Below are 209,202 nucleotides of genomic sequence, written 5' to 3'. Positions count from 1 at the left end.
TTAACACACGAAAAAAAGTAGTTTTTTAGGTGCTCACTTTGCACCGAAATTAGATGGTCACTTTAAACCGAAACGAAGTGGTCACTTTAAATTGGAAAACAGTGGTCAATATCACTGAGTTTTACAGCATGAAGACGAAAAGTTTACAGAAATTGAATTTTTAGGCCACGTCTTTGGTTTTCCAATTGGGCAATTTACAAATGAGGAATTTGAGCTATATCTGAAAACGAGTATGGATAAGAAAAAAGATTTTTTTTTAAATGCAGTTTTATTGGATAAATTACTGGATATCGATTTCACGCTGAAAGTTCTGGATAAATAACCTTACAGTCTGGTCAATTCTCGCATTGAGAAAGTTTAATGACTTTCTCGTTTTTAATTGTATTTTCGTTTAGCTGAAGATATTTGTTTTTTATATTTCTTACACTTTTTCAGGAAAGAGGATTTTAAACAGCAGGCATATGACTTTCGATAAGTATTAAAAATAAAAAATATGATTTCATTAAAAGAACTTTATAAGATTGCAAAAGATGAGTTATCGGATGTTCTGCCAGAGGATAATTGCGATTTTAGATTAGAACAGGCAGAATACAATTCTAGTGACAAATTTTGGGAGATAGTCGTTTCCTTTCTGACTGAAAACATTAATAAAAGTACTTCTGGATTCGCACAATTGGGACAGAATCTTCCCTATGAACGGGTTTACAAGAAATTGAAAATTAGTGATGAAAAGAAGGTTTTAGGCTTTTACATTTATAAACCGCAATCATGATTCTGATTGATACAAATTCATTGGTTGTTCTAATAATTGGGCTGATCGATGAAGATTTAATAGAAACGCATAAGCGGACTTCGATTTATACAAAAAAGGATTTTCAAGATTTACTTTTGGTAATTGAAAACTTTGAGAACCTGATCGTTTTACCAAATATTTGGACCGAAGTTGATAATCTTCTAAATAGTTTTTCAGGAAATTACAAATGGCAGTATTTACTAAAAATAAAAGAACTTATAGCTCTAAGTTCTGAAAAGTATTTTTCTACGAGTCTCGCAGTTTCGAGTGATTATTTTATCAGTGTGGGCATTACTGATTCATTGGTACTGAAGTTAGCTAAAGAATGTAAGTTTATTATCACATCAGATTCTCAGTTGTCAGACATCGCAACGGCAGAAGGAATAAAAGTTTATGATATGATCCGTAAGAGAAATGAAGAATTTCAATAAATAGTGTGATGGTGCGTGATAAATAAATAGCTTATGGAATGTAAAACAAGAGGATTTAAGAGTAAATCATATTACTACATACGCCAGCATGGAAAACAATAGAAAGATTAAACAAATGACCAGTCTTATTAAAATAATTCTTGAAGATAATTCTTAAATTCAAATGAGCAAACCAATACTGATTTTACGATTACAGGAGCAGTTACAGATCGAAATAAATTTGTCGGCTGTTAATGATTTCTTTGATGCAAAAAATAAAAACACCTATAAGATTGATGATAAAGGGGAAATTATATCGCTTAATTTATTTGAAAATAAAATCACTAATATCGAATTCATAAGGGATTTTAAAAATCTGAAGGAGCTGGATTTGCGTAACAATCCTATCAGAGATTTTAGGCCTCTTGAAGATTTGAAATATATTATTCTTCTAGGCTATAGTAATCACAAAATAAACAGTGAGTCTTTTATAGCGAATTTTTTGCAAAATGACATATTTGATATGGCCAGACATACTTCTAAAATTGCGGCAGTTTATATTCAAGGTCATGAATATTTATTTGAAAAACCGCAGATAATTAATTTCGGAGGCAGAAATATTTATAAAATAAAAGATTATAGTGAAAAGTCGGTAGAATTAGAGTGTGTCTCGAATCCATCTTATATCGAAAATTTTTTTGGAGAAGATATTTCCTTGGTGACTGCTGTGGTTGGAGAAAACGGAACGGGTAAAACAAGCTTAATAACTAAACTCTTCAATCAATTAATACCTGTTCAGATTGGTAATGAAAAAACTGTATTTTTCATTATCGAACAAGCAGATAAAATCAAATATTACTCCTTTTTTGATTTAGAAGAGTTTATAATTAAATCTAATTTTGAAAGTGAAATAGAAAGATCTCCCTTTTATGGATTTCCAATATATTATTCGAATTATTTAAGTGATAGCAGACTTGAAAAAGACAGAACGAAATCATTAAACCTATCTTTAATGAATCAGATATTAAATGATATTAGCTCTGAAGAGGTTAATATTACTAATTCTAAATTTTCATTTGCCTTATATAAAAATACCCAGTTAAAAAGATGGATGAAAATGCTTTCAGATAAGCTGGTCAGTGATGTATTAGAAGAATTTTCTTTGCCAGTTTTTAAAAACATTAATATCGAATTTAATCGAAACAGATCAGTAAATAGTAATTCCATAAGAAATTTTCATTTTGATATTGCGTCTATCAATTATAAAGAAAAGTTAAGAATCGAAACAGAAAATGCTTTATCGGTTATTAAAAAGATCAATGATTTTTTAAGTTCAAAAACATCTTTGTTCTCAAACAGCCAGCCCGATTACATTCAGATAATCGATTTTTTGGTTCTTAGATTAATGGAGTATGCGAGTGATCTAATTTACAGTCCAAAAAAACAGAATCTTTTTCCTAAAATAGAAAACGCAGAGAGTTTCAGTAATTTAGAAAGCCTGAAAAGCAGTACTGAAATATTTGAACTTCTTCAAAAAAACTTTTCATTCCTGGATATTAATTTCAAAAAAATAGATAAAGCATTTCCTTTTGATCTCTTTTTTGATTTTTCTAAAAATATTGAAATGATAATTTCAAATCAGGAGCAGGTAGTATTGGATGGCAGATATAAAATTATTGTAGATTTTACTTCTGCCAGAAGTATCTTAGATTATTATGAACGTCTTTACTTTAAACTTGAAGAAGTATTTAAATCAGAGAACCGCCATTTTATAACTTTTAGCCCCAATATAATTTTGAGTTCAGGCGAGGAAATGGTTCTAAATCTTGTTTCCCTGCTTTATGATAATAAAGAGATAGATACAAATGTTAATTTACCCAAAATTTTATTTTTGGATGAGGCTGATTTAGGTCTTCATCCGAAGTGGAAAAAGATGTTTATCAATACCCTGACAAAGATTTTACCTAAAATTTTTATTGGAATGAGATTGCAGGTTATTTTTACGACGCACGATCCTTTAACACTATCAGATGTACCAAATAATAATATTGTTTATTTAAAAAAACTTAATGGTAAAACAATTGTCCTTGATGATCAAATTAAGCCGAAAAAATCATTTGGAGCCAATATAACAGATTTATTGGGAGATTCTTTTTTCATTGATAATGGATTAATAGGAGATTTTGCCAAAGATAAAATTACGAGTGTTATAAACTGGCTGAATGACGATACTAGAAATTCAGAGGAAGCGCAGTATTGGAAACAAGTTATAGAAATTATAGATGAGCCTTTGATACAATATAAGCTCAAGGAGATGTATTATGAAAAGTTTCCTGAAGATTTTGATAAAGAAAAAGAGATCGAGAAAATAAGTTTAATAGCTGATAAATTAGGTTATAAAATTCAAAAGAAATAATATGCTTGCATTAAACGTTAACAGCACAGCATTAGCAGTTCATCATAAATTGATAAAATGCTGGCTTTCAAAAAAGATAAAAGGAAATAAAAGCCGCAAGAATAGATTGGGGTATAAATGTGAAGATGATGAGTGCGAAATTTGTAAAATCGATATGCATAAAGCAGCTTTACCTCAGGTTTTAGTTGATTTTTTTACTTCTGAAAAAATTGATGCATTAGTATTGGGTAAACCGAAAAACTTAATTGAACTTAATGAGGATTATTTAAATTTAGGTGTTGATAATGATATCACAGTAAAGCTATTTGTGAAATCGGGTTATGAAAATTGGTTTCAGCCAAATTTTGGAAATAAGCTGTTAAACAATATAGATCAGGATACTTGTACATATTGCAATCGAAACTACACCTTACAGACAGTTCCTAACAGATCCAGAGCACAATTGGATCACTGGTTCAGTAAAGAAACTTATCCCTTGCTGGCCCTGTCTTTTTATAACCTGATTCCCAGCTGTTCTTCATGTAATCATTTAAAGTTAGATGCCGTTATCAATAATGATTTTGCTCATCCCTATACTTGTAACGAAGAAAACCAAAAATTTACTTTTAGTTTTAATTTTGTGGATCTTAATAAGTATTATGATATAAAGTGCAAAGTTGAAGCAAACTCAAAAATGGATAATACTTTAAAAGGTTTTAAAATAAAAGAGATTTATAATGCTCATATAAACAAGGAACTTAAAGATTTATTAGAACTGAGATACAAATATTCAGATAATTATATTGACCTTTTGATTAATAAAACTTTTCAAGGATTAATGTCAAAAGAAGAGATATACAGGATGATTTTTGGAATTGAAATTAAAGAGGAAGAGTATCATAAAAGACCATTCAGCAAGTTTAAGCACGATATAATAAAAGAATTGTTAGAAATTTAATTTTTAGCTGTTAAGCGGTGTAGAAAAGTAAATATAATATTAGAGTTTTAAATAATAAAATAATTTTCAAATAGACTTTTGCTGTACTGCATCCATTTCTAAATTTGCCCACCAGACAGTTAATGGACATATCGTTCCTAAAGCTGTTGTTTTTTCATTTTGTTCAATGATATGATCGGGATATAGCAACCCTGTATAAATACCAATTAATTGAAGATTATCATTTCTCTCCACAAAAACAGGTCCGCCCGACATCCCTGGCGATGCAGGACCATCTATTAACATTTCCCTATGCCTGTCTTTAATCTGGTAGGATGCAATAAAACGGGTTACTACTATAGGGATTGGCTGTTCAAGCCCCAGAGCACTGTAGCCATAGGGATAGCCTACAATATGGATTTTTTCTCCTAAAAAAGGATCTTTCTTTGCTGTGTAATCTTTAGTAATAACCTGCCACTGGGAAAGCTGCATGTTCTTTGGCAGTAATAATTTAATAACATCGTGCAGGAAAGGTACTTTTATACCGATACAGTTTAAGCTGTAGTTTGCTGAGTCTTGTTTTTCCTGAATCCAAAGAGGAGTATTATGCTTATCATAAAGAGGGATTACTGAATTTTGGTTTCCCGAAACAAGTTCAACACCTTTATTTGGATTTTCCTTATTCTGAAGGTTGATTTCTAAAAATTTTCTATTTGGGAGTTGTCTTCCGACTTCAATATTGTGCATGTTATAGCTTGTAACAACATGCCAGCACGTATATAAAAATAAGTCCTCTCCTTCCTGGACTATAAAACCACTTGCAACAACATTTTTTAGTGGGTTTTTATTTTCATCTAAACATTGTATATGAACGGCTTTCATCATTAAAAAATGTCTTTGTGCCTCTAAAGATGTTTTGTTCATAATCTCTTTTTAAATTTTCTTTTTCAAAATATGCAGTAACAGCCTTAATCCTCTCCTCTAATAAGGTGATAAATTTATTTCCGTCAAAATAATAAAAAATCACATTCCTTCTCTTTAAATCCTGCAAATTATTTTTCATCGGTACAGTAGACTTTTAAAATGACTGTAAAGTGATAACTGCATTTCTATCTTTTTTGATGCCTTTTAACCTGCTGCATAACAGTTTGATTACATCTAAAATCAATAAGTTTTGGTAGGCTGTTTTCATTCGAAACGGATAAAAAGGCAGCCAAGATAGTGTGCGCCGGATCCTGCAGGCGCATAACGGCCCTGCCGCCCTTCGGGACTTATAGCCCTCCGCATCCTTGACCGCCCACTTTATTCCTGCTTTCTTTTTTTCCGTTTTTTCTTTTGAAAACAATTTTGCGGGATAGGCGGGAAGAAGCAGTAATAATCTAAAACTTATAAATCATGGAAATCACAGGACGCTTAACCAGAGATGCTGTTGTTGCCAAAACAGCAAAAGACAGACAGGTCGTTAACTTCTCCATTGCAGTTAATGACACTTACAAAGCCAAAGGAAACACCGAAGCAGTAAAAATGGTCACCTATATCGACTGTTCGTACTGGCTCAGTGCAGGTGTTGCCCAATGGCTCAAAAAAGGCACACTCGTGGAACTTTTCGGTAGGATAGGAGTGAATGCCTACCTCAATGCGGAGGGGAAAGCCGTTGGAAGCCTCACTTTTCATACAAGTAATATCAAAATACTGCTTTTCGCATCCAATGCTCAGCCTGTTCAGTCGGGAGATTTTTCTGCCAAGAAAAGTAAAAAAGAAGAACCTGACGACCTGCCTTTTTAATGATCGGATGATAAATGTATAAGCCTAAAGAAATGAGTTATGAAAGCCTTGGAAAAATCAATATATGCCCAGTATGACGTTCACGATGCATTCAAAAAGATAATCCTCTTAGAAATGCAGTCTTATGACGGAACAAAAAAACAGCAGCTTAAAGCATTCCTTGAAGACATGCAGAAAGGAGGATGCATCAGCGGTATGATTTCACAGTTTATTTATCATGCCGACTGCAAAAAGTTCTATATCCAGCATCTTGATGAGTTGGAGGAAATCAGAAAAGAAATGGAAGATTCCCTTGGGGAAGCTGTAAAAGACCGATACGGTCTGCCTCATTACACCTTTATGTGCTGGCTCTGTTTTGAAGAGTACTGTTACGACATCTACAGAACCTCTTTTGAATAAGACTATTTGAACAATCTTAAATCTTCCCTTATGAAAGCTTCAGAAAACTTTAAGACCGCTATAGAAAATTACCTCAATCAGAATGCCCTTGGCGATGCTGTCTTTGCACAGCATTTCGCCAAGCAGTCCAAAAACATGGAAAGCTGTTGCAATTACATTTTTGGCGAGGTAAAAAAAACAGGACTGTGTGCCTTTGACAATCAGGAAATCTTTGACATGGCAGTCAAGTATTATACTGATGACAGCATTGGACAGCCTCAGCCCGTAAACTGCAGGGTTGTGGCAAGTGAGCCTGAAAAGGCTGATTTGTTTACTGCTGTACCCGAAGTTCCGCAGAATACCGCCATTGTTAAAACGGCGGTCACTGCTCCCAAACCCGAATCGAAAACCCTGACACTCTTTGACCTATGATACCCAAAACCATCATCGAAAAACAGATTGTCTCGCTGAGCGTGACCCTTTCCCCTGTATCGCAGAAGATGCAGATTTGGGCAGAGAAGAATATTTTCATCAAATGGGGCGTCCTGTCAAGGGGGAAATTCCACTGCCTTGACTGCGCCCATTCCTGGAAGCCTGATGCGCAGAAAGCATCCTGCCAAAAGTATATCACCTGCACCGCATGCAGGGGAAAACTTAAAATGCATCAGTACAATCAGGTGCATTTCAAGGAAATAGAGTATTGGGCTGTTTTGGACGTATGCGGGGGATTTCAGGTCGTGCGCATCATCTGTTCGCACAAAGACATGAAAAAGAACTTCCTTCCTACTTATTTCCATAAGGAAGTCATGCAGCATTGGATTAATGGGAAAGGGGAGGTGCGGACACTTTCGCTTGGCACCAACGTTTTTTCAAATGCCTATGATGCATGGAAATATTATTCCCCTCTTGAAATACGCCCGAAAAGTTTTGAAAGCTCTCCCAAATACCGCATCAGTCCCTATAAGGTGTATTCAGTGGCAAAAACCATTGCAGTGCTGAAAAGGAACGGCTTCAAAGGCAGTTTTTACGGCATTGCACCGCAGATTCTTTTTACGGCTCTCTTGAAGGATCCCCATGCCGAAACGCTTCTCAAGACAGCACAGACCGATTTTTTGAAGCATTATCTGCTTTCCCATTCACAGCACATCAGGGAGAATTGGCAGGCAGTGAAAACCTGCATTAAAAATAATTATAAGATAAAAGATTTCAGCCTTTGGGAAGATTACATCTCCCTGCTCAGATGGTTTAAAAAGGATTTGAATAATGCCGATATGGTATGCCCTGAGAATTTGGAAGAGATGCATGACAGGCTTGTGGACAAAAAACGCAGAATCCAGAGACGTGAGCATATAAAAGAACTTCGCCAAGAAATACAGAATGCGCAGCTCAGCTATGAACAGCAGAAAAAGCAATTTTTCGGGCTTGAGTTCGCCAAAGAGAATCTCAGCATCAGCGTGATGGAAAGCGTGCAGGATTTTCTCGAACAGGGAGACATACTGCGCCACTGCGTATTTACCAATGAATACTATAAAAAGAGAAACTCCCTTATACTGTCGGCTAAATTCCAAAACAAGCCCGTGGAGACCATTGAGGTGGCGCTTCCCTCGCTTGAAATCGTGCAGTGCAGGGGAACCAAAAACAAAGTTTCCCCGCATCACGCCCAGATTCTAAAGCTGTTGGGCAGGAACCTCTATCAGATTAAAGAGCGCATAAAGAACAAAAAAGCAGACCGAGCCGAAAATTAATTTTCGGCTTTTTTTTAACATAATGTTAAATTTTCGCGCCCAGATACTGCAAGGCGGGATTAGGGTATGAGGGGTTCAGGCTTAATTCCAAAACAAAGTTCGGGAACAAGAGGCGGTTCGTCCAAAAAAATTCCCCCATAAATGCAGGGCACAACCCCTGCTTTATTGCGTTGCTTTTTTGGCTCGCTTTCTCATTCCCGGCTCAGGTTCCATAATTAATCTTAAAACTTAGAAATCATGGAAACGATCAAAACACTTCAGAACTGGAATCAGGTGGCAGAAATCCAATTGGTTTACAAAACAAAAGTAAAAGCATCGGAGAGACCCTATATCAGCTCTTCCAGATCCGTTTATCAGCTGGCACTGCAGTGCTGGAATCCCGGTACCATCGAATTTTTCGAGCAGTTTAAAGTCCTGCTTCTCAACCAGTCCAACAAGGTTCTCGGCCTTTACGAGGTTTCCTCAGGAGGCATAGCCGGAACTGTTGTAGACCTGAGGCTGATTTTTGCCGCAGCCCTCAAAGCCAATGCCGTATCGCTCATTATGATCCACAATCATCCTTCAGGACAGACCAGACCTTCCGAGGCCGACATACAGATAACCAGAAAAGTGAAAGAAGCTGGGAAGATTCTCGATGTCACGCTGCTGGATCACCTGATCATCACGCCCGAAACCTATTACTCCTTTGCAGATGAAGGCGCCCTGTAGCGCCTTTATCTTTTTTTTAGCACTTTTCTGGATTGAAAAATGAAATTTTCGAGCAGACACTGCGATGTTTTAAACAGGATTTAAAGGGGCAGGAAAATCAGGCAGGCTTCAGTATTTCAAAAAACGGTGCCCTGATTTTAAAGAGTCCGCAAAAGTGTAATTAAAGGTCGCAAAAGTATAATTGAAACCATATGCTCACAGCGTAGCTTTGCGGAAATGGTACATAAGCTTGTTTCTATATTGCTGCTTCTTGCGTTGATGGGTTCAAACTTTTCACGTTATTTCGTGCTTGCCGGTTTTCAGGCAAACAGCCGCTACATTGCCGATACTCTTTGCGAAAACAGGACGCGCCCGCAATTGCACTGCAACGGGAAGTGTTATCTGGCAAAAAAGCTCAGACAGGCCGATGAAAGCGAAAAAAAGCAGGCTGAAAAAAATGAAATCAGCAATAGTGAAATCGGCTTATTACAGCGGGCTCTCCATGTTTCGTTTGCTGTTTCCGCGGTGGATGCCGAACCATTAAAAACATCCCTGCGGCGCAGTTTTAGATATGCCGGCCATTACACCGGCAGTATTTTTCGCCCGCCCCGCACAGCAGCATCATGATATCCGATTATCGGATACCGGGCAGTTCCTTTTGGCATCACAGCTCCTCTTTCCGGATTGTGCCAAAGTGATTCAAATCCTCCCAGAGAGGAAGTAAGGCACCGCCATATATTTCAATAACCCAATTTTTAGAAAAATGAAAAATCAAATAACAATAATGTTCTGTTTGTTTGCTTTGCTCACCTGCTGTTCTGCATCCTATGCGCAGAACAGCAGTGCCGCTTTGGCTGAGCTGGCATTGGAATTTAATAATGTAGTAGGGGATAAACCCTTAAAACTTCAGGATGGATCCTACAGCAATGAAGCCGGGGAAAAGTTCAGTGTTACCACTTTTAATTATTTTGTCAGTAATATAAAACTGCATCAAAAGGAAGGGAAAGAATATGTAATTCCCCAGGACAGCAGTTATTTTCTGATAAAAGAAAATGATCCTGCCAGCAGGAAAATCAATTTGAAGGTTCCCGAAGGACAATACACCGCAGTGACATTTACCATTGGGGTGGACAGCCTGAGAAGCACCATGGACATCAGCCGCCGTACAGGCGCACTTGATATTGCCGGAGGGATGCTCGATGGAATGTACTGGACATGGAACAGCGGCTATCTCTTTATGAAATTTGAAGGGGATTCCCCGCAGGCGGAACTCGACCGCACCGGACAGAGAAAGTTCCGTTATCATATCGGGGGATTTGGCGGCTACAACAAGCCTTCTGTCAATAATATCCGGACCGTTACCATAGACCTTTCCAAAAAAGGAGCAGTCAAAGCAAAAAAGAATGCCATAAGCAGGGTGGTGCTGCAGACCGATGCCTCGAGGGTGTTTAACGGAAAAACGAAAGTCAGCATAGCTGCGAATTCAACGGTAATGTTCGGGGATTTCAGCAGGCTCATTTCAGAAAATTATACCCAGATGTTTAGTCATATTTCAACTAAAAATTGACCGTATGCCCAGGAAATGTTATCTAATAATAATTCTGTTTTTATTTGTGCTTTTTCAGTCATTCAAACAATCAATATTCGAGGGTTTCGTAAAACCCGAAAACTTCCCCGAGCCTGTATATGATGTTGCTCAAAATCCCGTGACAAAGGAAAGCTTTGAGCTTGGCCGGAAGCTGTTTTATGAAACTGCTCTCTCGCGGGACAATTCCATTTCATGCGGTTCCTGCCATGTGCAGTCCTCTGCTTTTACCCAGCATGGACACGATGTGAGCCACGGTATTGAAGACCGTCTGGGAAGCCGGAATTCCCCCCCGATAATGAATCTCGCCTGGAACAGATCGTTTTTCTGGGACGGCGGGGTATTCCATCTGGATCTGTTTTCAGTCTCGCCCATTACAAACCCTGTGGAAATGGATGAGAAAATGGAGAATGTTTTAGAAAAACTGCGCTCAAAAATGGAGTATCGCGAAAAGTTTAAAACAGTGTATGGATCAGATGACATTACAGGAAATCAGGTTTTTAAAGCCCTTTCCAGTTTTATGATCATGTGTATCAGCAGCAATTCCAAATACGACAGCGTGATGCGGAAAACCGGAGCCCGTTTTACCGAGGCTGAAAGCAGGGGATATGATATATTCTCCAACAATTGCAGCAGCTGCCATAAAGAGCCCCTTTTTACTGATGGATCATTTAGGAATAACGGGCTCGATAACCAATTCAATCCTGATACCGGCAGGCAGGCCATTACCCTGGATCCGGAAGACAGATTCAAATTTAAAGTCCCCTCACTGCGGAACCTCACCTATACCGTGCCCTACATGCATGACGGGAGATTTACAAAAATAGATCAGGTACTGGATCATTATGCCCGGGGCGTGCAGGACAGCCATACGCTTGATCCGGTGCTGAAAAAAAAGGGGCAGCCCGGTATTGCGCTTACCGCCGGTGAGAAGACGGATCTGAAAGCTTTCCTGAAAACCCTGGATGACAAATATTTTATAACACGCAGAGATTTATCTGAACAATAACAAGATTATGAAAAAAACAAAAACAATATTAGCATCCTTTTTGGTGCTGCTGGCCGTGGCATCCTGTGCAAAAAAAGAGAATAAAGCCGAGGACAGCTCCTCAGGACATCATCACCAGAGCGCTGATGTCAATGGAGAGCAGTATGCCATGAAAGTAAACAACGGAACAATAAAAAAAGATACCCTTAAAGGCAGCCCCGAGCGTACTGCTATGGGATTTGTTGACGGCTCCCACATTCATATTGAATACAGCTCTCCCGGAACAAGGGGAAGGGTAATCTGGGGCGGACTGGTGCCTCTGGATCATTTGTGGGTAACAGGTGCCCACAGCGCCACAAGGATCAGTTTCAGTAAAGACGTGAACATCAACTCCAAAAGGATAAAGGCAGGGGAGTACGCATTTTTTACCATCCCGGGAAAAGAAAGCTGGACACTGATCTTCAATACAAAAGCCAGGCAGCATCTCACCGATGATTATGACCAGAAAGATGATGCGCTTCGCCTTGAGGTAACCCCTGAAAAGCTGGCCCAGCCGGTTCAAAGGCTGACCTACAGGGTGAAAGAACTATCGCAGCGTGAGGGGACAGTAAGCATGGAATGGGAGTACCTGAAAATATCTTTCTCGATCACTGCAGTTGATGCTAAATAAGGAAGACATGATTTTAGATATTCATACCGGCAGACAGCGTAAAATGAAAAACAAGATGCCGGCAATAAGATATGCATTTATAATACTCTTATCCCTGATAAGCCGAAACGCCGCAGGACAGGAAAAAACACCAGTTCAGGCAGTGAGTTCTCCCATAAACACAGAAGTTTTAGGGAGTAACCGCGGTCTGGCTTTTCAGATGATTATTGATAAAAAAATAAGCAGCATCCCAAGGCTCGGTTTTTTTAGCGTAACCTCCCTTGTAGGGGAATGGGGCGAGGATCAGATCGGCGATTATATGACGCAGGCCAGTCTGACCTATGAGCTGGTCAAAGGGCTGAAATTTGCCGGCGGTTTTCACGTTACCCCTGTCAAAGGGATGAGGCCCATTGCCGGATTGATTTATACAAAAGCCAGCCCCGTCTGGTTATTTGTGGCTAATTCCAGAATAGATTATTCTAAGGATACCAATGTGGAAGGAATGTTTTTAGTGGAATACAAGCCGGAAATCAATGATAACTGGCGCTTTTATTCGCGGCTTCAGGCCTTGTACGAGTACAGCACGGTAATCGATATGCAGACCAGAAGCTACTTAATGGCCCGTGCCGGTCTAAGTTATAAAGAAATAACTTTTGGTGCAGGCACCAATATTGATTTTTACGGCCCGGAAAAGCACAATGAAAACAGCTTTGGCGGTTTTGTAAGCTTTCTGCTTTTCTAAATAAGGGGAGTGCTCTTCAGGTGATGTATCCAGAGCCTGTTATGAGTAAATTTCAAAACAGCTAAACACAATAGATATAATAAAGCCTGCAAACAGCATTTTGCAGGCTTCATGGTTTTAGTAATCAGCTTAGTATGCTGATGCTGTTTCTGCCGTAGACTTCACAGCAGTAAGTCCAGATTCTATTATTTGATTTTATCAAAGGCCTGCTGCAGATCTGCTTTGATATCATCAATATGCTCAATGCCGACAGATAAACGCAGCAGCCCCGCAAATACACCTGCAGCCTTTTGCGCCTCTGCGCTTAATTGCTGATGTGTGGTGGCTGCAGGATGGATAATCAGTGATTTCGTATCCCCTACATTGGCCAGATGACTGATTAATTCCAGACTGTCGATAAAATCATTAGCTTTGGTCAGATCACCTTTTATCTGGAAGGAAAGAACAGCGCCGTACCCGTTTTTAAAATATTTTTGGGCGTTGGCATGACTCGGCGAACTTTCAAGTCCAGGATAGTTGACCTTCTCGACCTGCGGATGTCCCTCCAGCCATTTGGCAATTTCAAGGGTATTGTCTACATGGCGCTGAACGCGGAGCGATAAGGTTTCCAAACCCTGTATGAGCTGGAAGGAGTTGAACGGGGAGATTGCCGGACCAAAATCACGAAGCCCTTCAACACGGGCGCGGATAGCAAACTGTATATTACCAAAGGGGCTGTTCACGCCAAAGGCATCAGCGAAAACCAGTCCATGATAGCCTTCCGAAGGCTCGGAAAACTGTTTGAATTTTCCATTTCCCCAGTTGTAGGTGCCTCCGTCAACAATAACACCCCCTATGCTTGTGCCATGGCCGCCTATCCATTTTGTGGCAGATTCAACCACCACTGCAGCACCGTGCTCCAAAGGCCTGAATAAATAGCCGCCTGCTCCAAAGGTATTGTCGACAATTAGCGGCAGATCGTGTTTTTTGGCAACAGCTGCAATTTTATCAAAGTCCGGAACATCATAACTTGGATTGCCAATGGTCTCCAGATATAAGGCTTTGGTATTTTCATTGATCAGTGATTCAAACCCTTCGGCTGTTGTCTCTGCTGTAAACTGAACCGTAACCCCGATTCTTTTGAAGGCTACCTTGAATTGATTGTAAGTGCCCCCGTAAATATTGCTGCTCGATACAAAGTTGTCCCCGGCTTCCAGAATATTGTTAAGGGCAATAAATTGTGCCGCCTGGCCCGAAGCAGTCGCCAGTGCCGCAACCCCTCCCTCCAAGGCTGCAACACGTTTTTCAAAAACATCGGTAGTTGGATTTTGAAGACGGGTATAGATATTGCCAAATTGTTTTAAGGCAAACAGGTTGGCGCCATGCTCGGCATTTTCAAATACATACGAGCTTGTCTGGTATATAGGAACTGCCCTTGAACCTGTGGTTGGATCGGCGGTCTGTCCTGCATGAACCTGCAGTGTTTCAAATTTTAATTTTTTGGTTGTTGACATTTTTTATAATTATATAGTTAGAAAATCTGCATTGAAAAACAGCCTGACGGCAATAAACATAAACGATTTCGGCAGCAGCGGCTTTGAATTGGATCATGGCGTTTGTTATTGAAGTAAACGTAACTGCGTTTTTGTTCTACGGTGATGTAATGATCATCTCTTGCTGCTTCTTTATGAATCAAAACCCCGCAGGTGCTGACTGGATTGGATTTCATACGATCTGTTTTGTAAATATATACCTAGAAATTAATAATCCAAAATATTTTAAATTGTTTATTGGAAACAGGAGTAAAAAACGATACTTCTTTCCTCTTTGCGGTGATTATATGTTTCCCCGCATACACTTTATAGGCTCTGCGCCAGTTAATGGGACTGCGTATTTTATGCTCAGGTACGTTGCAGCATTCGGCTGGTGGAGGATTTGTTTTCGATGCCTTCAGCGGGGGTGTAAAAAAAGCAACGGGAAGATAAAATCATGCGCATGGGTGCACTTTAAAAAAAAGCGGGAAATTGACCAATTTTGGCACAAAACCGCCCTTTTGCGATACATGGCTTTAAAATATATTTGTTCCCATCAGCATATATTCCCTTAAGCCATCCGGGCGCAGTTAACAATAGTGCGAAGCAGCAAATAATGGATTGCCACCTCCGGCCGTGTTAAACTGCCCTGAAAACAATAAGGCATCCCCATTAAGTGAACCTGAAGATGGAATGGTGCAGCGAAAAAAAGCCGGTGCTTTTATGGATCAAAAGTGCCTTTGGAAAATTGTAATCAAAGCCAAAAAGTCAAATTAGTAATTTCAGAATATTTTTAAATTTTATACCACATATCCATGCCGCCATCCACATCAATTATTGCTGCAGTAAATTTCACTCCCGCAGCATCAAATGCCGTAACCTATGCGGCAGCATTAGCAAAAGCTAAAGGGTCAAGACTTATTCTTTTCAATTCATTTACCCTGTCAATCCATAGTTCAAATTCAAGAATTTCAGGAGATAATGCACAATTGGAACTCGATAAGGCAACAGAAAGGCTCATGCATCTTGCTGATGATATTGCCCTGTTATACAAAATTGAGACGCAGAGTTTCTGCCTTTATTCTTCTCTGGAGGACGCACTTCCATCACTGATTGAAAAAAATCAGGCGGAACTTGTGGTCATGGGAATGGCAGACCGCTCAGCCGGTCAAGACCTGTTAGGGAATTCAACAACCTCGGTTATCAAAAACATCAATATACCGGTGCTGGCCGTACCCCGTAATGCCCGTTTTATAAACGCAAAAAAAATTCTCTTTGCCTTTGAGAACCGCAGCTTGTCATCAATTCAGAAATTAGGCTGGTTCGGTCAGACCGCTGCTGCCTTAAAAGCTGAAGTGGAGTTCTTCAGTGTTGACCAGAGAGTGGAGCAGATGATGGAGCAGCGCGATGAATCTGCTCCTGAAAACCAGCAGGCGGCACATCTGGCACGATACAGCTACAAAACAATCCGCTCAAATGCTGTTGTAAGTGAAATTAAAAAAGAGATTGAAAATTATAATGCGGATATTCTAGTCATGGTGCCGCAAAAATATGGCTTCTGGGACTCCCTTGTGCATATAAGCAAAACAAGGATTATGGCATCCGGGCTCAGTATACCGCTGCTCTCCCTTCCTAACTTTTAATAGTCTCTGCCGGGCAGTACATACCGGAAAAATTGAAAACCCGCACAATGAGCCCGAGGGGAAAGAAAAACAGCCCTGCCTCAATTCTGAAAAGTAATAATAAGGAAAGCCGCAAGCGGCTCTGTATTTTGCATTGGTTAATTATTGTTGATGGAAAAGCCTTCGAAACATTGTTGAGAGGGCTTTCTTCATTTACAGAACTCCGGACTGCAGAATCCTGCTGATGCATGGACTTATAATTTTAATAACGCAGCAGGATAAAAAAAAGTTGGTTTTTGACCAATACCGGCATGAAACAGACCTTTTGCGGATTAAACATTCTATAGAGATTTGCACCTGTCAGCTCTAAGGGCTGCGAATAATTAATGATAAATTAAAACGAGAATTATATGGTAATGTTAAACAGGAATATTTTTTTTATTCTGAGTATTACGCTGCTGGCCTCCGGCTGCGGTAAAAAGGAAACAGATCAGGACCAGGCAGTACAGTCGGTGAAAATCAGCATGCAGGAAGTAACGGTTTCGCAGCAGGCTCAGTCTTTAGAGTATAGCGGCACCATTGAGGCAGATAACACCGTATCTATCGGATTCAGCGTACCGGGAAGAGTAGATGCCGTAATGGTGCAGGAAGGGCAGCATGTTGTAAAAGGACAGCTCCTGGCCGCAATTGAGCAGAACACCTACAAAAACAATCTCACTGTCGCAGGTGCCGGTCTTGAACAGGCAAAGGATAACTTCAGCCGTCTGGATCAGCTTTATAAAAAAGGAAGTCTTCCCGAGCGTGACTACATTGCAGCAAAAACAGCATTGGCACAGGCACAGGCCAATAAGGAAACTGCATTAAAAAATCTGAATGATACCAGATTATATGCTTCCTTCTCGGGGATTATTACCCGAAAATTAACTGAAGCGGGGGCAACGGCGGCACCGGGAATCCCTGCCTTTACCATTGTGAAAACAGACAAGGTATATGCCGTTGCCTCTATTAATGAAAACGAGATCAGTGCACTGAGAATTGGAGCGCAGGCAAAAATCACAATTCCTTCGCTGAATAAAAACATTGATGCAAGGGTGGCTATAATCAACCCTCAGGCAGATGATTTCTCCAAAACCTACAATGTAAAGATACGTCTGGATAATCCCGGGGGAATACTGCTGCCGGGAATGATTGCCGATATCAGCATCAATTCAGGAAAAAGCCAGAATGCCGTAATTATACCTGCACAGGCAGTGGTTCGGGATCATGACAATATTAACTATGTATTTACTGCAAAAGCAGACAATACGGCTTTCAAAAAAAGGGTAATTATATCCAAAATGACAGGATCCAATGAAGTTGTTGTCACAGAGGGCCTGCAGGCAGGCGAGAAGCTTATCGTAAAGGGACAGACCAACTTACAAGACGGGACACCTGTCAAATTTTAATCTAATAATATTTAAAAGATGACAAAGCGTAACATACACTTTTTGGAAGCGGCAATGAAACATAAACAGGTGGTCATTGTACTTGTTGTGCTGCTGATGATTATGGGGGTTAATTCCTTGCTGAACATGCCCCGAAGTGAAAATCCCAGAATAGACATGCCCACTGCTTTGGTATATGCAGTTTATCCGGGTGCAGATGAACATCAGGTAGAAGAAGAGGTCGCCAAAAAAATAGAACAGTACTTGTTTTCATTTGAGGAAATCAAGAAGAAAAAAGTGAAGTCCGAGGTTCGTGAAGGGCAGGTTTTTATAACAACTGAAATTTATACTACAGTGCAGGACCGCAAAAAGTTCTGGCATACCCTGCAGCTTGATATGGATGCCAATCTTCGCTCCAAACTTCCACAGGGTGTAATAGGCCCGTTTATCAACAGCAATTTTGCAGATGTAACAGCCATGATTATTTCAGTATCATCAAAGGAGCGTTCTTATGCCGAGATTGAAAAATATCTGGACAAACTTGAAGACGGGCTCAAAGTGATTCCTATGGTCTCTAAAATCAATCGTTCAGGAGGCCAGCGCCAGCAGATTTATGTTAAGATAGATGACAGAAGACTCCAGCAGTATGGTTTAGATGCAGGCGCACTGATGGCAGTCCTGCAGCGCCAGAATATCACCGGATATACAGGGGAGGTTTCTATGGGATCAAATAATATTGTGCCTGTTTACACCAACAGCCGCTACAAGGATGAGAATGATATAGCCTCCCAGATCGTGTACACCACCCCTTCAGGAACCGTAGTTCGCTTGAAAGATGTCGCCCGGATTGAAAGACGTTTTGAAGAAAAGTCATCATTTGTGCGGATCGGCGAAGAAAAAGCAATGGTATTGTCGGTAGATATGCTGCCGGGAAACAATATTGTGGCATTTGGCCAGGAAGTGGAAGCAAAAATCAGTGCCATACAAAAAACATTCCCGCCCGACATTAAGATGAAAACCATTGTCAACCAGCCCAAGGATGTGGAGCACAGCATCAATCATTTCATGAAGGAATTTGGTCTGGCTATTGCCTCAGTGCTTTTGGTGGTCATGCTGCTGCTGCCATTCCGCATCGCGGTGGTCGCATCGGCAGCGGCTCCGATTTCAATGCTCATAACATTTGCTTTTATGAATATGATGGGGGTGGAACTGCATCAGGTGACACTCGCCGCGCTTATTATCGTCCTGGGAATGGTCGTGGATAATGCAATAGTGGTGGTGGATAATTATATTGAAAAACTAGATGAAGGCGTGCAGCCCTGGACCGGCGCCTGGCAGGCAGCCAAGCAGTTGATGGTTCCTATTTTTACCGCAACACTGGCCATCATATTTGCATTCCTGCCCCTGGCCATTTTCATGGATGGCATTGCCAAAGATTTTATGTTCTATCTGCCTGTTACAGTTGCCATTGCTCTGATCGTGTCAATGCTTGTTGCCCTGCTCTTTACCCCGTACACCTGTTACGTGTTTATTAAAAAAGGACTAAAGCACAAAGTAAGCGACAGGCCCCTGAAGAAAAATCTGCTCGATCATCTGCAGTCTGTTTTTGATAAAGGGGTCGAAGCGGCGTTTCGAAACCCAAAAACAACCATTGGTCTTGGAGTGCTCTCCGTGGCGGCCGCGCTTTTCATAGCCACCAAAGTGGATTCAGAGTTTTTTCCTTTAAGCGAGCGAAACCAGTTTAATATGGAAATCTGGATGCCCAACGGCACCTCATTGGAAAAAACCGAAGAAAAAGTAAAGGATCTTGAAAAAATATTAAAGCAGGATAAACGTGTTGTGGATGTCACGAGTTTTATCGGGATGAGTTCCCCCCGTTTCCATACCTCATACGCTCCTGAAACTCCAAGAAAACATTTTGCGCAGGTCTTTATCACTACAAAAGATAGTGATGCCACCAACGAAATGGCAGCAGAGTATCTAAAGAAACTAAAAGGATTCATGCAGGACGGCGCTGTGAAAATCAAACAGCTGAGCTTTCAGGAAGGTGCTCCGATTGATATCAGGGTGATCAGTGAGAATGAAACCGACCAGAAGCGGACAGCCCTGCAGATTAAGGATATTTTAGAAAAGACTCAGGGAGTCAATTATGTCCGTTTAAGCAGTGAATACGACTACATGGGGGTGAAACTCAACGTAGACCATCCCAAAGCCAATCGCCTGGGGATAAGTACTCAGGCAATCACCCAGACTTTAGGGGCAGGTTTAAAAGGGTATTCCATTTCTACATTATGGGAAGGGGATAAGACAGTGGATATATTTCTTCGTTTTGATGAGAAGAGCAGAAAAGACCTTTCTGCATTGGAAAACCTGCATGTCACCAGCCATTATGGGACAAAAGTGCCCCTTAAGGCGGTGGCGGCACTCGAGCCGCAATGGCATACCGGAATGCTGCTCAGAAGAAACGGACTGAAAATGCTCAGTGTGTATTCCGAGGCACAGTTAGGCAGAAAGCCGTCCCGGATTCTTCAGGAAATCCAGCCCGAAATAGAGGCCCTTAAGCTTCCGCCGGGAACCACCATACAATACGGGGGGGATGCAGAGTCAAGCGGTGAAAATGCACCGCGTATGGGAGTATCTCTCGGAGTAAGCCTTATTCTGATTTTTCTGACACTGCTCTTTCAGTTTAAGAGTCTTGGAAAATCGCTCATTGTGCTCTGCACATTCCTGCTGAGCCTCTTCGGGGCCTTTTTAGGGCTTCTTGTAACAGGAAATCCGCTGGGAATGACCGGATTTATGGGGATCATAAGCCTGATCGGAATTGTGGTGCGCAACGGGATTATACTGGTCGATTATGCCGATGAGCTGATCAGGGATCATGGCTACAAACATAAAGCAGCGGCAATAGCGGCGGCAAAAAGAAGAATGAGGCCTATTTTTCTTACTTCAGCAGCAGCAGCAGTGGGGGTAGTGCCGATGATTGCCGGAAAGTCGCCTATGTGGGCACCGCTGGGAAGCGTGCTGGCTTTTGGACTGATCTTCTCAATGATACTCACCCTGTTTGTAGTTCCGGTGATGTATTACAAATTTTTGAATAATCCCATAATTCCCGATGAAGCGCCTGAGCAGCAGCCTGACGGTGAAGATGAGGTAATGTATAAGCCGGCGCACTGATAAATATAAAAGTTGAGCTTCCTGCTGGATCGGAACTGAGAATCAGCATACAGCAGGAAAGCATTAAAAAGCAATAGAGATGAAAAGAAAACAAAAAAAAATATTTGTATTAGTCTTACTGATCTTAGCATCAGGATATATTCACGCCCAGCAGCAGCTTTCACTGCAGGAAGTAAAAAGCAGGGCTTTGGAGAACAATAAGAGGCTCAAAAAAGCCCAAAGCGATATCAATGCCTCAAAAGCAGCCAATGCATCGGCAAAAGCGGCCTCAAAACCGACAGTTGATGCCAGCGTTTTTGGTCTTTATCTTTCGGATCCTTTTAAAACACTGCTTCCCGAATACAGTGCAAACGGATCTTTGGCATTGACGCAGGTTATTTACGCAGGGAACAAAATTCAGACCGCAAAAAAAATGACAGGTTCTGCAGTTGATCTGCAGACCTCCCAGAAAGAGCTCACTGAAGATGAGGTGATGCTGAGTGCTGAAACGGCTTTTTGGCAGGTGGTCAGTTTAAAAGAAAAAACGGCTCTGGCGCAGCAATACCTGAAACTTTTAAATGCGCTGAAAAAAGATCTTCAGAATTCTTTTGATGCAGGGCTTATTTACAAAAATGACCTTCTCAAGGTGGAGGTGCAGCAGAACCAGGCGATACTGGATTTGACAAAGGCAAATGACGGACTGGCGATGGCCAAATTGAATCTGACACAGATTACAGGGCTGTATGATACGAATTTTGATATTAAAGGGGATTTGGGCGATGAGGCGGCGCTGGTAAGACAGTCAGATATCAAAACAGCAGTGGAAAGGCGCCCGGAAATCGGCATGCTCAATAAGGCAGTTGAAATCCAGCAGTATAAAGGGGAATTGCTTCAAGGTGACCAAAAACCAACATTGGCAGTAAGTGCAAACGGTCTGGCTTCTTATGGAAAAAAAATCAATTTTTCTGATGGGAGTGATGATATGACTGCTTTTGTCGGTCTGGTCACACTCTCAGTTCCAATACTTGACTGGGGAGCAAGAAAGCAGAAAGTCAAGGAACAGGGATTTCAGACTGAAGCAAGAAAAATTGAATTGGAGCAGACAAAGGAATTGCTGGCTATCGAGATCCAGAATGCCTGGCTGATGCTCAACCAGTCTGTCGTACAAATCGAACTGAGTAATAAATCACTGCAGCAGTCCCAGGAGAATCTGCGGTTAAATCAGGACCGTTTTAATGCGGGAACAGTATTGGGGGAAGATGTTTTAGAAGCACAGGTGCTCTGGCAGAAGGCATATTCGGATCTTATTGATTCAAAGACGGGATGCAGAATTGCAGAAGCTGCCTACAAAAAAGCAATCGGGGAATATTAATGATGTTTAAAAAACAAAATAATGATCTGCCTGCTCAGGAGCAGTGCTTTTCCCTGGCAATTAATCTGGTCTGGAGATGAGACAAAAATGTTTTTTTCTGCTGTTAATTTTATGCGCAAGCGCTCATGCACAAATTCCAATGGACAAGGATTCTATCGAGAAAATAATTACCGGACTCCCTGCATTTTCCATATATAAAGACAATTATTTTGTAACAGGGGTTCATCTTGGAGAAACACCGTCCAGAAACACCATGGATGCAAAATTCCAGTTCAGTTTTAAACAGCGCTTATCCAATAGGCCTTCCGGCGGTTTTTATCCGTACCTGACTTATACCCAGAAATCATTCTGGAAGGTATACAAGGCATCAAGCCCGTTTGAAGAAAGCAATTATAATCCTGGTCTGATGATGCTCAAACCGGTATTTAAGGATAAACGTTTTTTTGGAGTGCTGATACTGGGCCTTGAGCATGAATCCAATGGGAGGGACAGTATTTATTCCCGAAGCCTTAATACGGTCTCTTTGGGCTTTACAAGGATATTTTCACCCAGGCTGATTCTCAGCCTTAAGGCATGGATGCCTTTTCTGATTGACAACAATCCCTCTCTGCCCAGATATATCGGCTATGGAGAAGGACACCTCCAATGGGTGCTGGGGAAAGACAGGCTGTTTTTTGACCTGACCCTGAGAAAGGGGGCCGACTGGGATTTTAAAGGAAGCGTAAATACCGGTGTCAGCTACCGTATTTCCAGAAAAGCCAATCAGCTGATAACCCTGCAGTGGTGGCAGGGGTACAGCGAGAGCCTTATTGATTTTAAGTCAGAAAGGGGCATGCTCAGGGTAGGCTTCATTATCAAGCCAACATTTTATCGCTTCTACTGATCCTGCATTGTTCTTAATAAGTAACATATAATTTTTAAAATATCATGATAAAATTTCAAGTATTCAAACATCATTTTCATTGGATCTGCATGCTTGCTCTTTTGATTTTAATAACCGGCTGCGATAATGTAAAGCAGAAAAAAACTTTTTACACGGCGGTAAGAGGAAGGGACACTGCATTTCTGCAGATTACAGTTTATGAGAAGAGATTTTACGGCAGCTATGAAGTTTATTACGGCAGCAGGTCCATGAAAGATTCTGGAGCTGTGGAAGGACAGATATCTGGGGACACCCTCAGGGGAAAATTTCGGTACATCAGCTATGGCGGAAGCAAGGCCATAAGCCCGGTCATTTTCCTGCAGAGAAACGGTAAATTGATACAGGGTGAGGGGGTTGTGGCAAGTTACATGGGAATTTCATACTTTATGCCTGAAATCCCCATAGAATTTAATGCTGATGGATTTGTTTTTGAAAGTGTGGATCAGCATGGGAACAATAATAAAGATGGGCAGTAAAGCATATGTGGATTGCTGTGCCTCTTTTCTTGGATAGACTTTCGGGCACGAGGAAAACCGGTTGTGCAGTAGTGTCATTTTTAAAGGCGGTACCCAGTAAAAACATTTTATGTTTTTCTCCTGTATTCTGAAGGAGATAAATGGATATGCTTTTTGAAAAACTTGCCAAAGAAAGACTGGTCGCTGAAATTCAGTTCGTCCGATATTTGGGAAATGCTTAATGCCGGATTGGCCAGCAGAATGCAGGCTTCGGTTATAATGGCTGCATCTATGAGTTCCCCAGTTGTCCTCCCTGATACCTCCTTGAGCACCTTGGAGAGGTTTCCTGCAGTCATGTTCAGGTTTTCGGAATAGAACTGCACCTTTCTTTCCTTTTTAAAATTTTCCTCCAGCAGTTTTATAAATTTGGAAGTGAGTTCTTCCTTACGAGTCATTTTAGTGATGATCTCATCATACCTTTCCCTGTATATGGCGGCAACCTGGTACATTAACAAATTGAAACTGTGCATTAAAAGTTCCTTGCCATAAAATGCACTTACAGCTGTATTCTTTTCATGCAGCAGATGGGTTAGTTTGACAAGACCGTCTATTTCCTCTTTTTTCAATTTTAGGTTCAGGGCATTTTTTGAAGCAAAAAACTCAAAAGCATTTACATCATTGCGGTTAAGGCTATGGCTTAATGCAAAATTCAGCGTGAAAGTAATTCCAATAAGGGACATGCTGCTTTCGATTTCAATGATATGGGTTACCGTATGGGGTGAAATAAGCACAATATCATTGGGCTGGAGATTGTACTGCATTAAATTGAACTGGATTTTGGCACTCCCTGACAATATGAACATAATGGTGTAGCTGTCCGAGCGGAAAGGATAGGGAAAAGGGTTTTCGTGGATATTTTCCTTACTGATGTAGATATAGAGCTCGTCCCCCTGAGGCGTGTCGCCTAATGCTTCAAGGATATCGTTAATGGAGTTTTTCTTAATGTTTTCTTTCAATGCTTTTTTGTAAAGATAAAATTTAATTTGAATCGTTTATCTGACCGCTGCAAAAAACAGTCTTGTGTTATGCAGTTTAAAACTAAAACCTCTAACGGCCTTGTAATTTTGCTTTTCGTTTAATCGATGCAGCAGGGCCCGGAGTGTTTTTTGTTTAATAAAACAAGAAGTTTCTTCAGAATAAAAACAAAATTAGTGTATTTTTGCATTTCTAAGCAAACAAACATTTTTGAAAAAATATATTATCATATTGCTGTGTGGTCTTATTTTTCTTCCCTCCATGGGAAGCATGTTTGTTTATCTTTCTTTTAAAATAAACCAGCAGGAAATTGCCAGAACCATCTGCGTACAGCGCAAGCAGATTTTTAATTCCTGTAACGGCCGTTGTGAACTCCAGAAAAGCCTTAAAAAATATTCCGATAACGAAAAGCAGATGCAGGACAGCCTGAAGGAAAAATTAGAGCTTGTCTATATCTGTATTTTCTCTGAAGTAAACTTTGCTTTCATTCCTGTCAACGATAAGCCCCAAAAGGCCTTTGCTTTTGTAGGCAGCACCCCTGTAGGGGTTTCCTCCCTTACTTTCCGCCCGCCCGCCGGTATTTTATAAATTTAAAATCTTTTCCCAATTTATTATTGGGACGATTCTCATTGCGCTTTGCGCAGTGATTGGAGCATTCCTGCTCTGAACTAATTTAACTTTTATAAAATACCAATGAAAAAGATACTATACAAAGCGGTAATAGTAGCCTTATGCGCTTTTATTACCTCATGTTCAAGTGATCAGGACCAGACCGATACAACAGGCGAAACGGGAAAAATAGGACTCAAGTTTGATAATTCCTTTAACGGTAATGACCTTATTCTGGACACACAGACCAATACGACGGCACATAATGAAAAACTCAAGGTAAATGTGGTGCGCTACATCGTAAGCAATATTGTACTGACCAAATCCGACGGGACTGTTTTTACCTATCCAAAGATGAAAAGCTATTTTATAGCCGATGAAGATGATCCTGCGTCTGGCTATCAGTTTGACCTTACTGATGTTCCGGCCGGCGATTATACCAAAGTAAAATTTGGAATTGGAGTCGATAAGGAACAGTGGCAGTTAGGCGCTGCCGGCCAGGGTGATTTTCTTGCCAGGGCTCAGGCCAAAGATTTACTCTGGAGCTGGTCGGCGGGTTATAAATATCTCGCTTTCGAAGGCACTTTTACTTCCCCGACAGTGGACTCTCCCTCTTCCTTTATGATTCATACCGGACAAATCGGAGGCGCGTATAATTATACCGAAGTAACGCTGGACCTGCCTGTAAAAGCGCTCGTAAGAAGCAATATTACGCCCGCTGTGCATATCGTTGCCGACCTGTATAAAATCCTTGACGGGGAGAATACCATAAAGCTGTCAGACTACAATGAAGTGGGAATGGGTGCTATGATCATGGGCGGGGAAGCTTTGCCCAAAATCACGACTAACATTTCAAAAATGTTCAGGATAGACCACGTGCACAACGACTAAATACTTAACAGTAACCAGGAATTAATTCACCATTTTTTCGCGGAAAACCTCCTCTGGCTGCATTTATGCCGACCAGGGAGTTCCCGCTGTTTTGATGTACGCTGAATTGATACCTGCTTTTAAACTTAAAGATATGTTGAAATTAAGATATTTTCTTTGTTTAGTGGTTCCCCTTTTGATTAGCTGTTCTGATAGTGAAGAAAAACAGTATGTCAATGTTCCGCTGGATTTTACGATACCCTCTAACTTTCCTTCTGCTGCCTATAACATCGAAGGAAACAAACCCACTGAAAAAGGTTTTGAATTAGGAAAAAAACTTTTCTACGATGGAAGACTGGCTTCAGATGGATTGGTATCGTGCGGTTTCTGCCACCTGCAGGCCAATGCCTTTACCCATCACGGGCATACGGTAAGCCACGGCGTGGATAACGCAACAGGCACGCGTAATGCGCCGCCGATTCAAAATATGGCATTTCAGCCCATTTTCATGTATGACGGGACAGCTGATAATCTGGATCTGCAGCCCATTATTCCCCTGACCAGTATAATTGAAATGAATGGGGACCTTAATGCAATCCTGGCCATGATGAAAGGCGATAAGGAATACCAGAAACTTTTCTCGCAGGCTTTTGAAGATAAAGCCATTACTACTGAGAACATGCTCAAGGCACTCTCGCAGTTCATGGTCATGATGGTATCCTCCAATTCAAAATTCGATAAGTTCAGGCGAAGTGAAGCCGGGGGCATCCTGACCGCTGATGAATCCTCAGGATACGAGCTTTTCAAGACCAACTGCGCTTCCTGCCATGCAACGGATTTAATGACCGACAACTCCTTTCGCAATAACGGGCTGGCAGTCAACCCAAAAGTGAATGACGTTGGACGTTATAAAGTAACTGAAAAAGCCTCTGACTATTACAAGTTCAAGGTACAGAGCCTTCGCAATGTCGAGGTTACCGCACCCTATATGCATGACGGGCGTTTTGGCACCCTTGAAGCTGTCCTGAATCATTATGAATCGGGGATTGTGGATTCCCGGACATTGGATCCTCTTTTGAAAAAGGACGGAAAACTGGGCATAGCACTGTCCCAAAGCGAAAAAAAGCAGATTATTGCCTTTTTGAAAACCCTCACCGATACACAATATTTAACCGATAAACGATTTTCGGAATTTTAAAAATTTAATTGATTATAAAAAATGAAAAACTTTAAAAATTTTACACTGGCCCTTACTGCCCTGATTTTCCTTAATTCATGTTCAAGCGATGAAGCTCCCTCGGCAGCTGCTGAAGGGACTACACAGATCAATTTTGATTCAAAAGTAGGGACGGCAGATTTTGCCTTAAATACTCCTTTTCCCATTTCAGGGCAGTCCTATCAATTCGACCATCTGCGCTACTGGGTCAGCGATGTTAGACTGGTTAGTGATAAAAATGAAACCTATGCGCTTTCAAATTCTTTTTTCCTGATCGAGGAAACTACGGAAATTAAAGTTCAGGAGGGCAAGTATACCTATCCTGCTCAAAAAAGGGAAGCTGTTGAGTTAAAAGACGTGCCTTCAGGATCCTATACAAAACTTATTTTCTCGGTTGGGGTTGATGCGCTTCATAATGATAATATGAGCATTCAGGATGGTGAACTCTCACAGCTTAACGGCATGACCAATATCTCCTGGATGTGGCATACGAGTTATATTTTCTCGAGTTTGACAGGAAAAAATATGACGCCGCAGACTCCCGTCGCCATCGCTGTGGAAACAGGTTTGAATACCAATTACAGGACAGTGGAAATTACACTGCCGACGGCTTTGGTGGTAAGCGCCGGCAGATCTTCAAAAATAAATCTTAATGTAGATGTTGAAAAAATTGTAAAAGATATTGATCTGGTTGCAAGTCCGAAAGTATCGGCTAAAACACCTGAACTGATGGCTAAAGTAGCAGACAATTACAAAAATACTGTCTTTACGGTTAAAAGTGTAGAATAGGTAATGCTGTACAGGAAAATAAAAATAGGGAGTATTGTAACAGCGGCTTTGTTTGCCTTTTCCTGCAGTGACACCAATGACTCCTATCAGGAACCATTGCCTCTGGCAGGGGTTCCTGATAATTTTCCGCATTTTGTGGATTCTAAAACAAATCCTTTGTCGGCAGATGGGATTGCCCTTGGCAGAAAACTGTTCTTTGACAAAAGGCTCTCGGGTAATAATCAGGTGGCATGTGCGACCTGCCATCAGCAGAGTCTGGCTTTCTCGGACGGGTTTGCTCTTACAAGGAAAGGGATTTCAGGAAATGCTCTGGAGCGAAATTCTCCCGCGCTGATCAATCTGGCCTGGGCAGATAATGGCCTGTTTTGGGATGGCGGTTCTAATAATTTGGAATCACAGGCATTTGCTCCGCTGGCACACGCTGATGAAATGCACCAGAATCTGGAAGAATTGCTTGAGGAGCTCAATGCAGATGCGTCTTATCCCAAGATGTTTGAAAAGGCATTTGGGAAAGCCATTAATCAGGCTGATATCGTAAAAGCGATTGCACAGTTCGAGCGAACACTGATCTCCGGAAATTCCAGATATGACAAGTATGTTCGTGGAGAATCAGGAGGCAGCTTAGATCAAAACGAACTCAAAGGACTGCAGCTGGCAGAGCAATTTTGTTTTTCCTGCCACGCAGGACCTTTAATGACCGATAATCTATACCATAACAACGGAATCGATGATGATTTTGATGATGATACCGAGCTGATGCTCAAAAGAGGAAGAGCGAGGATTACCGGCAGTTCAGGGGATTTAGGGAAGTTTAGGACACCAACGCTGCGTAATGTGGAAAAAACAGGCCCTTACATGCACGACGGGCGGTTTACAACACTGCAGCAGGTAATGGAGCATTACAACAGCGGTATTTTGGATTCCCCTACGCTGGATCCTCTTTTGAAAAAAAATGGAAAATTGGGAATTGCACTTTCCGAGGAGGAAAAAACACAATTGATTTCTTTTTTGAAGACACTCACCGATTATGAATTCCTGAGCAGCAGCCGGTTTTCAGAATTATAAAATGGTAAATAAATGATAAAAATAATAATTAAAATAGTAGTACTGGCCACCATGTTCCTTTCATCGAAGATGTTCGGTCTGCCTCCAAAAGACAGCATCTCGTCTTTTACTTTTCAGCGCCTGGCGGCAATGGAAGATTTTGATTGTGATGCCTGCGGTTGTTCGGCCAGCGGAGGCAGTATGGGTTTTAGTTCTATGCTTAATAACAATTTTGCGGGTGTGCGGTATTTCAGGCAGAGCTACACAAGCCGCGACGGAATCTTTGCCAATTCACCTTGGATAGATGAAAATTTCAATACGGTTCAGGCATGGGCAAGAATTCCGCTGACCGGTAAAATCCAGATTTCGGCACTGGTGCCCTATCACTTTCACCAGAGGGAATTAACAACAGGGACAGAGCGTATTTCGGGTTTGGGAGATATTACCCTGATGGGACTCTATAGTGTTTTCGAAACAAAAAAAGACAGTGCGGTTTTCACCCATAAGGTAAATGTCGGGGCAGGTGTAAAGATTCCAACGGGTCAGTTTGCCCAGGCCAATAATCTGGGAAGCATAAATCAGAGTTTTCAGCTCGGAACCGGAAGCTGGGACTATTCAGTGGTTTCCGAATATGTCATCAGCAGAAAAGATTTAGGTATGAATACGACATTGAATTACGTCTTCAAAACAGAGAATAAAAAAGAATATCAGTACGGTGACCAGTTCAATTATGCCGCTACACTGTTTTATCTCTTCGATTTCAATGCGGTGCAGATAGTGCCTCAGGCAGGTCTGGCCGGCGAGGTTTACCAAACCAACAAACAGTACGGACTTGATCTGCCCAATACGGCCGGAGATATCCTCTTTGGCAAATTCGGTTTGGAAGCAGGAAAGGATAAGTTTTCCATCGGTCTGAATGCCATGCTTCCAATCAATCAAAATTTATCATCGGGTAAAATGGAAGCTAATTACAGATGGAGTGTCAATCTGAATTATACATTATAAAAAAAATAACCGATAGGTTTATCAAATGATCTATCCGCAGTAAACACAAAAACAAAAAAAATGAAAAAAATAGTTTTGATAATGATACACTGTCTTTTAGTGATATCATGCGAGAAAGCACAGGAGAAACTTCCAATATTGGGAAATCCCGTAATGAGAGGAAATCATATGGAATACCCGCGTATAAAAGATTTTTCCTTTACCAATCAGGACAGCCTGAAAATCAGCAACAATACTTTTGACGGCAAGATTTACATAGCGGATTTTATTTTCCTTTCATGCCCGTCGATCTGTCCGAAAATGAATGTGCAGCTCAAAAAAGTTTATGATGCATACAAAATCAATGATGAGGTATTGTTTCTCTCCCATACCATAGATCCTGAGAATGATACCATACCGCGTCTTAAGGCCTATACGGTTGAGCACGATATAAAAAAGAACTGGCATTTTGTGACCGGAAACAGGGACAGCATTTATAAAATTGCAACAGAGAGCTATTTTGCAACGGCATATCCAGATGAAAATGAGCCGGGAGGTTTCGTCCATAGCGGCGGATTTCTGCTTGTTGATAAAAACAGGCACGTACGCGGGGTTTATGACGGGACAAATCCAAAGGAAACCCAAAGACTGATTGCCGATGTAAAAGTCCTTTTAGAAGAAAGTTCAAACCAATAATAGTCCACTGATGAAAAAATGTGTCACTTTATTTATTCTCATGCTGCTGGCGTTTCAAAATGCCGGGAGTATCTGGATTATTGGTGATTTTTACATCAATCAGGATTATATTGCTAAAAACATCTGCATCAACAGGTTTGACGCCATTCCGATTTGTAACGGAAAATGCTATCTGGAGGAAAAACTAAAAGCACAGGAGGACAAGCAGCAGCAGAAATTCCCAACGGTAACATATAAGGAAGTGCAGCTGTTTTTACAGCATCCCGACCAGTTTGTATTCAAGGCGGTATGCTTTTTATTTAAAAAAAAGCATCCGGTGCTGCAGGCCGGCCCTCAGAAGCCCAGTTGTGTTTTTTCGATTTACCATCCTCCCAGATGGGATTAATACTCTCGTTTTAGTATTAATCATATCATATAATTAAAAAAATGCAAATATCAGAAATACCAGACCACAGCCTGCGTTTGTTCACAGGGGATGAAAGTCATTTCTGGATGGACGACACCGCTAACCTGCTGCAGCGGTTTCCCTTACTGGAATACCCTCACAGGCAGGATTTCTTCATGCTTCTCTTTATCGATGATGCAGAAGGGGAAATTAGTATTGACAGTCAGAAAATCCGTCTCGATAGTGCCAAGGTCATCTTTATAAAGCCACGCTTTATAAGCAGTATAAATATTAACAGGAAAGCGGTAGGAAAAATTATCTGTTTCACGGAAGATTTTTTCTCCCTACGCTATAACAATAATATTTTAGACCAATTTTCATTTCTTCACGATACCTCAAAATTATTTGTAAGGCTGAGTGAAGAGGAAAAAAACAAGTGGGTGTACCTGCTTGAAATATTTTACAGTGAGTTCAGTCTCTACAGCAGCGGATCGGTAAAAGTGCTTCGATCCTATCTCAATATCCTGCTCTTTGACCTGCAGCGGCTTTATGACCCCGTGGGGCTTGTTGTAAACAACACGCCTAAACAGCAGAAGATAAAAGAATTTGAGAAGCTCATTGACAAAGATTTTAGATTGAAAAAAATGCCGGCCGCTTATGCGGACCTGCTCAACGTAACGCCAAATTACCTGAACAAGATATGCAAGGAGGTTACCAATTATACAGCAGGAGACCTGATACGGAAACGTATCGTGATAGAGGCACAGCGGCTGATCCATTTCACCAATTATTCTATAAATGAAATTGCCGATCAGCTTGGCTTTGAAAACGCATCCTACTTTATTACTTTTTTTAAAAGACAGACCAATAAGACACCCGAGCAGTTCCGAAGATTATCAAATCAATAAAAAAATAGAAAACATGTTAAAAAATAAGATTTTATCAGTAATAATGCTGATGCTGTACTTTTCAGCATCAGCCCAGTTTACACAAAAGCCATTGCCTTATTCGTATGATGCACTGCAGCCTTATATTGATGCGCAGACCATGGAAATCCATTACAGCAGGCACCATGCAGGGTATGTAAAGAATTTAAATGATGCCCTGAAGGGAACAGCAGAGGAAAAAAAGACGCTCCCTGAATTGTTCTCCAGGGTATCAGCATTGCCTGCCGCAGTCAGAAACAATGCTGGAGGACACTACAATCATGAGATGTTCTGGTCGGTATTGACACCAGCGAAAAACACAAAGCCTTCTGCAGCACTTCTAAGTGCAGTAACTGAAAAATTTGGAAGCATGGAGAATTTAAAACAGAAATTAAACCAGGCCGCACTCTCGCGCTTTGGCTCGGGCTGGGTATGGCTATGCGTATCAGCAGAAAATAAACTTGAGATAAGTTCTACTGCCAATCAGGACAATCCCCTGATGGATGATGCACAAAATAAAGGGGTGCCCATATTGTGCATCGATGTTTGGGAGCACGCCTATTATTTGAAATATCAGAACAAACGAGCCGATTACCTCTCGGCAGTATGGAATATAATCAACTGGAATGAGGTGAGTGCCCGCTACAATTCCGCTCTTGTAAAACCATAAAATTCAATTGTATGAAAAAAATTCTTGTAGTTTTTAGCCTTGCAGCCCTATTGAGTTGCAATAAGGAAGAAAAAAAAAGACACCCGCATGATCATCCGCATTCCATGGAATCCGAAAACATGTATAAAGATCCTAATAACCCGCTCAACAAATTAACCTATGCCAGTAAACTGGACTTTACCTGCAATATGGATGTCAGCAAATACGGTGTCAGTGATACGGTAACCTACAAAGGAAAATTATATGGTTTCTGCTCGACAGTCTGCAAAGACGGCTTTATGAAAAAACCCGATGAATACCTTGCAAAAAACCAGCAGTAGATAAAAGGCGAAACAGGATATCAGGGAGCTGGAAAGTTCAGCTTTTCAGCTTCTTTTATTTTGGGATTACAAGTTCTTGCAATTCAAATAAGTAATAATCCATACAGAAAATCAACGGTAAAAATGACAAAAATAATTGATCTTAATGATGAATGCTGTCCGGTAAAAAAGGCATTGGCACTGCTGGGGGGGAAATGGACACTGCTGATACTTTTTCAAATCAATCACAGCAAAATCCGTTACGGAGAGCTTAGAAGGGCAATTCCGGGTATCAGTGAAAAAATGCTCCTGCAGGAGTTGAATTTTCTGGTATCCAATAATCTGGTCAGTAAAAAATCATATCCTGAAAAACCGCCCAGAGTAGAATACACCCTGACGCCCCTTGGACTCAAAGTACTGCCAATCATTGAAATAATTGATTTGTTTGGAAGGGAGAATTTAAAGAGCCATAATAATTTTCTCATAAAGTCAGCAGAAGAATAGCAGGCTGTCCTTATAAGGAGCTGCCGTACATCTTTGCTCCATGTAGGTGTTTTGCCCTGTCCGTAACTGCTGTAGTCAGCGGTTTAAGAATAAAAAAAATAAATTTAAACAGCTGATATGAAGTAAATAGCAGAATTTGCAAATAGGAGAGGTAGTGGCTGTAAAAGCAATATTTTGTATTTAAGTAATTGATTTTTAGTCGTTTGTATTTAAAATAAGACGCTTTAATATAAGGTATGATCCTTTAATACAGAAATATGGTCTAACTGAAAAAAATAATGAATTGAAAAGCTGTATTTGGAGGGATAAAATGCAATACAAAAAGCAGTTTTATCGAATGTTTCAGGAACGTTTTTTTAAACTTCCCGCTTTTTTGTTTTTAGCACATTTTGGATTACTGTGCGAAATTTGCACAATAAAAACAGAAAATAATTTATGGACTTTCCAATTTTTCATTTAGACTGGCTCAACAATAGGATGCTTATCGCCATTATTGCCATTATTCACGTGATGATTAATCACGGTTTAGCTGTAGGGTTTATGCCTCTTATAACATGGCTGGAGCAGAAAGGTGTAAAAAACAGCGGCAGGGAGCAGATTACAGATTTAGACTGGGACAACAGAATCTATAATATGATGAAAGTTGCTTTTATCATCACCACAACATTGGGCGCTATGACCGGAGTTGGTATCTGGTTCTCCGTTGCCCTTGTCAGTCCCACATCGATTGGGAGTCTGATACGTGTTTTTTACTGGGCATGGTTTATAGAGTGGCTCGTATTTGTTACCGAGGTGATTTTGATTATGATTTATTTCCTGACCTGGAAGAGCAGCAACCACTCTCTGAGGGCTAAATTACTGCATATCCGTTTTGGATGGTTTCTGAGTTTGTTCTCCTGGATTACTATGGCAATCATCGTTTCTATTTTGGGATTTATGATGGATCCCGGCAACTGGAATACCCATAAAAGCCTGTTTAATGGGTTCACCAATCCAATTTACCTGCCGCAGTTATTGTTCAGGACTCCCACAGCAATGCTGGTGGCGGGCAGTTTTGGAATGCTGCTGGTAACGCTTTTCTTTAAAAAAGGAACCCAATTAAGGCTGAAGGCCGTGAAATATGTTTCAAAATGGATCATTCTCTGGGCTCCGATTTCGCTTTTGGGAGCGGTAATTTACTATCGTGCGATCCCCGAGGCCATGACCGCCAATATGAGTACGGCTGTAGGGACCATGGATTTCAATAAGTACTATGATTTAATGAAATACTTTATACTATTTGGAATTGCATCTTCGGTAATAATGGCGGTACTGGGCTTGTACAAAGCCAAATGGCTTAAGGGCTATGTCGTCCTGTTCCCTGTTGTGATGGCCTTCGCATACCTTGGCTTTTTTGAAAGGGTACGTGAATTTGTCCGAAAGCCTTATGTAATAGGAGGTTATATGTATTCAAACCTACTGCTGGAGGAAGATTACCCCGTTTACCAGCAGTACGGTCTTCTCAAAAATGCAACCTATACCACCGTGACCGAGATTACACCGGAGAATAAAGTGGAAGCCGGCAGAAATGTTTTTGCTATTGCCTGCAGCCGCTGCCATACCACTCAGGGAGTCAATAGTGTTGTGGATGTTTTTGAGCGAATGTATGGAGTTGGAAAGCCTCTGGATATTAACTCCATGGCATCCTACATCCCCAATATGCATAATGGACGAACCTATATGCCTCCTTTTCCGGGCACCCAGCAGGAAAGTGAAGCCCTGGCTGCCTACATCCGCAGTATTCAGGATACAGGCGATGTTCTGGAAGGGGCACAGGCTGAAGGGGTAGAGGTGAGCGGACTGCAGGATACAGAGGCACTTTTAGCAAATAAAAAATAACAAAAGTTTTAAAATGATAAATTTATATATTGCGTTGCAGCACAACGTACCGGTTCCGAAAGATATTCCACTGCCCCTGCCAATGCCTGAATGGTTTTTTGTAGTTGTTTTGGTATTGTCATTTCTCCTGCACATACTTTTTGTCAACCTGATGCTGGGAGGATCAATCCTGGCTTTGATTGCCCAGATCAAAGGGCTGAAGAATAAGGAATACGATATACTGGCACATGAAATAGCCAAAACCATTACAGTAAACAAAAGTATAGCCGTTGTTCTGGGTATTGCGCCGCTTTTGAGCATCAATGTATTGTATACCATTTATTTTTATTCGGCAAATGCGCTTACCGGTTTGATGTGGATTGCGGTAATACCGCTCGTTACAGTGGCGTTTCTGCTCACTTACTTGCATAAATATACATGGGAAAGCTTGGAGAATCACAAGGCGGTTCATATTTCGATTCTGGCCCTGGCAACTGTTATCTTTCTGTTTATTCCATTTATCTTTCTAACTAATATCAATCTAATGCTTTTCCCTGAAAAATGGGCTTTAGTAAAAGGCTTTGTAGACGCATTGTTTCTACCGAATGTTTTTCCAAGATATCTCCACTTTATCTTGTCTTCACTGGCTGTGACGGGATTGTTTATATTTTGGTACAACAGCCGTAAAAACTATCACTTTGAAGAGATTTATCAAAAGTTCACCCGATATGATATTCAGAAAAAAGGGTATTCACTGGCCCTGACGGCTTCCATATGCCAGTTCATGATTGGTCCTCTGGTACTGCTGACCCTGCCTTCTAAAGGGATGGGCTGGAATCTGATTTTAGTGATTTTCTCAGGGGTGGCTTTTGCCGTTCCCGCCATGTGGCTGATATGGAAGAGGCTGACTGGTGAAAAGGAAAACATCGAAAAGGACTTTTATAAAATAGCAATGCTTCTTGGAATTACGGTGCTCTGCATGGGATCAGGCAGGCAGATATACAGGGCTAACTCGCTGGAAAAACACAGGGAACTGGTGAGAATTAAGACTGACGAATTTCAAGTGCTCAAAAAGCAGGCTCTGGCTAAAGTAAAAGAAGCGGAGGCTGGCGCAGCGTCGGCAGATATGTCAGAGGCAGAGAAAGGACAAAAGGTATTCGGCCAGTATTGCGCATCCTGCCATAAAATAGATGAAAAATTAGTAGGCCCGCCGGTTTTGGAAATGGCAAAGATCTATAAAGGCAACGCAGCCGATTTGCAGAAATGGATAAAAAATCCGGGTAAGAAACGTCCCGATTACCCGCAGATGCCCGGTTTTGAATCGCAGCTGGACCAGCAGAAACTCGATCAGCTGGCGCAATATATTTTGAACATAAAATAAAATAAAAAACAATTCTCTATGATTCGTTTCTGTTATCTGGTTCCAATAATTGTCTTTATCACTTTTACAGGTATTTTGTACAGGGAAAATAAGACTGAGAAAATAGTTAAAACAATTCCAAAGGGCAGAACTGGAACGGTGCGCATTGGATCTGTACGGACGGAGAATAGCAATAGAAAATATACTGCCGCAGAACCGGCAGCCTTAATCGAAATTTTAACTTAAAAATAAAATAGTATGATACAAGTTTTTTCCATCATGATTTTAATTTTTGTACTTCTTGCGATTGTTTTTCTGATAAGAATAAAATCCATTACACTGCAGCTTGCAAAGTCAAAAGAAGTGAATAACAAAGAAAACCCCCTAGAAAAGGATTATCAATTTATAAAGGGACTGTATTAGTTAAAAAGTGTTCCACAAAAGAAGTTTCTTTTTTAAATTTTGATAGTTCGGAGCCCTGTTGCTGCTGACACACACAGGGCTTCTTTTTTTTAAAAGTAATAATTATAATAATTATGATTCAATAATGGCGCTTCACGAAGAGTTGGAAAAACAGGGAGCCAACCTGAGCAGTTCAGCTAAGGGGCTTCCCTTATTTGTATTGATTTTAGGGTATATTTTATTTTTGGCATCATCATCATATCCGGAAAATTATTTTTTTCAGAATTCCGCTTATGAAGTATTGTATGAAGTGACTTGTCTGGCCCTGAGCATGGTTGGTTTTACTGTTATAATTTATACCAATGGCTATAACGCAAATCCGACACCGCTGAATCGCAGCGGCGAGGCAGAGGCAGATTTTGATAAGACGGGCGCCTATTCTGTAGTGAGGCATCCGCTTTGCAGCGGCCTGCTGATTATGTGGCTGGGACCGGCCATGGCAACGGGAAATCTTTTTTTTATTGTTTCTTTTATTCTTTTCTGCTGTGTGTTTTTTGAAAGGATTATGATTGCCGAAGAAGGCCATTTCAAGCGGAAGTTCGGATTCAAGTATTCGGCATGGGCAGAACAGGTGCCGGCTTTGATTCCAAATCTGGCTAAATTCAGAAAGCCGGATAAAAAGTTTAACCTTGTCAGGGCTTTTAAAAATAGTGCTGGACAATTAAGCATAGTGCTGCTAACCTTTCTTATACTTGATGGACTAAAACAGATCCTGGCAGTAAAGCCCGATTATAATGACCTTTACATTTTTCTGCTGCTAATCTCACTGCTCATCACGGCTGCAGGCGAATTCGATGATAGCTTGAAAAGGAAGAGGTCATAAGGCATGATAAAAATTAGTTTATTGCATTTACTCAAAATTAAGATAGTCTTCTTATCAAAATGGCATGTATTGTTCGTGTTTTGGTATCCCGTATTGATGGTCTTAGTTTTAATTTTGACTAATAGAAATTAAAAAATACATGAAAATGAATAAAGCTCTGATATTAATCGATATACAGGAAGAATATTTTGAAAAAGGGGCACTCGAACTTGTAAATCCAATTCCTGCAAGTAAAAATGCAAAAAAAATACTGGAACATTTCAGAAAAGAAAATGGCACAATTGTCCATGTACAGCACATATCCGGGGAAGGAGTTCCCTTTTTTGTTCCCGGTACACAAGGAGTGGAAATCCACGAAAATGTAAAACCGCTGGCAGGAGAGAAAGTGATAACCAAACAATATCCTAACAGTTTCAGGGATACCGATCTGCTGGAATATCTGCAGTCAAAGGAAATAACACATCTGGTAATTGCAGGGATGATGACCCATATGTGCATAGACGCAGGGACAAGGGCTGCTTTCGATTTTGGATTTCAATGCACTGTAATTGGGGATGCCTGCGCTACAATGGACCTGCATATTAACGGGCAGGACATTAAGGCTGCCGATGTACACAATGCATTTTTAGCGGCATTGGAATTCTTTTACGCCAAAATCCAGACAACAGATCAATATCTGCTATCCTAAATAAAAAGAAGTTTAGGATTTAATTTTATAAAAATGGGCTGTAATTTATTACGGCTCATTTTTGTGGTTGGAACTCATTTGTAAATGAAGTTGTAAATTTACGCAAGGCAGGTTATAAATTTTTATGAATAAGATATTTTACAATAAAAGCATCATTGGTTTCGGCATCATTATCGTAATGATAGCAGCCTCTGTAATTTTTGACAGCAGGGAAATAATACTTCCCGAAATGGCTGCGCTCGCTGTAGGCTGCCTGATGTATCAAAACCCAATATGGCTTTCAAAGCCTCTACATATATTTTTACTGCCTTCCATCACCGCCGTATTGGGCTTTTTAGTCAACATGCTTGATCTTGAATTGGCTCAAAAGCTGATTTTGATATTAATTCTTATGCTGCTGGTTTTGAAACTTTTTAAAAGTTTTCTTGCCCCTGCACTAGCTACAGGTCTGCTTCCTGTGATAACCAATGCTGAATCTTACTCCTTTATCATCTCGATTCTGCTTTTAACTTCGGCCTTATCATTGTACTTGATTTTAGTGGGAAGTAAGCAAAAAGTGGATTGCAGCATCAAACAGCATAGTTCCAGGGAAGGTTTGATTTATATGCTCTTTGTTGCAGTATGGATCTTGATTTGTAATCAGGAAAAATGGATGTTCATGGCGGCTATTCCTCCTGTAATTGTAACGGGTTATGAAGCGGTCCACAAAGAGGCGTATGAAGTTGATACCTTCAGAAAACAGGTTATCTGTATGTTCCTGGCCTCCTTTGCAGGTATACAATCTATACATTTTCTGGATAATCTTATCCTGGCTGTTTTGTTAGATATTGCCGCAGTATACTTAATTTTAAGTATCTTTAAATGCAGGCTTCCACCGGCATATGCTATGGCGATCCTGCCAATGGTATTGAATGCCTCTTACGCCTATTTTTATTTTCAGGTTCTGCTGATGTCGATAATAATTTTGGGGACTGTATTCCTTTACAAGAATGCGGTGTTACGAAAGAGTTTTGGAATTTTTCGCCCTGATAAGAATTTATAGGATCATGTGTTATGATATTGAACGCATTTTATTTAAAAGAAATTAAGCAAACCATTTCAAACAGCAAATACCAGTCAAACAAATGAAAACCGTAAAATTTCATAAATCCGAATGCGGCGTTGAGGTACTTCTCAATGTGCTGCATGGAGACGCACTGAGTGAAAGATATCTGGAGCGTGATACTTATAACACCGATTTTTTTGAAATTTTACTTTTTAAGACAGCTAAGGGGACTTTGATTCTAAACCAGCAGAAAATCAATATTACCGACAACACAGCTGTTTTTATTTCGCCTTTTCAAAAAAGAAAATGGGTCTTGGAGAAAGAGGGGCTTGATTTTACTGTTTTGGTATTCCAGGAAAACTTTCTTAACGATTTTTTCTCAGACAAATTCTTCACCTACCGGCTGCTGTACTTTTATCAGTTGAATTATCCTTTAAGTATTTCTATTGAAAAAAAAGGATTGCAAAAAGCGCTAGATCTGCTTATCGAAATAAAATCAGAACTGGCAGACAGCAGGAAAGACAGCATTCATATCATAAGATCTCTTACCTACTACCTGCTTTTGAAATTCAACAGGGTGTATGCCGAAAAAAACAATCTCTCAATTGAAAGGGCTGAGAATAATTATGCTTACCAGTTCAAACAGTTATTGGAAAAGCATATCAGGGAAAAGCAGAGAATTGACTATTATTCGGAGTTATTGAATGTGAGCAGAATTTCGATTAATACTTGTGTAAAAAAACAATTTAATGTTACCGCTACAGAACTCTTAAAGCAGAGACTGCTTTTCGAAATTAAAAATGACTTGATACATTCCGGGAAAACTGTGGCTGAGATAGCCTATGACCTTCATTTTTCCGAACCCGGACATATGATGCGATTTTTTAAGAGCCAGACGGGAATTACCAGCACCCAGTTCCTTTCAGATTACAAAAACGGTATATTCTCATGAGCCTTAACAAATAGTAAATTATAAAAAAGATGCAAAAAGCGACATGGTGTAAGTGAAATCTACTCCTTGGTATTTTTGATTTTAATCTGCCTTACGCAGTCTCACCGTTTAATATGTTTAAAAAATACAAACCCAATAAATTATACTATCAAAGCACAATAGTATTGGCAGGACCTGTTGTAATTTCACAACTGGGTCATACCTTGGTGCAGACTTTTGATACTATTATTATAGGTCATTATTCAGGTACTATATCCCTTGCAGCTGTCTCGCTGGTTCATTCTGTTTTTATGGTAGTATTAGTTATTGGATTGGGAATAGCCTATGGGTTAACACCACTAATTGCACAGGAAAATGGAAAGTCAAACTATACGGAGTGTGCCCGGCTTGTTTCTAATAGTTTATGGCTCAATATAGTATCTGGAGTGTTTCTTTTTTTAGTGGTATATTTCGGATCTATGTTTGCAATGCAGCATGCCGATCAAGACCCAAAGGTTGTGGAAACCGCAAAACCTTACCTGTTGATTTTAAGTTTATCGATTCTGCCTCTGATGATCTTCCAAACATTCAAGCAGTTTGCAGAAGGGCTTGGTTTTACAAGACAGGCCATGAATATAACGATTTGGGGAAATGTGCTTAACGTTATTATTGCTGTGATTTTGGTAAAAGGACTCTTTGGCATTGAACCCATGGGAGTTAAAGGAGTAGGAATCGCAACGTTGATAGATAGAATCTTAATGATGATGGTAATGGTTTGGTATGTACTTCGATCAGATCATTTTAAACTTTATTTGCACCATTTCTCAATAAAATTTATCGATTTTTCGAAAATTCTAAAAGTGGTAAAAATAGGATTACCTGTCGCCATGCAATATGTATTTGAAATTGGAGCTTTTGCCGTTGCGGCTTTAATGGCTGGCCATATTGGAGCAACAGAACAGGCTGCACATCAGACCGCCATTACTCTTGTTGCCATGACTTATATGATGGCGGGAGGACTTGCATCGGCTGCCACCATTAAAATTGGAAATAGTTTTGGAAAAAAGAACTATGCAAGACTTCAGAAGTTTGCTAAGGTTTCCTATCATCTGGTTATTGCTTTTATGCTTTTCTTTGCTATTGTTTTTACACTTTTTAATCAATACCTGCCTTACCTGATAACAAGTGATGCTGATGTTATAGCAGTGGCGGCACAATTATTAATTATTGCAGGGATATTCCAGCTCTTTGACGGTACGCAGGTGGTGGGATTAGGAGCCCTTAGAGGAATGGGAGATGTCAATATTCCAACTTTTATAACCTTTGTAGCTTATTGGATAATCGGTCTGCCGTCTTGCTACATCATGGGTATTCATTTCAATGTAGGGATTGCGGGAATTTGGTACGGTTTAACTCTTGGTTTGTTAACATCGTCTGTTCTGCTTTATTTCAGGTTCAGATATGTAATAAATAGAGGACTTAAGAATTTGATGTAAAAAAATATAAAATCATAGTAAGAAGCGGAAGAATTTTTTGAATCAAAATGTATTAACTCAGTGTTAATAAATAGTACTGAAATGCATCATTAATATAACTTTTTCAATTTGTAATTTCCTATTTTTATATTTTGAGAAAAGCATCGGTATTTAAAAGAGGAGAAAATGGAAAAGGCTGTAAAACTGCAGGTACGTAAAGATTTGAATAATCACCAGCAGCAGAATATAATTAAATTAAAAGGGAGTTTAATTTCCCGTGGCTATACCCAGATCATTCACATTGCCGATCAGGATGAAGAATTTCATATCAACTTTTTTGAAACCTCTAAGGATTTTAAAAATGAAGTCCAGGAATTTATAAATGCCTTTATAACAAAAGAAGATCTGGAAGATACTATAAAGTTTCTTAAGTAGAGCCCATAATTTATTAGAAAAGACCCTGTAAGATATTACAGGGTCTTTTGTATTAAGTATATTATTTTTGCTCACTATTTCTTTTTAGATAAAGTGCTGCCGATTCGCTCATCGTTATCAATGATCCACCCAAAATAACAATGTCCTTAAGAACTAATCTGCCTCTTCCTGAGAGATATGGGAAACCATATTGATGATCGGTCAGATGAGGAACCCAGCTCTCCGGCGTTGTAACTAAAAAGGAAAGTGTTCCAATGGTGAGTATAAAGACAAGCAGGCTGCCAATCATGCTTGCCATCGGCGCCCAATAATGAATGGCTACTAAAAAGGCAATACCGATCAATAGAATCCCAAGCCCATTTGCAAAAGCGTAGGTGTTATTATCAGTATGCCATTGGTGATTTTTCTGTATTAATTCTCCTTCTTTGTTTGTATAATTTTTATATTCTGATGGAGTTTTGTAGAAAAATGACATAAGAGGACTGTTTGCTACAAAGGGAACAATGCCGTCAGCTTCGTAAGTAAAGAATTTAAGTCCTCCTATCCATAGAAAAACAATTACAATGCCGGCTCGCATTAATTTTTTGCCTAAAGAATCCAGATTTGCCACAGTGTTTAAAATAATACTTTTCATTGTTATTTTTTTTTAGAATTACAATGCAAAGCTAACTGAGCAGGCTAAGGGAGAAAATGGACAAAAAATGTTATTCCCTAGACAAATCTGCTACGATGGATATCCCCGTGGTTTTTCTAAAAGTCTGGGGAGAGATTTTAGTCATTTTCTTAAATACACGGCTGAAATAATATTCGTCCTGAAATTTTAAGGCAAATGCAATTTCCTTAATACTCAGCCTTGTCAAGTGAAGGTGTTTTTTTGCTTCCAGAATTAAACGTTCCTGGATCATTTGTGTAGGAGTTTTATTGAAGCGGTTATTGCATTGCTTTGTTAAATTGTTAGGAGTAATGGCCAATAGTGATGCGTAATCACTGGGTTTGTGAAGTGTCAGGAAATTGTCTTCCAGAAGGGTTTTAAACTGATCCATTTTTTCATCTTTCTTCAGTTCGAGCCGCTCAGTGCTGTTCATTTTGATACTGCTGGATTTAGCCAGGAAAAGCTGTAAGAATGCCCTGAGTACAATTTCGGATGGTTCTTCCTGCTGGAGTTCATCAGCAAGATTCTTCACTATCTGCTTGTACAATAAATGCTGCTCTTCTGTTAGGTTAACGGAGGGCTCAAGATAAATATTATTGAATAGCAAACCATTACAGGCGACTTCATTTCTATGAAATTCAATGCAGTAAAAATCACCATGAAATTGCAGTGCTGTAGAAATTAATTTTTTAGTTTCTCTTATGTAAATGGACTGCTGGGGCGTAGAGAAAAGTACCACGGGAGCCTTGAATGGAAAAGAGGCAAAGTCGGCATAATAGGTTCCTTCCCCTTCACTTATAATCAAGACAGTATATTCACTGAATTGTACAGGATTATCCGAGAGGATATTCTCGGATTGCAGTCCAAGTAATAATGTTCCATTCTCTGAATAAATCCTATTCATAATTTTAAATTTAGATAGAATGACAAATATAATTATATAATCATTAAACTAAATCCTATGTGTAAATTAGGGAAGGTTTTCCTTTAAATAAAAGCAAGAATATCGTACTTTTGGGCTCGCAAACAACAAACCAATTTTGAGAAAATATCTAGTTATATTACTTTCTTTTTTAATCTTATTTCCTTCTTGTGGAAGTATGTTTGTATATTTTTCATTTAAAATAAATCAGGATAAAATCGCCAGAACAATCTGCGTACAGCGAAAATTGGTTTTTAACAGCTGTAATGGTCGATGTGAACTTCAAAAAAGCATAAAAAAATATGCTGATAATGAAAAAGAAATGCAGGATACTCTTAAGGAAAAGAGTGAACTGGTTTACATAGATAACGGCCCTACGGCTGAGCTGCTTTTGATTTCCTTTACCGAGCCAAAGAACGCTGCGTTCACGGAACTGAAAGAAAAACCGGTGTCAGTTTGCTCGGCAACATTCCGTCCTCCTTCCTGTTTTATTTAATTTTATTTCCATTCGTACTGGTATTTTATTCATTGCAGCACAGCAAGTGAAAGCTATAACTATGGCCAATTATTAAAATTTATAATGTCTTCTTATAAATAAGGCTCTAGTAATTAATTGATGTTATCGCAGTTTTTTGCACAGTACTTAAAGATTTGGAGTCACTATCGCAGCCATATTGCTGCAGCAATCTTTTTTTTGGATGATATGTAAAAGAGTTCAGCAGCCGCTAAGATGGCAATGCTGTTATCTTTTATGTGTAATAACTCCAAGATCAATCAATAATTTAAATTAAAATGTATAGATCTTATTTCAATAGAAAAAGTATTTTATTTCATAAATACTTTTTTCGATTCCTTTTTCTGATTTTTCTTTTTTCAGCATTACCTTCTCTGGCACAAAACGGCCTGAAACTTCATGGCATGGTAACAGATCCTGATGGCATAGGACTAGCCGGTGTCAGGGTAACAGAAAAAGGTACTTCCAATAGTTCCCAAACCGATAATCACGGCCATTTTATCATAGAAAGCAGCAGACGTGAAGTTAGTCTGCAATTCTCCTATATGGGTTTTGATCAAAAGGAAGAAAAATACACCCAAAATGATGCAGTTTCGGTGATAGTAGTGTCACTCTCTCCAGCTGTCTCATTGTTGAAAGAAGTACTGGTGACAGGTTATCAGACCTTTGCCCGAAGCACATCCACTGCTGCCATTGCCAAAGTAGATGAAAAAACCTTAAATGAAAATATTAATGCAAATCTGGCGACTGCGCTGGAAGGGCGTGTGGCAGGTCTGATGTTTCAAAAAAATCCTGCCGGAATGGGGGCAGACAAGCCTATTTTAAGAGGTATAGGCACTTTTTCATCACTGCAGGTCGGATACAGTCCGCTGCTGGTAATTGATGGACTGCCAACAGAATTGACCCTCGAAGACATCAACCCTTATGATATTGAAAGCGTTAACGTGCTTAAAGATGCAGCAGCAGCCTCCATTTATGGTTCAAGGGCTGCAAACGGCATTATTGTTTTGACTACAAAAAAAGGAAGTGGCAGTTTAAAAGTAACCATCAATTCAGATTTATTTATTGCTTCAAAACCCAATCTGAGGGATATGAATTACGCCACTACAAGTGATGTAATGGATTTAGAGCAGGCTGTGTACAACAGGGAGCGGGCAAGATTTGCCAATACTGCTACAATGTTCAGCAGTTATGGAGACATCGGCGGCAGCAGTATGAAATATTACAGCCCTCTTTACCAGCTCAACAGAGATCTGGAAGAAGGAAAAATCAGTAATGCAGATTACAATAGCACCATTGCGAGGTGGAGAAAGAACGACTACATGAAAGATTATCGTGATAATGTATGGCAGAATGAGCTGAGGCAGCGTTACAATATTGCATTTTCAGGCAGTAACAGCAAGCAGAACACCTACGTGTCCTTTAATTATGACCAGGCAGCAGGGCGTATTATAAACAACGAGAGACGGTCGTTTAACCTTTATGCAAAAAGCAGTTTTCAGCTAAATAAATGGTTAGATGCAACAATTGGATTAAATGGTACTTTAAGTAATGAAGATGTTACGGATTCCAGTTTTGGAAATTACGATATTCAAAAAAGATACGAGCGTATTGTTGATGATAATGGAAATTTGGTAATATCGCCATTTGTGGGTATTACCGATGGATTTACGTCTGGGGGTGTTATTAATCCTGCAGCAGCTGCACGAATAAATAGCCTTAGTGGTTTTAAACCTGTTACTTTTAATGTTTTAGAGGAGCTTCAGCAAGGTATTGCTCATCAAAACTCACTCAGTGTAAGAGCATTTGCAAATCTGCAGGCCAGGCTGTGGAAAGGGTTGAGTTTTAATACGCGGTTTCAATATGAAACAAGAAAAAATGATAACGAGCAGTTCAATGATATTACCTCTTATAAAATGCGTTATGCAATTAATGCTTTAACAGGTTATAATCCCGCAACCAATGCCTACACTTACGTTGACGGTTTCTCTGCAGGAGGCCGATACAAGCAGCTAAGCAGCCGGGCCAATAACTACTCTTTCAGGAACCAATTGGATTACAGTCAGGATTTTGGCGGTGGCAGACATGCCGTTAACGCCCTGGTGGGTACCGAAATGCGCGAAACTTTTGTACCCAGAACCGTTGAGCAATTAAGATATGGATATGACCCTGTTACACTCAGCTCTTCAGTTATCAACAGCCTGGCGCTTAGCCAGACAGGGGTAGCGAGTTATATCTATGGAAACAATCGGACTCTGGCAGCAGGATCAAGAACACAGCAGGAAATCCTGCATCGTTATTTTTCGGTTTTTAGCAGCGTTGGTTATACCTTTTTCTCCAAGTACAACATAACGGGAAGCTACAGGGTAGACAGGGCAGATTTATTTGGAGTAGATCCAAAATATAAAAACCGCCCTTTATGGTCAGCCGGTTTAGGATGGAATGTCAGCAATGAAGGGTTTATGAAAGAGATACAATGGGTCAGTGCGCTGAAACTTAGGGCAACTTATGGTATTAACGGAAATGTGGATCAAAGCACAACCCCATACGTAACGGCTACAAGAAGAAATGATAACTTGTACCAATCGCTACAATATATCAATATCACAGGACAGCCAAATCCAATGCTGAGATGGGAAAAAACAGAAACGGCAAATCTAGGCCTGGATTACAGTTTTTTTAAAAATAAGTTAAGGGGAAGCATTGATTTGTACCGCAAATACAGCACCGATTTATTGGCTACAACAGATTTAGATCCAACGGTTGGGGCGCTTACCAGAAGAATTAATGCAGGTGCTTTACTAAATAAAGGAGCTGAATTTAGTATAGGCTCTGACTGGTATAATAATGGTAATTTCCGCATAAGTTCCAATTTTGTAATTGGTTTTAACCAAACTACCGTTAAGAAAATTACAAGGGCGCAATCCAATGCCTCGGTATACATAAGTTCACCATCCGATTACTTTTTAGAAAATGAAACTTACAATAGTTTATATGCCTACAAATATGGAGGAACAGTAAACGGATATCCTTATGTTCTGGATGAAAATGGAAATCCATCTATCACCTTTGATGCAGATGGAAATCCGGTATCAACCAGCATAAAAACAGTTACAAAAACGGAGGCTTTAGTAAATATGGGAACCTTAATACCCACTTACACCGGTTCGCTCTCACAGCGATTTTCTTATGGACAATTTGATTTAAACCTGTTGTTTGTTTTTTCAGGCGGCAATGTAATGCGTAAGGATGTTCTTGATATGAGCTCTGATGCAGTAAACAATGCCGGTATTGCTGATCGTTATACCGATTCGAACCCAAATGGTAATACCCGATTATATGTTGATTTTGATGAAAGTGTTCGAAACTACGCCGGAACGATAAGCAGCCAATGGCGAAATTCAGATGTAAATGTCATCGATGGAGATTACATCAAACTTAGAAATATTTCCCTAGGCTACAGCCTGCCAAAATCTTTTACATCTAAAAGCAGAGTGGCCTCGGCTAAATTTACTTTTCAGGTGAACAATCTTTGGTATTGGAGTGCTGCCGGGAATCATATTGATCCTGAAGTGTACTCGGCTAATTCCGGCACACGTAATCTGCCATTGCCTCAAACGTTCTTATTTGGTTTTAATCTTACAATCTAAAAAAATGAAACATTTATTTATTATTATACTCCCATTCCTGCTTTTAATGGCAACGTCATGTGAAGATTACACTGATGTGACGCCTAAAGGGTCTTTAGTTATTGAAACAGCTGATCAGTTTCTTGAAACAGTATCGCTGCCCAATAGAGGCTATCCCATCAATAACTTTCAATATTTGTCAGACGATCAGTGGATGAGAGAAGCCAATGTGATAGGAAAAACTCCCAACATCGATATTATCAATTTTACTTTTGATGAAAGCACAGATAGAGTCGCTATAATGGCAGGTTCCAGTTTTTACAATCAGGCCTACACCTATATTAACCGCTGGAATACTATTATTTCATTGGTTGATGACAGTAAAGGAGAGTCGAGCGTAAAACAATTAGCAAAAGCCGAAGCTAAAATTTACAGAGCATACGATCACTTTTTACTTATAAACACCTATGCAAAAGCATATGATCCGGGGACTGCAGCTACTGATGGTGGCATTTGCATCATGGATAAATTTGATCTGGAAGCCCAGCCTGCAAAATCTACCGTCGCGCAGGTTTATGAATTTATCCAGAAAGATATAGAAGAGGCACTGCCATTTATTCAGGAAAAACCAATGGATGTTTACCATCCTTCACTAGCATTTGCATACGCTTTTAAAGCTAAAGTCCATTTGTTTAAGCGTGAAATTGCCAAGGCAAAAGAAGCTGCCGAAAAGTCGTTAAGTTATAACAATCAGATTTTTGACATGAAAGCATACAGCGCGCAAGGCGGACCAGCTGCAGTGGCTGTACCGGCAGTAAATAATGTAGAAGTATTGAGCTATATGTACATGACAGGGTATAACGAGATGAACTTTGCACAAAGCTATATAATCAGCCCGGAGCTGAGAACTTTATTTGGTACCAATGATGCACGTTTTAACTTGTTTTTCAATTCTACCAGCACCACCAATCTGGATCAGGGATCAAATACTGCCTATTGGGCAACGCAATACACAAGATTTTTTTATCCTACAGTTGGTATGAAAACGCCTGAGGTTTACCTGATGCTGGCTGAATGTTATGCCAGAGAAGATAATTTGAGCCAGGCTGTTGGTGTTTTAAATGCCTTAAGAGCAAAACGTATTTTATCCGGAACTGTTAATCTGGCGGTTCCAGCAACTAGAAAAGAAACGATGGAATTGGTTATAAACGAACGCAGGAAAGAATTGCTTTTAGGCTTTCATCGCTTTTTTGACCTTAAACGATTCAACAATGAAACCGAATATGCAAAAACGATTACAAGAGTATTTCCAATTGTAAACAAAACAGTTCCTCAAAAAACATATACGTTGCAGCCTAATTCCAGATTATACATCGTTCCGTTTCCTTTGTCTGCTCTGACAAAAAATCCAAAGCTTACTTTAAACACAGACGAAAAAGTCCCATTTTAATTCTAATGAAGAAATTATTTATAGTATTAGCTATCCTGATTGCAGGACACCAGCATACTTTTGCCCAAACCCCGACAGAAAAAAAATCCGATAGTACCAGTACCCAGCCAAAAGGGCTGCAGCCTTATAATAAAATCATTAGAGACAGTACTAAAAACAAATCAGGTCTTTTTATGGTTAGTCACGTAGATACTAAGTTTTATTTTCAAATTCCGGACAGTTTGTTTAATCGGTATATGCTGGTGGTAACCCGATATCTTTCTACTCCTGAAGGTTTTGGACGTTTTGGAGGAGAGAAAACCAACGAGCAGACCATTTACTTTGAAAAAGGATCGAACAACACTGTTTATTTAAGATCATTGCAGTACAAACAAGATGTTCGCAACGCCGAATCGATGCTCGCAAAAGCATTAGCCGGGAGTAACGAAAATCCGATTGTCAGCGCTTTTTCCATAAAAACAATCAATCCTGATACAGGAAATGTAGTGATTGATGTAACGGATGCTTTCAAAAAAGATAATGCGATGTTTTCTTTGGAAAGCAAAGAGAAAACAGATAGAAAACTTACCTCTCTTGCTGATGATAAATCCTTTATCGAGAATATAGATGTCTATCCTATAAACATTGAAATAAAAACCACAAAAACATACACACAGGCTGCAGCAAGCAGCGGAAGTGTAACCCTGAGATTAAATACCTCAATTGTACTGCTTCCTAAAACACCTATGCGAAAACGTTTTGCTGACGAAAGGGTGGGTTATTTTGCTAATAAATATGTTTTGTTTGATGATGAGCAGCAGCGTGCCGAGACAAAATTCATTATTCAGCGTTATCGCCTGGAACCGAAAGAAAAAGACATCAAGAAATATCTAAATGGCGAATTGGTCGAACCCAAAAAGCAGATTGTCTATTATATTGATCCGGCAACGCCAAAAAAATGGAGACCTTATCTGATTGCGGGAATCAACGATTGGCAGAAAGCTTTTGAAGCAGCCGGTTTTAAAAATGCAATTGTGGGCAAAGAATGGCCGGAGGGCGATAAAACCATGAGTCTGGAAGATGCCAGATATTCTGTAGTGAGATATTACGCCTCAGAAACACCTAATGCTTACGGACCAAGAGTGAGTGACCCAAGAAGCGGAGAAATTATCGAAAGTCATGTGGGCTGGTATCATAATGTAATGAAATTAGTGCAGAGATGGTACATGATTCAGGCAGGACCATTAGATCCAAGAGCCAGAAAAATGCATTTAGACGATGAATTAATGGGGCAGTTGATTCGCTTTGTATCTTCTCATGAAATTGGGCATACCATCGGTTTAAGACATAATATGGGCGCCAGCAGTGCTACTCCGGTGGAAAAACTACGAGATAAAAAATGGGTCGAAGCAAACGGACATACCGTTTCTATTATGGATTATGCACGTTTTAACTATGTCGCCCAGCCGCAGGACAATATTAGTCCAAAAGGAATTTACCCCCGTATAGGTATGTATGACAAATGGGCAATTAAATGGGGATACAGCTATTATGCTAAAGCTAAAGATGAGTATGAAGAAGAGAAAATTTTAGCCAAGATAACCACTGATAGTTTAACGGCTAATCCTAAATTATGGTTTGGAGGAGAGGGAAAGGACGAAGATCCCCGCAGCCAGACCGAAGATCTTGGTGATGACGCCGTGCTTGCAAGCGATTACGGAATCAAAAATTTAAAGCGTGTAGTGCCTAATCTTATTGCCTGGACGTATCAGCCTAATGATGCCTATGATAATTTATCAGATATGCATAAGGCGATGGTAAAACAATATAGTTTGTACTTGTATCATGTCCTGAAATATTTTGGCAGTAATTACATAACAAAAAGAACTGTCGATGAAAAAGGTGTGGTATATCAGCCTGTTGCTAAGGCAAAAGTAAAGTCGGTAATCGATTACATAGGAAGACAGGTTTTTGTGGCCCCACTTTGGATGTATCCGCAGGAAATAGATCAGCTAATTGCTTTAAAAACAGCAGAGGAAATTTCAGATCAGCAGGATCAGGTATTGAATATGCTGCTCAGTTCAGGGATGCTTTACAATATCAGCCTCAAATCGATGCAATTTGAAGGAGCATATACGGTGCCGGAATTTTTAAACGATTTGCAGCAAACCGTATGGATAAACTTTAGCGGTGACATAAAACAGGATTTTTACAGACGTGCTTTGCAGCGCAGCTATATCGAGAAATTAAGCAGGCTTCTTTTGCCTAAAGATTTGGATGCCGGTAAAGCTTTAAATAATGCACAGCGAAGTGACGTAAGGTTATACGCAAAACAGCATCTTGTCAAACTAAGAGATGATATTGAAAGCTTAATGAAGACTGCAACCGGATTAAACAAAGATCATTTTGAAAATGTTCTTGCTGAGTTGGAACAAATAATGTATAAGCTCAATAAAAATAATTTTAAAGGGGAATAGTTTTTACACATTCAAGCGTATAATAATATTTGCTTATAGATGAAAATAGAAAACTATGATATTGGTTTACAGTAATTTGAATGTGCAATAGAAAAAAAGCAACAAAAACATTTCGATATTCTTGTTGCTTTTTCAAAAAAAAAATTAGCCAATAAAAAGTTCCTTATGTAATTTAACCCAGTCTTCCATTGGGGTCATTTTTACCGGCAGTTTTTCCAGGACCTCTTTCATATTAGGATTGAACTTGGAAGGATAAACAGTTGAGCTGGCAAGCATTTCGTAATAGGACTGCACTCCTCTGGCAGCATTTTCTTCCATAAAATTACTCAGTATATCTCCAAATTCTTTTGGAGGCATGGCATAGAATGTCGTTTTCTCACCCAATCCAATTGAGAATTTTTCAGCAAGATCATTTCCTTTAAGATTATCCAGACCGCTGATCATAAATGACTGGCCTGAAAGCTCTGGTTTATATAAAGCTTCAACCACAAATGCACTTACATCCCTTGATGCAATCCAGCCGATAGGCATATCTTCTGGAGTAGGATAAGCCACTTTTCTTTCTTTTTTAACATAATCCGTTGTGTAGGGTGCCAGTAAGTTTTCGGCATAAAATGGAGGTTCAATAATTACATACGGCACACCGCTGTGCTCGAAGTATAATTTTACATCTACTTTTGCATCTTCCATAGGTATTCCAATTTTTTGTGGCGCAAGATAACCGCTCGTATTCCAGACTACCATTTTTACGCCATTTTTCTTGGCTGCATCTATGACATTTTTAGCAAAATTAAATCCGTCGGCAGGATTCTGAAGGGATGCAGGTATTAATAAAGCAATCGAATCTATTCCTTTAGTGATTTCTTTCATTTTTTCTGCATCAGACATGTCTCCCAATATAGGAATTGCACCTGCGGCCGCTAATTTTGCAAAACTTTTTTCTGAGCTGGTTGCAGCGTAAACTTCTGCTCCCTTATTTTTTGCTTCTTCAATTACATGAAACTGCTGTGAACCTGTGGCTCCAAATACTAGTACTTTCATTTTATTTTTTATTTAATTGTTTTTATTTTTTGGTAAAACTAATTAATAACTTACTTTTGCACAAGTACTTACGTTTTAGTTGGGTACTTACTTAATGGTTAGAAATATTGAAAATCAATGGAAAAAAAAATAAAAATAATTAATGCCTGCGATACAAACTGTCCTGTAAAAAAATCGTTGAACATTTTGAGCGGTAAATGGACCATGATGATTTTGTATCAGATTAATACCCGAACCATAAGATACGGAGAACTTAAAAGGGCAGTAGTGGGTATTAGTGAAAAAATGCTCATTCAGGAATTGAATTCTTTAGTTGAGCATAATTTGGTCAGCAAAAAAGCATATCCGGAAATTCCGCCAAGAGTCGAATATAAATTGACAGAACTAGGTTTGAAAACCTTACCAATTATAGATCAGATAGCAGCTTTTGGACTGGAAAATTTGGTTTAGTTTTTACCGATTTTTTTAGTCAGGTCAGTTTTTATTGTTCTATAATTTAGGATATAAGTTTAAAGCTTTTGTTAATCCAATAAATTCTTTAAGTCTGTTTTTTGATAATCATAAATTCCTTCTTTTAGCTGATTAATGCCGCCAACAAGTATCTTGAAATCATTAATCCCAAATTCATTTAAATGCTTTGCAAACTCATATACATCTTCTTTCATCATCATATCGTAAATGACAATTTTTTTGCCGTTGTAGGCAGCCATTTTTTCTTTACTAAGTATCTGTAATGGTATGCTGACAGCATTTTTTAACTTTCCAACATTTTTCCACCCTTCTTTAGAAGTGCTGTTATATTCAGCTTGTGTTCTAACATCTATTATGATGGTATTTTTCTTTTTGGAAAGATTTATTAATTCTTCAGGCAGAATCATCTGATACTTTGTTTTCAAAAAAGGCCGATCGTTGGTTGGAATAGTTCGGATTAAATTATCAATCCCAAAAAGCAGCACACTCGTTTTATATCCTTTTTCAATGAGATAGTTACCGGCAATAGGACTTAACGTACATTCATTATCCAATAGTAGAATAGTTTTGTTTTTGTCCAGCAGCTTTAGATTATCTTTTATTTTGTTATAAGGTATATGAAGGGCAGATCTGATATTTCCAAATGAATTTGCTTTTTCAATATTCGCCTTTCCATAATACAAACTATCGGGTCTTACATCCACGATCTGGCAGTTTTTATCTTTTAGAGCTTTCGTAAAATCAGACGGGGATGCTAATTTGTATTTTAGGCTGTTGGTATAATACTTATTTTTATAAGGCATTTCTCTTTCAGAAAGGGTATTGAAGTATGATAATCCGCCGTTGATATTTACTACATGTAAAAAGGAACTATCACGGAGTTGTTTGGCTAAATACCTTGATCTTTTGCTGTGACTGCAATAAAGGTAAATCGTGTCATTTTTATGCTTTAAATATTCAGGGTAGTATTTTGCAAAATCAGCAAAATCAGTTTCTATTGCTCCTTTTATTTTTCCTTGATTGTAGGGAGCAGCTTTAATACTGTCGTTTCTTTCGGCTTCAGAGCGTATGTCGTAATAAAAAAGTTTAGGGTTGTGATCCAGCTTTTTAAAGAAGTCATTCCATGAAATAGTCTGATAACGTACATTGTCCGACTTGAAATCCTGGGAATAAAAACAAAAACTTAAAAGAGACAAAATAGTTGTAAGCAGGTATTTATTCATTTTTATTATTTAAATGAGATTATGTTCTGATGTTAAATTGAGACAGGGATCTTTTTATTAAAAAGCAGAAGCTAAAAGTCCTTAATTAATGAAAACAAAGTTGATGGAATTACAGCGAATGGCCAAAAAAGAAAGAAGCAGAAAATATAGAGAAACATTCCAGTTAACTTTGATAAAGGAGCTTTTTGTATAGGTATTTACACTAATTGTTTTGTGCTCTAATGTTTGGCTTTAGTTTTTTAGTACAAGCAATACGCTGCCTTTACATAGCATGTTTTTGAAGTCCATTCTATGCAATTTTCGGTGCAGCATCAAAGTACAATTAAAGATGCCAAAAGTGTAATTTTTAAAGACAGAGCCGTACATACTTTTGCAGCGGCGCACAAATAGCTTAGCCGGCATAAGATATTGCGCCTACAATGAATTATTATATAAATTTAAAATTTCACATGAAAATAATGCAAACTGCGCTGGCAGCCCTTTCACTTTTCTTTTGTACACTAAATAGCAATGCACAAAATGGTAATTTCAAAATTCCAAATGATCGTAAGATTAATATAGGAGTTTTAGTGTATGATGGAGTAGAGATAGTAGATACGGGAGGTCCAATAGATGTTTTTGTAAAGGCCAATAATATGACTGGGAAATACAAAATATACACTGTATCAGCTACAGAAAAAAAGAAAATAATTATGGATGGCGGAACAGTAAACCTGGTATCTCAATTTACGATTTATGATGCTCCTCAATCAGATATCCTTATCATTCCCGGTACATCTCCGGAGATTGTCAGAACTATATCCAAAGACAAAAATATGATGGACTGGATTGTAAAGCAAAATGAAAAGACCCAAATTACAATGTCAGTTTGTACCGGAGGTCTTATACTAGCCAATACGGGTCTGCTGGATGGACGTGCGGCAACTACGCACCATTGGTCCTTAGATGAGCTGAGATCACATCCAAAAATAAAAGTAAAGCAAGAGGCAAGATTTGTAGCAGATGGTAAGTTTTTGACAGGGGCAGGAGTTACTTCTGGAATAGATACGGCACTTGAGGCTGTAGAATTGATACACGGTAAAGATTTTGCAGATGAAATTGCTCAAGGTATGGTATACGACCGCTACAATGATATGGACTTTTTATTAAAAAAATAAAACTCAATTAACTACTGATGAATTCAATTTGTCAGTAGTTATTCTATTTTATCATCAGAATGTTTTCTATGAAACTCCTTTGGAGTTTTACCGGTATGTTTCTTGAAAAACCGGTTGAAATAACTGTCAGTCTCAAATCCCAGCTGCCAAGAAATTTCCTTGACTGAGGCCTCAGACCAGTATAGAAGTCTTTTTGCTTCCAGTAACAAATGGTCATCTATAAGCTGTTTGGGAGTTTTAAAAGTTGAGGATTTAACTAATCTTGTCAATACACGTGTACTTACATTGAGTGTATCGGCATAGAATTTTACCTGATGCTGTTTCATGAAATTTTCTTTTAAAAGCAATTTAAAAATGTCATAACATCCATTTTTATTCTGCTCAAAAACGGGATATGTTTCTGAAAGATTATTGCATTGGACTATAATCACATACAATAAGGATTTAATTAATTCATAATCCTTGTTTACCCTTGAACATTCTCTTGACATAATCATGATGATTTCATCGAGTTGATTAAGTTCATCGGAAGAAATATTGATAAAGGGCCTTGAAAATATTTTACTTACTTTTTGTAAAAAATTAGGCTGTTGATCTGAAATGAAATTTGTAGAGAATGCTATCGAAACTATTTTGCAGCCACTCATGTCCGGATGCGTGTGAACCTGGTCTATGTCCAGCATTAAAATTGCTGGAGATGAAACTAGTTCATGCTTGAAATCAGAAAGATGGGCAACCTTGCCCTCGTATAAAAAACTCAGGATATAATAGTTGTGGCTGTGCGCATTTAGATCAAAATGCATAAATTGATGCAGATCCTCTTTTTCAAGGAATACAAAATCATTTTTTAAGTTGATGTTATATCTAGGTAAGATATTATCCATTATTTTAAGTTTTCAATTCAGCTACTAAGAATTTGCTATTTTCTGCATAAAAATTCATTTGTAGATACACAATTTTTTTCTTACTGCATTTTTTTTTCATGAAATTGATAGTTTGCCGATTTTCAAATTTAGCATTTCTTCGCCAATTTCACAAAATCACTTTTATAATCGATATTCTGTAGAATATTTTTTTAATTCTCTATCTGATTACCTGTTAAATAATTTGAACTAGAGTCAATAATACAAGCTGAAAACTTAAAATTTTAATATAAGCGGTTTGTTTTGGTTAAAGCATGCCTAATTCATTCAGGTAGATTTTTTATTTTCTACAATTTAGTTTTCTTTAAGATGGAAGCAAAAACACTCTGCACCTTCGGTCGGAAACTTTGTACAGAAAGCAAGTAAGCAGACAGAATCCTCTAGGATCAATAGTAGAAGAAGGAAAATATAAAATTTCGCAAACTGTTAGTTGATTCTACGAAACCCACAGTTAGAATGGAAAGCCTTTAAAATATAGAATTATGCACGAAGTTTAATACCAATTTCCAAAAGACAGACGAAATGACTATTTTGGATTTAGAATTGCTAAAAAAATAAAAAGAAAAGCAGTTCATTGAAAGTTATAATAGAAAGCTGTGCTAATATTTCCTGACTTACCACTCACAATCTAAACTTAATTATCATAGAATAATAATAAAAAAAAAGCTTCAGATTTCTCTGAAACTTTACTTATAACGGCAAGCATTCAAATATCTAACTACTTTATTAAAGATTTTTATATGATTACTATATTAGCATGTTGATCTTTACTGATGTGAAAAGCTAAGTAAAACTAAAAAATTAACAGAGAGCGGATATGCTACAGAATGAATTGCAGAATTTCTACCTCTTGCAGAAAGAGGGCATAAATAAAATTATAAATGACTAACTTTACATTTTAGAATTATTATTTAGCAATGGAAAAAAATAGCTGTAATTCGAGGACTTGGAACGCTTTCTGGAGGAGATTTGTTTTTTAAACTTCTTAAAAATAAAGAAGTTCTCAGAAATCAGTTAGATTACTTTTTATATTTGAACAGCAGCCTTACAATCAAATTAATATGCCGCTGAATGACGAGGCAGATATCAAATCTAGAAAATATTATACTTATAATGTCTGTAAAAATTTTGAAAAAACAGATGTTACAAAAATTCTTCTTCCATGTTTTGCAAGTCATTCTTTCATTGAAGAATTACAAAAAGAAATTGAAATTCCAATTGTCAATATTTTTAATGCTTTAGAGAATCATATTACGACAAAATTATAAAAAGATACAAAAATTGGGGTACTTACTTCTAATTTTGTAAAAAATCTTCCTATAGATAAAAAATATTTATCTGGATTTCATTTGGTCTTTCCAGATAAACAAGATTTAATAATGGAAGCGATTTATGGAGAAATAGGTATTAAAAATGGATATTTAGATGGTGTTTCGCTTGAGCAGATTACTACCGTCTGTTTGAATCTTTTAGATCAAGGATGTGAAGTTATTCTTCGGATGATTACTGAAATTTCACTTGTTTCAGAATAACTTTGGAAAAGAGGAATACCTGTTATTGATGTAAATCAAATTTATGCAGATTATGCTCTTGGAACTACAAAAAGAAATCTTAAAAAGATTTTTAAATTAGGAATTATGGGAGGTGTAGGACCTGCTGCAACTGTTGATTTCATGAATAAGATCATTGAAAGTACTCCAGCAGAAAAAGATCAGGATCACATAAAAAATGATTGTGGAGCAAAATCCGCAGATTCCAGACCGTACTGCAAATTTGGTTCGTAAAGAGACTGATCCAACCATTGCAATGTATTCAATATGTAAAAGACTAGAAGCTGAGGGAGCAGATGCTATTGCAATTCCTTGCAATACAGCGCATGCATTTGTTGAAAGTATTCAAGAACATTTAAAGATTCCAATTATAAATATGCTCAAAATAACTGCTGAGTTTATTTTAGACAAATTTGGTAGTAAAGCAAAAGTCGGTCTGCTGGCAACATCTGGAACAATTCAAAGCCATGTTTATCATGAAATATTTAAAGAGTTTAATTTCAAAGTAGTTGTACCAGATGAAATGCATCAACAATTTGTAATGGAAAGTATTTATGGAGATCATGGAGTAAAAGCAGGCTTCCAAAAAGGGGTTTGTAAAGATAATATAATGAAAGCGGCTGATTATCTTATTGATAATAATGTAGATATTGTAATTCTGGGGTGTACCGAACTCCCCTTGATGTTCAAAAATGAAACAGAAATAATTAGAGGCAACAAGCGTATTCCATTGGTAGATCCGACATTAATATTGGCAAAAAAAATCGTCAACATTGCATTTTAATCTTGGATTTCCAAAAAAGCCTGTTAATAAAGATCAACAAAAATACCTTAGAGCACGATAGGAAATTAGTGGACAATAGTATATTAAACTGATCGATGTCCATAATATTTTTAATGATCTGTTTAAAGATCGGATAGAAAAAACGCATAAAGGCGTTTCAGATCCTGAGGCTGAAAAAGAGTATCCTGATTCTGAAAAAAAAGTATTGGATCATTATGTTTTTCTCTCAAAAATGATCTTTTACGCAATCCGTACTTCAAATTAAAAAGCAGTGAAGGAATAATTTTGAATGTATCTACAACGTATAAAGAATAGCAAAAAATAAATTCGAAGTCTGAAAATTTTGATAGCTACGAAGAGCATATTTTTACTGATTTTTACGTCATTAAAAAGTCAGATGGATTTTTTGATGAACCTATTTTTTTTATGGATAAATAAATTCTGCAAAAAAGATTTTAGGGGAGTCTAACTGGAAAATATAACTGTTTAAATGATTTTCCAAAGGCTTCCATTACTAATAAAAATTATGGAAGCTGTTTAAATTATTTTACTACTGAGTATTATGATATTTATAATTCAAAAAATAATTTTCAATTTCTGTGACCTATTTAAAGGTAATAATCACCTCAGAATAAGACAATTTTACTGTGATTGAAAAATATTTATGATTTTTTTTTACTGATATTTAATATTTCTAACCATTTGGTAAGTACCTAACTAAAAGGTGTGTATAGGTATGGTTGACGTTTTTTTCAATAACTTCGTGCAAATAATATTTAAAAATAAAAGAACATGTCACAAGAAGAAAAAAACAAACAGATTGCTATTACAGCTTATCAAAAAATTTTCGGTGATTTAGATACTACTGGAGTAGATGAATATGTGAGTAAGAATTTCGTGCAGCACAATCCGACTATATCTGATGGCCAAGAAGGAGTTAAAAGTCTTGTTGAGATGCTTATATCTCAAGGAGTGCCAAAACAAAAAATAGATTTCAAACACATTGTTGTAGATGACGATATTGTAATTCTTCATTCTCGCTATGAGATGTCTGGAAAAGAATGGAGATTTATAGATATCTATCGTATTGAAAATGGAAAATTAGCGGAACATTGGGATGCTATGATGCAGATGCCCGATAATCGCGCTAATAGTAATCCACTGTTTTAAATAAAAATAGGTTATAGATTACATAATTAGATTTTAAAAAAAATACTAGTTTTATTTCGTGCTCTTTCAAAATAATGCTTTCTAAGAGCATTATGAATTATTAGAAGAAATATAGAATTTAATTAATGGTTAATCAGGGTATTTGCTTTGGGGATAGCTTTTTAATGGGTAATACTACTATTACTCCAATTTATTATTTAATTGTAATAATATACAGTGCTCTTTTTGGAAAAATTATATATTCAGTTTACTTAAAAAAAGATTCTTTACGGCGATCATTTTGTTGATTTTTTGAGGTGGAAAAGATATAGGGGACACATTTTATACTTATTTCTGGATTAGCTTGAATCTGCTCTCGCAATTTAAATCCATTTTTTGAGAGTAAAGATAATTCAGTATTTCACAGCAGAAAGAGTAAAAAGTATTTTAAAAGAAGAGTTTGGATTAACTGAGATCCCTGATGATTTTGAGAATTTAAAAAAGTATGTCCAGCAATCCATATTATTTTGCAATCAAAATCAGAGTGAATTTATAAATAAATATTTTAACTCCAAATCAAGAAAATTTATAAAATCAAACTAAACCTAAAAAAAAAAGTAGAAAAAAGTAAATCGGAACAAAAGTAATTCTGTTCCGATTGAACTAATTTTATATTACTAATCAGGTCAATCTTTTTCAGGACAAATCAGTTCGAAAAATATGTGCCGTTTTTCTATAGCATGTTTCATCTATTAATTTTACAGTTATTTTTAATTCGAATAGCTTAAGAAAAAAAAGTTTACGATGAACAGATGTAGTTTTTAAAAAAAATTAAATTTTTATTTTAATCCCGGCATTTACAACAAATCCATCCAGCGGCGCATAAATATCTTTAAAAACTGGATTTGAAATAGTTCCTGTGTATACGCTTACAAATTTGGTTTGTCTGGTATCCGTAAAATTCTCAAAGTTGGCGTAGACTGAAAAATTATCCCAAAGTTTTTCCACCATGAAACCAAAAATCCAGTAATCTCTTCCAGTTGTACCATCGCTTAATTTTTGTGGGCTGTAATAATATGCTTCTAATCCAGCTTTCCATTTTTCTTCAACTTCATACATCAAAACATTGTTTAATCTGTGTTTAGCTGTTAAAGGATTTTGAGATTTTATTCCGTTAGTATCTATGGAAGCATCTGTATAGGTATAACCTAGAAATAACTTAAAGTCTTTATAGCCTAATTTTAAATTTGTTTCAGTTCCTTTTGTGTCCAGATAACCATTGACATTTACAAATTGGTAAACCTTATCAGGAAGTGAATTTAACCATACGGTAAAAATTAAAGATCTAAAATAATGGGGACTGAGTTAAATTAAAATTGGTAAACTTCAGATTGCTGAAATCTGGCTCCGTTCATGAGATTCGGTGGTGATTATTATGTTTTAAATTTCAGTCCGGCATAGAATATCTGCCTATTTAGGGCGGATAACGCTATTCCAAATATTTATATTCCCTTATTCCCCTTTTGCAATTAAGTAACGGCAATAAGAAAAGTATCGTCCTAATAGTCACAAATAATTTTCTAAGTATAATGATGCTGATCATATCTAACTTCTTATTTTAGGGTTGCTATATATTGATTGAGTAACTTCAGGCCTTCTTTATCAACTACCGTGGTACCTAATTTTGGCATATCATGAATTTTCATTCTATGCTCTATGTTCCATTTGTTTAAATAAATTCCACTTTCTTCAAATTCAGTTTCATATCGGAGATTAAGACTGTAGGCTCTGGCAAAACCCGATGGATTATGGCAATGGGCACAATTCATTTCAAAATAGGCCCTGGCTCGTTTTTCTAAAGGCTGATTAGAATCTTTATAGGATGGAAGTACACTTATGGATGCATGTTCTTTTATTTCGAGTAATCCCTTGTCTTTCAGATGTTGTAATTGCGAAATCTTATTTCCGTTAACCATAATATTAATATTAAGGTTCCTTAATTTTGGGCCTATAGGGGTCAGCTCCTTAAAATTACCGTGGCAGTCAACACACTCTTTGCCGGTGGGTACCTTATAATTTATTTGTCTTTCCTGGCCTTGTGGATCCACAATATCTACAGCTACTGATGCACCTTCAAATGAGAGTAAGGCGTCGGTCTGCTGCTCATTCCAGATATAGGTAGCGACATTCCATTTATTTTCATTTTTTATTAAAACGCGGGTTTCAATAATCTTTTTTTTGCCACCTGTCTGGGCAGCAGTGTAATAAAAAGTTTTGGCCAGTATGGTCTTTTCAGGAAACTCAGGCAGGTTGTCGTTTTTAGCTTTCATTTTTGTGCCGTCAGGTAGTTTTACCAGCCTCTGTTTTTCGCTATAGTCGGTAAATAGAGTAGAGGAGAGTTCAAGCACCTGAACGTTATCTGCAGGGGTTAAGTCTGCTATAAAACCCTTAAATAATTTGAGTTCATTCAGGGATTTAGGGAAATCCATATTGTTCTGGGGTAAATTTACCGTTGTTGCGTTAGAACACGAGAACAATAATACAGTTAACCCTACTAATTGAAAGAAGCATAGAGCTTTAACGAAATAAAATTTACTTCTGCCATGGAAATTAATACTTGGATAATTCATATTTTTCAGTAAAGGACATAGTGTTGTTTTAACTATGAATTTTGAATTGGTGAGAGGATCAAACATGCTTTAATGTTTCAAAGTGGAATGCTTTTTATTTATACAGCACTGCGTAACGCATGGTGATGGTTTAAACTATAAGGAATTAATTTACGGTGTGGGTACTACTCTCAAATATTTGCAATAAATGAAAATGAAAAAATCATCTTAGCTTTAGTATTGTAACTATTTTATATTTGAACATTCAAGATCGATAATGTTCGAAAGGCAGGGCGCAATGTCTTATCCTTCGAGTATTTCACAACCAAAACCAAGATCAGTTAACTTGTTTTTAATGGCGTCAATTTGATAGGATTCTACGGGTTCGGCCCTGAGTATCTTATCGCAGTCCTCCAGATCAAAAATAAATGAGGTCTCTGGAAACGTCCTTTGCAATAAAGTCACTAGTTTGGTTGATTGTTCCCGGGAGTGTACCGTTGTTTTAAATACTTCAATCATTACCCGCAGTGTTAGTAGTTAAATATTGCTCTAAATCGGATAAGGCCCCGCCGTTGTAAGAGTGCTTAAATCCCTTTTCCCTGAGAATTGTAACAGCTTTAACGCTTCGTAATCCATGGGAGCAGCACGTTATTATTTTGCTGTTTTTTTCAAATGGGAGACTGTCACTTCGCAGTTGGCTCAGTGGAATATTTACAGAATTTTTTATATGTCCCATTTTGTATTCTGCGGCTGTTCTGACATCCAGAATTACTGCGCCATTTTTTACCATCGTATCAAGACCTTGGTCAATATTTAAAATTCGATACGTGCGAAATGTGATGTAGACTAGAATGAACAATCCCGCAATTAGAAGTAAGGCTTTTAATTTCATGGGTAAAGGATTAAATTTTACTTAAAATTTTGCTGTCCACATAAAAAGTTCCAAAAGGAATTATGCAGGCCAGTAAAACTTTCCATGTCGTATTCTTGAAACTCCACCTTTGTTCAACACCTACGCTGAGGGCATTGAAGATGAACAGTAGGAATAAAGCACCATGGATCGGCCCCATTATTTTGGTGCCTGCAGGCTGCGCAAGAATGTATTTAAGCGGTACCGCTATGAAAACCAGTATTAGAAGTGAAATTCCCTCAAGAAATCCCAAAATTCTTAAACGTCCAATGTTCGTTTTGATTAAATGTGTCATAATATAATAGAATTGAATTATCGAAAAAATGGTCTGTGAGCAAGGGGGGAGAATGGCCACGGAATAGCAATTATAATAATCAGAAGAGCTGCGGAAAAGTACAACAGCATGGTTTTAAACTTTTGGTGGTCCTCGGTTCTGCGCTTGGCAACTGCTGAGCCGATGGTCAGAACAATTATTGCCGTAAGCATTAAAGCGATATGGATAAGGCCAAAAAATAAAAATTCAAGGTCATTAAAAGTCTCGCCTGTATTTTTCCAGAAATATTTAACTAGTGGACTCTGGGTATAAAGAATGATGCCCAGCATAAGCTGAAGGTGGGCAATTGTAGCTGTCCAGTGCCTTATCAAATTATCTGTTCGGGTGAACGATGCTTTATTAAAGTAGCCCCTGTAAGCCGTAAAAATAGAATACAGCAGTGATAGTAGGACAAACCAGCGTATAGTGGAATGTAGGAATGTGAGTGTTTGATACATTATTAAAAATTTAATAATGCAAAAGTATACAAAAACATACTAACTGGTATGTTTTTATTGATTATTTTTTCAGTAAACTTTCCAGATAGAATTTAAGTCCCTGTAAATAAGCTTTATAGGATTTGTCGTCATTTGCGATTTTACCGAAAATCCTTATGCCCCAATAGCCTGATAAAACAAAAACTGCAATATCTTCACTGTGAATATCATCTTTAACTATACCATTTCTTTGCCCCCTTTCAATAGCAATTTTCATGGCGTCTTTAAATTCTTGGGAAAGTTTTGAAAGAGCCTGTTTGAAGTCATCACTCAAAGGCGACATTTCCTGGGTCAGATTTCCGGCAGGGCAGCCGTCCTTCATTGTCAGGAAGGGATTTTCCAGAAGCAGGTAACGGATCATATTGTATATGTCATCCACCGGATCTGTAGAGTCCAGAAGAGGCTTTACAAGATCATTATGCATCAGTGGATACATGATTTCATTGATAACTGCAAGGCCCATCTCATCTTTATTTTTGAAATGATAAAAAAAGGCACCTTTTGTAACGTTGGTCATTGCTATAATCGTATCAATACTGGTTGCCTGATAACCATGGGTATATATAAGTTCGAAGGATTTCTGAAGAATGGACAGACGCGTGGTCAATGATTTTTTCATAAAGATACTAATTAGTATTTTTCTGCAAAGTAAAAGATAATCTTACTAATTTGCAAATCTAAATAATTGGATACTGAAACAGATGGATTGTTTTAAGGTTGTGAACTTCAAAATAGTATTGCATTGAATAAACTTGAGTAATATAAAAGGCAGGGAATTAAAATGATTAATATGTCCTATAACAACCAATAAAAATCCTAACTCGGAATATAATCCTGGTCTTAATTTTGGCAAAAAAAATATGGAAACTCACATTGTCCCTGAAGTTGGAATGCCGCAGGTAATCGGCGCAGTTATTATTGCCTTTACATACATAGGAATATTTTCATTGGTCAAAAAGGAGAATCGGACGCGTATGGGCGCTATCATAGTGGCAGGTGGGGGCGCTGCATATCTAAGCAGTGGATTAGGAGAATGGGAATTTGCATTTTGCACACTGGTCTCTGTTGTGGCCTATAAGGGGCTGACCAGAAACTATATGATAGGAATTGAAGAACCTGCCCGCAATCGATCAACTATTGGAATATGAATTAAGTCTCAATTTGCTCATTCTAAAACATTCTTGTTCTATGATCTGTATGTATGATATTAATAGTTTTAGCCATAGTACAATTACAGAAATATCACTTACACATCCTTACATGATCAAGGATGGAACGATCGTCAAAAATCCTCGGAGCAGGGGCGAATGGAATTTTAATTTACTTACAAAATGAAGGTAATTCTAATGCAGCTATTAGTTTAAACTCTTGGGAAACATCCATGTTTAAAGGTTTAGAAAATGATGATTGGTTTTGCAACATAGGATTCCGACAGATTGGATGATTTATTTTATTGCTATCATTAAATATTAGGTTATAGTTATTTTACTGCCTTTTCTATTCAAAACATTCCGCCAAAATCTTCAAATCTTCAAGTAAAAGGTTCATATTCGCTCCTTCTGGGATCACTAGGATTGATTTTTTAAATTGGTCTAAACGTTGAAAACCCGCATCATTACTACGATGCGGTTTTTTTTATTCCCTTTCATGTTTTCAAAAATGCTCAAAAATTGGGATCAATGCAAAAACCTGTGGATTGATAAAATTTAGGCATAAATAATTTTGTAATTATTTAATTCAAAAATTGTTCTCGATATTCCGTTGGAGTCATTCCCACTTCTTTTTTGAATAATCTTGAAAAATAGGGCGGATTCTCGAAGCCTAATTGATAAGCTGTTTCAGCTACTGTAAGATCATTGCCAGCCAATAGATTTTTAGCCTCTGTAACCAAAGAAATATGAATGTGTTCTAAAGCTGTTTTGCCTGTTTCCTGTTTGAGTAAATCACTGAGGTATCTTGCAGACAACGATAATTTTGATGCCATATGTTTTACGGTTGGCAGTCCTTCTTTTTGAATTTTCCCGCTTTCGAAATATAATTGCAAAGCCTCAGTAAATTTTGTGATTACTGTTCCTGATAAAGAAGTTCGATTTAAAAACTGTCTTTTATAATACCGCTGTGAATATTTTAAAATAGAATCAATATGAGTCAGTATAATATCTTTACTGAAGTCATCCTGATTGTTGTAATATTCGCTTTTTATCTTATGGAATAAGTCCCAGATGGTTTCTTCCTCTTTTGGAGATAGATGTAAAGCTTCATTTACCTCATAATCAAAAAAGCCGTATTTTTTTATTTCCGAATAAAGATTGGTATTCATTAAAAAATCCTCATCGATATAAATCATAAATCCTTTTTCGGTTAGTTCAATATCGCTCATTGTAATTTTCTGGCCGGGCTTTACAAAAGCCATCGAGCCATTGTCGTGATCGTACTTTGTCTTTCCGTATAAAATGGTGCCAGATTTTACTTTTTTTAAAGCTATTTTATAAAAATCCATCGTGAATTCAGTTTCTTCAAATTTGCATCCTTTCAGATCTTCAAAAGTTACCAGACCAAGCAGGGGATTTTCCGGAGGCGGAAACCCGTTTGAGGTGTAAAGCTCGCTTATCGTTTTATAATTTTTCATATTAAACAGTTTTATACCTTATAAAATTACATTTAAAAAGTTCATGACGAGCAACGCTTTAAATTTCTTCAAGATAAGTTACTTCGGGCACGGCAGCTAGTTTATCACTTAAAAAAGCAAAAAAAGTTTTCACATAATCCTGTTCGAGATGCCAGTCATACGTTTCTTTTGAGGTGTAAACAGCAAAAATCACGATGGTACTGGGTTCTTCCTTTTTTCGCATGAGTACAAAATTCTCACATCCTTCCTCCAATAGAATATGGTTTCTGGTTTGAATCGCAAGCGGAAGCACTTCATTAATAAAGTCCGGATTAATTTGAAGAGCAGCGTTGGTTATAATTTTATTTTTCATGTGTTTTATTTTAATGTAAATTGGAATGCTGTTAAAAATCTAAAAACATTCCAATCTAAAGCTTAATTAACTCGAGTTGCTACTAATCTCCCGTAGTTTTTTGTGGAAAATTGAAGGAAACTCCAAATACAATGCGCCACGATTCTGCTACAAAACTTAGAATGGTCAAATATCTTTAAAAACCGCCTTAACGTTTTATGGAAAAATTGAAGGCAGCTCCAGAATGATGCAAAACTTGAAATTACCATATTCAATTGTAAAAAATTATCTTTACAACTTCTAATACATAATCAGTGGCTAAATCTTCGCGAGTTCAAAATTATAGTTTATGGGACATCCTTCACATTCTTGGTGAAGAAATCTCAACGGGAGCAGAATTCCATATACATTTCAATAAAGAACCGATAGTAGAGAGTCCATTCCCATATCCATTTCAGAGTACAAATACTGGAATATTGCTGATGATTTCCGGAAAGATGAAAGTGCAGGTTAATTTCGAAACTTTTATTGTATCCCCTAATGATATTTTGATCATCTCACCGCATTCTATAATTAATTTTTTAGAGGTTATTGAACCTGTGCAGAATATTGGTATTGTGTTCACTGAAGAGTTTGCATTGCGTAATATACTCAATTATCAGGATGTAAGGTTGCTTCGTTTTATAGAATTGCAAGATACACCTGTGCTATCCCTTTCAGAATCAAATTTTTTAATTGTTTTTGATTTGCTAAAAAAGATGCACAAATTCAATGTCGGTGAAGATGGGTTTACTTATTACAAAGACGAAAAGATATTTCATTATTTCAACTTAGTAGCACTAGAAATTATGGATATATACAGAGACCAAGTCAATAAAGTAGATTTGAGGACCAATCGAAAAAAAGAGATAATTAAGGATTTTCTTTCTTTGTTATCCATTCATGTCAGAGATAAAAGAAATGTCCAGTTTTATGCTGATAAACTTTTTATTACGCCAGGACATCTTTCAAAATTGCTCAAAGAAGTTTCAGGCAATACCTCAAGAGAGGTTATTGAGGAAGCAGTAGTTATGGAAGCACGAAATATGCTGGTAGACAGTTCGCTTTCACTTGCAGAAATTGCAGAAAAATTAAACTTCAGCGACCCATCTTTTTTTGGTAAATTTTTCAAAAAGAAGATGAAAATAACTCCAAAAGCATTTCGTGATAAGTATAAATAATAACCGTTAATCGGCACCATTCGTCTACTTTGCACATTTGAAACCACAAAATATATTTTTTAAAAATAACTGTTTTAGACCAAAATTGGCTGAAAACAGACCTTTTGTGCATTAAACATTATATAGAGATTTGTACCCATCAGTTGTACGGGCTGAATTGGGATTTTTAATTAAAATTTAAAAAGCAAATTATATGGTAATGTCAAAGAAGAATATCCTTTTTATTCTGAGTGTTATGTTATTGGTTGTGAGCTGTGGTAAAAAGCAAACAGATCAAAACGATACGGCCGAATCTGTTCCGGTTAAAATAAAAGAAATATCGTTTTCATCTCAGCCTGAGGTGTTACAATACAGCGGTACTATTGAGGCAGATAATACAGTATCAATCGGATTTAGCGTCTCTGGCAGAGTAACTGCTGTAATGGTGCAGGAAGGGGAGCACGTTGTTAAAGGGCAGCTTTTAGCGTCAATCGAGCAGAACTCCTATCAAAATAACCTTATCGTGGCAAATGCCGCTCTGGAACAAGCACAGGACAATTTTAGTCGCTTAGACCAGCTCTACAAAAAAGCAAGTCTTCCTGAACGTGACTACATTGCAGCAAAAACAGGTTTAGCACAAGCAAAAGCCAGTAAAGAAACTGCATCTAAAAATGTACGTGATACTAAATTGTATGCATCTTTTTCGGGTATAATTACCCATAAATTAACTGAAGCAGGTGCAACGGCTGCACCTGGAATTCCTGCTTTTACAATTGTTAAGACGGATAAAGTATATGCAGTGGCGGCAATTAATGAAAATGAGATAAGTGCATTAAAAATAGGTGCCGATGCAAAAATTACGATTGCGTCATTAAACAAAGAAATTAACGGCAAGGTTGCCATAATCAATCCGCAGGCAGATGATTTCTCAAAAACATATATCGTAAAAATACGTCTGGACAATCCAAAAGGACAGCTGCTTCCAGGAATGATCTCAGATATCAGTATCACCTCCGGGAGAATTCAAAATGCTGTAATTATACCAGCAAGTTCAGTGGTTCGTGATCCTGACAATATAAATTATGTATTTATTGCCAAAGCAAATAACACTGCTTTTAAAAAGAGGGTCAATATCTCTAAAATGACAGCTGCAAATGATGTTGTTGTAAAAGAGGGGCTGCAGGAAGGAGATAAACTTATCGTAAACGGGCAGACCAATTTAAAAGACGGGACACCTGTCAAATTTTAATCTCCTAAAATTAATTTAAAACATGACAAAGCGTAACATACACTTTCTGGAAGCCGCAATGAAACACAAACAGGTTGTCATTGTGCTGGTTGTCCTTCTGATGATTATGGGGATTAATTCTTTAGTGAATATGCCCCGCAGCGAAAATCCCCGAATAGACATGCCTACGGCTTTGGTTTATGCCATCTATCCAGGAGCAGATGAACATCAGGTAGAAGAGGAAGTAGCAAAAAAAATAGAACAGTACTTATTTTCATTTGAAGAAATCAAGAAGAAAAAAGTAAAGTCGGAAGTTCGTGAAGGGCAAGTTTTTATAACAACTGAAATTTATACCACAGTACAGGATCGTAAAAAGTTTTGGCATACCCTGCAGCTTGATATGGATGCCAATTTGCGTTCCAAACTTCCTCAGGGAGTTATCGGTCCATTTATCAACAGTAATTTTGCAGATGTAACCGCGATGATTATTTCGGTATCATCAAAAGAACGTTCTTATGCCGAGATAGAAAAATACCTGGATAAACTCGAAGATGGGCTCAAAGTGATTCCCATGGTCTCTAAAATAAACCGTTCGGGAGGACAGCGTCAGCAGATTTATATTAAGATAGACGACAATAAACTGCAGCAGTATGGTTTAGATGCCGGGACATTAATGGGAATCCTGCAGCAGCAGAACGTTACTGGCTACACGGGTGAGGTTTCGATGGGTTCCAATAATATTATCCCGGTGTACACCAACAGCCGCTATAAGGATGAAAATGATATCGCGGGGCAGATTGTTTACACAACGCCTTCAGGAACAATTGTACGCTTGAAAGACGTGGCTGAGATTGAACGTCGTTTTGAAGAAAAATCTTCATTTGTGCGAATAGGTGAAGACAATGCCATGGTCTTGTCTGTTGATATGCTTCCTGGGAATAATATTGTAGCTTTTGGAGAAGAAGTAGAGGCAAAAATCAAAGCCATACAAAAGACATTTCCGCCTGATATCAAAATGAAGACCATTGTAAACCAGCCTAAAGATGTGGAGCATAGTATCAGCCATTTTATGAAGGAATTTGGTCTGGCTATTGCCTCGGTGCTTTTAGTTGTTATGTTACTGCTTCCTTTTCGAATTGCCGCAGTGGCATCTGCTGCAGCTCCAATTTCTATGCTTATTACATTTGCTGTTATGAGCATGCTGGGGGTTGAATTGCATCAGGTAACACTTGCCGCGCTGATCATAGTGCTTGGAATGGTGGTTGATAATGCTATTGTGGTGGTTGATAACTATATCGAAAAACTCGATGAAGGGATTGATCCCTGGACAAGTGCCTGGCAAGCTGCTAAGCAATTGATGATCCCTATCTTTACAGCAACTCTGGCTATCATATTTGCTTTTCTGCCACTGGCTATCTTCATGGATGGTGTTGCTAAAGATTTTATGTTTTATCTCCCTGTAGCAGTTGCAATTGCATTAATTGTTTCAATGCTGGTTGCTCTTCTGTTTACTCCGTACACCTGTTACATTTTTATTAAGAAAGGTTTAAAACACAAAATAAGCGACAGACCAATAAAGAAAAATTTACTGGATCATCTGCAGTCTACTTTTGATAAGGGAATAGAAGCGGCATTTAGAAATCCAAAAATCACTATTGCTTTGGGAGTATTGTCTGTAGTGGCTGCCATTTTTATTGCTACTAAAGTAGATTCGGAATTTTTTCCTTTAAGCGAGCGCAATCAGTTTAATATGGAAGTGTGGATGCCAAACGGAACCTCATTGGAAAAAACAGAAGAAAAAGTAAAGGAATTAGAGAAAATCTTAAAAGACGATAAACGTGTTGTAGATGTAACCAGTTTTATAGGTATGAGCTCTCCTCGTTTTCATACCTCATACGCTCCTGAAACTCCAAGAAAACATTTTGCACAGGTCTTTATCACTACTACCGATAGTGATGCTTCCAATGAGATGGCAAATGAATATTTGGATAAGCTAAAAGGATTTATGCAGGATGGCGCGGTAAAAATAAAACAGTTGAGCTTTCAGGAAGGGGCGCCCATTGATATACGTGTAATAAGTGAAAATGAAGCAGACCAGAAGCGCACAGCATCAAAAATAAAGGATATTTTAGAAAAAACCGAAGGGGCAAATTATGTTCGATTAAGTAATGAATATGATTATATGGGCGTGAAACTTAATATAGATAATGCAAAGGCTAATCGTTTGGGTATAAGTAATCAGGCAATTACGCAGACTTTAGGCGCAGGTTTAAAAGGATATTCTATTTCAACTTTATGGGAAGGAGATAAAACGGTAGACATCTTTCTTCGTTTTGATGAAAAGAGCCGAAAAGATCTTACCGCACTGGAAAACCTGCATATTTCAACTGTATACGGAAAAAAAGTACCGCTTAAAGCTGTAGCGACACTTGATCCGGAATGGCATACAGGAATGCTGCTCAGAAGAAACGGACTCAAAATGTTGAGTGTGTACTCTGAAGCGCAGCTAGGGAAAAAACCGTCCCGTATACTTAAGGAAATCCAGCCCGAAATAGATGCTCTTAAACTCCCAAGTGGTACCACTATTCAATACGGTGGTGATGAAGAGTCTAATGCAGAAAACGCACCCCGTATGGTAGTATGCCTTGGAGTAAGTCTTGTTCTTATTTTCTTAACACTGCTGTTTCAATTTAAAAGTCTTGGAAAATCACTAATTGTGCTTTGTACATTTTTGTTGAGTCTGTTTGGAGCATTTTTAGGACTTTTTGTTACGGGAAATCCACTTGGAATGACTGGCTTTATGGGAATAATAAGTTTAATAGGTATTGTAGTGCGAAATGGTATCATACTGGTAGATTATGCAGATGAGCTAATACGGGATCACGGCTATAAACATAAAGCAGCTGCTATTGCAGCCGCAAAAAGAAGAATGAGACCCATATTTTTAACTTCTGCTGCAGCTGCAGTTGGGGTTCTGCCTATGATTGCTGGCAAGTCTCCTATGTGGGCGCCTCTGGGAAGCGTGCTTGCTTTTGGATTGATCTTCTCCATGATACTTACCCTTTTTGTTGTTCCCGTGATGTATTATAAATTTTTAAAAAATCCTATAATCCACGATGAAGCGCCTGATAATCAGCCTGACGGTCAGGAGGATGTAATGTATAAGCCAACGCATTGATTAATATAGAAATTTAAACTTCCTGTTGAATCCGAACTATGATAAAGATTTGACAGGAAAGTTTTAAAAAATGAATAGACATGAAAAGAAATCACAATAAAATATTTTTACTGGTCTTCCTGATGTTCTTGTCAGGATTTGTTCAGGCCCAACAGCAATTATCATTACAGGAGGTAAAAAGCAAGGCCTTAGAAAACAATAAAAAACTGAAGAAGGCACAAAGTATAATTAATGCTTCAATAGCGGCTAATGCTGCGGCAAAAGCTGCGGCAAAACCAACAGTAGACGCAAGCGTTTTCGGACTTTATCTTTCGGACCCTTTTAAAGCCCTGCTTCCCGAATATAGTGCCAATGGATCTGTAGCAGTAACGCAGGTTTTGTATGCAGGAAATAAAATTCAAACAGCAAAGAAAATGACAAGCTCAGCTGTCGATTTGCAGACGGCTCAGAAAGATTTAACAGAAGATGAAGTATTGCTGAGCGCAGAGACAGCCTACTGGCAGATTGTTAACCTAAAGGGAAAAATCGCTTTGGCTGAGCAATATTTAAAACTTTTAAGCACATTAAAAAAAGATCTTCAGAATTCTTTTGATGCAGGGCTGATTTACAAAAATGATCTTCTAAAAGTTGAAGTTCAGGAAAATGAAGCAATACTTAATCTAACAAAAGCCAATGATGGTCTTGCTATTGCTAAACTGAACCTTAAACAAATAATAGGCTTATATGATGTTGAATTTGATATCAAAGAAGATTCATCTGCAGAGGTTCAGCTTATTGCCCAGACTGATATTAATTCTGCCATAAATAGCCGTTCTGAAATTGGAATACTTAATAAAGCCATAGAAATCAATGAGTATAAGGGTAAATTGTTAAAAGGTAACCAGATGCCTACTCTGGCAGTGAGCGCAAACGGGCTGGCATCATACGGGAAAAATATCAATTTTTCTAATGGGAGTGATGATATGCAGGCTTTTGTCGGATTGGTGACCCTCTCCGTGCCGATACTGGATTGGGGAGGGCGAAAGCAAAAAGTAAAGGAGCAGAATTTTGAAACTGAAGCCAGAAAGTATGAATTGGAAGAAACCAAGGAATTATTGAGTATCGAGATTCAAAATTCCCGACTGATGCTAAACCAGTCGTTAACACAAATTGAACTCAGCAGGAAATCATTGGGCCAGGCGGAAGAGAATCTTCGTTTAAACCAAGATCGTTTTAATGCGGGAACAATTCTGGGGGAAGATGTATTAGAGGCACAGGTACTCTGGCAGAAAGCATACTCTGATGTTATAGATGCTAAAGCAGCATATAAAATTATGGAAGCTAAGTACAGAAAAGCAATAGGTGAATATTAGGCTCCTTTTTTTGAAAAGTAAACTTGAATTTCTCCGATTTTATAACTATAAAAGTTTAAAAGATGATTTCACAATTGACCATTATTGCTGCCACGAACTATTCTGAGACAGCGGCAAACGCTGTTAACTATGCAGCAGAAATTGCAAAAGCAGTAGGCGCAAAACTAGTATTGTTTAATTCTTTTTCGTTATCTGTACACAGCGCAAATTCACTAATCAGTGCCAGCGAAATGCAAAAACAGCTAGATAAAGCAGTTTCAAGACTTGATGTCTTAGGCAGGGCAACAGCAGCACTGTTTCATATTGAAGTAAGCACTTTCTGCAGCTATTCTTTTTTAGAAGATGAACTGATATCTATAATTGATACTACCGGTGCCGATCTTATTGTCATGGGAATGGCTGAAAGATCTTTTGCACAGGAATTATTAGGAAACTCCACAACATCGGTAATTAAAAACATAAATTTTCCGGTCTTGGCAGTGCCTAAAAATGCACATTTTCATAAGTTAAAAAAAATTCTTTATGCATCGGATTCTGTAGGCTGGTCATCGATTAAAAAATTCAGCTGGATTAGAAATATAGCTGAACCCCTTGGCACTGAAATTGAAATTTTTAACGTTAATAACAGCATAAAGGAACTTAAAGAAGAGCACTCAATAAGGTTAACCGGAGAAGAGGAGCTTGAGGATGTTAAATACATTTATAAAAGCGTGAGGTCCAACGCTGTCATTGAAGAGATAAAAAAAGAAATCAAAAAGTATAACGCCGATATTTTAGTAATGATGCCTAGAAAATATGGCTTTTGGGACTCGCTGGTTCATATAAGCAAAACCAGAATAATGGCTGCAGGTATGGAGATACCATTGCTGTCAATCCCGAATTATTAAAATCGGGAATTGCTGGTTAAAGTTAAGAGGTCGCACAGTAGTTGTGTTTGGTAAGCTTTTTTGATTTGTTCAAAGCTGAATCTTCATACTTACTGGACGCGGCCCTTGTTGTTGTAATTTTAAGTGTAAATGTATCGATTTGCAGAATGAAAAATTAATTGATCTTTTTTTAGCGCCTTTTAAATTTTCTATTCGTGCACTACTTCTCAATCAAATGTAAATTATAAAAAAATATTAAACAATGAATGCAGTAATAACAGCTGTAGGAGGATATGTTCCAGCTGCAATTTTAGATAATAAAACAATCTGCGAAAAAGTTGAAACATCAGAGTTGTGGATTGAAAAAAGAACAGGTATAAAAGAGAGAAGGATAGCTGATGAAAATACCGCAACATCTGATTTAGCTTCTGCAGCTATCGAAAATCTCCTTGAACAGTATGATGTAGATCGTAATGAAATAGAAGCTTTGATAATAGCTACCGCAACTCCGGATTATATTCTGGCACCAACGGCCAGTAAAGTATGCGAAAAAAACGGTCTTAAAAATGCTTTTGGATTAGATATCAACGCTGCTTGCAGCGGTTTTTTGTATGCTTTAGAATTAGCTTCTAGTATGATTCAGAGTGGTCGTTATGAAAAAATAATTGTAGCAGGAGCAGATAAAATGAGTTCTATTGTTGATTATGAAAACCGTGATACCTGCATTCTATTTGGAGATGGCGCCGGAGCAGTTTTGCTGGAAAAAACGCAGTCAGATTATGGTATGATGAAAAGTATTCTACGAACAGACGGTGGGGGTACATCGTCATTATTTGTACCTGCAGGGGGATCTAAAATGCCTGCCTCTATGCAGAGTATTATTCATCGCAGCCATTTTATCAAACAAGAAGGCCTACATGTATTTAAGAAAGCGGTTTCCTTAATGAGCAAGGTCTCAAAGGAAGTATTGATTAAAAATGAATTAGAAATAGAGGATATCGACTGGGTTATACCGCATCAGGCTAATTTGAGAATTATAAAAACAGTCAGCGAAAATTTGAACATAGATATAAATAAAGTTAAGGTAAATATTGAGCGTTACGGCAATACTACATCAGCAACCATTCCTTTGTGTTTATGGGACTTCAAAGATGATTTCAAAAAAGGGCAATATTTACTCATTACAACATTCGGGGCTGGTTTTTCTTGGGGAGCATTATGCCTGAAGTGGGGTACTATGCGAAAAAGAAGGCATCAAAGCGAAGTGCGCCAAAGCAAAAAGTTACTATATGGTGCTGTCTTGGAGCAGATCTAAAACCTGAAGCGATAAGCTGATTTACAAAAGGTAGTTTCTGACTCTCTACCATTCATTAACTCTTTACAGTGAAGAAGAATAAATTTATACTGAGATGAAATTACATGGTTTTTTGGTTTTATTTTTTTTATGCACCTGCTGTTATTCGCAGATTCCGATGGATAAAGATTCCATTCAGAAAATAATTACAAGTCTGCCGGCTTTTTCGATTTATAAAGACAATTATTTTGTAACAGGTGTTCGTCTTGGAGAAACACCTTCCAGAAATAATATGGATGCAAAGTTTCAGTTTAGCTTTAAACAGCGTTTATCCAATAAACCTGAAATACTGGGAGCGTATCCTTATCTTACTTATACGCAGAAATCTTTCTGGAAGATTTATAAAGCCTCCAGTCCATTTGAAGAAAGTAACTATAATCCTGGGCTGATGCTGTTAAAACCAATATTTAAAAATAACAGTTTTCATGGTGTTTTGTCCTATGGGATTGAGCATGAATCCAATGGCCGGGATAGTATTTATTCACGCAGCTTTAATGCAGTTTCAATAGGATTTACAAGAATTTATTCGCAAAAATTGTTTATCACAATTAAGGCGTGGATTCCTTTTTTGATAGATAATAATCCATCTCTTCCCAGATATATAGGCTACGCTGAAGGTCAGCTGCAATGGATTTCTTTGAGAGACAGACTTTTTTTTGATGTCACGATTAGAAAGGGAGCAGACTGGGATTTTAAAGGCAGTTTTAATGCAGCAATTAGTTACAAATTAACAAAAAAAGCCAATCAGCTTATAACGCTCCAATGGTGGCAGGGATATAGTGAAAGTCTAATAGATTTTAAATCAGAACAAGGAATGCTAAGGATAGGATTTATTATTAAACCAACTTTTTACCGATTTTATTGAGCTCGATTCTCAGTGCATTTAGAATTTCCGACTACACAAATCATGAATTTTTTAAGCGCCAGCTGCATTTTAAAATTATTTTAAAAGCTCGATGTGATTGCGGTTTAGTTTAACTAATCCTCGTTGCTCCATTTTTTTTAGTAATCGGGATACAACTTCTCTGGAGGTGTTTAATTCAGTTGCAATTTCCTGATGAGATAGTTTAACTTCAGTGCAGCCGCATGCTTTTGAATGTCTTTTTAGATAAAATTCCAATCGCTCGTCTGTCGAACGAAATGCTATATTGTCAACAACTTCTAAAATTTCTTCAAACCGGTTCCGGTAGGTTTCAATTACAAATTCGTACCAGGAACGGTGTTCCATCATCCATTTTTCCATCAGCGGAAGAGGAATCATCATCACTGAAACATCTTCGACGACTTTTGCCATGATCTGGCTTTTTTCACTTCTGGCTGTACAGATCATTGAAATGGCACAAGCCTGTCCAGGATGCAGGTAATACATTAAAAACTCGCCACCATCTTCTCCTTCACGATAGATTTTTATTTTTCCTTCTAAAATTAAAACGGTATTTTTGATGTATTGTCCTGTACGCATCAGAATAGTGCCGGCTTCAAAATTTTGTTCGCTTGCATTTTCTTCAATCGCCGACAATAGTTCGTTGGAAAAATTTGGAAAAATTTGTTTTAAGGTGTTTTGCATTTGTGTAATTATAGGAATTAATATCTCTCAGATACCTTTTACTGAAATATGCTTTTTTCTATCATGCAGCAAGTTAAAGTGCTGCACGGGATGAATACGTTTATATAGTTTCTAAAAAATTTCAGTTAGAATCTTCTCTAATAATTTGGGTTCTAAAATGTGCAGCCTGTAGTGAAGGACTGCACATCAGATATCCATTGACCTTCTCCAGTAAATTGTACAACATGATTTTTTCCGACATCGCTGAGGTAAAAAGCGACAACCAATCCTTGGTGATTAAAAAAATCATTTGTGGATGATTTACCATGTGTTTCCCCTGAACTGAGAAAAATAGTGCTATAATTCAATAGCTGGTGTATTATCTGCAATAGTTTTCATTGCTGTCTTTTTTTTAAACTATTATTTTTAAAGTTTTTGATTCCGCTTTGCAGCCAATTGTAATATTCTTCTATATCAGGATTATAAGCTGAAGTTTCTGTCAAAGATGCACTATTGTGATCTACAATTACATAGAACGGCTGTGCATTTGCCTTATAGGTTTTAATTTGAAGGTCGCTCCATTTATTTCCGATCGTCTTAATTTTCTTTCCCGTGGTTTCAGAAACATACTGTTCTGTTTGAGGAAGTTCTTTTTTATCATCAACATATAAAGAAATCAGAACCAGGTCTTTATTTAAAACTCCTAAAACTTTCGGGTTCGACCACACCAGCTCTTCCATTTTTCTGCAGTTTACACAAGCATATCCGGTAAAATCCAGCAATACTGGCTTCCCTATTTTTTTAGCGTATTGCATTCCTTTTTCATAATCATGAAAGGTTATGATGTGCTGCGGACCATATTCTGCTCCTTCCGGAAGCGAATTATTAGAAGTCTCGGTATGAACTTTAGAACCTCCAACTCCGTCCGGAGATTCACTGTAATGCATTGGAGGAGGAAAACCACTGATTATTTTAAGTGGAGCGCCCCAAAGCCCGGGAATCAAATAAATTGTAAAAGCCAGAACAATCAGCCCAAAACTTAATCTTCCGACAGAAATATGATTTAAAGGAGAATCGTGCGGCAGCTTAATTTTTCCGAATAAATAAAAAGCCAAAACTCCAAAAACAGCAATCCAAATGGCAAGGAAAACTTCTCTTTCCAGCCAGTGCAGCTGCAGAACCAAGTCAGCATTGGATAAAAATTTGAAAGCTAAAGCCAGTTCTAAAAAGCCTAATACCACTTTTACCGTATTCAGCCAGCCGCCTGATTTCGGCAGTGCATTGAGCCAGCCCGGAAACGCAGCAAACAAAGAAAAAGGCAATGCAATAGCCGTTGAGAATCCTAACATTCCTATAATCGGCGCTATACCGCCTTTTGAGGCTGCTTCAACCAATAACGTTCCTACAATGGGACCGGTACATGAAAAGGATACAATGGCCAAGGCCAAGGCCATAAAGAAAATACCAATTAGGCCTCCCTTGTCTGCCTGAGAATCGACTTTGTTTGCTAATGAATTTGGCAGCATAATTTCGAAAGCGCCCAAAAAAGAACAGGCAAAAACAACCAATAAGATAAAGAAAATGATATTGAACCAAACATTCGTTGAAAGGGCATTCAAAGAATCTGCTCCAAAAAAAGCCGTTACAATTGAACCTAGCAAGACATAAATAATGATTATAGAAAGTCCGTAAATCAATGCATTGCGAATTCCGGCAGCCTTAGTTTTGCTCTGCTTGGTAAAAAAACTTACCGTCATTGGAATCATTGGAAAAACACATGGAGTCAGCAAGGCTGCAAAACCTGATAAAAAAGCAATTATAAAAATACTAACAAGACCTCTTGAATCTTTTTTGGGTTTTTCTGGTGCGTCTTTGGCAACCGGAGTTTCAGCAAGTGGAGTCTTTTTTGCATTGGGCAATTTAAATACTAACTCTTCCGAGGCAGGTGGCAGACAATTTTTGTCATCACAAACCATGAATTCAACTTCTGCAGTAATATCGAAAACATCATTAGAATTAAATTTTACTTTTTGGGAAAAAAGTGCTTTATCTTCAAAATATTTTATTTTCATATTGAAGATCTTATCCATTACTTCATGCCCTTTTTCCTCAGTAGTTTTATCAATAAGTTCAAATGGCTTTTTTGAATTGTCAAACGTAAAAAGGGTAGGTGAGGGTCCTCCTTCTTCGATATACTGTCCGTATAAATGCCATCCTGATTGTATTGTGGCTTCTGCTTTTAAAATAAATTCCGTTTCTGAGATTTTCTCTACAGAGGTACTCCACTTTACAGGGTTATACATTTGCCCAAACACGCAGCTGCTGAACAAAATCATAAAAGCAATAATTGTATTTTTCATTTTTTTCATTTTTTAAAGAAAGAGCTGTAAAAAACAGCTCTTTCATGCCTCCGTGAAATAATAACTAATTCATAATTTTATAATAATTTGGGAAGGCAGCTTATATTTTATTGAATCGGATTGCCATCTTTATCCAATGAACCTGATTTAATAATTATCATTTTATCAAGCTGGACATATTTAGTTATGGCATCATTAACTTCTTTCAAAGTAACTTTTTGAATATCTTTTGGATACTGCTCGATGTAGCTTGGTTCCAAACCTCTTTCAATGAAACTCAAAATAGTACCTGCAACCCCATTTGTAGTGGAAAGTCCTACTTTAAAACTTCCGATTAAATTAGTTTTCTTATTCTCTAATTCTTCAGCTGTTATTCCTTCTTTCACCCATTTATTTAACTGAACCATCGTGGCATCCAGTCCTTTTTGAAATAACGACGGATTGAATGAAGCATTTATCATCCAGTAGCCTCCAGTCATGATATTTCCGCCCATTGAAGAAGAAATACTATAGGTTAAGCCATCGGTATCACGAACAGTCTGCATTAAGCGGCCGGCAAAACCTGCACCTAATGTATAATTGGCGATGTAAAACGGAATATAATCTGCATCTGCTCTTTTTAAACCTGTATATTGTCCAATGTATAATTCTGCACTGGGTTTTTCAGCGATGGTAATAACTTCTGTTTTGGAAGGCACTTTTGCAGTTTCTTCAAATTTTAAAGTTTCTGAAACGCCGCCATTCCAATTTTTAAATGATTTTTTTAAAGAATTGTTTAGGTTTGCTCCTTCAGTATCGCCTACAATCACTAAATGCATCGAAGCCGGTCCAAAATATTTTTTATGGAATGCTTTTACTTCATCCAATGTGGCATTTTTAATATTGGTCAGATCTTCTTCTACACTTAAATTGTAATTTGGATTTGCTTTTGGATAAATTGCCTGCGTTAAAGCAATACTTCCCCTTTGGCCTGGATCGTTTAAACCTTGCTGAATATTTCCAGTATACTGCTGTTTTAGGTTTTCGAATTCCTTCTGGTCAAATAATGGATTTCGGATCTCTTCTGCCAACAAAGCAATCACCTGATCTAAGTCCTTTTTAAGGCATTTAAAATCGATATATATATTTGTTGTATTTGCATTAACATTTAAATACACTCCTAATTTTTCTAGTTTTTCAGAGAATTTAAATTTATCATTCAGTGTAGTTCCTTTTGACAGCATAGAAGCTGTTAAAGAAGGAATCATAGGATTTTTAGTTTCATTGACAAAATTTCCCAACGAAATGCTTGCAGCAACAGTTACGAAATCCTTAGCCGAAGTTTTTACAGAAACCACATCAATACCCACTACTTTTTCTCTTTTGTAAGCCGAAGCACTTTTTTCGATTGCTATTTCATTAACAGCAGTATCTGCCATAGTGTTTTTTTGCAGCAATGACGCTCCTGATGAAGTTTCTTCGTGAGCATGTCTGCCTTCCGGGTGTCTATAATAAAAAGGACCAGTAGAAGGAATGAAATTATTTGCCTGCGGCTCACCCTGACTTTGGGTTCCGCTTTGTTTTGGAATAAAATAACCTGTTGTGCTTTGGTCTTCTATCAGGTATTTTTGCGCTACACGAAGAACATCTGCAGGTGTTACTTTTTTAAGTTTGTCTACTCCTGTGATATAAATGGTCCAGTCGCCAGCGGCAATGGCTTCGTTTAGCTCAGAGGAAATAACTCCTGAACCGTCTCGGGCTAAAAGGGTCTCTGCACTTATTTTCGCTGTTACGCGATTTATCTCATCGGCTGTTACGCCGTCTTTTTTTATTTTGGCAACCACTTCAGCTATTTTAGAGTCGATATCTTCATGATTTGAAGTGGTTGGAAAACCTACACCAATCATAAAAAGGCCTACCTCTTTAAACTGGGATACATTTGCATAGGTATAAATTCCCAATCCGCTGTCTACGAAAGTTGTATTTAAAATTGCCGAAGGTCCTGATCCAATAATTTCTCCTAAAATTTTCAAGGCAGGAAGATCTTCATTTAAAGCACCCGGAATTTTATATGCTTTGTTCACAACGCCTAATTCTCCTGTTTTTTTTATAATAATTTTGCGGGGACCGTATTGTATCGGTTCTTCAGTGTAGGGCTGAGGCATTGCATTTGGGGCTTTTGTAATGCCGCCAAAATACTTATCCACTAAATTAAAAACATTCTCTTTTTTAAAATCGCCAATAATGGTCAGCGTTGCATTATCCGGCCAGTAGTAGGTATTGTAAAAATTACGCAAAACTTCAATCGGCGCTTTTTCAATATCCGATTTCCAGCCTATTGTAGCATGATGGTAGGGATGCGCAATATAAGCCGATGACCAGATTTCCTGATTCAGTAAACTGTTTGGGTCGTTTTCGCCGCGTTCAAATTCATTGCGCACAACCGTCATTTCAGCTTCTTTATCTTCTTTTGTCAATAAAGAATTGCGCATTCTGTCCGCTTCAATCTGCAGCGCTAATTCAATTTTATCGCTGGGCAGCGTTTCGAAATAATTGGTGCGGTCATACCAGGTTGTCGCGTTTAGCTGTGCACCGGTATTTTGAAGGACATCTGTAATTGTATTTCCGTTATTTTTATTGAAGGTCGGTGTCCCCTTGAACATTAAATGCTCTAAAAGGTGTGTTGAGCCCGTGTTTCCCAAAACTTCATTTTTGGATCCTACGCGATACACAATTTGTACAGTTGCAACCGGTGAAGCATTGTCCTGAAGAAGCAGAATATTCATTCCGTTTGGCAGGTACAAATATTCTTCTATTCCGCCTAATTCTTTGATTTTTTTGAATTTATCTGCTTTACTCTGTGCTGAAATAAGGGTGCAGAAAGCCAGTGAGCAGAAGCCCAGAAAGATGTTTTTTTTCATTTTTTTGATTGTGAAGTTTGTTGTTATTTTTATGAAACGATTATTACTGCAACAATCGTTTCATATTTTACAGAAGAATTAATTACGATTTATTAAAAATTTCTTTCAGTTTAGACTGCAATTCTGATTTTCGAAGATTTTTAGCAACTATTTTTCCATCAGGTCCGATTAAATAATTTGTTGGAACTGCGTTTACACCGTATAAACCAGCCACTTGGTTCTCCCAGCCTTTTAAGTCAGAAACATGAGTCCATGTGAGACCATCTTTTTCAATAGCTTTTTCCCAATCTTTCTTTCTATCATCCAGTGATATACCCAAAACTTCAAACCCTTTATCATGATAGGTATTGTAAGCCAAAACGACATTAGGATTTTCTTCGCGGCAGGGACCGCACCAAGAGGCCCAAAAATCTACTAAGACATATTTTCCTTTATAATCAGATAATTTTACTATTTTCCCACTTACGTCAGTTTGAGAAAACAGGGGAGCCATTACTCCAACTGCCGTTTTTTCATTAATTTCAATGGTATTTTTTATTTTTTTACCATAAAACGATTTTTGAATTTCAGGAGTCAGAATATCATAATATTCTTTTACTTTCTCTGGTGTCCCAGAACTAGCCACTCTTTCATTAATAATCAAGGCTCCAGCTAGTTTGTCTTTGTGCGAGACAATAAATTTTCCTGTTACATCGTCGACAAACTTTCGGATATTTTCCCAGCGTTTGTTCAACATAATTTCTTGAGAGGGAGTCAATTTTACTTTTCCGCTCTGGGTCAAAGAGTCATCTGTTTTGTAATAAGGCTCCATTAATGCGGCGATCTTTTTATATTCATTTTCATAAAAAGATTTATAAATAGAATCCTGGGCAGCACCCGACACTTTTGCAAAAAACAGGGAATCTTTTTTGGCTTCGAAAGTTATATCTTCATTGTCTAATAAAAATTGAGCTCCATTTTGTGCTTTGTTTAATTTTATAGAATAAAGCAGAGGCTCCTCTAATTTTCCCTTGAATGTAAAGCTTCCGTCTTTAATTTGAGTAGAATCTGTAATTGTCTTATCTCCATCGGTAAATTCTAAATAAACGGTGCCTTCCTTTACATCGGCAAATTTTCCGTTTATAGTATAACCTTCTTCTTTATTTGAGCACGAAACTATTGTTGCGGCTACTGCAAGACCTGACAAAATTATTTTTTTCATTTTTTGTTTGATTTTTGAAACTTCCCTATCGAAAACCGAATCGGGAAGTTTTATTTTTAATTCTATTTAAGTATTGTGGTTAAATAAATCCTATTCTATCATCTTATTTAACAACATTGAAAGAAAAAATCCTATTACAAGCTTGCCAGATTTAATTTATCAAAAAATGCTTTTAAGTTTACCTCGTCTGAAGGTCTTATTGCATTTGCATCTATAATATTTCCTTTAGGATCTAAAATTATAAATCTGGGAATTCCCGTAATTTGATAGCCTTTGATAAATTCGGTATTGAATTCATTATCAGTTATCAATTGAATGCCTTTGAGTGCATTCTTTTTCACCATTTCTTTCCACTTCTGCTTATCCTTTTGAGCATCTACGGAAATACTGACAAATACAATGTTTTTACCTTCATATTGTTTTTCAAATTTCTTCAAATATGGTATTTCTCGTTTGCATGGTCCGCACCAGGTTGCCCACACATCAATATAGACATATCTTCCTCTTAAATCATTTAGGGATGTAGTGCTGCCGTCAAAGTTTTCGTAGTTTTTGAACAGAGGTGATGGCTTTCCTTTATCTAATTTAGCAACCTTGTTGTAGAGTTCTTTTACTTCTTGATTGTACTTTTTATTAGTAGACATACTTAAAAAAATATTTAAATCAAATTTTTTAGTAGTACTGGTAGGAAGACTAGATAAGATGTTTGAGTATAGTAGTTCATTTTTTATTTCCTCATTGTTAATCTCTCTACTTACTTTTACAAATGCCTCAAAATAGGATATTGCATCTTTTGTACTAATTTCTTGGGCTTTCTCATAAACAATCTGATTTACAATACCTCTATAATCCGAAGAGTAAAAATAATCATCACCATTATTAAGGTTAATATCAATTATTTCTTTGTTAAAGTCTTTAGAAGTTTGAGTTACAACATTGTTATTAGTGTTTGTATTTTTGTAAATTATTTTTTTGAGTAATCTGCTGTAATTCAACGAACGCAGCTCACTTTTTTTTATTTCCTCTGGAATATTTTTATAATTATCCAAATTTTTCTCTAATTCTTTCTGATGACTGTTTATTTGATCTGCAAAAGCAGCTTCCGGCAGAGCAAAAAGTTTATTGTCGTTTGCAGAGAAAGAAGTTTCTTTTTTTGTCTTACTGGCATAGTAATTATTCAAATCGGCTTCGTCTCCTGAAAAAACAAAAGGAGAATCCGCATTTTTTTCATCAATTACAAGACCCACATTTGCTCCTTTTTTAAAATAGATGGGAGTGAAATTTTGATCGGTATATAGATTATAAACTCCCGTATCAATATCAAGAGTATCTGCAAAACTGCCATTATTGTTTATTTTAATTTTTTTAGAAAAACCACCGCTGGACATTACAGAAAAATCTTTTGCCGTACTGTTTTTTATTTTTCCAGACAGAATGGTGTACACTTTCGTATCAGTCTCATTTTTACAGGACCAAAATAAAGTTAACATTACAACTACTATATATTTTTTCATTCTTATTTATATGAAATTTTTACTGCGAAACGATATAAACTAAAATTCGTATCCGGGATTTTGAGTAAGATTCGTGTTGAGCCTTCTTTCCTCGGCTGGAATTGGATAGAGTACAGATGTAGATTTCCATGTGTCTTTGATAACAGAAATTACATCATCTGCTCTTGTTAAGGCAGAATTGTTTAAACTTGGTGTACGTTTCAAGTCAAACCAGCGATGTCCCCACTCGCCAAATAATTCAAACTTTCGCTCATTTTCAACAGCAAGTAAAGTTTGAGCTTGGTTTAATCCAGACAAACCATCTAAACCGGCTTTCTCCCTAATAACATTTAAGTCGGCTAGGGCACCGCTGGCACCATCAATATTATTAAGATGTGCGCGAGCTTCAGCTCTTATCAAATATTGTTCTGCTAAACGCAGTACAACATCGTACTCATCACCATTATTCTCTATATCCTGATATTTATAAATGGTGCTGTATGACATAGAACCTATAGTGATTTCTTTTGTCCAGACACTTTTTCTCAAATCATTGTCTTCAAAAGAATCAGCCATCGTATTGGCTAAATAAAAATCAGGAATATATCCCGGTTTTTTTTGATAAATAAAACCCAGATTTGAAATACCTCTTACATTGTGAAACTGCAATATGGTTTCATTGCTGCTATTTAAAAATTTGTTATTTAAGTCAACTAATTCATAATTTGCGTTAGTGATCAGTTTCGTGGCTTCTATCTCAGCATTTAGCCAATCTTTTTGATATAAATATACTCTGGCAAGAAAGGCATTCGCAACCGATTTATTGATTCGTGTTCTAAAAGATGTTGACGGGTAGTTTTCTCCCAACAACTCTTGAGCTTCGATAAGATCTTTCGTAATTTGTATCCAAACTTCAGCAGAGGATGCTCGGGGAAGTTCGGCATTTTCAATTACATTAGAACCTAGCGGAAGGGGAATGTCTCCAAAGGTGTTTACCAGATAAAAGTTAACAAATGCACGCATAAATTTAGCTTCACCTAAAAGCTGATTTTTAACGGAAGGAGTTAAAGTAGTGGATTCTGTCAAACTTTTAATGGCTAAATTGCTTTGCATTATAACAGCGTACGAAGGCATCCATATATTGTACCTCAATGTATAACTGTTTACAGAAATTTCGTTAGAAGCAAACTCTCCATAAGAAAAAGGAAAAGAGGTTTCCAGCTCATCTGAACTTGTACCCAAAACACCGCTGTACATTGGTGTTAAATTATTTTTAACAGCGTCATAGAGTCCCAAAATAGAACCGGTAGCCGTTGCATCGTTTGAAAATACGAAGTCCATACCAACTTGTGTTTCTGGTGCTCCAACATCTACAAAGTCATCACAAGAAGTAAAAACCAAGAAGAAAGTTACCAGGGAAAAAGTGCAAAAAACAGACTTGAATGCTATATTTTTTAAATAATTTTTCATAATAATAAATATTTTTTTTGATTATAATGAACAGTTAATACCGAAAACAATAGTTCGTAAGGGAGGCATAGTACCTGCAAATCTGTATTTTGATTTCTCTAAGCTAAACAAGTTTTGTCCCTGCATGTAAATAGAAAAAGAGTTCATTTTTATCTTATCTACAACAGCTTTAGGAAGGCTATAAGATAAATTTGCTGACTGCAGCTGAATGTAAGAGATGTCTCCATAGTTAGCCGAAGAATAAGAGTAGTAGTCATAACCATTATAGATGTCTGTACCATATGTTGTTGTAGCTCCGGGGAAACGTGTATTTTGGTCACCGGGCTGTCTCCATCTGTCTAAAACAGAAGTTGGCTCATTGATCATATTTCCTAATGCTGAATCACCTTTATACTGACTCAACTTAGTTGTAGCTCCTCGTGAATGTGAAAACCTGAATAGAAAATCCATTGACCAATTTTTGTAAGTGAAGGAATTACTAATACCTCCATAAAAAGGAGTTCCAATATTTACTTCTTTAAAATTAGGAGAATACGGATCATCACCATTATAAATTGCTGCGCCAGTTTCCGGATCAATACCTGCATAGTCATACAGCACTATATAAGGTACTGGTCTGCCAATTTTGTATTGTGTGCTGTTTTCAGGTAATCCCGGATAGGATATAAGCTTACTTTTAGGAAGGGTAATATTGAAATTACTAGTCCAGCTAAAATTATCCGTAGTAATGTTTTTTGATGATAGTTCACACTCAAAACCTGTATTTTCGATTAAGGCATCTATATTATTCTGGTACCTCATAAATCCAGATTGTGTAGGTAACTGAGTGTATACAATTTGATTATCAGACCTGTTATTATAATAATTAAAAGTAGCATTTAACTTATCCTTAAAAAAACCGAAATCTAATCCAAGTTCGAATTTTCTGGTTGTCTCCCATTGTATATTTGGGTTTTCAAAATTTGTCACAGTCAAAGAAGCACTGCCATCGTAATTGTTTCCCGGTTTGTAAAGCGGCAAATAAAGATAATTTTGTATTTGGTCATTTCCTGTTACCCCGTAGCTAATTCTTAATTTTCCAAAACTTAAGAAAGAAGCGTTGTCTGCTAAAAATGATTCTTGACTAAAAACCCAGGCTCCTCCTATAGAACCGAAGTTTCCGAAGCGATTATTTGCACCAAACTTAGACGAACCATCCCTGCGATAATTTAGGTTAAGAAAATATTTTTGACCATAATCATAGGTTAGTCTTCCAAACAAAGACGTAAAATTATAACTTGAAACATCTTCATATATTGGTGTAAGTAATCCTGCTGCCATCATAGAAAACAGTAATGCATCACTGCTATAATTATCTGCTTGTATAAAATGTCCATTTGAATCATTTGTCTGCCATGAAGCACCTGCTAGTGCTTTTAAAGACCAGTCATTTTTATTAAATGAATAGTCGATAGTTGGCTCTAACACATAATTAGTAGTTTTACTACCACCAAATTGTGCATAACTTGCCAGGTAATAAGGAGGTAAAGAGTTTAATGGAAAGGCTGCTTTTTGATCTAAATTGGTTTCGTTATAGCCAATTCGTGCTTTAAACGAGAGGTCATTAATGGGATTATAAGTAAGCACCGCATTTCCAATCAGAGTATTAGTAACTCCTTCGTACTTTTGTTTTAACTGCGCTAATGGATTCATTTGAGCGTAATCCCAAAAAAACGAACCGTCTTCATTATAAAGTGGATAATTTGGCGGTAAACTGTAAGAATTACTTACGTCTATAGTAGGTAGATTTGTAATGTCCTTTGAGAATGCTGCTGAAAATGTGGCCAAAAACTTTTTATCAGTAGAGGTATAATCAAGATTCATTCTGGTAGAAATACGCTTAGAAGCAAAATCTTCCGGAAAAACAGTTCCTTCATTTCTATAACCAACACTAGCCAAATATTTTACATTGTCATTTCCACCTGAAAGAGTTCCTTGTATATTGTTTACTGGTGCCGACCCTCCCATCATTAATTTCTGAAAATCAGTATAGGCTTTTTGATCATAAAGCAGTAAATCCGGAGCATTATACTCATCCGGAGTCACTCCGTCATTTGCAAATGCTTCATTTCTAAGTTCCAGATATTGCGCTGTGTTTAGCATTGGAACAAACCGACTAACTTTACCAAAGCCTGAATATACATTGATATCTAATTTTGCTTTTCCTGTCTGGCCACGTTTCGTTGTAATAAGTACTACACCATTTGCCCCACGAGCACCATAAATTGCAGTTGCATCAGCATCCTTCAATACATCAATTCGATCTATATCAGCAGGATTAATATTGCTAAAAGGGCTAATATTTCCATTAGCAGCTATCAGACTAAATTTATTAATTGCATCATTGTTGAAAGGGACCCCATCAATTATGTACAGAGGCTGAGATCCGGATTGCAATGAATTGCGGCCTCTAATCTGGATATTAACAGAACTGCCAGGTAATCCATTAGCCTGTTCTACGTTTACACCAGCCATTCTGCCAGCCATTGCCTGCAATGGATTAGCTGCCGGCTGACTACTAATATTTTCTGCTTTGATAGAGCTTATCGATCCTGTAAGATCTCTTTTTCTTGAAGATCCATAACCAATTATTACTGTTTCATCAAGTTCTAAAGCATCTTCAAACAATTGTACATCAATAGTACTTTGCCTTCCCACAACTATACTAAACGTTTTAAAACCTAAATAATAAAATTCCAAAGTATCATTTAAAGTTGGAACAGAAATAGAATAATTACCATTTTGATCTGAAAAAGTACCTACCGAACTGCCTTTTATCATGATGGTTACACCAGATAATGGAATTCCGTTTCTATCCGTAACTTTTCCTGTGATTTTGATCGGAGCGTCTAGTTTTTTTTGTTTTACTTCTTTCTTCACTATGATTGTACCCTCGGATAACTCATACGTACAGTCAATTGGCGCTAAAGCAGTTTCTAATAAATAGCTCATTTTGAAAGTTCCTTTTGTCACATAAACAGTAGGGGCATTTTGTATTAAATCATTTCTAAAAATAAACTCATAACCTGTTTCTCCTTTAATTAATTTAAAGAGTTCTTGTACTGTGATTGTCTTAGTTTTTTCAACTTTAATGTTTTGTGTAAAGCCGCTATTGGGCGAAAAACTAAATAAGGTAAGACACGATACTAAAATGAGTATTTTCATAAGTCCATTTAATAAGTTCTTGCTAATAAATGCAAATAGTTTTTTTTGTAAAAATTTCATAGTTTTACAGATGGTTTAGTTAATTATTCGTTTTAATTAATTCTACTTCAGGGGGGAGATTTAGCTTTGGCTTTGGACGGTTTTTAGCTAACTCCCCTTTTTATTTTATCCTCATTTGCTCTTTGTTTAATTGTTATTTAATTGTTATTTAATTGTTATTTGATTGTTCTGTATTTGAAAAAAAGCTTCGTTCGTTTTTTCCAGCTTATTTAATAATTTTTGAATATTATCCGATCTCTTTAGCACTCCTGTAAAACGGATATGTTTCTTTTTTTCATTCTCAAAAATAAAAACGACATTATACCAGCGAGAGAGTATGTTTGTCATACTTTCCAATGACTCATTATTAAACATAAAATACCCTTTTTTCCACGCAATGGTATTTTCAATATCAACATCGCTGACTGTTATTTTTCCAGAATCAAGAGATAAATAAGATGCCTGGCCTGGTTTTAGATTTTTTTCAATGGAATTATTTTTCACATTAACTTTGCCTTCTACAAGGGAAGTCTTGATAACCTTATCATCTTTATAAGCTTGTACATTAAACTGAGTTCCTATTACTTCTATTTCCTGAATCCCGGTTAACACCTGAAATTTTGCGCCACGATGTGCTGTGCTCGGGGTGACTTCAAAATAGGCTTCGCCATACACCAGCTCTACTTTTCTGGTTTCGCCCTCAATAAATGAAACCGGAAACTTAAGTTTAGATTCTGAATTTAACCAGACTTGGGTGCCATCGGCTAGTTTCACAAAAAACTCACCGCCTCTGGGAATGGTCAGGTAATTATACAATACTGTTTTTGCAGACTCATCTGTTTTATTATAAACCAACTTTTCGCCATTGCTTGACAGATTCTTTGATGAATATGATTTTCCTTTTTCAAGAATGATCTCTGTTCCGTCCTCTGTGGTTAAAGTAGCCTTGTTTGAACCAATTTGAATTGTATTATTTTCAACAATTGTTTGAGCTGGTTTCTGTACTTGTAAACTATTTGAATTGTAAACTGCATTAAAAAAAACAAAAAGTAAAATAGCTGCAGCAGCACCATATTTAAAAATATTGCTTTTAAGCAGGCTGATAATTTTTGATTCTTGAGGTTCTTCATCCTGAATTGCCTCCAAAATATTTATTAGCATTCTGTGTTTAATCGGCTCCTCTGCGCCCAGTTCATCCACCCAGTCATTTTCAAGCTTAAAACTATGGTAATAGTTGACAAGCAGTTTGACTTCTTCTAAAGATATTTTACCATCCAGATACTTTTCAATCAATTCTTGAAAATCCTGTTTGTTATAGTTAGTATCCATTGATTTTTGTTTTTTCATTATAGTGTATATTAGTAGAGTGTGTATAAAAAGGTGTATCCCCTAAAGAAAAGTAAACTTTTTTTTAATTTGAGGATAATTTTATATTAAAAGGGTTTATTGTAGTAAATTATTTATGGATAATTACCGAATTTATTGCTAATTTTTTATTTACGTATAATGTAACGATTAGCGCAGAAAATGAAGTATAATTTCTATTGCAAGTGCATTTCCTAATGAATCTCGCAATATCTTTAACGCATTGGTAATGTGATTTTCCACCGTTTTGGTAGATATGCCTAACTGCTCTGCAATTTGTTTGTGGCTCAGCTGCTCATTTCTACTTAGTTTAAATACTAATTGGCATTTTTCAGGCAGGTTTTCCACAACAAGTCTTACATGCTGTTCCAGCTCTTCGTGAATCATTCGGGTTTCTGGTGTAGCATACTGAAACCTTGCATTGATATCGTCGTATAACTCAACCCTTTCAGGCTTGTTTTTTCTAAATTCTGCAAAAACTTTGTAGCGTACACTGGCATATAAATAACTTTTGAAAGAAACTTTAATTTGAAGATCCGAACGCCTGTTCCAAATTTCAATAAATATATCCTGTATAATTTCCTCGCACAATTCTCTGTCTTTAATTAAAAGATATGAGGAGGCAAACAAAGGTTTCCAATAACTATCATAAAGTATTGTTAATGCCTTTTTATCCCCTTTTTTCAGGCGTTGAAGTATTTCGGCGTCAGTAATAATCATTTTGATTGACAAATATTGGTGCAATTTAACCAAAAGTTAATAATAAAATGACTTTTTAGGTTTATTGCAAATAGAATATATTTTTCATTAAGAATTTTCTTTTAAAATGATCAATGAAAGTGTAACTGTTATGAGTTAATTAAAAAAGATATTTTCTTTTAACGCTTAAGTTGATAAGATAAAAAAATCCAGAAATCTGAAACTTACCAAATAAAATATTTAGCATAAATATTTGAGAAAGAATTAATAAGATGCAACTGTGACTAAAGACACACTGAGTAATATTGGATTATATTATTTTTAAGCCCGTTTTCCGCTCAGCAGAAAAATGCTGGATATAGTTAATTCAGGGCAGTTGATTTTTTAATAAAATCTCATAATTTAATAAAGCACATTATATGAATTCATTGATAGAGGAGAATCCATTAATTGAAAAACTTCCAAAACATTTAAGACAATTTATAAAACCACAGAATTACAGCGATTACACAGCAGTTAACCAGGCTGTGTGGCGTTATGTTATGCGGAAGAATGTAGATTATCTGTCAAAAGTTGCTCACTATTCTTATCTGGATGGTTTGCAAAAAACGGGCATCGAGACAGATTCCATTCCCAGCATGTATGGAATGAACCGAATTCTTGCCGAGATAGGCTGGGCAGCAGTAGCGGTTGACGGCTTTATTCCTCCCAATGCATTTATGGAATTTCAAGCGTATAAGGTATTGGTTATTGCATCTGACATCAGGCAGTTGGAGCATATTGAATATACGCCGGCGCCTGACATAATTCATGAGGGTGCTGGTCATGCTCCAATAATTGCCAACCCTGAGTATGCTGAATATTTGAGACGATTTGGGGAAATTGGGTGTAAAGCTATCTCATCACATAAGGATTATCAGATGTATGAGGCTATCCGCCTGCTTTCCATTTTGAAAGAAGCTGAAGGAACCTCTCAGGAAAAGATTGATGATGCAGAGAGGGCAGTAGCGGAGCTTCAAAATAATATGGGTGAATTATCTGAAATGGCACAAATCCGAAACCTGCATTGGTGGACAGTTGAGTATGGCCTGATAGGTTCTGTTGAAAATCCTAAGATTTATGGAGCTGGACTTCTTTCATCAATTGGGGAAAGCGCATTGTGCATGAGTGAGCATGTAAAGAAAATTCCCTACGATATTTCTGCTGCTTATCAAAGTTTTGATATCACAACATTACAGCCGCAGCTCTATGTTACTCCTGACTTCTCCCACTTAAGTTATGTATTAGAAGAATTTGCCGACAAAATGGCTTTGAGAACTGGCGGGCTTTCAGGAATTAATAAGCTTATAAGCTCCAGTGCTGTAGGTACAATTGAGTTAACTACAGGACTGCAGATTTCAGGCACTTTTACCAGCGTTCTGTCAAAGGGCGGCAAACCAGTTTATTTTAATACCACTGGTGAAACGGCGCTGTCTTATCGTGAAAAAGAGTTGGTAGGGCATGGAAAATTAATTCATTCTGATGGTTTTGGCAGTCCAATAGGTAAATTAAAAGGTATTAATTTGGCAATTGAGGATATGAGCCCAAAGGATCTTAAAGCGTATAATATAGTGGAGAATGAAATTGTAAAACTGGAATTTGAAGGCAATATCATTGTCCAGGGTGAAATAATAACGGGAACAAGGAACGTTCACGGAAAAATTATTCTCATCAGTTTTAGAAATTGCACAGTTACGCATGAAAAAAATGTTTTGTTTCAGCCCGATTGGGGGATTTATGATATGGCGGTAGGTAAAAAAATTGTTTCAGCGTTTTCCGGACCGGCTGATAACAGCAGTTTTGATTTGATATGCACAGTTCCTGCCACTAAAACCATAAAGACCCAAAAGACCGAGGAAGGAAATGAGTTGGAAGATTTATATGCAAAAGTTAAAAGCGTTCGAAGCAGTAAAGCAGTTGACGTTTCGGGCTGTTTAACCGATCTTGAAGCAATATTTAATGTACTCAAAGACAAGCATCCGAATGACTGGCTGCTTGCTGTAGAAATTATCGAACTATTGATAGATTTGGAAAGTAAGCAGCTTTTAGATCAAATTTTATTCCATCTCTACCATTTAAAAAGTAAGCGCCCAGAGATAGCGCACTTGATTACCGACGGATTAGATTTGATTTTCAAAGGCAGTCCATATTGGGTGTATTAGCATTTTTTGATTCTATGTTTAGACTTCATTTTCAGAATGTTTAATTATGAAAAATTTGAATTCAATATCATTTGAATTATTTTGTAACTGTTATAACCGTTACTGTAAATGTATAATCTGCAAATAATTATTCTGCTGATTTTGTCTGAATCAGTATATGTGAATGTTCTGCAGTCAAAGGCTGCCCTTCAAGGAGGATCAATAAATTTACCATTTTTGTTCGAATAATTTCTACCATTTTATTTAACTGCCAGTATTGGTATTGAAATAAATGTGCGCTACTGAAAAGCATCATAAAAAAACTGCTTTCCTAAGAATTTTAATCTATTTTTTAGGAAGCAGTTTATCAAAAAAGAGCCATTTAATTGATATAAATCAAGTGTGTTATTGATCATTTTTTGATTTCCTTTATCGAATGTGACAAAAGGTACAGAATGCCCGATCCGCATATTATAACTTTGCCGTGTCATTAATTTATACTTGAATAAAGCCAGATGCAGTTTATCATGCCGCTGATTTTTGGATTTGCTGGCTGCTGAGTCTTAGCCGCCAATTTTTTTCATGTATTTTTTTTTACCTAAATCACTATATCGATTTCGTAAAATTATTTAAAATCAAAAAAAAGAAAAAAAACATGGGTAATTTAACTAAAACAGTTTTTATTTTCGGTGATAAAAAGGCAGAGGGAAATGCCGAAATGAAAAATCTTCTAGGTGGTAAGGGGGCCAATCTTGCCGAAATGAATTTGCTTAGAATTCCCGTACCTCCAGGATTCACCATTACAACCGAAATGTGCAAAATCTATCTTGAAGAGGGACAAGACAAACTCATAAGTATTATTAAGAATGAAGTAACGGCTTCAATTAAATTTATTGAAGAACGCACAGGAACCAGGTTTTCAGATGCCGAGAATCCATGTCTTGTTTCGGTGCGCTCAGGATCGCGAGCATCTATGCCGGGGATGATGGATACCATTTTAAATCTTGGAATTAATGAAAATATTGTTGAAGGGCTGATAAAAAAAACAAACAATGCTCGTTTCGTATGGGACTCGTACAGGAGATTTATACAGATGTACGGCAGGGTAGTGATGAACATCAGAGCTGAAGCCGGAGATTTTACAGATCCATTTGAAGAAATTTTAGAGAAGGAAAAAAAACAAAAGTGCTATCAGAGTGATAACGATTTCAATGCTGAAGACTTAAAAAATATATCTAAAAGCTTTAAGCAGTTGGTCAAAAAGTCTACAGGAAAAGATTTTCCAAATGATCCGTGGGAGCAGCTTTGGGGTGCAGTTTCTGCGGTATTTGAAAGCTGGATGAATGAAAGAGCTGTATATTACAGGGAACTGAACAATTTGCCGCAGGAATGGGGAACTGCGGTTAATGTTCAAGCTATGGTTTTTGGTAATATGGGGCAAAATTCTGCAACGGGTGTTGCCTTCACAAGAGATGCCAGTACCGGTGAGAAAATCTTTAATGGTGAGTTTTTGATCAATGCTCAGGGAGAAGATGTGGTTGCCGGCACAAGGACACCCCGGCAGATTACAGCTGAAGGTTCAAGAAGATGGGCATCTTTATCGGGCATCGGCGAAGATATCCGATGCAGAGATTTTCCATCTTTGGAAGAAATGATGCCGGAAATTTATCAGGAACTGGCTGAATGTGCCCAAATGCTGGAATTACATTTTAAGGATATGCAGGATATCGAGTTTACTGTGCAGGAAGGCAAGCTCTGGATACTCCAAACCAGAAATGGCAAAAGAACTGGGACGGCCATGGTAAAGATGGCTGTTGATTTGCTGCACGAAAATTTATTAGACGAAAAGACAGCACTTTTAAGGGTTGATCCAAAAAGACTCGATGAGCTCCTGCATCCCATTTTTGACCAGGATGAAATCATTAAAGCCTGCTGCATTGGACAAGGTCTCCCTGCATCACCAGGCGCATCTTCGGGACGAATTGTATTTTTTACAGAAGATGCCCAGGTTTGGTCATCAAAGGGCGAAAATGTTATTTTGGTTCGTATGGAAACCTCGCCCGAAGACCTTAAAGGAATGGTTGCCGCTCAGGGTATACTAACTGCAAGAGGCGGTATGACCTCTCACGCAGCAGTTGTAGCCAGAGGAATGGGGAAATGCTGTATTGCCGGTGCCGAAAGCCTCAAAATTGACTACAAACAGCAGACTATTCAGACTGAAAACTTAACATTCAAACAGGGAGACTGGATTTCACTGGATGGATCAACGGGAAAAATATACAAAGGAAAACTTAAAACATCGGAAGGGCAGCTCAGCGGAGATTTTGAAAAATTAATGGATCTTGCTGATCAACATGCCCGTCTGCAGATCAGATCAAATGCAGACACCCCAATGGATGTTATGACAGCCTTAAGATTTGGGGCCAAAGGGATTGGACTCTGCAGGACCGAGCATATGTTTTTTGATGATGATAAAATTATGGCTATGCGCGAAATGATACTTGCAGATAATGAAGCTGGACGCAGGAAGGCCCTCGCAAAACTGCTGCCTATGCAGAGAAAGGATTTCGAAGATATATTCCGGTTAATGAACGGCTTACCGGTAAATATAAGACTTCTTGATCCGCCTCTGCATGAGTTTGTTCCCCATGATGAAAAAATTCAGAAGGAACTGGCAGATGAACTGGGGATTCCACATGAGATCATTAAGAAAAAAATTGAATCTCTTTACGAATTTAATCCTATGATGGGGCACAGGGGATGCAGGCTGGGAACCACTTATCCAGAGATTTCAGAAATGCAGACTGCCGCGATTTTGGAAGCCGCATTGCACATAAAATATGAGGGTATTGAAAGTCTTCCCGAAATAATGATTCCCCTTACCGGTACGGTTGAAGAAATGAAGATGCAGAAAAAAATAATTAATCAAACTGCGGAGAAAGTTTTTGAACAGTATGATGATCGCATTCCATATCTTTTAGGTACAATGATCGAAGTTCCCAGAGCGGCGCTTATTGCCGATAAAATTGCTGAGCATGCTGAATTTTTCTCTTTTGGAACTAACGATCTAACACAAATGACCTATGGATATTCACGTGATGATTCTGGGAAATTTCTGCCAATGTATCTGGAAAAAAGCATTTTAAAACATGATCCCTTTCAGATTCTAGATCAGGAGGGTGTTGGACAGCTGATTACTATGGCTATAAAAAAAGGAAAGGCGGGTCGTGCGAATCTTAAAATAGGAATCTGCGGGGAACATGGGGGAGAGCCCGGCAGCGTGGAATTCTGTCACAATGAAGGTCTAAACTATGTTAGCTGTTCTCCTTATCGAGTGCCGATAGCGAGGCTTGCTGCAGCTCACGCGGCTATAAATGAAGAAAACAATCGCAGCATTACCAGCCGGCAAAACGCCAGCAAAGCCATTTGTTTTGAAAACTATCATTTTTAATGTGATATAAGCGGACAGTGTTTTCTATCTATGAAAGTGACAACTGTTGGATTATCTAATTTATTAAGGAACAAATGTTATTATGCTAAGATTTTGGCATTATTAAAAATAGTTACAATAATTCAATTACTGTGACCAAAAGCACATAATGAACAATTTATAGTTTATAATTTAGTCTCAGAGAATAAACATGAAGTCTTTTTTTAAGATTACGGGGTAAAAGAAGAACATCAAATAATATTGAGTTGTAATTTATAATTGATTTTAAAGCTGTTACAAAATTAATTGAATTATTAGACCATTCATTTTTCAGAGTGGCAGATCTGCTTACAGATTTTAAAAATTGTCTTTTGCATACTTTATTTCTTAGAATTAATAATTTGTACAAGCCATGTAAATGCAAAGACCAAAACCAAGAAAAGAGCTGTCTGCCAGCAGTTCTTTTTATTTTAATATTATAATAAACAGTAAAATATGTCCTATATAATCGAAAATATTAAATGCCTTATTATTGGATCTGGCCCTGCGGGTTACACAGCGGCTATTTATGCCGCCAGAGCAAATATGAATCCGGTTTTATATCAGGGGATGCAGCCTGGAGGCCAGCTGACTACAACAAATGAAGTAGAAAATTTCCCGGGTTATGTTGATGGTGTTACAGGTCCGGAAATGATGGTTCAGTTACAAGATCAGGCTAAACGTTTTGGTGCTGATATCCGCGATGGCTGGGCCACTAAAGTTGATTTTTCAGGAGTTATTCATAAAGTCTGGATTAACGATTCAATTGAATTGCACTGTGAAACTGTTATCATTTCAACAGGAGCTTCAGCTAAATATTTAGGATTGCCATCAGAACAGCACTATTTGAACATGGGAGGCGGGGTTTCTGCCTGCGCAGTGTGTGACGGATTTTTCTACAGAAATCAGGAAGTTGTTATTGTTGGAGCAGGAGATTCAGCTTGTGAGGAAGCACATTACTTATCTAAACTTTGTAAAAAAGTAACCATGCTGGTAAGAAGCGAAAAATTCAGAGCTTCGAAAATTATGGAAGAACGGGTACGAAGAACGGAAAATATTGAAATTTTGATGAGTCACGATACAGTTGAAGTTTTGGGTGATAACAACGTTGTCCACTCCATCAAAGCTTTGAATAAATCTAATGGTGAAGTTATTGAAATTCCTGCAACCGGATTTTTCGTAGCTATTGGCCACAAACCAAATACTGATATTTTTGCAGATTACATTTCGCTTGACGAAACAGGTTACATTATTAATACTCCTGGAACGTCTAAAACAAATGTAGATGGTGTTTTTGTAGCCGGAGATGCTGCTGATCATGTATACCGTCAGGCAATTACTGCCGCGGGAACAGGATGTATGGCCGCTCTTGACGCGGAGAGATATTTGGCTTCTAAAGAGTGATTTTTATGTTGTTTTATGAGAATAGTATTCTTTTTACAGCACAATTAAACCAATATCTAAAATTTTGATGATGAATAAAAATGCTTTAAATATCATCATTAGAAAGATTTTTATTCATTTAGCCTTTAAGCACACTTTATTCATTAGTCATCTAACTATCAAATTTAAATATTATGCCAAACGGAATTTACAATATCCCAAAAGCGATTAATGAACCGGTTAAGTCTTATGCGCCTGGAAGTTCTGAGCGAGAAGAAGTTTTAGCCGCTTTTAAAAAAATGTACAATGAAACCGTAGATATTCCTCTATATATTGGAGGAGAAGAAATCCGTACAGAAAGCACCAAGTCAATTAATCCTCCCTTTGATCACAAACATGTAGTGGGACGTTATTATGAAGCTGATAAGCAACATATTGAAACAGCTATTACTACGGCTTTATCAGCTAAAAAGAAATGGTCTGACTTATCTTGGGAGCACAGAGCTTCAATCTTTTTAAGAGCGGCTGAATTGATTGCCGGACCTTACCGTGCAAAGATAAATGCTGCAACTATGATTGCTCAGGCAAAAACCGTGCACCAGGCGGAAATAGACGCTGCTTGTGAATTTATAGATTTCCTGCGTTTCAATGCACAGTTCATGACCCAGATTTATGCAGAGCAGCCCGTTTCTTCGGATGGAGTTTGGAACAGATTAGAGCACAGGCCTCTTGAAGGTTTTATATATGCCATTACACCATTTAACTTTACAGCAATTGCAGGAAATTTGCCAGCCGCTCCAGCATTAATGGGTAATGTTGTAATCTGGAAACCAAGTGCGGCACAAATTTACTCGGCGAATGTAATTGTAGAAGTTTTCAAAAAAGCCGGTTTGCCAGATGGTGTAATCAATGTGGTTTATGGTAATTCTGCAATGATTTCTGAAACAGTTCTTGCGAGTCCTCATTTAGCCGGAGTTCACTTCACAGGCTCAACCCGCGTATTTAATGATATCTGGGGGAAAATTGGTCAAAATATCGCTAAGTATAAAACGTATCCAAGAATTGTCGGTGAAACTGGAGGTAAAGATTTCGTAGTAGCACATAGCTCAGCAGTTCCGGCTCAGGTTGCTACGGCACTTTCAAGAGGCGCGTTCGAATATCAGGGGCAAAAGTGTTCAGCAGCTTCAAGAGCTTATATCCCTCAATCAATCTGGCCTGAAGTAAAACGTTTGTTAAAAGCTGATTTGGCTTCAATGAAAATGGGCTCACCTGAAGACACAGCTAATTTTGTTTCATCCGTAATTTCCGAAAGTTCGTTTGATAAATTGGCAGGATTTATTGATCAGGCAAAAAAAGATCGTGATACCGAAATTATTGCCGGTGGGAATTACGACAAATCTGTTGGTTATTTTATTGAGCCGACTGTTATTGTAACGACGAACCCTCAATATCCAACAATGAAAATTGAATTATTCGGACCAGTGCTGACTATTTATGTTTATGAAGATTCTAAATGGGAAGAAACACTAGCCATAGTTGATTCCACATCTGAATATGCATTGACAGGAGCCGTTATAAGCCAGGATCGCTATGCTATAGAATATGCCATGAAAGCATTAGAAAATGCTGCGGGTAATTTCTATATTAATGACAAACCTACCGGAGCCGTTGTTGGGCAACAGCCTTTTGGAGGAGCAAGAGCATCTGGAACCAATGACAAGGCCGGATCTGTATTAAACTTGTTGCGTTGGGTTTCTCCAAGAACAATTAAAGAAACCTTTGTTACACCAGAAAATTACAGATATCCGTTCTTAGGTTAGTACATTATTTTGCCTGCAAGAGTAATCCGTTTGATTGTTATTTATGCTGCACTTAATTAAATATTGTTTTTCTGCTGGATAAATTTACATTTCAATGACAACAATAGGAAGCTCTTATCTCTTGCAGGCAAAAAAAGTATTGTATTTTTTAGTTAGTAATTATATTTTCAGGATTTAAAATGGCAGTTGCAACTGTATTTTTTTGATGGTAAAAGGAAAACAAAGAAGGTTATAGCCGTAGAAAGTTAGAAGTTTAAATATTAAGATTAATACAAAAAGTATATTTGAAATTGACTATGAAGACTTTTTTGGATATGCGCATAATATAATCAGACATGATGCAATTAAACATAAAAAACGAAACATCAAGACTTCGTGCGGTTGTTTTGGGAACTGCTGTCAATAATGGGCCGACTCCAACAATAAAAGAAGCCTATGATCCTAAGTCATTGGAGCATATTGCTGCTGGCACATATCCAGTAGAAAAGGATATGGCTGCTGAAATACATGCTTTTCAAGCTGTTTTGCAAAAATATGATGTTGAGGTTTATCGTCCGGAAATGATTGAAAATTATAATCAGATTTTTGCCAGAGATATCGGCTTTGTAATTGATGATGTTTTTGTAAAATCTAATATTCTGCCGGACAGAGAACGAGAACTTGATGCTATTCAATATGTAATTGAACAAATTTCTCCTTTAAAAGTAGTACGACCACCAGAGGAAGTTCATATAGAAGGAGGTGACGTGATGCTCTGGAATGATCATATTTTCATTGGAACTTACAAGGGTCGTGATTACAAAGATTATATCACAGCAAGAACCAATATGGCTGGTGTAAATTATATCAAATCATTATTTCCCAATAAAATTGTTAAAGAGTTTGATCTGGTAAAATCAAAACTTGAAGCGCGTGATAATGCCCTGCATCTGGACTGCTGTTTTCAGCCTGTTGGTAAGAATAAGGGAATTATCTATAAAAGAGGTTTCCGTGAAGAAGCTGATTATCTTTATTTAGTTGATCTTTTCGGTGAAGAAAACCTATTCCACATTGAAAGGAATGAGATGTACCACATGTTTTCAAATGTATTTTCCATTGATGAAAATGTTGTTGTGTCTGAAAGGAATTTCACTAGATTAAACAATTGGCTTCGTGAAAAAGGTTTTATTGTTGAAGAGATTCCCTATGCAGAAATTGCAAAACAAGAGGGCTTGCTGAGGTGTTCGACCCTTCCACTAATCAGAGAATAAAAATTGATTTAAGTTTAAAAAACTTGAAACAAAAAAAATATAAATATGAGACAGACAACTAATTCTGTACTAATGATTCGTCCCGTAGCATTCAGAATGAATGAACAGACGGCTGTAAATAATTATTACCAAAAAGTATTGGATGGACTCTCACCGGGCACTGTAAATGCCAAAGCGCAGCAGGAATTCGACACCTTTGCAGAGAAACTCCGAGCCGCTGGCATTGATGTTATAGTGGTTAATGATAATCTGCAGACAGATACTCCAGACAGTATTTTTCCAAACAACTGGGTTTCATTTCATGAAAATGGAGAAATAGCGCTTTATCCAATGTTTGCAGAAAATCGTCGCAGAGAACGACGTGAGGATATTTTAAGCCTGTTGCAGGAGAAGGGATTTGAAATTAATAATGTAGTGGATTATACAGCTGCCGAGGACCATGGTATTTATCTCGAAGGCACCGGGAGTCTGCTTCTTGACAGAGCAAACAGAAAAGCATATTGCGCTTTGTCTCCCAGGGCAGATGAATTGATAGTTTTAGAATTCTGTGAAGATTTTGGCTATACGCCAGTCATTTTTAAGGCTTTTCAAACAGTCGGCGGTGAACGCAAACTGATATATCATACCAATGTAATGATGTGCTTAGGGGAAACTTTTGCTGTAGTCTGCGTAGATTCCATCGATGATCCGAAGGAAAAGGAAATGGTGCTTGCTAATCTAAAAGAGAACAAAAAAGAGATTGTTTTAATTACCGAGGATCAAGTAAATAATTTCGCTGGAAATATGCTGGAGGTCAGGGCCGTGGATGATAAGCGGTATGTTGTAATGAGCTCTTCAGCACATCAAAGTCTGACTCTAATGCAGCTTGAGCAGTTGGAAAGTCATGCTAAAATTCTGAGTTCAAGTCTTGATACTATAGAAGCGTGCGGGGGTGGAAGTGCCAGATGCATGATGGCTGAAGTCTTTTTACCAAGAATCTGAAAACGAGACGATTAAAAAAAACAAAACGGGATTTGAGTTTATGGTTGTTTTTGACAAAGAGTCGGGGTTGGAAATTAAAAAGTCTATTTAATTCAGGATAATTATTTCTATTTTTTTTAGTCATATTGTGGTAAAGGAAATGATCAGGTGCAATGCTGGTGGGATATTTTGTTTCTAACTTTATTAGGATACATATTTCAGTTTTTCTGCTTATAAAATAGATATTCTTCGTATTTAAAAACCCTTCATGAAATGTGACAAAAGGCACTGTTTGAATAATTTAGAAAACATATTTTTGTGATGAATACAAAAACATATTTTTTTTTTAAATGGATGTAGCTGTATAAACTAACCCTTTAGTAGAGAGCTGACCCAGATATTTAAATCAATTTAGTACCGTCCGTGATCAGGTAAAGATTATAATGAAAATAAATTTAATAGTTGTCTTTCAGCGTATCATTTTAAAATCTGAATTAGTAAGCAAGTTTTTATGTGAAAGACCCCAAAGAGCTGTTTTGCCAGCAGCTCTTTATTTAATATTACAATTGCTGCAAAGCGAAATCAAAAACTAAAAAAATAAATATTTATAAACGAGCAAAAAAATGGATACTATCCTAAAAACAAAACCAAGTGAACTGGAAAGATATTTTTCTGAATTCAGGGAAAATACTGTTGGTTTGAATCATAGTTTCGAATCAATCTACGGACGACAGAAAATTCTTTATGCCGACTGGATTGCCAGTGGAAGATTGTATTTTCCTATTGAAGATATTATGCTTGGAAAAGTTGGTCCGATGATTGCCAATACACACTCCTTTTCAAGCCATACCGGAAAAGCGTCCACTTACGCATATCAGCACGCCAGAGAATTAATTAAAAAGCATGTAAATGCCAATGATTTAGATTGTCTTGTAGCGACCGGGACAGGAATGACAGCAGCTTTAAATAAACTGCAGCGCATCATGGGGCTGCGTTCGCAGGACAATATTCATAGTGTAAAATTAAATTTTAACGACGAGAGGCCGGTTGTTTTTATCACACATATGGAACACCACTCCAATCAGGTTCCGTGGTATGAAACTTTTGCTGATGTCGTGGTTTTGCCTTGTGGCGATGATAATTTGGTAGACCCCAAAATATTAGCAGAAGAAATCAAAAAGTACGGTAGCAGATCTCTTAAAATTGGGTCATTTACGGCTTGTTCGAATGTTACGGGAATTATTACACCGTATCATGAACTGGCAAAAATCATGCATCAGAATGGAGGTTATTGTTTTGTTGATTTTGCAGCGTCGGCTCCTTATGTCAAAATCGATATGCATCCTGAAGACCCGGAAGAAGAATTGGATGCTGTTTTCTTTTCTCCTCATAAATTTCTCGGAGGTCCGGGGACATGCGGTATTTTGGTTTTTAAAAAAGAATTGTATAAATCCAGCTTTCCTGATAATCCAGGCGGCGGCAATGTAAAATATACCGATCCATGGGGAGGCTATCATTACAGTGATGCTATCGAAGTAAAAGAAGATGGTGGAACTCCCGGATTTCTTCAGGTGATCCGTACGGCTTTATGTCTGGAACTGAAAGATAAAATGGGAATTGAAAAAATGAAAAACAGGGAAAAAGAATTACTGGATCTTTGTTTTTCAGAGCTTCATAAAATAAAAGGCGTTACGATTTTAGGGGATTTAAAGACAGAACGAATCGGCTGTGTGTCTTTTACAGTACAGGATATCCATTACAATTTAATAGTACGATTACTCAATGACCGTTTTGGTATTCAGGTTCGTGGAGGATGGTCCTGCGCAAGCACTTATGCCCATTTTCTGTTTGATATTGATGAGGAAAAATCAAATTCAATTACAAAAGGAATTCTAGAACAAAATCTAACCCAAAAACCGGGCTGGGTAAGAATTTCACTTCATCCAACGATGACAAACGAAGAGCTTGTTTTCATCTGTAAGGCTCTTGAGGCTATTGTCTTAAATATTGATGAATGGCGGAAAGTTTATCAGTACAATCCTGCAAGCAACGAGTTTGACAATATTGTAATAGCAGAAGTTATTGATCAGGATGTAAAAGAATGGTTCAATCTGGACAAGTTTTTTCTAAATTCATTGAATACAGCTGAGGTTTAATTATTTTGTTTATAACATATGCAGCAGACATTACAAGGACATATCAATAAGATAGTACAGATTTCTAATGAGGAATTTGCTGAGATGGAGTCATTTTTCCTTAAAAAGTCATTTAAGAAAGATGAATATTTAGCACAGGCTGGTAAAACCGCAAAATATGAATACTTTGTTTTAAGCGGTTTAGTATTTGCGTCACATTTAAATGATAAAGGCAAAATTCATGTCATCCAGTTTGCGATGGAAAACAGCTGGATTACGGACAGTCATTCCTATAATATGGGCAAGGTTGCCAATCTGGATATTAAATGCCTGGAAGATGCAGAAATTTATTGTATAACTTATGAAAATAAAGAAAAACTGTGTGCTTTTTCAAAAAAAATGGAATATTATTTTAGAAAAATCAGCATTGAAAGCAATATACTTCTTCAGAAAAGAATAATAATGTCTACGTATGCTAATTTTAAAGAAAGATATGAATTATTCATAGCAGATTATCCAAAAATTGATAAAAGGGTTTCCAGGACATTGCTGGCATCCTATGTTGGTGTGACCAGACGAACCTTGGGAGAGATCTAGGAAGTTTACTGCTCAATTAGAGAAAAAAGCAATGTCTGAAATAATAAGCATAGAACCATAAGCTGTCTTGAAGCTATTTTTAGAAGATAAATTATTAATGTTTTGGCGGCTTATTTTTCAGAGTGGCAGGTCTGCTGTAGATAATTTATAAACTGTTTTTCATTTCCTTATCTCATAAAGGTTTTGTATTGTTGATTTAATGAAAGACAGGAAAGAGCTGGCTGCCACCAGCTTTTTTAATATAACAAAGTTTTTTATGTTATTAAGAATGATAAATATGCCAGAGACAATAGAAAATATTAAATGCCTGATTGTAGAGGCTCGTTCGGTGCGTTATACTGCCGCAATATATGCCGCTGGTACAGGATGTATGGCTGCACTAGATCAAGAGAGTCATCTGGCTTTGCTTTCAGAATTAGCCGCCGGCTTAAATTATTTGCAATTGTGAATACTGTAAAGATAAACGCTGCGGCCGCAGTTAATGCTTCTGTTTTAAAACTCTTTAGAACAATAGCAGATAAAGATCTCTTAGAAGTCTTTAATGATATGCCGCTTATTGCAGATTGCGGACCCGGATCAGTGACATGAAGCCTGCCGGAAGCCAGGCTGCCAGCGTATCTTTTTTTTGATGATTGTAATTCAGCCCGCCAAAAGTTTGTGTCTTATCTCCCAGAAAGATCTTTTTCGATTCGGTTAGATAATTTTACCTCTAAAAGACTCGGAATGCTGTGGAGAATAGAATATAAATACAGGTTTTTTGATCTTGGAAATGGCCGCAGCGGCATTGCTGCTACCTATAAATTTAAGATGCGCTCCAGGACAGGAGTATTTTTTTTCAAACTTTTTGCAGAAAAATACCTTAAGAAGCATATCGGACGCTATTTAAACAGCATAGTCAAGGATGTTGAGAGGTACGGAACATAATGATTCGACATATTAATTATTCTGCGTATGATCTTCGTAAAGTTTTATAATCTCAATAAACCGACTATAGGTTTGATTCAAGTTCTTTAAAAGCATTTCTAATAAATCCTTCCTTATCAGCATTGATCTGTGCAAGGAATTCTTTTCTTTCTTCAGGAATTTCGGTATATTTTTCTGCCCAAAGATTAATTTCGATAATTATCGGAATTAAATCGATTCCCTTCTGTGTCAATTGATATAATACTTTGGCTTTACTGTCAGGATGTTCCAGTTTCTGAATAATTCCGTTTTCTTCCAATGAAAGCAGTCTGGCAGCCAAAATGTTAGTTGCTATTTTCTCATCAGACTTTGCCAATTCGCCATAGGTACATTTTTTTTTAAGCATCAAATCCCTCACAATCAACAGCGACCACTTGTCACCAAAGGCTTCAAGTGAAAAACTTACTGGGCAGTCTGATCTCTTTTTTTGAGTTTTCATAAAATAAATTTAAAATCACTTGCTTTTCGCAAGTAAATGTATTTATATTTGCACTTGCATTTCGCAAGCAAATATAGAAATAATAAATTAAATAGTAAAATCATGGAATTAAAAGGTAAGACAATTTTGATTACAGGAGGTTCTGCCGGAATCGGATTAGAGGCTGCAAAACAGTTCATTGCAGAAGGCGCTAAAGTAATTATAACAGGAAGGGACCAGAAAAAGCTTGATTTGGCAAAAAAAATGTATCCGTCAGTTACAGCAATCAAAAGTGATGCTTCAAATAAGGAAGCGGCCGAAGCATTATATAAAGAAATTGACCAATTGGGAGGCATTGACATTTTGTACAACAATGCAGGAATTATGAACGGCCTGGACAATTTGGGTATAAGCAGTATAAAGCATTTTGAAAAAGCGGCTGCAGAGATCAATACCAATTATTTGGGGGTTGTACTTTTGAATAATCTATTTATGGATATGCTGAAATCCAGAAAAGAAGCGGCCATTATCAATACTTCATCAATTTTAAGTTATACGCCGTCGATTCTTGTGACGACCTATTCAGCTTCCAAAGCTGCGGTTCGTTTTTACACAGAAGCATTAAGAGAGCATTTGCGTTTTATCAGAAGCAATGTAAAAGTATTCGAACTATCGCCGCCTCTTGTAAAAACCAATTTGTCAGAAGGTATGGATGGAAAATCGATAACACCTGATGTTCTAATAACTGTTTTAATTAAAGGATTGAAAAATGATACCTACACGATTCGTGTTGGAGATACAAAAGCCATTTATTTCCTGAATCGCTTTTTTCCAAAGGTGGCACATAAATTAATAAATCCAAAAAATATAAGCCAAAAACTACAATCTTAATCAACCTTAGTTGAAGTGGAATAAATAATCAACAATGTTCATTTAGTTTTATATTTCTGTTTTTAACTTAGTGAACTAAGGCGAAAATTAATAGATAGGAGTACACCTGAGAGAAAAAACGAGGGAAAGAAGCCTTGAAGGTGCTGATGCTTAAAGCTGCTGCAAAGCTTTTCGCAGAGAACAGAATTGCGCTGGTTTTATTCCCATGGCGTTAAAATCAAATCCCTTGATGCACCATTGGCCATTGTTTTAATCGGCTTTTTAAATGATGCAGCCAAGTGCTGATCCGGTTAGAATTTTTAAAAGAGTTATAAATATCACAAAATAGAATATACCGTTCGGTATTATTTGTATATTTGCTCAATATTTTCCTAACAATGACAAAAGCACAACAAACCCGACAGTTCATTATTGAAAAGACAGCTCCCATTTTCAATAAGAAAGGATACGCAGGGACATCTCTATCTGATATAACAGCTGCTACAGGACTCACTAAAGGCAGTATCTATGGGAATTTTAAGGATAAAGAAGAAGTAGCGCTTTTGGTTTTTAAGCACAATACCGATCAATTATCAAAAAAAACAGCAGATTGGATCGCAGAGCATCATAATGCTTATGATCAGCTGATGGGTATTTTTGATTTTTATCGTGTAAACTGGAAGTCAATCTTCGCAAATGGAGGCTGTCCCGTACTGAATGCCGCAACCGAATCCGACGATCTTATGCCCGTTTTGAAAGCAAGGGTGAAGCTGACTTTTGATAATTGGGGAAAGAAGATTGCTAAAATCTTAGAGGACGGCATTAAAAAAGATGTATTTAATCCAGAAATAAATACTGCTCAGTATGCAGATTTATTCATTATGATGATTGAAGGAGGAATTGTACTCTCGAAGATTTCAGACAAGCCTGATAATCTGTTTCTTATCTTGGAAAGGATCGTCAAAATAGTTGATGATGAGATTGTGAAATAAAATTTTTTGCTTAAAAAAATACCGATTGGTATAATTACTAATATCTAAAAATAACATATGACACCTCTTGAAAAAATGAAATCCTTTACGGGAAAAGTATTTACGGAATCCCCTTCTCCTTTTATGCGCTGGCTGAGCCCTGTAATTCTAAGTGCTGAATCCGGCGAACTGGCATTTGAATACCAAATTCGTTCGGAATGGTTAAATCCTGCGGGCGGTCTGCATGGAGGAATAACAGCAGCTATCATTGACGATGTCATTGGTGCTACTATGTTTTCCCTGAACGAACCTTATTTTTATACAACAATCAACAATGCAATTGATTATTTTTCTTCAGCTAAAGCAGACGAAATTATAATTGCGACCACAAGGATTATAAAAAAAGGAAAACAGTTCATCAACGCGGAATGTGAAATCTGGAACAGTGACAGGAGCAGGCTGATAGCTAAAGGTAGCTCCAATTTATTTAAAACAGAAATAAAAAAAGCCGAATGAAAAGAGTCGTAGTAACAGGTCTGGGAACCATCAATCCTTTAGGAAATGATATCGAGAGCTTTTGGGAAAATGCTGTTAACGGCAGAAGTAGCGCAGGTATTATTACATGCTTTGACGCTTCAAAATTCCGTACACAGATTGCCTGTGAAATCAAAAACTTTGAGCCTCAGAAATATCTGGACCGCAATGAAATCAAACGCAGCGATTTGTTTACACAGTATGCACTGTACAGCGCTTCACAAGCATTGGAAGATTCCGGTTTGGATATTTCCGCATTAGACCCTTTTGATATTGGGGTTATCTGGGGTGTTGGACAAGGCGGAATGGAAACCTTTGAAAGCGAAGTAGAAAATTATGTAACAGGAAATTACATTCCAAGGTTCAGTCCGTTTTTTGTACCAAAACTTATTGTTAATATGGCTTCAGGAATGATTTCTATGAAATTTGGTCTGCAGGGAATTAATTATACCACAGTATCAGCCTGTGCTACATCTAATACGGCAATAATGGATTCCTTTAATTACATCCGTTTAGGAAAAGCAAAAATATTTGTTACAGGTGGTTCAGAAGCTCCTATCACCCCTGCTTCGGTAGGAGGATTTTCTTCAATGAAAGCCATGTCGGTTAGGAATGCTGATCCCCTCATAGCAAGCCGTCCTTTTGACAAAGAGCGTGATGGTTTTGTAATGGGAGAAGGTGCCGGTGCTATCATTCTGGAAGAATATGAGCACGCAAAGAAAAGAGGGGCAAAAATTTATGCGGAATTGGTTGGTGCTTCGATGACTGCCGATGCCTATCATATGACATCACCACATCCTCAAGGATTAGGAGCAGCCAAAGCCATGCAGCTCGCTTTAGAAGAAGCAAGACTAGATCCTTCTGAGTTGGACTATCTAAACCTTCATGCCACTTCCACACCTGTAGGAGATATAGCCGAACTCAATGCAGTAAACAAAACTTTTAAAGGATCAGGTAATTTATGGGTAAGTTCTTCAAAATCAATGACTGGACATTTACTCGGAGCAGCAGGAGCAATCGAAGCCATTCTGGCTATCAAATCAATAAACGAAAATATCATTCCACCAACGATCAATGTCCAAAATCCTGATGCTGAAATCCCTGATCGTATTCAAATAGTTCTAAACCAAGCAAAGCAGAAAACAATTAAAACGGCAATGAGCAATGCTTTCGGATTTGGAGGACACAACTCAACGGTTGTATTTCGTGAAATTTAATTTTTAATTTGATTAAAATGAAAGAAGTGTTTATAATAGCGGCCAAACGAACACCAATCGGTGGTTTTTTGGGTAATTTTGCTGAAGTTTCCGCCACTGAATTAGGCGCAGCCGCCATCAAAGGTGTTTTAAATTCTGTCAATATAGATTCTAAGAACATTGACAGTGTTTATATGGGAAATGTTTTATCTGCAAATCTGGGGCAATCGCCTGCCAGACAAGCCTCTAAGCTTGCAGGAATTCCTGATGAAGTAGATTGCACCACCATCAATAAAGTATGCGCTGCAGGTATGAAAGCAACGATACTTGGAGCGCAGCAAATTCAGTTGGGGCTTGAAGATGTGGTAGTTACGGGAGGAATGGAGAGCATGAGCAACGTGCCGCACTACACCCATAAACGCAAAATAAACAAAATGGGGCATGAAACCCTTGTCGACGGCCTTCTGAAGGATGGCCTGACTGATGTTTACAATGATTTTCATATGGGAAACGCTGCTGAACTTTGTGTTGAGAAATATAAAATAACAAGAGAACAGCAAGACCAATACGCCTTGCAATCTTATGAAAAGGCAGCTCGTGCCACCAAAACCGGAAAATTCAATAATGAAATTATTCCTTTTCATCTGAAACAAAGAGATGGAGAAATAATCATTTCCGAAGATGAGGACATTTATAAAATAATTCCCGAAAAAGTTTCTAAATTAAAACCGTCCTTTGTCGAAAGGGGCACTATTACAGCTGCCAATGCAAGCAATCTGAATGACGGTGCAGCTGCATTATTGCTTGCATCCAAAGAAGCGGTAGAAAAATACAACCTGAAACCTCTGGCAAAAATCATCGGATATGCAGATGCGGCCCAGGCACCGGAATGGTTCACGACAACTCCATCTGTTGCCATTCCAAAAGCTTTGGCTAGGGCAAATCTTACATTGGAAGATATTGATTTTATTGAAATCAATGAAGCTTATGCAGCCGTTGCATTGGCTAACCAGATAGAGTTAGAACTAGACCCTCTCAAAATCAACGTATATGGTGGGGCGGTAGCTTTAGGGCATCCCCTGGGGGCTTCAGGGGCAAGAATAATCTGTACTCTTCTGTCAGTGCTTCAACAAGAAGATGGAAAATATGGTGTGGCTGCGATTTGTAATGGCGGCGGCGGTGCATCGGCAATTGTCATTGAAAATGTAAATAGGTAAAATAACCTCCGGTAATAGAAATTTTGAAGCATTTCTATGTGCACGAGCTGTAAAGTAACTTTCTAACCAAGAGCATACAAAATTGAGTTTTTATTCTCATTTTGGCTACTAAAAAAAGGATTGGACTATTTTATAACCAAGGATGTTGAAGAAATTTATCGCATCATTTATAAATTCTCTGACCTGCCTGCAAATAATAATGTAAAACTGTCAAATCAATAATTGCTGCCTCCAATCTATTTTTGATACTTAGTCATTTTTTTAAATCTAAAGTAATATATGTTTTTTATATTTGAAGTAAGTCCGTTTGTATAGGTTTCCCTGTAGGTTTAGAAATCTATTTTAAACCCATTAGAAGATGTGTGAAAATTCTAATTTGTATTAAATTTTAAATCAATAAAGCAAATCATCTTAAAAGCAGTAAATAGAATTGCAGTTACACTCTCCTAATACAAATTATGCAACTAGAAAGATATTTTTTTGTTGGAGCAGTTATTATTCTATTTGTAACAATTTCCTTATAATAAAAGGATTCGTATAATTCAATGTAACTTAACTGTACGGTATTGCATCAATTTTATATTTATATTTATTAAAAAAAAACTAATTTCGAACCCATTAAAATGTCAATAATGTAATAATAGAATATTTTAAATAAATGATTGAAAATTTTATAGTTATAATTTTTTGTATTGTTTAAAATTAGGGTTGTTTATGTTTAATATTGTTACAAAGCTTTTTTTGCTGTCTAAAAAGATCTATGTTATGCTGAATCGGATAAAAAGTATTATTATTTTACTTTTATTTTTCGCTTGCCTATCTTGTCATCGGGATAATGCTCAAGATCATCGAAAAAAAATTGGTTTTTCACAATGTATAAGTGGGGATCAATGGAGGGTAGCTATGGATTATTCTATGAAATTGGAAGCGTCACTTTACCCAGATGTAGACTTGACAATTTATAATGCAGAAAGGAATTCGGAAAAACAAATTCAGCAGATTCAGAAAATGATTGATGAGGGAATGGATGCCATCATTATTTCGCCTTTGGAAAGCGATTCATTGACTCCAATTATTGAAAAGGCATATCAGAAAAATATTCCTGTAATTCTTGTGGACAGAAAAATTAATACAGATCAGTTTACTACTTATTTAGGAGCAGATAATTTGGAGGTGGGACGTTTGGCGGCTAAATATCTAATTTCAAATTCGAAGCGAAAAGCAAGAGTAGTAGAAGTCTTTGCTGATTTAGATACTTCCCCGGGAAAAGAACGTACACAAGGTTTTAATGAAGTGATAAAGAGATTTCCAGGAGTTTCAGTTGTAGGCCGTTTGGATGGAACCAAGAGAGGGCTGCCCGAAAAAGAGTTTGAAATGCTTCTGGAGAAGAACCCTGACATCAATTATGTATTTGCATTTAATGATGATATAGCCAACCAGGCATGGAAAGTAGCCCGCCGAAAAGGATTGGAGGAAAAAATAAAATTTATAGGGGTAGATGGCTTGAACGGGTCTAATGGAGGTATTCATTTGGTAAAAGACGGAGTTCTGGCGGCATCCATATTATATCCTACAGGCGGAAGTGAAGCGTTAAAAACAGCACTAGCGATTCTTAAAGGAGAAAAGGTGCCTAAATATAATAAATTGACAACCATTGTAATTGATTCGCTCAACGCTGATATTATGATTAATCAATTTGATAAAATTACCCAGCAGCAGACCGATATTGAATTACAGCAGAATACCATTAAAAAGCAGGAAATAGCTTTTACTACCCAATATAATCTGACAAGACTGCTAACTTTCTTTCTGCTTGTAATTTTAAGTCTGGCTATTTATAGTGTTTATTCAGCTGTTACTATTTTAAGGAAAAAGAAACTGCTGGAAGACACTAACGAAAAAATTCTAAGCCAAAGAAACGAAATTGAAAGATTTGCCGATGAGCTAAAAATCAGCAATGATGAAAAACTGAATTTTTTCACCGGGTTGTCGCATGAATTCAAAACTCCATTGACGCTTATCATGAACGCTATTGATTCGGTAACTTCTGACAAATCTATAATTGCGGAAACAAATAAGAAAGATTTCTATTTGATCCATAATAATTCAAGAAGACTCTTAAGGTTAATTAATCAGCTTCTGGATTATAGAAAAATTGAAGAGAAAAAATTCAATTTTAACCCCGCACTCACCAATGTGGTAAGCTTTTCAAAACAGATCTTCAAAGAATTTGCACGTGAAGCCACCAGAAGGAACATAAATTACACTTTTAAATCAAGTCATGAAGTAATTGAGGCTTTCATAGACAAAAACCTAATGGACAAGGTTTACTTCAACCTGCTTTCCAATGCATTTAAATTTACTCCTGATAACGGCAGCATTAATGTATCGATCTATAAAAGCCTTGAAGATGATTCTTTTAAAATAAGCATTAAGGATTCAGGAATGGGAATTCCTGATAATGAAATCAAGGAAGTATTCAGCACTTTTTATCAGGGATCAAATAATTATAAGAACAGTTCGGGTATTGGTCTGAGCCTTTCCAAAAATTTTATAGACCTTCACCATGGAAAAATTGAAGTTTCGTCTAAAAACGGAACAGAGTTTACTATAACCCTCAAGCTGGGGAAAGACCATTTAATTCCAAATTCGATTGTAAATAATGAGTCCACTTTTGTCACTGGCAATGATTATGAGTATTTGGATATTGATCTGCAGAGTAGTGAAGAACTAAAATCAGATGAAGAAAAGCATACAATATTAATTATAGAGGATAATGTTGATCTGCTTGATTTTATAGCTTTAAAACTTGAGCCCAATTACAACGTAATAAAATGTAATGGAACTAAAGCTATTGAAACGGCTTTGGATCTTATACCCGATATCATTATCTGTGATTTAAATTTACCTGAACTCAGCGGTTTTGAAATCTGCGAAATATTAAAAAAAGACACCCGTACATCTCATATTCCGACAATTATTCTTACTGCGCAGGATGATGACAATTCATTTGTGAAAGCACTTCAGGCCAATGCTGATTTGTTTTTGACCAAGCCTTTTAATTTAAAAGTTTTAAAAGAATCAATAAAAGGGCTGCTTTTTAATCGCGAAAAGATCAGGTATTACTATACCAACAATCTCAATAAAGTTGAAGAGCTTGGATTTGGCGCACAGGACAGGGATTTTATTAAAAAAATCAACGATCTAATCTCTAAAAATTTGGATAATTCATCATTTTCTGTAGAAGAATTAGCTGAACATTTAAATATTTCAAGAGTTCAGCTATATCGAAAAATGAAAGCACTGCTCAATATCAACATTAGCGATTATATCAACAATATTAGACTGGAAAAAGCCAAGGAATTGCTGAAAAATACTACATTAACTGTTTCTGAAATTGCTTATTCCTGTGGTTTTTCGACGCCGAATTACTTCTCTACATCATTTAAAAATAAATATAATTTGTCTCCAAAGGAGTTTAGAACTTAATCGTTTTCTTTGAATGTATCATTTTTAAATATATTCATCTTATTTAAAATAATCAATTAAAAATTTGTTTTTATTTAGTTGATTTTCAGTATTTTGTGTTTTATTTATTTTTTATTCTTAAGGTAACATTTTGAGAAGTCTAAGTTGTTTTGCTTTTCTATTTTTATCAAAATTATAAGATATGAAAAAGAAATATTTACTAATTGGACTGCTGCTGATAGGCTGTAAATCCAAACAGGATCCTAAACCAGATCCAGGTCCCGACCCGGGATCAAATACTGCCTCGAAGATAATTGAATTTAACTTTAATGAAACTTCAGGGCAGAATACTACTGAGGCAAAATCGAACTCAAATTTTGTCATTGCAGGACCTGCAGATTCTGCTGAAAGAATTGCTGGACTGGAAGGAAACGCATTGCGAGTGAATGGATACTATGGATGGGCATCGGGAAATGCTTCAGTTAGTTATCCGACCAAAAATATTGCTGTTTCAGGCTGGATCGCACCGGCAGTTTTTCCTGTGCAGAGAAAAAATCAAGACCCAATAACCGAGCATACAGTTGCTGCAGTTTTTTCAAATTTAAATACCTCTAACAGTTCGGGAGTTTCTTTTGGAATCAATCAGCATGGAAGAGTAATTGCACAGTTTAAGATTGGAAATGATATTCGTCAGATTATATCCGATGAAGAAGTAAAAATAAGGGAGTGGAGTTTTATTGTCGTAAATATCGATGCTGAAAAAGGATCGGCAAAATTGTATTTGAACGGGGCAGAAATCGAGTCGTCGTCTTTTGCAGCAGGAGCGCTTACCTGGGATAAAAGCGCCACAATTTTTGTTGGAAAAGAATCAAAAGTAAAAACCCTTGCCGGATTTGACACCAATGCACTTACCGGTGCTGTTGATTTGGTTTCTGTATGGGACAAAATGCTTACTGCAGATGAAATCCAGCTCAATTATAAAAAGCAACAAATAAAGGTACCGGATTTACGTATTCCAACTGCGAGGTTTGCCGATGATACTAACAAACCGAAATATCATCTTATGCCCAGTGCAGCATGGACCAATGAGTCTCATGGAATGATTTATCTTGATGGGAAATACCATATATTCAGCCAGCGAAATATAAATGGTCCGTATCTGGAGCATATTAATTGGGGGCATTATGTAAGTGAGGATCTGGTTAACTGGGAAGAATTAAAACAAGCCTTATGGCCGCAGCCTGGTTTTGATGAGGTTGGTATTTGGTCAGGTCATGCGGTAGTTTCTGGGGGAAAACCCTATTTGTTTTACACTGGAGTTGATAAAAACAAAGCTGGGATAGGACTGGCCACAGCTGTCTCTCCTTATATTGACTGGACTAAAAATGCATCGCCCATTATTACCAGTGCGCCTGCCGGGGTTTCACATGCTGATTTTCGCGATCCGTTTGTTTTCAATGAAAGTGGAAGCTGGTATATGATGATTGGAACAGGACTGCGCAGTGGTACGGCAAGGGGAGGACTATTTTTGTATAAAGCCTTAAATGATGATTTCCAGCAATGGACCTACCAGGGAACTATGCTGGAAGGAAACCCTGCATCAGACGGAACCGGTGATTTTTGGGAAATGCCTGTTTACTATAATTTTGGCAGCAAGTCAATTTTACTGATAAATAAGCTGCCTAATGCAAATGCCTTGTACTGGACTGGGAATTTCAGCAATGGCAAATTTGTAAAAGACAATGGAACTCCTGAGAGGCTGGATGTGATAAATCAGCTGCTTTCACCTACCATCCAGCAGGATAAGGATGGAAACCTGACTGCTATCGGAATCATTCCTGACGGTGTTACATCCGATAAGCACAAAGAGCAGGGATGGGCAAATATTTTCAGCCTTCCCCGTGTCTGGACGCTGGTAAATAATAAAATTTATCAAAAACCGCATCCGAATCTGACAGCGCTCAGAAAAGGATCACAAAAATTCACCAATGTTAGCTTCAGTACCGGTGTGAGTGATGTTTTAAATGGGGCAAAAGGAACCCAGTATGAAATTGAGGCAACCATAAATCCGGGTGATGCCACCAAAGTTGGATTCATATTAAATAAAGGGGTTTCAAATGGAGAAGAAACCATAATTTACTATGATTACACTACACAGAATTTTGTGGTCAACAGAAGCAATTCTTCCAAACTTACAGATGTTCCTTTAGGAAATCTGGCAACATCTTATATCATGCCTAAGCAGGATATTAAGTGGAGGATTTTCGTTGATGCTTCGGTAATTGAAGTTTTTATCGACGATCAATTGGCTTTTGCAACCAGGGTTTTTCCTTCGAAAGGTTCAGATGCAATTGAACTTTATGCGCAAGGCGGTACTGCCGTGGCTAAAGATCTGGTCATATATAATATTGAAGGAGAAGGCACTGTTTCCACCCAAAAAGCGGCAAAGCAGCAGAAGGAGGCGAATTTTAGTGTATTTCCTAATCCTTCTGATTCTGTTTTTAATATTCAATTTCCAGGCCTTATCCAGCAGACTGTCGTATATGCGGCCGTTGTTGATATAACAGGGGCTGTGGTTCGTATAATAGCTTCTAATACAGATGCCCATAATAATTCAGTGCAGTGGGATGGCTATTATGATAATGGACAAAAGGCGCTGCGTGGAGTTTACCTGATAAAAGGGATTATAAATAATGAAATTTTCCAAACCAAAGTAATTGTAAAATAGATGAAAAAGCATATTAGTATGTGGGCAGCAGCTATGCTGACTGTCCTGACAAGCTGCACTGCCCAGCAAAGCAGCAGTAAATTAATTTCAGAGAGCAGTACTCCTGCAAGGCCTGTGCTGCATTTCACCCCTGAAAAAAACTGGATTAATGATCCGAATGGAATGTTTTTTTACGAAGGGGAGTATCATTTGTTTTACCAGTACAACCCTTATGGGGAAAAATGGGGGCACATGAGCTGGGGACATGCGGTAAGCAGGGATCTGATCTCTTGGGAGCATCTGCCTGTGGCGCTTGAGGAAGAAGATAAGGTAATGATTTTCTCTGGGTCTGCAGTGGTAGACTATCAAAACACCAGTGGTTTTGGGACCGGTAATGAGCCGCCTATAGTTGCCATTTATACCGCTTATGATGCAAAATCAGGATTTCAGAGCCAAAGCATAGCTTATAGTAATGATAAGGGAAGAACTTTTAAAAAGTACAACCAAAATCCAGTAATCGATTTAAAAAAAGCAGATTTTAGGGACCCAAAGGTTTTTTGGTACCAGGCGGATAAAAAATGGATAATGACAGTTTCATTATCACAGGAAAAAAAGGTCCAGTTTTACAGTTCCAAAGACCTGAAAAAATGGGACCTGATGAGTGAGTTTGGTCCCGCTGGAGTAACGGCTGGTATTTGGGAGTGTCCTGATTTGTTTCAATTAGACTATAACAATGAATCTGTTTGGGTACTGGGTGTTAATTTAGGCACGCACAGCATAGCCGGAGGCTCGGGACTTCAATACTTTTTGGGTGATTTTGATGGAAAAGCATTTAAAGTCAATGCTTCATTGACCAAAGAACCTTTAAATTTTATTGAATACGGAAAAGATTTTTATGCCGCGGTGGTATGGGAGGGAACTCCTGACCAGAGAAAAGAAAGAAAATGGCTGGGCTGGATGAATAACTGGGAGTACGCAGATAAGGTACCATACTATGGATGGCGAGGATCCATGTCTGTTCCACGAACTTTGAGGCTGCAGAAACAAGATGGCTATTTCTATTTAAAACAGGAGCCTGTTAAGGAAATTGACAATTATAAGAAGAAATCTGTTGAAAAAAACGCAATTGGAATTCCCGATGCAAATGCATTGTTTAGTGGCTTTACTAAGTCTGACAGTTTATCGTTTTCAACTTCATTTGTTATCAATCCATCGGAGATACATGATTTTTTAAAATTTGATATTAAAGGAAAGGGATCGTCTGTTATTAACTTCACATATGATAAAGCGGCCAATGAGCTAGTTCTGGTGCGTACAAAATCAAGTAAAAATGTAGACAGCAAGCAATACCCAACAATTCAGAGAGTAAAATTGGACAAATCTGATAAAGAATTTGAAGTTAGAATTATCGTAGACAAGTATTCAATGGAAGTTTTTACTCACGATGGGAAATATGTATTTACAAATCTGTTTTTTGCACCTTCTAAAGATATCACTGTATCGTTTGCGACCTCAAAGCAAGATCAAAAACTGGTATTTAAATCAATAGGTTTGGATACATATTTATAACTATTTAGTGAAATGGTTGTTGATATTTAAATTATAAGGACTAAAAAATTCACTATGTATTTTTTTTAGTCCTTTTTTTAACTTTTAAAATATCATGACTGAAAAAAAATGTAACAAAGTCTTATTTACCTGTAACATTTTCCAATAAGCAAAATAAATTTAAATTGAAATAAATTCATAATAATCACTTTTTCAGTGTTTTATGATGGTTTATCAAAATTGAAACATTTTGTAACAATATCAATTATGTTTATTTAAAACAATATTTATGTTTGGATAACAATTTATTAATACTAAACAAAAAATGAATAAAAAAATTATTTTATGGTCCGTGATAGCATCTTTAGCAGGATTCTTATTCGGCTTTGATACAGTAGTAATTTCAGGTGCCGATAAGACGCTTCAGGAATTATGGCATTCAAGTGATTTTTTTCACGGTTCTGTAGTTATGGCTATGGCATTATGGGGTACGGTAATAGGTGCTATTTTTGGAGCCATTCCAACAAATAAACTGGGAAGAAAGAAAACATTGATTATAATAGGTATTCTATTTACCATTTCAGCACTAGGTTCGGCCTTGTCCAATGATCCGTGGACATTTGCTTTTTTTAGATTTATCGGCGGTCTAGGAATTGGCGCCTCGACAATAGCGGCTCCTTCCTATATTTCTGAAATTGCGCCATCGAAAGAGAGGGGAAGACTGGTATCCCTTTATCAGTTTAATATTGTCTTTGGAATTTTGATCGCATTTCTTTCCAATTATGTGCTGAGTGATACAGGAGAGCATGCGTGGAGATGGATGCTGGGGATTCAGGTTGTTCCTGCACTAATATATACTTTATTGATTTTTTATATCCCGGAGAGTCCTAGATGGCTGCTCTCTAATAATAATCATGTGAAAGCTGCACAAATATTAAAGCAAATTGAGCCTGATAGTGATGTTGAGAGGATAATTTCAGATATAAAAAAATCAGATAAGGATGTGAAAGTGACAGAGACTATTTTATCGGACAAATACAGATTTCCTTTGATTTTAGCTTTTTTGATGGCAGCATTTAATCAGCTTTCCGGAATAAATGCATTTTTATACTATGCGCCGAGGATTTTCCAGGAAGCAGGTCTGGGACAGAGTACAGCTTTACTGAGCAGTATCGGTATTGGAATAATCAATCTGATATTTACCCTTATTGGTGTTTTTCTGATTGATAAGCTTGGGCGCAAAAAATTGATGTTTATTGGATCAATTGGATATATAGTCTCCTTAGGACTTGTATCTGCTGCCTTTTTTTACGGCTGGACAGGAATGCTGGTTCCGATTTTCCTCTTTTTGTTTATTGCATCTCATGCAATAGGCCAGGGTGCTGTGATCTGGGTTTTCATCTCTGAAATTTTTCCAAATCAGCTAAGGGCATCGGGACAGGCTTTTGGAAGTTCTGTACACTGGGTGCTGGCGGCCATTATTCCCTCTTTGGTTCCGATTTTTTTCTCTGAATTTGGAGCCGGATATATGTTTGCATTCTTTGCGGTAATGATGGTTTTCCAATTGCTCTTTGTTTTGTTTTTGATGCCCGAGACAAAAGGTGTGGCACTGGAGGATATGGAACTTAATTTAAAATTCAAAAAATAAATTACTTAACTAACTTAACTAACATAATAACAATGACAAAAATGAAACGCTTACATGCAAATCAAAGCTTTGCATCCCTTTGTTTTTTCTTCTTTTTTCTCTTTGCGAGTGCTCAGCAAAAGGAAATTCAGGGAATTATAACCGATGTGAATAAAAATCCGCTGCCCGGTGCCACAATCCTTGTAAAAGGTACAAAAAATGGAACCAATTCAGATTTTGATGGTAAATTTTCAATTAAAGTAAATTCAGGTGACCAGCTGATTATTTCTTTTATTGGATTTTCTGAAACTAAACTTATCGTTGACAGCTCTAAGTTTGTCACAATTATACTAAAAGAAAATATAAATAATCTTGAAGATGTTGTTGTTGTAGGATATGTAAAAGAGAAAAAAGCCGATATATCAGGCGCAATTTCTATTGTAAAAGTGGGTGACTTAGCCCAGGAAGCAAGTCCTAATGTTCTGACTGCCCTTCAGGGAAGGGTAGCCGGTATCCAGGTAAATTCAGGAGGTACTCCCGGTGGGAATGATTCCCAAATCACCATCAGGGGACTGACCACCGTGAATAGCGGATCTGCGCCATTATGGGTAATCGACGGGGTGCAGACCACTAATCCAACTGCTTTGAATACTGATGAAATTGAGTCGATGCAGGTTCTAAAAGATGGTGCCTCTACTGCTATTTATGGTACTTCTGCAGCCAATGGGGTTATTGTGGTAACTACTAAAAAGGGTAAAAAAGGAAGTTCTGAATTTACTTTTAAATCAGAAGTGACTGTAAATATGCTAAGAGATAAAATCAAGGCTTTAAATGCGCAGCAATGGGCAGATGTCGATTATCAGGCACAGCTTGGAGCGGGCATACAAACCCCTTCACATCCAGTTTTAATCAACAACGGATCCGGATTTACAATACCTCAGTACCTTGACCCAAATGGTGTGCAAAGCTCAGCTGATACCGATTGGGTTAAAACAATAACAAGTCCTTCAGTTTCTACCAATAATGACCTTTCATACCGAAAAGGAACAGAAAGACTGAACTTATACACCAGTGTTAATTATGCCAAAGATAACGGGGTTCAGCGTTACACGTATTTTGACCGTCTTAATCTAAGATTAAATACCTCTTATACTTTTTTTGATAAAAAATTGACACTTGGTGAAAATTTCCTTTATTCCAAATTTAATGAGGTAAAGGCAAATGAATATGAGAATGCTATTTTGCAGAATCCAATTATTCCGGTGTATACCAATTTAGGAGATTATGCTGCGCCGCTTTCAGGAGGATTTCAGGATAAGCCAAATCCGCTGGCCAATTTATGGGGCAATAGAAAGAATAAGCAAATGAGCCAGAGAATATTAGGAAATGTATATGGAAGTTATGCTATTATTCCTGATTTGGTTTTCAGTTCTACCCTTAATTTTGACTACGGTACATTTAAATTCAAAACTGCTTCAGAAGCATTCTCAGTAAATGGTGCAATTCCATCAACTTTCCAGGATTTGACCACAGAGGATACCAATAATGATTATCTGGCAACCATTTGGACTAATACATTAAAGTACGACAAAGATTTCAATAAGCACCGTATATCTTTTTTGCTAGGAGTAGAGAATACTGCCAGACAGGACAATGTTCACAGCGATCTTGTAAGAGGTGTGGATATTACGGATCCTTCAGGATATATTATCAGGCCTGATGCTGAATATCAAACGATAAAAAATGAAACAGAATTTTATAAGATATCGCAATTTATGTCAGGTAAGTATATTTATGACGATCGATATATCTTATCAGGAAGCGTGAGAAGAGATGGTTCTTCACGATTTGGACCTAACAACAAATTTGCAATATTTCCTTCAGCGGCAGTGGCATGGAATATTAATAAAGAGAGTTTTTTTCCAACCAGCAAATATTTTTCAAATGCTAAATTCAGGGCTTCATGGGGTGTAAACGGAAATGACCAGATTGGAGATTACCTGTATTTGTCAAGTTTTATAAACAATACGGTAGCCGGTGTAATTGAGTACTCGGATTATGATATTGAAGGTGACGGTTTTGGTACCCTTGGCGGAATATTGCAGACCAGACAGGCAAATCCTGATATCAAATGGGAAAAAACAACACAATATAATGTTGGGTTCGATTTAGGCTTTTTTAACAACAAACTTCAGCTGCAGACGGATTTCTTCATAAAGACTACGGACGACTTGATACTTAATCCTATCGCTCTTGCGGTAAGTGGAGAATCAAGACCGCCGACAATCAATGCAGGAAGTGTAAGCAACAAAGGATTTGAAGCCGTACTTAGCTATAAAGACAAAATCAAAAATGATTTCACATACGGAATTGATCTTAATTTATCACAGTACAAAAACAAGGTGGAGAGCCTGGATACGGAATCAAACTTTTTATTAAATAACAGCATTTCCATTACTAAGCAGGGAAGCCCTATCGCTTCTTTTTACGGACTGATAGCTGATGGGATTTTCAGGACTCCCGAAGAGGTGGCTGTTCATGCAGATCAGCCTGGTAAGGGCTTAGGACGTATCCGTTACAGGGACTTGAATGGTGATGGTGTGATCGATCAGAAAGACAGAACCATAATAGGGAATCCGCATCCGGATTTTATATACGGAATCAATTTGTATGCTTCTTATAAAGCTTTTGATATATCGATGTATTTTGATGGGAAACAAGGAAATGATATTTACAATACGCAGAGAAACATAGGTGATTTTGCCTACTTCGGATATAACCACGGAACCAATACACTGGATGCATGGACACCTGAGAATGCAAATTCAAATATCCCGGCATTATCGACCTTGAATTCCAATAATGAAACGCAGCCATCCAGTTATTATGTGGAAGACGGATCTTATTTAAGGCTTAAAACGATCACTATCGGATATACATTGGATCCAAAGATCGTTAGAGGTTTTGGAATGACATCCTTACGTTTTAATTTGATAGGTCAGAACTTGTTTACCCTGACTAATTTCAGCGGATTTGACTATGAGGTAGCAGGGTTAAGTGCAGCAGGTATTGGAATTGCAGGTTACGGAATTCCGCACTCTAAGTCCGTAACATTTGGTGTAAATGCAAATTTTTAATTAGAAGAAAATGAAAAAGATAATTATAACAGGTTTATTAATAACAGCATCATTATCATTTAATGCATGTGTAAATGATTCTGACCTTGATGTAAAGGAATACAACGTAATTTCTGAGGCTAATATGGATGCTGAGCAGTTAGTTGTAGCGGCTTACGGTGCCTTGGATTATAGATTTAATACTGGACAAGGGCGTGATGACAGGCCATTTGACCACGCTCCTTCGAATTGGATATTCTCAGATATCCGCTCCGGGGATTCCTATAAAGGAGGAGGCGGTACAGGGGATAATCCGGCAGGGGGAACACACCAGATTGAAACGCATGATTTATTCCCGTCAAATGAAAACGGATATAATCTATGGAGGGCACTGTATTTTGGTTTGAAAAGAGTAGATACAGCCCTTCGTGCTATAACAGCCAAAACGACGGCAGATTTTCCAAACAGGGATATCAGAATTGGAGAATTAAAAGTTTTGAGGGCTCATTTTTATTTCGAGGCAATGAAAAATTTCGGTTCAATTGTATGGTATGACGAAAATACTCCAATTGATCAGATCAATAAAATCCCAAATACTTTTGACACTGCTTTTATATGGTCCAAAATTGAAGGGGACCTGAATGAAGCCATTGCTCTGCTTCCTGCAAATCAGGCAGATTTGGCCAGAGCAAATAAAATGACAGCTTACGCTTTTTTGTCAAAGGCGCAGCTGTATCAAAAAAAATGGGCAGATGCCATTACCAGCGCCGATATGGTAATCAATTCAGGACAGTACGCACTGGTTGCGGATTTTGAAAAATTAAATTCTGAGCCTGGATATGGAAATCGTGAAAATATTTTTGCGATTCAGTTTTCGATTAATGATGGTTCAACTTACGGGAATGTGAACATGGGGGATTTACTGAATTCTCCTGACAGTCCTGGAGATGATCCTAACCATCCATATTTGAACGGGGATGATTTCCACAAACCATCACAGAACCTGGTAAATGCTTATAAAACAGGAGCCAATGGACTGCCTTTATTTGATTCTTACAATAATTCAGATGTAACTCCGGCAGATAATGTTGATCCTAGGCTGGACCACTCTGTGGGAAGACCTGGTATTACATGGAAAGACTGGGCAGCAATGCCACAGCAGCAAAACTGGAGCAGGGATGCATCAACTTATGGGCCATTTGTAGCCAAGAAAAACATGATCTCTCCTAACTCTTCAGGTATGGCATCCAATCCAAATGGTTTTCCATGGGCTTTGGGTAATCTGGACTTTCCAATCATTAAATACAGTGACCTGCTATTATGGAAAGCCGAGGCGCTGATAGAATCGGGACAGAGTGTTGCAGGTATTACCATTATAAATACCATCAGAACCCGTGCTAAGAACTCGCCTTACGTAAAAGATTTTAATGACCATTCCAAAAATGCGGCCAATTATGTAATCGGATTATACTCTACAACACTTTCGCAGGCTGAAGCCCGTGAGGCGCTGAGAATGGAACGAAGACTGGAATTATCAAATGAAGGGCATCGTTTTTATGATCTGGTACGATGGGGAATTGCCGAACAGTATACCGCTTCTTATATTGAGGTGGAAAAAACCAAAAGAACGTATCTGCAGTCCGCTTCTTTACAACCAAAAGAAGAGTTTATGCCTATACCGCAGATAGAAATTGATGCAAGTTCAGGGATTTATAAACAAAGATCTGGATATTAACTTACTTAACTAAAACTAACTATAACATGAAACCAAAGAAATTTTTTATGGGCATTAAAGCAATTACTGTTTTAATGCTAAGCATTCTAATGTTTAATTCCTGCGCAAGCGATGACAATTTTCAGGACAGGGTTCCTGATTATACCAATGCCATTATCCAATCTTTTAAGGTAGGAACAAAATATGCTGAGATTAATCACACACTGGGAACTATAACAATGACGCTGCCATCGGGTTCTGATCTTACAAAAGTTACCCCTGAGATAAGACTTCCTGAGGGAGCAACAATTACTCCTGATGCCAATGGAACATTTGATTTTTCGAAAGGCTCAATTGTTTTTGAAATCAAATCAAGCGACGGGGCCAATAGAAAATATACAGTATCATTGGGCGTTTATGGAGATCCAAGAATATTGTCGTTTTCATTTGGGGATAAGGCCGGTGTAATTGACCAGGCCACAGGAAAAATTGCAGTTCAGGTGGGAAGCCAGGACGGGGATATAACCAAGTTAGCGCCTAATTTTGTTCTCTCTGAGGGAAATTCTGTGGATGTATCTTCTGGAGTTGCAAGAGATTTTTCAAAACCGCAGACCTATACGGTACTTTCAAACAATGGATATACTGCCAAACAATATGAAGTAACGGTTACCCAGACTGCTGCACCTGTAATTTCTGCTTTTGAAATAAATGGCGTTCAGGGAATTATTGATAACGGGGCCAATTCAATTTTAGTTGTCTTGCCTCCGGGAGCTGATCTTACGGCATTAAAACCAACTGTAACTGCACCAATTGGACAATCTGTTAGTCCTTCTTCAGGTTCGGCTCAGGATTTCTCAAAAGGAGCTGTATCTTATTTAGTGACGAATACTGAAAATTTGAAAAAAACATACGCAGTATCCGTGCAGTCAATTCAGCCTACCAAGGTAGCTTTTATTGGAAATGCAAGTTCTGTTGCTACTATTTCAGAGCTGGATACAAAAAAGGCGGCACAGTGGGCAGCCACTACCTATGGAGCTGATTTTAAATATATTCCTTTAAGCAGTCTGAATGCAGCAGCGCTGGCAGATGTAAAAGTTTTATTTTTCTATTACGATAATACAGGAACGACAGATTTACCTGATGGCGGAGCAATGAGCTCAAACCAGGTTGCTATTCTGGCTGATTTTGTAAAAAGCGGAAGAAATATGTTTTTGGCAGGTCTAGCCAACACATATTTAGATGATATGGGCAGGATACCTTTTAACCCAACGACAATTGGAACAGGAAACGGTACTGATAATATTGAGTACTGGGGCCTTAACAATACAGCAGGCAAGCCTACAAATGTTACTGGCCACCCAGCCTTTGCAGGGATTATAAGCACAAAAATAAATAATGCTCTTGGAGATACTTTTGCTTGGGATTTCGTTCCATTCCTGGATAATGGTTTCAAAGAAGATCACAATGCAGTTTGGGACTTGGGAGGGATTTCTGGTCTGAAAGAACAGCACTGCAGTGTTGCAAGAGGCGCAGAATTTGAAAAATTAACTAGTTGTACTATTTTAGGAGATTGGCAGTTTATCCCGGATATGTGCGTTGTCGTGGCTGCTGAGTGGCATCCTGTAGGGGCATGGAAAGGTAAAATCATTTCTATGGGCGGCAGCTCTTATGAGTGGCAGACAAATGACGGACGAACTAATAAATTCCAATCTAATATTGAGAAATTCACCAAAAACGTAATTGATTATTTATTGCAATAAATATCAATCGGAGAAAGTGATCTTTTGATTTAAAATAAAAAAGTATGAAAAATTATAATAAACGAACATTTTTCTATCAAGTGGTTTTATTTGGTTTTTTATCATTGCTGATTATCTCTTGCGACGCAAGGGATAATTACAATGATGATGCAGATTCCAAGTTAAGCATCTTAGAGAGTGTCAGCATCAATGGCGTACCTGGGTCAATTGATAACTTATCAGGGGTAATTAGCGTGGTTCTTCCAAACACTACTAATTTGGAATCAGTACTTCTGGAAACCACAACCCCATCTGGGGTAATTAGTTCGCCTGCATCGGGTACAACAATTAATTTGAAGAGCAATAGGGCAGTATCGGTAAGTTTCAGCAATAGCAAAAGAAATTACGTGATTGACTACAAAATACTTCCAAGCAGAATTGCCTTTATTAATGAAGCTGCTGCTATTGGCGATATTGCAGATGATGACACCAAGGCATTTGCTCAGTGGGCAAAGGATACCTATAAGGAAGATTTTGTGTATATTCCCTTTAATGATTTGACAATAGGATCACTTGCTGAGGTTAATGTACTATTGTTTTACTACGATCAGGTGGGAAGCTCTGCGCTTCCGGCTTCGATTTTGAACAAAAAAAATGTAATTACCCAGTTTGTTGTTGAAGGAGGAAAGATGCTGACAGGCGGAATGGCCAATTCCTATATAGCCGAGATAGGAAGGGATAAAAGCGGGCTTTTGACCATTAGGGGCAATGGCGCCGGAGGAGTAAATAATGATATCTGGTCTATTGATGCAGGTGTGAATTTTCAGAATGACCAGCGAAACAGCCCAGTTTTTAATATGACATCTGTAATCTCGACAGACTTAAACGGTTACTTCCCTGTTATAAATGGAGGTTTTAAAGAGGACCATAACAGCATGTGGGACTTGGGCCCATTACTTGCCCCGGGACACCAGCTGGGTCAGTTCGGAGAATTCCAAAGACTTTACGGAGGCAAAGTACTGGCAACCTGGAGCGGTGTTTCCGATGAGGCGGTTGCCGGAATTATTGAATTTATGCCAACTCCGGTATTTGCCGGAACAATAATCGGTATTGGATTCGGGGGTATGGAGTGGTCTATGAATGACAACAGAATAAATCCGTATGCTAATAATGTAAAGGGCATCTACCGTAACTCAATTGATTACTTGAGAACAAAATAATTAAATTAAATAAGTAAATTTTTAAATCCAAAGGATATTTGATTTGTTAAATATCTTTTGGATTATATAATAACATAAAATATGTCAAAAATAACCTGCTTCGGAGAAGTTTTGTGGGATGTTTTTCCTACTCACAAAAAAATTGGGGGTGCCCCTTTAAATGTTGCTATAAGACTACAGTCCTTAGGCAATCAAGTGTCCATGATCAGTGCCGTTGGCAATGACCAGAATGGAGATATCCTGATTAATTTTATAAAAGACTCAGGAATCAGCACAGAACTCATCCAGGTAAACTCCGAATTTGAAACCGGAGAAGTAAAAGTAATGCTTAATGAAAAAGGCTCCGCCTCTTATGATATTATGTTTCCAAAAGCATGGGATAAAATTGAACTTCAAAACAACGCACTTGAAGCAGTTAAAAATTCTGATGCATTTGTATTTGGAAGCCTTGTAGGCAGGGATTTATTGTCCAAAACGACCCTATTGCAGCTTATTGAAATTGCAAAGTATTCTGTTTTTGACGTTAACCTGAGAAAGCCCTATTACACTGCTGAACTATTAATAGAATTATTAAAGAAGGCCGATTTTATTAAATTTAACGATGATGAGCTGTTTGAAATCAGCCGTTATATGGGATCAAAATATAATTCATTGGAGCAAAATCTGGAATTCATAGCAAACCATACCAAAGCAAAAAGCATTTGTGTTACAAAAGGAAGGCATGGGGCAGTTTTGCTGCATCAGGGAAGACTGTTCTATAACAGCGGCTATGAAATCAAAGTAGTGGATACAGTTGGAGCTGGTGATTCTTTTTTAGCTTCACTAATCAGCAAATTGCTAAGTGAGGTAAATCCGCAGGAAGCAATTAATTTTGCATGTGCCGTTGGTGCTTTGGTTGCTCAGAGCGAAGGCGCGAATCCAGACCTTAAAATTGAGGAGATTGAACGTTTTATAAACCCTTTCATCTAAAGAAATAGTATTTTTACTTTTGGTTATTTTTTTATTCTATTGGTATTTATCGATGGAATGTTTTGACATTTTCTTTTAGTGCTGTGGCAGCTTCTTTTACCTGGTAAAATTGCGGGCATCACAAAAAAATATACAATTCAGATTTTTGATAAACGAATTCAAATAGAAAGTATGAAAAAAAATACACTAATAGGAATACTGATGATTTTTATAAATTGCATGTATTCCCAACAGCCGGTACTTTATCTCAATTATAATGAAGCGTCGGGTGTAAGTTCCATCAAGAATGCCATAGACAATAAGCCATTTGTGATAAGCAACACATTTGGCAAACCCGAGAGGATTGCGGGAATTTATGGAAACGCACTGAGAACAGACGGATTTTCCACCTGGGTGTCAGGGGATTTGGCGACACCTCTTCAAGGGCAGGCAACTATTGAAACCTGGATTTCATTGGAGTCTTATCCTTCAGATGAAGAACTGCCTTATAATGGCCTGACGCCTTCTGCTATTGTTTCACAAAGAAAGGATGGAAAAGGATTTTCATTAGGCATAAATACATTTGGCGAGTGGTGGTTTGAGATAAACCTTTCGGGCCAGATTTATAAAGTCAAGGCGCCGGCTAATTTTCCTTTATATGAGTGGGTGCATGTTGCAGGTGTCATAGACGCAGGGGCAGGCACTTTAAAACTGGTGCTCAACGGCAATGTAGTAGCATCAACTGCTATTCCAGCCACTGCGGTATTTACTAAAGCTGATGCGCCTCTACTGGTTGGCAAGAGTGAAGTCAAGAAGACCATGGGTATTTTTTTGATCAACTGTCTGAGCGCCGCTATTGACGAGACAAAAATTTATGCGCGTGCAAAACCAAATTCGGAATTGCTATCTGATTACACGGCGGGAATTGCCTCTGCAGCCACTACAGGAGAGCAGGCAATCGCTGTACCGGAAAGCAGATTTGAAAACGATCTTTTAAGACCGGTTTATCATGCCATGCCGCCTGCAAACTGGACCAATGAGCCTCATGGTCTTGTAAAATACAACAATGCCTATCATATGTTTTATCAGAGAACACCAAATGGGCCTTTTAAAACACAAATGCACTGGGGACATATGACCAGCAGCGATCTGGTACACTGGGAGAATAAAAAAGATGCATTATGGCCAACGCTGGACGGCGGGGGAACGACAGGAACCGATATGAAGGGAATTTGGTCAGGCGACGTGATTGTAAAGGATAATGTAGCGCATGCCCTTTATACAAGCGTGAATCATGGCAGTATGTACAATCCGGGCATATCACTGGCCACAAGCAGTGATGCCAATCTAGAGAATTGGACCAAGAAAGGACCGGTCATCAACAGGCAATTTGTTAATGATTTTAGGGATCCTTACCTATGGAAAGATGCCGCAACAGGCAATTACAATATGATAATCGGAGCTGCAGTGGGCAGCGGAGGAGGTCTTGATTTTTACAGTTCGCCGGATTTGGTAACCTGGAACCACAAGGACCAGTTCTCCACTGTAAACTACGGGCAAATGGACATTGGTTCTGTAATATGGGAGATGCCTGTTTTTGAATCTCTTGGGAATGGCAAATTTTTGCTGATCACCAATCCAATTGGCGGGAGTGTGAATAAATATGGGCCTTCAAAATATACAAGGGCTGTTTATTGGATCGGTACATGGAATGGAGACAAATTTACTCCGGATTTTATTCAGCCGAAAAATTTAGATATTATACATGGACATTTATCGCCAACGGTAACACGAAAAGCAAATGGTCAACTTGTAGGAATAGGTATGGTGGATGAGAGAAGATCATCCCAGGCGCAGCTTAATGCCGGCTGGTGCCATACCTATAGTTTGCCGAGGGTCTACTCTCTACTGTCTGATGCAAAGACTTTAGGACAGGCTCCTGCACCTGAATTACAAAGCTTAAGGTTGGCAGGGAGTAAAAGATCCTTTACCAATTTATCGGTTAATGGAACCCAGCAGTTAAATGCAGATGGCAGCGCCATTGAAATTGTGGCTAGTGTGAATCCAGCGGCAGCAGCCACGCAGTATGGGATAAATTTTGCAGTTTCAGCAAGCGGAGGCGAGTATACAAAATTGTATTATGATGTAAATACCAAACAGATAGTATTGGATAAAAGCCATTCAAGCCTGTCTTCCGAGAATGAAGAAAACACACTTATAAAAGGGGATTATGACGAGGCCGCATTTGGAAAACCTGTCAAATTCCAAGTTTTCATTGACCATTCCATTATTGATGTCTTTATAAATGATGCTGCTGCATTTTCAAGCAGGATATATCCAACAAAAGCGGACAGCAAAGACATTCAGCTGAACTCTGTGGGAGGAGCTTCGATTTTCACTAATGTTGAGGTTTATAATCTGGACAAAGCCTTTGGTATAGCCCAGACGAAAATTAATATATCAAGCGAGAGTGTTATTGCAGAACACGCTGAGAATGGTAAAGAGTTTTTTGTTTCAGTGAGCAATAATACATTTAAAAGTACACTGAACCCTTCCCTTTGGCAGGTAGAAAATTTACCGCAAGGCATCCAGGTTTCAAGTATTGCAAGAGTTTCGGATACCAAAGCTAAAATTGCCCTTCAGGGCAACAGCACCAGTGATTATGATACGAATCGTTCGGTAACACTTTCCGTACCGGCTACTGAATTTACAGAAGATAAGGCGCCGTCAATAGTTACTGGTACGGCTGTTATTTTCAAAGCAGTGCAGGAAGCTATGACAACATTGGACCTGTCATCTGCTGCCGAATTAAAGGAAGGTTTCGAAGCGGAAAAGGAAATCGAGGTCAAGGTTGTCAATAATAAATGAGCGACTTTTTTTAATTCCGGCTCCTGGACTTTGTAGAACCTTCCTACTGGATTGCAATATAATATAAGCCGCATTGATTCAACCAGGGTAAAAATAACCTTATCTGGAATTGCACAGGACTACGACAAGGATATTACCAATTTTACTGTTACGGTTGCTTTGTCAGAGTTTCTAAACGGCGATTCGGAAATAAGCGGTACTATAGTCAGCGTAAATCAGGGTATTGTATTTAAGGCTGTTAAAGGAGAGTTGTTGTATGATTTTGAAGGCGGTGATTTGGCCAATTGGTCAGTGGTGAGCGGAAATGCTTTTTCAAATGCTGATGTTACCAATAAAACCGACTGGTTTGCAGGAACCTTTATGCAGCAGGGAACTTATCATATGTGGGGATTTCGGGATGGTGAGGATGTTCAGGTTGGAGAAATAAGAACCGGTACATTTACCCTTGAAGGAGACGGAAAGATTAATTTTTTAATCGCTGGGGGAAATGATATGAACAATTTATATTTGGCTCTTGTTAATGCCTCTACCGGGGCCGAACTAATGAAAGCCACCTGAGATAATTCCGAGACCTATAAAGCAGGTTCATTTGATGCAAGCGCTTACAAGGGTTTAAATTGTTACCTGAAAGCAGTTGACAACAGCACAGGTGGATGGGGACATTTAAATTTGGATGTCATCAGTGTTCCAGTCCCGGATAATGCCGTTATGCCTTTACCACCAAGTTTAGCTGTAACAGGAGTGGTGATGAATCCTTCAAGTTTTTCACTGGCAGTTGGAGAATCAAGAACCATAACAGCTTTAATATCGCCTGAGAGTGCCACAAATAAAAACGTTACATGGTCTTCTTTGAATACAGCTGTAGCGGAAATTGATGCTCAGGGAAAAGTAACTGCTAAATCAACTGGTACTGCAGTATTGAAAGTTCAAACAGTCCAGGGTGGTTTCACTGCTCAAAGTACACTTACTGTTACCCAGGCCCCTAGTTATCTTAATTACGATTTTGAAAGCGGTAAATTATCAGGCTGGACAGCTACGGGCGATGCTTTTTCAGATGCCGATGTAAGTGAGGATACTATGTTTTGGGGCACTACTCCGTTCAACCAGCAGAAAAGATACCATTTATGGAGCTTTAAAAGCGGAGGAGATACCCAAACAGGCAGTATAAGAACAGCAGATTTTTAAATTAGGGGGTGTGGGAAAGTATCTTTTTTAGTGGACGGAGGCCAGAATTTGAATTCTTTATATATCGCTTTAGTCAGGGCATTGGAGAATCAGGTTTTATTCAAACAAACCGGTAAGAATTCAGAAGCCTATAGCGCTTCTTTTTTTGATGTCGCACAGTACATCAATGAGATCTGCTATATAAAAGTAGTTGATAATACATCATCTGGATTTCAATCCTTGGGGCAGCACCTTTTACATTGCTTTTGCCTTATGTTGATTTGTTCTGGACGATAACATTGGCTGTTATCATTGGTATAATCATTTCTTCTGCTTTCTCGGACATATTGGTATATGCTACAGATCTGCTGCCAGGGAAGGTTGGTGTGATTGCAGGGTTATTTTTCGGCTTTGCTTTTGGGATAGCTGGAGTTGGTTCTGCTCTCTTGGGATGGCTAGCTGACAGGACAAGTATAGAATACGTTTTTACGGTTTGCGCATTCCTGCCGCTTATCGGAATTATTACTGCATTCCTTCCTAAATATTGAACATAAAAAGGTTAGATAATTTCATAAGCTTTATTGGTTATTATATCATTTCTAAAATTAATGCAAAAAAGAGGCTGAAATTATCAGTCTCTTTTTTGTGTAATTGCAAAGTGAAGTTTTAATAAAGAAAGGTTTTTAGCTTTCTAAATTTAAATTGAACATCAAATAAATATTTAAAAAAAAAAATATTTAGCAAGATATGACATGCACTGTTTGTCCTTGTATTGTCCTTGATTGTTATAGTAAAGTGATTAAGTAGAACGTAAATTTGTCTGATAGATTATTAAAAAATAAAGATGATAATTAAGAGTAAAAAAATAAAAATAAAGATCCTCCTTTTAATGCTTTCTTTAGGTGTTTTAATGGCATCGTGTGGTGGGAAAGAAAGGAAAAAAGTTGAAGAAGAAAAATCTTCAGTTTATGAAGAACAAGATCAAACAGTAGAATCTTCCAGCGGTATAACACATATTTTATTGCAGTCGAACGATGATATGAGATTTGATAAAAATGAAATAACCGTAAAAGAAGGACAGCTGGTAAAGATAACTTTAAAGCATATGGGTAAGATGCCTAAAACGGCAATGGGACATAATTTTGTGCTGTTAAAAAAGGGTGTAAGCCTTTCTGATTTTGCTAATAAAGCGGCTCAGGCAGTGGGGCCGGAATATGAACTTCCTGCTGAAATTTCTGCCAGTACAATTATTTATACTAAAATGATTGGAGGAGGCGAAAGCGTTACGGTAGAGTTTCAGGCGCCTGCAAAAGGAACGTATGACTACTTGTGTTCCTTTCCAGGTCATTATGCAATGATGAAAGGTTTGTTTATTGTTCAATAAAAGTAATTAAAATATGTATATAGTTTTTAAGAATATTCACTCGCTGGCTGCAGACTTCTCGCTTCTGTTTCTTTTAATATCAATTTTCTACGCTTATTTCAGTCTCTATAAAGGCGCATCATTTACAAAAAAATCAAAAGCGATTGCTCTGCTGGGATTAATAGGAGTGCACCTGCAGCTTGTTTTAGGGGTTGTGTTGTATTTCTTATCTCCAATGGGAGTTTCTAATTTTTCAGCAGAGATGATGAAAAATTCCACGGCACGTCTTTATGCTTTAGAACATCCTATGGTTATGATTATTGGAATAATCTTAATTACTGTAGGTTATTCCAGATCTAAAAAAGCATTTGATAACAGTTCTAAATTTAAAAATATAGCCATTTTTTATACAATTGGTTTGATATTAATTCTTTCAAGGATACCCTGGAAAGCATGGCTTGGTTAATTTCCGAAGAAAATACTGTTATTATGCTGTCTGTTTTAATTAGCGGACAGCATTTTTTATTTGGAGTTTTTAAGATAGTTTTTTGAAAGGTCACAACGTGGTAATTTTGATGTTTTTTGAGAGGCTGTAATTATTAATCTGAGCATTTGCTTATAAGCGCATAATATATTAAATAATTAAAATATTCAATATATTGCAGTTAATTATCAAATTGCCTTCACAATGACTAAGTTGGAAAAACTAATCACATCAGAGTTTTTTATAGACAAGTATTTACAAAATGTCCCAGATAATTTTAAATGGCAGAACACTCCTCTGCAGATTTACCCCCTCAGTAGGCTTACTGATTTATTTACACTGCCGATTCCTTTTATTAGAAATGATTATAATTTTTTGTTTTATCTGAAACAAGGAGATTTTGTGCAGGTGATAGGAACGGAAAATTATCATGTACAGGCTGATTCATTTGTATTTGTAGCTGCAGGTGTTGTTAATTCACTACAAAAGGTATCAAAGGATATGGCAGGATATTTTGTATTGATAAAAGATGAAGCGATGTCTGCTTTTTTTAATAGAGAAAAACTTTTAAGTCTTTATACGATTAATCCTGTTTTTAAAATGAACAGCAGCGACAGCGCATGGATGGGCAGTCTTTTGGAGCTGCTCTGGTCAGAATATGAGTCTGATCAGCCTAATGCTTTTATAGGGCATGGCATTGGGCAGGCGCTGCTTTATAAAGTCCTTGATCTTTCAGGCATCAATAAGCCGGTCTCAAGGATGCAGCAGATTGCAATTGAGTTTAAGATTCTGGTGCATCGCAATTTTATGACCGAAAAAAATGTCTCCTTTTATGCAGATTATTTTTCGGTATCGGAAAATTACCTGAACAGATGCGTTAAAAAATACTTTTATAAAAGTTCCAAAGAGATCATAACAGAAACTACTATTCTCAACAGCCAGGTAATGCTTTGGACTCTGTCAAAATCTATAGCAGAAATAAGCTATGAGCTTAATTTTGAGGACCCTTCTTATTTTACCCGCCTCTTTAAAAGATTTACAGGAACATCTCCCACGGAATACAGACGGAAAATAATGCACGATTTGTCCTGAATAAGGTATAGTCTGTCATGTTAAAGAAATTACAGCCCAAGTAACTTTGTAGAAATAAAATTTCACTTTTTAGCCTCAGAAACTAAGGGTGATTTTGAAGTTATTAATCTGTAATTTTTTCTTGAATATGCTTAAAAATAAAAAAGTTGTTGGAGTTTTTTTTAGTTTTTTTCTTTCTGTTTCCTCGCTTCTTGCTCAATCTGAAGGCGATGAAAATAATAAAACTATCCAAAATCCACCTGTAAATATGGAGGCTATGGCTGGTTCCCGAGGTGTTTTTTATCAAATGATAATTGCAAAAAAGTTTCAAAGTATTCCAAAGCTGGGTTTCTTTGGACTTACAAGTGTTAATGCTGCTTGGGAAAAAGAAATTACTCCCGATATTATGAGCCAGGCGCATTTGACTTATAGCCTTTTCAAAGGCCTTGATGTTACTGCAGGTTTTCAATATTCCCCTATCTACAGCTTCAGACCTGTAGCAAGTTTAATGTACACCTATGCTTCACCAGACTTTATGATTGTCGTGAATCCTAAAGTGGATCTTGCAGATGATGCGGCAACTGAAACTATGATGCTTTTAGAGTATAAACCTAAAATCAATGAAAAATTCCGTTTTTACAGCCGCATTCAGAGCATGTATGGATTCGTTCCAGAGTCAGGAACTCATAACAGGAGCTCTATTCTCTTAAGGGCCGGATTAAGTTATAAAGAATTTAGCTTTGGTGCCGGATCTAATTTTGATTGGTACGGACCTGTCAAACACAATGAAAATAGTATAGGAGTATTTGTCAATACATTGATTTTCTAAAATCAAATCATTATAAAATAGATTTTCTCAATTCGGTCTTTTCAATCTTAATTATGTGTTTATTGATTGCATTTCGAGAAACTTAAGGATTTTTATAAATTCAGAACTTGGGACATAATTCATTTAAAACACAATAAAATTTTAACTTATGGGACAGAAAACTGTTGGCATTATTGTAGGATCTATAAGAAAGGATTCATACAATAAAAAAATTGCGGATTATTTAATCAAAAATACTCCGGAAGGATATATTTTTAAAATTATTGAAATAGGGAATTTAGTTTTATACAATCAGGACTATGATGATGCTGATCAACCTGAGAGTTATAGTTCTTTTAGAGAAGAGGTAAAATCATCTGATGGTATTATTTTTGTAACTCCTGAACACAACAGATCTTTTCCGGCTGCCTTAAAAAATGCATTGGATGTTGGTTCGCGACCTTACGGACACAGCGTTTGGAGCAATAAACCTGCTATGGTCATTTCGTCTTCGATAAGCAGCATCAGCGGTTTTGGAGCGGCACATCATTTGAGACAGGTTTTGAGTTTTCTAGGTATGCCAGTTTTGCCGCAGCCTGAGGTTTATCTTGCTGATGTGCAGTATTTGTTTGATGATAAAAACAGGCTTATAAAGGAAGAAACGGCTGATTTTCTTCTTCACGCTTTAGTAGCATATATAGATTTTGCAGAGAGGTTTATAAAATAGATAGAAGAAGTTTGTTTAACAGATAAAAATGATTTGCCTCTGAATTAAGAAACGTAAAAGTATTTTTAATTCGGAGGCAATTTATTAATTATATCTATTTATGAGCAGGGATTGATCTAATGTTTTTAATTAAAAACCACTTGAAGTTTTGAATGTTTTAATCTTCTTTTCCAATGCAAGCTGAAGCAGTATGTCAAGCTTATTTCTGTATTGTAGAGTAATCTGCCCAGGCTGAGTCTGGTTTTGTTTCTGCGGACCCATTAAATACAAGGATTTTCATGTCATTCAGTTTTTTATTTTTAAATTTAGATTTACTGGTAGAGTATATATTATATTCAAAATCTATAAAGATGCAGGGGAATTTATAGCATTATCAAAAAATCATTTGTCATTTTGAAAAAAAGAATACAGCACTAAGACAAACACATCTTAGGCGATTTTACATATTTTGAATGTAGATTTATTCTTAAATATTTAAATATAGTGCTATATAAATATTGCATATTGCTGTTGTAAAAGTGGATTTTGAAGTACAGCAAGTTCATTTTTGAATTCTGGATGGATTTTATCGATATCCACTACCTGGAACTTGCCTCCAAAATTACGAATGCCGTTAAGAATGAGTCCAAGCGCATAAGAAGTATTATTGTCTTTCCATATTTTAAAGTTTTTCTCTGGTAATAACTCGTCCATTCTGTACTGTATAAATCCCTTTTTATTCTCTTGCGTGTCTATGGATAAATATTCTTTGGATAATTTTAAATATTCTTCGAGGTCTATTTTATTGTAATCTTTCCAAAGAGAAATGAAAATTATGTTAGAGTAAGATTCGGAACAGTTCTGAATCATTGCAGAGATTTGTTCTGTTAAGGAGGCGAGAGAGATTGAGTAAGGAGCCGCACCGTAGGAGTAGGATTGAAGTATGGCGGTCTCAATTATTTGTGTTAAATCATTTTCTTTGTTCATCTTAATGCTCGGTGTGCTGATTATAAATTAGTACCTGTAAAGGTATTTACTATAATATTGCAACATCAGGAGTATTCAGGTAAAGACTAGGACAAAACGTAATCGGATATCTGTTTCTGAAAAACAAAGTGATTATGCCATTACATCACAAAATATTATTAAAACATTCGGCAAAAAGTTTCAAATCTTCGAGTAAAAGGTTTGAATTTACTCCTTCTAAGGTTACTGAAACTGATTTTTAAAATCGGTTAAAACGTTGAAACCCCTTGTCATTACTACGATGCGGTTTTTTTTATTCCTCATCTTGTTTTCAAAAACGCTCAAAAGTGCCCTAATTTTTGTGGATTATTTGTGGCATTTTATCTTTTCAAAAAAAGCTGCCACAAAAACCTGTTTAATTTATTTGTAGTCAACATGTAAAGCTGTTTAACGACTTGATTTAGAGATATTATAATTCGACCTTTATTAACTTATTAAATTGTTGAATTATGTTAGAAAGCAGTTTTGGAATTACCTTCTTTTTGAGGAGTTCCGCGAAAAGCACAAGTGAAAGATATACTTATATCAGGATTACTGTTAATTGCGTGCCTAAAGAAACCTCCACGAAACGAAAATGGAATGTAAACCGCTGGGATCAGAAAACCGGAGGTGCAATAGGAAACAAAGAAGATGCTAAAACTTTCAAAAGGATTGCTGGCTAAGGTAACTTGTACCCGCTTAGGATGCTGTATTAGTATGGACTATCGGTTCAATATTTTGTGGAAACTCCGTAAAATCTGCTTTGCAATTTATTTTTCTTATTCTCTTTTATGGTTTTATAGTATTACCATTCTTTTTTGAATATACTGTTGAAAAACCTATTAACCTGAACTCGATTATTAATTTTTGAAGCAGAAAGATTAGGATTTTACAGCAAGTATCGTCCCGCTTTCCGTTACAATCTTATGTCCCGAACTCCGGCCATAAGGATTTTTACTTTACACGAGCGAAGCGAACTGGCGTAGCAATAGGTGCTAAATGGAAACATTTTGCTTTTTTAGCATCATTTGTAAAAATAATAATCCAATCTTAAACTATCTCCAACAGTTTCAACCGTTGGAGATAATTATAATCGAGTTCAGGTTATTAAGATTAGAGTCAGGTCTTCATTTTTGGTTAAAGCACCCCCTTATTAATGTAATAGCACCCTAGTGTAGTTTTGAGTAGTTTATAAATTAGCGATCATAAATATTGAGCAATGCATTTTGGCTAAAACGCTAGATTACTAATACTTAGTTTCATTAACATATTAAAAAACAAAAAATGAAAATCATTTATAAAATTATTTTATACTTACTAATAAGCACTACCTTAATTATGCCAGCCAAGGCTCAATTTTTGAATAAAATTGTTGTAGCCTTGGATGGCAGCGGAGATTACACAAAAATTCAGAACGCTGTTGATGCCGTTTCTCCGGGACTTAAGAAACGCACTATTATCTACATCAAAAATGGTTTATACAATACTGAAAAAATTCTGGTTCCTGATAATAAAACGAATATTACGTTTCAGGGTGAAAGCCGGGATAAAACCATAATAAGTTATCACATCTATGATTGTAAAGGCGGCTTAAATAATAAATGTCCCGCTGAAGATGCGGCAAAATGGTCAGGTCAGGCCATTCGTACATCAGCATCGGTTACTATTCAGGGTGATGGGTTCCATGCAGAAGATATTACTTTTCAAAATACAGCAGGGGCTGTAGGACAGGCATTGGCAATTTATGTTACTTCTGACAAAAATACTTTTGTCAATTGTAATTTTCTAGGTTATCAGGATACTGTTTTTTTAGCGAAAGACAAGACAAGAAGCTACTTTAAAAATTGTCTTATTCAGGGAAGAACAGATTATATCTACGGTGGCGGTATTGGGTATTTTGATTCGTGCGAGATACGAAGTTTCGGAGGCGGCTGGATTACAGCGCCCAGCACACCAAAAGAACAGGCTTACGGTTTCGTTTTTTATAAATGTAAATTGACGTTTTCTGAAAAAAGTCCAAGAGAAAAAGACGATACTCAGTTGGTAAGTTTAGGTCGTCCATGGCATAATTTTCCAAAAGTAGCCTGGATTAAGTGCAATATGGGAAAAGAAATTCATCCTGTTGGATGGCCAACGGTATGGAATATGGAATATGCTTCAACCAGTAAAGATTTAAATTTATACGAATACAAAAATACCGGCTCAGGAGCAGATATGTCTAAACGTGCTAATTGGCTGGGGCTTCGTGAATTGACTTCGGAAGAGGCAGTTTTTTATAGTGCAGAAAATGTACTTAAGGGAGAAGATAACTGGCAGCCATTAAAATAATAATAAATCTAAAAAACATTCATGAAGAAATTATTCTTAGTACTTATATCAGTCATAATATATTCGAATGCATCTGCTCAGGGCAAATTAAAACTGTGGTACCATAAACCTTCAAAAGCATGGACGGATGCCTTACCTCTGGGAAATGGCAGACTGGGCGCTATGGTTTACGGCATTCCCCAGCGCGATACAATCCAGATTAATGAAGATACTTTCTGGTCGGGAAGTCCTTATCAGAATGTGAATCCAAATGCGAAAAAGAGTTTAAAGACCATTCAAAAGTATATTGAAGATGAAAATTATATTGATGCCCAGAAATTAGCACTTGAAGATATCATAGCCGATCGTAAAATTACCTCCCACGGTCAGGTATATCAATCGATCGGAAATCTGATCTTAACAGTTCCGGGACATGAAAAGTTTACTGATTTTTACAGGGAATTAGATTTGAAAACCGCTGTTGCAACAACAAGGTATAAAGTTGACGGAGTTGCTTTTAAGAGAGAAATTTTTACGTCATTTCCCGATCAGTTGATTATCATTCGTCTTACTTCTGATAAAAAAAGAGCCATAAACTTCAATACATCTTTTGTCGGACCATTAAAGAAAAATATGGTTACAGTTGCCTCGGTGGTGCCTGTTAATCAAAATAAATTACTTGTGGTTGATGGAAAATGTACGCGGGATAAAGAAGAGAACATACCTAATCTTTTAAATTTCAATGCTCAAATAAAGGTAGAAATCAAAGGAGGAATTCAAAAAGGAACCGAAAATAGTATCGTGGTTACCAATGCCAACGAAGCAATCATTTATGTTTCAGTCGCTACCAATTTTAAGAATTATAATGATATTTCAGAAGATGCCGAAAAAAAAGCCAAAGCATATTTAGCGAAATTTTCAAAACCATACGAAAAGGCAAAGGCAGACCATATTTTGGCTTATCAAAAGCAATTTAACAGGGTACAGCTGGATTTGGGACATTCAGAACAAACGACTAAACCCACCGATCAGCGAATTGCAGAATTTGCAGGAGTTGAAGATCCGGATTTAGTTGCTTCTTATTTTCAGTTTGGACGTTATTTATTGATTTCTTCGTCACAGCCCGGAACCCAGCCTGCCAATTTACAGGGAATCTGGAATCCTAATTCAGGTCAATATCCGGCCTGGGACAGCAAATATACCACCAATATTAATGTGGAAATGAATTACTGGCCTGCTGAGGTAACTAATTTAAGTGAATGCCACGATCCTTTTATTCAGTTGGTAAAGGATGTTAGTATCACCGGTAAACAAACGGCTTCTGAAATGTATGGAAGCAGGGGATGGACACTTCACCATAATACCGATTTGTGGAGATCGACAGGCGCTGTAGATAAAACCGCAGGAATTTGGCCAACGTGCAATGCATGGTTTAGTGCTCATTTGTGGGAGAAGTTTCTTTTTTCCGGAGATAAGGTTTATCTAAAAGAAGTGTACCCAATTCTGAAAAGTGCCTCCGAATTTTATCAGGATTTTTTGATTAAGGATAAAAAGACCGGTTATCTTGTTGCATCACCTTCTATTTCGCCAGAACATACTCCGGGTCTGCATTCTTATGATATCATAAAGCCGGATGGAACTTCAGGCAAGGAAAGATGTAATGTTTTTGCGGGTGTAACCATGGACAATCAAATTATTTTTGATTTATTATCGAACACTATTGACGCTGCTGAAATTCTGAAAATTGATGCTGAATTTTCGGAACAATTAAAAAATATCCGTTCTCAATTGCCGCCTATGCACATTGGAAAACATACACAATTGCAGGAATGGCTTGAAGATTGGGATCGTAAGAATGATTCTCATCGTCATCTTTCGCATTTATGGGGTGTTTTTCCCGGAAGAGAAATCTCACCATTTGCAACTCCCGAACTTTTTGAAGCATCGAGAAATACGCTTACCGGAAAAGGAGATGCAAGCCGTGGCTGGTCAATGGGCTGGAAAGTTTGTCTTTGGGCACGATATTTAGACGGTAATCATGCTTATCAATTAATTAAAAATCAGCTCAATTTAAAACCGGCAAACGCAACGATAAAAGACCCTGACGGCGGAACTTATACAAATATGTTTGATGCTCATCCGCCATTTCAGATTGATGGTAATTTTGGATGTACAGCAGGTATAGCCGAAATGTTATTACAAAGCCATGACGGTGCCGTTTTTTTATTGCCGGCATTGCCTGATACGTGGGCACAAGGTTCTGTAACAGGTTTAAGGTCAAGGGGAGGTTTTGAAATAGAAAAAATGGAATGGATAAATGGAAAGGTAAAGTCTGTTGTAATAAAATCAAATTTAGGTGGAAATCTCAGGCTCAGAAGTTACAGCAAATTAGAGGGAAATTCAGCCCGTTCTGCTGAAGGTGTAAATTCTAATATTTTGTTTAAATCACAGCCTGTTGCAAAACCTGTAATTTCTTCAGGAGCTGTATTTAACGGCGGGTTTGTTCCAAAGGTTTTTGAATATGATGTTGATACAAAGAAAGGCAATGTATATGTTTTCAAATTAGCAGAATAACAAACTCGTTTTCTGGATATAAAATTCATTTATATCAATACCTCGGAGTCTTCATTCCGAGGTATTTTTTTATGCTTCAATTTTAAAAAATGACTTGCCCTAAAATCATCTAAATACTGTTTCTTAATCAAAAAAATGGAACATATAGTTTTTTTTAAAGAGGGCTGTCTCACAAAAATGGATTTGTCTTAGGTGTTGTTGTTTTTACTGTTAAACCATTAAAAACAAGGTGTTTTCTGTTATTTGAACTCCCTATTATTGTATTTCGTCCCCTCTTTGAGGTAAGCTGAATTCTATATTTGCTATCAATCAGACGACATAGAAACTATTGTTTACAGGTCAAAATTCCGGCTGATTAATTTTACTTCATAAGAAAAACAAAATAAGCAGGGATAACAAGAAAATAACTGATATGGAAGAAAAATTATGATATCAAATGCAGGTTTTAGTGTGGGCATACTATAATCTGTGTAAACAATGAATTTAAATTTTACTAACTAACCAAACCAACAAAAAAGTATGAAAAAAAGAATATCAAGGGAGAACTATGGCTCATTTGAAGGGATTAAAATGAAAACCAAAGTAATACTCCTGATTTACTTAATGCTTTCGCTTTCTCTTTATGCGAAAGAAGAAAAAAAGTCAAAACTTAGAAAAGCTGTCATAATACTTCATGACAGATCAAATACAAAAAAAGCAGCAGAAAAATTTCTGTATGTTCAGCAGAAAGATATTATCGGAAAGGTTACAGATGATAAAGGTCTTGGCATTCCAGGGGTTTCTATTGCTGTAAAAGGATCGAAAATAGGGACTGTAACTGATTTTGATGGAAATTTTAAAATTGCAGCAGCTTCAAACGCCACTTTAGTCTTCACTTTTGTGGGTATGAAGACAAAAGAAGTAGGTGTTGGCGGAAAAACTACTCTTAACGTTATAATGGAAGCCGAATCTACTGATCTGGATGCGGTTGTTGTAATTGGTTATGGGAGTACTAAACGAAAGGATTTAACAGGAGCTGTAGCCTCCGTGAGTATGGAGGATTTAAAGGATATTCCGGCGACTTCTGTTCTGCAGGCAATCGCAGGAAGAATGGCGGGTGTAAATGTGACTATTGCAGATGGTTCTCCGGATATGCCCATTAAGGTTCGTGTAAGAGGTGGTGGGTCTATCACACAGGATAACTCTCCTTTGTTTATTGTTGATGGTTTTCAGGTAAATAATATAAACGATATTGCACCCGGGGACATTGAGTCAATTGATACGCTAAAAGATGCTGCTTCGACTGCTATTTATGGTGCTCAGGGAGCAAATGGGGTTATTCTTATCACTACAAAATCAGGAAAAGCGGGTAAGACAGAAATTAATATGAATGCCTATACAGGGATTAAGAATACTTATAATTTAACAGAAGTATTATCTCCGTATGATTATGTCTATTTTCAAAAAGAGCTGGATCCGGGCGCAAATTCAAGTGGTTCTTTTTACAGTATGTACGGCGCATGGGATGATGTAGATATTTATAAATCTCAAAAAGGAACAGACTGGCAGGAAAAAATTTATAGTAATACCGGAATTCAAAAACATTTTGATATTGGCATGACCGGTGGCGAATCAAGTCTGAAGTATAAAGTGAATTATGCTCATGACGATGAAGAATATATTATGCTAAATTCAGCCTACAAAAGAGATTACCTGAGTTTTAACCTGAATAAAAAAATAAGTCCTAAGTTAACATTTGATTTTAATACCAGAATTTCAAATACGGTTATTACCGGTCCAAGTGTTTCTTCGGGAAGTAAATTGAGAGACGGAATTAAATATGCCCCGATTTATAGCTTAAATGGCGGTCCGGGAATTGCATTAGGAGGAGCAGACGATATTACTTCCCCCGAAGCTCTAAGTTCACTTAATGATCCTGTTTACAATATTATTAATGAATACAAAGATCAGAACAGGCTGAATGTGACTATTAATGCGGGAATAAACTGGCAGCCTATAAAAGGTTTAACGGTTTCTTCTAAAGGAAGTTATGCAGCCAATAGAGACTTTACAGATAATATCTGGCTGAACAAAACAGGTGAGGCGAGTTCTAATGGAGGACAGCCGGTAGCACGTCGTACAGATATTAAAGGTTATATATGGACGATACAAAATACGGTTTCTTATAATGTTCCTTTTGCAGATAATACGCATAAACTGGATTTAATGGCCGGGCAGGAAATCTATAATTCTCAGGAAGAAGAAATGCGCAACGATTCAAAATTTTTCCCTGTAGATTTTACGGCAAAAGATGTTCTGGCAATGTGGAATTACGGTACTCCACAGCCTACTTACACCACTATAAAAGAGCCTTCCAGAACCTCTTCGTTTTTTGGACGTGCCAATTATACCTTCCGTGAGCGCTATATTTTCACGTTAACAGCCAGATCAGATTCAAAAAATGTATTTTCTGAGGAAAATCGTCAGGGATTCTTTCCGGGAGCAGCCTTTGCATGGAGATTATCAGATGAATCATTCATGAAATCAACCGATAAATGGCTGTCAAATGCCAAAATGCGTTTGAGTTATGGTGAAGTAGGAAATGCAAGAGTAGGATCATATTGGAGACAGGAATATGGATTTCAGTCTTCCAGCAGAAATTTATATTACATCAATGACCAGCCGCAAAGTGCCCTGGTGACCTCAAATGTATTGAAAAACGAAAATTTGACATGGGAAACGACAATATCTTCAAACTTAGGACTTGATTTAGGTTTTTTCAATCAGCGTTTAAAATTAAGTATTGATGTTTACAAAAATGATACGAAAGACTTAATCCTGGGAGTTGCATTACCTTCAAATTCGGGTTATGATACCCAATATCAAAACATCGGAAGGACTTCAAACAAAGGATTAGAGATTACTGCATCAGGTGATATTATCAAAAATGATGACTTTATATTATCAGCTAATTTTAATATAGCCTTCAACAAGAATATTGTAAAAGAGTTGGATGGCTCCAGTGAAATGATTGCAGCTTCCAATTGGGCACCAGCCGTAGGTAGAGATGATTACAGAGCTATCGTAGGACAGCCTGTGGGATTAATTTACGGATATGTTTCTGACAGATATTACACTTTTGACGACTTTACTTATGATGGTGTGCAAAAGAAATGGATTCTGAATCCGGGTGTGGCTGATGCTTCTAAAGTTATTACTACTTCAGGAAATTATTTCGGACCGGGGCACATAAAACTTAAAAAATTAAGTGGCGACGGTACGGTAATTACACCGGATCAGGACAGAAAAGTAATCGGAAGGGCACAGCCTAAACATACCGGAGGATTTTCTATAAGCACAGCCTATAAAGGTTTTGATTTGTCTGCGATGTTCAACTGGTCTTACGGGAATGATATATATAATGCCAATAAGATTGACAATACTACTTTTAGCGGTTCAAAAAGATACCAAAACATGAGTGCCGAGATGAGCATACAAAACCGCTTTACAACAATTGATCCGGCAACAGGATACAATATTATGTTTGGTGAATATGCAAACCCTGCACTTTTACAGGAGATCAATCAGGGAAAAAGTTTATGGCATCCTCTTTCTAATTCAACCATTTTGACAGACTGGGCAATTGAAGACGGTTCATTCTTACGACTTGGAAGTTTAACAATAGGATACACACTGCCTGAAAGTATTACAAAAGAAGGATTTGTAAAAAATGTACGTTGTTACTTTACAGGAAACAATTTAATGATCTGGACCAAATATTCGGGTCAGGATCCTGAGGTTGACGGTATTCGCAATACACCATTAACGCCAGGAGTAGACTGGTCTGCTTATCCAAAAGCAAAAACATTCCTTTTTGGGGTTAATGTAACATTTTAATAAACAAAGACATGAAAAAACGATTATACTATTTTAGCCTTATTTTTTTATTGGTTTGTATTTCTTGTGATAAGGATTTTTTAGACACAACTTCACCTTCGAAGCTGAGTTCTGAGACCGTTTTTAAAACCCCTTCTATGGCAAAAGCGGCTGTGATGGGTGTATATGGAAAAATGACGGACAGTTATATCTACGGTCAGAAATTATCAGTTAACTGGCAGGGTTTTTCGGATATTGAAACCAATCAGGGTTTTACTTCCACAGCTTATAATTCTACAACCAGCGATCAGGGAGCAGGAAATTTTTATGATGATCCTTATAACCAGACCACAAAATGGCAGGGGCTGTTTCAATTGGCTGAATTAGCTTCATCTTCTGTGGATGGTATCAGAAATTCTCCTATTCTTGAAACTCAGGCTGCTAAAATGAAACCTTTATTAGGTGAGGCATTAGTGATGCGATCATTGGCTTATTTTGAGCTGGTTCGTAACTGGGGAGATGTTCCGTATAAAGAAGGAACTTCTAAGTCTGATTTGTCTAATGTTTATATTGGAAAAGTAGACAGGGATCTTATTTACGCAAGTCTGATTAAAGACTTGGAAGAAGCACAAGGTTATTTGCCGTGGCTAAAAACAGATGCGGAGTATTCAAGTGTAGAACGTATCACAAAAGGTTTTGCAAAAGGGCTTTTGGCAAGAGTGGCACTTTTTGCAGGAGGCTGGTCTTTGCGAGATGGGAATGCGTTTCCGGGGAAAGATTTGGAGCATCATCCTTCAATTCCTGAAACAGGCAATTACTATGTGGGAAGAGTTAAAAACTGGAGAGACTATTATCAAATAGCTGCTCAACAAACTGCCGAAATGCTTGGAAATGCAGCAAATCCTCACCGTTTAGATCCTCAATATGAAAATATATGGAAATCGGTTTGTGGTTTACAGCAAAATGTAAACAACGAAAATTTGTTTGAAGTAGCGTTTGGTCTCGGAAATAATGGAGACATCGGTTCTTTAATGGGATACGAAGTGGCGAGTAACAGTAAATATGGCAGCAGAGGTTTTGGAGGTACTTATGTAGGTTCTCAGGCATACTATTTCTATTCTTTTACGCCGGAAGATAAACGTCGTGATGTGACGCTAAGCTGGCTGAATTATACAAAAGATAATGTTGAAGGTGTTAAAAATGATCCGTTGAGTGTAAATTTTGCAAAATGGAGAATTTACTGGATGTCGAGCTCTTATTTATCCTTGCACAAAACGGCTAATTCACGTATTGCGACTGGTGTTAACTGGATTTTGATGCGCTATTCGGATATATATTTGATGTTTGCCGAAGCAGAAAATGCATTAAATGGTGCAGATGCTGTAAATACAACCGCTGGAATGTCTGCCAGACAGGCATTAGAAAAAGTTCGTGAAAGAGCTTTTGGAACCGGATCGTCTAAAATTCAGGCTTATGATCCTGATTTCTTTGAAGCAATTGTTAACGAACGTGCCTGGGAATTTGGCTGCGAAGGGATCCGCAAACAGGATTTGGTGCGTTGGGGCTTATTATCGGACAGAATGGAGACGATGAAAAAAACATTGTGTTTGATGCTTGATAATAAACAAACAGTAAAGATTTTTGATAAAACATACGCACCAACGGATTTTCCTAAAACAGTATATTACAAACTAAAGGATACTGAATACATAGACAAGACTTCACTTAATTATTATACAGAGCTTTCTTCGAGTCCCGGAGCAGAATATAAAAGTGTAAGCTGGTTTCCTAAAAATGCAGAGAAACCTGCAACCGGAACCAATAAAAATTATATAGACTGGCCGGTGAAGGTTTTATTGGCCGGTACAGGATTGAACAGCAGCTATGACTATTCAGGTTTTTTAAGTACGATGACTAATGGTGCTGAAATTCAAAGTAATCTGGCTCAGTTTTCTAAAGGCAATAACAGCTGTAATTACAGGCACTTTTTCTGTATTTATTACGAGGATATTTTTGAGTCTAAAGGCAAAATAAATAACTCATACGGTTTTTAAGTAACGACATTAATTTAATTTTAATTATAATGAAAAATAAATTATTAATTTTTAAGGTTTTGCTCCTCATTGTAACCCTGTTCAGTTGTGAAAAAGATTACAATGACTGGGATGTAGATTCAAGTCATGACAGGCTTTTTAAGTCTATTATTTTTGAAACTTCAGCAATTGCATCAACATCTGTTGAAATAAAGTTTACAAAATCAATTTCGGCTACAAAATATGTTTTCGAGTTTAGTAAGGATAATTTGGAGTTTAAGGAAATTGTAAAAACAGTGGAACTTTCCGCCAGTAATTTGTTACCCTTTGCAAACTCTTCTGATCAGGCTAAAATAGAATACCGCCAGCTATTTGATGAACTTGAGGGTACAACAGGTTATTCTGTAAGAATGAAAAGTATCGATGAAACAACAGGTAAGGAATCTAAATACAATCAAGTCTATTTTTTAACTCCTGCAGAACAGCTTTTTAAAGGATTTACTGCTACTTCTGCGAGTGTAAACTTAAATTGGAATATACTGCCTGTAGTACCTAAGGTTACTAATATAAGTTTGTATAACGAGGCTTCAGTGTTAGTTAAAGATATTGTTTTGACTGACTTGCAGAAAAATTCAGGCAAGATAACATTTGACAATCTGACAAATGGAACAAATTATATAGCCAAAATTTTTAACGGTACGAATGTTCGCGGAATCCTAAATGTCAAAACAACAGGTCTGGCTAATAGTACCATTTACAATGTGTTGCTTACGGACACTGCAGGCAGTATTGGGACAGCTTTACAAGGTCTTGTTGCTGGCGGAGCTACAGATATCACAGTAGAATTTGCTGCAGGGACTGCTTATACAATTGGCGGGGATATTACGATTCCAACGGGGGTAAATAATATTGCTTTTGTTGGTTCTGCAAATGAAAACGGTATATTGTCAAGTTTAAGTAATGCCAGAATCAGGGTTCAGACTAAAGTTAACGATATTGTAGTACAAAATTTGAGAACCACTTCTTCAGGTAGTTTCTTTATTGATCTCGGAACCAAAACCGTGCATGATGTACAGATAGAAGGATGTAATGTTTCACAGATAAATTCTATCGTTAGAGTTAGTGGAGCGAGTGTTGTGAATAATATAAATGTAAATAATTGTTTCATTTCGCAAACCGGAGATTATGGAGTATTGAATGTAGGGGCAGGAGGTACTGTAAATTCAATTAATGTTTCAAATTGCACCCTTACGGAAATTAGTACCCGTTTTGCTGATGTGAGGGTGAAGACAAGTATCAACTTTAGGAACATTACTTGTGTAAACATCACTAAAGGAATGGGGCATCTTTGGAATTTTGACAATAATAATCCTGTACAGGTTTCTGTTCAGAATTGCATCATTGCCGGACCTAATGGCGGAATGGCACTTAACAGTACCAGCGGAACATACAGTAATATTAGTATCTCATATACAAGTAACTACAAAACAAAGGATATAATTAACGGAACAAGGCTTTTAACAGGTATTACAGATGTTCCGTTGCCTATAACAGACTTTTTTGTTGATCCTGCAAATGGAGATTTCCATATCAAACCGGGCATTGGTTTTGCAGGAACAGGAGTATCTGGTGATCCTCGTTGGTTTTAGATAATATAAAATAATATCTTTATGGCTGTCCGTTAAGAAACTTAATCTTATATTAACCACTAATTAGTGAAAACAATAGTTAGGTTATACAATGTTTTAGTTAGGTTTTAGTGGTAATAAAATAGTGATAAGACGAATGACGGATGGTCATATAAAAGATTAAATATTTTAAAGAGGATTTATAATTAAATAATAATTTATGAAAAATGCGATAATTTTAATTGGTTTGTTTGTTTTGTTTTCTTGTTCTTCAAGTGATGTTGAAAAACAGGTTCATGTAAAAACAATTGTTATTAATGGAGACAATTCACTAACGGCGATGCCTAAACAGCTAGTAGCAACTGTACTTCCTAATGAGGCCCAGAATAAAGAGCTGACATGGAAGGTCTCAGATCCTGCCATTGCTGTAATTACTGAAAAAGGCCTTTTAACCGGAATAAAAAACGGGAATGTAACAGTTACGGCTACAGCAAAAGATGGATCGGGAACTACTGCCGAAAAAAATTATACTGTTTCCGGGATAACAGAACCAGCGGTGTTTGTACAAAGTATAGCTATAACAGCAGCTACAATTACAAATGGTCAGCCATTGCAATTAACAACTCAAATTGCACCGGCAAATGCAACTAATAAAACATTAAGCTGGTCTGTTTCAAGCGAGGCTACAGCCACTATTAGCCCAGAAGGATTACTAACGCCTAAACTTAATGGGACAATAACGGTAACAGCTGCAACTACTGATGGAAGCGGAAAAAGCGCACAGCTTCAGATAACTATTTCTGGGGTAACTACAGTTTATGCCACAAAAGTAAGATCAGAAAGCATATTATTATGGCAGAGAAATAACGGCGGGTGGGGAAAAGCGGTTGCCGACTTAAATTTGTATAATACTGAACAGACTACGCAGCAAAAAGCTACAGCTCTGGCTTCAAAAAATAATACCGATACTACGATTGATAACGGACATGTGGTAACCGAATTACGATGGTTATTGGCTGATTACAAAACGACTCAAAATCCTAATTATTTATTGGCAGCAGAAAAAGCGATTGACTGGCTTTTTTTGGCACAATACGCTAATGGAGGCTGGCCACAATATTATCCCGATAAAAGTGGCTACAGACATCAAATAACCTATAATGATGGTGCGATTGCTAATGTAATGAATGTAATGTGGGATATCATTAAAGGTAAAAATAATTTGGATGTTGTAAATCCAATATACAAAGACAAGGCGGTAACTTCATTTAACAAAGGAATCGATATCATATTACAAACACAGATTACTTATAAAGGAAAAAAGACTGTTTGGTGCGCACAACACGATGAAGTGACTTTAAAACCGGCATTAGCGAGAGCATACGAATTGCCTACTTTCAGCGGTTCGGAATCAGTAGGGATTGTACGTGTTTTAATGCTTGTGGAACAGCCATCAGCTGCAGTTAAACAAGCCGTAAAAGATGCAGTTGATTGGTTTAACGGAGCGAAACTTTTAGATATTGCAACAAAAAAAATCAGTGATCCTTCGCAATCATCAGGTGAGGATGTTGTGGTTTATTCTTCGCCGGGAAGCATATTGTGGGCAAGGTTTTACGATTTAGAAAATAACCTTCCATTATTCTGTGGACGCGATGGAATCCCAAAGAAAACATTAGCAGAAATAGAAAACGAAAGAAGAGTAGGCTATTCATGGTATGGTAACTGGCCTAATGGGTTAATAGGTTCAGAGTACACCAATTGGAAAACGAAACATGGTTTATAGAATAGTTTATAGTTAATTGTAGTTTTTGTTTACATCAAGGGTTGAAATATCAATTAATAGCAGATAAATTCAGCCCTTGATTTTTATTGAAAAAGATTCATCTGGAAAATAGTATTTAATAATAAATAGAATAAAAGAATGATTTTAAGTTTTGTAATGGCCTCTGTCTTTTTTATGAATTTTTCGTCGGGTAATGTTCTGAAAGAAACATCAAAAAAAGAAGTCAAATTATACGATATTGTGGTCTCTGCTGATGGAAAAGCCGATTTTAAAACCGTTCAGGAAGCAGTAAACTCCGTTGCTTCTTTTAAAAAAACAGAGACTAAAATTTTTATCAAAAACGGTACTTACAAGGAAAAGTTAGAAGTACCAAAAGATAAAAATCATATCACTCTGACAGGAGAAAGCAAAGAAAATGTCATTCTTACTTATGATGATTATGCATCAAAGAAAAACAGTGAAGGAAAGGATATAGGAACTTCCGGATCTGCCAGTTTTATTGTTACAGGAAATAATTTTAAAGCCAGAAATATTACTTTCGAAAATTCATCCGATCCTGTTGGGCAAGCTGTAGCTGTAAGAGTTGACGGAGATAAAATAATCTTTGATAATTGTAAATTTTTAGGCTTTCAGGATACCTTATATCCTCGGGATACAACAAGCAGGCAATATTATAAAAACTGTTACATAGAAGGAACTACCGATTTTATTTTTGGGGCATCAACAGCGATTTTTGATCATTGTGAAATTTTTGCAAAAAGAGGAGGCTCTTACCTGACGGCAGCCAGTACTCTGGAAACGAATCCGTATGGTTTTGTGTTTTTTAACTGTAAATTGACAACCAATGCACCAAATAATTCCTATTATTTGGGAAGACCATGGCGAAATTTTGCCAAAACGGTATTTATAAAATGCGAAATGGGAACACACATAAAAGCCGAAGGATGGCATAACTGGAGTAAACCTGAAGCTGAAAAAACTACTTTTTACGGTGAATATTTGTCAAATGGTATCGGTGCAAATACTACTTCCCGTGTAAGCTGGTCTCATTTATTAACTGAGGACGAATACAAAAAAGATTATACACTTAAAGTAATATTTAAAGACTGGACTCCTGTTTTGTAAATATTAACAGGATAGCCGACTTTATAATTAAATAAAAAATGAATCAAATCAGAATTATTACAAGCTGTTTATTATTAAGTATAAGTGTTTATAATGTCAATGCCCAGCAAAAATTAAAATTACAGTATGACAAGCCGGCATCAAACTGGAACGAGGCTTTACCGCTTGGAAATGGCCGTTTGGGGGCTATGGTTTTTGGAAATCCTCAAAAAGAAGAGCTTCAGTTAAATGAAGAAACAGTCTGGGCAGGTGAACCGGGAAATAATGTACCTAAAAATGTTTATCCGGACATTCAAGAAATTAGAAAATTGCTTTTTGAAGGGAAAAATAAAGAAGCTCAAAATTTAGCAAACAAAGCATTTCCGAGACAGGCTCCAAAAGATTTAAACTACGGAATGCCTTACCAAACGGTTGGGAGCCTTTGGATTGAATTTCCGGGACATGAAAACTATTCTGATTACAGGAGGGATTTAGATATAGAAAAAGCAGTTTCATCAGTAAGTTATAAAGTAAACGGAACAACCTTTAAAAGAGAAATTCTAACCTCTTTTTCAGATGATGTAATTATAGTGAAACTGACTTCCGATAAGAAAAAAAGCATCAGTTTTTCCCTGTCAGCAACTAGTCCTCAGCTATTGAGTAATTTCAGGACTCAGGATAACAACCTTTTTTTTGAAGGAACAACCGGAAGTGCTGACAACAAAACAGGCAAAGTAAAATTTGTGGGACAGGCTGCCTGTATTTTAAAAGGAGGAAAATTAACTGCTGCAGCTGATAAGCTCACCATCAAAGATGCTGATGAGGTTATCATTCGCATAGCAATAGCAACCAATTTTAAAAATTATAAAGATCTGTCGGCAGATCCATCTGAAAAAAGTACTGCTGTTTTGGCAAAGGCTTCCAAAAAAAGTTATGCAGAATCTTTTAAGAATCATGTGACAGCTTATCAAAAATATTTCAACAGGGTTTCTTTGTATTTAGGGGATTCGCCTCAGTCTAATAAAACGACAGATATTAGAGTTAAAGAATTTGCGACTTCGTATGATCCGCAATTGGTGGGACTTTATTACCAATTCGGAAGGTATTTACTGATTTCGAGTTCACAGCCCGGTAATCAGCCAGCGAATCTTCAGGGAATCTGGAATCATAAATTAAATCCGGCATGGGACAGTAAATACACGGTAAACATCAATACTGAAATGAATTACTGGCCTGCCGAAATCACCAATCTGAGCGAAATGCACCAGCCTTTATTCAGCATGCTGAAGGATTTAGCTGTAACAGGAAAAGAAAGCGCTTCAGAGATGTATCATGCGCGGGGCTGGAACATGCATCATAATACCGATTTATGGCGCATGACCGGAGTTGTCGATGGCGGATTTTACGGGCTTTGGCCAATGGGAGGAGCGTGGCTTACCCAGCATTTATGGCAGCATTATCTTTATACTGGCGACCGTGAATTTTTAAAAGAATATTATCCGGTCTTAAAAGGTGCCGCACAATTTTATCTGGATGTACTTCAGGAAGAACCGGAGCATAAATGGTTGGTGGTAGCACCGTCAATGTCTCCTGAAAACACATACGAGAGTAGTGTAGGGGTTTCTGCAGGAACAACGATGGACAACCAGTTGGTTTTTGATACTTTTAATAATATAATAAATGCTTCCAAAATTTTAGAAAGTGATAAACCCCTTGCCGATTCGGTTGCGGTTGCTTTAAAAAGACTGCCTCCAATGCAGATAGGTCAGCACAACCAATTGCAGGAATGGCTTCACGACCTGGATAAACCCGACGATCATCACAGGCATATCTCTCATTTGTACGGATTGTTTCCATCTGGTCAGATTTCACCATTTAGAACGCCTCAGCTTATTGAAGCGGCAAAAAACACCTTAATATCAAGAGGCGATGTTTCAACAGGCTGGTCTATGGGCTGGAAAGTAAACTGGTGGGCACGATTATTAGACGGAAACAGGGCTTTCAAATTGATAAAAGATCAGTTAAGTCCCGCACCGTTAGAAAGTAAAGGACAGTCGGGAGGAACTTACCCTAATCTTTTAGATGCGCATCCGCCGTTTCAGATTGATGGTAATTTTGGATGTACAGCCGGAATCACTGAGATGTTACTGCAAAGTTATGATGGCGCTATTTATCTTCTTCCTGCCTTGCCGGATGATTTTAAAAACGGAAAAGTTAGCGGTTTGAAAGCAAGAGGAGGTTTTGAAGTGAGTATGGAATGGGAAAACGGAAAAGTAAGGCAATTAACTGTAAAATCTGCCTTGGGCGGAAATTGCAGGCTTCGAATTGCATCTGATGTTGTGTTGAATGGAGAAGTTGCGTTAGCTGATGCCAAAGGAGAAAATGCAAATCCTTTTTATCAGGTTGAAACGATAAAAGAGCCTTTAATTGCTGAAAAAGTGTCATTAAAAGGATATAAGTCTCCGGACACCAAATTGTATGATTTTAATACAGTAAAGGGGAAAACGTATATTTTTAAGGCGAAATAATTTTCATTAAAAAACGAAAGATTGATTGAATTTTTATGAGAAAGTATTCTAAAGGTTTTAAAGTTAAAGCGGCAATTTTTATTATCGCTTTAAGTGTCACAAATTCATTCGCCCAGAAACAGCGAATCGTTCAGGATATATCCAATAATGACTGGAAACTTTGGTTGGATCCAATTGCCCAATGGCAAAATGATGTATTATTTACTCCGCCGGTTGATGTCAAAAAACTACCAGTTAATATTCCAACCGGCGGCTGGCAGGCACTTCAAAAAGGAGAAAGCAAAACGGTACATCTTCCGGCAACGGTTGAAGAGTTTCATTGGGGATGGAATAACAATCCTTTTGGAGTTTCAGGAAATTATCTTGGAATTTCATGGTTTACAACTCAGGTCAAAGTGCCGTCATCAATGAAAGGGAAGCGAATTGTTTTGCATTTTGAAAGCGTGCGTTTCAGGGCTGAGGTTTTTGTAAACGAAAAACTGGCAGGTTATGATTTAATCAACGGAACTCCTTTTGATGTTGATATTACGGATTATGTAGCAATAGGAAAATCGAATTCTATAGCGGTTAGAATTACCGATCCAAACGGAAATTTCGACTGGAGAGACAGTTCTAATTATATGTGGGGAGACTATCGCACCAATCCTACTCACGGATTTGGAGGTATTACAGGAAAAGTGAGTATTGTAGCCACAGATAATGTTTTTGTGAATGATATTTTTATAAAAAATAAGCCGGCTTTGAATGAAATCGATGCCGAAATTTCATTGACTAATAATACTTTTGCTATTTTTAAAGGAAATGTTGTATTACAAGTAAGCGAAAGAAAATCCGGTAAATCAGTTTGGGAAAAAAGCTTTCCGATTGAGGCTGTAAAAGGAGATAATCCGTCACAATCTTATACTATAAAGCTGGATAACGCAAACCTTTGGGATGTTGATAATCCTAATTTATATGTATTAAAAGCGACGCTTAAAAACGACAAAGAAGTAAAAGACATTGCAGAGAAAAAATTCGGTTTTCGCTGGTTTGAAGTCAAAGAAATTGAGGGAGACAAACAGTTTTATCTAAATAACAAGCGTATTGTTGTAAGAACGGCAATTTCATGGGGTTTCTGGCCCATAAACGGAATTGCGCCAAGCGACGAACTGGCAAAAAAACAAATTATCGATGCTAAAGCTGTAGGTTTGAATATGCTTAATTTTCACAGAACTATCGGGCAGACAAACGTTTTAGATTATGCCGACGAAATGGGGCTGCTATACTATCAGGAACCGGGAGGAAATCAATTTCCGGCCAATCAGTTCAATCCGAAAAACGACTTAGAAAAAAAACAATCTGATTTTTATTTTGCTGGCCGCGACGAAAAATTCTTCCGAATGATAAAGCGGGACAGAAGCCATCCTTCGCTTGTAATTTATAATATGCATAACGAAAGAGGAGCAGAGCCTCAAAAAAAAGACAGCTTACAGATGCTGGCAGGTCACAAACTGGATCCAACCAGAATTATGACATATAATTCCAGTAATGGCCCGATAAAAACAGGAATAGATCCGCGTTTTAAATTGCACTTGTTACCTTATAGCAATCAGTTTTACAATTTCGGCTGGTTTGACCAGCATCACGCCGGAGGTCCCGGAGTTTATCATGATAACTTATATAGTAATCCTAAAAAGTATGCAAAGTTTACAGATAATAAAGAGGAAATTGTGTATTACGGAGAAGAAGGAGCCATTGGTACACCGCCACGATTACAGCTGATTAGAGATGAAATCCTGAAAAGAGGTAAAAATATTGGCTGGGAAAGTGACGATTATTTAAAATGGTACGATGCTTATGATAATTTCCTGAAGAAAAATGATTTCCAGAAGTCTTTTCCAAATGTAGACAGTCTGACCAGACAAATGGGGAATGTATCGTTTTACTATCAGGGACGTACAATTGAGAATGTCCGAATCAATAATACAATTGACGGTTATGCGGTAAATGGATGGGAAAGCATGAAACTGGAAAACCATTCGGGTATTGTAGATAATTACCGAAATTTAAAAGGAGATGCAGATTTAATCGCCCGTTACAACAAACCTTTGTATGTAGCGGTAAAACTAACCAACAAAGTTTTATCTGTAAAAGATACTACGGTTGTCGACTTTTTTATTGTAAACGAAAAAGACATCAAAGGATCATTTGACCTGAAGGTTAAAGCAACAAATAACAAAAAAGAAACAGTCTGGACCAAAACAATTCCGGTAACCGTAACGGGAGGTACTACCTATGGCGAGTTATTATCGGCTAAAAATACTTTCGCACCCGAAACAGAAGGTTATACGAAGATTACCGCCGAATTGGTTTCAAAAGACAATGCGGTAATAGCCATTGGAAGCGATGAATTATTTGCCGTAAAACTGAACAAAGAAAAAATTGCCTCTAACATAATGGTTGCCGATACTACAGGAATTGTTGGAAAGTATTTCGATTCAGAAAAAATTAGTTTCAAAAATTATAAAAGCGGAAACCCATCCGGGAATTGCCTGGTGATTGGTGGTTTCAAGCCACAACAAACTGGAAATCCTTTGGTAACAGACCTATTAGAATGGGTAAATAACGGAAACACTATTGTTATTGTTAATGATATAGACATCTGGTCTGCCTATTTTGCCAAAAAAGAAGCAGCTGATTACAGAGGATTCAAGACATTGGGAACATCATGGTACGGAGGAAATTACTTTGTAAAAGAAACCAAATGGTTCGACGGTTTGCCACAGTCCTGCGTGTTCAACTGGGAATACCAGTGTTTTGCAACTTATAATAAAAACAGAATCGGGCTCCGGATGTTTAACGGAGAAACTATCGTGGGTTGTGTTTCCGATCATAAGCAGGAAGTGTATTCTGCCTTAACTGTTATGCCTCACGGACGCGGAAAAATCATTTTCTGTGCGCTGGATATTTTTAGCTGTATAAAAGAAAATGAAGTCCTTAAAAAAGCAGAAGGCGATGGCGAAAATGCCTCTATGAAAACATTTAACGTGTCAGCAAAAAACAAAGCTAACATTGTAGGGCAGCAGCTTTTGCTCAATCTGTTAAAATGATTTGTATGAGAACGCCGATTGAATACTTTTACGAATAAGCAAAAGATCCGGATCGGCGTTTTTAATTTTGAGTTTAGATGGCTAACATCGATCATGTTTGAATTTATAAATTAATGAAACAGACCTGTAAATATTTATTTTCTTTTTTAGCACTTCTATTTTCATTAAGTATTATAGGGCAGCAAAATTATGCTGTCAAAAATTATTTGGTTGAGGAAGGTCTTCCTCACAACGTAATAAACCAGATATTACAAGACAAAAAAGGCTTTATTTGGCTGGCAACTTACAATGGCATAAGTAAATATGACGGATACACTTTTAAAAATTATAAATCAAAATCGTCTGAGAAGGTTTTTATGAAAAAGAACCGGATCGACCGAATTGTTGAAGACAAATACGGAAGAATCTGGATCAGGTCTAACTCGGCACAGTCAAATGCTTATTGTTTTAATCCGGAAACAGAGTCTTTCTGGAGTACTTCCCTTATCAAAAATCCTTCGGTTCAGGATTTTCCGCTGACCAAAATAATTTCCCAAAAATCAGGATATGTATGGCTCATCTCAGAAACTTCAGGATGCATCCTTGTAAAAGATGCTGCATTTAACACGAAAGTGTACAATAGAAATTCTCATAACCTGCCTGCTGCTAATGTTCGTAATGTATATGAAGATCGTCAGGGAAATTCATGGTTACTGACTGACAACGGAATAACACTCATCAAAAAAGATAAACTGGATAAGCCCATTCATTATTTTTCAAACAAAAAAGGTGCTGTAAAATCATTTTATTCCGCTATTGAAGTAGAGGATGAAATCTGGTTTGGTGCTTCTAATGGCAGAATAGTAAAATATTCCAAAGCTGATCGTACCTTCAGAACTACCATATTAGAATTAAATGCCAATATTACACGCTTAGAAAAATTAAATGACCAGACGATACTGGCCATAACAGATCAAAAAGGCTTTTGTACGATTGATATTCATACCCACGCTACTCAGATTTATGATTCAAAATCATACCCTCAATTAAATACTTCAGATCTGGTTCCGATTTCAATAGTACAAAATCATTTGTTCTGGTTTGTCAGGGATAATGAAAAAGGAATTTATTTATTTGATTTTAATACACAAAAATTAAATTACTTTCTTTCTGATTTACAAGGAATTAAAAAGCTTTCAACCTCAGAACACGCCTTTGTTTTTTCAAACAATAAAGGTGAGATCTGGGTTCAGCCCAATGGTGGCGTATTTTCTAAATTTGACCCCATTACCCAAAAAATAACGCCATTAAATACCGAATCTTCTTCTGAACCTGTAAAAAACTTTCATTGTGCTTATTTCGACCGACAGGGAAATTTATGGTACAGCTCACAGGCATCAGGGCTTACTAAAATTACTTTCAGCAATACGAATTTTAAAACACTTCCTTTTCTTAATTCTGAAGTAAGATGTATATATCAGAAAAAAGATGGCAATATTTGGGTTAGTACCAAAGGAAATCAGCTTGTAATTCTGGATAAAAATTTAAATAAAATTGGTCATCTTTCTGCTTCTGGTATGTTGGCAGACAATTCGACATGGAATAAAACTGTTTACAGCATAACAGAAGATGTTGATTCAAATATCTGGATTGGCACAAGAGGCGACGGGCTTTACAAATTCACTCCGCAAACAAAGCCTTTTACTTATCATGTAACGCATTATAAAAATGAACAATCAAATCCGTACAGTTTGTCCAATGATGATATTTATTCGATTTATCAGGATAAAACAAATCAAATCTGGGTGGGTACACTTGACGGATTAAATCTTGTTCGTGATAAAAATGAAAAAGCAAAATTTATTAATTATAAAAATGACTGGAAATCGTATCCCAAAGCAAGCTTTAAAAAAGTCCGTTGCATAAACCAGTCCAATAACCTGATTTATGCAGGTACAACAGATGGTTTACTTGTTTTTAATTCCAAAAATCCTAATAAGATAAGCCATTATGAAATAGAATCTAATTCGGATAAAAGCCTTAGCGGTAACGATATAATTGATCTTTGTATAACCCAAAAAAACGAAATATTTATCGCTACCTCAGATGGCGGAATCGATAAGGTAATCAGGAAAAACAATGTAGGTTTTCCTGTAAGTTTTAAAAGTTTCAAACAGCTTAATGGTCTGCCTTCAGATAATATTGTATCACTACAGGAAGATGCGAATGGAGAAATCTGGGTTGCTGCAGATTATAACCTGACACGTTTTAACCCGGAGCGTGAGGTTTTTGAAGTGTTTCCTCAAATAAAACTGATTACAAAAGGGCATAATTTTTCAGAAGCAACCAAGTTCCGCCTCAGTAATAACGAATTGCTTTTTGGTTATGCAAATGGCATTTTACATTTTTTTCCGGATCAGATTAAGTCTAACAATTTCTCGCCGTATCTGGCATTGACAGATTTTAAAATTATGAATCAGAAAGAACCGGCAAACAACAAGCCTCTTTTTGATACTGCAATAGACAACAGCCGTGAATTAATTTTAAAACACAATCAAAACTTCTTTAAAATTGAATTTGCCGCACTGGATTACATGAATTCCGCCAACATTAAATATGCTTATAAATTAGAAGGATTTGATGAAAACTGGAATTATGTTCAAAATCAGAACAGCATTATCTATACGAATGTCCCAAAAGGAGATTACATTTTTAAGATAAAATCAACCAACAGTCAGGGAATTTGGGTTAACAATGAAAGACAGCTTCCTGTCACAGTAAAGCCCTCTATCTGGAATACCGCTTTTTTTTATATTCTCTATGGAGTTCTAATTCTGGCAATCCTGTTTCTTATAAATTATACATTGATTACCATTTACAGGTTAAAAACAAACGTAAAAGTAGAGAAACGAATGTCTGAGATGAAACAAAAGTTTTTCATCGATATATCTCACGAAATTCGTACACCTTTAACTTTAATTTCTGGTCCGATCGAATATCTGATAAATGATAACAGAACGCCCGAAACAATTAAACAACAACTATTATATGTTTCGCAAAGTTCAAATCGATTATTAAGACTGGTGAACCAGATTTTGGATTTACGAAAATTTCAGGACGTTAATCTTGAAGTTTCAGAAATAAACATAGCAGAATTTGTTAAAGCCATTTTTAATGATTTTATTGAAATAGCCAAAGAACAGGATATAGATTTCTCCTTTTATGAAGCAGTTGGAAACACCAAAATATGGGCTGATAAAAATGGTCTGGAAAAAATAATAATGAACCTGTTGTCTAATGCTTTTAAATATACTCCGAACGGAAAATCTGTCAGAGTCAGTATTGCAAAAGATGAAAAACAAATTGCCATCGACATTATTGATTCAGGCATTGGAATAGCTCAGGACAAAATTGGTAAACTTTTTACCCGATTCGTATCTTTTAACGATAAACGAAATAATCCAAGTACCGGTATTGGTTTAGCGTTGGTTAAGGAACTTATTGAAAAACACAATGGTTCTTTAAATTTAGAAAGTGAACCTGATAAAGGGAGTACTTTTTCTGTATATCTGAAACTTGGAAAAGAGCATTTTGCTGAAGATGTTATTTTTAATCTGGAAGAAAATAATGCGGAGATAGCAGATACCACTGAAATAACGTCTGATTTATCTTCGAAAAGCAATCACGGGAAAATTAAGGTTTTAGTTGTAGAAGATGATGTTAAATTAAGGACATTTATAACAAATATCCTTGAAAACGATTATCAGGTTTTAGAAGCAGAAAACGGAAAAACGGGTTATCAGACTATACTAAATGAAAATCCGGATTTTATAATAAGCGATATCATGATGCCTGAAATGAACGGTATCGAACTGCTGAAAAAAATCAGGACTACTATTGAAACCAGTCACGTTCCTGTTATTCTTCTTACCGCAAAAACAACTATTGAAAGTCAGCTCGAAGGATTAAGTTATGGTGCTGATGATTATATTACAAAACCTTTTAGCGTATCCTATTTAAAAGCCCGAATAGAAAATCTTCTTGCTCAGAGAAAACGACTTCAGGATATTTTTGGTTCCATTAAAGAAAATGAATTTAAAGAGTTTAATCCAAAACCTCATTTAATCTCAGACCACGATGAAGAGATCATGTTAAAGGTGATTCAGGTCATCGAAGAAAATATTGACAACAATGATTTTTCGGTTGAAGATCTGGGTTCGTTTGTTGGGCTCAACCGAACGACTTTTTATTACAAAATCAAAAGCCTTACGGGATATTCTCCTGTTGAATTTATAAGGGATATTCGAATAAAACGCGCAGCCCAGTTAATTACAACCAATCAGCTTTTAATAAAAGAGATTGCTTATATGACAGGCTTTTCAGATATAAAATATTTCAATAAATCTTTCAAAAAAAAGTACGGTGTAACGCCGATGGAATATCGCAAGCAAAATATGTAATCAGGACTTTATTTCAAAAGTAATGCCCACAACCTTTATGTAATACGGCTTTGATATCATAAAATGTTTTTAAAATTAACCCGTTGGGTGAAATCAATCTTTTTAATCAATTTCACCCAACGGGTTTATATTTAATTTGAAAACAGAAGATATTCCGTTATGCCAAATACCGGTTAGTTTGGTTAAAAACGCTGGTTTAGTTTTCTTTTTTTTCCTTAGGTAAAATTTTAGGACGATGTAACTCATTTGACAGGATCCATCCCGTACGATAAATCCATTCAGTCATTTTATGAAGCTTTACAAAATCTATATTTTCAGATTCATCCATTGGGGTATGATATTGATGATGCAAAACACTTGTAAAAAAAACGGCAGGTATCCCTTTGTTTACATAGGGAATATGATCTGAACGGAAGAAAAAATATTCAGGATGTTCAGGTCTGTCCCATAGTTTGTCCAATTCAAATTTTGGTCCTTCATTATTGGCTTTCAACGCAATATTAACTAAATCGACCGAATTTTGATGCGGTGCTGTAGAGCCTAAAAGAGCCGCCTGATTAACGTCATTTCTTCCAATCATATCGCCATTTAAAACTGCAATGATATCTTTTTCAGGAACAGTAGGGTGTGATGCATACCAGTTTGACCCCAATAAACCTCTTTCTTCAGAACCGTGAAAGACAAACAAGGCAGTTCTTTTTCCAGGTTGTTTTTTGTAGGCTCTAGCAATGGCAAGCATAGCTACACAGGTACTTGCATTATCATCTGCTCCATTGTAAATAGAATCCTGACCGTATTTTTGTCGCACTCCGTCGTGATCCTGATGTCCGCTAAATAAAACATATTCGTTTTTTAATTTAGCATCTGTACCTTCAATTTTTCCCACCACATTTACAGAAGGGTACTTATAAGTTTCAGAAATTACCTCGGCATTTAAGTAATCTTTGGTGTTTTTTAAAAACTCTAATTGATCGTTATGAACCCAAAAAACAGGCATCCTTGACGGAACCGGTATTTTATCTCTATAACCTTCAATTCCGTAAACGCCTCTTGTCATTTGAGGTTCCACGTGTGACCAGCTTTGTTCACCTAATTCATCAGCTACAATAATTAGCGCAACAGCTCCTTTTTGTACTAAATTTTCATAATGTTTTTGCTTTACAAACCCCGGATAACGTCTGTCAAAAAGAGAAATGTCATCTGCAATTCCTTCTTTAGATGCCAGTAAAACAACAACTTTACCTTTGATGTCGGCAGTTTTAAGATCTTGATTTGTTCCAGTACCCAGGTACAACAAAGGTGCTTCTACTTTTGCATTTGTAGTTTCTGCAATCAAAACATCTTTCCATAATTTATATTCTTTTTGTCCAATTCTAAATTTTGTATTAGACGTAACCTGATGCCTGTATAAATCAAAAAACTGAAAAAATGTTCCGTCATCTCCTGCCGGCATCATTCCGGCTTCTTTTGCTTTATTTGCCAGCCACATAGAAACTTTAAGTTCGTCTAAAGTTCCTGCTTCACGACCATTAAAATGATCTCCTGCCATTTGGTACATATCTGTTTTAAGATCTTTTTGAGTTATAGCAGTAACCAAAGGCTTTTTAAATGTTTGCGAAAAAACGATTTCGCTACAAATAATAAACAATAAGATAAATTTGTTCTTCATGAGTAAAAATTAAACGTAATGATTAATAAAAAAATGCCTGAAAGAATTTTAGAGCATTTGAAAAAAACAATTTGTAAGGAAATTCAAATCTATGGTTTTTATACATATTCTTCAAAAAAACTTTTACTTTTTATTTAATGATGTAATTATTCTTGGTTAAAACAAGACTTAACCTACAATAATATAAATAACTGATATTAGCTCATTAAATCTAATGCAAAACCAGATGGTTTATTTTTAAGATATAATAAAATTATGCACTTAAACTGCTAAAATGGTATTTTTAAAGGTTATTTTGAATAAAGTGCTCACCTTTGAAAAAAAATAAATAATATTGCTGAATTGAAAAAATATTTTTTGGAACATGGCTTTTAATTCTGATTTTAACGAAAGTAAACTTCTTCATGAGTTATCTCAGGGAAGTGAATCGGCATTTACCAGCTTGTACAATCAATATAAAAATGGCGTTTATGCAACGGCTTTAAAAATTACAAAATCAAAAATTTTAGCCGAAGAAGTGGTTCAGGATGTGTTTTTGAAAATTTGGCAAAATCACGAAAATTTAGCCGATATAGCCAATTTTGAAAATTATCTTTTTATTATTTCCCGAAACCATATTTTTGATACCCTAAAAAAAATGGCAAGGGATGCAAATTTGTTATCAGACGTAAGTTACAAAAATACTTCCTCAAGCGACACAGATAGCGCTATAAAAGATGATCAGTACAATGTTATTTTAAATCAAATAGTAGAACAGCTCCCGCCTCAACAGCAAAAAGTTTATAAAATGGCTAAGCTGGAAGGTTTAAGTCATCAAAAAATTGGCGAAGACTTAGGGATTTCGACAGATACTGTTAAAAAACACATGGCACAAGCCTTAAAATTTGTGCGTCATAGAATTGCTCCTTACATGAATATGTTCATGACAATGCTTTTATTTTTTAAAGCTTAGTTTTAAAGCTTTTCTTTCAAAAAAATCCCTTCAGATTATTTTTTTACGTTTTTTTTACATTTTTTTTACTTAAGACTACTCCCTTCCTTTTTTTCAATCGTCTTTATAATAAAGATCACTTATTTAATTGGCTTTGCCCAAAAATGAACAGGATCTAAAAAAAAAATAAAACAGCCTTAGGTTTACTATTTACGGACTATTATTAATTTATTTAATTTCAAATCGAATGCAAGAAAAAATATTTGAAGAACTATTTGAAAATTATTTGAAAAGGAACCTGTCAGAAGCTGAAGAGCAAAAACTGATGGAGCTTATTCGAAATGGTAAATATGATGATTTCATAAAAGGAAAGATTCATATTATGCTTAAAGAAGAGACCGGATCAGAAGTTATGGGTAATGAGGAAAGTGCCTATATTTTAAGATGTATTTTGTCTGAACCTAATAATAACAGAGAAGTAATCAGATTAGAACCGGAAAAAAGAAACCGAAAAAAAGTGCTTCGTGTCATCTTTGCTGCAGCGAGTATTATAGCCTTAATCGCTATTGGCAACGGTTTGTTTTTTAAATCAAAAACTTCAATTACAACTCCTGTAATTGAGCAGCCTGTAATTGCAGAAAATACTTCGGTAGATTTTAGCGGTAAACAGTTGATTCGTTTACCAGACGGTAGTACAGTGCTTTTAAATGATAATAGTACCCTGAAGTACAAACAAGATTCTTTTGGTGATAAAACCCGTGAAGTAACCCTTACCGGAGAAGCTTTTTTTGATATTAAAAGAAACGAAACAAAGCCTTTTATAGTACATACCGGTAAAGTACAAACCAAAGTTTTAGGAACCGCTTTTAATATTAATGCCAGAAACGCTTCTAAAAATATTGAAGTTACAGTAGCCAGAGGAAAAGTTCAGGTTGGAGATGCAGAAAAGATTTATGGAGTGATTACGCCAAATCAACAGATAAAGGTTAATAAAAATACCTTGGTTTTTGAGCAAAATGCAATCAAAGCCGAAGTGGTGACCGAATGGAAAAACAATTATCTGATTTTGGATAATCTTAATATGCAGGAAGCCATAGCTATGGTTTCTCAAAAATATAAAGTAACAATTTTGTTATCGAATGAAAAGATTAAAAATTGCAGAATAACGGCCAGTTTCTTAAACGAAGAAGATCTGGATCACGTTCTACAAGTAATCTGCAGTGTTACCGAAACGAGCTACAGTTACAGTAAGGGAGTGATTGTATTGGACGGCAAAGGCTGTGAATAGATAATTAAATTATGATTTTAAAATAAATAATAACCATTTAAAAACCAAAACTATAAGATTAAACAAAAAAAGCCATCTAGCTCCTACACCAGATGGCCAATATTTTTAACAATTAATTCCAGTAACCATTAAAAAACAAGCAAATTTATGAAATTACGCTGTAAAACAACCATGTTTGACAGGGAAAAGAAATCTTCTTTTTTCCAACTGTCAAAAAAAACACTAATGATCATGCGAATCAGTTTATTCCACATTTTTTTACTCACCTGCGGTACTCCTATGGTATTTGCAAATGAAATGAGTGGTCAGAGTTTAGAAACTATATCTGTTGATATTGAGCTTCATAATCAGGATATTAAAACCCTGTTTAAAACTATTGAAAATAAAACGGGATTACTGTTTGCTTACCAGCCGCAACTGATTAATAATTTTCCTAAAATCAGTACGCCAAGCGGAAGAAGATCGGTAAGTGACTTATTAAATTCAGTATTTCAAGGCAGTAATTTAGTTTTTAAACAAGTAGATAAAAACGTTATTGTTTATAAAAAAGAAAGTACTCCTTTGAATAATAAAAAAGAAGCTAATTATTATTTAAGCGGAAAAATTTTAGATGAAAATGGTTTTCCGTTACCAGGTGTAAGTATTTTATTAGTAGGTAGTAATAAACATGGTGTGTCTGATTTTGATGGTCAATTCTCTATCGAATTACCATCAGGAAAACATCTGCTTAGAATATCTTATTTAGGGTATAAAACACAAGACATCACGGTTGAAAACCAAACCACAGTTACCATAAAAATGCAACCTGATTTAGCCAAACTTGACGAGGTTGTAATTATTGGTTATGGTACAACAACCAAAAGAACTTCTACGGGATCTGTAGTGAAAATTACGGCTGAAGATATAGAAAAACAGCCTATAACTAATATTTTACAAAGTTTACAGGGAAGGACTCCAGGTGTATTTGTATCTCAAACATCAGGTTATGCAGGAAGTAATATGAACATCAGTATCCGTGGTCGAAATTCTATTTTTGGAGATAATCTGCCACTTTATATAATCGATGGTGTTCCCTATATCGGAGATGATATTAAAGAGCAGGTACAAGATACTCGTTTAATACGAGGAGCACAAAAAAAATCAAGTCCATTAAACATTCTTAATCCTAATGATATTCAAAGTATCGAAATTCTTAAGGATGCAGATGCTACTGCTATTTATGGTTCAAGAGGTGCCAATGGTGTTGTACTTATTACAACTAAAAAAGGAGAAGCCGGAAAAACAGAATTTACGATCAATACCAATTCGGGTATATCAGATGTAGCGCATAAAATAAAAACTTTAGATACACCTACTTATTTAAATATGCTGCGCACAGCCTTAACGAATGCAAATGCAAATCCTAGTAATTTCAGTACCGGAATAGCACTGACTGATTTTGATCCAAATGCTTATACGGACTGGCAGGATAAATTAATAGGAGGAAATGCAACGTTTAATAACTTTTCAGGAAGTTTAAAAGGAGGAAATGATACGACTAACTTTTTATTAAGTGCTGCTTATCATAATGAAACTACAGTTTTACCTGGGGATTTTGGTTATAATAAATTTTCAACCAATTTTAATATCAATCATTATACTTTAAACAAAAAATTAAAGATAGGAGCTTCTGTTATATTTTCTTCAGATAAAAATAAGCTCCCTTTTTATGATATTACAAATTATGCGGTCAATACTGCACCAAATCATACAATTTACAACCCGGATGGATCTTATTACTGGTCACCTACCTATTCCAGTGATGTAAACCCAATTGCCGCTTTAGACAGAAGAGTAGAAGATCAGGGAACTAATTTAATTACAAGTGTAAGTGCTCAATTGGATCTGGCTAAAGGATTGTCCCTTAAAACAGATTTAGGATACGGTAGGGCACAAATGCAATCTGAACAATTTTTACCTACATCAGGTATGAACCATGTTTACTATACAAGAAATAATATTTCGCTTAATGCTTCAAGATCTTATAGTTTGGCTGTAAACAATACTAATAATTTTTCGATTGATCCGCAATTAAATTATGTTACTCCTTTGTGGAAAGGTAATCTTACTGCCTTAGTGGGGGCATCATGGCAACATAGAAAGTCTGAAATGCCTACTTATTTAAGTACATCAGTATATAGTTCTGATAATCTGGTTGGTATTACCACTTCGGCAGGAAATGTCACCTCTGCAAATGGTTCTTCAGAGTATAAATATATTTCTCTTTTTAGCAGGGCAACCTATAACATTCTAAATAAGTACATCCTGAACTTAACTTTTAGAAGAGATGGTTCTTCTCGTTTTGGAGAAAACAAACGTTATGGCGATTTTGGTTCTATAGGTGCCGCATGGGTATTTACAGAAGAAAATTTCTTAAAAGATAATTCATGGTTGAGTTTTGGTAAAATTCGCTCCAGTTATGGTAAAATTGGAAGTGATGACATTACAGATTATGGTTATGCGTCTACATATTTAACTTCTACTTATGGTGTTGGTAATTCTGCTATGGCATCAGCCAGAATTGCGAATCCAAATTATCAATGGGAAGTTACCTATAAATTTGAAGCAGCATTAGAATTAGGTTTTCTACAGGACAGAATTTCTTTTACAGCTGCCTATTACAGAAACATGTCATCTAATCAATTAGTATCGACTACTCTTAGTCCACAGGCAGGATTCACTTTTTTTCAGGCAAATTTAGGGGCAGAAGTTGAAAATAAAGGTTTAGAGTTTACTTTGACCACAACTAATATCCATAATAAAAACCTGAACTGGTCTACCTCTTTTAATATTTCTAAAAATGAAAATAAATTACTTTCGTTTCCAGGAATAGCTTCAACAAGCTCTTATAACCAATATGTAGTTGGACGACCATTAACCGGTAACTATTTATTAAATTTTACAGGTGTAAATGCAGCAGGTATTGCGCAATTTGAAGATGCTAATGGTGACGGAAGAATTTCCAGCGGATTTGCAGATACCGGAGTTGGAGACAGAAAATATCAGGGGCCTGCTTATCCTGAATATTATGGAGGAATCTCAAATTCTATTTCATACAAAGGTTTTGCACTTGATTTTCTGTTTCAGTTTGTAAAACAACAAGGAAGAAGCTTAATGTCATCTATTGGAATACAGCCAGGATACCCATACGGACTTGCTAATTATCAGGTAGATGAATACAGAGATTATTTAGCTCAGGGAAATGTTTTAAGTTCAAATTTTCAATCTAGTTTCTCTAATTACTTGGCTTCTACAGCTACTATTGTAGATGCATCTTATATCAAATTAAAAAATGTAAGTGCCTCTTATACCATTCCTTTGAATGAAAAGACCAAAAAAGTTATACAGAATGTTCGTGTTTCGTTACAAGGGCAAAACTTAGTAACCTTTACTAAATACAGAGGATTTGATCCTGAGACACAAGGTTTAAATTTACCTCCTTTACGTACCATAACGCTTGGAACTCAGTTAACATTTTAAATTTAAAAACATGAAAAATAATTCTATAAAATACACGTATATATTTTCGTTTTTTCTTTTAATGGGATTAACGGGCTGTGACGAAATGCTTGAAGTTGAAATTCCTATTAGTCAACTTGAAGCAGAAACCATTTATTTATCTGATGCTACTGCAGAAGCGACTGTAAACGGAATTTATCAAAGTATGGTAACTGGTTTAACTTTTGTTAATACCATACATTATATGCCCGGAGAGACTTCAGATGAACTTATTTTAAGAAGTCAGCTTACTGATGTTTATAACACAAACGAAATTATAGAAACTGATGGTTCTGTTAGCAGTATGTGGACAGACTTTTATAAAACCATTTATAATGCAAATAAAGCAATCGAAGGCTTAAATACGAGCACAACTTTAAGTGCAGACAAAACAAAACGCTGGATTGCTGAAGCAAAATTTGTAAGGGCTTATTGTTATTTTTACATGACTAATCTTTGGGGAGATGTTCCTTTAATTTTGATTACAGATATTGAAAAAACAGCTTTGGCACCACGCAACACCCAAACTGAAATTTACAATCAAATTGTGCTTGATTTAACAGAAGCTACTAATGATTTGCCGGTTAATTATAGTAATTACACTTCGACTCAGCGTATAAGAGCAACAAAATGGGCAGCAGAAGCATTATTAGCAAGAGTAAATCTTTATTTAGGAAAATGGACAGAGGCTGCAACTCATGCCAGTTCAGTAATTAACCAAACGGCTACCTATAAAATGATTACTGGCTTAACAGCTAATAACAGTCCTTTTATCGCTGATAATACTGAAGCAATCTTGCAAATCCCTTATTTCAATTTGGCTTATGCCTATGAAGGTGCTGGTTTGTTTGGTGCAGGAGGTAAATATATACTTCGAAAAGGTGCAACCCTGTTTGAAACAGGCGATGCCAGAAAAACGAATTGGACAGATCCTGTTACCGGAACTACATTTTTAGCACCAAGAAAATATAAAAATGCTTATGTAGCTACTCCTGTCGAACGATCTACAGTACTACGATTGGCTGAACTTTATCTGATAAGAGCTGAAGCAAGGGTGAAATTAAATGATATTACGGGAGCTCAGGAGGATATTAATGTAATTCGAAACAGAGCTTTATTAGGAAACACTACCTTAACTGATCCTAATCAATTATTGGATTTAATTGCCTTAGAAAGAGAACGCGAACTTTTTGGAGAGTTTGGTCACAGATGGTTCGATCTTAAAAGAACTGGAAAAGCCGACGAAGTTCTGGGGTCAATTACAGGAAAAATATGGACTTCAACGGATAAACTTTACCCGATTCCTGACGGTGCCAGACGATCAAATCCTTTTTTAGGCCAAAACTTAGGATACAACTAAATCATTAAAATAATTTACTCAGGAATGTTTTTTTTGGAACATTCCTGAGATTTTAAAAACACTATGGAAACAACAATTGTAAGAGTTGAGGATTTGTCGCATCAATACAGTAAGGATTGGGCAATACAAAATATAAATTTTGAAATCAAAGAAAACAGGATTCTGGGACTTCTGGGCTCTAATGGGGCCGGAAAATCGACTACCATGAACATCCTTTGTGGCGTTTTAAACCAGACTCACGGAAATATATTTATTGACGGAATTAACCTGAAAGAAAATCCGGTGGAAGCCAAAAAACTAATTGGTTTTTTACCACAAACACCACCGCTTCACCTTGATTTAACAGTAGATGAATATTTAATTCACTGTGCAGAATTGCGTCATGTTAAAAAAGAAGATTTACATAATGCAGTTGAAAAAGCCAAAGAAAAATGCGGGATTTCTCATTTCAGCCACCGATTGATTAAAAACCTATCCGGCGGATACAGACAACGTGTGGGAATTGCTCAGGCCATTATTCACGAACCAAAACTCGTAGTTTTAGATGAACCAACAAACGGATTAGATCCCAACCAGATTTTAGAGGTTAGAAATTTAATTAAAAAAATTGCTAAGGATAAAGCCGTGATTTTCTCCTCTCACATTCTTTCTGAAGTTCAGGCAACCTGCCAGGACATCCGAATGATTGAAAACGGACACATGGTTTTCTCGGATACACTCGATGCTTTTAATAATTATATCGAAGCCGATAAATTAACTGCAAGTTTCGAAAATCCGCCAACAATCGAGGCACTAACTGCTATCGAAGAAGTTACAGCAGCAGTTTATCTTTCTCCTAAAAAAGTACAAATTACTTTTAAAGGAACACAGGAAGTTGCTGAAAAAATTGTAGCTCAAAGTGTTAGCAGTAATTGGAAATTACGTGAAATTCAGTTCGAAAAAGTATCTCTGGATGAGATTTTTGCACAATTATCTAAAAAAGCGCCTTCTAAAAACGCTATTCTTTCTTAAAAAAAACAAACAAATGAAAACAATATATAGAATCGCTAAAACAGAACTCAACACGATGTTTTACTCGCCTGTTGCATGGGTAGTTTTAGTTATATTTTCAATCCAGTCCAGCTGGAAATTTTTTGACCTGATTGAACGTTTTGAAAAATCGCAGAAATTAGGACAAGAATTGGGTAATTTAACGCAGGTTGTCTTTTCAGGGTTTATGGGCGTATTTACCGAAATGCAGAGTTATTTGTACTTGTATGTTCCACTATTGACCATGGGACTTGTTAGCCGTGAAATTAACAGCGGTTCGATCAAACTTTTACTCTCTTCTCCTATTAAAATTAAAGAGATCGTATTAGGAAAATACCTGGCCATTGCGGCTTACTGTTCGTTATTTGTTGCCATCTTAGGACTTCAGGTGATTATTGCTTATTTCTCTATCGATAACTTAGATTTAAAATTTGCTCTTTCAGGTTTAATAGGCTTGTATTTACTGGTTTGCACCTATGCCGCTATCGGTCTTTTTATGTCCTGCCTGACTTCTTATCAGGTAGTGGCTGCCATCAGTACCTTGGTCGTTTTAGGGGGGTTGAATTTTATTGGAAAACTTTGGCAGGATGTCGCCTTTGTAAAAGATATTACTTATTTCCTTTCTATTGCAGGACGTGCCAACGAAATGCTGCAAGGCCTTATTGTAAGTAAAGATATATTTTACTTTGTTTTGGTGAGCAGTCTTTTCATAGTACTTAGTATCTATAAATTACAAACCGGAAGAGATGCACAGACGACTTCCAAGAGAGTCTTAAAATATGTGTTGCTTATCACTGTTGTATTATCATTGGGTTACATTACTTCTATAGCGCCTCTTACTGCTTATAAAGATATGACCAGTACCAAAAGCAGAACACTAACCAAAAACAGTTTGGAAATTGTTGAAAAAATAGAAGGGCCAATCAAAATTACTGCTTATGTCAACTTATTAGATATTAACTATTCTATGGTTATGCCATATTTTCAAAATCTTGACAAAGCCAGATTTGAGCAGTACACTCGTTTTCTGCCGCAAACCCAAATGGAATACGTGTACTATTATGATACTTCAAAAAATGAAGCTTTATATGCTCAAAACCCAGGATTAAGTGATAAACAGCTTGCTGAGAAAATGATTGAAACACAGAGCTTGAAACTGGATAAATTATATACTCCTGCAGAAATTAAGAAAATTATTGATCTGAGCCCTGAGCAAAACAGAGTAGTAAGAACCATAGAATACAACGGTAAAAAAACTTTTTTAAGAATATACGATGATTTATTCAAAGGGCCTTCTGAAAAAGAGATATCTGCTGCCTTAAAACGTTTAGTTGTACCTGCTCCAAAAGTAGTTGTTGCTACTGGAAATATGGAACGTAGCATTGATAAAAACGGAGATAAAAATTACAAGACAGGTTTCAATGAAATCACCTTTAGATATTCTCTTATCAACCAGGGATTTGATGTTGCTTCTGTTGATATTAATGCACAGGATATTCCTGAGGAAACAAGCATTTTAATTATCGCTGATCCAAAAACGCAGTTAAGTCAGGGTGCTATTGACCGCATCAGCAAATATATTAATCAGGGGAAAAATTTAGCCCTTTTGGCAGAACCGGATACCAACTCGACTTTGGCTGGTGTATTGGATAAATTAGGGTTAAGTTACACTTCGCGAACTCTGGTACAGGAAAGTGAGACCAATTCTCCGGATTATTTAGTAACGGAGCTTGCAAAAAATATTGATTCAAAAGTTATTAAATTAACCCCTAATAAACAAAATCTTCCAATTCCGTTTTTAGGAACTAGTGGTATCAATATTGTTAAAGAGGCAGAATTTAAAATTACACCACTTTTAAAAACAAACGATCAGCCTGCTTGGGAATCACAAACTGGGATTACATCAATACCTGAAGATCTAAAAAAGCAACCAGCAGTAAAGGAAATTCCATTAGTAGTTGCCTTAACGAGAAACATCAATGGCAGATCTCAAAAAATAATTGTTGCAGGAGATGCTGATTTTATGGGTAATGCAGAGTTAAGCCGTGGCGGATCAGGAACATTTCAGTTTGTAACCGATATTTTCAGTTGGTTCACTAATTACGAATTCCCAATTGATACTACTCGTCCAGAAAGTAATGACAACAAAATAACAGTAAGTGCAAATCAGGTTTTTATCAGTAAAATTGTCTTCATCGGAATTTTTCCATTATTGATTATACTTTCTGGTGCTTTTATACTGATTAGAAGAAACAGAAGATAAAAATCCTCCCTATTGTTGCCGTTAAAAATGATTTTCGATATTTTTTGAACCTACTCAAAAATACTTGTTTTGACTTTTTAACGGCAGATATTGGGCAAAAAAACAAAAAAATGACTAAAAAAAATATCATTTTTGGGATGCTGCTACTGTCTTTTCATGGAGCATTTTCTCAATTCAAAACCACAATTCCGTTGGACAAAAACGTGACAACCGGAAAATTAAAAAACGGTTTAACCTATTATATCCTGCATAACGAAGAGCCAAAAGACAGGGCAAGTTTTTATTTCGTTCAAAATGTTGGCGCCATATTAGAAGACGACAACCAAAACGGACTGGCGCATTTCCTGGAGCACATGGCGTTTAACGGTACAAAGCATTTTAAAGGAAAAGGTATCATCAAAATGCTGGAAAAAAACGGAGTCACTTTTGGTAAAGATATTAATGCTTATACCGCTCAGGACGAAACGGTTTACAACATCAGCACGGTTCCGGTAACTAATGAAAAACTAATTGATTCTACACTTTGGGTTTTACATGACTGGTCAGGCGCATTGTCTTTAGCCGATGCTGAAATTGATGCTGAAAGGGGGGTGATCCGTGAAGAATGGAGAACCAGACGCACAAGTAGTTTTCGCTTAAAAATGCAGACGGATCCCGTTTTATACAAAAATTCGAAATACAGCAAAAGGGATGTAATTGGTGATTTGGACATCATCAACAATTTCAAATATGCTGAATTGCGTAATTACTACAAAAAATGGTACAGACCCGATTTGCAGGCTGTAATCATTGTTGGAGATATCGACGTAAAAGCCATGGAACAAAAGGTAAAAACGATATTTTCGGGTATTCCTTTAGCAAAAAAAGCAGCTGCCAGAACGTATGAAGGAATTCCGAAGCACGATGAATTGTATTTTGGAACCGCTTCCGATAAAGAAGCCTCTTCAACAGCCATTACACTGAAATATGTTTTTGATGAGCCACTGGTAAATGATAGTACTGTAACCCGTAAAAATGTTCTAAACTCTTTTTACACCAGTATTCTGAACAATCGTTTCAAAGAATTACTCTTAAAGAATCAAGGCTCTGCTTTAAGCCTAAAAACGTATTTTGAGTCAATTTCAAGACTTAGTAATTCGTTTAACATTGTGGCTTTAGCCAAAAAAGGAAAAACAATCGAGGCTTTTGAAGAAGCCTACACCGAAGCTGAACGTATCAAACGTTTTGGGGCTGTCCAGTTAGAATTAGACCGTACCAAAAAACTCTTTATTAGTTCGTATGATGATTTTCTGAGCAATAAAGATAAAGTCGATAACGAAAGCTGGGCAGATAAACTGACTAATTATTTCCTTAAAGCAAAACCTTTTCTTTCTGCCGATGATGATTACAAACTAATTGTCGGCATTATTAAAAGCATCACTTTGGAAGAGTTGAATTCTTATGTAAAAACCATTCAAAAACCAGAAAATCAGGTGGCTTTAGTGACAGGTTCTGAAGAAGATAAAGCAAATTTTCCTACTAAAGATGCTGTTGTTAGCGTGATGAAAAAGGTAGAAAGCATGTCTTTAGAACCTTATACCAAAAAAGAAAATAATGCCCCTTTGATTGAAAAAGAACTGAAGCCTGCTGCTGTCAAAAAAACATTTGAAGTAGCCGGGATAAAAGAGGCGAAAGGTTATATTTTACAAAATGATGCTAAAATAATTGTGCTTCCAACAACTTATTCCCAGGATCAGATTGTGTTTTCTGCCTTTTCAAAAGGAGGTAAATCTTTAGTAAAAACAGAGGATTTAACCTCTGCAGAAATTGCAACCACACTGGCAAGATCTTCCGGTTTAGGAAATTTTGACAACATTGGTTTAAAAGAAAAACTGACAGGAAAAGTGGCTCAGTCTGCTCCGTTTATTGGTGATGAAACACAGGGATTTCAGGGAAGTTCCAATAAAGCCGATTTTGAAACGATGCTGCAATTGCTATATCTTTCTTTTGAAGCGCCCCGTTTTGACCCGAACATTTTTAGCATTTTGAAAGAACAGTACAAAAATCGTCTGGAAACCATTAAAAAAGACAACGGAAGCGCTTTTAAGGATTCTATTGATGTAGCAAATTCAAATCATAATCCAAGAACTTTTTTGTTCAACGATAAATTTCTGGAAACAATTGATCTGAAAAAAGCAGAAAGTATTTACCGTGACCGAATCAAAAATGCGTCTGATTTCACGTTTATTTTTGTTGGAAATATCCCTGAATCGGGATTAGAATTAATTCAGAAATACGTTGGAAACCTAAAATCGAATCCGGCTGTAAAAGAGAATTATGTCGATCATCATATTGAACCTAAAAAAGGAAAAACAGTGGTGCATTTCAAACGTCCGATGGAAGTTGCTAAAACTACGGTTTATCTGAATTTGACGGGTAAGACCGAGTACAGCAAAGAAAATGCAATGACCATGTACATTATTGGCGAGTTATTATCCAAACGATTTTTACAGACCATTCGCGAAGAAGAAGGCGGAAGTTACGGCGTAAGTGTTGGCGGTAACCTCGAACAGATTCCTGCACCGGTTTTCAGTCTTGCTTTAACTTTCGATTGTAATCCTGATAAACAGGAAAAATTAATGCAGATTGTCTGGAAGGAACTGAATGATTTGAAAACCAATCCAGTTAATGCCAATGATTTGGAAGACATCAAAAAAGCACTCCTGAAAAACAGGGAAGAATCATTAAAAACCAATTCTTTCTGGAACTCGACACTTTACAACAACAGCTTAAATCAGATTCCGTTTTTACAGGATGAAGAATATAAAAATTTAATTTCTAAAATTAATCAGAAAACTATTCAGCAGTTTAGTAAGCACGTTTTGGATAGTTCTAGTAGCGTCGAAGTAATTATGAGCCCTGAAAAAACTTCAGGGAAATAAGAACTTTAGCATACATTTTTTTTAATTAGTCATTAAAGGTTGTCTTTCCGGACAGCCTTTTTTGTTTTTTGAACAACTTATTGAGTGTCTTTTTTCTTGAACCATCTTCTGGGAGCATCACTTTCATGAAGGACAACTTCAGAATGCAGGAACTGTGCGGCTTCTGCAGAATCTTGTACTTTTATGGCACTGCGTTTTAACATTTCTGATTCAAATTCAGCTAATACCGCTGCTCTCAATCCGACTTTCTTCCAGTGAGATAAAGATTTACATCCTTTGGTAATTTCGCGGGCCAGTGATAGTGCGTCCAACAGCGCCTGATTTGCACCTTGTCCTTTAAACGGACTCATAGGATGTGCAGCATCTCCGATTAAAGTCACTTTTCCCGATTTCTCTAACAATTCCGGTTTGAGTAATTCACGATCATACACAGGATAACCTGAAATAAGAGCTTCCTGAGTTGCTGATAAAATTTGAGGGATAGGGTCATGCCACTGGATTCTTCTGCATGCTTCTTCCTTGAGTGCCTGAGAACCTTTTACGCTTAAAGACTTTGCGTCTTCTTCAGACATTGGGAAGCTAAGTTGCCACATCACTGAATCTAACGAATAAGGCATAAGGTAGATTCGCTCATGGCCATTAGCCGTTTGAAAAACAGTGGCTGAATCTAATAGAGGATTTTTAAGGTCCTGAAGAGTATTTAATGGACAAATACCTAATATCACAATACAGCCCAGATAACGTAAAGGCGTATTGTGTTCTCCAATCAGCAATCTTCGTACAGCACTGCGAATACCATCGGCTCCAACCACAAGATCTGCCTTAGTGCTCTTTATTTTCCCGTCAACCTGAAAATTGAGATTAACACCTTCATTATCATTTTGTTTAAAATCTACTAATTGGTGGCCCCACTGTACCATGTCGTTTCCGCCGAGCTGCTCCAATAATGCTAACCGCAAAGCTTGGCGTGCAATATGTACATTTGTGCGTTTAGACGAAGTTTTTGTCTCTGACTGAAGCCATTTTCGGGTTCCCCATTCGCCAATTATTTTTCCTTCAGGAGTATGAACCAGATGCCTCGTAGAAATTACTCCTTCTTTTAAAGAGAAAAGGCCTAATCCCTGAATTGCTTTGCTGGCCTGCTGTAAAGTCAGTCCATACCCTTGAGACCGGGCATTGAAATCTTTGTCACGTTCGTAAAGAGTAAAAGGAATTCCACGGTGTAAACAGGCAACAGCCAGAGCCATTCCGCCTATACCGCCACCAATGATTGCAACATGTGGATAGTTTTCTTTATTTGCTGTCGGAAGGGTGTGAGCAGGCAGTAATCCGGACCCGAGACATTTCGGGCATGAGTACAAATTTCCTTTAGGCTGAACAGGAGCTGTACCTTTGCCATTTGTTTTTTCGAATTCATCTAAAGCAATTTGATAATGAAGTTTTACTTTTTTGCTGATCCTTCGACTTTTTTTTCCACGACCTTGGCATTCCTGACAGATCGTCCAGTTTACGGGGTCATTTTCCTCTTTTTTAGCTTCCACTTTTTTGCTTGATGATTATTGCTGGTATTTTAAACAGTGCAAAGTTAAGATAAAAGAAAGGGGATTTTATTAAGAGCCTGTTTAAGTTTTATTTAAAAATTTTTCCAATAATCTTTCCAATATCGGCAAAATCATCGAGGTTGCTTACCGCTCTTTTTTCGGTAACGGTTTTGTCAATTTTTGAAAAAGGATAAATAAGAATATAATTATTGTTACTGAGATTTTTATTGAGGATTTCAGGGATATCCTGCATTTTTGAGAGATAAGAATCCATGCCTCTGTCTGCCATTAACAGAATCAAACCTTCGTCCTGATCTAAACCAAAAGCTGCTTCCTGGCCTTCCTGCCATGTTGTTATGGTATTAAAAACGGCTTCGATATTGGCTTTTTTAATAATACTTTTTAAAATATGATTTGTTTTTTCATTGGCATAAAAACTCATTTTTGCTCCTGAATTTTTACCAATATTCCAAACTCTCAGGAGTGAATGAAAAAAGCCCGGCTCACGTTCCGCATTTGGAGGAATGAGAACAGCATATTTTTTTATGGTTGCTACGGGCTGAATGGCGTGATAAATGATGATGTTAATTTGTTTATTGCGCAGATAACCGTTGTAAAGATTATAAAGAAAGGATGATGAAAACCCTTTTTCTTCTAATCCAATAATCAAATCGGTAATGTTTTGTTCCTTAACAACATTATTTATACCGGATACAACATCATTATCATATCGCGTAATTGGATTTAGTTTTACATCTGCTCCGGAAGCTATATTTACAGAGACTCCCAATAATTTTTCTGCATTTTTTGAGGATGATTCACTTTTGTCTTCATTGATAATATTTAATGCAAATAGTCCTTCTTTGTTAGTTTGTGTTTTTATCAGAAGGCCTAGGTTTACTAATTTCTCTACGGTATTTTCATGATTTAAGGCAATCAGAATATTTTCTTTTTCATGACCTGAACCTGCAACTGTTTCTTCTTTGTCAGAATCAGCTATCCTTTGCGCACTAGCCATTGAAACAAATGATGAAATCGTACAGGAAACCAATATCAGTAAAATACTTCCGTTAAGCACATGCTCATTCAACAGACGAATAGGTTCTCCGGCTTCATTTTCAGATAAAATAATGTTGTATCCCACCATAACAGCTGCTAATGTCGCTGCCGCAGATGCAGAACTCATTCCAAAAATAAGGGTGCCCTCGTCATTGGTAAGACTAAATGTTTTTTTTGTAAAATAAGCGGCCAAATATTTCCCTCCAATAGAAGCTGCAAGCATAACCGAGGCCACACCCAAAGTTTCCCAACTCTGAATAAAAGCATTAAAGTCAATCAGCATTCCTACACTGATTAGGAAAAAGGGTATAAAAATAGCATTTCCAACAAATTCTACCCGATTCATAAGTGAAGACGTATGCGGTATAAGCCGGTTTAGTGCAAGACCGGCAAAAAAGGCTCCGATAATCGCTTCAATTCCTGCTAATTCTGCTAATAATGAGGCAAGGTATATCATTACAATAACAAAAATATACTGTGAAATTTTATCCTCTACATTTTTAAAAAACCAGCGTGCAATAATTGGAAACACAAGTAAAACAATCAAAGCAAAAACTAACATAGATACTGATAATGTAACCCAGAAAGAAGTCCCAACCTCTCCTTGGGACATACCTACTACCACAGCCAATACGAGAAGTGAGAGCACATCTGTAATCATTGTTCCGCCAACCGTAATATTAACGGCCAGTTTTTTAGCAATTCCCAGTTTGCTAACCATTGGATATACGATAAGAGTGTGAGATGAAAAAAGACTGGCAAAAAGTACAGATGTCAGAAACGAAAAATGTAATATGTAGTAACCGCCAATGAGCCCAAGAATAAAGGGGACAGCAAAGGTGTAAAGTGAAAAAGTAATGCTCTTCCATTTATTCTTTTTAAAATCGCCCATATCAATTTCAAGCCCTGCCAGAAACATAATATAAAGAAGCCCGGTTGTTCCTGTTACCACAATACTGCTGTCCCGGGCCAGAATATTAAATCCGTTTGGGCCTATTACCGCACCGGCTATGATAAGGCCTAAAAGGTGAGGTACTTTTATTTTGTTCAATAAAAGCGGAATACACAAAATTATGATAAGTTCGATAAGGTATTTCAGTAATGGATCTTCAATAGGAAGACTGATGTGTTGTATATTTAATAACATAAATTATTTCTTTTGAGGAAGGGTAAGTTCTACTGAAAATCTTGCGGTGCAATTATCCTGTCCGGTAATTGTCTGAGTGCCTTTAATGACATTTTCCTGTATGTCATCAAGTACTACATTGATCTTTGTTTTATTTTTTGAAATACTGTCACTATTAAATTCAAGCTGTATTTTATCCTGAATATATTTTGCTTTAAGTACACGGATGAGTTTTTTGTTGCTTAAAACATTAGTATAAATTCCTGTAGAATCAGTCAAAAACTGCCAGGATTCATTGCGTTGATCTCCAATTACATATTGATTGCAATTAGATTCTCTGCAAAGCATTTTACTGTTCCAGATGCCCTGAATATTTTTTGGCCATTCTTTCAGATGTTCGTTGCCAACTTTCACATTGTCTTTTAAGGCTATAATGCTGTCGCGGAATAAAACCAGTGACTGATATTCTGTTTCTTTGTCAGCTAGTTGTTCTTCCCTTACCATTAAAGCTTTTTCTCTGTTTTGTAATTCGAGTTCTTTTTTATTTTCGCATGAAATAAATAGCGATGGAATAAATAATAGTAGAAGATTTTTTTTCATGAAACAGGTTTTGTGATTTATATTTTATTCAAATAAAAATTACACAGTTACAGTGTAAAATAAAACTTAGGTTCTACAAGTTACTAAATTAATTGCGATGAAACCAGTTTTTGATTATTAACATTTAAGCTATCTTGATTTTTGTTGAATAAAATCGTTGGATAAATTTGATTTTAAAAATGCTCTTAACGGATACGCAAGTCTTCCATAAGGATCTGATTTATATAGTTTTTTCTAATAGATCAGCTGCTTTTTTGTACAGGCAGTTTTTCTATTGAGATGGGTTCCTCCGGGATTCATAAATGCCATATTTTTTCGTTATTATTTTTAATTAGCGATTAAAAAAACATTTTTAATTTTTTTATTGCCTTATTTTTGTATTTTAGCACAACCGATTGCGAAGAGGTAAATATTTTTAATAATATATTTTTTTTAGCATTTATTGTAGTAAATAGTGTGTTTTTAAAATATAATTTGCTATTTGTATAAAAATTGAAATTTGTAAAAGAGAGAAAATAAAATGACACCTGTAAAAAAGACTTTTTTCATATTCATTGTATTGGCTTTTGCGGCTTGTTGGCCAGCAGCAGCTCAAAAAGATTATAAATTATGGTTGCAGTATGAAAAGAAAACCGATTCAGGAATAATTTCAGAATATCGGTCAAATATTAAAGGGATAATTTCATTAGAAAATACAGAAACTTCAAAAATAGCTGTAAATGAATTAAAAGATGCTTTGGATGAAATGTTAGGCAGTAAAATTCAAGCAGCAACAAAAGTAGAAGGTGATAATAAAATAATTGTAGGTTCAAAATCGGTATTAAGTGCTGAAATTCAAAATTTAGTTGGTTCAGATTTTGAACTCATAAATGACGAAGGTTTTATTATTAAATCGATTTCCATAAAAAATAAAAACCATATTGTCATTACAGCTAAAAAGGACATAGGAGTTTTATACGGTGTTTATAATTTTCTGAAATTGATTCAAACAGATAAATCCATCAAAAATTTAAACATTGTTGATTCACCAAAAACCAATATTCGAATCTTGAATCATTGGGATAATTTAGACCGAACGGTAGAGCGCGGTTACGCCGGTTTTTCTTTATGGAATTGGCAAAAACTGCCTGATTTTATTGACCAGCGTTATATTGATTATGCGAGAGCAAATGCGTCAATTGGAATTAACGGAACAGTTTTGACCAATGTAAATGCAAATGCTTTAATCTTAACCCCTCAATATTTAGAGAAAGTTGAAGCTTTGGCTAATGTATTCAGACCTTACGGAATAAAAGTGTATCTAACAGCCCGTTTTTCGGCACCAATCGAAATTGGAGGTTTAAAAACAGCAGATCCAAAAGATACTGATGTTGCGAATTGGTGGAAAAATAAAGCAAAGGAAATTTATAAAAGAATTCCGGATTTTGGAGGTTTTTTGGTAAAAGCAAATTCAGAAGGTCAGCCAGGGCCACAAAATTACGGAAGAGATCATGTTGACGGGGCAAACATGCTGGCAGATGCTGTTGCACCATTTGGAGGTGTAATTATGTGGAGGGCTTTTGTATATTCTGAACATGATGCCAATGACAGGGCAAAACAGGCTTACGCCGAATTTGTTCCTTACGACGGAAAATTCAAAGAAAATGTAATTGTTCAGGTAAAAAACGGAGCGATTGATTTTCAGCCCAGAGAACCTTTTCATCCTATGTTTGGTGCTATGCCGAAAACGCCTTTGATGATGGAGTTTCAAATTACACAGGAATATTTAGGTTTTAGCACGCATTTGGTTTTTCTTCCTAAATTATTTCAGGAAGTTTTAGAAGCCGACACGTATCAAAAAGGAAAAGGAACAACGGTTGCCAAAGTGATTGACGGTTCTTTTACAAAAACCAAATTGACGGGAATCGCCGGAGTTTCTAATATTGGAAATGATTTAAACTGGACCGGACATCCTTTTGCACAGGCGAATTGGTACGGCTTTGGAAGATTGGCATGGAATCCGGGTTTAGATTCGGAAGTGATTGCTGATGAATGGCTGAGGTGTACATTTTCGAATGATGAAAACTTTATTAAACCGGTAAAAAAAATGATGATTGAATCGCGTGAAGCTGTTGTCAGTTACATGACACCGCTTGGTTTGCATCATATTATGGATACGGGGCATCATTATGGTCCGGGACCGTGGGTTTCGAATTTGTCAAGACCGGAATGGAATCCGGTATATTATCACAAAGCAGATAAAAACGGAATTGGTTTTGACCGCTCTAAAACCGGAACCAATGCCACAGCACAATATGCTCCCGAAGTTGAGAAACGGTTTGATAATGTAGAAACCTGTCCTGAAAAAGATTTATTATGGTTTCATCATGTTGCCTGGGATTATAAATTAAAAAATGGTCAGACTCTTTGGAATGGTTTGGCTTTAAAGTATCAGGAAGGTGTAGATCAGGTAAAAAGCATGCAGAATGTCTGGAATAAAACCGAAAAATATATTGATGAGGAACGTTTTAAAGAGATTCAGATGTTACTGGAAATTCAATATAAAGAAGCAAAATGGTGGCGGGATGCATGTTTACTTTATTTTCAACAATATTCGGGTAAAGAATTGCCGGTCGGAGTGGAGAAACCCGTACAATCTTTAGAATATTTTCAAGCATTAAAATTTCCTTTTGCACCGGGAAATTAATATTCAACAAATATCCTGCAATTTTACATTTATAAATCATGAACCCTATAAAAATGAGATTAACTAATCACTATTTACTGCTTTTGTCTTTGATAATTTTGGGCAGCTGTAATGCAAAAAAAGAAAAGAATGCTGTTTCATTGAAAGACAGCTATAAAAATGACTTTTATATTGGAACTGCTTTAGATACCAATCAAATTAAAGAAAAAAATGTAAAAGAGGATTCTCTAATAAAAAAAGAGTTTAACGCTATAACTGCAGAAAATATCATGAAATCGATGTATATGCATCCTGCAAAAGACAAATATGATTTTGCCTTGTCTGATAAATTTGTTGTTTATGGCGAGAAAAATAAAATGTTTGTTCACGGACATACTTTAATATGGCACAGTCAATTGGCTCCCTGGATGACTGAAATTAAAGATAGTACAGAAATGAAGGCTTTTATGAAAGATCATATCACGACAATCGTTTCTAAATACAAAGGAAGAATTGATTCATGGGATGTAGTCAATGAAGCGTTGAATGAAGACGGGACATTAAGAAAATCAGTTTTTTTGAATACGCTTGGAGAGCAATACCTTGTTGATGCTTTTAAATTGGCTGCCGCAGCTGATCCAAAAGCAGATTTGTATTATAACGATTACAATAATGAAGAACCAGCCAAAAGAGAAGGCAATATTAATTTGATCAAAAAAATCAAAGCAGCAGGCGGAAAAGTTGATGGAGTAGGGATTCAGGCGCACTGGCGATTAGATAGTCCTTCTATAGAGATGATTGAAGAAAGTATTTTGGCGTATTCTGCTTTGGGTTTAAAAGTAGCTTTTACCGAATTGGATATTACCGTTTTACCAAATCCTTGGGATTTAAAAGGGGCAGATATTAATCAAAATTTTGAAGGAAGTGCCAAAATGAACCCTTATCCAGAAAAACTTCCTGACTCAGTACAGGTTAAGCTTGCTGAGCGTTATGCTTCAATTTTTAAATTGTTCCTAAAACATAAAGATAAAATTAGCAGGGTAACATTGTGGGGAGTTCATGACGGACAATCCTGGTTAAATGACTGGCCAATAAAAGGAAGGACAAATTACCCTCTGTTATTTGATAAAGAGCTAAAACCCAAAAAAGCTTATCAAAGTGTATTGAAGTTAAAAGAAACAAAAGAATAAGAGGGGATAGATTTAATGTTAATAAAAGTAGTAGAAAGCTCGTTGGAGTGCAATTATTAAAAACGTCAGTTCGAGGTTTAATTTTTTTTACAAAAAAGCAATATAAAATGAGGTTACAACGTCTCGTCAGTTCGAGTGAATTTTCTGAAAATGCAATAGTTTTTTCAGAAAATTTGCATCGAGAACTATTTTTTTAATAAAAACGTCAGTTCGAGTGTTTTTTGTGTAGAGAAACGAAACAAAAAATGTATCGAGAACCGTTTTTGATTATAATTTTTCTGTTCTCGATATAATTTTCTATCGAAAATCACTCGAACTGACGAAAAATTATCATCAAAAACTAATTACACCTAACAGGTTAGTAGAAAAAATGCTTGTTAACCTGAGTTCGATTATTATTAAATAGCCTCCAGCTTCAGCTGGAGAACTTATAGTTTAGTTAAAAAGGCTTTAACCAAATAAAAAGAGTGTTGATTTTTTGGCTAAAGCCAGATTGTCTTTCTAAAACTCAATAAACCTCCAGCTAAAGCAGGAGGCAATTAATATACTTTTTTATTGGTCTAATAATCGAACTGAGGTTGTTAAATAAAAATAGTAAACGAGTTGGCATGAAATCGAATATTTTTAAAGAGAGCATGATATTTATAAAGTGATTTTAATACAAATTTATACGCATGAAGCAGCAACATTTTTTTTTCTTACAAGCATTATCATTATTGTTTTTTTTCTCCTTCAATGATATAAAAGCTCAGGATACTCACTCAAAAAAGAAAACTGAAAGAAGCCCTGTTTTTTCTAATGTTATGTATCAGGGAGATGATAATATTTATAAAAATAATCCATTAAAACAGGATGAGTTTTATTCACCGGTTTTGCAAGGATGTTATCCGGATCCGGCCATTACAAGGAAAGGAGATGACTATTACATGACCTGCTCTTCATTTGCGATGTTTCCGGGCGTGCCTATTTTTCATTCTAAAGATTTAGTAAATTGGACTGACTTGGGAGGCGTATTAAATAAGGTTTCAGAATTTAATCCTCACGACACAGATATCAGAGGAGGAGTATATGCACCAGGAATAACTTACAATCCTCATAATGATACTTTCTATATGATTGTAACTGCTTTTACAGGAAAAATGGGCAATATCATAGCAAAGACAAAAGATCCCAAAAAAGGATGGGGAAGTCCTGTAAAATTAGATTTTGGAGGAATTGATCCTTGCATCTTTTTTGATGATAACGGAAAAGGGTATGTGGTTCATAACGATGCACCGGATAAAGGAAAAGAATTATATGAAGGGCATCGTGTGATTAAAGTTTGGGAATATGATCTTGAAAACGATAAAGTAATCGCAGGGACAGACAAAATTATAGTAGATGGAGGCGTTGATATTTCTAAAAAACCAATATGGATCGAAGCGCCTCATTTGTATAAAAAAGACGGACGTTATTATTTAATGTGTGCCGAAGGAGGAACGGGAGATGATCATAGCGAAGTTATTTTTGTTAGTGACAGTCCAAAAGGACCTTTTAAACCAGCATCGAATAATCCGATCCTTACACAAAGATATTTTCCAAATGACAGAGCTAATAAAGTAGACTGGACTGGACATGCAGATTTGATTCTGGGACCTGATAATAAATATTATGGCGTATTTTTAGGTGTTCGGCCTAATGACAAGAACAGGGTAAATACAGGACGTGAAACTTTTATGCTGCCTGTAGACTGGTCAGGTGTTTTTCCGGTTTTTGAAAACGGATTATTGCCTCTGGAGCCAAAAATAAAAATGCCTAAAGGAGTTACTGAAAACAAAACGGGTAAGGATGGATTTTTTCCTAACGGAAATTTTACGTTTGTCGAAAATTTTACATCTGAAAAATTAGATTACAGATGGATAGGGCTTAGAGGACCTCGCGAAAATTTTATTTCGCTAACTAAAAAAGGACTGCAGATTACTCCTTTTGAAGTAAATATTAAGGAACTGAAACCAACTTCGACACTTTTTTACAGACAAATGCACAATACTTTTTCTTTTGCATCAACAATAGATTATAAACCGGTTTCTCAAAAGGATCTTGCAGGAATTGTATGTTTACAGAGTGAGCGTTTTAATTATGTTTTTGGAATAACAAAAAAAGGTAAAGATACCTATATTTTGTTGGAAAGAACAGAAAATGGACAATCAAAAATTATTGCCAGCACTAAAATCGAAATTAAAAAGCCAATTCGTCTTCAGGTAAAAGCAAAAGGTGACAGTTATGAGTTTAGTTATTCCCTAAATGATGTTGATTTCGAAAATTTAGGAGGAAGTGTTTCCGGAGATATACTTTCTACAAATATCGCAGGAGGTTTTACAGGAGCATTGGTAGGATTATATGCTACTGCTGCAAATGATGCGCAGGCAGAATAAAAGTATTGAATTTTGCCTTGATTATAAAGGAATTAATAGTTACACATGAAAAGAAGATATTTTAAAATTTTATTGTTTTTACCTTTCTTCCTTTTGGTTTTGGGATGTAAGTCTACTCAGTCATCTGCAAAAGAAGCAGGCAGATCAAATACAAAAAAATGGGTTGGTACATGGGCAACAGCACAACAGCTTGTAGAACCAAATAATAGGGCTCCTGCACCGGGTCTGTCAGAAAATACGCTTCGACAGATTATAAGGGTTTCAATAGGAGGAAAGCATCTGCGGCTGCGTTTTTCTAATATATTCAGTGATCAGTCAACTACTCTTAAATCGGTAAGTGTTGCCAATGTAGTTGCTGCTCCGGGTATAGATGTAGCAAGTCAAAAAGTACTACATTTCAACGGAAATCCAGGGGTAACAATAATGCCTGAACAAGAAGCGTTTTCAGATGCCTTTGATTTTGATTTAAAACCAGGTCAGCTTTTAGCCATTACCATTCATTACGGATCAGTTGCTGAAAAAACATCCGGACATCCCGGCTCCCGAACGACTTCTTATCTTTTAGAAGGTGATAATCTTGCAAATGCTGCTTTTTCAGGAGCGATAAAAACAGATCACTGGTATTCTATAATGGGAGTAGATGTTAATGCTGCAAAGAACTCTGCTAATATTGTCTGTCTTGGAAATTCCATTACAGATGGGCGTGGATCCGGAACAAACAAGCAAAACAGATGGACAGATATCTTATCTGCCCGATTGCTGGCGAATAAAAAAACGGATCTGATAGGAGTTTTGAATTTAGGAATAGGAGGAAACTGTGTCGTTAAAGGAGGATTGGGGCCAACAGCATTAGATCGTTTTGAAAGGGATGTATTATCTCACAAAGGCACAAAATGGTTAATACTCCTGGAAGGGATCAACGATATTGGAGGAATTAAAAACCCTGAAGATGCACCGGCAAAAGCTCAGGAACTAATTGAAGCTTATAAAGTCATGATTGATAAAGCACATGCCAAGGGAATCAAAGTGTATGGCTGTACTATTTTGCCTTTTGAGAAATCCTTCTACGATGCGCCTTACAGACAGGAAGCAAGAGATGTCGTAAATACATGGATTCGAAATAGTAACGCTTTTGATGCCGTAATTGATTTTGATAAGGCAATGGTTTCAGAAATTGGTTCGAAAACGATTTTATCTAACCTGCATGACGGTGACTTCCTACATCCAAATGAATCTGGCTATCTCAGAATGGGAGATGCTGTAAATTTGGATTTATTTAAATAAAATACTGCTGTTTTGGATTTGACTACTGTTTTTTTTAATCCGAATTTTAAATAATTTTTGATAATAAAACATTCATAATTATGAAATTAACAATTAAATTTTTTGCATTTGCTGTCTTTTTTTTGATAATACAAAAAGGATATTCTCAGGATCCTGATTTTCATGTTTATTTAAGTTTAGGCCAATCCAACATGGAAGGATACGCTAAAATAGAACCAAAAGATACAGTGAGCGTCAATAATCGTTTTCAGGTTTTAGAGGCGGTAAATTGTCCTGAAATTGGGCGTAAAACAGGTAATTGGTACACAGCTGTACCGCCATTATGCCGCTGTAATACAGGTTTGACACCAGTTGATTATTTTGGAAGGAATATGATAGCCAATCTTCCTGAAAATATAAAAATAGGGGTTATAAATGTAGCTATTGGCGGATGTAAAATTGAACTTTTCGATAAAGATAAATCTGAAAATTATATTACAACAGCACCCGACTGGATGAAAGGAATAATAAAACAATATGACGGAAATCCTTATAAAAGACTTGTGGAAATGGCAAAAATTGCACAGAAAAAAGGAGTGATTAAGGGAATTTTGCTGCATCAGGGAGAATCTAATACAGGTGATACCCTTTGGCCTCAAAAAGTAAAAATTGTGTATGATAATTTAATGAGAGATCTGAATCTGGATCCGAAAAAAGTACCTTTGCTTTCGGGCGAAACAGTAAATGAGGACCAGAATGGTAAATGTGGAAGCATGAATAAAATTATTGGCACACTGCCTCATACGATAGCGAACTCTTATGTAATTTCATCCAAAGGATGCACTGCCGAGCCGGATTTTTTACACTTTAATGCAGCAGGTTACAGAGAACTGGGAAAACGTTATGCCGAAAAAATGCTTTCGTTATCAGGATATAAATTCTTAAAAAGTGTAGAGACAGAATAAAAGCGCTGTCTTGTTTTGATCAATTTATCAATTAAAGATTTAATAAAAAGTACAATGAATAGAGTATCAGCATATATCATAACACTTCTTATAACCTTTAGTTTTAATTTGTCAAAGGCATCTCAGCCTTTTATAACCACACAAAAAAGCGGGGATGTTGTTGTACTGAGCGAGAAATCAACACAACTTTCTTTTTTTGTAAATATCGGAATGGATGCTGGTGTGTTGCGTGCAATAAGTAATCTACAGTCTGATTTTGAAAAAGTTACGGGTAATAAACCGGTTGTTTTTAATCAGAGTCCAAATTCGTCTTCGCCGTTGATTATCATTGGAACAATCGGAACCAATTCTATCATTGAAGATTTAATAAAACAGAAAAAAATTGACGGAAAGTTACTTAAGGGAAAAAATGAAAAGTTTATTATTCAAAACATAAAAAATCCATTTAAAGGAGTAGAAGAAGCCATTGTGATTGCAGGAAGTGATAAACGAGGAACAATCTACGGAATTTATGAAATGTCCAGACAAATTGGTGTTTCTCCCTGGCACTATTGGGCTGATGTGCCTGTAGAACATAAAGAAAATATTTATTTTGCAAAAGGAATATACAGTGATGGAGAACCTGCCGTACAATACAGGGGAATTTTTATCAACGATGAAGCTCCGGCATTAAGCGGCTGGGCTAAAGCCAGATTTGGAGGTTTTAATAGCAAATTCTATGAAAAAGTTTTCGAATTACTGCTTCGGTTAAAAGCCAATTATATGTGGCCGGCCATGTGGGGAAATGCTTTTTATGATGATGATCCGGCCAGCGGACCTTTAGCCAATGAAATGGGTATTATCATCGGGACTTCTCATCACGAACCTATGGCTTTGGCTCAGACAGACTGGCATCGGTATATCAAAAAAAAGAATCTTCAGAATGTTTGGGATTATGGTAAAAATAAAGCAGTTTTAGACGAATTTTGGAAAGGAGGAATCGAGCGCAGCATAAATTGGGAAAAACTGGTAACCGTAGGAATGCGCGGAGACGGGGATGAAGCAATGAGCGAAGGAACTAATATAAGCCTGCTGGAGAATATTGTAAAAGAACAGCGTAAAATTATTGCTGAGGTTACCCATAAAAAAGCCGAAAAAACACCTCAGGTATGGGCATTGTACAAGGAAGTACAGGATTATTATGATCTTGGAATGCGTGTTCCTGACGATGTTATTCTACTGTTCTGCGATGATAATTGGGGAAATGTCCGTAAACTTCCTGATCTGACAAAGCCTTCGCATAAAGGCGGTTACGGAATGTATTATCATTTTGATTATGTAGGAGGGCCAAGAAATTCTAAATGGATAAATATAAGTCCGATACAAAGAGTCTGGGAACAAATGAATCTTACCTATGAACATGGTGTCGATAAAATCTGGATTGTCAATGTGGGAGATCTTAAACCAATGGAATTCCCGATCAGTTTCTTTTTAGAAATGGCATGGAATCCTGAGAAGTTCAACTCTCAGAATCTTTTTGAATTCACCGAAAAATGGGCGGTTGATCAGTTTAGAAAAAAACACGCAAAAGAAATTGCAAGGCTATTAAATACGTATCCAAAATTCAATAGAAGGGTTACACCTGAAATGCTGGACAGCAATACGTACAGTCTTGAAAATTATAATGAGTTTCAAGCCGTAGTAAATGAATATAAAAACCTGGCACTTGATGCTTACCGAGTTTACAATGATATTCCAAAGGAATACAAGGATGCCTATTTTCAATTGGTATTATATCCGATAGATGCCTGCAGCAACCTTTACGAAATGTATTTTGCCCAGGCCAATAACAGAAAACTGGCGTCAGAAAAAAATATTTTAGCCAACACTTTTGCAGATCAGGTAAAAAGTAATTTTGAAAGAGATTCTGTTCTTCAAAATAAATACAATAACGAAATTTCTGGAGGAAAATGGACGCATATCATGGATCAGATGAGAATTGGATATAAAAGCTGGCACGATGAACCCAAAAATATCCTTCCAAATGTGACTTATATTTCCGGAAAAGAGAAACCAGGAGTAAAAGTATTCAAAGAAAAAGACGGCTATGTTGCTATCGAAGCAGAACATTTTTCTGCATTAAACAATTCAGACAAGATTCATTGGGAAATAATACCTGATTTTGGAAAAACAAAAAGCGGAATCACAACATTTCCACAAAGTAAATATCCGAATCAGAACGAAAATATTTTTGTTGAATACGAAATAGATTTTGCTTCAAGCGGAGATTTTGATGTAGAATTGCTTTTGGCTCCAACCCTTAACTTTAACAGCAATAAAGGTCTTCGTTATGAGGTTTCTTTTGATGGAGAAAAGCCACAGGTTGTAAATTTTAATGGGCATTATCGGGGTGAATTAGGAAAATGGCAGGCTGAGCACCTGATACATTCTCTTTCTAAACACTCAATTTCAAAAGCTGGTAAACATGTTTTACGTTTTCGTGTATTGGATCCCGGAATAGTTTTGCAGAAAATTTTGATAAATACCGGAGGATTGAAGCCTTCTTATTTAGGACCGCCTGAAAGTGAAGTAATTTCTAAATAAAATTTTTAAATTATTGAATTAAATAAATTTGAAAACAAATAATAGAATAATACAGTTCGCCCCCAAACGAATTATATTATTCCATATATTTGTTTTTAAGTGATAGCTTAAGTGTTTTTTAAGAAATTTATTGTACTGTAACAGCCAGAGTACTCATAATATTTTTAGCAGATGTAGCGGTATAAAGAATAAATTCGCCGGATTCAATTTTCCAGCCGGAAGTTTTTTCATCGTAAAAGGCAAGGTCTTTTACTTTCACTTTTAAATCAACTGTTTTTTGTTCTCCCGGTGCCAGAAATATTTTATCAAATGCTTTTAATTCTTTTTTAGGTCTTAAAACAGAAGCTTTTGTCTGACCTGCATACAATTGAACGACTTCAGCACCGTTCGTTTTTCCTGTATTTTTGATATTAAATTTTACTGTTATTTCATCATTAACACCATAGACCTTTTTGTCAGTAACAACATTAGAAATTTCAAAAGAAGTGTATGAAAGACCATAACCAAAAGGATATTGAGGTTCAATTTCTTTAGTATCAAACCAGCGGTACCCTACCAGAATATCTTCATCGTAATTCACTTTTAAATCATGTCCCGGATATGCACCCAAGGCATGAGCAGGAGACTGGCTTAAAGTAACCGGAATAGTAAAAGGCAGTTTTCCTGAAGGAAATTCTTTGCCGCTTAAAACATCAACAACAGCATTACCGGCTTCCATTCCGCCGTACCATCCCCAAACTAAGGCCGGAACACGGGATTCAATACCTGCCAGTTCAAGTGGAGAACCAGCAATAATTACCACAATCGTTTTTGGATTTGCTTTGGCTACTTCCTGAATCAAAGTTTCTTGTCCGTAAGGTAAACGCATGTGCAGTCTGTCAAATGATTCCGAATCAAAATCATGGTTTAAACCTGCAAAGACAATCGCTATATCCGATTTTTTGGCTTGAGCAACGGCTTCATCGATTAATTTCCAGTCTACTTTATCTGTATTTAATTGTCCGTCACTGCTTCTTTCCACTACATGAGATTGCTTTTCATATCCTTGTGCAAAATTGATTTGCATCGACTTTCCGTATTTATTGGTTATAGCCTGTAATGGTGTTATTTCATATAAAGCTTTGATTTCTGAACTAAATCCACCACCACAATGCGTGCGTGTAGCATTATCACCAATGATAGCTACTGATTTTAAGGCACTCATATTTAAAGGCAGCGTTTTCTTTTCGTTTTTTAATAAGACAACTGATTCTACTGCAGAACGATAGGCAGCCTGCTGATGTTCTTTTGTGTTTAAAGAGCCAGTTATGCGAGTTTGAGGATCTAAAACTTTTGTTTTAATCATGACTCTCAATATATTTGCCACTTTTTCATTCACTACGCTTTCTTTTATACGTCCTTCTTTTACCGCTTTAATCAAAGGATCAGCAAAATACCAGTCATTGTAGTTTTCTTTTTCGGTTCCCATTTCTAAATCTAAACCCGCCAGAGTTGCTTTTTCAGTACTGTGTACGGCATCCCAATCAGACATGTAAACCCCTTTAAAATTAAATTCATTTCGCAAAAGGGTTCGTCCCAAATAATCATTTTCGGTACAATATTCCCCTCTGAATTTGTTATAAGCCCCCATAACTCCCAATGCTCCGGCATCAACAATTGAGGACTTGAAGCCCGGTAAATAAATTTCTCTTAAAGCTCTTTCGCTCATATTGACATCTACTACAAAACGATTTTCTTCCTGATTGTTGGCTACAAAATGTTTCACACAGGCAGCAACATCTTTTGTTTGCAAAGCCTGAATATAATTTATTGAAAGTTGAGAAATAAGAAAAGGGTCTTCACTCAGGTACTCAAAGTTTCTTCCACAAAGCGGAGAACGAATGATGTTGATTCCCGGGCCAAGTAAAACATCTTTTTTGCGAAAACGTGCTTCTTCGCCCAACACAATACCACGTTGTTTAGCCAGTTCCAGATTCCAGCTTGCAGCCATAGCTGTTCCCGGAGGAAAGCAGGTAGATGAATCATTAGTTTGTCCTGTATATTTCCAGTTATGTCGATTCATTTCTGCCCTGACGCCATGTGGACCATCAGATAAAGCCCATTCCGGAATTCCAAGATGTTTTATCTCTTCGGTGTAAAATTTAGAATTTCCATGCAGCATACCGACTTTTTCTTTTAAAGTCATTTTTTTAATTAACTTTTGAATTCTTTTTTCGACAGCATTATCTGTTTGTGAAAAAGAACTTTGAAAAAATACTGAAAACAAAACAATAGCCATAAATCGTAATCTCATTTTATATGTTTTAGAAAACCTTATTGGTTAAATTAAATAATTTGATTTTTTTATGATAAATGGGAAATAACCCAATTTAAAAGTTCTCAAAAATAGAGGAATGGAGCATATTGGACTCGTACAAATCGAGCATTTTATATAATAAATGAAGCAGAATTGAATGACATCGATTTTAATTTTCCGGTTCTGGCTAAAATAGTTCACACCCGATCATTAATGTGAAATTTTATAGCATCTGATATAACAAAGACCAAAGAAAAGACGGAACAATTGAACGAAACTATGACACGGAAATCAATAAGTAAACCATTACTTAATAAAGTTTAGAATAAAAAACGGGTAGACAACTTGTACTTATCAATTACAATACAAAGTGATCAGATAATTTTTTTAGAAAATTTTATAAAGTAGATGTCCTTACTGCAAAATTTCATAAAGAAAATTGCAGTACAGATATTTATTTGCTGAAAGTCAAAAATAGAATTAATACATAAATAAAGTAACCGCCTCAATTTGTATTGAGACGGCTACTTTTCAACTACTAACTCAACCTAACTAACTTAAATCTTTATTAAAAACCAGGATTATTATCACTTGGTTTAATAAGGGGGTTTGAAGATGTTTCCCTATTAGGTATTGGCCATAACTCATTTTTACCAACTGTAAAACCAGTTGCCTGTAGCTCTGTACTGGCAATTCCCCATCTGATAATATCATCAAAACGACTTTGCTCACCGGCAAATTCTACCTTACGTTCATGAATGATTGCTTTAAAAACATCATCTTTTGTTGCATTAATTACTGTTAATAAACCTGCTCTGTCCCTAACTTCTTTAATGTATGCAATAGCAGCTGTTTGTGAACCTCCTGTTCTTTGGTTTTCGCATTCTGCTTTCATTAGCAATACATCTGCATAACGCATAACCTTGAAGTTAATACTTGATTGTACTGCTTCATCAAGCTTTCTGTAATAATTTTGATACTTTTTCCACCCGGAATTTCTAAGACCTTCAGATGTAGTAAAATCAGATGCTTTCATAGTTTCAGTTCCATTTAAATATTTAGATCCTGGTACATAAAAAGTATCTCCAAAACGCAAATCACCAGTTTCGTAAGAATTTAATAACTCATCCGCCGGATATACATTGTACCAGCTTAAATTACCGTATTCCTGCCCTCTAAGGGTTGACTCTTCAAAACCAGTTCCGCCGCTATTACCAGCATCGCCCCACTTATCACCAACTCCATTTTTTTCATCAAATCCAATTTCAAAAATAGATTCTTTGCCATGCTCATTTTCTTCTGTAAAGTTGTTGAAAAAGTTTCCTTTATCTTCAAGGCTAAATCCTGTTACCTTATTAAGTGCAACTAAAGCTTCATCATATTTCTTTTCATATAATAGTACTTTACCCAAATAAGCATAAGCGGCTTCTTTAGTTGCTCTGCCTTTTTCTTCTACATCCTTAGACAAAAGATTTTGAGAAGCAAATTGTAAATCCTCCTTAATTAAGGTATAAACATCAGCTTTAGGGCTTCTGGCTGCGCTGATAATAGTTTGTTTTTTATAAATTGGCAAATCACCAAAACGATTCACTAAGAGAAAATAGTAATAGGCTCTTAAAAAATGTGCTTCACCTAAAAATTTATTCTTTTTTTCCTGAGTTAAAATTCTATCCGGTAAAGCATTTATCTTTTCCTCATTATCTAATACAAAATTTGCTCTGGATATTCCCAGAAAACAAGATTCCCAATAATATTGAATGATATCGTTACCGGCATTAAAAGAAAAATCATGGAAGGGTTTTTTGTTACCTTCTAATTGAGGATTTGGTGACGTATCCTGACTCATAAGATCCATCGCAAAGGAGAGATTTCGTCCATATAATCCCCTTGTCTGTAAATTTGCATAAGCCGCGTTTACAGCAGATTTTACCTGTGCTTCAGTTGTAAAGAAGGTTTCAGGGCGTAATGTGTTTGGATTATTTAATTCTAAATCCGAAGTGTCACATGAATTTATTGTAAAAATTCCGAACACGATTGTAACTATATATACTATTTTTTTCATCATTTTTATATTTTAAAATGTAACATCAAGACCAAAAATTACTGATTTTGGTTGTGGATACCTTCCTAAATCAATACCGGCAGAATTTGCATTCGTATCTGCACGGGCAATTTCAGGATCTAAACCAGAATATTTTGTTAGCGTAATAAGATTTTGCCCGCTTACATAGAATCTTATATTAGAAAAATAGCTCTTAAATGCGTCTCCGGATAGTGTATATCCTAAAGTTACATTTTTTAATCTTGTGTAAGAGCCATCTTCAATATAACGTTGATTTGCCGAAGACCAGTTTATATCCGCACCCTTTGCTCTTGGAATAGTTGCTGATGGATTACTAACCGCTCCATTTGTACCAACAACTGCTCTGCCTAAAACTTCTGTACCAACGTTAAACAATCGGTTCATACCCTGCAAGTCAAAAATATTTGCGTTATAAATATCATTGCCCTGAACTCCTGTTATAAAACAGTTAAAATCGAATTTTTTATAGGCTGCAGTAATATTTAAACCGTATGTAAAATCCGGGTATGGATTTCCAATATTTGTTTTGTCTTCAGACGTAATTGCTTTATCTCCATTTCGGTCAACAATTTTAATATCGCCCGGTTTTATGATAGTCTGACCTGGTCCAAAAACAGCATCTACTTCTGCCTGATTTTGATAAATTCCATTGGTTTGATACCCATAAAAATAGAATAATGGCTGCCCTACTTCTAACCTTGAGAAATTCTCTAAACCAGCTCTTGCTGATGGACCTCCTAATACACTAGTTACCCCTGGTGCTAAAGCTGTCACTTCATTTTTACTTGTTCCAAAATTAGCGGTTGCTGACCAGGTAAAATCACCTTTTCTGTCATTGTAACTTAATGATAGTTCATAACCATTTACTTTAACATCGGCAATATTTTGAATTTGAGTTCCTCCGCCTGCAGATCCTACAGAAGCAGCTAATGGAACTGCAAAAAGAATGTCACTACTTTTGTTATTAAAGTATTCAAAAGAACCTGTGAATTTTTCGTCAAATAAACCAAAATCCACACCTATATTTCGGTCATTTTTAGACTCCCATTTCAAATCAGGATTAGAAGCAACTCCAGCAGATACACCAGGTGCATTTCCTCCACCAATTGGATAGTTATAATCTGCAATTAATGTAGCACTATATTGATAATTGTCTATTCTGTCGTTTCCTGTTGTTCCTGTACTTGCTCTGAGTTTTAATGTACTAAAAATTGAATCGGCCATAAAACTTTCTTTGGCTATATTCCAACCTACAGCAACAGAATAGAAATTCCCCCAACGGTTATTCGCTCCAAAGCGAGAAGAAGCATCTCTACGACCAGACACAGCCAAAATGTATTTATCATCATAATCGTAATTAATACGAGCGACATATCCAATATTTTTTTCTACAAAGTTAGAAGAGCCTAAACTTCCATTATTGTATCTCAATTGATCAATTTCATCTGAAATAGCATATTGGCTTCCGGCTGCTAAATTTTGTGATTTGCCATCAATTTTAGTTATAACTCCTAATACTTCAAAATTATGTTTGTCAGCAAAAGTAGTTTTGTAAGTTAAACTATTATCAAAAACAATGGTTTGTCCCTGAGCATTTGTTTCGTTAGTTGTAGAAAAAGCCTGTTTGTGGGCAGTACCATCATAAAAGCTAGGTACAAACGTATGATTTTTAGTAGTGTAATAATCTAGGGATACTTGTGATCTGAATTTTAAACCTTTGAAAATTTCTAATTCAGCATAGATATTTCCAATTATAGATAAACCATTAATTTTTTGATATCCTAAATTTGCAACACGTACAGGGTTTTCGGCATCATTAGAATCAACGGCACTAGGTCCCTGATAACCCCCTAAGTTTTCTGCATTGTAAATAGGAAAATAAGGTGCCATTTTAATCGCATGTTCTAATAATGTTCTTCCTCCTGCAGAGCGCTCCGGATTGGTTTTAGTAAATGATACACCAATATTGCTCCCTAGTCTGAGCTTGCCAATATCTTGTGTATTATTAGCCCTAAAAGAATAACGTTCGAAACCGGTATTAATGATTGTACCTTCTTGTTTTAAATATTCAGCTGAATAACGGCTTGTAGAATTTTCTGTACCATTTGAAAAACTCAAATTGTAATCCTGCATAAAACCAGTCTGAAAAATCTGGTCTTGCCAATCAGTACTTACATTGCCAAATTCTGCAGCTCTTGCCGTTAGATCACTTCCTAAATCTTTAGCGTATTGGAGATATTGTTGTGTATTTAAAACATCATATCTTTTAGTAACTGTTTGCGCTCCAACGTAAGAACTAAAAGTTAATTGGCCAGGGCCTTTTTTTCCTTTTTTAGTAGTTACCATAATAACTCCATTAAAAGCTTTTGAACCATATAATGCCGTTGTTGAAGCATCCTTTAAAACAGATATGCTCTCAATATCATTTGGACTTAATCCTGATAAGTTACTGGTTAGAACTCCATCAATTACGTACAATGGAGCACTATTTCCCATTGTAGCCAAACCTCGAATAGTAACTGTAGGATTGGAGCCTGGTGCACCATTTACAACAGTAACACCGGCCGCTCTACCTTGTAAGGCTGACTCTGCATTCGTAATGGGTACGGCTACAATGTCTTTTGCGTTTACTACTGAAACTGCTCCTGTTACCTTAGTTCTTTTTTGAGTACCATACGCTACTACAACTTCATTTAAGGTTTGTGTGGATTCTGCTAACTTAATATTAATCACGGTCTGATTACCAACTGTAATCGTTTGTGAAGTCAATCCAACGTAAGAATAGGTTATTTTGTCTGTAGCATTAACTCCTTGTAAAGAGTAGTTACCATCAAAATCTGTTGATGCGCTATTTTTAGATCCTTCTACGTTAATACTGGCACCTGGCAAAGGAACCCCTGAAGGATCCGTAACCATACCCTTGATGGTTTTTGATTGTGCCATCACATTTTGTGTGCTAACTATTAGCAATGCGATTATTGCAAATTTTAATTTCAACATCATAGTTAATTGGTTTTTTTGTTTAGTTAAATAATGATTTGTTTGTAAAGTGTTATTTATTGTATTGATTATAATTAGCTAATAAATTATTTTCTATCCTTTTAAATTTTTGAAAATCACTATTAATTTGTTTCTCACTTTTTATTTTCAAATCTTATAGGTTTAGATTTTGATTCTAAAATGAGGTATTCAATAAATAAAATTGGTTTTCATTTCATACTTATAAATTGTTTTAAAGTTGTTAATAATAGTTTTGTAGTTGTTTGATATTGTTATAACCAAAAGTAGAATCTTAACATAAATTTGGCATACTACAAATGATGCAAAAACTATCAAATTTGTAGCATGATACCTATAAAAATGCCATATTCAGTGTTTTGTGTTTGTTTTTTAAAGAAAATTGAAATAAGATATTATCAATATTTATTCGTTATTTTTTTGATATCAAAAAAAATATAAGACTATTTATTCGTATTTAATAACTGAAGTGATTTAGACTTTTTCCATTTGCTAAAAAATTTGTCTTTTGCACCTAATTTTAGTCTTTTTTTCGTTCCGTAGCCCTGCTATGCATCTTAAAAAAGACTAAAATTGGGCACAAAATCCTTAATTTTCGCTTAAACGCAAAAAGTCTAAATCACTTCACTCTTAAGAATGAAATAGAAGAAGAAAAAACAAAAAGGGCACTCCTGATTTGAGTTTGTTTAATAAATCAAAAGACAATAATTAAATTTATAAACAAAAAAAGACGGTATAAAACCGTCTTAATTAATACTTTAAAAAGTTATTTTTTGTTATTATGTGTAGGGAGATATCGGTATTTTTCTTTATAACATTTTGTAAAATAGGAAGGAGAACTGAAACCAACTTTAAAACTAATTTCGGTTATATTATCATTGCCCAGCTCTATAAGTTCTTTGGCTTTTTCTAAACGAACATTACGTATAAATTCATTGACAGATACACCAGTTAATGTTTTAATTTTTCGATACAATTGGCTTCTGCTCAAAAACACTTTCGAGGCCAAAACTTCAACGCTTAACTCAGTCTCACTAATGTTCTCATTGATGTAGTTGAGGATGTTTTTTATAAATTCATTATCTAAAGTGGTTGTTTTTTCTTTTGCTTTTGGCGTAATTCCGTTATAGAATTTGTTAAATATAATTTGCCTGCTGTTTATTAATTGTACCAGACTCGATCTTAAAATAGCCATATCAAAAGGTTTACTCAAATACATGTCTGCACCAGAATCAATACCTTCTAACCGGTCCTGGACTAATGCTTTTGCTGACAGCATCATTAACGGAATATGACTGGTTTTTAAATCTGCTTTAATATTTTTACAGAGTTCTAAACCATTCATAACAGGCATAATCACATCTGTTAAAATTAAATCAGGCAATTTTTGCAAAGCTAATTCTAAACCAACCTGGCCATTTTCAGCCACTAAAACTTTATACTCTTTTTTGAGTTCATTTTTTAGATAATTTCGCAGTTCTACATTATCCTCAATAATTAAAATGGTATAAATCCGATCTGGTTTTTCCTGATCATCCTGTACCTGAACTTCTGCTTTTTCAACTATTGGTGTGAAACTTGTTTTTTTCTCTTTTTTAAATTCTTCAAGCAGTATTTCGTTGTCATTAAAGAACTCTTTTCCAACAGGGAATAATAATTTAAAAGTGGTACCAACACCCAATTCACTTTCTACTTCGATTATTCCTTTGTGTAATTCTACAAATCCACGAACAACTTCTAAGCCTATTCCGGTACTTCCATAATAGGCTTTGTTTAAATTGTTTACCTGATAAAAACGGTCAAATATTCTTTTAATATCTTTTTTATCCAGTCCTGCACCCGTGTCTTCAACAATGATTTCAAAAGATGGATAGGTATTAATTGAACTTATCAGCGGAAAATTTACAAACTCCTCATTGACTACTATTTTTACCTTTATATTTCCATTGTCCGGAGTAACTTTAAAAGCATTTGAAATGACATTAAAAATAATTTTTTCGAACATTTTAGGATCAATCCAGTCTTTTAAAGATGTTTTGTTAGACTCAAAATGAAGATTAATACCCCGACTGAATGCTTCTTCGTCAAAGTAACTGACAATTTCTTTTGTAAAACTGATTACTTCGATTACTTGCAATTTAATAGTCATTTGATTAAACTGCAATTGATTAAAATCCATTAGCTCATTAATTAATCTTGAAAGCCTGTCTGAACTTTTTTGAATAGTTTTCAATTTATTCAATACACTTTCGGGTAATTCCAGACTGCTATTCTTAATTAGATCTCCTAATGGATTCAAAATTAAAGTAAGCGGAGTCCTGAACTCATGTGAAATATTGGTAAAGAACTGTAATTTCTTATTATTTAATTTCTCAATCTGAATTGCTTTTTTCTGTTCAAATTCTATCAATTGTTTTTGTTTAAAACGATTTTGATAGTATTGATTAGCAAAATGAACTGTTGCAAATAATAATAAGGAATAAAAAAGATAAGCAAAAGATGTTCTCCACCAGGGAGGTAAAATTTCAATTTTTAATTCTAATGGTTTTTGGCTCCAGGCTCCGTTTTTTTCGGCTGCTTTAACTTTGAAAACATAACTGCCAGGCGCTAAGTTTGTATAAGTTGCGGAGCGCTTGCTTCCGACATAATTCCATGAATCTTCAAAACCTTCTAAATAATAGGCAAATTCATTTCTCGCAGGAAAAGAATAATTAATCGCAATAAAATCAATGGTAAATACGGACTGGTCGTGTTTAAGTATTATTTTTTTTGTTTCAGAAATCGCCTTTATTAAGGGGGAATTTTTTTCAAGTGGTTTAACTGATCTATTAAAAAGTTTTAGGTCAGTTAAGTAAATGGGCAGTTGTTTTTTACTTTTAACCAAATTCGAAGGGTTAAAATAGTTTAAGCCTTCGTAGCTGCCAAAATATAATAATCCATTTTTATCTTTTAAAACAGAATTGTTGTTAAAGTCATTTCCTAAAAGACCATCATATGTAGAGTAATTGACTGATTTTTTATTTTTTAAATCCAGTTTTGTAATCCCTTTCTTTCCACTTATCCAAATACACCTGTCATTTGATTCTGCGATGGATGAAATTGATTTTTCATGCAGTCCTTTGAAATTAACATACCATTTTAAGGATTCTGTTTTTTTATTGTAGCTAAATAATCCGGCGCCATCAGTACCAATCCAAATTTCTTTGGTGCTGGCCTGATACAAAGTGTTAATGGTATGTGTACTTTTATGATTTTTAAATTTTTCTGACATTTTGTTACGTAAAGACGTGACCGAAAAAGTGACAAAATCTTTAGTGCTAACTTTGTACAAACCTGTTGTTGAGCCAATCCAAACTTCATTATCAGAATCTGTCATCACTTTTCTGATGTCTAAATTCACTACGCCATTTTCATAGAACACTTTTGAATTGCAATGATGAAATTGACTGTCTGAAGGTGTATAATAATGTAAACCTTTTGAAAAGGTCCCTATCCAGATTACCCCCCTTGAGTCTTCAGCAATACTCATAATATTGTCTGAGGTTAAGTTAGGGGTGTTTTTTGTGTTGTAATTAATAAATTTTTTGCTCCCTTTTTTTAAAACAAAAATACCCTCATTCCAACTCGATAGCCAAATAGTCTCATTTTTATCAATAAATACATTTGTAATATTGTCATTGGTCAACCCCGAATAAAAGCTAATGTCAGATTTGGTAATATGTTTAAAATTTTTGGTTTTTGGATTATAAACATCAACACCTCCGCCTTCCATAGAAATCCATAACTGACCGTCACTATCTTTTGCAACTCCGGTTACACATTTGGTTTGTAATGATTGGGGATTTCCCGGCAGACTTTCTATAATATTTACCTTGCTGATTATTTTATCAAAAACACCTAAGCCCTTGTTATAATAACCCAGCCAAATTCTTTTCTCTTTATCTAAAAATAAAGACCAGACAGAGTTTGAGCTTAAACTGCGCATGTCGAATGTACTGTTTACATATTTTTTTTGAACAGCTCCCTGATCGTTTACAATGATTAAACCGTCATTTTCGGTTGCACAAAGAATTGTTTTAGGATCTGTTGCCAGTATTGACATGATTCTCTTTCTTGTAATAGGGTATGAAACAGTCTGTTTAATACTCGAATTTAAATCTATTTTGACCAGTCCTTTATATCCATCACCAATCCACAAATTTTGATTGCTGTCAATAAACATTGAGACAATATTCCCTAAGAATACCTGATTGTCTTTGCCTATATTTACTTTTTTAACTTCATTTTTTACAGGATCTACTACTTTTAAACCAAGGTTAGTACCTAAATAAATAGTCCCATTTTTATCTTTTGCCAGATTATTAATAAGATAATTTGTTGTATTTGGAGTATCAAGTTTTAATTTAGTGATTTTCCGTGAGATCGTATTAAGTTTTAGCAGGCCGCTATTAAATGTTCCTAAAAAAAGATTTCCATCATTGTCTTCAATAATACTTTTGACAGAGATTACAGTTTCTTTTCTGATTTTCTTTTGAATATCAATGTTTTCAAAAGTATTTAAATTACGATTATAAAGACATAATCCTTCATCAGTGCCTATCCACAATCGGTTGTGTTTGTCTACGTAGGTAATATAAATCAGATTGCTGTTGATAGAATTATTTACATTGGAGTTTTGCTCATAAGCGACATAATTGACTCCATCGAATTTATATAAACCGGCACCGTTTGTTCCAATCCACATAATGCCAAAATTATCCTGTGCAATTGTATAAATACCACTTTTTGAAGTTTCACTACTTACTAACCTAAATTGATAGTTTTCAAACGTATTTTGAGAAAACAGATTGTTTATTGCAACGAGTAGGATGACAATAAATCTAAAACATTTTTTTTGGGACATTATAAAATGATTTATGTAATAAAATTAAATATAACCAGTTGAGTGTAAATATTAAAAACGTCAGTTCTAGTGCTTTTTGTATAGAAACGGAACAAAAAAAGTATCAAGAACTTTTTTAATACTAATTTTTCTGTTCTCGATACAATCCCGATGAAAAATCGGGATCACTACCTATTACGTTTTTGTTTAACTAGGGCTTCGACTCCGCTCAGCCTGACAAAACAAACGTCATTTTATATTGCTTTTTTTGTAAAAAAAAATTAAACCTCGAACTGACGAAAAATTATCATCAAAAATTAATTACACCCAATGGGTTAAA

General features: G+C 36.7%; 151 protein-coding genes and 2 pseudogenes. 117 read left to right on the top strand and 36 right to left on the bottom strand.

The window, feature by feature from the left end; translation table 11 throughout:
- Window positions 1-493: 493 nt before the first annotated feature.
- From FLV_RS12530 to FLV_RS12515, 4 genes are all read left to right on the top strand, one after another.
- Entirely contained in the window at window positions 494-772 is a 279-nt protein-coding gene (locus FLV_RS12530; protein WP_243234222.1) for a hypothetical protein, read from the top strand.
- Window positions 769-1,224 (top strand): hypothetical protein, encoded by a 456-nt coding sequence (locus FLV_RS12525; RefSeq protein WP_243234221.1) that lies wholly within the window; start codon window positions 769-771, stop codon window positions 1,222-1,224. Before FLV_RS12530 ends, FLV_RS12525 begins: the two co-directional genes overlap by 4 nt.
- Window positions 1,225-1,387: 163 nt before the next feature.
- A complete protein-coding gene (locus FLV_RS12520) occupies window positions 1,388-3,619 on the top strand; it encodes an AAA family ATPase (RefSeq protein WP_243234219.1) in 2,232 nt (743 codons plus the stop codon).
- Window position 3,620: 1 nt separating this feature from the next.
- Entirely contained in the window at window positions 3,621-4,556 is a 936-nt protein-coding gene (locus tag FLV_RS12515; protein ID WP_243234217.1) for a hypothetical protein, read from the top strand.
- A 66-nt stretch (window positions 4,557-4,622) separates the two neighbouring features.
- Here FLV_RS12515 and FLV_RS12510 read toward each other — a convergent pair whose 3' ends face one another.
- A complete protein-coding gene (locus tag FLV_RS12510; protein ID WP_243234215.1) occupies window positions 4,623-5,459 on the bottom strand; it encodes a serine protease in 837 nt (278 codons plus the stop codon).
- Between the two features lie 471 nt (window positions 5,460-5,930).
- On the opposite strand from FLV_RS12510, the gene FLV_RS12505 reads away from it, so the two are divergent.
- The 10 genes from FLV_RS12505 (at window position 5,931) to FLV_RS12460 (ending at window position 13,094) form a co-directional block, all read left to right on the top strand.
- Entirely contained in the window at window positions 5,931-6,320 is a 390-nt protein-coding gene (locus FLV_RS12505) for a single-stranded DNA-binding protein (RefSeq protein WP_243234213.1), read from the top strand.
- Window positions 6,321-6,359: 39 nt separating this feature from the next.
- The gene (locus tag FLV_RS12500) at window positions 6,360-6,719 is read left to right on the top strand and encodes a hypothetical protein (RefSeq protein ID WP_243234211.1); all 360 of its coding nucleotides are present in this window, start codon (window positions 6,360-6,362) and stop codon (window positions 6,717-6,719) included.
- Window positions 6,720-6,725: 6 nt separating this feature from the next.
- Complete coding sequence (locus FLV_RS12495) at window positions 6,726-7,130, top strand: PcfK-like family protein (protein WP_243234210.1); 405 nt, start codon at window positions 6,726-6,728, stop codon at window positions 7,128-7,130.
- Window positions 7,127-8,443, top strand: coding sequence for a PcfJ domain-containing protein (locus FLV_RS12490; RefSeq protein ID WP_243234209.1), 1,317 nt, complete (start codon window positions 7,127-7,129; stop codon window positions 8,441-8,443). The genes FLV_RS12495 and FLV_RS12490 overlap by 4 nt, the downstream gene beginning before the upstream one ends.
- 237 nt (window positions 8,444-8,680) lie before the next feature.
- Entirely contained in the window at window positions 8,681-9,151 is a 471-nt protein-coding gene (locus FLV_RS12485; RefSeq protein WP_243234208.1) for a RadC family protein, read from the top strand.
- 216 nt (window positions 9,152-9,367) lie between these two features.
- Window positions 9,368-9,757, top strand: a complete 390-nt coding sequence (locus FLV_RS12480; RefSeq protein ID WP_243234206.1) for a hypothetical protein — start codon at window positions 9,368-9,370, stop codon at window positions 9,755-9,757.
- 136 nt (window positions 9,758-9,893) lie between these two features.
- Window positions 9,894-10,697, top strand: coding sequence for an MbnP family protein (locus FLV_RS12475; protein WP_243234204.1), 804 nt, complete (start codon window positions 9,894-9,896; stop codon window positions 10,695-10,697).
- A gap of 4 nt (window positions 10,698-10,701) precedes the next feature.
- Window positions 10,702-11,724 carry a cytochrome-c peroxidase gene (locus FLV_RS12470; RefSeq protein ID WP_243234203.1) on the top strand — a complete coding sequence of 341 codons (1,023 nt, stop codon included), beginning with the start codon at window positions 10,702-10,704 and terminating at the stop codon, window positions 11,722-11,724.
- 7 nt (window positions 11,725-11,731) lie between these two features.
- Complete coding sequence (locus tag FLV_RS12465; RefSeq protein WP_243234201.1) at window positions 11,732-12,373, top strand: DUF2911 domain-containing protein; 642 nt, start codon at window positions 11,732-11,734, stop codon at window positions 12,371-12,373.
- Between the two features lie 7 nt (window positions 12,374-12,380).
- The gene (locus FLV_RS12460) at window positions 12,381-13,094 is read left to right on the top strand and encodes a hypothetical protein (protein ID WP_243234199.1); all 714 of its coding nucleotides are present in this window, start codon (window positions 12,381-12,383) and stop codon (window positions 13,092-13,094) included.
- Between the two features lie 185 nt (window positions 13,095-13,279).
- Here FLV_RS12460 and FLV_RS12455 read toward each other — a convergent pair whose 3' ends face one another.
- Entirely contained in the window at window positions 13,280-14,587 is a 1,308-nt protein-coding gene (locus FLV_RS12455) for an O-acetylhomoserine aminocarboxypropyltransferase/cysteine synthase family protein (protein ID WP_243234198.1), read from the bottom strand.
- Window positions 14,588-14,604: 17 nt separating this feature from the next.
- Window positions 14,605-14,802, bottom strand: coding sequence for a hypothetical protein (locus FLV_RS12450; protein WP_243234197.1), 198 nt, complete (start codon window positions 14,800-14,802; stop codon window positions 14,605-14,607).
- Window positions 14,803-15,420: 618 nt separating this feature from the next.
- Between FLV_RS12450 and FLV_RS12445 the strand changes: the two genes are divergently transcribed.
- The 6 genes from FLV_RS12445 to FLV_RS12420 all read left to right on the top strand — a co-directional run bounded on the left by FLV_RS12445 (window position 15,421) and on the right by FLV_RS12420 (window position 23,574).
- Window positions 15,421-16,248: a universal stress protein gene (locus tag FLV_RS12445; RefSeq protein ID WP_243234196.1), complete on the top strand. Its 828-nt coding sequence runs from the start codon at window positions 15,421-15,423 to the stop codon at window positions 16,246-16,248.
- A gap of 389 nt (window positions 16,249-16,637) precedes the next feature.
- Complete coding sequence (locus FLV_RS12440) at window positions 16,638-17,672, top strand: efflux RND transporter periplasmic adaptor subunit (RefSeq protein WP_243234187.1); 1,035 nt, start codon at window positions 16,638-16,640, stop codon at window positions 17,670-17,672.
- Between the two features lie 18 nt (window positions 17,673-17,690).
- Window positions 17,691-20,825, top strand: a complete 3,135-nt coding sequence (locus FLV_RS12435; RefSeq protein ID WP_243234185.1) for an efflux RND transporter permease subunit — start codon at window positions 17,691-17,693, stop codon at window positions 20,823-20,825.
- Between the two features lie 79 nt (window positions 20,826-20,904).
- Entirely contained in the window at window positions 20,905-22,176 is a 1,272-nt protein-coding gene (locus FLV_RS12430) for a TolC family protein (protein ID WP_243234183.1), read from the top strand.
- Between the two features lie 139 nt (window positions 22,177-22,315).
- Window positions 22,316-23,059, top strand: a complete 744-nt coding sequence (locus tag FLV_RS12425; protein WP_243234181.1) for a phospholipase A — start codon at window positions 22,316-22,318, stop codon at window positions 23,057-23,059.
- 44 nt (window positions 23,060-23,103) lie between these two features.
- Window positions 23,104-23,574, top strand: a complete 471-nt coding sequence (locus FLV_RS12420; RefSeq protein ID WP_243234179.1) for a hypothetical protein — start codon at window positions 23,104-23,106, stop codon at window positions 23,572-23,574.
- Between the two features lie 107 nt (window positions 23,575-23,681).
- Here the strand turns inward: FLV_RS12420 and FLV_RS12415 are convergent, their stop codons facing one another.
- Window positions 23,682-24,569 (bottom strand): AraC family transcriptional regulator, encoded by an 888-nt coding sequence (locus tag FLV_RS12415; protein WP_243234177.1) that lies wholly within the window; start codon window positions 24,567-24,569, stop codon window positions 23,682-23,684.
- 229 nt (window positions 24,570-24,798) lie between these two features.
- Between FLV_RS12415 and FLV_RS12410 the strand changes: the two genes are divergently transcribed.
- The 21 genes from FLV_RS12410 to FLV_RS12310 all read left to right on the top strand — a co-directional run bounded on the left by FLV_RS12410 (window position 24,799) and on the right by FLV_RS12310 (window position 42,656).
- Window positions 24,799-25,176 (top strand): hypothetical protein, encoded by a 378-nt coding sequence (locus tag FLV_RS12410; protein WP_243234175.1) that lies wholly within the window; start codon window positions 24,799-24,801, stop codon window positions 25,174-25,176.
- A 105-nt stretch (window positions 25,177-25,281) separates the two neighbouring features.
- Window positions 25,282-26,088: an MbnP family protein gene (locus FLV_RS12405; RefSeq protein WP_243234174.1), complete on the top strand. Its 807-nt coding sequence runs from the start codon at window positions 25,282-25,284 to the stop codon at window positions 26,086-26,088.
- Between the two features lie 133 nt (window positions 26,089-26,221).
- Window positions 26,222-27,265, top strand: coding sequence for a cytochrome-c peroxidase (locus FLV_RS12400; RefSeq protein ID WP_243234170.1), 1,044 nt, complete (start codon window positions 26,222-26,224; stop codon window positions 27,263-27,265).
- A gap of 21 nt (window positions 27,266-27,286) precedes the next feature.
- Complete coding sequence (locus tag FLV_RS12395; RefSeq protein ID WP_243234169.1) at window positions 27,287-28,072, top strand: MbnP family protein; 786 nt, start codon at window positions 27,287-27,289, stop codon at window positions 28,070-28,072.
- Between the two features lie 3 nt (window positions 28,073-28,075).
- Entirely contained in the window at window positions 28,076-29,137 is a 1,062-nt protein-coding gene (locus FLV_RS12390) for a cytochrome-c peroxidase (RefSeq protein WP_243234167.1), read from the top strand.
- Window positions 29,138-29,188: 51 nt separating this feature from the next.
- Window positions 29,189-30,121, top strand: a complete 933-nt coding sequence (locus FLV_RS12385; protein ID WP_243234165.1) for a transporter — start codon at window positions 29,189-29,191, stop codon at window positions 30,119-30,121.
- A gap of 81 nt (window positions 30,122-30,202) precedes the next feature.
- Window positions 30,203-30,796 (top strand): SCO family protein, encoded by a 594-nt coding sequence (locus FLV_RS12380; protein ID WP_243234163.1) that lies wholly within the window; start codon window positions 30,203-30,205, stop codon window positions 30,794-30,796.
- A 10-nt stretch (window positions 30,797-30,806) separates the two neighbouring features.
- On the top strand, window positions 30,807-31,181 hold the full coding sequence (locus tag FLV_RS12375; RefSeq protein ID WP_243234161.1) for a hypothetical protein: 375 nt from the start codon (window positions 30,807-30,809) through the stop codon (window positions 31,179-31,181).
- A 41-nt stretch (window positions 31,182-31,222) separates the two neighbouring features.
- Entirely contained in the window at window positions 31,223-32,089 is an 867-nt protein-coding gene (locus FLV_RS12370) for a helix-turn-helix domain-containing protein (RefSeq protein WP_243234160.1), read from the top strand.
- A 49-nt stretch (window positions 32,090-32,138) separates the two neighbouring features.
- The gene (locus FLV_RS12365; protein ID WP_223121616.1) at window positions 32,139-32,777 is read left to right on the top strand and encodes a superoxide dismutase; all 639 of its coding nucleotides are present in this window, start codon (window positions 32,139-32,141) and stop codon (window positions 32,775-32,777) included.
- A gap of 11 nt (window positions 32,778-32,788) precedes the next feature.
- Window positions 32,789-33,097, top strand: a complete 309-nt coding sequence (locus FLV_RS12360; RefSeq protein ID WP_243234159.1) for a YHS domain-containing protein — start codon at window positions 32,789-32,791, stop codon at window positions 33,095-33,097.
- A 123-nt stretch (window positions 33,098-33,220) separates the two neighbouring features.
- Window positions 33,221-33,580, top strand: a complete 360-nt coding sequence (locus FLV_RS12355; protein ID WP_243234157.1) for a winged helix-turn-helix transcriptional regulator — start codon at window positions 33,221-33,223, stop codon at window positions 33,578-33,580.
- 435 nt (window positions 33,581-34,015) lie between these two features.
- The gene (locus FLV_RS12350; RefSeq protein ID WP_243234156.1) at window positions 34,016-35,458 is read left to right on the top strand and encodes a c-type cytochrome; all 1,443 of its coding nucleotides are present in this window, start codon (window positions 34,016-34,018) and stop codon (window positions 35,456-35,458) included.
- A gap of 13 nt (window positions 35,459-35,471) precedes the next feature.
- The gene (locus FLV_RS12345) at window positions 35,472-36,818 is read left to right on the top strand and encodes a c-type cytochrome (protein ID WP_243234153.1); all 1,347 of its coding nucleotides are present in this window, start codon (window positions 35,472-35,474) and stop codon (window positions 36,816-36,818) included.
- A gap of 18 nt (window positions 36,819-36,836) precedes the next feature.
- Window positions 36,837-37,043, top strand: a complete 207-nt coding sequence (locus FLV_RS12340; RefSeq protein WP_243234151.1) for a hypothetical protein — start codon at window positions 36,837-36,839, stop codon at window positions 37,041-37,043.
- 301 nt (window positions 37,044-37,344) lie between these two features.
- Window positions 37,345-38,082, top strand: a complete 738-nt coding sequence (locus FLV_RS12335) for a methyltransferase family protein (RefSeq protein ID WP_243234149.1) — start codon at window positions 37,345-37,347, stop codon at window positions 38,080-38,082.
- 145 nt (window positions 38,083-38,227) lie between these two features.
- Entirely contained in the window at window positions 38,228-38,770 is a 543-nt protein-coding gene (locus FLV_RS12330) for a cysteine hydrolase family protein (RefSeq protein WP_243234148.1), read from the top strand.
- A 124-nt stretch (window positions 38,771-38,894) separates the two neighbouring features.
- Window positions 38,895-39,812, top strand: coding sequence for an HPP family protein (locus tag FLV_RS12325; protein WP_243234147.1), 918 nt, complete (start codon window positions 38,895-38,897; stop codon window positions 39,810-39,812).
- Window positions 39,813-39,894: 82 nt separating this feature from the next.
- Window positions 39,895-40,767, top strand: coding sequence for an AraC family transcriptional regulator (locus FLV_RS12320; protein WP_243234146.1), 873 nt, complete (start codon window positions 39,895-39,897; stop codon window positions 40,765-40,767).
- Window positions 40,768-40,880: 113 nt separating this feature from the next.
- Complete coding sequence (locus FLV_RS12315) at window positions 40,881-42,242, top strand: MATE family efflux transporter (RefSeq protein WP_243234145.1); 1,362 nt, start codon at window positions 40,881-40,883, stop codon at window positions 42,240-42,242.
- 165 nt (window positions 42,243-42,407) lie between these two features.
- Window positions 42,408-42,656 (top strand): hypothetical protein, encoded by a 249-nt coding sequence (locus tag FLV_RS12310; RefSeq protein ID WP_243234144.1) that lies wholly within the window; start codon window positions 42,408-42,410, stop codon window positions 42,654-42,656.
- 61 nt (window positions 42,657-42,717) lie between these two features.
- Here FLV_RS12310 and FLV_RS12305 read toward each other — a convergent pair whose 3' ends face one another.
- Complete coding sequence (locus FLV_RS12305) at window positions 42,718-43,290, bottom strand: DUF417 family protein (RefSeq protein ID WP_243234143.1); 573 nt, start codon at window positions 43,288-43,290, stop codon at window positions 42,718-42,720.
- 70 nt (window positions 43,291-43,360) lie between these two features.
- A complete protein-coding gene (locus FLV_RS12300) occupies window positions 43,361-44,212 on the bottom strand; it encodes a helix-turn-helix domain-containing protein (RefSeq protein WP_243234142.1) in 852 nt (283 codons plus the stop codon).
- 136 nt (window positions 44,213-44,348) lie between these two features.
- Between FLV_RS12300 and FLV_RS12295 the strand changes: the two genes are divergently transcribed.
- The 4 genes from FLV_RS12295 (at window position 44,349) to FLV_RS12280 (ending at window position 52,279) form a co-directional block, all read left to right on the top strand.
- Window positions 44,349-44,726 (top strand): hypothetical protein, encoded by a 378-nt coding sequence (locus FLV_RS12295; protein ID WP_243234141.1) that lies wholly within the window; start codon window positions 44,349-44,351, stop codon window positions 44,724-44,726.
- Window positions 44,727-45,148: 422 nt separating this feature from the next.
- Window positions 45,149-48,394 (top strand): SusC/RagA family TonB-linked outer membrane protein, encoded by a 3,246-nt coding sequence (locus FLV_RS12290; RefSeq protein ID WP_243234140.1) that lies wholly within the window; start codon window positions 45,149-45,151, stop codon window positions 48,392-48,394.
- Window positions 48,395-48,398: 4 nt separating this feature from the next.
- On the top strand, window positions 48,399-49,823 hold the full coding sequence (locus tag FLV_RS12285) for a RagB/SusD family nutrient uptake outer membrane protein (RefSeq protein ID WP_243234139.1): 1,425 nt from the start codon (window positions 48,399-48,401) through the stop codon (window positions 49,821-49,823).
- A gap of 5 nt (window positions 49,824-49,828) precedes the next feature.
- Window positions 49,829-52,279, top strand: coding sequence for a zinc-dependent metalloprotease (locus FLV_RS12280; RefSeq protein ID WP_243234138.1), 2,451 nt, complete (start codon window positions 49,829-49,831; stop codon window positions 52,277-52,279).
- 144 nt (window positions 52,280-52,423) lie between these two features.
- Here the strand turns inward: FLV_RS12280 and FLV_RS12275 are convergent, their stop codons facing one another.
- A complete protein-coding gene (locus FLV_RS12275; protein WP_243234137.1) occupies window positions 52,424-53,320 on the bottom strand; it encodes an SDR family oxidoreductase in 897 nt (298 codons plus the stop codon).
- Between the two features lie 117 nt (window positions 53,321-53,437).
- Here FLV_RS12275 and FLV_RS12270 point away from each other — a divergent pair, with 117 nt between their 5' ends.
- The gene (locus FLV_RS12270; protein ID WP_243234136.1) at window positions 53,438-53,770 is read left to right on the top strand and encodes a winged helix-turn-helix transcriptional regulator; all 333 of its coding nucleotides are present in this window, start codon (window positions 53,438-53,440) and stop codon (window positions 53,768-53,770) included.
- A gap of 71 nt (window positions 53,771-53,841) precedes the next feature.
- Here FLV_RS12270 and FLV_RS12265 read toward each other — a convergent pair whose 3' ends face one another.
- On the bottom strand, window positions 53,842-55,014 hold the full coding sequence (locus FLV_RS12265; protein WP_243234135.1) for a rhodanese-like domain-containing protein: 1,173 nt from the start codon (window positions 55,012-55,014) through the stop codon (window positions 53,842-53,844).
- 458 nt (window positions 55,015-55,472) lie between these two features.
- Between FLV_RS12265 and FLV_RS12260 the strand changes: the two genes are divergently transcribed.
- A complete protein-coding gene (locus tag FLV_RS12260) occupies window positions 55,473-56,171 on the top strand; it encodes a DJ-1/PfpI family protein (protein ID WP_243234134.1) in 699 nt (232 codons plus the stop codon).
- A gap of 38 nt (window positions 56,172-56,209) precedes the next feature.
- Here the strand turns inward: FLV_RS12260 and FLV_RS12255 are convergent, their stop codons facing one another.
- Window positions 56,210-57,055: an AraC family transcriptional regulator gene (locus FLV_RS12255; protein WP_243234133.1), complete on the bottom strand. Its 846-nt coding sequence runs from the start codon at window positions 57,053-57,055 to the stop codon at window positions 56,210-56,212.
- Window positions 57,056-58,155: 1,100 nt separating this feature from the next.
- Between FLV_RS12255 and FLV_RS12250 the strand changes: the two genes are divergently transcribed.
- The 4 genes from FLV_RS12250 (at window position 58,156) to FLV_RS12235 (ending at window position 60,598) form a co-directional block, all read left to right on the top strand.
- Window positions 58,156-58,362: an aspartate/glutamate racemase family protein gene (locus FLV_RS12250; RefSeq protein ID WP_243234132.1), complete on the top strand. Its 207-nt coding sequence runs from the start codon at window positions 58,156-58,158 to the stop codon at window positions 58,360-58,362.
- A 111-nt stretch (window positions 58,363-58,473) separates the two neighbouring features.
- Window positions 58,474-58,626: a hypothetical protein gene (locus FLV_RS12245; RefSeq protein ID WP_243234131.1), complete on the top strand. Its 153-nt coding sequence runs from the start codon at window positions 58,474-58,476 to the stop codon at window positions 58,624-58,626.
- 196 nt (window positions 58,627-58,822) lie between these two features.
- On the top strand, window positions 58,823-59,428 hold the full coding sequence (locus FLV_RS12240) for an aspartate/glutamate racemase family protein (RefSeq protein WP_243234130.1): 606 nt from the start codon (window positions 58,823-58,825) through the stop codon (window positions 59,426-59,428).
- A 792-nt stretch (window positions 59,429-60,220) separates the two neighbouring features.
- Window positions 60,221-60,598, top strand: a complete 378-nt coding sequence (locus FLV_RS12235; RefSeq protein WP_243234129.1) for an ester cyclase — start codon at window positions 60,221-60,223, stop codon at window positions 60,596-60,598.
- Window positions 60,599-61,408: 810 nt separating this feature from the next.
- Here the strand turns inward: FLV_RS12235 and FLV_RS12230 are convergent.
- From FLV_RS12230 to FLV_RS12205, 6 genes and pseudogenes are all read right to left on the bottom strand, one after another.
- A pseudogene (locus FLV_RS12230) lies at window positions 61,409-61,879 on the bottom strand (TonB-dependent receptor domain-containing protein); the annotation flags it as partial.
- Window positions 61,880-62,190: 311 nt separating this feature from the next.
- Complete coding sequence (locus tag FLV_RS12225) at window positions 62,191-63,066, bottom strand: hypothetical protein (RefSeq protein WP_243234128.1); 876 nt, start codon at window positions 63,064-63,066, stop codon at window positions 62,191-62,193.
- Between the two features lie 631 nt (window positions 63,067-63,697).
- On the bottom strand, window positions 63,698-64,078 hold the full coding sequence (locus FLV_RS12220) for a rhodanese-like domain-containing protein (protein ID WP_243234127.1): 381 nt from the start codon (window positions 64,076-64,078) through the stop codon (window positions 63,698-63,700).
- A 10-nt stretch (window positions 64,079-64,088) separates the two neighbouring features.
- Window positions 64,089-64,391 (bottom strand): DUF3817 domain-containing protein, encoded by a 303-nt coding sequence (locus FLV_RS12215; protein ID WP_243234126.1) that lies wholly within the window; start codon window positions 64,389-64,391, stop codon window positions 64,089-64,091.
- A 17-nt stretch (window positions 64,392-64,408) separates the two neighbouring features.
- Window positions 64,409-64,867 (bottom strand): hypothetical protein, encoded by a 459-nt coding sequence (locus tag FLV_RS12210; protein ID WP_243234125.1) that lies wholly within the window; start codon window positions 64,865-64,867, stop codon window positions 64,409-64,411.
- A 61-nt stretch (window positions 64,868-64,928) separates the two neighbouring features.
- Window positions 64,929-65,525 carry a TetR/AcrR family transcriptional regulator gene (locus FLV_RS12205; protein WP_243234124.1) on the bottom strand — a complete coding sequence of 199 codons (597 nt, stop codon included), beginning with the start codon at window positions 65,523-65,525 and terminating at the stop codon, window positions 64,929-64,931.
- Window positions 65,526-65,766: 241 nt separating this feature from the next.
- On the opposite strand from FLV_RS12205, the gene FLV_RS12200 reads away from it, so the two are divergent.
- Together FLV_RS12200 and FLV_RS12195 are read left to right on the top strand one after the other, a co-directional pair.
- Window positions 65,767-66,054 carry a DUF6010 family protein gene (locus FLV_RS12200; RefSeq protein ID WP_317235670.1) on the top strand — a complete coding sequence of 96 codons (288 nt, stop codon included), beginning with the start codon at window positions 65,767-65,769 and terminating at the stop codon, window positions 66,052-66,054.
- Window positions 66,014-66,241 carry an MEDS domain-containing protein gene (locus FLV_RS12195; RefSeq protein ID WP_317235669.1) on the top strand — a complete coding sequence of 76 codons (228 nt, stop codon included), beginning with the start codon at window positions 66,014-66,016 and terminating at the stop codon, window positions 66,239-66,241. Before FLV_RS12200 ends, FLV_RS12195 begins: the two co-directional genes overlap by 41 nt.
- 397 nt (window positions 66,242-66,638) lie before the next feature.
- Here FLV_RS12195 and FLV_RS12190 read toward each other — a convergent pair whose 3' ends face one another.
- Window positions 66,639-67,535, bottom strand: coding sequence for a helix-turn-helix domain-containing protein (locus tag FLV_RS12190; RefSeq protein WP_243234123.1), 897 nt, complete (start codon window positions 67,533-67,535; stop codon window positions 66,639-66,641).
- 58 nt (window positions 67,536-67,593) lie between these two features.
- Complete coding sequence (locus tag FLV_RS12185; protein ID WP_243234122.1) at window positions 67,594-67,887, bottom strand: putative quinol monooxygenase; 294 nt, start codon at window positions 67,885-67,887, stop codon at window positions 67,594-67,596.
- Window positions 67,888-68,180: 293 nt separating this feature from the next.
- Here FLV_RS12185 and FLV_RS20005 point away from each other — a divergent pair, with 293 nt between their 5' ends.
- The 7 genes from FLV_RS20005 to FLV_RS12150 all read left to right on the top strand — a co-directional run bounded on the left by FLV_RS20005 (window position 68,181) and on the right by FLV_RS12150 (window position 77,908).
- Window positions 68,181-69,086, top strand: a complete 906-nt coding sequence (locus FLV_RS20005) for an AraC family transcriptional regulator (RefSeq protein WP_243234121.1) — start codon at window positions 68,181-68,183, stop codon at window positions 69,084-69,086.
- A 199-nt stretch (window positions 69,087-69,285) separates the two neighbouring features.
- Window positions 69,286-70,314 carry an efflux RND transporter periplasmic adaptor subunit gene (locus tag FLV_RS12175; protein ID WP_243234120.1) on the top strand — a complete coding sequence of 343 codons (1,029 nt, stop codon included), beginning with the start codon at window positions 69,286-69,288 and terminating at the stop codon, window positions 70,312-70,314.
- A 22-nt stretch (window positions 70,315-70,336) separates the two neighbouring features.
- Window positions 70,337-73,471: an efflux RND transporter permease subunit gene (locus FLV_RS12170; RefSeq protein ID WP_243234119.1), complete on the top strand. Its 3,135-nt coding sequence runs from the start codon at window positions 70,337-70,339 to the stop codon at window positions 73,469-73,471.
- Window positions 73,472-73,551: 80 nt separating this feature from the next.
- Window positions 73,552-74,823, top strand: a complete 1,272-nt coding sequence (locus FLV_RS12165; protein WP_243234118.1) for a TolC family protein — start codon at window positions 73,552-73,554, stop codon at window positions 74,821-74,823.
- A gap of 62 nt (window positions 74,824-74,885) precedes the next feature.
- Complete coding sequence (locus FLV_RS12160) at window positions 74,886-75,710, top strand: universal stress protein (RefSeq protein ID WP_243234117.1); 825 nt, start codon at window positions 74,886-74,888, stop codon at window positions 75,708-75,710.
- 241 nt (window positions 75,711-75,951) lie between these two features.
- Window positions 75,952-77,004: a beta-ketoacyl-ACP synthase III gene (locus tag FLV_RS12155; RefSeq protein ID WP_243234116.1), complete on the top strand. Its 1,053-nt coding sequence runs from the start codon at window positions 75,952-75,954 to the stop codon at window positions 77,002-77,004.
- A 94-nt stretch (window positions 77,005-77,098) separates the two neighbouring features.
- Window positions 77,099-77,908 (top strand): phospholipase A, encoded by an 810-nt coding sequence (locus FLV_RS12150; RefSeq protein WP_243234115.1) that lies wholly within the window; start codon window positions 77,099-77,101, stop codon window positions 77,906-77,908.
- Between the two features lie 75 nt (window positions 77,909-77,983).
- On the opposite strand, the gene FLV_RS12145 is transcribed toward FLV_RS12150, so the two are convergent.
- From FLV_RS12145 to FLV_RS12105, 9 genes are all read right to left on the bottom strand, one after another.
- Window positions 77,984-78,610, bottom strand: coding sequence for a Crp/Fnr family transcriptional regulator (locus FLV_RS12145; protein WP_243234114.1), 627 nt, complete (start codon window positions 78,608-78,610; stop codon window positions 77,984-77,986).
- 374 nt (window positions 78,611-78,984) lie between these two features.
- Window positions 78,985-80,949, bottom strand: a complete 1,965-nt coding sequence (locus FLV_RS12140) for a cytochrome c biogenesis protein CcdA (protein ID WP_410745965.1) — start codon at window positions 80,947-80,949, stop codon at window positions 78,985-78,987.
- 107 nt (window positions 80,950-81,056) lie between these two features.
- Window positions 81,057-83,849, bottom strand: coding sequence for a M16 family metallopeptidase (locus FLV_RS12135; RefSeq protein WP_243234112.1), 2,793 nt, complete (start codon window positions 83,847-83,849; stop codon window positions 81,057-81,059).
- An 82-nt stretch (window positions 83,850-83,931) separates the two neighbouring features.
- Window positions 83,932-85,050, bottom strand: coding sequence for a TlpA disulfide reductase family protein (locus FLV_RS12130; RefSeq protein WP_243234111.1), 1,119 nt, complete (start codon window positions 85,048-85,050; stop codon window positions 83,932-83,934).
- A gap of 134 nt (window positions 85,051-85,184) precedes the next feature.
- A complete protein-coding gene (locus FLV_RS12125; RefSeq protein WP_243234110.1) occupies window positions 85,185-86,564 on the bottom strand; it encodes a TlpA family protein disulfide reductase in 1,380 nt (459 codons plus the stop codon).
- Between the two features lie 39 nt (window positions 86,565-86,603).
- Window positions 86,604-88,013 (bottom strand): RagB/SusD family nutrient uptake outer membrane protein, encoded by a 1,410-nt coding sequence (locus FLV_RS12120; RefSeq protein ID WP_243234109.1) that lies wholly within the window; start codon window positions 88,011-88,013, stop codon window positions 86,604-86,606.
- Between the two features lie 21 nt (window positions 88,014-88,034).
- On the bottom strand, window positions 88,035-91,217 hold the full coding sequence (locus tag FLV_RS12115; RefSeq protein ID WP_243234108.1) for a SusC/RagA family TonB-linked outer membrane protein: 3,183 nt from the start codon (window positions 91,215-91,217) through the stop codon (window positions 88,035-88,037).
- 204 nt (window positions 91,218-91,421) lie between these two features.
- Window positions 91,422-92,603 (bottom strand): FecR family protein, encoded by a 1,182-nt coding sequence (locus FLV_RS12110; protein WP_243234107.1) that lies wholly within the window; start codon window positions 92,601-92,603, stop codon window positions 91,422-91,424.
- Window positions 92,604-92,771: 168 nt separating this feature from the next.
- Window positions 92,772-93,341: an RNA polymerase sigma-70 factor gene (locus FLV_RS12105; protein ID WP_243234106.1), complete on the bottom strand. Its 570-nt coding sequence runs from the start codon at window positions 93,339-93,341 to the stop codon at window positions 92,772-92,774.
- A 398-nt stretch (window positions 93,342-93,739) separates the two neighbouring features.
- On the opposite strand from FLV_RS12105, the gene FLV_RS12100 reads away from it, so the two are divergent.
- The 10 genes from FLV_RS12100 to FLV_RS12055 all read left to right on the top strand — a co-directional run bounded on the left by FLV_RS12100 (window position 93,740) and on the right by FLV_RS12055 (window position 108,038).
- The gene (locus FLV_RS12100) at window positions 93,740-95,521 is read left to right on the top strand and encodes an aromatic amino acid hydroxylase (RefSeq protein ID WP_243234105.1); all 1,782 of its coding nucleotides are present in this window, start codon (window positions 93,740-93,742) and stop codon (window positions 95,519-95,521) included.
- Between the two features lie 634 nt (window positions 95,522-96,155).
- Entirely contained in the window at window positions 96,156-98,951 is a 2,796-nt protein-coding gene (ppdK, locus tag FLV_RS12095) for a pyruvate, phosphate dikinase (protein ID WP_243234104.1), read from the top strand.
- A 474-nt stretch (window positions 98,952-99,425) separates the two neighbouring features.
- The gene (trxB, locus tag FLV_RS12090) at window positions 99,426-100,373 is read left to right on the top strand and encodes a thioredoxin-disulfide reductase (RefSeq protein ID WP_243234103.1); all 948 of its coding nucleotides are present in this window, start codon (window positions 99,426-99,428) and stop codon (window positions 100,371-100,373) included.
- Window positions 100,374-100,546: 173 nt separating this feature from the next.
- On the top strand, window positions 100,547-102,172 hold the full coding sequence (gene pruA, locus FLV_RS12085) for an L-glutamate gamma-semialdehyde dehydrogenase (protein WP_243234102.1): 1,626 nt from the start codon (window positions 100,547-100,549) through the stop codon (window positions 102,170-102,172).
- 335 nt (window positions 102,173-102,507) lie between these two features.
- On the top strand, window positions 102,508-103,422 hold the full coding sequence (locus tag FLV_RS12080; protein ID WP_243234101.1) for a dimethylarginine dimethylaminohydrolase family protein: 915 nt from the start codon (window positions 102,508-102,510) through the stop codon (window positions 103,420-103,422).
- Window positions 103,423-103,467: 45 nt separating this feature from the next.
- Window positions 103,468-104,403, top strand: a complete 936-nt coding sequence (ctlX, locus tag FLV_RS12075; RefSeq protein ID WP_243234100.1) for a citrulline utilization hydrolase CtlX — start codon at window positions 103,468-103,470, stop codon at window positions 104,401-104,403.
- Window positions 104,404-105,005: 602 nt separating this feature from the next.
- Window positions 105,006-106,538 (top strand): aminotransferase class V-fold PLP-dependent enzyme, encoded by a 1,533-nt coding sequence (locus tag FLV_RS12070; protein ID WP_243234099.1) that lies wholly within the window; start codon window positions 105,006-105,008, stop codon window positions 106,536-106,538.
- A gap of 18 nt (window positions 106,539-106,556) precedes the next feature.
- Entirely contained in the window at window positions 106,557-107,114 is a 558-nt protein-coding gene (locus tag FLV_RS12065) for a Crp/Fnr family transcriptional regulator (RefSeq protein ID WP_243234098.1), read from the top strand.
- Between the two features lie 199 nt (window positions 107,115-107,313).
- Window positions 107,314-107,562, top strand: a complete 249-nt coding sequence (locus FLV_RS12060) for a hypothetical protein (protein ID WP_243234097.1) — start codon at window positions 107,314-107,316, stop codon at window positions 107,560-107,562.
- Window positions 107,563-107,837: 275 nt separating this feature from the next.
- Window positions 107,838-108,038: a hypothetical protein gene (locus tag FLV_RS12055; protein WP_243234096.1), complete on the top strand. Its 201-nt coding sequence runs from the start codon at window positions 107,838-107,840 to the stop codon at window positions 108,036-108,038.
- Between the two features lie 64 nt (window positions 108,039-108,102).
- Here the strand turns inward: FLV_RS12055 and FLV_RS12050 are convergent, their stop codons facing one another.
- Window positions 108,103-108,516, bottom strand: coding sequence for a winged helix-turn-helix transcriptional regulator (locus tag FLV_RS12050; protein WP_243234095.1), 414 nt, complete (start codon window positions 108,514-108,516; stop codon window positions 108,103-108,105).
- Window positions 108,517-108,618: 102 nt separating this feature from the next.
- Between FLV_RS12050 and FLV_RS12045 the strand changes: the two genes are divergently transcribed.
- The 23 genes and pseudogenes from FLV_RS12045 (at window position 108,619) to FLV_RS11935 (ending at window position 139,855) form a co-directional block, all read left to right on the top strand.
- Window positions 108,619-109,386: an SDR family oxidoreductase gene (locus FLV_RS12045; protein WP_243234094.1), complete on the top strand. Its 768-nt coding sequence runs from the start codon at window positions 108,619-108,621 to the stop codon at window positions 109,384-109,386.
- Window positions 109,387-109,763: 377 nt separating this feature from the next.
- Window positions 109,764-110,357, top strand: coding sequence for a TetR/AcrR family transcriptional regulator (locus tag FLV_RS12040; RefSeq protein WP_243234093.1), 594 nt, complete (start codon window positions 109,764-109,766; stop codon window positions 110,355-110,357).
- 75 nt (window positions 110,358-110,432) lie between these two features.
- Window positions 110,433-110,852: a PaaI family thioesterase gene (locus tag FLV_RS12035; RefSeq protein WP_243234092.1), complete on the top strand. Its 420-nt coding sequence runs from the start codon at window positions 110,433-110,435 to the stop codon at window positions 110,850-110,852.
- On the top strand, window positions 110,849-112,087 hold the full coding sequence (gene fabF, locus FLV_RS12030; protein WP_243234091.1) for a beta-ketoacyl-ACP synthase II: 1,239 nt from the start codon (window positions 110,849-110,851) through the stop codon (window positions 112,085-112,087). Before FLV_RS12035 ends, fabF begins: the two co-directional genes overlap by 4 nt.
- Before the next feature lie 17 nt (window positions 112,088-112,104).
- The gene (locus tag FLV_RS12025) at window positions 112,105-113,283 is read left to right on the top strand and encodes an acetyl-CoA C-acyltransferase (protein WP_243234090.1); all 1,179 of its coding nucleotides are present in this window, start codon (window positions 112,105-112,107) and stop codon (window positions 113,281-113,283) included.
- A gap of 714 nt (window positions 113,284-113,997) precedes the next feature.
- A complete protein-coding gene (locus FLV_RS12020; protein WP_410745962.1) occupies window positions 113,998-116,772 on the top strand; it encodes a substrate-binding domain-containing protein in 2,775 nt (924 codons plus the stop codon).
- 181 nt (window positions 116,773-116,953) lie between these two features.
- Complete coding sequence (locus FLV_RS12015; RefSeq protein ID WP_243234088.1) at window positions 116,954-119,479, top strand: GH32 C-terminal domain-containing protein; 2,526 nt, start codon at window positions 116,954-116,956, stop codon at window positions 119,477-119,479.
- Window positions 119,480-121,027: a glycoside hydrolase family 32 protein gene (locus tag FLV_RS12010; RefSeq protein WP_243234087.1), complete on the top strand. Its 1,548-nt coding sequence runs from the start codon at window positions 119,480-119,482 to the stop codon at window positions 121,025-121,027.
- 304 nt (window positions 121,028-121,331) lie between these two features.
- Window positions 121,332-122,654, top strand: a complete 1,323-nt coding sequence (locus FLV_RS12005) for a sugar porter family MFS transporter (RefSeq protein ID WP_243234086.1) — start codon at window positions 121,332-121,334, stop codon at window positions 122,652-122,654.
- Between the two features lie 41 nt (window positions 122,655-122,695).
- On the top strand, window positions 122,696-125,770 hold the full coding sequence (locus FLV_RS12000) for a SusC/RagA family TonB-linked outer membrane protein (RefSeq protein ID WP_243234085.1): 3,075 nt from the start codon (window positions 122,696-122,698) through the stop codon (window positions 125,768-125,770).
- A gap of 10 nt (window positions 125,771-125,780) precedes the next feature.
- Entirely contained in the window at window positions 125,781-127,484 is a 1,704-nt protein-coding gene (locus FLV_RS11995) for a RagB/SusD family nutrient uptake outer membrane protein (RefSeq protein ID WP_243234084.1), read from the top strand.
- A gap of 26 nt (window positions 127,485-127,510) precedes the next feature.
- Window positions 127,511-129,223: a DUF4960 domain-containing protein gene (locus FLV_RS11990; protein WP_243234083.1), complete on the top strand. Its 1,713-nt coding sequence runs from the start codon at window positions 127,511-127,513 to the stop codon at window positions 129,221-129,223.
- Window positions 129,224-129,267: 44 nt separating this feature from the next.
- Entirely contained in the window at window positions 129,268-130,422 is a 1,155-nt protein-coding gene (locus FLV_RS11985; protein ID WP_243234082.1) for a DUF4960 domain-containing protein, read from the top strand.
- Between the two features lie 81 nt (window positions 130,423-130,503).
- Window positions 130,504-131,391: a carbohydrate kinase family protein gene (locus FLV_RS11980; RefSeq protein ID WP_243234081.1), complete on the top strand. Its 888-nt coding sequence runs from the start codon at window positions 130,504-130,506 to the stop codon at window positions 131,389-131,391.
- 171 nt (window positions 131,392-131,562) lie between these two features.
- Window positions 131,563-134,238, top strand: a complete 2,676-nt coding sequence (locus FLV_RS11975) for a GH32 C-terminal domain-containing protein (protein WP_243234080.1) — start codon at window positions 131,563-131,565, stop codon at window positions 134,236-134,238.
- Window positions 134,239-134,289: 51 nt separating this feature from the next.
- Window positions 134,290-134,796: a hypothetical protein gene (locus FLV_RS11970; protein ID WP_243234079.1), complete on the top strand. Its 507-nt coding sequence runs from the start codon at window positions 134,290-134,292 to the stop codon at window positions 134,794-134,796.
- Between the two features lie 111 nt (window positions 134,797-134,907).
- Window positions 134,908-135,423, top strand: a complete 516-nt coding sequence (locus FLV_RS11965; RefSeq protein ID WP_243234078.1) for an Ig domain-containing protein — start codon at window positions 134,908-134,910, stop codon at window positions 135,421-135,423.
- 197 nt (window positions 135,424-135,620) lie between these two features.
- A pseudogene (locus tag FLV_RS11960) lies at window positions 135,621-135,950 on the top strand (MFS transporter); the annotation flags it as partial.
- A gap of 296 nt (window positions 135,951-136,246) precedes the next feature.
- A complete protein-coding gene (locus tag FLV_RS11955) occupies window positions 136,247-136,786 on the top strand; it encodes an azurin (protein ID WP_243234077.1) in 540 nt (179 codons plus the stop codon).
- A 13-nt stretch (window positions 136,787-136,799) separates the two neighbouring features.
- Window positions 136,800-137,231: a hypothetical protein gene (locus tag FLV_RS11950; RefSeq protein ID WP_243234076.1), complete on the top strand. Its 432-nt coding sequence runs from the start codon at window positions 136,800-136,802 to the stop codon at window positions 137,229-137,231.
- Window positions 137,232-137,453: 222 nt separating this feature from the next.
- Window positions 137,454-138,341, top strand: coding sequence for a helix-turn-helix domain-containing protein (locus FLV_RS11945; RefSeq protein WP_243234075.1), 888 nt, complete (start codon window positions 137,454-137,456; stop codon window positions 138,339-138,341).
- A 127-nt stretch (window positions 138,342-138,468) separates the two neighbouring features.
- The gene (locus FLV_RS11940; protein WP_243234074.1) at window positions 138,469-139,149 is read left to right on the top strand and encodes a hypothetical protein; all 681 of its coding nucleotides are present in this window, start codon (window positions 138,469-138,471) and stop codon (window positions 139,147-139,149) included.
- Window positions 139,150-139,297: 148 nt separating this feature from the next.
- On the top strand, window positions 139,298-139,855 hold the full coding sequence (locus tag FLV_RS11935) for an NADPH-dependent FMN reductase (protein WP_243234073.1): 558 nt from the start codon (window positions 139,298-139,300) through the stop codon (window positions 139,853-139,855).
- 486 nt (window positions 139,856-140,341) lie between these two features.
- Here the strand turns inward: FLV_RS11935 and FLV_RS11930 are convergent, their stop codons facing one another.
- Window positions 140,342-140,704, bottom strand: coding sequence for a hypothetical protein (locus FLV_RS11930; protein ID WP_243234072.1), 363 nt, complete (start codon window positions 140,702-140,704; stop codon window positions 140,342-140,344).
- A 605-nt stretch (window positions 140,705-141,309) separates the two neighbouring features.
- Here FLV_RS11930 and FLV_RS11925 point away from each other — a divergent pair.
- From FLV_RS11925 to FLV_RS11875, 11 genes are all read left to right on the top strand, one after another.
- Window positions 141,310-141,522, top strand: coding sequence for a hypothetical protein (locus tag FLV_RS11925; RefSeq protein WP_243234071.1), 213 nt, complete (start codon window positions 141,310-141,312; stop codon window positions 141,520-141,522).
- Between the two features lie 601 nt (window positions 141,523-142,123).
- Window positions 142,124-143,167, top strand: a complete 1,044-nt coding sequence (locus FLV_RS11920; protein ID WP_243234070.1) for a pectinesterase family protein — start codon at window positions 142,124-142,126, stop codon at window positions 143,165-143,167.
- A gap of 21 nt (window positions 143,168-143,188) precedes the next feature.
- The gene (locus FLV_RS11915) at window positions 143,189-145,720 is read left to right on the top strand and encodes a glycosyl hydrolase family 95 catalytic domain-containing protein (protein WP_243234069.1); all 2,532 of its coding nucleotides are present in this window, start codon (window positions 143,189-143,191) and stop codon (window positions 145,718-145,720) included.
- Between the two features lie 519 nt (window positions 145,721-146,239).
- Window positions 146,240-149,596, top strand: coding sequence for a SusC/RagA family TonB-linked outer membrane protein (locus FLV_RS11910; RefSeq protein ID WP_243234068.1), 3,357 nt, complete (start codon window positions 146,240-146,242; stop codon window positions 149,594-149,596).
- Window positions 149,597-149,607: 11 nt separating this feature from the next.
- Window positions 149,608-151,629 (top strand): RagB/SusD family nutrient uptake outer membrane protein, encoded by a 2,022-nt coding sequence (locus FLV_RS11905; protein ID WP_243234067.1) that lies wholly within the window; start codon window positions 149,608-149,610, stop codon window positions 151,627-151,629.
- 29 nt (window positions 151,630-151,658) lie between these two features.
- Window positions 151,659-153,257 (top strand): DUF5123 domain-containing protein, encoded by a 1,599-nt coding sequence (locus FLV_RS11900; protein WP_243234066.1) that lies wholly within the window; start codon window positions 151,659-151,661, stop codon window positions 153,255-153,257.
- 199 nt (window positions 153,258-153,456) lie between these two features.
- Window positions 153,457-155,019 carry a pectate lyase gene (gene pelA / locus FLV_RS11895; RefSeq protein WP_243234065.1) on the top strand — a complete coding sequence of 521 codons (1,563 nt, stop codon included), beginning with the start codon at window positions 153,457-153,459 and terminating at the stop codon, window positions 155,017-155,019.
- Between the two features lie 138 nt (window positions 155,020-155,157).
- Window positions 155,158-156,144, top strand: coding sequence for a pectinesterase family protein (locus tag FLV_RS11890; RefSeq protein ID WP_243234064.1), 987 nt, complete (start codon window positions 155,158-155,160; stop codon window positions 156,142-156,144).
- 38 nt (window positions 156,145-156,182) lie between these two features.
- On the top strand, window positions 156,183-158,651 hold the full coding sequence (locus tag FLV_RS11885) for a glycosyl hydrolase family 95 catalytic domain-containing protein (protein WP_243234063.1): 2,469 nt from the start codon (window positions 156,183-156,185) through the stop codon (window positions 158,649-158,651).
- 35 nt (window positions 158,652-158,686) lie between these two features.
- Window positions 158,687-161,740 (top strand): glycoside hydrolase family 2 protein, encoded by a 3,054-nt coding sequence (locus tag FLV_RS11880; RefSeq protein WP_243234062.1) that lies wholly within the window; start codon window positions 158,687-158,689, stop codon window positions 161,738-161,740.
- A gap of 113 nt (window positions 161,741-161,853) precedes the next feature.
- Window positions 161,854-166,179: a hybrid sensor histidine kinase/response regulator transcription factor gene (locus tag FLV_RS11875; protein WP_243234061.1), complete on the top strand. Its 4,326-nt coding sequence runs from the start codon at window positions 161,854-161,856 to the stop codon at window positions 166,177-166,179.
- A 196-nt stretch (window positions 166,180-166,375) separates the two neighbouring features.
- Here the strand turns inward: FLV_RS11875 and FLV_RS11870 are convergent, their stop codons facing one another.
- Entirely contained in the window at window positions 166,376-167,848 is a 1,473-nt protein-coding gene (locus FLV_RS11870) for a M28 family peptidase (protein ID WP_243234060.1), read from the bottom strand.
- Window positions 167,849-168,212: 364 nt separating this feature from the next.
- Between FLV_RS11870 and FLV_RS11865 the strand changes: the two genes are divergently transcribed.
- The 7 genes from FLV_RS11865 (at window position 168,213) to FLV_RS11835 (ending at window position 181,177) form a co-directional block, all read left to right on the top strand.
- The gene (locus FLV_RS11865; RefSeq protein ID WP_243234059.1) at window positions 168,213-168,800 is read left to right on the top strand and encodes an RNA polymerase sigma factor; all 588 of its coding nucleotides are present in this window, start codon (window positions 168,213-168,215) and stop codon (window positions 168,798-168,800) included.
- Window positions 168,801-169,026: 226 nt separating this feature from the next.
- Window positions 169,027-170,067, top strand: coding sequence for a FecR family protein (locus FLV_RS11860; RefSeq protein ID WP_243234058.1), 1,041 nt, complete (start codon window positions 169,027-169,029; stop codon window positions 170,065-170,067).
- Window positions 170,068-170,214: 147 nt separating this feature from the next.
- On the top strand, window positions 170,215-173,586 hold the full coding sequence (locus FLV_RS11855; protein WP_243234057.1) for a TonB-dependent receptor: 3,372 nt from the start codon (window positions 170,215-170,217) through the stop codon (window positions 173,584-173,586).
- Window positions 173,587-173,596: 10 nt separating this feature from the next.
- The gene (locus FLV_RS11850; protein ID WP_243234056.1) at window positions 173,597-174,964 is read left to right on the top strand and encodes a RagB/SusD family nutrient uptake outer membrane protein; all 1,368 of its coding nucleotides are present in this window, start codon (window positions 173,597-173,599) and stop codon (window positions 174,962-174,964) included.
- Window positions 174,965-175,027: 63 nt separating this feature from the next.
- Window positions 175,028-175,975 carry an ABC transporter ATP-binding protein gene (locus FLV_RS11845; RefSeq protein ID WP_243234055.1) on the top strand — a complete coding sequence of 316 codons (948 nt, stop codon included), beginning with the start codon at window positions 175,028-175,030 and terminating at the stop codon, window positions 175,973-175,975.
- Between the two features lie 13 nt (window positions 175,976-175,988).
- Window positions 175,989-178,256: a Gldg family protein gene (locus FLV_RS11840; protein ID WP_243234054.1), complete on the top strand. Its 2,268-nt coding sequence runs from the start codon at window positions 175,989-175,991 to the stop codon at window positions 178,254-178,256.
- A gap of 110 nt (window positions 178,257-178,366) precedes the next feature.
- A complete protein-coding gene (locus tag FLV_RS11835; protein ID WP_243234053.1) occupies window positions 178,367-181,177 on the top strand; it encodes a M16 family metallopeptidase in 2,811 nt (936 codons plus the stop codon).
- Between the two features lie 77 nt (window positions 181,178-181,254).
- Here FLV_RS11835 and FLV_RS11830 read toward each other — a convergent pair whose 3' ends face one another.
- The 3 genes from FLV_RS11830 to FLV_RS11820 form a co-directional block, all read right to left on the bottom strand.
- Window positions 181,255-182,718: an FAD-dependent monooxygenase gene (locus FLV_RS11830; RefSeq protein WP_243234052.1), complete on the bottom strand. Its 1,464-nt coding sequence runs from the start codon at window positions 182,716-182,718 to the stop codon at window positions 181,255-181,257.
- A gap of 88 nt (window positions 182,719-182,806) precedes the next feature.
- Window positions 182,807-184,924, bottom strand: coding sequence for a cation:proton antiporter (locus FLV_RS11825; RefSeq protein WP_243234051.1), 2,118 nt, complete (start codon window positions 184,922-184,924; stop codon window positions 182,807-182,809).
- Window positions 184,925-184,927: 3 nt separating this feature from the next.
- Entirely contained in the window at window positions 184,928-185,503 is a 576-nt protein-coding gene (locus tag FLV_RS11820) for a hypothetical protein (RefSeq protein WP_243234050.1), read from the bottom strand.
- Window positions 185,504-186,023: 520 nt separating this feature from the next.
- Here FLV_RS11820 and FLV_RS11815 point away from each other — a divergent pair.
- The 6 genes from FLV_RS11815 to FLV_RS11790 all read left to right on the top strand — a co-directional run bounded on the left by FLV_RS11815 (window position 186,024) and on the right by FLV_RS11790 (window position 196,583).
- Window positions 186,024-188,189, top strand: coding sequence for an alpha-glucuronidase family glycosyl hydrolase (locus tag FLV_RS11815; protein WP_243234049.1), 2,166 nt, complete (start codon window positions 186,024-186,026; stop codon window positions 188,187-188,189).
- Window positions 188,190-188,242: 53 nt separating this feature from the next.
- The gene (locus FLV_RS11810; RefSeq protein ID WP_243234048.1) at window positions 188,243-189,358 is read left to right on the top strand and encodes an endo-1,4-beta-xylanase; all 1,116 of its coding nucleotides are present in this window, start codon (window positions 188,243-188,245) and stop codon (window positions 189,356-189,358) included.
- A gap of 674 nt (window positions 189,359-190,032) precedes the next feature.
- Window positions 190,033-191,772, top strand: a complete 1,740-nt coding sequence (locus FLV_RS11805) for a glycoside hydrolase family 43 protein (RefSeq protein ID WP_243234047.1) — start codon at window positions 190,033-190,035, stop codon at window positions 191,770-191,772.
- A 45-nt stretch (window positions 191,773-191,817) separates the two neighbouring features.
- Window positions 191,818-193,056 (top strand): SGNH/GDSL hydrolase family protein, encoded by a 1,239-nt coding sequence (locus FLV_RS11800; RefSeq protein ID WP_243234046.1) that lies wholly within the window; start codon window positions 191,818-191,820, stop codon window positions 193,054-193,056.
- 80 nt (window positions 193,057-193,136) lie between these two features.
- The gene (locus FLV_RS11795; protein WP_243234045.1) at window positions 193,137-194,000 is read left to right on the top strand and encodes a sialate O-acetylesterase; all 864 of its coding nucleotides are present in this window, start codon (window positions 193,137-193,139) and stop codon (window positions 193,998-194,000) included.
- A gap of 54 nt (window positions 194,001-194,054) precedes the next feature.
- On the top strand, window positions 194,055-196,583 hold the full coding sequence (locus tag FLV_RS11790) for a glycosyl hydrolase 115 family protein (RefSeq protein WP_243234044.1): 2,529 nt from the start codon (window positions 194,055-194,057) through the stop codon (window positions 196,581-196,583).
- Window positions 196,584-196,710: 127 nt separating this feature from the next.
- Here the strand turns inward: FLV_RS11790 and FLV_RS11785 are convergent, their stop codons facing one another.
- The 4 genes from FLV_RS11785 to FLV_RS11770 all read right to left on the bottom strand — a co-directional run bounded on the left by FLV_RS11785 (window position 196,711) and on the right by FLV_RS11770 (window position 208,883).
- The gene (locus tag FLV_RS11785; RefSeq protein ID WP_243234043.1) at window positions 196,711-198,876 is read right to left on the bottom strand and encodes a beta-glucosidase; all 2,166 of its coding nucleotides are present in this window, start codon (window positions 198,874-198,876) and stop codon (window positions 196,711-196,713) included.
- 571 nt (window positions 198,877-199,447) lie between these two features.
- The gene (locus FLV_RS11780) at window positions 199,448-200,941 is read right to left on the bottom strand and encodes a RagB/SusD family nutrient uptake outer membrane protein (RefSeq protein ID WP_243234042.1); all 1,494 of its coding nucleotides are present in this window, start codon (window positions 200,939-200,941) and stop codon (window positions 199,448-199,450) included.
- A gap of 12 nt (window positions 200,942-200,953) precedes the next feature.
- Window positions 200,954-203,905: a SusC/RagA family TonB-linked outer membrane protein gene (locus FLV_RS11775; RefSeq protein WP_243234041.1), complete on the bottom strand. Its 2,952-nt coding sequence runs from the start codon at window positions 203,903-203,905 to the stop codon at window positions 200,954-200,956.
- Between the two features lie 841 nt (window positions 203,906-204,746).
- The gene (locus FLV_RS11770) at window positions 204,747-208,883 is read right to left on the bottom strand and encodes a hybrid sensor histidine kinase/response regulator transcription factor (protein ID WP_243234040.1); all 4,137 of its coding nucleotides are present in this window, start codon (window positions 208,881-208,883) and stop codon (window positions 204,747-204,749) included.
- Window positions 208,884-209,202 lie beyond the last annotated feature (319 nt).

It is taken from the genome of Flavobacterium pectinovorum, assembly GCF_022802975.1.
Taxonomy (GTDB): Bacteria; Bacteroidota; Bacteroidia; order Flavobacteriales; family Flavobacteriaceae; genus Flavobacterium; species Flavobacterium pectinovorum_B.
This window is presented reverse-complemented; position numbering and strand designations above follow the sequence as displayed.

Coding starts and splice junctions, on each gene's coding strand:
- FLV_RS12530 (WP_243234222.1), top strand. CDS start 494: ATGATTTCATTAAAAGAACTTTATAAGATTGCAAAAGATGAGTTATCG.
- FLV_RS12525 (WP_243234221.1), top strand. CDS start 769: ATGATTCTGATTGATACAAATTCATTGGTTGTTCTAATAATTGGGCTG.
- FLV_RS12520 (WP_243234219.1), top strand. CDS start 1,388: ATGAGCAAACCAATACTGATTTTACGATTACAGGAGCAGTTACAGATC.
- FLV_RS12515 (WP_243234217.1), top strand. CDS start 3,621: ATGCTTGCATTAAACGTTAACAGCACAGCATTAGCAGTTCATCATAAA.
- FLV_RS12510 (WP_243234215.1), bottom strand. CDS start 5,459: ATGAACAAAACATCTTTAGAGGCACAAAGACATTTTTTAATGATGAAA.
- FLV_RS12505 (WP_243234213.1), top strand. CDS start 5,931: ATGGAAATCACAGGACGCTTAACCAGAGATGCTGTTGTTGCCAAAACA.
- FLV_RS12500 (WP_243234211.1), top strand. CDS start 6,360: ATGAAAGCCTTGGAAAAATCAATATATGCCCAGTATGACGTTCACGAT.
- FLV_RS12490 (WP_243234209.1), top strand. CDS start 7,127: ATGATACCCAAAACCATCATCGAAAAACAGATTGTCTCGCTGAGCGTG.
- FLV_RS12485 (WP_243234208.1), top strand. CDS start 8,681: ATGGAAACGATCAAAACACTTCAGAACTGGAATCAGGTGGCAGAAATC.
- FLV_RS12480 (WP_243234206.1), top strand. CDS start 9,368: ATGGTACATAAGCTTGTTTCTATATTGCTGCTTCTTGCGTTGATGGGT.
- FLV_RS12475 (WP_243234204.1), top strand. CDS start 9,894: ATGAAAAATCAAATAACAATAATGTTCTGTTTGTTTGCTTTGCTCACC.
- FLV_RS12470 (WP_243234203.1), top strand. CDS start 10,702: ATGCCCAGGAAATGTTATCTAATAATAATTCTGTTTTTATTTGTGCTT.
- FLV_RS12465 (WP_243234201.1), top strand. CDS start 11,732: ATGAAAAAAACAAAAACAATATTAGCATCCTTTTTGGTGCTGCTGGCC.
- FLV_RS12460 (WP_243234199.1), top strand. CDS start 12,381: ATGATTTTAGATATTCATACCGGCAGACAGCGTAAAATGAAAAACAAG.
- FLV_RS12455 (WP_243234198.1), bottom strand. CDS start 14,587: ATGTCAACAACCAAAAAATTAAAATTTGAAACACTGCAGGTTCATGCA.
- FLV_RS12450 (WP_243234197.1), bottom strand. CDS start 14,802: ATGAAATCCAATCCAGTCAGCACCTGCGGGGTTTTGATTCATAAAGAA.
- FLV_RS12445 (WP_243234196.1), top strand. CDS start 15,421: ATGCCGCCATCCACATCAATTATTGCTGCAGTAAATTTCACTCCCGCA.
- FLV_RS12440 (WP_243234187.1), top strand. CDS start 16,638: ATGGTAATGTTAAACAGGAATATTTTTTTTATTCTGAGTATTACGCTG.
- FLV_RS12435 (WP_243234185.1), top strand. CDS start 17,691: ATGACAAAGCGTAACATACACTTTTTGGAAGCGGCAATGAAACATAAA.
- FLV_RS12430 (WP_243234183.1), top strand. CDS start 20,905: ATGAAAAGAAAACAAAAAAAAATATTTGTATTAGTCTTACTGATCTTA.
- FLV_RS12425 (WP_243234181.1), top strand. CDS start 22,316: ATGGACAAGGATTCTATCGAGAAAATAATTACCGGACTCCCTGCATTT.
- FLV_RS12420 (WP_243234179.1), top strand. CDS start 23,104: ATGATAAAATTTCAAGTATTCAAACATCATTTTCATTGGATCTGCATG.
- FLV_RS12405 (WP_243234174.1), top strand. CDS start 25,282: ATGAAAAAGATACTATACAAAGCGGTAATAGTAGCCTTATGCGCTTTT.
- FLV_RS12400 (WP_243234170.1), top strand. CDS start 26,222: ATGTTGAAATTAAGATATTTTCTTTGTTTAGTGGTTCCCCTTTTGATT.
- FLV_RS12395 (WP_243234169.1), top strand. CDS start 27,287: ATGAAAAACTTTAAAAATTTTACACTGGCCCTTACTGCCCTGATTTTC.
- FLV_RS12390 (WP_243234167.1), top strand. CDS start 28,076: ATGCTGTACAGGAAAATAAAAATAGGGAGTATTGTAACAGCGGCTTTG.
- FLV_RS12385 (WP_243234165.1), top strand. CDS start 29,189: ATGTTCCTTTCATCGAAGATGTTCGGTCTGCCTCCAAAAGACAGCATC.
- FLV_RS12380 (WP_243234163.1), top strand. CDS start 30,203: ATGATACACTGTCTTTTAGTGATATCATGCGAGAAAGCACAGGAGAAA.
- FLV_RS12375 (WP_243234161.1), top strand. CDS start 30,807: ATGAAAAAATGTGTCACTTTATTTATTCTCATGCTGCTGGCGTTTCAA.
- FLV_RS12370 (WP_243234160.1), top strand. CDS start 31,223: ATGCAAATATCAGAAATACCAGACCACAGCCTGCGTTTGTTCACAGGG.
- FLV_RS12365 (WP_223121616.1), top strand. CDS start 32,139: ATGCTGTACTTTTCAGCATCAGCCCAGTTTACACAAAAGCCATTGCCT.
- FLV_RS12360 (WP_243234159.1), top strand. CDS start 32,789: ATGAAAAAAATTCTTGTAGTTTTTAGCCTTGCAGCCCTATTGAGTTGC.
- FLV_RS12355 (WP_243234157.1), top strand. CDS start 33,221: ATGACAAAAATAATTGATCTTAATGATGAATGCTGTCCGGTAAAAAAG.
- FLV_RS12350 (WP_243234156.1), top strand. CDS start 34,016: ATGGACTTTCCAATTTTTCATTTAGACTGGCTCAACAATAGGATGCTT.
- FLV_RS12345 (WP_243234153.1), top strand. CDS start 35,472: ATGATAAATTTATATATTGCGTTGCAGCACAACGTACCGGTTCCGAAA.
- FLV_RS12340 (WP_243234151.1), top strand. CDS start 36,837: ATGATTCGTTTCTGTTATCTGGTTCCAATAATTGTCTTTATCACTTTT.
- FLV_RS12335 (WP_243234149.1), top strand. CDS start 37,345: ATGGCGCTTCACGAAGAGTTGGAAAAACAGGGAGCCAACCTGAGCAGT.
- FLV_RS12330 (WP_243234148.1), top strand. CDS start 38,228: ATGAATAAAGCTCTGATATTAATCGATATACAGGAAGAATATTTTGAA.
- FLV_RS12325 (WP_243234147.1), top strand. CDS start 38,895: ATGAATAAGATATTTTACAATAAAAGCATCATTGGTTTCGGCATCATT.
- FLV_RS12320 (WP_243234146.1), top strand. CDS start 39,895: ATGAAAACCGTAAAATTTCATAAATCCGAATGCGGCGTTGAGGTACTT.
- FLV_RS12315 (WP_243234145.1), top strand. CDS start 40,881: ATGTTTAAAAAATACAAACCCAATAAATTATACTATCAAAGCACAATA.
- FLV_RS12310 (WP_243234144.1), top strand. CDS start 42,408: ATGGAAAAGGCTGTAAAACTGCAGGTACGTAAAGATTTGAATAATCAC.
- FLV_RS12305 (WP_243234143.1), bottom strand. CDS start 43,290: ATGAAAAGTATTATTTTAAACACTGTGGCAAATCTGGATTCTTTAGGC.
- FLV_RS12300 (WP_243234142.1), bottom strand. CDS start 44,212: ATGAATAGGATTTATTCAGAGAATGGAACATTATTACTTGGACTGCAA.
- FLV_RS12290 (WP_243234140.1), top strand. CDS start 45,149: ATGGTAACAGATCCTGATGGCATAGGACTAGCCGGTGTCAGGGTAACA.
- FLV_RS12285 (WP_243234139.1), top strand. CDS start 48,399: ATGAAACATTTATTTATTATTATACTCCCATTCCTGCTTTTAATGGCA.
- FLV_RS12280 (WP_243234138.1), top strand. CDS start 49,829: ATGAAGAAATTATTTATAGTATTAGCTATCCTGATTGCAGGACACCAG.
- FLV_RS12275 (WP_243234137.1), bottom strand. CDS start 53,320: ATGAAAGTACTAGTATTTGGAGCCACAGGTTCACAGCAGTTTCATGTA.
- FLV_RS12270 (WP_243234136.1), top strand. CDS start 53,438: ATGGAAAAAAAAATAAAAATAATTAATGCCTGCGATACAAACTGTCCT.
- FLV_RS12265 (WP_243234135.1), bottom strand. CDS start 55,014: ATGAATAAATACCTGCTTACAACTATTTTGTCTCTTTTAAGTTTTTGT.
- FLV_RS12260 (WP_243234134.1), top strand. CDS start 55,473: ATGCAAACTGCGCTGGCAGCCCTTTCACTTTTCTTTTGTACACTAAAT.
- FLV_RS12255 (WP_243234133.1), bottom strand. CDS start 57,055: ATGGATAATATCTTACCTAGATATAACATCAACTTAAAAAATGATTTT.
- FLV_RS12250 (WP_243234132.1), top strand. CDS start 58,156: ATGCCGCTGAATGACGAGGCAGATATCAAATCTAGAAAATATTATACT.
- FLV_RS12245 (WP_243234131.1), top strand. CDS start 58,474: ATGGAAGCGATTTATGGAGAAATAGGTATTAAAAATGGATATTTAGAT.
- FLV_RS12240 (WP_243234130.1), top strand. CDS start 58,823: ATGATTGTGGAGCAAAATCCGCAGATTCCAGACCGTACTGCAAATTTG.
- FLV_RS12235 (WP_243234129.1), top strand. CDS start 60,221: ATGTCACAAGAAGAAAAAAACAAACAGATTGCTATTACAGCTTATCAA.
- FLV_RS12225 (WP_243234128.1), bottom strand. CDS start 63,066: ATGGATTTCCCTAAATCCCTGAATGAACTCAAATTATTTAAGGGTTTT.
- FLV_RS12220 (WP_243234127.1), bottom strand. CDS start 64,078: ATGAAATTAAAAGCCTTACTTCTAATTGCGGGATTGTTCATTCTAGTC.
- FLV_RS12215 (WP_243234126.1), bottom strand. CDS start 64,391: ATGACACATTTAATCAAAACGAACATTGGACGTTTAAGAATTTTGGGA.
- FLV_RS12210 (WP_243234125.1), bottom strand. CDS start 64,867: ATGTATCAAACACTCACATTCCTACATTCCACTATACGCTGGTTTGTC.
- FLV_RS12205 (WP_243234124.1), bottom strand. CDS start 65,525: ATGAAAAAATCATTGACCACGCGTCTGTCCATTCTTCAGAAATCCTTC.
- FLV_RS12200 (WP_317235670.1), top strand. CDS start 65,767: ATGGAAACTCACATTGTCCCTGAAGTTGGAATGCCGCAGGTAATCGGC.
- FLV_RS12190 (WP_243234123.1), bottom strand. CDS start 67,535: ATGAAAAATTATAAAACGATAAGCGAGCTTTACACCTCAAACGGGTTT.
- FLV_RS12185 (WP_243234122.1), bottom strand. CDS start 67,887: ATGAAAAATAAAATTATAACCAACGCTGCTCTTCAAATTAATCCGGAC.
- FLV_RS12175 (WP_243234120.1), top strand. CDS start 69,286: ATGTCAAAGAAGAATATCCTTTTTATTCTGAGTGTTATGTTATTGGTT.
- FLV_RS12170 (WP_243234119.1), top strand. CDS start 70,337: ATGACAAAGCGTAACATACACTTTCTGGAAGCCGCAATGAAACACAAA.
- FLV_RS12165 (WP_243234118.1), top strand. CDS start 73,552: ATGAAAAGAAATCACAATAAAATATTTTTACTGGTCTTCCTGATGTTC.
- FLV_RS12160 (WP_243234117.1), top strand. CDS start 74,886: ATGATTTCACAATTGACCATTATTGCTGCCACGAACTATTCTGAGACA.
- FLV_RS12155 (WP_243234116.1), top strand. CDS start 75,952: ATGAATGCAGTAATAACAGCTGTAGGAGGATATGTTCCAGCTGCAATT.
- FLV_RS12150 (WP_243234115.1), top strand. CDS start 77,099: ATGAAATTACATGGTTTTTTGGTTTTATTTTTTTTATGCACCTGCTGT.
- FLV_RS12145 (WP_243234114.1), bottom strand. CDS start 78,610: ATGCAAAACACCTTAAAACAAATTTTTCCAAATTTTTCCAACGAACTA.
- FLV_RS12140 (WP_410745965.1), bottom strand. CDS start 80,949: ATGAAAAATACAATTATTGCTTTTATGATTTTGTTCAGCAGCTGCGTG.
- FLV_RS12135 (WP_243234112.1), bottom strand. CDS start 83,849: ATGAAAAAAAACATCTTTCTGGGCTTCTGCTCACTGGCTTTCTGCACC.
- FLV_RS12130 (WP_243234111.1), bottom strand. CDS start 85,050: ATGAAAAAAATAATTTTGTCAGGTCTTGCAGTAGCCGCAACAATAGTT.
- FLV_RS12125 (WP_243234110.1), bottom strand. CDS start 86,564: ATGAAAAAATATATAGTAGTTGTAATGTTAACTTTATTTTGGTCCTGT.
- FLV_RS12120 (WP_243234109.1), bottom strand. CDS start 88,013: ATGAAAAATTATTTAAAAAATATAGCATTCAAGTCTGTTTTTTGCACT.
- FLV_RS12115 (WP_243234108.1), bottom strand. CDS start 91,217: ATGAAAATACTCATTTTAGTATCGTGTCTTACCTTATTTAGTTTTTCG.
- FLV_RS12110 (WP_243234107.1), bottom strand. CDS start 92,603: ATGAAAAAACAAAAATCAATGGATACTAACTATAACAAACAGGATTTT.
- FLV_RS12105 (WP_243234106.1), bottom strand. CDS start 93,341: ATGATTATTACTGACGCCGAAATACTTCAACGCCTGAAAAAAGGGGAT.
- FLV_RS12100 (WP_243234105.1), top strand. CDS start 93,740: ATGAATTCATTGATAGAGGAGAATCCATTAATTGAAAAACTTCCAAAA.
- ppdK (WP_243234104.1), top strand. CDS start 96,156: ATGGGTAATTTAACTAAAACAGTTTTTATTTTCGGTGATAAAAAGGCA.
- trxB (WP_243234103.1), top strand. CDS start 99,426: ATGTCCTATATAATCGAAAATATTAAATGCCTTATTATTGGATCTGGC.
- pruA (WP_243234102.1), top strand. CDS start 100,547: ATGCCAAACGGAATTTACAATATCCCAAAAGCGATTAATGAACCGGTT.
- FLV_RS12080 (WP_243234101.1), top strand. CDS start 102,508: ATGATGCAATTAAACATAAAAAACGAAACATCAAGACTTCGTGCGGTT.
- ctlX (WP_243234100.1), top strand. CDS start 103,468: ATGAGACAGACAACTAATTCTGTACTAATGATTCGTCCCGTAGCATTC.
- FLV_RS12070 (WP_243234099.1), top strand. CDS start 105,006: ATGGATACTATCCTAAAAACAAAACCAAGTGAACTGGAAAGATATTTT.
- FLV_RS12065 (WP_243234098.1), top strand. CDS start 106,557: ATGCAGCAGACATTACAAGGACATATCAATAAGATAGTACAGATTTCT.
- FLV_RS12060 (WP_243234097.1), top strand. CDS start 107,314: ATGAAAGACAGGAAAGAGCTGGCTGCCACCAGCTTTTTTAATATAACA.
- FLV_RS12055 (WP_243234096.1), top strand. CDS start 107,838: ATGCTGTGGAGAATAGAATATAAATACAGGTTTTTTGATCTTGGAAAT.
- FLV_RS12050 (WP_243234095.1), bottom strand. CDS start 108,516: ATGAAAACTCAAAAAAAGAGATCAGACTGCCCAGTAAGTTTTTCACTT.
- FLV_RS12045 (WP_243234094.1), top strand. CDS start 108,619: ATGGAATTAAAAGGTAAGACAATTTTGATTACAGGAGGTTCTGCCGGA.
- FLV_RS12040 (WP_243234093.1), top strand. CDS start 109,764: ATGACAAAAGCACAACAAACCCGACAGTTCATTATTGAAAAGACAGCT.
- FLV_RS12035 (WP_243234092.1), top strand. CDS start 110,433: ATGAAATCCTTTACGGGAAAAGTATTTACGGAATCCCCTTCTCCTTTT.
- fabF (WP_243234091.1), top strand. CDS start 110,849: ATGAAAAGAGTCGTAGTAACAGGTCTGGGAACCATCAATCCTTTAGGA.
- FLV_RS12025 (WP_243234090.1), top strand. CDS start 112,105: ATGAAAGAAGTGTTTATAATAGCGGCCAAACGAACACCAATCGGTGGT.
- FLV_RS12020 (WP_410745962.1), top strand. CDS start 113,998: ATGTTTAATATTGTTACAAAGCTTTTTTTGCTGTCTAAAAAGATCTAT.
- FLV_RS12015 (WP_243234088.1), top strand. CDS start 116,954: ATGAAAAAGAAATATTTACTAATTGGACTGCTGCTGATAGGCTGTAAA.
- FLV_RS12010 (WP_243234087.1), top strand. CDS start 119,480: ATGAAAAAGCATATTAGTATGTGGGCAGCAGCTATGCTGACTGTCCTG.
- FLV_RS12005 (WP_243234086.1), top strand. CDS start 121,332: ATGAATAAAAAAATTATTTTATGGTCCGTGATAGCATCTTTAGCAGGA.
- FLV_RS12000 (WP_243234085.1), top strand. CDS start 122,696: ATGAAACGCTTACATGCAAATCAAAGCTTTGCATCCCTTTGTTTTTTC.
- FLV_RS11995 (WP_243234084.1), top strand. CDS start 125,781: ATGAAAAAGATAATTATAACAGGTTTATTAATAACAGCATCATTATCA.
- FLV_RS11990 (WP_243234083.1), top strand. CDS start 127,511: ATGAAACCAAAGAAATTTTTTATGGGCATTAAAGCAATTACTGTTTTA.
- FLV_RS11985 (WP_243234082.1), top strand. CDS start 129,268: ATGAAAAATTATAATAAACGAACATTTTTCTATCAAGTGGTTTTATTT.
- FLV_RS11980 (WP_243234081.1), top strand. CDS start 130,504: ATGTCAAAAATAACCTGCTTCGGAGAAGTTTTGTGGGATGTTTTTCCT.
- FLV_RS11975 (WP_243234080.1), top strand. CDS start 131,563: ATGAAAAAAAATACACTAATAGGAATACTGATGATTTTTATAAATTGC.
- FLV_RS11955 (WP_243234077.1), top strand. CDS start 136,247: ATGATAATTAAGAGTAAAAAAATAAAAATAAAGATCCTCCTTTTAATG.
- FLV_RS11950 (WP_243234076.1), top strand. CDS start 136,800: ATGTATATAGTTTTTAAGAATATTCACTCGCTGGCTGCAGACTTCTCG.
- FLV_RS11945 (WP_243234075.1), top strand. CDS start 137,454: ATGACTAAGTTGGAAAAACTAATCACATCAGAGTTTTTTATAGACAAG.
- FLV_RS11940 (WP_243234074.1), top strand. CDS start 138,469: ATGCTTAAAAATAAAAAAGTTGTTGGAGTTTTTTTTAGTTTTTTTCTT.
- FLV_RS11935 (WP_243234073.1), top strand. CDS start 139,298: ATGGGACAGAAAACTGTTGGCATTATTGTAGGATCTATAAGAAAGGAT.
- FLV_RS11930 (WP_243234072.1), bottom strand. CDS start 140,704: ATGATTCAGAACTGTTCCGAATCTTACTCTAACATAATTTTCATTTCT.
- FLV_RS11925 (WP_243234071.1), top strand. CDS start 141,310: ATGTTAGAAAGCAGTTTTGGAATTACCTTCTTTTTGAGGAGTTCCGCG.
- FLV_RS11920 (WP_243234070.1), top strand. CDS start 142,124: ATGAAAATCATTTATAAAATTATTTTATACTTACTAATAAGCACTACC.
- FLV_RS11915 (WP_243234069.1), top strand. CDS start 143,189: ATGAAGAAATTATTCTTAGTACTTATATCAGTCATAATATATTCGAAT.
- FLV_RS11910 (WP_243234068.1), top strand. CDS start 146,240: ATGAAAAAAAGAATATCAAGGGAGAACTATGGCTCATTTGAAGGGATT.
- FLV_RS11905 (WP_243234067.1), top strand. CDS start 149,608: ATGAAAAAACGATTATACTATTTTAGCCTTATTTTTTTATTGGTTTGT.
- FLV_RS11900 (WP_243234066.1), top strand. CDS start 151,659: ATGAAAAATAAATTATTAATTTTTAAGGTTTTGCTCCTCATTGTAACC.
- pelA (WP_243234065.1), top strand. CDS start 153,457: ATGAAAAATGCGATAATTTTAATTGGTTTGTTTGTTTTGTTTTCTTGT.
- FLV_RS11890 (WP_243234064.1), top strand. CDS start 155,158: ATGATTTTAAGTTTTGTAATGGCCTCTGTCTTTTTTATGAATTTTTCG.
- FLV_RS11885 (WP_243234063.1), top strand. CDS start 156,183: ATGAATCAAATCAGAATTATTACAAGCTGTTTATTATTAAGTATAAGT.
- FLV_RS11880 (WP_243234062.1), top strand. CDS start 158,687: ATGAGAAAGTATTCTAAAGGTTTTAAAGTTAAAGCGGCAATTTTTATT.
- FLV_RS11875 (WP_243234061.1), top strand. CDS start 161,854: ATGAAACAGACCTGTAAATATTTATTTTCTTTTTTAGCACTTCTATTT.
- FLV_RS11870 (WP_243234060.1), bottom strand. CDS start 167,848: ATGAAGAACAAATTTATCTTATTGTTTATTATTTGTAGCGAAATCGTT.
- FLV_RS11865 (WP_243234059.1), top strand. CDS start 168,213: ATGGCTTTTAATTCTGATTTTAACGAAAGTAAACTTCTTCATGAGTTA.
- FLV_RS11860 (WP_243234058.1), top strand. CDS start 169,027: ATGCAAGAAAAAATATTTGAAGAACTATTTGAAAATTATTTGAAAAGG.
- FLV_RS11855 (WP_243234057.1), top strand. CDS start 170,215: ATGAAATTACGCTGTAAAACAACCATGTTTGACAGGGAAAAGAAATCT.
- FLV_RS11850 (WP_243234056.1), top strand. CDS start 173,597: ATGAAAAATAATTCTATAAAATACACGTATATATTTTCGTTTTTTCTT.
- FLV_RS11845 (WP_243234055.1), top strand. CDS start 175,028: ATGGAAACAACAATTGTAAGAGTTGAGGATTTGTCGCATCAATACAGT.
- FLV_RS11840 (WP_243234054.1), top strand. CDS start 175,989: ATGAAAACAATATATAGAATCGCTAAAACAGAACTCAACACGATGTTT.
- FLV_RS11835 (WP_243234053.1), top strand. CDS start 178,367: ATGACTAAAAAAAATATCATTTTTGGGATGCTGCTACTGTCTTTTCAT.
- FLV_RS11825 (WP_243234051.1), bottom strand. CDS start 184,924: ATGTTATTAAATATACAACACATCAGTCTTCCTATTGAAGATCCATTA.
- FLV_RS11820 (WP_243234050.1), bottom strand. CDS start 185,503: ATGAAAAAAAATCTTCTACTATTATTTATTCCATCGCTATTTATTTCA.
- FLV_RS11815 (WP_243234049.1), top strand. CDS start 186,024: ATGACACCTGTAAAAAAGACTTTTTTCATATTCATTGTATTGGCTTTT.
- FLV_RS11810 (WP_243234048.1), top strand. CDS start 188,243: ATGAGATTAACTAATCACTATTTACTGCTTTTGTCTTTGATAATTTTG.
- FLV_RS11805 (WP_243234047.1), top strand. CDS start 190,033: ATGAAGCAGCAACATTTTTTTTTCTTACAAGCATTATCATTATTGTTT.
- FLV_RS11800 (WP_243234046.1), top strand. CDS start 191,818: ATGAAAAGAAGATATTTTAAAATTTTATTGTTTTTACCTTTCTTCCTT.
- FLV_RS11795 (WP_243234045.1), top strand. CDS start 193,137: ATGAAATTAACAATTAAATTTTTTGCATTTGCTGTCTTTTTTTTGATA.
- FLV_RS11790 (WP_243234044.1), top strand. CDS start 194,055: ATGAATAGAGTATCAGCATATATCATAACACTTCTTATAACCTTTAGT.
- FLV_RS11785 (WP_243234043.1), bottom strand. CDS start 198,876: ATGAGATTACGATTTATGGCTATTGTTTTGTTTTCAGTATTTTTTCAA.
- FLV_RS11780 (WP_243234042.1), bottom strand. CDS start 200,941: ATGAAAAAAATAGTATATATAGTTACAATCGTGTTCGGAATTTTTACA.
- FLV_RS11775 (WP_243234041.1), bottom strand. CDS start 203,905: ATGGCACAATCAAAAACCATCAAGGGTATGGTTACGGATCCTTCAGGG.
- FLV_RS11770 (WP_243234040.1), bottom strand. CDS start 208,883: ATGTCCCAAAAAAAATGTTTTAGATTTATTGTCATCCTACTCGTTGCA.